This window comes from Alteromonas genovensis, from assembly GCF_010500895.1.
GTDB lineage: Bacteria > Pseudomonadota > Gammaproteobacteria > Enterobacterales > Alteromonadaceae > Alteromonas > Alteromonas genovensis.
On the sequence record NZ_JAAAWO010000001.1, the window covers coordinates 403,701 to 634,386 of the forward strand.

The 230,686-nt window shown below is 43.7% G+C and carries 195 protein-coding genes and 5 tRNA genes (2 of these 200 only partly in view); 126 read left to right on the top strand and 74 right to left on the bottom strand.

Annotated features, from left to right (window positions below; translation table 11 throughout):
* A protein-coding gene (locus GTQ48_RS01660; protein ID WP_163104797.1) for a hypothetical protein crosses the window boundary here: on the top strand, positions 1-222 show its 3' end. The gene continues 615 nt to the left of window position 1, outside the view; 222 of the gene's 837 nt are visible here — the last part of the coding sequence; the start codon falls outside the window, past its left edge; the stop codon is at positions 220-222.
* Here the strand turns inward: GTQ48_RS01660 and GTQ48_RS01665 are convergent.
* Positions 219-1,880, bottom strand: a complete 1,662-nt coding sequence (locus GTQ48_RS01665; RefSeq protein ID WP_163104799.1) for an acyl-CoA dehydrogenase family protein — start codon at positions 1,878-1,880, stop codon at positions 219-221. The genes GTQ48_RS01660 and GTQ48_RS01665 overlap by 4 nt on opposite strands.
* 184 nt (positions 1,881-2,064) lie before the next feature.
* Here GTQ48_RS01665 and GTQ48_RS01670 point away from each other — a divergent pair, with 184 nt between their 5' ends.
* From GTQ48_RS01670 to GTQ48_RS01680, 3 genes are all read left to right on the top strand, one after another.
* Positions 2,065-2,886, top strand: coding sequence for a PaaX family transcriptional regulator C-terminal domain-containing protein (locus tag GTQ48_RS01670; RefSeq protein ID WP_163104801.1), 822 nt, complete (start codon positions 2,065-2,067; stop codon positions 2,884-2,886).
* Between the two features lie 37 nt (positions 2,887-2,923).
* Complete coding sequence (locus tag GTQ48_RS01675; RefSeq protein WP_163104803.1) at positions 2,924-4,036, top strand: hypothetical protein; 1,113 nt, start codon at positions 2,924-2,926, stop codon at positions 4,034-4,036.
* A 363-nt stretch (positions 4,037-4,399) separates the two neighbouring features.
* Positions 4,400-4,867 carry a DUF3718 domain-containing protein gene (locus GTQ48_RS01680; RefSeq protein WP_163104805.1) on the top strand — a complete coding sequence of 156 codons (468 nt, stop codon included), beginning with the start codon at positions 4,400-4,402 and terminating at the stop codon, positions 4,865-4,867.
* 204 nt (positions 4,868-5,071) lie between these two features.
* Here GTQ48_RS01680 and GTQ48_RS01685 read toward each other — a convergent pair whose 3' ends face one another.
* Entirely contained in the window at positions 5,072-6,412 is a 1,341-nt protein-coding gene (locus GTQ48_RS01685) for a M24 family metallopeptidase (protein WP_163104807.1), read from the bottom strand.
* Positions 6,413-6,775: 363 nt separating this feature from the next.
* On the opposite strand from GTQ48_RS01685, the gene GTQ48_RS01690 reads away from it, so the two are divergent.
* The 3 genes from GTQ48_RS01690 to GTQ48_RS01700 all read left to right on the top strand — a co-directional run bounded on the left by GTQ48_RS01690 (position 6,776) and on the right by GTQ48_RS01700 (position 12,086).
* On the top strand, positions 6,776-7,573 hold the full coding sequence (locus tag GTQ48_RS01690; RefSeq protein WP_163104809.1) for a type 2 periplasmic-binding domain-containing protein: 798 nt from the start codon (positions 6,776-6,778) through the stop codon (positions 7,571-7,573).
* A 52-nt stretch (positions 7,574-7,625) separates the two neighbouring features.
* The gene (gene rlmF, locus GTQ48_RS01695; protein ID WP_163104811.1) at positions 7,626-8,627 is read left to right on the top strand and encodes a 23S rRNA (adenine(1618)-N(6))-methyltransferase RlmF; all 1,002 of its coding nucleotides are present in this window, start codon (positions 7,626-7,628) and stop codon (positions 8,625-8,627) included.
* 249 nt (positions 8,628-8,876) lie between these two features.
* Positions 8,877-12,086 (top strand): ligand-binding sensor domain-containing diguanylate cyclase, encoded by a 3,210-nt coding sequence (locus tag GTQ48_RS01700; protein WP_163104813.1) that lies wholly within the window; start codon positions 8,877-8,879, stop codon positions 12,084-12,086.
* Between the two features lie 24 nt (positions 12,087-12,110).
* Here the strand turns inward: GTQ48_RS01700 and GTQ48_RS01705 are convergent, their stop codons facing one another.
* The 3 genes from GTQ48_RS01705 to GTQ48_RS01715 form a co-directional block, all read right to left on the bottom strand.
* The gene (locus GTQ48_RS01705) at positions 12,111-12,767 is read right to left on the bottom strand and encodes a crotonase/enoyl-CoA hydratase family protein (protein WP_163104815.1); all 657 of its coding nucleotides are present in this window, start codon (positions 12,765-12,767) and stop codon (positions 12,111-12,113) included.
* Positions 12,768-12,842: 75 nt separating this feature from the next.
* Entirely contained in the window at positions 12,843-13,034 is a 192-nt protein-coding gene (locus tag GTQ48_RS01710) for a hypothetical protein (RefSeq protein WP_163104817.1), read from the bottom strand.
* A 30-nt stretch (positions 13,035-13,064) separates the two neighbouring features.
* Complete coding sequence (locus GTQ48_RS01715) at positions 13,065-13,457, bottom strand: hypothetical protein (protein ID WP_163104819.1); 393 nt, start codon at positions 13,455-13,457, stop codon at positions 13,065-13,067.
* A 366-nt stretch (positions 13,458-13,823) separates the two neighbouring features.
* Between GTQ48_RS01715 and GTQ48_RS01720 the strand changes: the two genes are divergently transcribed.
* The 9 genes from GTQ48_RS01720 (at position 13,824) to GTQ48_RS01760 (ending at position 23,369) form a co-directional block, all read left to right on the top strand.
* Complete coding sequence (locus GTQ48_RS01720) at positions 13,824-14,660, top strand: TrmH family RNA methyltransferase (protein ID WP_163104820.1); 837 nt, start codon at positions 13,824-13,826, stop codon at positions 14,658-14,660.
* Between the two features lie 375 nt (positions 14,661-15,035).
* Positions 15,036-16,037, top strand: coding sequence for a ribosome biogenesis GTPase YlqF (gene ylqF, locus GTQ48_RS01725; protein WP_032097196.1), 1,002 nt, complete (start codon positions 15,036-15,038; stop codon positions 16,035-16,037).
* 150 nt (positions 16,038-16,187) lie between these two features.
* Entirely contained in the window at positions 16,188-18,461 is a 2,274-nt protein-coding gene (locus GTQ48_RS01730; RefSeq protein ID WP_163104821.1) for a galactose oxidase early set domain-containing protein, read from the top strand.
* A gap of 9 nt (positions 18,462-18,470) precedes the next feature.
* Entirely contained in the window at positions 18,471-19,403 is a 933-nt protein-coding gene (locus tag GTQ48_RS01735) for a hypothetical protein (RefSeq protein WP_163104822.1), read from the top strand.
* A gap of 143 nt (positions 19,404-19,546) precedes the next feature.
* On the top strand, positions 19,547-20,086 hold the full coding sequence (locus GTQ48_RS01740; protein ID WP_163104823.1) for a DUF2780 domain-containing protein: 540 nt from the start codon (positions 19,547-19,549) through the stop codon (positions 20,084-20,086).
* Positions 20,087-20,295: 209 nt separating this feature from the next.
* Entirely contained in the window at positions 20,296-20,781 is a 486-nt protein-coding gene (locus tag GTQ48_RS01745) for a WbuC family cupin fold metalloprotein (protein WP_163104824.1), read from the top strand.
* 450 nt (positions 20,782-21,231) lie between these two features.
* Positions 21,232-21,453, top strand: a complete 222-nt coding sequence (locus GTQ48_RS01750) for a helix-turn-helix domain-containing protein (RefSeq protein ID WP_032097192.1) — start codon at positions 21,232-21,234, stop codon at positions 21,451-21,453.
* A 66-nt stretch (positions 21,454-21,519) separates the two neighbouring features.
* Entirely contained in the window at positions 21,520-22,149 is a 630-nt protein-coding gene (upp, locus tag GTQ48_RS01755) for a uracil phosphoribosyltransferase (RefSeq protein WP_032097191.1), read from the top strand.
* A gap of 188 nt (positions 22,150-22,337) precedes the next feature.
* On the top strand, positions 22,338-23,369 hold the full coding sequence (locus tag GTQ48_RS01760; RefSeq protein ID WP_032097190.1) for a LacI family DNA-binding transcriptional regulator: 1,032 nt from the start codon (positions 22,338-22,340) through the stop codon (positions 23,367-23,369).
* Between the two features lie 73 nt (positions 23,370-23,442).
* Here GTQ48_RS01760 and GTQ48_RS01765 read toward each other — a convergent pair whose 3' ends face one another.
* Both GTQ48_RS01765 and GTQ48_RS01770 read right to left on the bottom strand, forming a co-directional pair.
* Positions 23,443-24,024, bottom strand: a complete 582-nt coding sequence (locus GTQ48_RS01765) for a thymidine kinase (RefSeq protein ID WP_163104825.1) — start codon at positions 24,022-24,024, stop codon at positions 23,443-23,445.
* 5 nt (positions 24,025-24,029) lie between these two features.
* Positions 24,030-26,045, bottom strand: coding sequence for a putative bifunctional diguanylate cyclase/phosphodiesterase (locus GTQ48_RS01770; RefSeq protein ID WP_163104826.1), 2,016 nt, complete (start codon positions 26,043-26,045; stop codon positions 24,030-24,032).
* Between the two features lie 608 nt (positions 26,046-26,653).
* On the opposite strand from GTQ48_RS01770, the gene GTQ48_RS01775 reads away from it, so the two are divergent.
* The gene (locus GTQ48_RS01775) at positions 26,654-29,173 is read left to right on the top strand and encodes a TonB-dependent receptor domain-containing protein (RefSeq protein WP_163104828.1); all 2,520 of its coding nucleotides are present in this window, start codon (positions 26,654-26,656) and stop codon (positions 29,171-29,173) included.
* 437 nt (positions 29,174-29,610) lie between these two features.
* On the opposite strand, the gene GTQ48_RS01780 is transcribed toward GTQ48_RS01775, so the two are convergent.
* Together GTQ48_RS01780 and GTQ48_RS01785 are read right to left on the bottom strand one after the other, a co-directional pair.
* Complete coding sequence (locus GTQ48_RS01780; RefSeq protein WP_163104830.1) at positions 29,611-30,348, bottom strand: hypothetical protein; 738 nt, start codon at positions 30,346-30,348, stop codon at positions 29,611-29,613.
* 199 nt (positions 30,349-30,547) lie between these two features.
* On the bottom strand, positions 30,548-32,797 hold the full coding sequence (locus tag GTQ48_RS01785; RefSeq protein ID WP_163104832.1) for an acyl-CoA dehydrogenase: 2,250 nt from the start codon (positions 32,795-32,797) through the stop codon (positions 30,548-30,550).
* 260 nt (positions 32,798-33,057) lie between these two features.
* On the opposite strand from GTQ48_RS01785, the gene GTQ48_RS01790 reads away from it, so the two are divergent.
* From GTQ48_RS01790 to GTQ48_RS01820, 7 genes are all read left to right on the top strand, one after another.
* Positions 33,058-35,355, top strand: coding sequence for an efflux RND transporter permease subunit (locus tag GTQ48_RS01790; protein ID WP_163104834.1), 2,298 nt, complete (start codon positions 33,058-33,060; stop codon positions 35,353-35,355).
* Positions 35,352-36,146 carry an outer membrane lipoprotein-sorting protein gene (locus GTQ48_RS01795; RefSeq protein ID WP_163104836.1) on the top strand — a complete coding sequence of 265 codons (795 nt, stop codon included), beginning with the start codon at positions 35,352-35,354 and terminating at the stop codon, positions 36,144-36,146. The genes GTQ48_RS01790 and GTQ48_RS01795 overlap by 4 nt, the downstream gene beginning before the upstream one ends.
* Complete coding sequence (locus GTQ48_RS01800) at positions 36,143-37,327, top strand: hypothetical protein (protein WP_163104838.1); 1,185 nt, start codon at positions 36,143-36,145, stop codon at positions 37,325-37,327. Before GTQ48_RS01795 ends, GTQ48_RS01800 begins: the two co-directional genes overlap by 4 nt.
* A 7-nt stretch (positions 37,328-37,334) precedes the next feature.
* Positions 37,335-37,874, top strand: a complete 540-nt coding sequence (locus tag GTQ48_RS01805) for an outer membrane beta-barrel protein (protein ID WP_163104840.1) — start codon at positions 37,335-37,337, stop codon at positions 37,872-37,874.
* Positions 37,875-37,945: 71 nt separating this feature from the next.
* Positions 37,946-38,203 carry a DUF3081 domain-containing protein gene (locus tag GTQ48_RS01810; protein ID WP_032097183.1) on the top strand — a complete coding sequence of 86 codons (258 nt, stop codon included), beginning with the start codon at positions 37,946-37,948 and terminating at the stop codon, positions 38,201-38,203.
* Positions 38,204-38,390: 187 nt separating this feature from the next.
* Positions 38,391-39,317, top strand: a complete 927-nt coding sequence (gene lpxL, locus GTQ48_RS01815) for an LpxL/LpxP family Kdo(2)-lipid IV(A) lauroyl/palmitoleoyl acyltransferase (RefSeq protein ID WP_163104842.1) — start codon at positions 38,391-38,393, stop codon at positions 39,315-39,317.
* A 112-nt stretch (positions 39,318-39,429) separates the two neighbouring features.
* Positions 39,430-40,044 carry a TcpQ domain-containing protein gene (locus GTQ48_RS01820; RefSeq protein WP_163104844.1) on the top strand — a complete coding sequence of 205 codons (615 nt, stop codon included), beginning with the start codon at positions 39,430-39,432 and terminating at the stop codon, positions 40,042-40,044.
* 109 nt (positions 40,045-40,153) lie between these two features.
* Here the strand turns inward: GTQ48_RS01820 and GTQ48_RS01825 are convergent, their stop codons facing one another.
* Positions 40,154-41,338 (bottom strand): GGDEF domain-containing protein, encoded by a 1,185-nt coding sequence (locus GTQ48_RS01825; protein WP_163104846.1) that lies wholly within the window; start codon positions 41,336-41,338, stop codon positions 40,154-40,156.
* Between the two features lie 288 nt (positions 41,339-41,626).
* On the bottom strand, positions 41,627-44,731 hold the full coding sequence (glnE, locus tag GTQ48_RS01830; protein WP_163104848.1) for a bifunctional [glutamate--ammonia ligase]-adenylyl-L-tyrosine phosphorylase/[glutamate--ammonia-ligase] adenylyltransferase: 3,105 nt from the start codon (positions 44,729-44,731) through the stop codon (positions 41,627-41,629).
* 162 nt (positions 44,732-44,893) lie between these two features.
* On the opposite strand from glnE, the gene GTQ48_RS01835 reads away from it, so the two are divergent.
* Entirely contained in the window at positions 44,894-45,799 is a 906-nt protein-coding gene (locus tag GTQ48_RS01835; RefSeq protein ID WP_163104851.1) for a DUF350 domain-containing protein, read from the top strand.
* Here GTQ48_RS01835 and GTQ48_RS01840 read toward each other — a convergent pair.
* Complete coding sequence (locus GTQ48_RS01840; protein ID WP_420837581.1) at positions 45,788-46,222, bottom strand: GIY-YIG nuclease family protein; 435 nt, start codon at positions 46,220-46,222, stop codon at positions 45,788-45,790. The two genes, GTQ48_RS01835 and GTQ48_RS01840, sit on opposite strands and share 12 nt — an antisense overlap.
* On the opposite strand from GTQ48_RS01840, the gene hldE reads away from it, so the two are divergent.
* Both hldE and GTQ48_RS01850 read left to right on the top strand, forming a co-directional pair.
* Positions 46,221-47,651 carry a bifunctional D-glycero-beta-D-manno-heptose-7-phosphate kinase/D-glycero-beta-D-manno-heptose 1-phosphate adenylyltransferase HldE gene (gene hldE / locus GTQ48_RS01845; protein WP_163104853.1) on the top strand — a complete coding sequence of 477 codons (1,431 nt, stop codon included), beginning with the start codon at positions 46,221-46,223 and terminating at the stop codon, positions 47,649-47,651. The genes GTQ48_RS01840 and hldE overlap by 2 nt on opposite strands.
* 163 nt (positions 47,652-47,814) lie before the next feature.
* Positions 47,815-48,882: an XrtA/PEP-CTERM system-associated ATPase gene (locus GTQ48_RS01850; protein WP_163104855.1), complete on the top strand. Its 1,068-nt coding sequence runs from the start codon at positions 47,815-47,817 to the stop codon at positions 48,880-48,882.
* A 175-nt stretch (positions 48,883-49,057) separates the two neighbouring features.
* On the opposite strand, the gene GTQ48_RS01855 is transcribed toward GTQ48_RS01850, so the two are convergent.
* The 4 genes from GTQ48_RS01855 to GTQ48_RS01870 are packed head-to-tail and all read right to left on the bottom strand — an operon-like array spanning position 49,058 to position 53,909.
* Positions 49,058-50,755, bottom strand: a complete 1,698-nt coding sequence (locus GTQ48_RS01855; RefSeq protein ID WP_239059949.1) for a TIGR03016 family PEP-CTERM system-associated outer membrane protein — start codon at positions 50,753-50,755, stop codon at positions 49,058-49,060.
* Positions 50,709-51,659 carry an XrtA-associated tyrosine autokinase gene (locus GTQ48_RS01860; RefSeq protein WP_163104857.1) on the bottom strand — a complete coding sequence of 317 codons (951 nt, stop codon included), beginning with the start codon at positions 51,657-51,659 and terminating at the stop codon, positions 50,709-50,711. Before GTQ48_RS01860 ends, GTQ48_RS01855 begins: the two co-directional genes overlap by 47 nt.
* The gene (locus tag GTQ48_RS01865) at positions 51,659-53,227 is read right to left on the bottom strand and encodes an XrtA system polysaccharide chain length determinant (protein ID WP_163104859.1); all 1,569 of its coding nucleotides are present in this window, start codon (positions 53,225-53,227) and stop codon (positions 51,659-51,661) included. The genes GTQ48_RS01860 and GTQ48_RS01865 overlap by 1 nt, the downstream gene beginning before the upstream one ends.
* A 49-nt stretch (positions 53,228-53,276) precedes the next feature.
* Positions 53,277-53,909: an XrtA/PEP-CTERM system exopolysaccharide export protein gene (locus GTQ48_RS01870; RefSeq protein WP_163104861.1), complete on the bottom strand. Its 633-nt coding sequence runs from the start codon at positions 53,907-53,909 to the stop codon at positions 53,277-53,279.
* A gap of 150 nt (positions 53,910-54,059) precedes the next feature.
* Here GTQ48_RS01870 and GTQ48_RS01875 point away from each other — a divergent pair, with 150 nt between their 5' ends.
* The 12 genes from GTQ48_RS01875 (at position 54,060) to GTQ48_RS01930 (ending at position 69,256) form a co-directional block, all read left to right on the top strand.
* Entirely contained in the window at positions 54,060-55,472 is a 1,413-nt protein-coding gene (locus tag GTQ48_RS01875; RefSeq protein ID WP_163104863.1) for a TIGR03013 family XrtA/PEP-CTERM system glycosyltransferase, read from the top strand.
* 3 nt (positions 55,473-55,475) lie between these two features.
* Positions 55,476-56,315 (top strand): XrtA system polysaccharide deacetylase, encoded by an 840-nt coding sequence (locus GTQ48_RS01880; RefSeq protein ID WP_163104865.1) that lies wholly within the window; start codon positions 55,476-55,478, stop codon positions 56,313-56,315.
* A 61-nt stretch (positions 56,316-56,376) separates the two neighbouring features.
* A complete protein-coding gene (xrtA, locus tag GTQ48_RS01885) occupies positions 56,377-57,849 on the top strand; it encodes an exosortase A (protein WP_163104873.1) in 1,473 nt (490 codons plus the stop codon).
* Between the two features lie 40 nt (positions 57,850-57,889).
* Entirely contained in the window at positions 57,890-60,181 is a 2,292-nt protein-coding gene (locus GTQ48_RS01890; protein ID WP_163104875.1) for a hypothetical protein, read from the top strand.
* Between the two features lie 2 nt (positions 60,182-60,183).
* Positions 60,184-61,671 (top strand): oligosaccharide flippase family protein, encoded by a 1,488-nt coding sequence (locus GTQ48_RS01895; protein WP_163104877.1) that lies wholly within the window; start codon positions 60,184-60,186, stop codon positions 61,669-61,671.
* Positions 61,672-62,874, top strand: a complete 1,203-nt coding sequence (locus GTQ48_RS01900; protein ID WP_163104879.1) for an AGE family epimerase/isomerase — start codon at positions 61,672-61,674, stop codon at positions 62,872-62,874.
* 17 nt (positions 62,875-62,891) lie between these two features.
* Positions 62,892-63,839, top strand: coding sequence for a hypothetical protein (locus GTQ48_RS01905; protein ID WP_163104880.1), 948 nt, complete (start codon positions 62,892-62,894; stop codon positions 63,837-63,839).
* Positions 63,840-63,988: 149 nt separating this feature from the next.
* Positions 63,989-65,035, top strand: coding sequence for a glycosyltransferase family 2 protein (locus GTQ48_RS01910; protein ID WP_163104882.1), 1,047 nt, complete (start codon positions 63,989-63,991; stop codon positions 65,033-65,035).
* Positions 65,035-65,943, top strand: coding sequence for a glycosyltransferase (locus GTQ48_RS01915; RefSeq protein WP_163104884.1), 909 nt, complete (start codon positions 65,035-65,037; stop codon positions 65,941-65,943). Before GTQ48_RS01910 ends, GTQ48_RS01915 begins: the two co-directional genes overlap by 1 nt.
* Positions 65,943-67,394 (top strand): oligosaccharide flippase family protein, encoded by a 1,452-nt coding sequence (locus GTQ48_RS01920; protein WP_163104886.1) that lies wholly within the window; start codon positions 65,943-65,945, stop codon positions 67,392-67,394. Before GTQ48_RS01915 ends, GTQ48_RS01920 begins: the two co-directional genes overlap by 1 nt.
* Positions 67,363-68,283 (top strand): polysaccharide pyruvyl transferase family protein, encoded by a 921-nt coding sequence (locus GTQ48_RS01925; RefSeq protein WP_163104888.1) that lies wholly within the window; start codon positions 67,363-67,365, stop codon positions 68,281-68,283. Before GTQ48_RS01920 ends, GTQ48_RS01925 begins: the two co-directional genes overlap by 32 nt.
* 70 nt (positions 68,284-68,353) lie before the next feature.
* On the top strand, positions 68,354-69,256 hold the full coding sequence (locus GTQ48_RS01930) for a polysaccharide pyruvyl transferase family protein (RefSeq protein WP_163104890.1): 903 nt from the start codon (positions 68,354-68,356) through the stop codon (positions 69,254-69,256).
* Between the two features lie 171 nt (positions 69,257-69,427).
* On the opposite strand, the gene GTQ48_RS17860 is transcribed toward GTQ48_RS01930, so the two are convergent.
* From GTQ48_RS17860 to GTQ48_RS01985, 11 genes are read right to left on the bottom strand one after another with little or no spacing between them, the layout of a single operon-like run.
* Positions 69,428-71,374, bottom strand: a complete 1,947-nt coding sequence (locus tag GTQ48_RS17860) for an SGNH hydrolase domain-containing protein (RefSeq protein WP_163104892.1) — start codon at positions 71,372-71,374, stop codon at positions 69,428-69,430.
* 56 nt (positions 71,375-71,430) lie between these two features.
* Complete coding sequence (locus tag GTQ48_RS01940) at positions 71,431-72,231, bottom strand: sulfotransferase family protein (RefSeq protein WP_163104894.1); 801 nt, start codon at positions 72,229-72,231, stop codon at positions 71,431-71,433.
* The gene (locus GTQ48_RS01945; RefSeq protein WP_163104896.1) at positions 72,228-73,568 is read right to left on the bottom strand and encodes an O-antigen ligase family protein; all 1,341 of its coding nucleotides are present in this window, start codon (positions 73,566-73,568) and stop codon (positions 72,228-72,230) included. Before GTQ48_RS01945 ends, GTQ48_RS01940 begins: the two co-directional genes overlap by 4 nt.
* Positions 73,565-74,749: a glycosyltransferase gene (locus GTQ48_RS01950; RefSeq protein WP_163104898.1), complete on the bottom strand. Its 1,185-nt coding sequence runs from the start codon at positions 74,747-74,749 to the stop codon at positions 73,565-73,567. Before GTQ48_RS01950 ends, GTQ48_RS01945 begins: the two co-directional genes overlap by 4 nt.
* An 18-nt stretch (positions 74,750-74,767) precedes the next feature.
* The gene (locus GTQ48_RS01955; protein WP_163104900.1) at positions 74,768-75,871 is read right to left on the bottom strand and encodes a glycosyltransferase family 4 protein; all 1,104 of its coding nucleotides are present in this window, start codon (positions 75,869-75,871) and stop codon (positions 74,768-74,770) included.
* Complete coding sequence (gene asnB, locus GTQ48_RS01960) at positions 75,871-77,769, bottom strand: asparagine synthase (glutamine-hydrolyzing) (protein ID WP_163104902.1); 1,899 nt, start codon at positions 77,767-77,769, stop codon at positions 75,871-75,873. Before asnB ends, GTQ48_RS01955 begins: the two co-directional genes overlap by 1 nt.
* A gap of 11 nt (positions 77,770-77,780) precedes the next feature.
* Positions 77,781-78,866: a GNAT family N-acetyltransferase gene (locus GTQ48_RS01965; protein ID WP_203565044.1), complete on the bottom strand. Its 1,086-nt coding sequence runs from the start codon at positions 78,864-78,866 to the stop codon at positions 77,781-77,783.
* A complete protein-coding gene (locus tag GTQ48_RS01970; protein ID WP_163104904.1) occupies positions 78,856-79,884 on the bottom strand; it encodes a polysaccharide deacetylase family protein in 1,029 nt (342 codons plus the stop codon). Before GTQ48_RS01970 ends, GTQ48_RS01965 begins: the two co-directional genes overlap by 11 nt.
* Positions 79,877-80,989, bottom strand: coding sequence for a glycosyltransferase (locus GTQ48_RS01975; RefSeq protein WP_163104906.1), 1,113 nt, complete (start codon positions 80,987-80,989; stop codon positions 79,877-79,879). The genes GTQ48_RS01970 and GTQ48_RS01975 overlap by 8 nt, the downstream gene beginning before the upstream one ends.
* Before the next feature lie 2 nt (positions 80,990-80,991).
* On the bottom strand, positions 80,992-81,957 hold the full coding sequence (locus GTQ48_RS01980) for a glycosyltransferase family 2 protein (RefSeq protein ID WP_163104908.1): 966 nt from the start codon (positions 81,955-81,957) through the stop codon (positions 80,992-80,994).
* 10 nt (positions 81,958-81,967) lie between these two features.
* Positions 81,968-84,493, bottom strand: coding sequence for a hypothetical protein (locus GTQ48_RS01985; RefSeq protein ID WP_163104910.1), 2,526 nt, complete (start codon positions 84,491-84,493; stop codon positions 81,968-81,970).
* 275 nt (positions 84,494-84,768) lie between these two features.
* Here GTQ48_RS01985 and GTQ48_RS01990 point away from each other — a divergent pair, with 275 nt between their 5' ends.
* On the top strand, positions 84,769-85,974 hold the full coding sequence (locus GTQ48_RS01990; protein ID WP_163104912.1) for a glycosyltransferase: 1,206 nt from the start codon (positions 84,769-84,771) through the stop codon (positions 85,972-85,974).
* A complete protein-coding gene (locus GTQ48_RS01995) occupies positions 85,971-86,549 on the top strand; it encodes an acyltransferase (protein WP_163104914.1) in 579 nt (192 codons plus the stop codon). The genes GTQ48_RS01990 and GTQ48_RS01995 overlap by 4 nt, the downstream gene beginning before the upstream one ends.
* 64 nt (positions 86,550-86,613) lie before the next feature.
* Here GTQ48_RS01995 and GTQ48_RS02000 read toward each other — a convergent pair whose 3' ends face one another.
* On the bottom strand, positions 86,614-87,708 hold the full coding sequence (locus GTQ48_RS02000) for a GNAT family N-acetyltransferase (RefSeq protein ID WP_163104916.1): 1,095 nt from the start codon (positions 87,706-87,708) through the stop codon (positions 86,614-86,616).
* A 280-nt stretch (positions 87,709-87,988) separates the two neighbouring features.
* On the opposite strand from GTQ48_RS02000, the gene GTQ48_RS02005 reads away from it, so the two are divergent.
* Together GTQ48_RS02005 and GTQ48_RS02010 are read left to right on the top strand one after the other, a co-directional pair.
* A complete protein-coding gene (locus tag GTQ48_RS02005) occupies positions 87,989-89,221 on the top strand; it encodes a hypothetical protein (RefSeq protein ID WP_163104918.1) in 1,233 nt (410 codons plus the stop codon).
* Between the two features lie 64 nt (positions 89,222-89,285).
* Positions 89,286-91,772, top strand: coding sequence for a tetratricopeptide repeat protein (locus tag GTQ48_RS02010; protein WP_163104920.1), 2,487 nt, complete (start codon positions 89,286-89,288; stop codon positions 91,770-91,772).
* A gap of 158 nt (positions 91,773-91,930) precedes the next feature.
* Here the strand turns inward: GTQ48_RS02010 and GTQ48_RS02015 are convergent, their stop codons facing one another.
* From GTQ48_RS02015 to GTQ48_RS02025, 3 genes are all read right to left on the bottom strand, one after another.
* Positions 91,931-92,782 (bottom strand): ThiF family adenylyltransferase, encoded by an 852-nt coding sequence (locus GTQ48_RS02015; protein WP_163104922.1) that lies wholly within the window; start codon positions 92,780-92,782, stop codon positions 91,931-91,933.
* 3 nt (positions 92,783-92,785) lie between these two features.
* A complete protein-coding gene (locus GTQ48_RS02020; RefSeq protein ID WP_163104924.1) occupies positions 92,786-93,610 on the bottom strand; it encodes a PEP-CTERM/exosortase system-associated acyltransferase in 825 nt (274 codons plus the stop codon).
* Between the two features lie 72 nt (positions 93,611-93,682).
* Positions 93,683-94,312, bottom strand: a complete 630-nt coding sequence (locus tag GTQ48_RS02025; protein WP_163104926.1) for a YdcF family protein — start codon at positions 94,310-94,312, stop codon at positions 93,683-93,685.
* A gap of 191 nt (positions 94,313-94,503) precedes the next feature.
* On the opposite strand from GTQ48_RS02025, the gene GTQ48_RS02030 reads away from it, so the two are divergent.
* From GTQ48_RS02030 to GTQ48_RS02055, 6 genes are all read left to right on the top strand, one after another.
* The gene (locus GTQ48_RS02030; protein ID WP_203565045.1) at positions 94,504-95,283 is read left to right on the top strand and encodes a S1 family peptidase; all 780 of its coding nucleotides are present in this window, start codon (positions 94,504-94,506) and stop codon (positions 95,281-95,283) included.
* Positions 95,284-95,427: 144 nt separating this feature from the next.
* Complete coding sequence (locus GTQ48_RS02035) at positions 95,428-96,327, top strand: hypothetical protein (RefSeq protein ID WP_163104928.1); 900 nt, start codon at positions 95,428-95,430, stop codon at positions 96,325-96,327.
* Position 96,328: 1 nt separating this feature from the next.
* Positions 96,329-96,550, top strand: coding sequence for a hypothetical protein (locus tag GTQ48_RS02040; protein WP_163104930.1), 222 nt, complete (start codon positions 96,329-96,331; stop codon positions 96,548-96,550).
* On the top strand, positions 96,534-97,388 hold the full coding sequence (locus GTQ48_RS02045; protein WP_163104932.1) for an HprK-related kinase A: 855 nt from the start codon (positions 96,534-96,536) through the stop codon (positions 97,386-97,388). The genes GTQ48_RS02040 and GTQ48_RS02045 overlap by 17 nt, the downstream gene beginning before the upstream one ends.
* 1 nt (position 97,389) lies before the next feature.
* Entirely contained in the window at positions 97,390-98,499 is a 1,110-nt protein-coding gene (locus GTQ48_RS02050) for a nucleotidyltransferase family protein (protein ID WP_163104934.1), read from the top strand.
* Positions 98,496-99,512 (top strand): NAD-dependent epimerase, encoded by a 1,017-nt coding sequence (locus GTQ48_RS02055; RefSeq protein ID WP_163104936.1) that lies wholly within the window; start codon positions 98,496-98,498, stop codon positions 99,510-99,512. Before GTQ48_RS02050 ends, GTQ48_RS02055 begins: the two co-directional genes overlap by 4 nt.
* A 95-nt stretch (positions 99,513-99,607) precedes the next feature.
* On the opposite strand, the gene GTQ48_RS02060 is transcribed toward GTQ48_RS02055, so the two are convergent.
* The 4 genes from GTQ48_RS02060 to GTQ48_RS02075 form a co-directional block, all read right to left on the bottom strand.
* Complete coding sequence (locus GTQ48_RS02060) at positions 99,608-100,507, bottom strand: patatin-like phospholipase family protein (protein ID WP_163104938.1); 900 nt, start codon at positions 100,505-100,507, stop codon at positions 99,608-99,610.
* A 181-nt stretch (positions 100,508-100,688) separates the two neighbouring features.
* Positions 100,689-102,887: a malate synthase G gene (locus GTQ48_RS02065; protein WP_163104939.1), complete on the bottom strand. Its 2,199-nt coding sequence runs from the start codon at positions 102,885-102,887 to the stop codon at positions 100,689-100,691.
* 215 nt (positions 102,888-103,102) lie between these two features.
* Positions 103,103-104,047 carry a LysR family transcriptional regulator gene (locus GTQ48_RS02070; RefSeq protein WP_163104942.1) on the bottom strand — a complete coding sequence of 315 codons (945 nt, stop codon included), beginning with the start codon at positions 104,045-104,047 and terminating at the stop codon, positions 103,103-103,105.
* 260 nt (positions 104,048-104,307) lie between these two features.
* Entirely contained in the window at positions 104,308-105,903 is a 1,596-nt protein-coding gene (locus GTQ48_RS02075) for an isocitrate lyase (RefSeq protein ID WP_163104944.1), read from the bottom strand.
* Between the two features lie 709 nt (positions 105,904-106,612).
* On the opposite strand from GTQ48_RS02075, the gene GTQ48_RS02080 reads away from it, so the two are divergent.
* The 3 genes from GTQ48_RS02080 to glsB all read left to right on the top strand — a co-directional run bounded on the left by GTQ48_RS02080 (position 106,613) and on the right by glsB (position 110,448).
* A complete protein-coding gene (locus GTQ48_RS02080; RefSeq protein ID WP_163104945.1) occupies positions 106,613-107,572 on the top strand; it encodes a chemotaxis protein CheV in 960 nt (319 codons plus the stop codon).
* A gap of 500 nt (positions 107,573-108,072) precedes the next feature.
* On the top strand, positions 108,073-109,431 hold the full coding sequence (locus GTQ48_RS02085) for an alkaline phosphatase (RefSeq protein WP_163104947.1): 1,359 nt from the start codon (positions 108,073-108,075) through the stop codon (positions 109,429-109,431).
* 108 nt (positions 109,432-109,539) lie between these two features.
* Positions 109,540-110,448: a glutaminase B gene (gene glsB, locus GTQ48_RS02090; protein ID WP_163105075.1), complete on the top strand. Its 909-nt coding sequence runs from the start codon at positions 109,540-109,542 to the stop codon at positions 110,446-110,448.
* Between the two features lie 46 nt (positions 110,449-110,494).
* On the opposite strand, the gene GTQ48_RS02095 is transcribed toward glsB, so the two are convergent.
* The 4 genes from GTQ48_RS02095 to GTQ48_RS02110 are packed head-to-tail and all read right to left on the bottom strand — an operon-like array spanning position 110,495 to position 115,561.
* A complete protein-coding gene (locus GTQ48_RS02095) occupies positions 110,495-111,724 on the bottom strand; it encodes a lipocalin-like domain-containing protein (RefSeq protein WP_163104949.1) in 1,230 nt (409 codons plus the stop codon).
* Positions 111,721-114,651 carry an ABC transporter permease gene (locus GTQ48_RS02100; RefSeq protein ID WP_163104951.1) on the bottom strand — a complete coding sequence of 977 codons (2,931 nt, stop codon included), beginning with the start codon at positions 114,649-114,651 and terminating at the stop codon, positions 111,721-111,723. Before GTQ48_RS02100 ends, GTQ48_RS02095 begins: the two co-directional genes overlap by 4 nt.
* Positions 114,636-114,785 carry a hypothetical protein gene (locus GTQ48_RS02105; protein ID WP_163104953.1) on the bottom strand — a complete coding sequence of 50 codons (150 nt, stop codon included), beginning with the start codon at positions 114,783-114,785 and terminating at the stop codon, positions 114,636-114,638. The genes GTQ48_RS02100 and GTQ48_RS02105 overlap by 16 nt, the downstream gene beginning before the upstream one ends.
* Positions 114,782-115,561, bottom strand: a complete 780-nt coding sequence (locus tag GTQ48_RS02110; RefSeq protein WP_163104954.1) for an ABC transporter ATP-binding protein — start codon at positions 115,559-115,561, stop codon at positions 114,782-114,784. The genes GTQ48_RS02105 and GTQ48_RS02110 overlap by 4 nt, the downstream gene beginning before the upstream one ends.
* Positions 115,562-115,884: 323 nt before the next feature.
* Here GTQ48_RS02110 and GTQ48_RS02115 point away from each other — a divergent pair, with 323 nt between their 5' ends.
* Positions 115,885-116,124, top strand: a complete 240-nt coding sequence (locus GTQ48_RS02115) for a type II toxin -antitoxin system TacA 1-like antitoxin (protein ID WP_163104955.1) — start codon at positions 115,885-115,887, stop codon at positions 116,122-116,124.
* A 1-nt stretch (position 116,125) separates the two neighbouring features.
* Complete coding sequence (locus GTQ48_RS17915; RefSeq protein ID WP_163104956.1) at positions 116,126-116,446, top strand: type II toxin-antitoxin system RelE/ParE family toxin; 321 nt, start codon at positions 116,126-116,128, stop codon at positions 116,444-116,446.
* Between the two features lie 2 nt (positions 116,447-116,448).
* Here the strand turns inward: GTQ48_RS17915 and GTQ48_RS02125 are convergent, their stop codons facing one another.
* From GTQ48_RS02125 to GTQ48_RS02165, 9 genes are all read right to left on the bottom strand, one after another.
* Positions 116,449-117,150 (bottom strand): VC0807 family protein, encoded by a 702-nt coding sequence (locus tag GTQ48_RS02125; RefSeq protein WP_032097241.1) that lies wholly within the window; start codon positions 117,148-117,150, stop codon positions 116,449-116,451.
* 44 nt (positions 117,151-117,194) lie between these two features.
* Positions 117,195-117,737 carry a rhomboid family intramembrane serine protease gene (locus GTQ48_RS02130; protein ID WP_163104957.1) on the bottom strand — a complete coding sequence of 181 codons (543 nt, stop codon included), beginning with the start codon at positions 117,735-117,737 and terminating at the stop codon, positions 117,195-117,197.
* Positions 117,738-117,891: 154 nt separating this feature from the next.
* Positions 117,892-119,058 carry a glutathionylspermidine synthase family protein gene (locus GTQ48_RS02135; protein WP_163104958.1) on the bottom strand — a complete coding sequence of 389 codons (1,167 nt, stop codon included), beginning with the start codon at positions 119,056-119,058 and terminating at the stop codon, positions 117,892-117,894.
* A gap of 1 nt (position 119,059) precedes the next feature.
* Positions 119,060-119,713: a DUF1190 family protein gene (locus GTQ48_RS02140; protein WP_163105076.1), complete on the bottom strand. Its 654-nt coding sequence runs from the start codon at positions 119,711-119,713 to the stop codon at positions 119,060-119,062.
* Between the two features lie 132 nt (positions 119,714-119,845).
* Positions 119,846-120,265: a DUF350 domain-containing protein gene (locus GTQ48_RS02145; protein WP_163104959.1), complete on the bottom strand. Its 420-nt coding sequence runs from the start codon at positions 120,263-120,265 to the stop codon at positions 119,846-119,848.
* A gap of 11 nt (positions 120,266-120,276) precedes the next feature.
* Positions 120,277-120,921 carry a YjfK family protein gene (locus GTQ48_RS02150; RefSeq protein WP_163104960.1) on the bottom strand — a complete coding sequence of 215 codons (645 nt, stop codon included), beginning with the start codon at positions 120,919-120,921 and terminating at the stop codon, positions 120,277-120,279.
* A 34-nt stretch (positions 120,922-120,955) separates the two neighbouring features.
* Positions 120,956-122,011 (bottom strand): potassium channel family protein, encoded by a 1,056-nt coding sequence (locus GTQ48_RS02155; protein ID WP_203565046.1) that lies wholly within the window; start codon positions 122,009-122,011, stop codon positions 120,956-120,958.
* Positions 122,012-122,128: 117 nt separating this feature from the next.
* On the bottom strand, positions 122,129-122,809 hold the full coding sequence (locus tag GTQ48_RS02160) for a PspA/IM30 family protein (protein ID WP_032097125.1): 681 nt from the start codon (positions 122,807-122,809) through the stop codon (positions 122,129-122,131).
* 23 nt (positions 122,810-122,832) lie between these two features.
* Positions 122,833-123,222, bottom strand: coding sequence for a DUF2170 family protein (locus GTQ48_RS02165; protein ID WP_163104961.1), 390 nt, complete (start codon positions 123,220-123,222; stop codon positions 122,833-122,835).
* Between the two features lie 322 nt (positions 123,223-123,544).
* Here GTQ48_RS02165 and GTQ48_RS02170 point away from each other — a divergent pair, with 322 nt between their 5' ends.
* The 6 genes from GTQ48_RS02170 to secF all read left to right on the top strand — a co-directional run bounded on the left by GTQ48_RS02170 (position 123,545) and on the right by secF (position 130,115).
* Positions 123,545-123,748 carry a DUF6471 domain-containing protein gene (locus GTQ48_RS02170; RefSeq protein ID WP_235207730.1) on the top strand — a complete coding sequence of 68 codons (204 nt, stop codon included), beginning with the start codon at positions 123,545-123,547 and terminating at the stop codon, positions 123,746-123,748.
* A gap of 475 nt (positions 123,749-124,223) precedes the next feature.
* Complete coding sequence (gene queA / locus GTQ48_RS02175; RefSeq protein ID WP_163104962.1) at positions 124,224-125,270, top strand: tRNA preQ1(34) S-adenosylmethionine ribosyltransferase-isomerase QueA; 1,047 nt, start codon at positions 124,224-124,226, stop codon at positions 125,268-125,270.
* Between the two features lie 475 nt (positions 125,271-125,745).
* Positions 125,746-126,858, top strand: a complete 1,113-nt coding sequence (gene tgt / locus GTQ48_RS02180; protein ID WP_032097121.1) for a tRNA guanosine(34) transglycosylase Tgt — start codon at positions 125,746-125,748, stop codon at positions 126,856-126,858.
* A 69-nt stretch (positions 126,859-126,927) separates the two neighbouring features.
* The gene (gene yajC, locus GTQ48_RS02185; RefSeq protein WP_032097120.1) at positions 126,928-127,266 is read left to right on the top strand and encodes a preprotein translocase subunit YajC; all 339 of its coding nucleotides are present in this window, start codon (positions 126,928-126,930) and stop codon (positions 127,264-127,266) included.
* Between the two features lie 55 nt (positions 127,267-127,321).
* Positions 127,322-129,166 (top strand): protein translocase subunit SecD, encoded by a 1,845-nt coding sequence (gene secD / locus GTQ48_RS02190; protein ID WP_163104963.1) that lies wholly within the window; start codon positions 127,322-127,324, stop codon positions 129,164-129,166.
* Between the two features lie 10 nt (positions 129,167-129,176).
* Entirely contained in the window at positions 129,177-130,115 is a 939-nt protein-coding gene (secF, locus tag GTQ48_RS02195) for a protein translocase subunit SecF (protein ID WP_163104964.1), read from the top strand.
* 128 nt (positions 130,116-130,243) lie between these two features.
* On the opposite strand, the gene suhB is transcribed toward secF, so the two are convergent.
* Positions 130,244-131,020 carry an inositol-1-monophosphatase gene (gene suhB, locus GTQ48_RS02200; RefSeq protein ID WP_032097239.1) on the bottom strand — a complete coding sequence of 259 codons (777 nt, stop codon included), beginning with the start codon at positions 131,018-131,020 and terminating at the stop codon, positions 130,244-130,246.
* A 566-nt stretch (positions 131,021-131,586) separates the two neighbouring features.
* Between suhB and trmJ the strand changes: the two genes are divergently transcribed.
* The 20 genes from trmJ to der all read left to right on the top strand — a co-directional run bounded on the left by trmJ (position 131,587) and on the right by der (position 152,226).
* A complete protein-coding gene (trmJ, locus tag GTQ48_RS02205) occupies positions 131,587-132,384 on the top strand; it encodes a tRNA (cytosine(32)/uridine(32)-2'-O)-methyltransferase TrmJ (RefSeq protein ID WP_163104965.1) in 798 nt (265 codons plus the stop codon).
* A gap of 38 nt (positions 132,385-132,422) precedes the next feature.
* Positions 132,423-133,247 carry a serine O-acetyltransferase gene (gene cysE / locus GTQ48_RS02210; RefSeq protein WP_163104966.1) on the top strand — a complete coding sequence of 275 codons (825 nt, stop codon included), beginning with the start codon at positions 132,423-132,425 and terminating at the stop codon, positions 133,245-133,247.
* Between the two features lie 225 nt (positions 133,248-133,472).
* Positions 133,473-133,958, top strand: a complete 486-nt coding sequence (gene iscR, locus GTQ48_RS02215; protein ID WP_163104967.1) for a Fe-S cluster assembly transcriptional regulator IscR — start codon at positions 133,473-133,475, stop codon at positions 133,956-133,958.
* 17 nt (positions 133,959-133,975) lie between these two features.
* Positions 133,976-135,142, top strand: coding sequence for an IscS subfamily cysteine desulfurase (locus GTQ48_RS02220; RefSeq protein ID WP_163104968.1), 1,167 nt, complete (start codon positions 133,976-133,978; stop codon positions 135,140-135,142).
* 230 nt (positions 135,143-135,372) lie between these two features.
* Positions 135,373-136,809 carry a Fe-S cluster assembly protein SufB gene (gene sufB / locus GTQ48_RS02225; RefSeq protein WP_032097237.1) on the top strand — a complete coding sequence of 479 codons (1,437 nt, stop codon included), beginning with the start codon at positions 135,373-135,375 and terminating at the stop codon, positions 136,807-136,809.
* Between the two features lie 3 nt (positions 136,810-136,812).
* Positions 136,813-137,574: a Fe-S cluster assembly ATPase SufC gene (gene sufC / locus GTQ48_RS02230; protein ID WP_163104969.1), complete on the top strand. Its 762-nt coding sequence runs from the start codon at positions 136,813-136,815 to the stop codon at positions 137,572-137,574.
* Positions 137,571-138,827, top strand: coding sequence for a Fe-S cluster assembly protein SufD (gene sufD, locus GTQ48_RS02235; protein WP_163104970.1), 1,257 nt, complete (start codon positions 137,571-137,573; stop codon positions 138,825-138,827). Before sufC ends, sufD begins: the two co-directional genes overlap by 4 nt.
* Positions 138,824-140,041 carry an aminotransferase class V-fold PLP-dependent enzyme gene (locus GTQ48_RS02240; protein WP_163104971.1) on the top strand — a complete coding sequence of 406 codons (1,218 nt, stop codon included), beginning with the start codon at positions 138,824-138,826 and terminating at the stop codon, positions 140,039-140,041. The genes sufD and GTQ48_RS02240 overlap by 4 nt, the downstream gene beginning before the upstream one ends.
* 9 nt (positions 140,042-140,050) lie before the next feature.
* Positions 140,051-140,407: a HesB/IscA family protein gene (locus GTQ48_RS02245; RefSeq protein ID WP_032097111.1), complete on the top strand. Its 357-nt coding sequence runs from the start codon at positions 140,051-140,053 to the stop codon at positions 140,405-140,407.
* A 97-nt stretch (positions 140,408-140,504) separates the two neighbouring features.
* Positions 140,505-141,038, top strand: a complete 534-nt coding sequence (gene sufT, locus GTQ48_RS02250) for a putative Fe-S cluster assembly protein SufT (RefSeq protein ID WP_163104972.1) — start codon at positions 140,505-140,507, stop codon at positions 141,036-141,038.
* A gap of 19 nt (positions 141,039-141,057) precedes the next feature.
* Positions 141,058-141,468, top strand: a complete 411-nt coding sequence (locus GTQ48_RS02255; RefSeq protein ID WP_163104973.1) for a SufE family protein — start codon at positions 141,058-141,060, stop codon at positions 141,466-141,468.
* 252 nt (positions 141,469-141,720) lie between these two features.
* Positions 141,721-142,152: a nucleoside-diphosphate kinase gene (ndk, locus tag GTQ48_RS02260; protein ID WP_032097108.1), complete on the top strand. Its 432-nt coding sequence runs from the start codon at positions 141,721-141,723 to the stop codon at positions 142,150-142,152.
* 415 nt (positions 142,153-142,567) lie between these two features.
* Positions 142,568-143,686 (top strand): dual-specificity RNA methyltransferase RlmN, encoded by a 1,119-nt coding sequence (gene rlmN / locus GTQ48_RS02265; protein WP_032097107.1) that lies wholly within the window; start codon positions 142,568-142,570, stop codon positions 143,684-143,686.
* Between the two features lie 36 nt (positions 143,687-143,722).
* On the top strand, positions 143,723-144,988 hold the full coding sequence (gene pilW, locus GTQ48_RS02270) for a type IV pilus biogenesis/stability protein PilW (protein WP_163105079.1): 1,266 nt from the start codon (positions 143,723-143,725) through the stop codon (positions 144,986-144,988).
* Between the two features lie 6 nt (positions 144,989-144,994).
* Positions 144,995-146,014: a RodZ domain-containing protein gene (locus tag GTQ48_RS02275; protein ID WP_163104974.1), complete on the top strand. Its 1,020-nt coding sequence runs from the start codon at positions 144,995-144,997 to the stop codon at positions 146,012-146,014.
* Between the two features lie 8 nt (positions 146,015-146,022).
* Positions 146,023-147,141 (top strand): flavodoxin-dependent (E)-4-hydroxy-3-methylbut-2-enyl-diphosphate synthase, encoded by a 1,119-nt coding sequence (ispG, locus tag GTQ48_RS02280; protein ID WP_163104975.1) that lies wholly within the window; start codon positions 146,023-146,025, stop codon positions 147,139-147,141.
* 77 nt (positions 147,142-147,218) lie between these two features.
* On the top strand, positions 147,219-148,502 hold the full coding sequence (gene hisS, locus GTQ48_RS02285) for a histidine--tRNA ligase (protein ID WP_163104976.1): 1,284 nt from the start codon (positions 147,219-147,221) through the stop codon (positions 148,500-148,502).
* A gap of 12 nt (positions 148,503-148,514) precedes the next feature.
* The gene (locus tag GTQ48_RS02290; RefSeq protein ID WP_163104977.1) at positions 148,515-149,135 is read left to right on the top strand and encodes a YfgM family protein; all 621 of its coding nucleotides are present in this window, start codon (positions 148,515-148,517) and stop codon (positions 149,133-149,135) included.
* A gap of 42 nt (positions 149,136-149,177) precedes the next feature.
* Positions 149,178-150,434, top strand: coding sequence for an outer membrane protein assembly factor BamB (bamB, locus tag GTQ48_RS02295; protein ID WP_163104978.1), 1,257 nt, complete (start codon positions 149,178-149,180; stop codon positions 150,432-150,434).
* A 346-nt stretch (positions 150,435-150,780) separates the two neighbouring features.
* Positions 150,781-152,226, top strand: a complete 1,446-nt coding sequence (gene der / locus GTQ48_RS02300; protein ID WP_032097102.1) for a ribosome biogenesis GTPase Der — start codon at positions 150,781-150,783, stop codon at positions 152,224-152,226.
* Positions 152,227-152,380: 154 nt separating this feature from the next.
* Here der and GTQ48_RS02305 read toward each other — a convergent pair whose 3' ends face one another.
* Both GTQ48_RS02305 and xseA read right to left on the bottom strand, forming a co-directional pair.
* Entirely contained in the window at positions 152,381-153,430 is a 1,050-nt protein-coding gene (locus tag GTQ48_RS02305; protein ID WP_163104979.1) for a hypothetical protein, read from the bottom strand.
* An 11-nt stretch (positions 153,431-153,441) separates the two neighbouring features.
* The gene (xseA, locus tag GTQ48_RS02310; RefSeq protein WP_163104980.1) at positions 153,442-154,794 is read right to left on the bottom strand and encodes an exodeoxyribonuclease VII large subunit; all 1,353 of its coding nucleotides are present in this window, start codon (positions 154,792-154,794) and stop codon (positions 153,442-153,444) included.
* A gap of 100 nt (positions 154,795-154,894) precedes the next feature.
* Between xseA and guaB the strand changes: the two genes are divergently transcribed.
* From guaB to GTQ48_RS02330, 4 genes are all read left to right on the top strand, one after another.
* Positions 154,895-156,364 carry an IMP dehydrogenase gene (gene guaB, locus GTQ48_RS02315; RefSeq protein WP_032097100.1) on the top strand — a complete coding sequence of 490 codons (1,470 nt, stop codon included), beginning with the start codon at positions 154,895-154,897 and terminating at the stop codon, positions 156,362-156,364.
* 180 nt (positions 156,365-156,544) lie between these two features.
* A complete protein-coding gene (gene guaA / locus GTQ48_RS02320; RefSeq protein ID WP_163104981.1) occupies positions 156,545-158,122 on the top strand; it encodes a glutamine-hydrolyzing GMP synthase in 1,578 nt (525 codons plus the stop codon).
* A gap of 325 nt (positions 158,123-158,447) precedes the next feature.
* Entirely contained in the window at positions 158,448-160,070 is a 1,623-nt protein-coding gene (locus GTQ48_RS02325; protein ID WP_163104982.1) for a methyl-accepting chemotaxis protein, read from the top strand.
* A gap of 78 nt (positions 160,071-160,148) precedes the next feature.
* Positions 160,149-161,048 carry a histone deacetylase family protein gene (locus GTQ48_RS02330; protein WP_163104983.1) on the top strand — a complete coding sequence of 300 codons (900 nt, stop codon included), beginning with the start codon at positions 160,149-160,151 and terminating at the stop codon, positions 161,046-161,048.
* A gap of 74 nt (positions 161,049-161,122) precedes the next feature.
* On the opposite strand, the gene GTQ48_RS02335 is transcribed toward GTQ48_RS02330, so the two are convergent.
* The 6 genes from GTQ48_RS02335 to folD form a co-directional block, all read right to left on the bottom strand.
* Complete coding sequence (locus GTQ48_RS02335; RefSeq protein WP_203565047.1) at positions 161,123-162,118, bottom strand: phospholipase A; 996 nt, start codon at positions 162,116-162,118, stop codon at positions 161,123-161,125.
* Positions 162,119-162,181: 63 nt separating this feature from the next.
* Complete coding sequence (locus tag GTQ48_RS02340; RefSeq protein WP_163104984.1) at positions 162,182-163,030, bottom strand: MBL fold metallo-hydrolase; 849 nt, start codon at positions 163,028-163,030, stop codon at positions 162,182-162,184.
* Positions 163,031-163,072: 42 nt separating this feature from the next.
* Positions 163,073-164,797 (bottom strand): proline--tRNA ligase, encoded by a 1,725-nt coding sequence (locus GTQ48_RS02345; RefSeq protein ID WP_163104985.1) that lies wholly within the window; start codon positions 164,795-164,797, stop codon positions 163,073-163,075.
* 82 nt (positions 164,798-164,879) lie between these two features.
* Entirely contained in the window at positions 164,880-165,596 is a 717-nt protein-coding gene (tsaA, locus tag GTQ48_RS02350) for a tRNA (N6-threonylcarbamoyladenosine(37)-N6)-methyltransferase TrmO (RefSeq protein WP_163104986.1), read from the bottom strand.
* Entirely contained in the window at positions 165,593-166,243 is a 651-nt protein-coding gene (locus GTQ48_RS02355) for a DUF1415 domain-containing protein (protein WP_163104987.1), read from the bottom strand. The genes tsaA and GTQ48_RS02355 overlap by 4 nt, the downstream gene beginning before the upstream one ends.
* Positions 166,244-166,422: 179 nt before the next feature.
* Positions 166,423-167,277 carry a bifunctional methylenetetrahydrofolate dehydrogenase/methenyltetrahydrofolate cyclohydrolase FolD gene (folD, locus tag GTQ48_RS02360; RefSeq protein ID WP_163104988.1) on the bottom strand — a complete coding sequence of 285 codons (855 nt, stop codon included), beginning with the start codon at positions 167,275-167,277 and terminating at the stop codon, positions 166,423-166,425.
* Between the two features lie 461 nt (positions 167,278-167,738).
* Here folD and GTQ48_RS02365 point away from each other — a divergent pair.
* The 11 genes from GTQ48_RS02365 to GTQ48_RS02415 all read left to right on the top strand — a co-directional run bounded on the left by GTQ48_RS02365 (position 167,739) and on the right by GTQ48_RS02415 (position 177,540).
* A tRNA-Pro gene (locus GTQ48_RS02365) sits at positions 167,739-167,815 on the top strand.
* A 41-nt stretch (positions 167,816-167,856) separates the two neighbouring features.
* Positions 167,857-167,933: transfer RNA gene (locus GTQ48_RS02370), tRNA-Arg, on the top strand.
* Between the two features lie 87 nt (positions 167,934-168,020).
* Positions 168,021-168,096 (top strand) — tRNA-His (locus GTQ48_RS02375).
* Between the two features lie 7 nt (positions 168,097-168,103).
* Positions 168,104-168,188: transfer RNA gene (locus GTQ48_RS02380), tRNA-Leu, on the top strand.
* Positions 168,189-168,231: 43 nt separating this feature from the next.
* Positions 168,232-168,308, top strand: a tRNA-Pro gene (locus tag GTQ48_RS02385).
* Between the two features lie 339 nt (positions 168,309-168,647).
* Entirely contained in the window at positions 168,648-169,952 is a 1,305-nt protein-coding gene (tig, locus tag GTQ48_RS02390; protein WP_032096877.1) for a trigger factor, read from the top strand.
* Between the two features lie 98 nt (positions 169,953-170,050).
* On the top strand, positions 170,051-170,680 hold the full coding sequence (gene clpP, locus GTQ48_RS02395; RefSeq protein ID WP_032096878.1) for an ATP-dependent Clp endopeptidase proteolytic subunit ClpP: 630 nt from the start codon (positions 170,051-170,053) through the stop codon (positions 170,678-170,680).
* 74 nt (positions 170,681-170,754) lie between these two features.
* Positions 170,755-172,029 carry an ATP-dependent protease ATP-binding subunit ClpX gene (clpX, locus tag GTQ48_RS02400; protein ID WP_163104989.1) on the top strand — a complete coding sequence of 425 codons (1,275 nt, stop codon included), beginning with the start codon at positions 170,755-170,757 and terminating at the stop codon, positions 172,027-172,029.
* Between the two features lie 415 nt (positions 172,030-172,444).
* Positions 172,445-174,799 carry an endopeptidase La gene (gene lon, locus GTQ48_RS02405; protein ID WP_163104990.1) on the top strand — a complete coding sequence of 785 codons (2,355 nt, stop codon included), beginning with the start codon at positions 172,445-172,447 and terminating at the stop codon, positions 174,797-174,799.
* 304 nt (positions 174,800-175,103) lie between these two features.
* Positions 175,104-175,376, top strand: coding sequence for a nucleoid-associated protein HU-beta (gene hupB / locus GTQ48_RS02410; protein ID WP_012518978.1), 273 nt, complete (start codon positions 175,104-175,106; stop codon positions 175,374-175,376).
* A 271-nt stretch (positions 175,377-175,647) separates the two neighbouring features.
* A complete protein-coding gene (locus GTQ48_RS02415; protein WP_163104991.1) occupies positions 175,648-177,540 on the top strand; it encodes a SurA N-terminal domain-containing protein in 1,893 nt (630 codons plus the stop codon).
* Positions 177,541-177,748: 208 nt separating this feature from the next.
* On the opposite strand, the gene GTQ48_RS02420 is transcribed toward GTQ48_RS02415, so the two are convergent.
* From GTQ48_RS02420 to olsF, 4 genes are all read right to left on the bottom strand, one after another.
* The gene (locus tag GTQ48_RS02420) at positions 177,749-180,247 is read right to left on the bottom strand and encodes an excinuclease ABC subunit UvrA (protein WP_163104992.1); all 2,499 of its coding nucleotides are present in this window, start codon (positions 180,245-180,247) and stop codon (positions 177,749-177,751) included.
* A 117-nt stretch (positions 180,248-180,364) separates the two neighbouring features.
* Positions 180,365-182,527 carry a catalase/peroxidase HPI gene (gene katG / locus GTQ48_RS02425; RefSeq protein ID WP_420837583.1) on the bottom strand — a complete coding sequence of 721 codons (2,163 nt, stop codon included), beginning with the start codon at positions 182,525-182,527 and terminating at the stop codon, positions 180,365-180,367.
* Between the two features lie 551 nt (positions 182,528-183,078).
* Entirely contained in the window at positions 183,079-183,249 is a 171-nt protein-coding gene (locus GTQ48_RS17490; RefSeq protein WP_032096947.1) for a hypothetical protein, read from the bottom strand.
* Between the two features lie 117 nt (positions 183,250-183,366).
* The gene (gene olsF, locus GTQ48_RS02430; protein WP_163104994.1) at positions 183,367-185,085 is read right to left on the bottom strand and encodes a bifunctional ornithine lipid synthase OlsF; all 1,719 of its coding nucleotides are present in this window, start codon (positions 185,083-185,085) and stop codon (positions 183,367-183,369) included.
* A gap of 192 nt (positions 185,086-185,277) precedes the next feature.
* Between olsF and GTQ48_RS02435 the strand changes: the two genes are divergently transcribed.
* Genes GTQ48_RS02435 through GTQ48_RS02445 form a run of 3 tightly spaced genes read left to right on the top strand, consistent with a single transcriptional unit; the run spans position 185,278 to position 188,009 of the window.
* Positions 185,278-186,099 carry an SDR family oxidoreductase gene (locus GTQ48_RS02435; RefSeq protein WP_163104995.1) on the top strand — a complete coding sequence of 274 codons (822 nt, stop codon included), beginning with the start codon at positions 185,278-185,280 and terminating at the stop codon, positions 186,097-186,099.
* Positions 186,100-186,159: 60 nt separating this feature from the next.
* Complete coding sequence (locus tag GTQ48_RS02440; RefSeq protein ID WP_163104996.1) at positions 186,160-187,257, top strand: phosphotransferase family protein; 1,098 nt, start codon at positions 186,160-186,162, stop codon at positions 187,255-187,257.
* The gene (locus GTQ48_RS02445; protein WP_163104997.1) at positions 187,257-188,009 is read left to right on the top strand and encodes an SDR family oxidoreductase; all 753 of its coding nucleotides are present in this window, start codon (positions 187,257-187,259) and stop codon (positions 188,007-188,009) included. The genes GTQ48_RS02440 and GTQ48_RS02445 overlap by 1 nt, the downstream gene beginning before the upstream one ends.
* A 103-nt stretch (positions 188,010-188,112) precedes the next feature.
* On the opposite strand, the gene rpsT is transcribed toward GTQ48_RS02445, so the two are convergent.
* Positions 188,113-188,376: a 30S ribosomal protein S20 gene (gene rpsT / locus GTQ48_RS02450; RefSeq protein ID WP_032096948.1), complete on the bottom strand. Its 264-nt coding sequence runs from the start codon at positions 188,374-188,376 to the stop codon at positions 188,113-188,115.
* A gap of 336 nt (positions 188,377-188,712) precedes the next feature.
* Between rpsT and murJ the strand changes: the two genes are divergently transcribed.
* From murJ to GTQ48_RS02505, 11 genes are all read left to right on the top strand, one after another.
* Complete coding sequence (murJ, locus tag GTQ48_RS02455) at positions 188,713-190,272, top strand: murein biosynthesis integral membrane protein MurJ (protein ID WP_163104998.1); 1,560 nt, start codon at positions 188,713-188,715, stop codon at positions 190,270-190,272.
* Positions 190,273-190,438: 166 nt separating this feature from the next.
* Positions 190,439-191,359, top strand: a complete 921-nt coding sequence (gene ribF / locus GTQ48_RS02460) for a bifunctional riboflavin kinase/FAD synthetase (protein ID WP_163104999.1) — start codon at positions 190,439-190,441, stop codon at positions 191,357-191,359.
* A gap of 128 nt (positions 191,360-191,487) precedes the next feature.
* Positions 191,488-194,307 (top strand): isoleucine--tRNA ligase, encoded by a 2,820-nt coding sequence (ileS, locus tag GTQ48_RS02465; protein WP_163105000.1) that lies wholly within the window; start codon positions 191,488-191,490, stop codon positions 194,305-194,307.
* A complete protein-coding gene (gene lspA, locus GTQ48_RS02470; protein WP_032096891.1) occupies positions 194,300-194,851 on the top strand; it encodes a signal peptidase II in 552 nt (183 codons plus the stop codon). The genes ileS and lspA overlap by 8 nt, the downstream gene beginning before the upstream one ends.
* 11 nt (positions 194,852-194,862) lie before the next feature.
* Positions 194,863-195,330: an FKBP-type peptidyl-prolyl cis-trans isomerase gene (gene fkpB, locus GTQ48_RS02475; RefSeq protein ID WP_032096892.1), complete on the top strand. Its 468-nt coding sequence runs from the start codon at positions 194,863-194,865 to the stop codon at positions 195,328-195,330.
* Positions 195,331-195,332: 2 nt separating this feature from the next.
* Positions 195,333-196,277 carry a 4-hydroxy-3-methylbut-2-enyl diphosphate reductase gene (gene ispH / locus GTQ48_RS02480; RefSeq protein WP_163105001.1) on the top strand — a complete coding sequence of 315 codons (945 nt, stop codon included), beginning with the start codon at positions 195,333-195,335 and terminating at the stop codon, positions 196,275-196,277.
* A 725-nt stretch (positions 196,278-197,002) separates the two neighbouring features.
* On the top strand, positions 197,003-197,632 hold the full coding sequence (pilV, locus tag GTQ48_RS02485; protein WP_239059951.1) for a type IV pilus modification protein PilV: 630 nt from the start codon (positions 197,003-197,005) through the stop codon (positions 197,630-197,632).
* Positions 197,633-197,724: 92 nt separating this feature from the next.
* Positions 197,725-198,600, top strand: a complete 876-nt coding sequence (locus tag GTQ48_RS02490) for a PilW family protein (protein ID WP_163105003.1) — start codon at positions 197,725-197,727, stop codon at positions 198,598-198,600.
* The gene (locus tag GTQ48_RS02495) at positions 198,597-199,160 is read left to right on the top strand and encodes a pilus assembly PilX family protein (protein ID WP_163105004.1); all 564 of its coding nucleotides are present in this window, start codon (positions 198,597-198,599) and stop codon (positions 199,158-199,160) included. The genes GTQ48_RS02490 and GTQ48_RS02495 overlap by 4 nt, the downstream gene beginning before the upstream one ends.
* An 8-nt stretch (positions 199,161-199,168) precedes the next feature.
* A complete protein-coding gene (locus tag GTQ48_RS02500) occupies positions 199,169-203,242 on the top strand; it encodes a PilC/PilY family type IV pilus protein (protein WP_163105005.1) in 4,074 nt (1,357 codons plus the stop codon).
* A complete protein-coding gene (locus tag GTQ48_RS02505; protein WP_163105081.1) occupies positions 203,242-203,706 on the top strand; it encodes a type IV pilin protein in 465 nt (154 codons plus the stop codon). The genes GTQ48_RS02500 and GTQ48_RS02505 overlap by 1 nt, the downstream gene beginning before the upstream one ends.
* A gap of 114 nt (positions 203,707-203,820) precedes the next feature.
* Here GTQ48_RS02505 and GTQ48_RS02510 read toward each other — a convergent pair whose 3' ends face one another.
* The 4 genes from GTQ48_RS02510 to GTQ48_RS02525 are packed head-to-tail and all read right to left on the bottom strand — an operon-like array spanning position 203,821 to position 206,238.
* Entirely contained in the window at positions 203,821-204,114 is a 294-nt protein-coding gene (locus tag GTQ48_RS02510; RefSeq protein ID WP_163105006.1) for a hypothetical protein, read from the bottom strand.
* 39 nt (positions 204,115-204,153) lie between these two features.
* Entirely contained in the window at positions 204,154-205,122 is a 969-nt protein-coding gene (locus GTQ48_RS02515; RefSeq protein ID WP_163105007.1) for a hypothetical protein, read from the bottom strand.
* Positions 205,112-205,708: a prepilin-type N-terminal cleavage/methylation domain-containing protein gene (locus GTQ48_RS02520; protein ID WP_163105008.1), complete on the bottom strand. Its 597-nt coding sequence runs from the start codon at positions 205,706-205,708 to the stop codon at positions 205,112-205,114. The genes GTQ48_RS02515 and GTQ48_RS02520 overlap by 11 nt, the downstream gene beginning before the upstream one ends.
* Positions 205,702-206,238, bottom strand: coding sequence for a hypothetical protein (locus GTQ48_RS02525; RefSeq protein WP_163105009.1), 537 nt, complete (start codon positions 206,236-206,238; stop codon positions 205,702-205,704). The genes GTQ48_RS02520 and GTQ48_RS02525 overlap by 7 nt, the downstream gene beginning before the upstream one ends.
* Before the next feature lie 79 nt (positions 206,239-206,317).
* Between GTQ48_RS02525 and GTQ48_RS02530 the strand changes: the two genes are divergently transcribed.
* Positions 206,318-206,701 (top strand): type IV pilin protein, encoded by a 384-nt coding sequence (locus GTQ48_RS02530; protein WP_163105010.1) that lies wholly within the window; start codon positions 206,318-206,320, stop codon positions 206,699-206,701.
* Positions 206,702-206,742: 41 nt separating this feature from the next.
* Here GTQ48_RS02530 and GTQ48_RS02535 read toward each other — a convergent pair whose 3' ends face one another.
* On the bottom strand, positions 206,743-207,324 hold the full coding sequence (locus GTQ48_RS02535) for a GspH/FimT family pseudopilin (RefSeq protein WP_203565049.1): 582 nt from the start codon (positions 207,322-207,324) through the stop codon (positions 206,743-206,745).
* A 269-nt stretch (positions 207,325-207,593) separates the two neighbouring features.
* Between GTQ48_RS02535 and nadE the strand changes: the two genes are divergently transcribed.
* Both nadE and GTQ48_RS02545 read left to right on the top strand, forming a co-directional pair.
* Positions 207,594-208,430: an ammonia-dependent NAD(+) synthetase gene (gene nadE / locus GTQ48_RS02540; protein ID WP_163105083.1), complete on the top strand. Its 837-nt coding sequence runs from the start codon at positions 207,594-207,596 to the stop codon at positions 208,428-208,430.
* Between the two features lie 2 nt (positions 208,431-208,432).
* The gene (locus tag GTQ48_RS02545) at positions 208,433-208,771 is read left to right on the top strand and encodes a P-II family nitrogen regulator (RefSeq protein WP_032096901.1); all 339 of its coding nucleotides are present in this window, start codon (positions 208,433-208,435) and stop codon (positions 208,769-208,771) included.
* A 71-nt stretch (positions 208,772-208,842) separates the two neighbouring features.
* Here the strand turns inward: GTQ48_RS02545 and GTQ48_RS02550 are convergent, their stop codons facing one another.
* Both GTQ48_RS02550 and ygfZ read right to left on the bottom strand, forming a co-directional pair.
* A complete protein-coding gene (locus GTQ48_RS02550; protein WP_032096902.1) occupies positions 208,843-209,328 on the bottom strand; it encodes an FKBP-type peptidyl-prolyl cis-trans isomerase in 486 nt (161 codons plus the stop codon).
* A gap of 56 nt (positions 209,329-209,384) precedes the next feature.
* Positions 209,385-210,398, bottom strand: coding sequence for a CAF17-like 4Fe-4S cluster assembly/insertion protein YgfZ (gene ygfZ, locus GTQ48_RS02555; protein ID WP_203565051.1), 1,014 nt, complete (start codon positions 210,396-210,398; stop codon positions 209,385-209,387).
* A gap of 155 nt (positions 210,399-210,553) precedes the next feature.
* Here ygfZ and GTQ48_RS02560 point away from each other — a divergent pair, with 155 nt between their 5' ends.
* Positions 210,554-210,832, top strand: coding sequence for an FAD assembly factor SdhE (locus GTQ48_RS02560; RefSeq protein ID WP_200883152.1), 279 nt, complete (start codon positions 210,554-210,556; stop codon positions 210,830-210,832).
* A 581-nt stretch (positions 210,833-211,413) separates the two neighbouring features.
* On the top strand, positions 211,414-212,430 hold the full coding sequence (locus GTQ48_RS02565) for a MaoC family dehydratase (protein ID WP_163105011.1): 1,017 nt from the start codon (positions 211,414-211,416) through the stop codon (positions 212,428-212,430).
* A 165-nt stretch (positions 212,431-212,595) separates the two neighbouring features.
* Here the strand turns inward: GTQ48_RS02565 and nadB are convergent, their stop codons facing one another.
* Positions 212,596-214,281, bottom strand: coding sequence for an L-aspartate oxidase (nadB, locus tag GTQ48_RS02570; RefSeq protein WP_163105012.1), 1,686 nt, complete (start codon positions 214,279-214,281; stop codon positions 212,596-212,598).
* 197 nt (positions 214,282-214,478) lie between these two features.
* Here nadB and rpoE point away from each other — a divergent pair, with 197 nt between their 5' ends.
* The 10 genes from rpoE (at position 214,479) to GTQ48_RS02620 (ending at position 223,739) form a co-directional block, all read left to right on the top strand.
* Positions 214,479-215,057, top strand: a complete 579-nt coding sequence (gene rpoE, locus GTQ48_RS02575; protein WP_163105013.1) for an RNA polymerase sigma factor RpoE — start codon at positions 214,479-214,481, stop codon at positions 215,055-215,057.
* A 98-nt stretch (positions 215,058-215,155) separates the two neighbouring features.
* Positions 215,156-215,737 (top strand): sigma-E factor negative regulatory protein, encoded by a 582-nt coding sequence (locus tag GTQ48_RS02580; protein ID WP_163105014.1) that lies wholly within the window; start codon positions 215,156-215,158, stop codon positions 215,735-215,737.
* A gap of 101 nt (positions 215,738-215,838) precedes the next feature.
* The gene (locus tag GTQ48_RS02585; protein ID WP_163105015.1) at positions 215,839-216,939 is read left to right on the top strand and encodes a MucB/RseB C-terminal domain-containing protein; all 1,101 of its coding nucleotides are present in this window, start codon (positions 215,839-215,841) and stop codon (positions 216,937-216,939) included.
* A complete protein-coding gene (locus GTQ48_RS02590; protein ID WP_163105016.1) occupies positions 216,932-217,387 on the top strand; it encodes a SoxR reducing system RseC family protein in 456 nt (151 codons plus the stop codon). Before GTQ48_RS02585 ends, GTQ48_RS02590 begins: the two co-directional genes overlap by 8 nt.
* A 190-nt stretch (positions 217,388-217,577) precedes the next feature.
* Positions 217,578-219,374 carry a translation elongation factor 4 gene (gene lepA, locus GTQ48_RS02595; RefSeq protein WP_032096908.1) on the top strand — a complete coding sequence of 599 codons (1,797 nt, stop codon included), beginning with the start codon at positions 217,578-217,580 and terminating at the stop codon, positions 219,372-219,374.
* Positions 219,374-220,276: a signal peptidase I gene (lepB, locus tag GTQ48_RS02600; protein ID WP_163105017.1), complete on the top strand. Its 903-nt coding sequence runs from the start codon at positions 219,374-219,376 to the stop codon at positions 220,274-220,276. The genes lepA and lepB overlap by 1 nt, the downstream gene beginning before the upstream one ends.
* On the top strand, positions 220,276-220,956 hold the full coding sequence (gene rnc / locus GTQ48_RS02605; protein WP_163105018.1) for a ribonuclease III: 681 nt from the start codon (positions 220,276-220,278) through the stop codon (positions 220,954-220,956). Before lepB ends, rnc begins: the two co-directional genes overlap by 1 nt.
* Entirely contained in the window at positions 220,949-221,887 is a 939-nt protein-coding gene (gene era, locus GTQ48_RS02610; RefSeq protein ID WP_163105019.1) for a GTPase Era, read from the top strand. Before rnc ends, era begins: the two co-directional genes overlap by 8 nt.
* 197 nt (positions 221,888-222,084) lie before the next feature.
* Positions 222,085-222,723: a pyridoxamine 5'-phosphate oxidase gene (pdxH, locus tag GTQ48_RS02615; RefSeq protein ID WP_163105020.1), complete on the top strand. Its 639-nt coding sequence runs from the start codon at positions 222,085-222,087 to the stop codon at positions 222,721-222,723.
* A gap of 77 nt (positions 222,724-222,800) precedes the next feature.
* Positions 222,801-223,739 carry a TatD family hydrolase gene (locus GTQ48_RS02620; RefSeq protein ID WP_163105021.1) on the top strand — a complete coding sequence of 313 codons (939 nt, stop codon included), beginning with the start codon at positions 222,801-222,803 and terminating at the stop codon, positions 223,737-223,739.
* 27 nt (positions 223,740-223,766) lie between these two features.
* Here the strand turns inward: GTQ48_RS02620 and GTQ48_RS02625 are convergent, their stop codons facing one another.
* Positions 223,767-224,438 carry a hypothetical protein gene (locus GTQ48_RS02625; protein WP_163105022.1) on the bottom strand — a complete coding sequence of 224 codons (672 nt, stop codon included), beginning with the start codon at positions 224,436-224,438 and terminating at the stop codon, positions 223,767-223,769.
* Between the two features lie 174 nt (positions 224,439-224,612).
* Between GTQ48_RS02625 and serB the strand changes: the two genes are divergently transcribed.
* Positions 224,613-225,557 carry a phosphoserine phosphatase SerB gene (gene serB, locus GTQ48_RS02630; protein WP_163105085.1) on the top strand — a complete coding sequence of 315 codons (945 nt, stop codon included), beginning with the start codon at positions 224,613-224,615 and terminating at the stop codon, positions 225,555-225,557.
* A 34-nt stretch (positions 225,558-225,591) separates the two neighbouring features.
* Here serB and GTQ48_RS02635 read toward each other — a convergent pair whose 3' ends face one another.
* Complete coding sequence (locus GTQ48_RS02635; protein WP_163105023.1) at positions 225,592-228,177, bottom strand: PilZ domain-containing protein; 2,586 nt, start codon at positions 228,175-228,177, stop codon at positions 225,592-225,594.
* 184 nt (positions 228,178-228,361) lie between these two features.
* Between GTQ48_RS02635 and radA the strand changes: the two genes are divergently transcribed.
* Complete coding sequence (radA, locus tag GTQ48_RS02640) at positions 228,362-229,732, top strand: DNA repair protein RadA (protein WP_032096915.1); 1,371 nt, start codon at positions 228,362-228,364, stop codon at positions 229,730-229,732.
* 25 nt (positions 229,733-229,757) lie between these two features.
* On the opposite strand, the gene GTQ48_RS02645 is transcribed toward radA, so the two are convergent.
* Together GTQ48_RS02645 and ettA are read right to left on the bottom strand one after the other, a co-directional pair.
* Positions 229,758-230,165 carry a PilZ domain-containing protein gene (locus tag GTQ48_RS02645; RefSeq protein WP_163105024.1) on the bottom strand — a complete coding sequence of 136 codons (408 nt, stop codon included), beginning with the start codon at positions 230,163-230,165 and terminating at the stop codon, positions 229,758-229,760.
* A 283-nt stretch (positions 230,166-230,448) separates the two neighbouring features.
* Positions 230,449-230,686, bottom strand: the 3' end of a protein-coding gene (gene ettA / locus GTQ48_RS02650; protein WP_032096917.1) for an energy-dependent translational throttle protein EttA. It continues 1,430 nt past the right edge of the window; only the last 238 of its 1,668 coding nucleotides appear in the window; its start codon lies beyond the right edge, outside the window — the gene reads right to left on this strand; its stop codon occupies positions 230,449-230,451.

Genomic DNA, 230,686 nt, shown 5'->3' on the forward strand with positions numbered 1-230,686 from the left:
GAGTATCCAGCTATTCTGACATATCTCACGCTTACCGATGGGGAAAGTAAACTGCAATATTACTACACCACAGAGTTGGGGGAGACCCCCATACCGGGTGCGGTGGGTTGTACCAATAATGCGTGGGGAGAAAACGTTATAGAGCATGTGAACGAAGCGCTAAAATCCATTGTCGATACTCCTGACTATAGGGCATCCCAAGGGTTCTGGCTTTCACCTTAGCCTCTTTGTGATAAAGCCCCTGCAGTAATAACCTCCTCACATGGCGTAGAGGCCGGTAACGTACCAAATGCCAAACCATGATGGCCGGCCAGCCTGCTCTCGCAAAAGCTGTGTGCAATATTGCGTATTTCAGCATCTTCGTTATTTAGCAGTACACAAGCCTGAAGTGCCAACGCCGTTTTCTCTGTTAACAAGCGGCTGCGCATTTGCAACGCTTCGTTATCGCTAAAACTATTTAAAAGTTGCGCGACATACGAATCAAAATGCATATTTTTTCCTTTAGCACTTTGTAGTTCCGTAAATAACGCTTTCTGTGTTGCTGGCTCTTTTGCCATGGCTCGCAACACATCCAAACATTGCACATTGCCGCTGCCTTCCCAAATTGAGTTTAGTGGCGCTTGGCGGTACAACCGCGGCATTATGTTTTCTTCCACATAGCCAATACCACCGAGACATTCTTGCGCTTCATTCACAAACGTTGCGGTACGTTTACAAATCCAGTACTTGCCGATAGCCGTGCAAATACGAGCAAGTGCAGCCTCATGCGGGTTGATACCGCTTTCATCAACGGCCTTTGCTACACGCATAGTTAGCGCAGTAGCCGCCGCGCTCTCGATGGTGAGATCTGCCAACACATTTTGCATAAGAGGTTGGTTGATAAGCGTATTGCCAAAGGCGTCTCGGTGGCTAACGTGGTGTGTTGCTTGAACGAGAGCCTGTCTCATAAGAGCGGAAGAGCCAATCATGCAGTCGAGTCGGGTGAGCGATACCATATCGATGATCACAGATACGCCGCGACCTTCCTCACCAAGTAAAAAAGCCGTCGCCTCTTGAAACTCTACTTCTGATGATGCGTTGCTCCAATCCCCCAGCTTGTCTTTAAGGCGCTGGATGCGAACATGATTTAATTCTCCACTTTCAAGTATCCTAGGGAGAAGAAAGCAGCTTAGTCCGCCTTCTGCTTGAGCTAATACGAGGTGGGCATCACACATTGGCGCAGAGTAAAAGAATTTATGTCCGGTAATGGCGTAGCTGCCGTCAGGGTGTTGCACAGCTTTGGTAGTATTACGCCTTACATCGGAGCCTCCTTGTTTTTCCGTCATGCCCATACCCACAGTAATGCCGTTCTTTTCAAATGCGGGGAGTTCTCTTGGGTCGTACGTACCGTTTATCAGTTTATCGAGCCAATATTTGGGAATGTGCTTTGAGTACCTCATGGCGGGCACGGCTGCATGGGTCATTGTTAGCGGGCAGGTAGTACCTGCATCAGTCTGACTATGCATATAAAGCAGGGCAGCGCGAATGACATGAGCTCCACTTGCTGAGCTGTTTTGCCACGAATACGAATGAACTTGATGCTCCATGGCCGAGCTCATCAGAGCATGATAGCTTGGATGAAACTCTACTTTGTCGGTTCTGCGCCCATATCGGTCAAACGCATGCAAAATGGGCTTGTTTTTGTTGGCAAGTTCGCCATGTTCAAACTGCACATGACCGCTGTATTGACCGAACTGTTCAAGCAGTGTGGGAACATAAGCATAATGGTGCTGTTTCACCATACTTTGCAGTAGCGGGTCAGCTAGCCAAAGGTTATAAGCAGGGAGCGCATAAGGTTGATTTTCTACCTCATGGGTATGAAATTTGTTTGTTGCTGTCATGTCATTTGGCCTAGCTGGCGGTGCATTTCTGTTTGTTAAATTACATAAAATAATAAAATTAGTCAAAAGTTGTAATATTTGTGGTTGAGATACGCTGATAAGCTCGCGCTTTAAACAAGTGATATATTGCAACAAAGCAAGTATAAAAAAGCGTGTGCCAAGTGCAGGTGAAGGGAAAAGCAGTTTGAATAAAGCGGAAACAAAAAAGCCAGTAGCAAGAAAATTGCTGCTCAAGCTTTTAGGCTCTAGAGCAAAGGTAAAAATGACAGCGTCAAGTGCCGTGCGCGTAGGTCGTCTTTTTGCCATCTCTGAAAATAATATCAGAGTCACTATTAATCGTTTACACAGCGCTGGCGTGTTATCGCTTGTCGATAGGGGCTACTACCAGCTTGGGAAAGAGGGCGTGGACTTTGCGCGAGAGATCAATAGCTGGCGAAATGCGGAAACCTCACTGCTACCTAGCTGGAATGGTGATTGGGTAGTGGTGCACACGCATATGCTAGCTAAAAGTGATAAGAAACAGGCTAGACAGAATGACCGTGCACTAAAAATTCTTGGGTTGAAAAAGTTGCTCCCTGATATGTACATCAGACCTGCAAACATTCAAGGTGGTGCAGGTGTGGTTAGAGAAAAGCTGCAGGTACTAGGATTAAGTCAACAGGCAGTGGTGTTTTGCGCATTCGATTTAGATTCAAAGCTACATTTGCGAACACGAAAGTTGTGGAATACCGCAGAGTTAGAGCAGCGCTATCAGCAGGGCGTAACTGAACTAAAAGAATCGTTAAATCGTCTTCCAACGCTATCATTAGAAGACGCCACAAAAGAATCGTTTGAAATTGGGGACAATGCACTTCATCAGTTAGTGTTCGACCCACTGTTGCCCTCACCTTTGATAGATGAGTCGCTGCGAAGAGAGTTCGCAGAATTAGTTAAACACTACGACGATATTGGTGCGCAGATTTGGCATCAGTTTTTATCATTAGATAACAATTATTCGCCAGGCTAAAAGAGAAGAAGGGCCAGGGCGAAAATAAGGAATACGTATGTCCACATCTCGTCCGTTGTTTAAACATATTCGAAATCACACATCGTTATTTACTGAGCTATCTCAGTATCGCGATACCGCCTTAGATTCCCTCGGATTTGCGAATTTCGAGTTTCACAAAGTGCCAAAGTTCATCACCGAGGATGGGCAAAGGCTGACCATTGAGCCTGAGCGCAGCATTGTGTTGCCAAATGTGACAATGTTAAGCGGTGTTAAAGCAAAACTAGAAAAACACATACCGTCTTTCAACATGGTAGAGAACAGCGAAATTGGGTATCGTTATCCTACAGCCGCCCTTGCAAACTTAGATGCGCCTTTTATAAAGCGAATGCGTTCAGAGTATTTTCATAAGGTAGATGAGGATCGCAGCATTTGTCGTCCAGTGAATCTATCTTACGGTATTAAAAGTCGAGGAAAAGCTGACAATCGCCAAGAATACGAAGTGTGGATGCCCGACGAGGCACCTGAGCAAAACCCGTTGCCATTACTCATAGAGCGCTATGGAGAAGATTTGCCTAATGACGTTCGTCATTTTGTAGAGCAACCCTCAAAAGTACATGGTTGGATGGGAGTAAAGCGAGCTGCATTTGAGGCGCTTTATACCGATAAAAAACTCTGTGGCGACCTTGTTATTTGTATTGCCATGAGCGTAGATGCTTACAATATTGGCGCAAAACCTGACTTATCGTTTTCGCCTGAGGCAGATAGTTCAATAGCTGTGAGTAATGCTGAACTAGAGTGGGAAGTAGAGGGTTATTATGCGCCACGAGGATGGCAGTTTGATCACGATATGGTGTGGAGCGCCATTCAACACACTCTCGAAGCGGTTAATGCGCCGTTGGTAGACATGTACAGCAACACGTTAATACCGATTGCAGAAAGCAAGACTGAGCGGATTTTGTCAACGCTCACTTCTTTAGGAGTTACCCAGGAAGAGATTGACCATTTGAATCTACAACCTTGGGAGTTTTTGCAAACAGAAAGCACACACAGAATGAAGCATAAAGATCCTAATCACTCTGTGAATTTGTTAGGCAGGCTTAACCGTCTTTTCTATCAACCTGAAAACCCACTCCCATCATTGAACTGGATGCACGACCTTATTAGCTAAATTCAACATAACCTGCTGAAGGCGTCCCTTTTATTAAAGAGTCTATCCGTTAAAAAAGCGCGTTTGCTCTCAACAGATCAGGCGCGCCTAGAATCTTCGCTGTTTAAGCCTTAATTGCATAAGCCTCAGTTGCACAAACTTATTTTCTAAAAACACGCCCTAATAGGATCCCCTGGAATTGTAAACAAAACGATAAACGTGATGTTTTTGTGTAAATAACTTTCAGTATTAACGTAATTTGAATGTTTTTATACTAATTTATGTAACTAAATTACATAAAGTGCTTTATTTATCCATTTTTCTGGTCATAATGTAGTCATTGCTTTCGCAATATCTAATTAAGTTACAAAAATAGGAATACATATGAAACTGTCTACATTTGCTATCTCACTTCTTTTCTCTGTTGCTGCTACTCAGTCTTTTGCTAAAGACGTTCGCTTACAGCCTGTGGATGAAAACATCGAAACAAAAGCGTGTTTAACTGCCGCGAATGAAGGCTATCAGCCAGCGCTTCGCTTAGTGCGCGCGAGTGGTTTTGACTCTGACGAATTCAGTGCATCAGTTCGTTGTAATGGAGAGTCATTAAGAACGTTTGCTTTCATGTACAGAAATAATCAGGTATCTGAAAATGCTAAGAAAGTTGCTCTAGTGGCTAAAAATAACAATGCCGCATCGCAGGCTTGTTTAGAAGCACTCACCATCGGTAAAGACGAAGCGTTAACTAAATATGGTTTGAAAGGTGAGAGCGTGATTTGTAATCGCAAAGATATTGCTGATTTTGTTCGTACCTATAAATCGCAAAATGTAGAAGTTCGCACTGCTGACGAATAACCGTTAGGGCAGCGTTACGAATAAAAGCTATTAGCAATATCAGTTTCGGGGCCCTTTGCTTACAGAGCAAAAGGGCCCGTCACTTTGCTTACTTCTCCAAGCCTGAATGGCTAACTTCTCTCAGCCCGTATGGCTATTGTTTTACTGAATCGTTTTACTGAGTCATTTTATTAGCGCTCAGTCGCTAAAGTTGCGTTATAGCACTTACTTGGCTTCAGAAGAAATTAAATGAAACTCTGTTTGTCTCCCGTCTAAGTAAGACACCGAACTACCGTCAAAAAACGCATCTTCCTCTAGCATAATCCTGACTTCTTTACCCCAATCTTCAATCATCACCGCGGCATTTAGCTCAATCGAATATACGGTATTTTCATACATAGGATAGTCGCCTTTTATGGGGATTCCTTCTTGCGCATCCCACATACCAACGGTTGGTCCTGCTGCATGCCCGTGTAATCCAAGCGGGTGGGTATAAATAGTGGGCTTTATATTCTCTTCTATGGCTTGGGCTCGAGAGCGCTTTAAAATTTCATTACCTGAACGACCTTTCTGAAAATTAGTGGTTAAGATATCTTGCAACCTGTTGCCCTTTGTAAGTGCGTCTTTTAGGTACTTAGGCGCATCCGTTTCACCAGGTTTTAAAATGTAGGCATGCTGCTGTTGATCGGTATTTAAGCGCAAATAGGTAATGCCAAAATCAACGTGAATAAGGTCGCCAGGTTGAATAATATTTTGTTCTGGTCGCTTGCTGAAGGCCTTTATCTGATCAAAAGCTTCGCTGTCTGCCCGTTGAATTGACACGGTTGGATGAAACCAATTTTTAAGACCTAGCTCGTTTGTTCTGTCTCTCAACCACCACACAACATCATCAGTGGTGGTAACACCAGGTGTGATCACCACATTGGAAAATGCAGTGGCAATAAGTTTATGGCCGATTTGCGTCAGTATGGGATAGAACTCCATTTCCATGTCACTGCGTGTTTCTAGCCACCCAATCGATAGCTTTTCGCCAGATACCACACGGTCTTTGTAGGCTTTTGGTAACGCTGACATAAATAGGTTTTTTTCGGTAGAGGTCATGCCGTCGGCGAGGGCAAAAGCGTCTGACGTATTGATGGCTATCTTGCTAGGGTTTCGCTGCTTGATAATGTTGGCAAGTGCTTTGAATTGATTGGGTTGATCTTCTTTATCCCAGGCTTTTTCAAAACTTTTAGCAACCGCATAGCGTGCTACGGCTAATCGCTCTAAGGGTTGTCCCTCGCCTTGGTCATAGATGACTAACATAGTATGTCGTCTGGCCGACAGCCAAGTCGACGGGAGCATTGTTTTTAACACCGGATCTTCGTTGTATTCTCGAGACATAATTACCCACATGTCGATATTTTCTCGTCGCATGATGTGAGGTAAAACAGTGTCAAAACGTTGAGCGATGATGTTATCAATGACATCACTTCGCTCCTTCATGGACAATATGTCTTGAGACCACGCGAATGGGCACGAAAATAGCGCAGACAAGAACACAATACCTATTAATAACGCTCTCATAATTTTCCTTTTTTGTGGTACGATTTACGACATTAGCATAGTCTGTGTTACATCGGCATGCGGTATTTTTTGCGTCAAAGATGAAAGGGTTTGCGCCGATTTGGCTGCTAATACAACAAACATTTATTTGGCTTAACAGGTGCTAAACTTACACAGATAAACTCTAACGGTTTCTGGTTGTAATAAGAGTGCAGCTAGAAAAGCGCTATTAGTGATAACAGCCCCAGTATTGATACATAGTATTAAAACATAGTATTAAAACACACTATTGAAATACAATATGGACATACAGTACTAACCGTACAGTATTAACATAAAACGGCGTCAGCGAATTGAATTGCACGTTTTAGGCAGTGATTGCAGATGAAACAGATAGTTTTAGTTTTTCTCCTACTTATTCCGACCTATGCATTAGCAAAAGGGGCGGCAAACGCAGCATTGCTGTCTCAAAATGTATCTACACAAGCAAAACAAACGCCAACACAAACACAAACAGAACCGACAGTAGTAAAGTGGGGAACTGATGTCTGGCCTAATTATACCAATAGAGATGGAACAGGCTTTTATCACGAGCTTTTGTTTGCGATATACTCAGAGCCTCAGTATTCTTTACGTGTAGAATATTTCCCCTGGCAACGAACACTCAAAAATCTGGCAACGGGTGAAATAGACCTTACCGGTTCGCTTCCCAAATCAGCTTCCTTTTACCAGTCTAAGTGGCCCGTCATTAACGAAGATATCAATGTTGCTTTACTTAATGATGATGCACTCAACAGCGACTATCTATCCTCCAACGTAGGTGCTTACAGAGCGGGTTATGAGGACGATGTGTTTTATGCAGCATTGCCGAAAAGTGCGAAAGGCGTTCCGGTTGAAAGCGCAGAGCAAGCATTAGCGCTTCTAAAAAAGGGCAAGGTAGATTACTTCGTCGATTTGCGCAGTATTATCACCCCGCTGATGGATAAAGAACAAACAGACCAGGACTCGTTGGTGAAAGTAAGAACAATTGGGCGATACAAGCTGTATTGGTCTTTTGTTTATAATGAACAGGGGCAGCGGTTGAAGCGGCACTTTGATGACCAAATTGAAATATTACGGAACAATGGCGTTTTGCAATCGATGTATGAAAAGTACAATTTAGAACTGCCCGTCAAAGAATAATATCAACGCGCCTTAAACCTCAATTCAGCACTTTATTTAGAAGAGCAACACAATGCATCCTCGCAGTTACCACAACGATGGATACCCCATGGCAGCACTTTGCGCGTCATTTTCTCCATTAAAACCTCATATTATCCTCGCTAAAAGTGGCCAAAAAAGTATTGATTTTGCTCGTCCTGAGGCTGTTATTACATTAAACGCAGCGTTACTGGCGCACTATTACAATGTTAATCAGTGGCAGCTGCCAAAAGGCTACCTTTGTCCGCCTATTCCGGGTCGTGCAGACTATATCCATGGTATAGCCGACCTTCTCGTTGATTCTCAAAAGATGCCAGAGACATTGAAAAGAGATGCGAGCGACAATCAAACAAAGGTAAGTGCATTAAAAAGCGTGAATAACGTAAAAGCGCTGCTTGGCAATAAAGTGAGAGGGCTTGATATAGGTGTAGGCGCTAACGCTATCTATCCCATTATTGGATCGCAAGTTTATGATTGGTCGTTTGTAGGAAGCGATATTGATGAAGTCGCTTTTGATAATGCGTCGGCAATAGTGAGAAATAATAGCACGCTGCAGTCGCGTATTGAGATAAGAAGACAGCTGCAAACTGACAACATATTCGCGGGAATAATTGGTGACGATGACCATTTTACGTTTACCATGTGCAACCCTCCGTTTCATAAATCTGCACAAGATGCGCTTGCCGGTAGTGCCCGTAAAAATAAAAATTTAGCCGCGAACAGAGCAAAGCGCTCGGGCAAAAATACCCGTGCCGAGGCTGGAAAAAAATCACATGCTAAGACGAGTTTGAACTTTGCAGGCCAGGCTAACGAGCTGTGGTGTGAGGGAGGTGAATTAGCGTTTATTCAACGAATGATAAAGGAGAGCGTTGAGTTTAAGCAAAACGTCACCTGGTTTACGTGTTTAGTGTCTAAGTCTGAGCACATAAAGCCTATCGAAAAAAGCCTAGCGTATAACCGTGCCACACAGATAAGAGTAGTGAACATGGGGCAGGGCAATAAACAAAGTCGGTTTATTGCCTGGCGCTTTGCATAGCCGTAATTTAATGGCTGCTGGTTTGAAACATACTCGTTTGAAACATTGTCAATTGAAACTTAAGAGGCCAGTGCAAGTGGAAAATTAAATAGACCACTTACTGCGTTTACAATTGACAACCTGAGGCTGGTGAACAATTATCGTTTATTAGCACACGGTTTATTCAGCAAACAAGATGAGTGAGTAAATTGTGCATGACTCTTTTTTATTTATTTAGCGTTTTCGATAGTTAGCCTACAGTGGGGCCAGATGTTCTCTCGTTTAAATGGGCTTTTACGCTCAATACACCTTCATAGTATTACTTTTTTATTGCTGATAGTGATGCTGCTTTGCACAAAATCAATCAATGCGTTGGCATCAGAAGATTATCGCAGTGAGCGCTGGCAAGTTTCAAATGCACAAGCATTGGAAAAAGGACAGCTCATCGCCACCGATGGTCTCCCCCAAATATCAGTTCATGCGATTGCCCAAGATACCGATGGTTTTTTTTGGTTAGGCACTGAAAATGGATTGGCTCGGTTTGATGGCAGAAAGTTTGAAATTTTAAATACCATCAATGAGCCTTCGCTTCCTTCAAATTGGATTGAGTATCTCTTTGTAGATAATGCAGGAAAGGTATGGATAGCGACCGCCAGCGGCGTAGTGAGTTATTCTAAGGGCGCGTTTAAGGCAGTTGAATTTAAGCAGTCTCAGGACAGAATAACCTATATTGATCAGTCTGCAGACGGGCAATTATGGTTTTTCGGGACGTCACTGTGGTCACTAGAGAATAATCAGCTAGTTGCTTCGAGTGCTTTAGAGCAAAGTGAGCACTCAGAGCAAAACGAGCAGCACTTAAAACAACAGTCTCCAGAACAACAGTCTCCAATACAACAGTATCCAGAACAGCAAAAGCACCAAGAACAGCTGCTACAGCAGCAAGCAAAGCTCAGTGCCGCTAGCATAGACGGTAATAGCATATGGCTTTTAAACGCCGATAAAACACTCGTTTATTTTGATGCTGTGACAAACGCCACCTGTGAATACCCCCTGACACGTGAGCGAGAATACGCTCAGCTTCAGGCAGCAAATCAACGTGTTTATATTCTTGAAGACAAACGTCTTCGCTCGTTTATGCACTCAGCAGACAATTGCTCTCTCACCGAGACTCCCCAAGTTACCTCTTACGAAATACACAAACTAACGTTAAGTAACAGCGGTTATCCACTTCTTCTTACAATGGACGGCAAGGCATATAACGTTAGCCCAGTAAAAGGCACTCTTGAGGAGTCTTGGGATCACGTAGTGACGCCGTCTTTGGTGAAAGACGTGCTTACGCTGTTTCAAGGTGATGAACTCACATTGCTTGGTACGAAGGCTAACGGCCTTGTACTACTTTGGCCATCGGCTATTACTCGACAAGCGGCGGGTCAGTCATTCGCAAAGGCAAGGGCATGGTCATTCTTTGTTGACGATAGTGTGTACGCTGCTTCAAGTATGGGGGTATATAAGCGCATTGACGATGAGCAGTGGCAGTTGGTTATTCCCCCAAGCGCGTTAAACGGAAATGATGCATACAGTTTACAGATTGATAACGGGACAATGTGGGTAGGCACACGCAACGGCTTATACCGTGTCAATACTGAAACATCAGCGGTTATGCCGGTAAGCGGTTTTGAAGGTTATCAAATAAACACCCTATACAAAGACGGGAATTCCCTTTGGTTGGGGACAAATAACGGGCTATTTAAACAACAAGACGACAGCTTTATTGAGGTGATTTATTTTGCCTCTCAGTCTGTTCGCAGTATCCATCGTTCAAAGACGGGGTCGCTATGGGTAGGAACTGAATCAGGATTATATAGCGCCAATCTAGACAGCGGCAACAACACTAGTCAATGGCAACAAGTAAACATGGCTGGCGTGAGCAGTGCCTTTGTATCGAATATCACTGAGTCGCCTAATGGACACCTCTTTTTTGCTACTTATGGCGATGGCCTGTTCCAAAAAAATAAAAAAGGCAATTGGACACAATACACCATTAAAAATGGACTGCCATTTCAAAACCTGTTCAATATCAATATTGCGGCAAACCAACTGTGGGTTTCAGGCGCAAGCGGTATATTTTCTGTGGACTTATCGGGTCTTTATAAACAGCAAATACAACGGCATATCGTACTAAGAGACGACGGCACGTTTACGTCAAGAAAAGACATTCGATGTTGCAATGGCGCGGGAAATAACCGAGGCGTCGTTTTTAACAACAAACTCTATTATCCAACATTAGCAGGCGTGCTGTCGGTTGATACTATTAAACGCCAACCAATGCTCTCGCCAGTAGTTATCTCCGGCGTGTATCAAAATGGCGAACGCTTCACCTTTGCCTCTTCAACTATCGAAATTACCAACGAACGTAATTTAGAAGTGGCGTACACCATGCCAATATTTGCTGGAGAAGAGGTACCGCAATATCGATATAGGCTTACCAAGGGCGACAGCAGCTGGGTGTATGCAGGACAACGAGAGCTGGCTTATTTTACCAACTTACCGTCGGGTGAATTCGTTTTTGAGGTATCAGCAAAACTAGGCAGTGATGAGTGGCTACCGCCCACCACACTTTCGATAAACGTTGCGCCTTACTGGTGGGAAACCTGGTGGGCGCGAGGCGTCGCGGTAATTGTCATTCTCTTTGTTGGATGGCTGTTGTTTTCGGTGCGTACGCGAGCACTAATGAAAAGAAACGACATGCTAGAAAAAATGGTTGAAGAGCGCACCCTGGCTTACGAAAGAGTAAACAAAGAGCTAGAGCAAAAAAATGATGCGCTTAGGCAGGTGGCCAATACCGATCCGTTAACTGGGCTTAGCAATAGAAGAGCGATAAAAGAGTATCTTCCCAAGCTCTTTGACACTATTAATGCGCGACAAATTGGTTATAAAAACGCTGAAGGCAAGCATGCAGGTAAAGAAGCATCTGAAGACATTTGCGCGTTGTTTCTTATAGATTTAGATAATTTTAAGCGGATCAATGACGAATTTGGTCATGACAAAGGCGACAGCGTGCTGACGTACGTTGCCGATGCCATAGAAAGTGTGAGTCGACCGGAGGATTGTCTGTTGCGATGGGGCGGAGAAGAATTCTTGCTCATTGTTCCTACCATCAAAAAACAAAGTTTTAAGGCGCTTAACGACAGACTTCATGCTGCGCTTACCAACTTGCATTATAAGCTTGGCCTTCCTTCGCCGATAACCATGTCCATAGGTGCAGTTTGGCTTCCTTGGGAAAACTCGCAAACCGACTTCCATCAGTGGGAGCATTCCATGCTGTTGACCGATTTGGCGTTATATAGAGTAAAAGAAACGGGTCGCAATGGCACCGCTTTTGTTCACACAACAAAAGGACTGAGCGACTGGCTCAACTGGTCTAAGGAAGGCATCGAAAAAGCAGAAAAGCAGGCAGTGATAACGATAGAGCGTATTTAGCGTTACCACTGCTTATTGTTTAAGTTAGCCTTTCATGTTGGCAATGGTGTCTTTTCTAAGCTGTATTTTTGATTCGGCAAATGCAGCGCGAGGAAGCATTTTGAGCTTTTCAGCATAACCGAGGGCAGTGCGAAGCACTTGATCTTGGGGTACGGCCGCGTCTAAAAAGCCTGCCTTTACTGCGTCTTTACCTTCAAATATACGAGAGAATAGTAACGCTTCGGTTTGTGATGTGAGTGCTAACCTTGCTTTGGCGAGCTCCATACCAAATGCGGGCAGCACCATGCCAATGGCCGTTTCGTTTAGCCCATATTTTGTGCCGCCGTCTTTGCCTATACGCAAATCTGCCGCCATTAGCATAATAGCGCCTAATGCAATACTGTGGCCTTCAGCCGCAACGATCACCGGCAGTGGAAAACCGTACAAACGTACGATAAGGTCTGCTCCAGCTTGAACAAGCCTAAGCTGCTCGGCTTTATCATCGCCTTTCATCACAGAAAGGTCGAAACCGCCGCAGAACTTTCCCTCTCCGCCATGAAATACCACAGCGTTTGCGCTCTTTTCTGCTTCATCAAGTGCAGTATTAAATTTCTCTATTAAATCAAATCCCACCGCATTTACTTTGCCGTCATCAAAGGTGATTACTGCAATGTCGTTCTCAATGTTAAAATCGAAAGCCATAAGTGTTATGCCCTTTACAAATTACGTAAACTGGTATTACCAGAACCTGCATTGAGCATACGTTGCATCGAGTTGCTAATCAAATGCTTCATTTTCATAAATGTCTTGTACCAAAGATGTAATCACTTTCTTCTTGTACCGACGCTGTCTTCGTCGCGCCTTTGCACCATTGGCTCTCCACTGAGCACGCTTGTCGACTACTACGTCTTCCAAATCTTCTGCGCGATGAATTCTTGATGCATCTTTTGGTGATGTTCGTTGCGGCATAGTTTCCCCCCTCGTCACGTGAAAAAGAGCCTAAAAGTCGAACTTAGCTTGCTTGATTCTCCATGCCTTTGACTTATTATTTAAGGTGGTTAGGCACACTTGGTTATTCGCTATCTTTTCACAAAGCGCTTTTGCTGCTCGCGCTTGCTCCAAAGATAGATTTTTATAAGCCGGAGATGGAATAACGTCATACCACGGGGCTTGGCAAATCGTATCTAGCACCACCCTTTGAAAGCAGTGATCGTTATGTATGGGCCATGTATTGAGTTTGTTTGCCGCCTTGGCCATAGTTGGCAATAGGATTTTGGTGAATTCCAAATATGACGCTATTGCCATTGCGTGCTCAGAATTTTCATCTTTTGCGTTAATGGCAGCAGTTGTCGACGCAGATGTCGATGCATGGAAGTGTGTTTTAACAGTCATTGCGAGCGTTTACTTTTCACAGAATTATTTAACATTGAAGCTATTAGCATTGAAGTTATACGCAGTGTAGTTATGAGCGCTGCAGTTATGAGCGCTGCAGTGAAATGCACTGCAAGTTATAAGTGTTAGGGCCATTAATCTGAAGCATACAAAAAAGAGACATCTTGCAGGGTTACATTTGTGTAAGGCTTAACGGAAATGAAGAAGGTGAATACCAAAATCGGATTTAGATGCGAAGTGAGTGATAAATTTTAAGGTGCCCTCATTCTCACCTTGAGTTTTTACCCACATAACTTAAACTTGCGCCCTCAGGCGGCGCACCTATTTTAAACCGTGTGTCTATTATGAACTCTGGAGCATGAGTCAATGAAGCTAAGCGATGTAAAAAAGCTACACCAAAAAAAGTATCGAACCCAGTTCGGTTATTATTTGGTGGAAGGTGAACATCTGATCTTAGAGTTATTGAAGTCGGCGCCTAAAAACACGGTGACGGTATACGTTACTTCAAATTATGAAGCGTGGCTTGGCTCTGCTAGGGCAGATTATGCGCCATTACTTCGCGATGATGTTATCCAAGTTCAAATAGTCACCTCGGTGCAAATGCAGCAAATAAGCGATACAAAATCACCTCAGGGGATTATCGCTAGGGTGCCGCTTCCTTCGGTACTCAATTCAGAACTCAATTCAGTAACTGGTTCGCTATCTGAAGAAGCGCCGCGGCAGAATGCAAATGCAGACGAGCAGATGCAAAAGTCGGTAAGCAGCGCCAATTCAAAGCGCTGTATTTATCTTTATGAGGTACAAGACCCCGGCAACCTTGGTACAATATTGCGTACGCTAGCTTGGTTTGGTCAGTTTAAGCTGTTGCTAAGCCCTAATAGTGTGGACCCGTTTAACTCTAAAGTGGTTAGGTCGAGTATGGGGGCAATCTTTCACGCTGATATGGAGCTTAACGTTCCACTTGAAAGCTTAACATCACGATTCTCTCAGTTCGCTTATTTAGACATGCGCGGGCAAGAGGTAAAATCCGACAGCTTTGCTCACTTCGAATGTTACCTTTTTGGCAATGAAGCTCGTGGTGTACCTACTGAGGATGTAAAGCGTCTAAACGCGACTGCATTTACAATACCGGGCAGTGGTAAAATAGATTCCTTGAACCTTGCTAGTGCGGTGAATATTTGTGCTTACGAGCTATCATGTTAACTAAACGCCAAGCACAATCGCGATTTTTGATTAGGGCGTGTTGATCTTTGCTGTACATTTTTGCAGCGGTCTGTGAGCTATTTAAACAAGGCGAATGGTTGAAGGTCTAGCGGGCTAAATCGAAACCATTCAACGCAGAGTAAATAGCTCACAGGCGCTGCCCGAAGGGGGCTTTATGGAAGCATTTTACTCTTTGGCACAGCCCTTTGACTTAGCCCACTAGGCCTACAGGACTGTTTCGCGATTAAAATGCTTCCATTTAGCCCAAAACTTGTTCAGCAAAGTGCAACACGCCCTTAGCTGCTTGCAGCGTTTTGGTTGCATTCATTGTCACTTATATTTTTTCAGCCCCCAATAAACACATAGGAATAACGCATGGCTCTTCAGTGGTTTCCCGGTCATATGCACAAAGCGCTTAAAGAAATAAAAGAGTCGCTCAGCCAGGTAGACATACTTATCGAAGTGCTTGATGCACGAATTCCTTTTTCAAGTGAGAACCCTGAAATTGCCAAAATACGCGGCGATAAACCCTGTATTAAAATCTTGAATAAGTATGACTTAGCCGACCCAGAGATAACGGCCCGTTGGCAAGAAAGCTTAGAAAAAGAGCGCGGCGTTAAAACCATTACCACATCAAGCGATAACCCTGGTAACAGTAAGCAACTTATGCAGCTTATCCGCAGCATATGCTCTCATAAAGATGGTCAGGCTAAAGTGATTAAAGCGATGATCACTGGTATACCTAATGTTGGAAAGTCTACGCTTATTAACATTCTTGCCGATCGAATTATCGCAAAAACAGGTAACGAGCCTGCCGTCACAAAAAGTCAGCAGCGCATAAACCTAGGGAGCGGTATTATTTTGTTCGATACTCCAGGGGTGCTATGGCCGAAACTCGAAAACCCACATTCTATCTATCGTTTAGCCTCCTCAGGTGCAGTAAAAAATACGGCCATGGAATACGATGACGTTGGCTTTTTTGCCGCCGATTACTTAATAAAGGCTTACCCTGACGTTTTAAAAGAGCGGTATAAGCTTGATGAACTGCCAGATACCGAGATTGAGTTTCTAGAAGCAGCAGCCAAAAGTCGCGGTGCCATCATGGCCGGTGGGCGCGTAAATCTTCATAAAATTTGTGAAATACTGTTAAAAGAACTTCAGTCTGGCAAATTAGGTCGCATAACCCTTGAAACACCTGAAATGCTCGTGGCAGAACAAATAGAAATAGAAGAAGCGGCTAAGAAAAAAGCAGAGGCAAAGGCCAAGCGTAAGCAGAAATTCAAAACGGGCTCTTTAACACCCGACAAAAAAGACCGCAAAGAGAAACGCGAAGAGAAGCGTGAAGAGCAAAGTCGCCGCATGAAAAAGTCTAAATAGCCAAAGCCGTTTTTAATGCATTTTTAAAATTTTTTATTTTTTTGCATCCAACCTGAAACGCGAGTCGTTTGGTTTACATGTTGTTAACAATCTGGGCGAGTTTTGCCGTTGTTTGACAGCATGTAAACCTAAAATAACAGGATGCCAAAAATGAAAACACGTCCATCACTTGTACCCGCATTAACACTACTCTCTTTAAGTATTACCTCCCATTTTGCATTAGCAGATCGCAATAAAGGAAAGGTGCCCATTGTCACCCCCGAATGCGTCAGCGAACAAATATGTAAACAAAAAGGGGTATTTACTAATCCATTCGAAGAGCCGCTAGTAACTGGCGAGTTTGCCGATCAAAACAATACCAACATTAAAAACCCGCTTAATAACTATCCTGACAATGGAAAGTGCGAAGAGAATGATGAAGGGGTATTAAAATGTAAACCTGCAGCGGGAAGTCTGGCACTGCTCAATGATGGCCGTATTTTGTATTTCAATGCCCTTGAGGGTACAGAAAACGTTGAATACAATGCGCTTCTAGAAATTGGCTCAGCAATTGTAAACGATCAAACACGCGTGCTGACGATGAAAAACGGTAGCGCGAGTTGGATTGCCCCGTCGCCTGTTGATGCGGGGGCCAATCCTGATGGCAACGACTCAGAAACCCTTATCGGTGACATTTCGGGTTTTCTCGGCAATCCTATTGATATCGATTTAGGCACTGATGACGATAGAACTAACAACGATGGCGCGCTCTTTTGTGCAGATTTAGTAGGGTTGCCAAACGGCGAACTGATGGCGGTTGGCGGCACGGATTATTATCATGAGCCTGGGGTGAATACCGAGCTTTTAGGCCAGCCGATTAACTTTGGCTTGTCTGAGTTAGAAGGCCTTAAAAATAGCCGAATTTTTAATCCTGACGATAATAGCTGGCGTAAAACAGGTGATATGAATTTTGGGCGCTGGTACCCAAGCACGGTGTCACTGGCAAACGGTAACGTACTTGTAGCCAGTGGTGTTACCAAGCTTGTAAAGCCAGTGTATTTAACTCGCCCTGAAACATCGGGTAGAAACGTAACGGTAACTGAAACCTACGATACCTCATGTGGAGAGTGGACCGACAATGGGGCTTTAGCTGAGCGTTCATTGCCGCTATACCCACGCTTACATCTTTTGCCCAATGGACATGTTTTTTACAACGGTGGCGGGCAAGCATTTAATCCCTTCGGTCAAGGCTACGATCAAGCACTTTGGAATATTGTAGCGGCCTACGACCCTAAGTCGCAAACCTGGGCCGACTTAGGGTTTGCTGGTCTACCTTTGCATTTAAGCGAGGCGGGCGTGAGTGATTTAACCAGTCTACTTAACATTACCAATACCGAAGCAGATAAATCACTTAGCGGGCTGCTTAGCGGCTTAACTGAAGAGTTTATTGCCAATCCTTTTGACGCCTTAGCACCGATTATTGACGACCCCTACAAACTAGCAGACGTGCAGTCTGTATTGGGCGCAGGTTTCAGAGGCTCTACATTTTCTATGATGATGCCACTTAAGCCCGATGAAAATGGCAAGTACAGTAAGGCAGAGTTTTTAACAGCTGGTGGCGTATTAACCGGCGTTGCAGCCACTAGCCCTGGGCTTTATTTAGGTACAAACCTAGCGCGAATCGACTCAGTAACCATAGACGGAGAGACTATGCTGTATGACTCTCGCTCGACAGGGAGTTTGTCGCAAGGACGCTGGTATGGCACCGGTGTGTTACTGCCTACCGGTGAAGTATTAGTGGTATCGGGTGCAGACAGAGACGAGGTGGTACTTCCTGGTTCTGGCGTGCCAATTTTAGAGGCCGAAATATTCGACCCTGAAACTGAAACGTTTAGAAAGGTTGCAAAACAAAACCGCCCGCGTACTTATCATAACTCAGCAGCGTTATTGCCCGATGGAAGTGTGTTAATTGGTGGTCATGCACCCATTAATACAGCCTATGCTTATAGCGTTACCTTGCCAGGCTTCTCGCCTAATGACGGACGTGACCCTTCTTTTGAAATCTATAAGCCGCCCTACATGTTTGGCGATCGCCCCTCAATTGGCAAAGGAAGTAAGTCTGTGCATATAGGCGAGCGGTTCAGAATTGGACTTAAAAACAGTGACGCTGCCACCACCACCATGAACCAACGTATCGAGTCTGTTGTGCTAGTACGCCGCACGAATATTACACACCTCATAGACGGTGACCAACGAAGCGTGGAATTACCTATTGTGCGTCATAGAAGCGGCAGAATCGTAGTACAAATGCCAAAAGAGCAGGCCGTTGTGCCGCCTGGCGATTACATGCTGTTTGTTAACGCACGAGATGATGAAGGTAATTTGGTTCCGTCTGAATCAAAGACCATTAGCGTTACCGGTTCACTCTCTAACGTATGCCGATAAGGGGGAGTTATGAAACTACGTCTAATAAGTTTATTGCTCATTGTGTTTTCTCAGACTATCTCTGCGCACGGCAGTAGCCAGGTGGATGGAGAATGGCAACCAGTGCTAAATACAAGTAAAAACAGTCATGTGGTAACGCAAATACAAAGCTCACCACTGGGCAACGAAATTCTTATCGCTTACGCAGGCGAAGGAAGGTTGGAGGTTCTCGCAGAGGACAACACCCCGTTTATTCGCATCACTCAGCAGGGAGTGTTTGCAAATTGGGATCATCCTATGTGGTTTAAGGTTCAAACTGCGGGTCCACGACCTCTGCCTGAGTGGGTGAAAGATGGAAATATAGAGGCAAAATGGACTCAAGTGAGTAAAAATAACTATTATGGCTGGTACGATCAACGGCTTGTTAAAAGTGACGAACACGCCGATGAGTGGCAAATAGGCATTGCGGTAGATGGCGAGCGCCAAATGATTGATGGCTATTTCAAATCGCTGAACCCACCAGAAACGCGCACGCTAGTGACGCTAGATAACAGCGCTGCGCCTATTGCCAACCTCAGCGCAATGATCATACCTGGCGTCGATAGTGCAATTAGAGTGAGTTATACCGGAGACCATCATATGGTGGTTCTCGATAAGCAAGATGAGCCTATGCTTCGATTTAGCCCAAAAGGTGTTGAAGCTAATACCGCTAGTACTGGTTGGAAAGCGTTGGGAAGGAAGCCCTATGGTGCAGCGGTTAATGATATGGAATCTAAAAATACAGAGGCTTCTGATACCAAAAATAGCTGGGTGTTACTGTCGTCCCACTCGGCGTACACGTGGCCAGACAGCCGCATTCAGTCTGATGAAACGGGCGATAGCTGGGCCATTCCCGTTTTTTGTCATTCAGATAAAGTCGTAAAAAGTATCGAAGGTGGCTGGTTAGAAGTGGCACAGCGGTAGCATCAATAGATGCAATCAATTACCCAAAAAAGAAGCCATGAGGTTACGTATAGAAAGTTAAACGTAAATCATACGTAAAGCTAATAGTGTGTTTACGCGTTTTGTTTTACCCTATCGGCAATATTTATTATCAGGGAAAAATTATGAAACGTGTATACGCGCTTGCTTTAGCGTCAATGCTAGTTGTTGCACCACAGGCACAGGCAGAAGGTTGGCTAGATTCAATCAAAGACTTTTTAGGATTGGCCGCTGAAGGCGACGAAGTGACAGGCCCAACAATTGAAGGAATGATGGCCTCAGTTGAAGATGCAACGGGTATGACTTCTGAACAAGTGAAGGGAAGTTTAGCGGCGCTATTTAGCTATGCTGAAAAAAATATCTCAGCAGAGCAAATCAACACGCTTAAATCGAACCTGCCTAATTTAGACAGCCTGCTTGCGGCGGCACCTGATGTGAGTGAGATGAGCAGTAAAGGCTCTCTTGGTGGCTTGCTGGATAAGGCGGCTGGATACAGCGAATCTTTTTCTAATATGAACGAATTGAAAAAGCAATTCGACTCACTAGGTCTCGATACTCAGCAAATTGCGCAAATTGTTGAAAGCGTTAAGACTTACCTTGATACGGAAGAGGGGCAAGAGCTCAAGACCGTGCTAATGGATGGGTTATCATCGTTTAAGGCATAATAAGCTAGCGCTTGCGCAAAGGTAAGCACTATCTAGCGCGTGCACAGCTATGCGCGCTCTAGTAGGTTTTAAAAAGAACGAGCGTAATGCTCGTTTTTTTATTCTTGTAAGACAAGTCATATCAATGACAAACTGTAGCACTGAACAACGAATACAGTAGCTAAATCAATAGCTAAGGTCAGTTCACCTTTCAACGACGAGGGAATGCAATGAATAATGTGCAACTATTTGACCGCGCCGCTTTCGCTTTATTGAAAAATGAGGCTGCAAAAAGCCCGCGTAAACGGGCAAACTTAAATGTACATCAGTCTTACGACGATATAGTGCAGCGCTTATTCATTGCTATGCTTCCCGACTCTTATGTGAGGCCTCACCAGCATATTCAACGCCATAAGTGGGAATTTTTTATGGTAGTTGAAGGGGCCTTAGACCTATTATTTTTTGATGAGCACGGCGCTGTGACCAACCGTATTACCTTGGAAGCAGATGGGGAATGTTCAGGGTTAGAGATTCCGCCGCACACCTGGCATGCCACAGTATGTTTTGAGCCTGTGGTCTTTATGGAAGTAAAGCAAGGCCCTTATGATGTTACCGAAGACAAGGGGTTTGCACCTTGGTCACCCGAAGAGGGCAGTGCAGAGGTTCCTGCATTTTTAGCTAAGCTAAAAAGCGCGAATATTGGCACTGCATTTTAAGGGATAGTTAGAGCGCTGCAGTTGCCCAAATACGATGTTATCTACTTTCCTATTAGGAAAGCAGTTGTTATTGCCAGCAGTGATGGTATGTTTAACTATAAGTGTTAATTAAGCCGCTAACACGCTTGGGCGAATAGGAAAATAAGCTGGTGATTACACCCAGACTTATCGAGCCAGCACAAATACGTTGAGCGGTAATAAAGTACTCGCGTAGTGAGTATTCATAAGATATTTTTTTTAAAGCCAAGTCCAAACCCAAAGATATAAGAGAATTATCATGCAAAACGTTTCACTATCTTATTTTTATAATTTTATCTACTGACCGCACCTGACGCGTGTTGTTCAGGGGCAAGTATTCGCTTCTGGGCATAGGTAAGAACGTTTTGCAAAAGCCCAGAAGGTGTGAACCAACTGGGCTTTTTTAATGCCCTCAATTTTTCGGTAAAAAGAATGAAAGAACTTACATTAGGCGACATCAGAAAACAGCATCGTGTTAAACAAGAAGTGGTGGCCATGGCGCTATCAGTGACTGCATCGGGGGTAAGTAAACTTGAATCTAAGCGCATTCAAGATGTGTCTTTGCAACGAGCGGCTGCGTATTTAGCTGCCGTTGGCGGAAGTTTAACCATAGAGGTGACTTTACCCGATGGCGGAACACTGGATGTTGCGTAAACCGCGACAGAGCACGTGATAACATTTACTATAGTATGATGTTAATTATCTATTTAGGAACTCGTTATGGCTGTTCATGAAATTACGCACCCCCTTATTGCTCATAAATTGGGGCTAATGCGAAACGCTAATGTTAGCAGTAAAGATTTTCGCGAATTGGCGTCAGAAGTAGGTAACCTATTAACTTACGAGGCAACGCGAACGCTACCCACAGAACGCGCGACTATAGAAAGCTGGTCTGGCGACCAAGTTGAGGTAAAGCAGATCAAAGGCAAAAAAATTACTGTGGTACCAATTTTGCGCGCCGGCTTAGGTATGCTGGAAGGGGTGTTAGAGCTTATCCCTAATGCCAAAATAAGTGTGGTAGGACTGTATCGAGACGAAGAAACTCTTCAACCGGTTGCGTACTTCGATAAGGTGGTAAAAAATATTGATGAGCGGACGGCACTTATTGTCGACCCCATGCTGGCCACTGGCGGCACCTTAATTTCTACTATCGATTTGCTCAAAGAAAAAGGGTGTAAAAACATCATGGGGTTATTTCTCGTTGCGGCTCCAGAGGGAATCAAAAGCGTAGTAGATAAGCACCCCGATGTTGATATTTTTACCGCGGCTATCGATGAACGTCTTGATGAGAATGGTTACATATTGCCGGGCTTAGGCGACGCCGGAGATAAAATATTTGGTACCCGGTAGTGCTCATCGGACGTTTCAAACTTTTGTTAAGTTTGCGCAAAAAGTTTAAGTTTTGGTTATGAACTCGTTAATTTGGTAGGGTTAAACGTTTAAGTTAATGTTAGTATTGTGCGAAGCCCTGCTCGATAGGGTGATATAACATTGCCATAGCAGTTATCGATTAAGATTCGCACAGTGAGTGACTTACAATGAAAAAGACCAAGTTAACGCTTAAAGATGTCGCACAACAACTTGGCGTATCAACCGCTACTATTTCAAATGCCTTCAATCGTCCCGATCAATTATCAAAAGGGAAACGAGAAGAAATACTCGCGCAGTGCGAACGCATAGGCTATTCAGGGCCAAACAAGGCCGCACAAATTTTACGTAAGGGTACGTCAAACATTGTTGCACTTGTACTTGCAGACAGCATTGCCTATATGGTGAGTGACCCGGTAGCCAGTACGTTTATAAAAGGCGTATCCACAACGCTTCAGCAACAGGGCAAGCACTTGCTTCTCTACGCGGGTGATTCAAACAGTATTTTAGATGTAGTGGACTTTGTGGATGGATTTATCTGCTACGGCGCACCGCGAAATTATAAACTAGCGCAAGAAATTGCAGCTCAGTCTAAGCCAGCCATTACTGTAGATTTTGATATCGATGATGTGCCTTCTATAAATATCGATAACGAAAACGCGGCGTATGAAGTTGCCAAAGCTGCAATCGATGAAAATGACATTGTAGCCATACTTGGTTTGCGGTTAATTGACTCACCTACCACCTGCAGAATTTACGATAGCCCCTTGATTGATGTGAATAGCTCAATCTCACATCGCCGTTTAGATGGCTATGTGCGCGCTGCGAAAGAGCAGGGCATTGAGATAAACAATGAATGGATTTGGCACCTTCCGGAAAGTGACAGAAGCTACGCCCGACAGGCAGCGAAAGAAGTGCTTATGAGCTCGCCGCGACCGAATACGGTGCTATGTATGAGTGATATCATTGCATTAGAGTTGTTGCACAGCGCGCTAGCGATGGGCATTGATGTGCCAAACGAACTCAAAATCACAGGTTTTGATGGCATTGAGGAAGCGGATAGAGCTAGGCCGCATTTAACAACGGTTTGTCAGTCTAGCGTAGCTAAGGGTGAGGCCGCCGCTAATGCGTTACTCTCTGGTGAGTCACGCAAGCAAATACTGCCCTTTGATTTAAAACTGGGCGAAACCATTCGCAGTTAATCATTCGCAGCTAATTACGATATACCGTGAGCGAATTACAGCTATCTGTAATTCGCTCACGGTATCAGCATGCTCAGGCGTTCCACACCAATGCTTTGAAGTGCTTACGGCACATAGACTCGTAGGTGTCGTTTCCGCCTATTTGAACTTGGTCTCCACCTGTAACAGCGTTGCCCTGTTCATCCAGTCGTACCACAAAATTCGCTTTTCGACCGCAATGACAAACGGTTTTTAGCTCGAACAGCTTATCGGCCCACGCAAGAAGATAATGACTGCCCTCAAAGGTTTCACCCAAGAAATCTGTGCGCAACCCGTAAGCCAACACTGGCACATCAAGCTCATCAACCACTTCGACCAATTGGCGAACCTGCTCTTTAGTTAGAAATTGTGCTTCATCAATAAAAATACAGTCGAGGGGGCATTCTTGTTCGTCTTGCTTAATTGAGGCGAACAAATCATCGTCTTTGCTATAGAGTTTTGCATCAGCCTGCAAGCCAATTCGTGAAGTGACTTTTCCAATGCCGTAACGGTCATCAAGACCTGCAGTATAAATAATTGAGTGCATACCGCGCTCACGGTAGTTATATGCAGATTGGAGAAGAGAAGTGGATTTTCCTGCATTCATTGCAGAATAATAAAAATAAAGTTGTGCCATGGTGATTAATTTTTTTCGTTATACCAGTTTTTCAAATCTTCAAGCTTCATGGGTTTAGCGAAATAGAAACCTTGCAGATAGTCTGTGCCCAGCATTGCTAAATGTTTAAATTGCTGCTCTGTTTCAATGCCTTCAGCTATGGTCTCACAGCCAAATTCTTTCGCCATTAACAGCGTTGCTCGTATTATGGTATCACTCTCTTCGGATGTATTCTTTACAAAAGATCTGTCTATCTTAATAAAGTTAAAAGGCATGGTTTGCAGTCGAAATAGTGACGAGTACCCCGTACCAAAGTCATCAATAGATATCTTCACTCCACGCCTTACCAATCCTTGCAGTCGTTGTGTAACCAGCTCCTCATCGTTGGCAAAAACACTCTCTGTCACTTCTAAAGATAAACGCTGTGGCGCCACTTGTGTGGTTTGCAAAGCATTGTCTAAAATTTTAATAAATTCATCGTCTAACAACTGTGCAATAGAGACATTCACAGATAAACACATGGCGTCGGATGCTGACCAATGAGACAAGTCGATTAGCGCTCGATTAAGCACCCATGCTCCAATTTCCGGCATCATCCCTGAGCGCTCCGCAAGAGGAATAAAGACATCCGGCGTAATATTCTCTCCATCGCAGGACCAGCGCAACAGCGCTTCCACCGAAGACAGTGCGTTAGTATTAACATTGATAATTGGCTGATAGTGCACACATAACTCGTCGTTATCTATGGCGTTACGCAAACGTTCGCACAAGCGTTGCTCTCGCTTTACCTCGTCGTGCAACGCTTCATTAAATACACCTACAGACCCTCTTTGCCTGCGCTTTTGGTCGTACATGGTGAGGTCTGCATGCTGAATTAAATCCATGGCAGTGTGACCATGTTCGGGAAACATTGCGATACCAATGGTGGCATCTAGAGTAATTTGGTTTTTATTGGCCGTAACCGGAATGGCAATACCACTTCGCATTGCGTGGGCAACTGTTTTCGCGATATCCACAGTCACATAAGGCAAAAGCGCGACAAACTCATCACCACCCCATCTTGCAAGGAGGTTGGTTTCACAATATTTGCTGAGCCGTTGCGCTATTTCAGTCAGTACGATATCACCTATTTTATGACCTAAGCTATCATTTACTTGCTTAAAACCATCCAAATCTACAAACAAAACGGCAAAGGTGCCGTCCACTGCCTTTGTTTTCTCAAGCAGTGGGTTCATGTGTTTTAGCAAACCGTTTCTATTGAGGAGGCTTGTAAGTGGGTCGTGATTAGATAAACGAAAAAGATCTTCGGTACGCTTTTGTACCTTCATTTCTAAACTGCCGTTAACGTCATCGAGTCGCTGATTCGTGTTGCGCAAAAGCTGATTCACCCTATCAGTTTGTTGCCGTTCTCGCTTCATTTGCTCTACTAGCATCATGTTCTTAGCTTTGAGTTGAACCGTTTTTATAAAGAAATTGTTGTACCTAAACGCACTCGCAAAAAGGCCAGCCCAAAACACGATGCCGAAAACGCCAAGAACAAAAAATTCATCATTATTAAACAGTGCGCATACAGATATAGGGAGTATTAATACCGTTTCGTAAAAGACCACCAATATCTTGCTGGGCGCTAGAAATGTACTTCCTCCAGCAGCCATATTGGCAATGACCACCATGGTAACGGCGAGTTCAATCATTCCCATTGAGTCGTAGAGAAGGGTAGTATAAAGAGCCCAAATAGTGCCTGTTGCAATTAAACCTACAGAAAAGCGCAGTAGCGCTGGTGTTGGGTTAAATTCGGTGCCCCGAAGTCTTTTGCGCCAGTAGAAGGAATCTACCCATCGAGCAAAAAGTGTTATGGCCATTGCAAACAATAACGAAAGTTTTATTTGCGAAACTGATGAGTCGGTGGGCTGGAAAAAGAATATAAGCCCGGAAAACAAAAACGCTGTTATGACTAGGCCAACGGCAGAGTTTTCCATGAGCATGTTCACCGTATCCCTGTCTACGCTCTCTTTAGGTATATCATCATCGTAAAGATGCAAAGTAGGCGCCTCTTTTCATTGCTACCGTATAGCTACCTCATAGATAGCTAAACTATAAATGCTTACTGTAATAATTTTCATTGTTTTTGGCCAAGTGGAAATCAACACGTCCTAAATATAAACCATTCTCACGGGTTTTCCGCCTCCTCCCTACAATTACTTGTTTATAACAATTAGAAAGCCGAATTCAGATAACACGTTCATCACTTGTTAACACTTTCAACAAATTATTTTTAAAATTTTTTGTAGAAACTAAACCGAAGAGCTAATTTTTAGCCATTTAGACACGATGTACTATGCTTTCATCTGTTGTAAGAGTAAAGCGCGTGGCGCAAGCCCGTATTAAACAAGGCTTTTGCATTCTTTCTTAAACGTTTAAATTTTTCGTTTGTACTAAACGTTTGTCTGTTAGGTCACCATGAATTCTGTAAATTAATTGTATGTTAGACTAATTGATATGCTTATTTCTGAAAATTTTCTTCACAGAATCTTTACAAGATAAATATCTTGGTATACATTCTTAATCGATTAAGCAGCGGGTGCAATCGCTGTGTCATATTAAGTAAGCATTTTGGATATCAAGGCTCTAACACACCGCCGGAGATGACATGAAAAACACACACACACTAAACGCATTGACACTCGCTGTTTGCGCAGCACTTTCTGGAACTGCCTTCGCACAAGAAGCAGCACCGTCAGACGCTGAAAAGAAAGAAAAAGAGAAATATGAACAAATCGTTGTTACTGCCGCGCCTGGTGGCGCAACTATGCAGGAAGCGAGTGTTTCAGTAAGTTCATTTGATGAGAACGACATTATCAAGCTTGCGCCTCGTTCAACAGCTGAAGTGTTCCGTGCACTTCCTGGTATCCGTGCTGAATCTTCTGGCGGTGGCGGTAACGCAAACATCACTATCCGTGGTATTCCTTTAGCAACGGGTGGTTCAAAGTTTTTACAGCTTCACGAAGATGGTCTTCCAGTACTTGAGTACGGCGATATAAACTTCGGTAACGCTGATAACTTTATCCGTTACGATTGGTCTGTTGCTAACGTAGAAGCGATTCGTGGTGGTTCTGCATCAACATTCGCAAGTAACTCACCAGGTGGTGTTATCAACATGATCAGTAATACTGGTGAAGTTGGTGGCGGCGCTATTGGTACTTCATTTGGTGTTGATTACGATGAGTTTCGTTTAGATTTCCGCTACGGTGGCGAAATCAGCGACGACATGTATTACCATATTGCTGGTTTTGCCCGTGGCGGTGAAGGCCCGCGCGATACCGGTTATAACGGCGACCAAGGTGGTCAAATCAAGTTCAACATCACCAAGATGTTAGATAACGGTCACATCCGTTTCTACTACAAAAATCTTGATGATAAAGTGTCTACTTACTTACCTTCACCAGTACTTGTAAAGGGTGATGGCGAGTACGGCCCTGTACCAAACTACGACGCAAGCTCACAGGCGTTGAACTCTGCATTCAATACGAACATTTCTACATTCGACAGCTTCGGCAACCCAGAAAACCGTGACGTACGTGATGGTATCGAGTCTAAGGTGAGCTCTTTTGGTATTGAAGTTGACCTAGAAGTTGCTGATAACTTGTTCCTTCTTAACAAATTCCGTACATCAGATATCTCTGGTGGATTCATTGCCCCGTTTACAGACGGCTTCCCAGCTGGCCCTGGCGATGTATCTAACTTTGCTTCAGCATTGTGTGCAGGCGCCACTGACGGCGACGGAAATGCGCTTAACTGTGACACTACCACAGTCACACTGGCAAATGGCCCTGGTGCGGGTAACGCATACTCTGGTCAAGCATTTACTAACCTACAGTTTGATACGCGAATCAACGATCTTGGTAACATGATCAACGACTTTAGCCTTCGCAAAGAGTTTGATAATGGCGTAGACCTAACGGTGGGTTACTACTACTCAAACCAAGAAATTGCTACTAGCTGGTCTAGCTGGCAGACGTTTATCCAGACACTGGATGGCTCTAACTCTCAAATGCTAAATATCACTAACGGTGATGGCGTTGAGCTAGTGTCTGACGGTTTATTGTCTCCAAGCTTCCTGTCTTGGGAGTGGGACCTAAACTACCAAACTACTGCTCCTTACATGAACGTTGGTTTCGAACTGTCTGACAACATTCTGATTGATGCGTCAGTTCGTTATGACACGGTTGAAGCATCTGGTGAGCTAATCAACTCTTGCTGTGGTGGTAACACAGATTTTGATATCAACGGCAACGGTGTTATTGAGCAAATCGAAGATGCATCGGCAACTAACAGTGGCTTTATCCGCGGTGGTGTAATTAACCTTAACCGCGCAGGCGCAGCATCACAAATCGTTGATTACGATGCGAACAACACGTCTTACTCGGTGGGTGGTTCATACCTTCTTAGCGATAGCCAAACGTTCTTCGCTCGCTACTCTAAGGGCGGCCGCGCAATAGCAGACCGTTTGTTACAAATCGGCGGAACGCTTAACCAAGACGGAAGTCTTACTAGCACTACATCTGGTTTTGATACGACTAAACAGCTTGAAGTGGGTTATAAGTACGGTACTTCAGACCTAATGATTAACGCTACGTTATTCGATACGGTTACCGAAGATACACAAGCGGAAGTAACTAGCGGTCTTACCTTCATGCGTGAGTACGAAGCAACAGGTCTTGAATTTGAAGGTCGTTGGAATGCCACTGATAACTTCGTAATGGCTGGTAACTTAACGTGGACAGATGCGGAAATTAGCAGTGATGTTAACAATGCAGCAATCGTCGGTAATACGCCACGCCGTCAAGCAGACTGGATTTGGACAATTACACCTGAGTACGTAACTGACACTTGGTCTGTAGGTGCGTCACTACAAGGTTCAACTGAATACTACGTGCAAGACAACAACGACCTTAAGCAAGAAGGCTACACGCTAGTTAACTTGTTTGCCACTTACTGGGTGAATGACCAGTTCTCAGTAGCGCTTAACGTTAACAACGCAACGGATGAATTTGTAGTAACTGAAGTTGAAGCAACACCGTTTGGTGAGATTTCAACGGGAGATTTCGTCCGAGGAAGACCACTGAATGGTCGTACAACTGTACTATCTCTTAAGTATATGTTCGACTAAGAGAAGCCATAACATTAACTTGAGTCACTAGTGTTAATAACGTACTCAAATTAATAGCGAAAAAAATGCCTGCTTTATGCAGGCATTTTTGTTTTTGGGGCTCTATACCATTCCGCATAGATACTTACCCACTCAGCGAGACTTAAAATGTTCGTAATCGCGGCGTGTTACCGCAGGTATAGGGTTCTACATCAAGGTGACACAACAAAGAGTACGGACATTTTAAACTCGCCCTTCGGGAAGGCCTGGCAAGCTTCCTAGCTTCATTCTGGGAATTTGGAAGGAAACAGCCATTACTGCATTCCCACGCTTTGCTAGGAAACTTGCCAGTGCCATCTGGGTGGGCAATTATTTATGCGGACTGGTATTAATGATAGTAGAGCTATTCTGTCGCTTTCTCTCGCCTGATAAAAATTGCTCTATAAAAGCAGCTTAATTCACTTAGCACTTTCGGCGTTATCCACTTTGCTAATGGCAAGCTGGTGCTCGATAGCTTTCGATAAGGCTGGCTGAAGGTTGAGATGCTTTTTGTTAATCACATGAATTAAGCTATGTTTTACCAGCGGAATATAATTAAAGCCAAGCTCCTCAAATACGTGTAAATCTGAAAAGTCACTCGGTGCAATGGCATAGCTAAAGCGCTCTGACTTTATTAATTCTACCACGTGATAGAAGTCATCGAACTCATAGAAGTTTGCCGCAAGATCGCTTGGCTGCTTTTCAATGTTATAAAAAAAGCGAGTAGTTACTGCAATACCGGTATCAGGTTTATTAATTATGTCTTTGTTGCAGGGGACATCAGGTACGCACAGTAAAAACGATGCTCCAATTGACAGCTGAGGTGCAATAGCAATCACGTTGCTATTATCTTTAATCACTACGTCATAGCGAATAACATCCGCGTCTGTCATGCCCTCATTAAGTAGTTTTAAGCCTCTCATGCCGCCTACTTTTTCAAAGGTCACACTAATACCTATTTGTTTGTACGCCCTTTCTATAAGGGGCTTATAAAATTTATTAACCTGTGGGTGGTTTATATAGCCAACAACAAAATGGGCTTCATCGTGGTCGGCATATCCAGAGTTGGGAAAGAGTGCGATGGCAGGGCCTAAAAGAGCCAGGCACACTGATATGGCGCTTTTAGCGTAAGTCGTTTTAAAGGCACGTGCGGGCATTTAGTTTCTATGCTTATAAGCTTCATAATGTTAAGTAAGCGTAGAAAACAATCACATAATATTCCATTATTTTAGAAACAACTGTGCAATTGAGCATGTAAATAAAAAAGCCCTGACAAATTGTCAGGGCTTTGTTTGTTAGCGTTTGAATATCCGTTAAATTAACAACTTAAATCAACGCAATAATCAATGATGATGTTTATGCAGCGTTTTTGCCGCCATCAACTGCTTTCAATGTTTGCGACGCTGGCAGTAACTCTAGGTCGAACGTGTATTCATCAACACGTACCGCTAGCTTGCGCTTCTCATTGTAGTCATGCAGTTTTGCTGCTTCTTCAGCGTTAACAACGCCTTTTTCTTGAAGCTTATTAAGCGCATGCTCAAACGAGATAAACGGAACCACTGGCTCTTTGCGAAGCGCTTTTTGCACTTTGCTAAGCAAGTGAGCAACGGCGTGTTTCGCTTTAAACGCTTGCTCGTTAATGTCGTTACCATCACCTGGAATAACACGTACTAGGTGAGTCAACTGATCTTTCACGCTGTTGTCTTGCATAGAAGCAAGTGACAATTCACGTACTAGGTCGTCGCTAATACCCTTGACGCTGTTTGTGTAAGTGTTAGTTAACAAACGCATTAGGCCGCGAGTCGCTGTGTTCGGGAAATTGTTGATAAAGTTAACAATTGCCTGATCAGCCTGCTGTAAAGACCACTGCATCGCGTACTCAAAGTACGGAAGTGCCAGCTTTCTATCTTCGATACGTTGCTCGTAGAAGCGAATTGCCGCCATTGCACCGTATAAGTAGCTCATTACGTCGCCTAAGCGAGCAGACAATAGCTCTGCTTTCTTAAGGTCGCCGCCAAGTACAGCAAGTGACAAATCAGCAAGTGGCGCTAGTTTCGCAGCAATGCTGTTCACGCGCTTTTCATACTGACGTACTTCTGGCAACGCTGACTCAGATTCGCGTAAGAAAGGTAAGTAACCTTTACCTAAACTGCGGAACGCATTTTTAACGCTAAATCCGATAGTTTTGCGAAGTACTTTGTTAAATTCTGCATCAGCCGAACTTTCATTGCTGTGAATTAGGTCAACCATATCTTTAAGGTGTGGGTGACAACGCATTGCACCTTGGCCGAAAATCATAAGGTTACGTGTAAGGATGTTTGCACCCTCAACCGTAATGGCAATAGGTAGCGCTGAATAGCCGCCTGCCAACGTGTTTTGAGGACCACGTTGAATGGCTTTACCAGCCTGCACGTCCATTGCCGAGTTTAATACATCACGACCTAGTTCGGTCATGTGGTATTTGGCAATAGCAGTCACTACAGAAGGTTTAACACCCAGACCTAGGCCTTCAGTGGTAAGCACACGCATAGACTCTAGCAGGAATGTTTTACCCGCGATGTCTGCCATCTTCTCTTGAATACCTTCAAAACGACCGATAGGTAAACCAAACTGTTCACGAACAAAAGAATACTCAACGGTGCCTTTAAACGCTGATTGAGCTGATGCAACGCCCATCGCAGGTAGTGAAATACCGCGACCTGCACCTAAACAGCTCACCAACATCTGCCAACCGCGACCGATGTTCTTTTGACCACCAATAACGAAATCCATTGGGATAAACACATCTTGACCACGAGTCGTACCGTTATAAAAACGAACGCCCATAGGGTCGTGACGGTTTCCAAGTTCTACACCAGGGTGCGACTTTGGAAGTAGGGCACAGGTAATACCGTGCTCAAACTTATCGCCAAGTAGTTGGTCTGGATCGAATACTTTAAAAGCAAGACCAAGAACCGTTGCGATTGGTGCAAGTGTAATATAACGCTTGTCCCAACTTACGCGAAGACCAAGAACTTCTTCACCGTTGTATTCACCCTTTGTCACGATTGCCGCGTCTGGTATCGCACCTGCGTCCGAACCTGCCTCTGGGCTGGTAAGGGCGAAACATGGAATGTCGCGACCGTCAGACAATCTAGGTAACCAATAGTCTTGTTGTGCTGTAGTGCCGTAGTGCATCAGCAGCTCACCCGGACCTAACGAGTTAGGTACCATTACTGTTACCGCAATCGCGCCGCTTTTCGCAGCAATGGTGGCAACAATCGTAGAGTTGGCGTATGGACTAAACTCCAAACCGCCAAACTTCTTAGGGATAATCATTGAGAAGAAACGGTTTTTACCCAAGAAATCGATAATTTCTTGTGGGATATGCTTTTCGTTTCCAAGCTCGAAGTCATCAATCATGCCCAATAGCTCAGCTACTGGACCATCTAAAAATGTTTGCTCATCCGCACTCAGTTTTGCCTGAGGGATATCGCGAAGTGCCTGCATATCAGGTTTACCCTGATAAATTGAAGATTCAATCCACACGTCGCCCGCATCTAGGGCTTCTTGTTCTGTAATTGAAATTGGGGGTAGCACTTTCTTTAAGCTAGTTCTAATACTCATGTTTACTCATCCGCTCATCTGACCAGTTGTTGCTATAGATACTACAACAAATTTACAAAAGATCAAAAAAAATCGTCGATGAAGAAGTTAAAATCCTGTAATGTGCAAAGAAAACAAATAGTTAAGATTTTCGTGTTTTTTAGTGGTCGGGCGAAATATGTGAAAAAAATCGTGCTTAAGTACAAAAATCTGCTTGCGGGTTATGTTAATTCACGTTTAAGCGATACACTTATTGCAGAATTAGAACTCAGGATGTTGTGATGTCTCACAAGTCAAAAAAGCCCTTCTATTTAGCTTTTCCCAAGGCGTCTTTAGTTTTCACGTTATTGGTGATGGCTTTAGCGTTAATTGGAGCTCAAAATCTCTATTTTCGTGGCGATTATAAGGTGTTCTTTGAGGAAAGCGACCCACAGAGAGTGGCGTTTGAGGAGATGCAAAATGTTTTCAATAAAACTGAAAACGTTGCGTTTATGATTGTGCCAAAGAGTAATGATGTCTTTAATCAAGATACGCTTAACCTCGCTTACGATATAACCGAAGCTGCATGGCAACTCCCTCTATCGACAAGAGTCGAGTCGATATCAAATTACCAGCATACATACGACCTTGATGGAGACTTGATAGTCGAGGACCTACTGTTTGAGAAGCTGCAAAATAGTGAAGAGTTAGCTCAAATTGAAAAAGTGGTGGACTCAACCCCTGAGATCTTCGGTAGGCTGGTTTCAAAAAATAAAGAAGCACTGGTCGTAGACACGACAATACAGCTTCCTGAGGGGGATCAAACAAAGGCCGTTATCGAAATTGCAACAGCGGCTAAAGCAATTAAGGCAGAAATGCTCGAGCGGTATCCTGACCATGAAATTTATCTTACGGGAATGGTCATAATGAACGACGCATTTGCCGTCGCAGCGCAGAGTGACGCTGAAACATTGATCCCCGCTATGTTTCTACTTATTTTTGTCTCTATAGCTATTATCGTTCGCTCTGTTTGGTCGGCTGTTTTCACTATGGCAGTTGTTATTGCATCAATAGCCATTACCGTTGGCTTAACTGGCTGGGTTGGCATTTACTTAAGCACCGCCACGGTTAATGCACCCACAATGATTACGACGCTTGCTGTTGCTGACTGTATCCATATCATCGTTGGTGTTAAATATTTTTTGAGTAAGGGGTTTTCGGCACATAACGCTATCGAACAAAGCGTGAAGGTAAATAAAAAGCCTATTTTTATTACAAGCGTAACAACGGCAATTGGATTTCTAATGCTCAACTTCTCTGCCGTACCTGTTTTAGCGCATTTAGGAAATATGACTGCGTTGGGCGTGATGCTCGCCTGCGTATTTTCGTTAACCGTGCTTCCTTCAATGCTTGTTTTAAAACCACTAAGTAGCGGCAGCGCTATTAACAATACATTATTTGTTCGCTGGGGAGCGTTTGTTGTAAAGAATCACAAAGTACTCCTTGTCTTTTCATTAAGTACCATTGTTATTATCAGTGCATTTGCCATGAACAACAGGCTCAATGATGTAGCAGTCAAATATTTTGACGAACGAAGCACGTTTCGACAGGCAGTGGATGTGAATGAGAAAATATTTGGCGGCATGTCTAACATTGATTTCGTGCTATATACCGATACTCCGTATGGCATTACCAAGAACGACTTCCTAAGTGATGTGGCGTTGTTCTCTGAATGGTTGAGTAAACGTGAAGAAGTAAACCACGTTCTTACTTTCACAGATACGTTAAAACGTTTGAATAAGAATATGAATGGGGATGACGAAGCATTCCACGTTATTCCTGGCGACTCTGAATTGGCATCACAGTATTTACTACTTTATGAAATGTCCCTGCCTTTTGGCTTAGACCTAGGTAATCAATTAGATATTGATAAATCGGCCTTGAGAGTCATTGCGGTGATCGAAAATTTGGGCAGTAACGAAATTACTCAACTAGAAAAAGACGCAAAAGCCTTTTTCAATTCTTTGGAAAATAAGTACAGAATTGAGGCTGCAAGTCCACCATTGATGTTTGCTCATATAGGTGAGCGGAATATGAAGAACATGGTATGGGGGAGTGTCCTAGCGTTGGCGTTAATTTCTGGGCTCATATTATTTGCCCTCAGGTCGATAAAATTAGGAGCAGCTAGCCTGGTAACTAACTTGCTTCCTGCTGCCATTGGGTTTGGTGTTTGGGGCATGGTGTCGGGTGAAATTAATATGGCGCTGTCCGTAGTCATCAGTATGACTATGGGGATTATTGTTGATGATACCGTTCACTTTTCATCAAAGTATCAAACCGCTCGAAAAGAGAATAAAAGTGCCCACGAAAGTGTTATTTTTGCATTTAGCTCAGTGGGAATGGCATTGACGACGACTACCATTGTTCTAACCTTAGGGTTTGCGGTGTTGGCCTCGTCTAGTTTCATGCTAAATGCACACATGGGAATTTTAACGATTATTATCATTGTGGCCGCATTAATCGTGGACTTTATTTTCCTCCCCGCTTTATTAGCTTGGATTGGGGACGACAGACAGCCAAAAAGAGAGAGTTATACATGATTTCAATACGTAAAGCCGTTTCGCTGTTTACTATACTTTTAATTGGGGCAACACATGTTGTTGCGTCTGAAACCGATAACGCGACAGCACTGACTATTGCTAAAGAAAGGAAACAAAGGGATATTGGCTGGGGTACCACAGAAGCAAACGTGACTATGGTTTTACGCAATAGTCAGGGGCAGGAAGCGCAGCGTGAACTCAACGTTAAATCGTTGGAGGTTTCTGATGATGGTGATAAAGCACTCACTGTTTTTAATTCTCCACGTGACGTCAAAGGAACTGCATTTCTTAGCTTCTCTCATGCGCTAGAGCCTGACGAACAGTGGATTTACTTACCTGCATTGAAGAGAGTTAAACGAATATCTTCGAGAAATAAAAGTGGCCCATTTGTTGGCAGTGAGTTTGCTTTTGAAGATATGACATCTTATGAAGTAGAAAAATTTTCTTATGAACATCTTGGCGAAGAAGAGGTCAATGGCGAGGTCTGTTTTGTACTAAGACAAACGCCCAATTATGACTACTCAGGCTATACCTCACAAAAGGTGTGGATAGATAAATCCCACTATCGAGTCCAGAAAGTTGAGTTCTATGATAAAAAGAATGCCTTGTTAAAGGTACTGACACCTCAAGAATATAAACTATATAAAGACAAGTTTTGGCGGCCTATGCGAAGTGAGATGCGAAACGTACAAACGCGTAAATCGACATATTTAATAACCGAAGATATCAACTTTGACACCGAGCTGTCAGAAAGTGATTTTGATAAAAATAGGTTGAAAAGAGCGCGATGATCAGAGCTTTCACCTTATATGGAGTGCTAGCACTTGCCAATAATAGTTATGCAGAGATAGAGGTCACTGGCTCCGCTGGATTTGAGCAACGGTACTTCCTTCAAGATGCACTTTATGAGAATCAGGAGCGCACGTACAGTTCAGCATTTTTGATGCCTGAGGTTTACACGCAGTGGAACGACGGAGCCGATACGTTGGTGTTTAAGCCGTTCTATCGCATTGACGAGCATGATGATGAAAGAACCCATGGAGATATAAGAGAATTACAGTGGGCACACTATGCGGATTCTTGGGAAACAAGAGTGGGCATTGGAAAGGTGTTTTGGGGCCAAACTGAGTCTCTTCATCTCGTAGATATTATCAATCAAACTGATTCAGTAGAGAGCTTAGATGGTGAGGTCAAACTTGGCCAGCCTATGGTAAATTTTAACTATTTCTCCGATTACGGTATGTTTTCGATTTACGCATTACCATACTTCAGAGAGCGGACATTTCAGGGAGACAGTGGTCGCCTAAGGCCGCCCGTTGCGATAGGTGACGCATTGTATGAATCTGATGATGAACAACAAAATCTCGACATAGCAATACGGTGGCAATCGTCTATCGCTGATTGGGAGGTTGGCCTGTCCGCATTTTCAGGAACCACTAGAGAACCAGAACTTTTTACTACACCAAATCAAGATGGCGAACTTGTAATTTTTCCTTTTTATGCGCAAATAGATCAATTCGGGATTGATGTGTTAAAAGTATCTGGCGCGTGGCTTTTAAAGTTAGAGTCTATTTACCGAAGCGGGCAGTCAGAAGATTTTGCAGCGGTTGTCACGGGTTTTGAATATACTACACAAGGTATTTGGGGCTCGCGCTACGGTTTAGGTGTTTTAGCCGAATATCAATATGATGAACGAGACGATAATTTTTTCGCTATAGGACAAAACGACTTAATGACAGGTTTGAGAGTTATCGTAAATGATATCGCTGGAACTGAGGTATTGTTTGGTTTTGTGCAAGATTTAGATGAATCGTCAACATATTCCGGCTTTGTTGAGGCATCTAGCCGCTTAACCGCGAATTGGAGTTGGAAATTAAATGGTTATTTCTTCTCAGCTGACGACACGGAAGATCCGTTTTATTTCTTGCGAAGAGACGATCATGTTCAATTTTCACTAGAGTATTATTTTTGAGGTTTAGATGAAGCAGTATTTATGGATAGCAGGTGCACTAGTAGCGGGAGCATTAGTGTGCTTTAAAGCAGAAGCAGCACCTGAAAACTACGGGTTAGTATCTGTAGGGTATACGGACTTTGAATTCGACGGCGGCAGCGATCGTGAAGTCGCCTACAGTGTTGCATATGGTCATAAAATTCACAGACAGTGGTATGCAGAAGCCGGCTACTTGAACCTTTTTGATTATTCCGACGATGGTGCAGAGGCTGAGGGTGAAGCACTTTATTTAGCTGTGCTAGGTAAGGCAAGTAGCACCACGGGCGAATTGTTTTATAAGTTGGGCGTTGCCCGAGTGGACGTGGCAGCTACTATTCCATGTGGCACCGAAACAGCATCTGCGTCTTGTAGTTTTGATAATGGTATCGCTGCTGGTCTTATTGGGCTTGGCTTTGATTATTATGTTTCACAAAATTCGATGGTGCGCTTTGAATATACTTACATCGGCGGGGAAGATAGCTTTTCAACCAATATGCTCAGCTTAGGATTCCGCTACAACTTCAATTGATTGATTTTGCGACCAATCCAAAGATCCCGTGAAAGAGTACTAATTTTATTAAGTTAAGGAAGGTACTTACAATGAAAAACGAATTAGACAGCAAGTTTTTACTTCAAGTGTTCGACAAAATTCGCCAGCATGGCTCGAAAGAGGGCGACGAATACAAGTTGATGGGCATTACAGCGTTTACCGATCACGATGGGTATACGCTGTATATCGAAGACGTTAATGTGAAGCTGCGATTCGGTTTTCATAACCAATACCATTTTGATTACGACTCCAGTGATCACTATGATTCCTTCGAGAAAAAGCTTAAGCAGATAGATAAAACGTACTAAGTACGGTCTACTACGCTTTAAAGCGCGCTGTTTTGGCTACCTTTAGTTAAACTAGTTCAAGGTTAACTATTATCAGTATACCTACGCGCGCTCTCGTATGTTTTGTAAATCCCGTACCCCGTACCCCGTAGCCCACAATAATTCGTTCTGATACACTATATGTCTTCTTATATATTGGAAACAGACCTTGGCTGCGGCAATAAAAGCTCCTAAATTCACCCTCTCTTTTTTTGGTCCACGCTATTGGTTGATATGGCTTGCTGTAGGTTTGCTCTATATCATCACTTGGCTACCGCTGCCTGTCATAAGGGCGATTGGAGCGGGTGCCGGCAAGCTAATTGCGATTATCGTGCCTAAGCGTGCAAAAGTAGCCAGGCGGAACATCGAGCTTTGGAACCCCGCTTTATCGAGCGATGAAGTAGACCGCTTGTACCATGAAAATATTCGCCGTACGGGCATGGCGCTTTTCGAAACAGCCATGGGCTGGTGGTGGCCTACTTGGCGGGTGCAACGAGCATTCGAAATAGAAGGCGCCGAACATATAGAAGCGGCTAAAGCCCAAAGTAAGGGCGTATTTGGTATGGCTCTGCATAATATGAATGTAGAGTTTGCGTGTCGTGGTATCGGCTATTCATATCCTAGCGTGGCTTTTTACCGTAAACACAACAATCCTCTTATAGACTATCTTCAATATCATGGTCGCAATCAGTCGAACAAATACATGATTGATAAACGCAATGCGAAAGCGTTGCTAGCTGCAATGGACGACAAAGAGCTTTGCCTTTATTTACCGGACCAAGACTATGGGCCGAAGCAAAGTATTTTTGTCCCATTTGGTGGGGTTAAAGACACGGCTACAACAACTGCAACCTTGATGTTTATTCGTCGCTCTGAGAGCGTTCCCATGCTAATTACTTCGCAATATACAAAGCGTGGATATAAAATTAAAGTCTTCCCACCGTTACTCGGCCTTGGTGAAATGGAAGATCATGCAGCGTTAACGTTGCTCAATGAGCATATTGATAAAGCGATAAAAGAGCAGCCTGAAAGTTACCTATGGATGCACAAAAGATTTAAAACGAGGCCGTCTAAAACGTCTCCATCGCTCTATTAGTAAGAAAGAACGAAGGCAATAGCAGCAAAAAAGTTCAAGGTAAGAACATTACGTTGAGCCGGTACTACATAGCGGCTTTCACTTAAAGAACAACAGTTAGGTATAAAGTTTCATGGGGCAACAAAGCTACTCAAGTACATCTTTTTGGGCGAAACAAATCATACTGGCAGTAGTGCTAGTTGTCGCCGCTGGCGTACTCATCTATTTCCTTGAGGTTAAAGAGACGGCTCCTGTGCCCGAAAGTCAAAAGGAAGAAAAGTCAGTTTCAAAAGGCCTCAGTGAGTTTTACCGTGAGTTTAGAATGTCTGCAACCGATCCTTTGAAAGAGGAGCAGGGCGATTTTGTGCTAGATATTGCTGGGGTGGATCCAAACCTTGATAGCAAACTGGAAAAAATGGCGAGCAAAACCCGTCCAGTAGAGTCGAATTGGACTGGTGAGCATAAATTCCGTACGTTTCAAGAAGGGAATACGCTACGTGAGGCTATTTCTCAGTACGCTCAGGACGAGGGAATGCAGCTAATATGGAACTTAGAGCAAGACTTTGTGATAAAGCATCAGTTTCAGTTAGACAATACTGTATCGGGGTCGTTAGCGAGTATAGCGAGTGCAATAGACAGCAGTTTTGAGGGGGAAGTGAAAGCGTATCTGTGCGCAGAGCAGCGTTCTTTAGTAGTGACAGCACAAGAAACTAAGCTACTTAAAAATCAATGTGAGCGCGTGAATTAGGCTTTTTTGCCCACGGGCGAACAACACGTTGTGGCTTTTCAAAATATCGTCATACCAAGTACTGTTCAGAGTTTCTAATACACTTTGCTTGTCGTATTTGTATACTACATTACGTTAGTTGAGATTGTGGCTCTATGCTCATATGTGCCGCGCTGCTGATACGATTTCTCCCTTGGCGTTTTGCTTCATAAAGCGCTTGGTCTGCTCTTTCAAGCGTATCGTGCCAGCTTGAGTCGAGTGGTGTTGATAAAGCAATTCCCACGCTCACAGTAAGCGTTATTTGTGACGTATCAATATTTATTTTTGATTGAAGTATTCTCAATCGTATTCTTTCTGCAATTTCAGTTATCTCTTGTTCATCCGTATCGCTTATAAGTACTGCAAATTCTTCCCCACCTAATCTAAAGTTATTGTCGTAACCCCGAATGACTTCTTTCGCTAGCTGAGTAACTTTCTTTAGTGCTGCATCGCCAGCACAATGGCCGAACTTATCATTGATGCGCTTAAAGTGGTCTATGTCGATAATGACAAAACCTAGGTGTGTTTTTTCTCTTGCACTTCTCTCATATTCACGAGTAGCTATTGAGTCCAACGCTTTGCGATTAAGCCAACCTGTTAAGTAGTCGGTTACCGATGCCCTGCGAAGTTTGAGCTCTTTTTTCCACGTAATGATGAAGGTAAAGCAAATGGTTAATAAGAACAGGAAAGTAATGACTGCAAGGGTCCCTGAGGTTTGCATAAACTGATCGCCAATTAGTGTGAGGTTTTCAGAGCCAAATAACGTTATTCCGCCTCGAACCGCAAGTTGCATAATAAATAAAAACAAAACAGCCATTAAACCCCAATACACTCTTCCAATATCCGCAGGCCTATGTTTAAAAAGGGCGATGAGTGTTGATACGTTAAGCGCAATGATTATTGGGTAGAACGTGATAATTCGGGTAGTAACTGATTCCGTCATACCAGGAATGAAGTGAAGTAAAATGACGGCTATAATCGCGCCAAACACTAAACGCCAAACCGAGCGTTTATAAACACAACGATAAACACCGCTAAATATCGTCGCATGGCCGGCGATATAAAATGCATTGCCTAGTGCAAGGGAGAGTTGAATAGGCACTTGATAGAAGGTAATGAAGATAGCGACGATATTAGAAAGAAGAAAGAACGTGCCCGATGCCATCCAATCCAGAAGATAGCGCTCCTCTCGGTTTACAAAATACATCGCTGCCATAGTGAGTGTCATCACTAAGCTTACTAACAGCGTGCAGACAATCAGTGTCGTCGTATCCATTTTTCAATTCCATTTGAGTTATGGTGGTTTATCTAATACAAGCGTTTTGCTTGTGCACTCCATTTTTGAAAAGCGTATTCTGTAATTGCCTAGCATTTAAGAGCCGTCTGATTAGATTGCTGCGTAACAGCTATTCCAATATAGCGGCTGACGTATTTTTAGTCTTTATTTTAAACATTAATTTTTTATTTAATTTTATATTCAGCTATCAATTCAACTATACATGTAGCGTTCCACTTAATTTTGAGAGTACAGCGTTTAGAAAACAAAGAGCAGCGCAGCACCGAATTAATTATGTTTATTAAACAAAATGTCCCAATGTTTTCTAACATTCTCACGGATTTCGTCGAGCTCTTCAGTTTGATCCGCAAATTTTGAATCGGCCAGCGTTAAATGGTGATACTGCTCTCTTAGTTTTAAATACGCTTTTTGCAGTTCCCTGGCGGTGTTTGCTTCGATAATTTTATTTTCAACAGCATTTTCTAAAATGCGTAGGTTATCGGTAAACTGCGTCATTGATTCAATCTTATGAGAATTCGCGAGTACCCAGTATTGGGTCATAAATTCAATATCAGTAATACCGCCTACACACTGTTTTAAATCTACTTTTTGCTCGGTTTTAGACAATAAATGCTCACGCATTTTTATTCGCATTTTACACACATCTTCAGCAAGGCTCGATGGCTCTCGTTGTTTCGTCAACACGCGCTTGCGCACGGCATTGAATGCTTCAATGACACTGCTATCTCCGCATATGGCTCTGGCTCTTACCAACGCTTGGTGTTCCCAGGTCCATGCTTCCTCATTTTGGTATTTTTCAAAACCATTTACATGGCAGCACAGCAGGCCAGCATTGCCAGAGGGGCGCAAGCGTAAATCAGTCTCGTACAGCTGTCCGAATAGCGTTTTTGTGTTTAACAAATGCATAATACGCTGGGCTAGCTTTATATAGAACTGCTGAGCTTCTATCTGCTTTTTACCGTTTGTAGTTATTCCGCTTGGCGCATTGTGTAAAAATACTAAGTCTAAATCAGAGCCATAGCCTAATTCATAGCCTCCTAGCTTTCCGTAACCTACAACGCCGAACCCCTTGTCAGTGCCTTCTAAGTGGGATGGCGTACCGTAGCGTTCACTCATTTGCATCCACGCGGCGCTGACAATATTTTCCAATATCACTTCAGCTAATACAGTCAATTTGTCGCTTACATTGGCAATGGGAAGTGAGTCACTGATATCGCTAGCGGCAATTCGAAGCTGCTGACACAACTTAAACTGACGCCATGCATCCATAAGCAGCTCAACGTCATCTTGCTCAATGCGAAGCATAGACTGTCTGAGGTCTTGCTCGTATTCCCGTTTGCTGGTGGCAATATCTGTGTTTTGCTGGCCCAAATACAACGGGGTGAGAAGCTCGTCCAATAGCAGTGGAAAGCGTTTGATTTCTTGCGCAACCCAGCCACTTCTCTCACATAGTTTTACCAATTGCTTCAGCACATCAGGGTTTTCGAGCAACAAATCAAGGTAGGTTGTGCGACCCGTTATAGCCTCAATCACGCCTAGTAATCGAGATAAAACCTGAACAGAGTTCGTCGGGTGCTGAACAACCAGCACATAAAGAATTTCAGGCAGCAGTTTTGTGAGGGTATCTTCTCCACGCTGTCCAATTCGGTAATTGCGCTGAGTATCTTTAAACTCTATCAGCGTGTTGAAAATACCCATGGCCTCACGGTTTGAAAGATGATCGCTAAAAGCATCTATAAATTCATCGCTTTCTAACGTTAGTTGCCATGCGTCTTGGCATGCACCGAACAGCGCATCTTCATCAGAATGAGTTTCATGAGATTCTTCCACAAGCTCATTAAAATGCCCATGGATGGTTTTCATTGTGGCACTTAGCGCGTCTAAAAAGCGCTCGTATGTCTCAAAGCCCATAACCGCTATGAGAGCCTCTTGCTCCCAATCGGAATCTGGCAGTGTTTGGGTTTGCCTGTCGCGACACTGTTGCAACGTATGCTCTACTTTGCGAAGAAACAGATAGCTGTTTCTTAATTGTTGCGTGACATCTTGCTCAACAATGTCCATATCTGAAAGCGCGGTAAGCGTAGTAAGTAGTGACTTACTTTGAAGGCCTGGCTCTCTGCCACCATGGATGAGTTGAAAGCTTTGAGCGAAAAACTCTACTTCGCGAATGCCGCCGGCCCCCAGCTTAATATTATTGCTCAGCTTTCTACGCCTGATCTCTGTGGCTATTAACTTTTTCATGTTGCGCAAGGCATCAAGCGTTGTGAAGTCGAGATAACGGCGAAAGGTAAAGGGTTTGAGGATATCTTTAAGTGCCTGTGCATCGTCAGAATTATCATCATTGATAATGCGGGCTTTTACCATTGCAAATCTTTCCCAATGGCGGCCTTGGTCTTGATAATAATCTTCCATAGCAGCAAAGTGCATAACCAGCGGCCCCGAGTCGCCAAAGGGGCGCAATCGCATATCTACGCGGTACACCTGTCCATCGGTTGTTATTTTATTCAGTGATTGAATTAGCTTTTGCGCTAACTTGGTGAAAAATTGCTGGTTTTCAATACTTTTTCGACCCCCTTGAGTTTCGCCTTTTTCAGGGTAGGCAAAAATAAGGTCAATGTCGGAAGAAAAGTTAAGCTCTCTACCACCTAGTTTGCCCATACCTAAAATATACATGTGTGCGGGGCAGGGTGCTGTGCTTTGGTCTGAGTTTGTACTTTGGTTAGAGCCGTCTTTTGAAAAAAGCCCTGTGCTATGAGTTGATACGGGTGTGCCGTATCGCGCTGCTGCATCTGTATATAGCCAATTATAGGCGGCAACTATTAGTGTATCGGCAAGGGCGGAGACTTGAGCGAGAGAGGTTAAAATAGCTTGTTTATTTAGCACATCAGCATAGGTTATGCGGGCCATCTCAGTATTTCTGCACTCTCTTAACGCTGACAACAGCTCATCTTCAGTTTTGACGCCTTCTAAGCGTTTTGAAACCTCGGCGCAATAATGATGTAAAACGCTGCCTTTAGAAGCTCCATCAACTATATTCTTACGATTGTTTGAAGGATTATCAGAAGGAGGCAGAGTAAGCACTCTTTCTAACGTATGAGGATACTGAATAAGGTGCTCTGCTAAAAACGCTGAGCGAGAAAATGCAGTAAGAATATCCGCTTTGTTATGCGTCAACCTGTGCGTCAAATTATGCGCCAAATTATGCGTCAATACCTCTTGACTATGTTTTTCTATTCCTTCGTGATGGTCTTCGTTCGGGTACTTTGCTGTGCTGCTTTTTATGCTCCCGTCTTCGTAAACTGACACTAATTTTTGCCAATACTGTTCAGCTAGTTCAACGTTAGCCATGCTATTTTCCTTTTCTATTGGCATAATACTCGCATTAACCTCAAGTCTTATAAAAATAATCACTTTACGATGTGTAGAAGCAATGTATGCCAGCGAATGAAAACTAAACCAGATAAAAATGACGGTTTCGCTGGTCGATATACAGATTGTTTATTTAGTCGGTAAAGTGCAAGGAGCAAAGATAGCGTGGAAGCTTTAGTAAAACTAGTACCCCTTACCGAAGAATTATTGATTTACCTCGCCATGGACGTGGGCATTGCACTCGCGCTTTTAATGGTGATGAAGTGGTTAACGGGGGCGTTTAGGAAAACATCAGTAACCGATGAGCTTGGTGTAAAAGATAATTTCGCTTTTGGTATAAGCATTGCCGGAGGCATGTTGTCGCTGTGTATTGTGCTGAGTTCGGTTGTAGGGCGGCATGTGGGTATGGGCTATAAAGATGCTGCAGTTGCCATGCTAACCTTCGGTCTTGTAGGCATAATACTGGTAAAGTTTGGACGTTATGCTCACGACAAACTCGTGCTTAACAAAGTCGACACCCCTGAAATGATTGCAGAGCGCAGTGTAAGTGTTGCCCTAGTGGACGCGGCTAGCTTAGTTGCAAGCGCCATTGTGCTTCGCAACATTATGCTGTGGGTGAACGGTAGCGACATGAATGCGGTTATCGCCATTGTGACGGGTTTTGCGGTAGTGTTGACTATGCTGCTAGTGATGACCCGTATACTTGAATTTAGGTACGCCAAGGACAATCAGAATGACTCTTTTCAAGGTGCGCTGGAAGGTGGCCAAATAGCGTTGGCTATAGAGCATGCAGGAAACTTGTTAGGTACTGCAATGATAGTGTCTGCAGCGAAGAACTTACTTATTTACGAGCCTACGGGTTATGTCAGTAACGTGACCGGATGGTTATTGGTGAGCGTGGGCTTAACTATCGCTTTGCATTTGTTAGTGCTGGCAAATAAGAAGATAATTCTTTTTGGTATGAACTTCCGTCAAGAAGTAGATCAGCAGCATAACATCGGTGTGGCCGCATTAGGTTTCACGTTGAGTATTGGTAATGCCATGATTATCAATGCGGTTTTAGGTGGGTAGTGAGTCTACTAGTTCGGCCCTTATGCAATTAAATGTGAGTGTGCCGTCCTTATTCGTCAATTCGAGTTTCCCTGACTGAATAATGCTGTTTTTCTGCGTTCGTGTTAGCTTTTTAACCTTACACTCAAGCACGGCAGCTTCCGACTTATTTGATAGTTGAAAAATAGCACGAAAGGTAAGGGGGCTTTTGCCTTTCAGTGCTTTTGCTCCGCCCACTTTTTCTCCCCTATGTTGAGCTATACGCCTTTTGGGATCGGTAGTAATACCTGTGTAAAGCTGACCCAATCTGTTTTCTATCAAATACAAGTACCAGGCAGTGGCGGCCTTTGCTTCAGAGAGATTATCTCGCTTGTGGGTATTGCTCGACATGGCTGTTATACTGGTTCCAATAGAATTAAAGATCGGAAAGGGTTGTTTTGCCATGATATTACCAGATTTTACCAAAGCGAACGTGCTTATTGTCGGCGACCTCATGTTAGACCGGTATTGGAGTGGCGGTACCGGGCGCATATCTCCGGAAGCCCCCGTACCTGTTGTTAACGTAAATAGTGCAGAAGACCGCCCAGGCGGCGCCGCCAATGTAGCGGTAAATGTAGCTACGTTAGGCGCAAAAGTGACGTTACTGGGTATGTGCGGCAATGACGAAAACGCCAACATTTTAAGAGAACGTCTGCACACTCACGACATTAACTGTGAGTTCTTCCCCGTCGATGGTTTCGATACAATCACTAAGCTAAGAGTAATGAGCCGCAATCAGCAGTTACTGCGTTTAGATTTTGAAAAAAGTTTTGCTAATACCGACAAATCGGCGTTAGAGCAGGCCTTTGATGATGCGCTAGACATAGCCGATATTGTTATTTTAAGCGACTATGCAAAGGGATGTTTAAGCAACCCTGCTGTATTAATTGAAAAAGCGCTAGCGAAAGGTAAGCGGGTGGTTGTAGACCCCAAAGGAAGCGATTTCAAAAAATACGCAGGTGCATCGCTTATTACGCCTAATATGGATGAGCTTCAGGGCGTGGTTGGTGAAGTAGGTTCTGAACAAGAGCTGGTAGAAAAAGCAAGTAAGCTAAAGGAAGATCTAAATATAGGCGCGCTGCTAGTTACCCGTTCTGAAGATGGTATGACATTGTTTGAGGGTGACAATACAGAATTTCATTTGCCCGCTAAAGCCAAAGAAGTGTACGACGTCACTGGTGCTGGGGATACGGTAGTTTCTACCATTGCAGTGGGAATGGCGAGTAAGCTTCCCCTTCAAGCATCTTGTGTATTGGCTAACTTGGCCGCAAGCGTGGTGGTAGGTAAGCTAGGTACCTCTACCGTGTCGAACACAGAGCTAGCACTAGCCTTGGGTGAAGAGTCTGTTCATCTAGATGGCGGTGTAATGAATGAAGATCAGCTCGCTATTGCGATAAAAGCGGCAAAAGAGCGAGGTGAGCGCATAGTAATGACCAACGGTTGTTTTGACATCCTTCATGCCGGCCATGTGTCGTATTTGGAAGAGGCGTCTCAGTTAGGAGATAGGTTAATTGTTGCGGTGAATACTGACAGTTCGGTAACCAAGCTTAAAGGGCCTGGCCGACCGGTAAATAACGAAAGTCGAAGAATGGCTGTGCTAGCAGGATTAAGTGCAGTAGATTGGGTTGTGCCCTTTAGTGAAGATACGCCACAGCGTATTATTGCGCGATTGCTGCCCGATGTACTAGTTAAAGGTGGCGATTACAGCGTTGGGCAAATAGCGGGTGGTACGGACGTTATAAAAAACGGTGGAGAAGTGAAAGTACTCAGCTTCGCCGATGGCGTTTCGACAACAGGTATTATTGAACGAATAACAAAAAATAAGTTGGGCTAGGGCAAGTAAAAGGTGGTGTAATATACACCACCTTATGCTTCAGCCAGTTATATCTAGCTTTTGCAAATAGGCAAGATAAACAGCTAATACAAACAGCCAATATAAATAGAGATGCGCGTTATTTTCTGCGCTTTGATAACAGCAACATCATACGGTATTTTTCATGTACGAAAGTTATTACGGACTTAACTCGAAACCGTTTCAGCTAACGCCTGATCCTGCTTTTTTCTTCGCTAGTAAGTGGCACAAAAGAGCAATGTCATATCTACAGTATGGATTGTCTCAAGCCGAAGGGTTTATCGTGATAACCGGCGGCATAGGCACTGGGAAGACCACAGTTGCCAATAGCCTGCTCGAAGAGCTTGAAGATGATATCGCCGCTGCGCAAATTGTGACACCAAAGCTGTCGCCAGATGAACTTGTGAAAATGGTGGCGTCGAAGTTTGATATTGCTACTGAAGGCAGAAGCAAAGCAGACATCTTAAAAGCCTTAGAAATTTTCCTTTTTGAGTTAAACCGAGCAGGACGTCGAGCGCTCCTGTTAGTCGACGAGGCGCAAAATTTGCCATTAGAGTCTATTGAAGAGTTGCGTATGCTGAGCAATTTTCAATTTAATGGTAAGCCGCTTATTCAAAGTTTTTTGTTAGGGCAAGAAGAGCTGCAGCCTATATTGCGCGCCCCTAATATGGAGCAGTTTAGACAGCGTATTGTTGCATCGTGTCATTTGGCTCCTCTTACCTTGGAAGAGTGTAGAGCCTATATTGAGTACCGATTACATCATGCTGGATGGAACGGTGCACAGCTTTTCTCTGATGAGGCATTTGAGCGAATCCATCTATTCACTCGCGGTATTCCCCGTAAAGTGAATACCCTGATGGATAGAATCATGCTTTACGGTTTTTTAGAAGAACTAGATACCTTCAACGCTGAATCTATCGATGAAGTGATTGAAGAAGTAAAAGCCGAAATGTTCGAGCCTGATAAATCAGGCGCAGAGATTACAGAGCACATGGGCTTTGCCGACAGCCCTGAAAGCAAAACGATAATGACGCCTGAGGGCAACGTTATTCGCGATACAAAGTATTACCTTGATATGTTGGCTGAGCTGGTAGATGCTCTAGATGCTGCCATATCGCAAAAAGTTAAAATGACTCAATACGTAGATAAGTTGATGAAGAAGAAGTTTAAGACTTATGTAAGGCTGAAGAGTGATGACAGTAAAGTGGAGTGATGCACAATTAGTGTATTACAATACATTTTTTTAAAACTGCCATATATTAATTTAAAGCTGTTTAAACGATAAAGGTTTGTAGATTAAAGAAAAGGGCAATGTAACTTTGCCCTCTCCAAACAAAACAATGTTTTCGTGTGGCTTCTTACTGTCGTATTTGTAGAAATAAAACGAATCAATCGAAAGTATAGGTTATGCCAAGTGTTAAGCGTCTATCAGTGTAATTTGCGCCAAAGGCTCCGTTTCCCCCACCTCCGCCGTTAATTAGGTCACCGCTTCTATCGATGTAATTTAAATCTAAGGTTGCAGCTAATGCTCTACCGAATGCTCTTTCTAGCCCAAGTGAAGCATTCCAGTTTTCACTGTTTCCCCCCTCGATAGTTTCAGACCGCTGTGCGATATCGGCATAATTTACGCTTGCGTTAATATTTGTATAGCTACCAAGGCGATAGACTAACGTTGAGCCTAACGAGTAGGTACGCGTTAATCTGTCTTGATCCAAAGCGTCATCCTCTGAGTAACGCAGTGACATGCCGATAGTAACTCTTGAGAAATTATATCCTATTTGAAAATTGCTGCTTTTTCGAATAATGACGTTGTCGTTGAATTCGAGGTTTTGCGTTGTTAATTGAACAAATTGTTCATCTGCATTAGGTATGTAGCTCAAACTATTAGGCTGAAAACAACTAGCAATAGTCAAGGAATTAGCAGGACAAACGAACACACCTAGATTTTCTGGGTTTGCCAGCAGTCGAGAAACGTTTGTTACATCCTCAGAATATCCAAAAGCAGTGCGAAAATATTTTGAATTATAACTAATGTTTGCAGAAGCTGTTTCGCCAAAGAAACGTCTACCGTAAGTTGCTGAAATCTGTGTTCGGGTGCTCAAAGCCCACTGGGCGTCTAATCCTACAAAGGTTTCGTTGTCGTCATCTTCTAAGTCTGAATTTGTTGTGTTAGCTGTTAACGATATGAAACGGTTTGTGCTTTGGCGATAGGTAATACCCACACCATAAGAGTCAAATTCACGGACCAAGTTTGAGGTGTCATTTCGTGCTGAAACCTGATTACCCTCGTGAGTTCCAGTGACCCTCACTGCCCAATTTGGTAGAAAATGAATGTCGACAAACCCTGAGGCATTGCGAGAGATAAACGCACCCTGATTAGCTTGTGCTCTATCTGTGCTTTGAAAACTGCCGGTGAGATTCCATATTAAATACTTTGCCTCATCACCGTTCGTTAGGGTACCTGAAAGTTGATAGCTGTCATTATTAAGGGCAAACCCGTTGTTCAATGCGTTGCGCTCAGAGGCTACGTCAGAATATGAGGCTTGCCCTGTACCACGGATCCAGTCACCTTGGGATATTGTACTGGTTACGCCTATTCTATTTGAACGTGTTTTTGCTAAAGCGTCTGAGTTAGTTAAAAAATCCGAAACTAAAAAGTTACCTGCTTGTGCATTTTGGTAATTAAGTGCTCCTGAAACCTGAAAAACAAGAAGTTCATCAAAAGGGTTCCAGTTTGCAGAATAACTGTATTCACCATATGTATCCTCTCGGCTCGCATCATTTCGATCACGCTCTAAATGGGTTAGCTTGCCTTGCCATAATCCATTAAGTGTTCGCGACTGATAAGAGATATTTACATTTGGATTGACTGAAAGAGTAGTAAACGAAAAAGTACCGTTCTCTTCAGAATTTATGTCTTGAAAAACACTATTAGCAGAAGCATTTGCAGTGACGTTGATGCCGGCCAATGCTTCGAGGTTCGTAGCAAGAATAAAAACTGAAAATAGTATATTTACTGATGATGAAACTAGTCGACTATTACTTATCTCTTTCGGCATAATAATATCCATAATATCCGCTTCCATCAGTATCGTTATGTACCGATTTATTAACCACAAATCCTATCGCCATTTCCGGATTAAGTCGCTCGACAGACAACTTAATGTCTGACATTTTGGCTTTGCCCTCTTCGACAACCACTACGGCTTGCCCGGCAAAGTTTGCCAAAATAGCACTTTCATTTATTCCAATCAGTGGCGGAGTATCAAAAATAACAATTCGGTCTGGGTAGCGATTTGCAAATTCATCTACGGTATCGTGCATTTTTTGACTGGCAAGCAATTCAGTAGAAAGGTGGTGCGAACGACCGGCTGGGATTATTTTAAGCTTATCAATGTTAGTAGGATAAAGTACGTCAGCAATGTCTTCTACATCACCTTTTAAATACTCCATAAGCCCCTGTCTGTTCTCGAGGCCTAATGTTCTAAGTACGTTTGGCTTAAGTACATCGGCATCTACTAGTAGAACCGTCTTGTCTTGCTCAGAAGCGATGCTCATGGCTAAGTTGGTAGCGGTAAAGGTTTTACCTTCTGAAGGGCGGCTACTGGTTACCATAATAATGTTAGGGTTGTGCAATGTTTTTGATAAAGCTCCAAAAGAGTTCGCTAACAGCTTGCGCTTTATTTCACGGTATTCTTCGTTTATCTGCTTTCGTTCGCCATTTAGCGATATATGACCATTTTTATCCAAACGTTCAAAGTCAATTGTGAAGCCGTACTGCTCAGGCGTTTTCCTCTCTGTTGTTACGATTGTTTCAGTACTTGCTGCTTTCTCTTCAACAGTAATGTCTACGTTGCCAGTAAGTACACTTTGGGCTTCTGCAGGAAGTTCTTGCGCAACGTTAACTTCCTCAGCGTTCTTCTCTTTCTCAAGCTCAGCGGCTTTGGTCTGTTTTTGTTTTTGAAGTGCTTTTTCTATGGTGTTTTTCATTAAATAAGCCCTCCAAATAAATCAATGTTCATAATTTCTGCCGCCATTAAAATACTGTACATGGCTAAAATTGCACCGCTAGACATTAAGAAAACAATTAATCGCGTTCTGTTCTTTTTCTTTATTTGCTCAATATTTAAGTGAGTAACAGTTCCCCAAATCGGGAAATCTGACACTGTTAGCAATTGCTTAGGCCTTATCAGTATGGGGTTTAGCTGACTTACTAAGAACGCAACTGCAATACCGGCGCCAAAGCCAATTACAAGCACCGCTGTATAGAATATTAAGCGATTTGGGCCTGAGGGGCGCTTAGGTAGCAATGGTGGTTCAATAATTCGAAATTGAAGGTCTTCTGATGAAACATCAGCACGCCTTGAAAGATCTGCAGATTCTTTACGCGATAGTAACTCTTGATATTTCTGCTGAGTGACGCTGTAGTCTCGGTTTAGCGCTGTAGACTCAGCCTCTATTTGCGGTATTAAGTCTACCTTGCTCTCTAACTCTACAATCTTGCTTTGTAAATCAGTTTCTTTCACGCGAAGAGACGCTATTTGGCTTTGAAGGCGACTAGCTTCAAGTTTAATCTCTCTGTTTAGCTCGGTGAGTGGTTGGCTACCATTTTCATCAGACTGATTTAAAAAGGCATCTATCTCTTGAGCACGAGCTTTTTCTAAGCTTTCTAACAATGCTTTGGTTTCTACAACATCAGGGTGTAGATCGGTAAAACGCAAAGTAAGTCTGTCTAATTCTTCTTCTAAACCTCTAATTCGCTCGTCATAGCGAGTGCGTAGGGCAGGCTCTTCTTGGTTGGTAACCCCAAAGTTATCGGTGCGCTTTGCGCCGCTTATTTGCTCGTTAAGTGATGCTGCTTGCTGCTGAGTCTGCTTAATTTGTAATTGAGTCGCTTCAAGTTCGCCATTTAACCCTTGAAGTCTGGAGTAGTAGGTACCAGATAACGGTAAGATGTCATTATATTGGCGTTTAAAGTTGGCCAAGCGCTGCTCTGCTTCTGCTAGCCTTGATTCGTATTCTGCAATTTGTTCGTCTAAAAATCGCCCCGCCGTGTCCGTATCTCTTCTACTATTGCCTAAAGAGCCTTCAACAAACAAATCAAGAGTTTCTTGTACAACACGCTGTGCTATCAGCGGTTTTTCATTAGAGAACGATATATTGTAGATGTTACTCCTACCTGTAGATGATAGGTTAATATTCTTGGATAATGATGTGACTAAGTTTTCAAATTCAGTCTCTGTAGAAGTAGTAATATCTAAGTCACTTTCGCGAGCAATTTTTTCCACATTACTTCTACTCAGTAATGTTTTTGCCATCATTTGAATTTCTTGATCCGGGTTAGTTTGTATCGCCAAACCTCGAAGAAGAGGTTGCAATACCGAGCGAGTATCAACAAAAACCTGCGCTTTAGATTGGTATGTGTCGGGTAATGAGGCGACATAAAAAAAGCCGATAGGACATATCAGCCATGAAAATATAATTACGTAACGCTTTTTTATCCAAACTCCTTTCACATAATCGAGAATTTGGGTAAGCGTTTGTTGTAAATCCTGCATATTGTGTTTTGTTCCGTTAACTACTTATACATTGGCTTTTGATTAAAGTTTAAAACCAAGCTTCTGGTATTATAACGATATCGCCCGGTAACATATCTACGTTTTCAGAAATATCCCCATCTCTTATCAAATCGTCGATATTAATTTCGTAGGTGCGTTGGTTACCGTTAACCACACGTACTAATTTAGCATTGTTGCCGTTTGCAAACTCTGTTAAACCGCCCACGGCAATCATTAAATCTAGAAGTGTCATGTGCTCTGTGTAACTCACTGCACTGGGGTTCGTAGCTTCACCAATAACGCGGACTTGTTCACTCAATGGCCCAGTAAAGTTGTTTACACTTACCGTCACTCTGGGGTTATTAATATATTTGCTAAGTTGCTCTTCAATTTGTCGAGCTAGCATTGTTGGCGTTTTACCCGCTACATCAATATCTTCGACAAGAGAAGTGGTTACTTTACCATCTGGCCTAACAATAAACTGCCCAGATACCTCTGGGTTCCGCCAAACAAAAATGGTAAGCGAATCGCCTGGCCCAATTAAATATTGGTATGCATTGACGTCTGTGGTTAGTGATGCTCTTGTAGTAGCTTCAGGCAGAACCCCTGTATTGCTACAGCCATATAAGCCAAGTAAAACAAGAGAGATATAACATTTAGATAGCTTTTTAGAACGGAACATAAGAGATCTTCCTACACTCATTATGGTTATTTTGTGCTTTTCACGTTTACCCTACGGGAAACGTCACTATAATGCCAATAACAATTCTAGTCTATTGCAATAAATCCCTTTATGATAGACGAAGTGATGTAGTTTTTTTGGAGGCCAGGGGTGGCAAGTAATAAACGTAATCAAAGTAAACGTTCAAACATTTTAGTGTTATCTGAAGCGTTGCTTATTTCTTACATGGGGTATATTTCTCATTTTATTCTTACGCAAATGGAAATGTCATCGCCCGTCTCCATTGAGAAGCTTATAGTTAATGTTGGCATGTTAACTGTTGCTATACTGCTTTGCTCACTTTCAGTTGGATTGTACGAAGCTAAGTTGCGAGAAACTTTCCGCGGTATTATACGCAGAATATTCGTAAGTGTAGGGTTGAGTTACTTCTTGGTTGAAGTATTAAGCCGTGCATTTTTCGATAACCTTCTCATGGATTCCTATTTTCTGCCTGCAGCCGTCAGCGCCATTATAATTACGCTAGTTATATTTCGCTATTTTACTAACCGCTTGGGCCTTCTTGGGCTGGGAAAGGCAAGAATTTTAGTTTTAGGTGCAGGCGAGCGAGCGTCAATTATCGAAAAGCGAATGCGCAGAGACGTAGACAGAATTGGCTTCGAACTCGTCGGGTTTGTTCCAATTCCTGGAGATAACCGCGAAGAAGGTATACGAAAAGAAAAGCTAATACACCTCAAAATAGATGAAAGCTTTCAGCAGTTTATATCAGATAATGAAATTGAAGAGATAGTGATAGCCTGCGATCAGCGACGTGGCACTTTACCCGTTGAGGTGTTATTCGAGTGCAGGTTGCGTGGTATAGAGGTGACCGAGCTGCTTGATTTTATGGAGCGTGAGACTGGCCAAATAGTGGTTAATCTTATGTATCCAAGCTGGGTTATCTATTCAAACGGCTTTCAAACCCAAAACTACCTGCGAGATTCACTCGATTACACATTCAACGCTTTAATCGCTTTCGTAATATTTTTCTTTGTGTGGCCCATAATGTTGTTTACTGCATTGGTAATTTACTTGGACGATGGGCGCAGAACAGGCGTATCAGTATTTTATAAGCAAGAGCGCGTTGGTCTAAACGGTAAGCTTTTCAATATTATAAAATTTCGCAGTATGCGCCCAGACGCGGAAAAAGATGGTGCTAAATGGGCCAGCAAAAATGACACTCGGGTAACGCGCATCGGAAATTTTATCCGTAAATATCGCGTAGACGAGCTGCCCCAGCTTCTCAATGTGTTTAAGGGCGAAATGTCTTTTATTGGCCCCCGTCCAGAGCGCCCACAGTTTGTAGAGCAATTAGTGCGTGAAGTCCCTTATTACAATCAACGCCATAACGTGAAGCCTGGCTTGGCGGGTTGGGCGCAGCTCAATTATCCATACGGCGCAAGCGTTGAAGACTCTATGGAGAAACTCAAGTTTGACCTTTACTACGTTAAGCATCAAAGTTTACTTCTTGATATTCTGATCCTGATTAGAACCGTTGAAATTGTCTTGTTTGGAAAGGGTCGTTAAAAAATGAAATTAGATAATCGTTTAAATGCGATGACAGTGGATGTTGAAGACTATTTTCAGGTATCGGCCTTTGAAGGCGTGATAGATAAAAAAGACTGGAACAGTATTAGCTTAAGGGTTGGTGATAATACGCATCGTTTGCTCGACTTGTTTGCAGAAAACAACGTTAAAAGTACTTTCTTTACGTTGGGTTGGGTAGCAAAACGTTGTCCCGACGTAATAAAGCGTATAGTAAACGAAGGCCATGAATTGGCTAGCCATGGGTTAGAGCACCAACGTGCTACTACAATGACCAAAACACAACTCTTTGACGATATAAAGCAAAGTAAAGACATTCTTGAAGATATTGGTGAGGTAGCGCTTAAAGGTTACCGTGCCCCGAGCTTTTCAATTAACGACTCGAACACATGGGCTTACGATATTCTAAAAGAATTAGGGTTTGTATACTCATCGAGTACTTACCCCATCAAACACGATTTGTATGGCGTACCCGAATGGCCACGGTTTAAATACCAGCGAGAAAACGGCCTTATCGAAATTCCTATTCCCACGGTACGAAAAAAAGGCAATAACGTTGGTATTGGTGGCGGCGGTTATTTTAGGCTGTACCCTTATTGGCTATCTAAGCGCCGAATTAGTGAGTTTATGAAAACCGAAACTGCGCCGTATAGTTTTTATTTTCACCCTTGGGAAATAGACGCACAGCAGCCTAAGTTTGGCACTGCACCTTGGAAGTCTAAAGTACGCCATTATATCAACCTTTCAAAAATGGAAGGCAAGGTAGAGCAGCTACTAAAAGATTTTAACTGGACTACTATGCAAGCCGCTTACAATATCGAATAACGACCAAAATTGATTTATTCGACCTATAAGCCAACAAGAATAAGAAGAGGGCAATGAGACAATGGATGATGTAGCTGCTCAGACGCCGAACGAACCTGAACATAATAACAGCCTTTCGTTTGGCGCTAACAAGACATTTTATCTCTCTTTTTTATTAATATTTGGCTTATGGGTAGTGCTGACTTGGCAGGGTTTAACCACTGCTGTAAGCGTGTGGTACGGCAATGAAATTTTCAATCACGGCTTTTTCATTGTACCTGGCTCGCTATACCTTATATATCTAAAGCGCCAAGAATTACTTTCTACACCTATCCTAACCACGCCGCTTGCGTTCATCGTTATTCTACCGGCTATTCTTTTGTACGTGGTAGGTGTGGCTGGCGACGTTCAGCTTTTTATGCATGCAGCCACTTTCACCTTGTTGCCTGCACTTATTTGGCTAATGATAGGCACCGCGGCCGCTAAGGTCATTTTGTTTCCGCTATTTTTTATGCTTTTTAGTGTGCCTGTAGGCGAACAATTAATTCCCTATTTACAAGAAATAGCAGCCGATGGCTCGGTTGCGCTGCTAAGACTGTCGGGAATACCACTATTTCGCAGCGGTTTGTATATCGAAATACCGCAGGGGCGTTTTCTTGTGGCCGAAGCTTGTTCAGGGGTAAGCTTTTTTATTGCAAGTTTTGTTATTGGAAGTTTGTATGCCTATTTAAATTTGGTATCGGTAATGCGCCGAGCTATTTTTGTGGCAATATCGTTGCTATTCCCAATTATGGCTAATGTTATCCGAGTTTACGGCATCATACTTATTGCCTACTGGACAGACATGGAGCATGCTGCCGGCGCCGACCACTTAATTTATGGCTGGTTCTTTTTCGCGTTTGTCATTATTTGTTTGTTGGGCATTGGTGAGTTGATGAGGCAGCAATTAACGCATAAGCCTAATTTAGCATTGCTTGCTCCCGCCGCTGGCGTGAAACGTTCTGTTGTTTTTGCTGCGGTAATTGCATGTTTCGCCGCAATATTATGGGTGGCGAATATATCAAAGCTAGGCACTACCCAGTTATCAGTTCCTTCGCCTGTACTCAGTGATGTAAAAATGGATAAATGCAATAAAAGTGTTTGGAGCCCTTTAATTCAAAACCCAGATATAGAAGAAGGGGCTTTCATAGAAGGCACAAATTGTAGGGTAAAAGTTCATACAGCTTGGTTCAGTGAGCAAGACAACGAGTTAGTGAGTGATTTGCATAGAGTATTCGACCCCGAACGTTTTTCTTTGCGGGGCACGCGTACCCTGAACATAGACCAATACAATTTTGTTGTTTACGACGTGGTTTCTTTAAGTGGCAAAACGCTAAGTATAGTAAAGTGGTACGAGATAGAAGGCAAAGTGTTCACGAATGTTATACAGGCAAAGCTCCGTCAAACAGTGAACGTTCTAGCGGGCAAAAATACCGGCGGAAGATTGTGGGTAGCGATGTCTGAAGACGACGACCTTAAGGTGCTTGGTCAAACTTTTGAGCAATTACAGCATTAATACTTTATTAACCTTTTAATCGCACGGAGTCAGCGACCGAATGAATAATGCCATCTCATCCTCTCGTGGTTTGCTGCCACTATTTTTTGCAGCGCTTTTGGCTTTGTTCGCATGTGTGGGCTTATTTACTTTTCCTTCTTACCACATTCTTTTATTGCTTGCGGCTTCAGCTTATGTCGCAGCGTTGCGATACTTCAATTTCACGTGGCTTTACGTGCTTTTATTTGCCACTTTTGCAGTAAATTTAGCTCCGTGGACAGGGCGATATTTGGTAGACGAACTAGATATATTTGTTGCAATCACTGGGGCTTATTTTTTCATTAAATACCGAAATGAATACGAAGTATCGCGCCACTTGCTTCTTAGCGTATTGCTAGTTGTATTATGTTTATTAACATCATTTGACTCTTCGTGGTTTAACATATTCCAGCCGCTCGCTGTTAATTTCTATGTGTCGCCGTTAAACGGCTTCGTTATATTTAAGGGCTTTGTATGGGCATTAGTATTGGTGTGGGCGTTTAATCAACAAAAACGAAGTGATAGCACAAGAGCACTGAAGCATCTTTTGCAGGCTAGTATGTTTGCGGCGTTTGCGTCATTTACAATTGTGATGTGGGAAAAACAGGTACTTGGAACATTATTCTCAGGCGCAGATGTTTATACTAAGGTAAATACTTTTTTCAACCTAAGCTCCGCTTATAGAACGACAGGTATTATAAGTGGTATGCATACCGGTGGTGAGAGTATTGATGGCCTTTACCTTACGTTACTGCCCCTTGTGTTCGGCGCTTGTTTCTTCTTTAAACATAATGCAGTTCGGTTTATCGCGATTGCAGCGGTTGTTGCAGTTATGTATTGCGTATTAATGGGGTTCACCCGCGCAACGTACGCAGCAAGCTTTATTTCAATGGCTGTATGTAGCACATTGTACTTTTTTGAAAGATGGCGCAGCACCTCTGCACCTAATGTAGAAAACATAGGAAAGCCAGTATATTCCAATATGTCGTTTAGTTTAGTTGTTGGAAATCTATTGGCTTATTTGTTGTTAGTATATTCGGTTTACGCACTACACCAATACACAGGCTATTATGCCGAGCTGTCAGCAGGTTTGTTGTACACAATAACCATTGCGCTAAGCCAAGTACGCAGCATTAACTTAGTCATGAAACTTATTGGAATGATTATTGGTTATATTGGCTTTTTTTACATTAATGTTGATAGTTTCAATAATAGCCAGTGGGTTGATGTTAGTACGGTGTCTACATCGGCACTTTATATTGCGACTAGCCTGCCGCTTATTGCGTTCACGACGCTTTTTGTCATAAAACGCCGCGGCATATTTGAATTACCGCGCTTAGTTACCGAAACGATTACACTGGTGTTGTTTGGTGTGTTAATGGCAGCAGCCTTTTCCGGTGCCCGAATAAACATTCGAGCCGAAACCAGTGCTAGTGATTTTAATACGCGAATGGAGCATTGGCAGGGTATTGTCGAAAGCGGTAGATGGAGTGCCGCCGATATAGCGCTAGGGCATGGTTTAGGCACTATGCCAACCAACTATGCGCTCTCGGGTAAAGGCGAATTAGACAGAATTGGTACTTTTGAGATAAACCCGCAAACCGCTGTGTTAACGGTTATACCAGGTTCAGACCTGATGCTTACGCAAAGAACACCTATTGATTCAAATGGCGCGTATTTGTTTGAAATGACTTATTCAACAAATGAAGATGTTCAGGTAGCAGTAGCGCTGTGTAGGCGCAATATGATCATTTTTGAGTTTTGGGCCCACGGCTGCGGAAACATAATTAGGCGTACGCTACCTTCAACTGGCGCTGATGAGAGCAAGACCTATTTAATGGGGCTCACCGCTACCAAGGACACCTTTTTTGGCTTACCTGGCGCACTTACAATAAAAACAACAGCGGGTAATGTTCCGATAACAATTGAGTCTATTTCGCTAGTTAATGCAGATGGCGAACAACTTCTTAAGAATAATTCGTTCGATGATGGGGGCGACTTCTGGTTTTTTTATTATGACTTTGAGCATTTAGTTTGGCACATTAAAAATTTATATTTGAGTTTTGCGTACCAGTTTGGCGTTATAGGGGCATTATTGATAGGTGCTTTGATTGTGTCGGCTGCTATCGCGTTTAACTCGAAAAACCAGTTGCTTAGTTTACCCGCAGCCATATTTAGTGCATTTTTAGCCGGGCAGTTTGCTTTTGGCTTATTTGGAGACCCTTTAGATTCATCACGTACCAACATGTGGTTTTTCTTTTTACTCTTTGGTGCGTTACTTCCGTCTCATAAAAGTCCACCTCGACAGATTTAGCCATGCTGAATGCCAATAAGCTCATTAATAGTGCTTTTTTCTCCGTTGCAGCCAAGTTACTGGGTAAGACTCTTGGCCTTATAAGTACTGTGATTGTTGCGCGTATTTTAACGCCGGAAGACTTTGGCTTTATTGCTATAGTAAGTATGGCATTATATTTTTTTGATATTCTCTCGCACGCTGCTGGTGAACAATACATTATTCAAAAGGGAAGGGTAGCATTCTACGATTTACATACTGCTTGGACATTGAACTTAGTACTAAAAGTGTTGATAGCAATAGGACTTGTTATAAGTGCAGGTAGTGTTTCTTTATTCTTTGATAAACCTCAGCTAAGCAGTGCGATAATGTTTAGCGCGACTATTCTGCCACTTCAAGCGCTTAAGTCGCATAAAATAATGCTACTTAAACGGCAACTTCGCTTTAAACCTCTATTTTGGCTATCTTTTCTTGAGCGGGTTTTTGCGCTTCCTGTATTAATAACATTAGCTATTTTACTGGGCAATTACTGGGCATTCCTTATAACCGATGTGATGGTTGCTATGTTTGGTTTGCTGCTTTCGTTTTTCATGCTGAAGGGGATGCCACGCTTAACGTTAAGGTGTGTTGGAAAACAGTGGCGCTTTTCTCAATGGATGCTTGGTAAGCACCTATTAGGCTATGCACGTTCTCAAATAGACACATTGGTAGTTGCAAAAGTATTCAACGCTTCAATGCTGGGTAATTACCACATGGCGCGCGACCTTGCCATGATGCCCGCACATTATTTACTCAGCCCCGCTATTGAGCCATTACTCGCCGTGTTAAAAAATGATAGGGCAAACAAACGTGAATTGTTAAACAACGTTGCGTTTGCATTGTTAGTTGTTGTTTCTATTAGTCTTCCTATTGTAGCTGTTTTGATGCTGTATTCGAAACCTATTGTATATGTACTTTTGGGTGAGAAATGGCACCTGGCAGCGCAATTACTGCCAGTGTTGTCAATTTTATTTTTTTATTGGTGCATTGTTCAAGTACTCGATGCTGCTTTAATTGCCCTTGATAAAGTGCAGTTTTTATTTCTGTTTGATGTTGCGTCGTTAGCTGTAGTTGGCTTAACGCTATTGATGGCGATTTTTTACAGCGCAACGTTATTAGAGCTTGCCTGGTATCGTGCGCTATCTGGCCTGTTCACCGCTTGTGTTTTGTTGATATGGGTATTTATCAGGCATTGGAACTTGCTGAAAGCTCTTTTAAAGCTTGTTGCCATCGTTATAGCCCTTACAGGGCTTGCGCTTGGTACGGTTTGGCTGACTGGCTTTAACGAATTTTCTAGGGTTTCTGTATCAGTTAGTTATGTCTTACAAACTGGTGCATCTCTAGCTGTATTCTCTGCAATATATACAGCTCTGTTCTTACTATTCCTGACAAAATCGAAGCACTACCATATAGTCAGGCTAAAACAGCTAGTTTCTCAGTATTTACCAACCTCATTAACACGGAAGTTTTAGATGAAAATAACAGTGATTATTCCTTGGGTATTCTTATTTTTGCTATTCGGCCATAACGATGATGCACTAGCAGAAACTGAGGGCAGTATACTTAGCGCATCGTTGGCCAAGTCGCAAATGATGCAGATCATTACCCCACGACTAGACTGGGCAATGGCTAATAACAATTATGCTGTACAATTGTTTGACGCAGATTGGAAGGTGGTGCCTAACGACTCTATTGCCTTATATCAGCAAGCAAGACAAGTGTATATTTTCGCAAAAGGCTTTGAGGCCACAAACGATAATCGTTACCTCACTGCAATGATTAAAAGCGCTGACCTTATGATAGACCACATGTATGACGAGTCGACGTCAAACTGGTTTGCTAGTGTTAATAGGAGTAATACTTCACTGCGCAGCCAGTCGAAGGAGTATGAAACTGCATTTGCACTTTTTGCCATGGCACATGCGTATGACGCTTCAAAAGAAAAACGGTATTTAGACAAGGCCTTGGCAACGTGGATGTTAAGTGATTTAGCGACTGGCTTTTTGATTGCCAGAAGCAAAGAGAGTAGCAGTGCTGAAAATATTATTAATAGCGGAACATGGTCTACAAACGCATTAATGCATTTGTTTGAGGCACTTCTAGCATTACATGACGTTACCAAAAGTGGCACTGTTTGGCAGGATATTGAGACAATTGCGAGCTTTGTCTCCACTTCGTTAATACAAGAAGAAAGCTACATAGCAGAATATTACGAAAACGTAAACCAGCCACTCGCAATTAGTGACGGTGGTTACGTTGAGTTAGGCCATCAAATAGAGTGGGCGTACTTGCTTCATACTGCGGTGGATAAAGGGCTTGATACTAGATATAGGACCATAGCAAATTCACTAGTTGAATATGCATTAATGGTTGGCTGGAATGACTCGGAAGGCAGCCTTGGAGGAAGAGCTGACTATAGCAGAAATTTGGTTGAAAAGCAGCCTGTTTGGTGGGCGCAAGCAGAATTTATGAAGCTGAACCTTTACTTTATCAAGCGTAAATTTGATACGACTCAGAGTAAGTATCTTTTGTCTAGCAGTTACAGTTTCATAGTAAATAGATTTCTCGATTATAAAATCGGAGGGTGGTTCTTAAGTAGTCGAGAAGGTAAAAGAAGACCTGTGGGATACCATCCAGTGGGAATGTATAGTGAAGAGCTAATTGAGTATTATTAATATAGGTAATTAAGTTGATGAATTTAAATGATTTTAAAGAAAAGGTATCCAGGAAGGTTCAGGAGTCTCGTTTAAATAGTGTGCTGAAAGGGTATTTACATTTAGAACCTATCGAATCAGATGCCGGGGCAGAAGTTACGGTAATGACTCAGTTATACGCAAAAGCTATCTATATGGGTATTGCTGCTATGCACTCCCTAGTGGAAAAATTAGAGTGTTCTGTCAACCTTGAGGTTATTGACGATGGTAGTTTAACGAAACAGCACCATCAAATTTTACTCAATGTGTTTCCTGGCCTAACGATCACAAAAATAAGGAATATAGCTCGACATGGCTGTCCGTCGGGCGGATGTTGGGAGCGCTTACTGAGAATTCAAGAGCTCACAAATGACTATTACGTCATTCAAGTTGATACAGATATCTTGGTAATAAATGATATTCACGAAATTAACGATTGCATAACTAGCAATCGTGCTTTCATTTCATCATCGCCGGATTGGCCGCAGCCAGTTGGCATAGATGAAATAGTAGAATATGCGTCAAAATCTGGTAGTCACAATATTCAGTTTGAATCTGAAAGGCAACTCGCAAAAATTAAGTCGATAGAGTTAAACCGTTATGTAAGAGGATGCGCAGCATTTACCGGCTTTCCGAAAGGCGCCGAGCTTACAGGTAAGCTATCTAAGTTTTCCCAAGAAATGGAGTCGATATTAGGTAAGCGTTGGCTTGAATGGGGAACAGAGCAGTTTGCATGCAATACAATGATTGCGTTGTGTGAAGAGCTTATGGTTCTTCCTTGGCCTAAATATCAGAATTTTTGTTTTCCAGAATTTAAACCGTTAATAGAGGACTCGAGTTTTAGCGACGAGGTATCCGTAATCCATTTTATAGGAAGTAACCGGTTCAAATATAATGTATATTTGACCTACGCTAAGACCTTACTGAAGTCGCTTTCAAAAAAGTAACACTGGCTATCTAATCGGTAAAGGCTCGAGGCTTTTAATAAGTTGTTTATAGCAACCTAAAGAAGAAAATACTGAACTCAATTTTTGTTAATTGTTAGTCTAATTCCCGTAAATATAGTTACCGGAGCAAGTTTGCGTATTGGAGCACCATGAACTCGGAAAATTTAAGTCTACCGGTATCGGTAATCGTTCCACTTTACAACCGAGAGGCTTTTCTTCCTCAACTTCTTAGAACTTTGGAGTCTCAAACATTTAAAGATTTTGAGGTCATTCTTATTGATGATGGAAGCAACGATGGCACTCGTGCGTGGATAGAAAAATATTTTCGAGAATCTGCTCTGAATTATCACTATGTATATCAGGAAAATGGCGGGCCCTATAAAGCACGTAACAACGGTTTAAAACACGCAAAAGGTAAATATATAGTCCTTTTTGATAGCGACGATGAGTGGCCAGTTTATCATTTAAAGCAATTTTTTGATGCTATGGAGTCGAGCAAAGACGTTGACTGGATTTTTGCGAGCATAGAAATAATAGAGCACGAAAGTCGAAATGTATTGCAAGAGTCAAACTTCGTCGACAAACATGGTAATGAGCACCCTGTCATTTCACTTCAATCTGAAAGTAGGCTCGTGGCTGAGGGACAAATTAAGGTTATTACAGACCAGAGGCTTCCTGAAACGATGATAGAGCACACACTTCCCGGTAGCATGCAATGTTCAATAATCAGAAGGTCTGTGTTCGACATTCATTTGTTTGACGACAGTTTTAGAACTGCTTACGACCGTTTCTTTTGCATGAAGACTGCCATTCGAGGGTTTAAGTTTGCGTATCTAGACAATACTCATCTTATTTATCATGTTCATGACGATAATATATCTACTGTATCAGCTAATACCCCAGCTGAAAAATTAAAGAAAAGCGCGATAACAATGATTAGGGGATATAGATTAATTGAAAAAGAAGCAGTGAATTTAAAACAAAAAAAAGCAGCAAAGAAGCGTATTAGTGAAGTTCATGCGTGGGAGCTTTCCATGGCTGAGCAGTCTTTAGGTGATTACCAGGCAAGCATAAGTGCCATTTGTGTCGCGATAAACAATTATCCTCAAAATATTCTGTACTATAAAACGCTGCTTGCGACTTGCATCAAGTTAATCTCATCAAAAATAATCAATTTTATTAGGGAAGATAAGTGATGCTAGATGTTACGGTAGATGCAGTAATACCTCACTATGGTGAATTAACGCAGCTATTGAATATTTTGGACTGTTTCCAAATCGCTGATAAGCCGATTGGTTTTGGGAAGATTATAATTGTTGAAAACGGACAAGAAGCAAACGCCTCAAATGTTGGCAATTTATACCCTAGCTTAAACATCGTTTACATTCATACAGAAACCGCAGGTCTAACCAATGCGAGAAATATAGGTGTTCATTCTAGCGAGGCTAAGTTCATTTTACTTCTTGATAACGATCTAAGTTTCAATAAATCTTTTCTCAGCCAGTATTACGAGGCATTCTCTAAACGCGGGCAAATGTATTTTTATGGTGGCCAGATAGAGCCTGTATTCGAAAGCAGCCCTCAGGAGTGGTTGCTTGATTACTGCCCTACGTCAGTAAAGGGGTTGTTTTTTGATGAAGATTCGGAAACGAATAAGCCAGAGTTTTTAGGTGGCAATCACGCCATTTCTCGAAAAGCTATTGAATTCCTTATTAAGGAAAACGGTCAAGTATACGATGGAGAATCGGCTACTGCTGACTCAGGCGGTATTGGAGAGGAGACACGCCTTCAGAGCTATTTGCTTGCTAAAGGCTTCAAAGGGTGGAAAGTGTCAGAAGCTACGGTGCTGCACCCTGTTCCAACAGAATCTCTAACTTATGAGTGGGTATGTAATCGTAGATACCGTGCTGGTGTTACTGCTGGAAGTACAGAGTTGGCAACTCATAAGTCTGTTCCTGTGTGGCTTTCTAAAATATTTTACTTAAGCTCTATTAAAGAGCAGGCTTTTTTGTTGTTTTCAAAGCGGCTTGCCCTTAAATATGGCGTTTCTCGGGCGTGGGCCAAAGGTGCTATTGACGCTATTAAAAACAGGACTTTGAAGTAGTGGCGTCATTTCGGTCAGCATTAAAATTTTCTTACCTTGGTGGTTATGCAGTAATAGTATTCCAACTTTTGACATCAATGGTCGTTGCTCGATTATTAGAGCCTTCAGACTTTGGACTCTACTCTGTCGCAATGGTATTTGCAGTAATAGCCGAATTAATCAGAAATTTTGGGGTGAGTAATTACATAATAAAAGAGAAAGAGCTCACAACTCAAAAGCTCGAGTGTGCGCTTTTTCTTTTGATAGTAACGAGTTCGTTTGTTGCGGGGCTGCAATTTTTTATGGCAGTCCCAATTGGCAACTTTTATAACGAAGAGCGTTTGACTGCAGTATTGCAATTATTATCGCTTAACCTCGTGCTTATTCCGTTTGGTGCGATTACTAAGTCTCGTTTAAGGCGAGAATTACGTATGAAAGAACTATCCATTATAGATGTAACTAGCAATTTAGTGGGTTCTCTCGTTACGCTTAGCCTTGCTTATTTCGGCTGGGGGGTATTCTCACTGCCGCTAGGGCTAATAGCAGTATCACTTACTTCTGTTCTTATCACATTTTTTTTCCGATACGACGATAACCCCAAACGTTTGAGAGTGAGGGGAAGCAAAGATATCTTCTCTTTTTCATCAATAGTTGGACTTACTGGAATTGTAAACCATATTGGGAATAGCTCTCAGGACTGGTTGTTAGGGAAACTTGTTGGAATGGAGAGCGTCGGTTTGTATTCTAGAGGCTCTTCCACTGTAGCGTTGTTTGATCGATTGGTGTCGAACCCTGTGAATTTGTTGATAGCCCCAGTTTTTGCAACCAAAGCAAATTCGGGAGAGGCAATAGTTCCCACATATATAAAGTTGACTTGTATTCAAGCATCAATTGCTTGGCCTTGTTTGATAACGCTAGCATATTTTTCAGAACCAATAATAAACCTGTTATACGGTGCACAATGGTTGCTCGTTTCAGATTTACTGGTCTGGATTTGTTTAGCCAAAATTTTGATGACTATTACTCAATATGCAAATGAGATCCTCGTCGGAGTTGGCAAAGCCAGTGAAGTTTTTTACGCGAACTTGTTGATGATGATCGTGAAAATAGCAATTTTAATTGCGTGTATTGACTTAGACTTAGTTTACATAGTCATGGCAGTATCGCTGTCTGTTCAAACGATTAGATTGTTCACATATCTGTTCATACTAAATCGCTCATTAAAGCTAGATGTCACTTTGTTAGCAAAAAAGCTTGCAAGGGTGGCGTTTGTTTGTGGTTTATCCGTTAGCCCTCTACTTTTATACGATAGAAATGAGGTAACGTTGACATTGGCTTTTCTACCATTCATTTCTCTTCTGATTTGGTTTTTCTTCTCGAAGGTAATGAAATTAGATGTTTATCTTGAAATAGACAAAGTAATTGAAAGGATGTATTTACGTGAAAACTTTAGAAAATATTTTTCTAGATAACAAAGATAAAAAGCATATATTTGTTCAACCTGGGGGGAATTGGGGCGATCATCTAATATACTTTGGGCTTGAATGCTTGGCTAAGAAAATTAACCTCAATTATGAAACATATAAGATTAATGAGTTTTTCGATTACGCCCCTAAACCTAATGAGGTGGTTTATATTCATGGTGGTGGTGCGTTTAACTCTTGGTCAACAGATGCGGGGTTTAGAGCTCTGAGGCATGCGATAAACTCAGATGCGGTAGATGTGATCTATGGACCTTGTACATGTTCTCAGGATGTTGATTTTTTAGAAGAGAAATTTGGCGAAATCATCAACGAAAATCGCAAATTTACGTTGTTCGCGAGAGAGCTAATAACTTATTCAATATTTAACAACTTAAATTGTTTGAAGGGAAGCGCTGAAGTATTGTTAGACAATGATACAGCATTCCATGCGACTAAAGGTGCATTACAAGCGCTTGCTGGAGAAGAAAAATACAATTACTCTCTCTACGGTTACAGAAGTGATAAGGAAGATAGCGGTATAACGTTTTCGCCGACTCCGCAATTTTTACTCGTAGACCCGCCTGAAATAGCAAAGAGTTTCGCACACTGGGTAAGAATTCATCTACACGCAATAGAGATAGTAACCAATAGAACGCATTCTTCAATCGTTGGCTCTATTCTTGGGAAGCCGACTACGTTATTTGATAATAGTTACCATAAAAATAAAAGTATTTGGCAGTATAACCTTGAGGCTCGCGGGGTCAAATGGATAGACGCGTCTGAAGCAATTGAGATTGTTGAACCAAAGGGGGTCGCTAGGTTAATTCCGAAAAAGTTAAACAATAGTTGGAAACTTAATGCGCTCTTTAGAAGGTTGAGAGGTTTTCCTCAGTGCTAAAGTATAATATTTCGACTTATTCAAACAAAAATTTACGAACATATGCTCTAGATACTCTAGGAATGATTTGATGAAATACTGCTTATACGAATATTCTAACTCTGATAACTTGGGCGATGAAATACAAAGCATCGCAGCCAAGCGATTTCTTCCGACAATAGACTACTTCGTCGATAGAGATAATTGGGATTCAAGTAACGTTAAGGAGCCTGCGAGGCTTATTGCTAACGGTTGGTATACACATAACAACGATATGTGGCTACCTTCAAATGAGTTTATTTCTCCGTTGTTTATATCATTCCACATTACGCCCCAAGCGCGTCCGGTTTTTGAAAAAAAGGAGACGTTGGAGTTTCTTCAGCGCCATGGACCTATCGGTTGTCGTGATTTTGAAACTAAAGAGTTTTTGCAGAGTCGAGGTGTGGACGCATACTTTTCTGGCTGCTTAACGCTTACCTTACAAACTCACGATATACCGAACAAACATAATTCTACTGTATTCATGGATATCCCTGAGCGTCTAGTTTCAAAGATGCCGAGCAAACTGGTAGATAATCAATTAACTGTAAAGCAATACTACGATAAGACTCTACTATTGCTTCAAAAGGTCGACAATAAGTTGGGTACCACATTAGCCCGAAATATCGGTTTTAAACGAGCACAAAAGCTTTTGGATACCTACAAAGGTGCCAGTCTTGTCATAACACAAAGGCTGCATTGTGCTTTACCTTGTACTGCCATTGGGACTCCAGTAGTTTTCCTTGTGCCGCATTACAATGATGCTCGTTATAAAGGTCTTATTTCGCTGACTAATCATATGAGCTATGACGAATTTTTAGAAAATCCATCGAGCATATTAGAGCTGAATAACAGAGAGGCGGATAAAGCAAAACTACTAGGTGAAAAGCTTTCTACTATTTGTAATAAATTTATCGCTGATGGCATAAAACCAGAATGCTATGACCTATTGTAGTTTGTGATTGAGTTCTTAAGTTACATCTATTTAAATTATTTTGAATAAAGCATGTAATCGAAATGTATTTACTATTTGCTCTGGGTTGAGATTTATGTTTTTTACGCCATATTTATGCAAATTATGGCGTAGTTAAAGTTTTGGCTACGAAGGCCTTAAAATTTCGCATGATTACTCTTGTTGAGCGCCCGCTCTTTTTTGCATGCTGTATAAATCCTCTATCTTTAAGTCTCCCAATATCAATTTTGAACCTTCAATCGTCAGGTGCCCGTTGTCTCTATACAGCCCCGTTTCATTCTTTGAAGTGATACACCTCCCTTTTTCACAAAATAGCGTTGAGACATCAAAAACGGCACTAACGCTCTCCAGTTCTTTTAAGATGGTTGTTACACCGTTCTGGTGCTTTTGGTAAGTTTCAAAACTAATAGTACAGTCGCCTAGTAGTAATAGAGCAGGCCCATACTCTCTCTCTAAACACTCTCCAATGTTTCTGCCGTCTCTAGGGGGGGGGGATACGAACACAATAGATTTCCCAGCTTTATTTAGTTCATTTATCATAAATTTATATGAGTCAACGAGTACTGAGCTACCAGTTATAATTCTACCATCATTCGCTAGTATATCGTTCTGTAAGTAAAACTCGATTGAGGAACTTAGAACTACGTTTCTGATATTGTCGTTTTTTCTAATAAAATCGAAAGCTAATGTATTGAAATGAATACAATCTTTAGCCCATTGTTCACTATAATTCGAGTTGACAATAGCTATATTTAAAAATGGACCGCACATACTTTTCGTTATTTGGGCAATGTTGTTTTTTATGCTGAGCCCAGGCACCAAATGCATGGCGTAACTATCTCCCCAAATAACAGTGTCGAACGATTCACTATTAGTACACTTAATATTCATATTTAATCTGTCATCTATTGCATCTTGGCACTCTTGCGAAAACCCATAATTCAATTCCTTTTGGGCCATGACTCTATTATCAAAATTTTCGTTTATTGGTAGTAAGGTAATAATGATAGGAATAGTTAAAACAAGGACGGTAGCGAAAACGAAGTTCCGTAAGCTCGATAGCTGTAACGGAGCACCTTTGTGACGAAAAGGTGTTTCAACATATTTGTATTGAAATTGACCCAAAAAAATCGAAAAAATTATGATTAAGCAACTCACAAGGAGTGGTGTTTGCCCAACGTAAGCTAAATAGGAGAATGCAAATAAAGGCCAATGAATTAGATAAATAGAGTATGACCAGTCACCAACCTTAATTACCATTCTATTAATAAAGTTTTGCGAGAGCCATAGATCATCGCCTAATAGAATAACAGCCGTACAGCATGCAATGATTAGTGCTTCTATGCTTGGGTGGGATTGCGTTATTTGTAGATAACCTAAGGTCAGTATTATAGAAAGGCAAGCAATCTTAGTACGCGGAGTGACTGCAATTCGTTTATTTAAATACAACCATGCAGTGACTGAACCTGCTAGAAGCTCCCAAGCTCTTGTTGGCAACATATAAAATGACCACTCATATTTGCTGACATCGCTAAAACGCCAAAGAAAGGGTACGTTTTGGTCAGTAGCATTAGACCATGAAAAACACATGTAAATACTGGCCATAAAAACAGATATTAATGCTGCGACTCGAAGCCCTTTGGGAGTTAAAAATAATACTAGAGGCAACAAAAAATAGTATTGTTCTTCGAGAGATAAGGACCATATATGGAGAAGTGGTTTTCCTTCTGCTGCTGCATCAAAGTAACCAGTCTGCGAGGGAAGCACCATATTTGCACTAAATGTTACTGCACCTATCAATTGATAGGAAAAGTCTTGTAGCTGTGAAGCGGTAAGAAAAAGTATACTTAGTAGCGATGTTAATATAAGTGTTACATATAAAGCAGGAAGGAGTCGATTCACACGTCGTTGATAAAAGTTTAAGAAGCTAAATTTATTCTGCTCTATTTGCTCTAGAATTAATTTAGTGATTAAAAAACCTGATAGAACGAAAAAAATATCTACGCCGAGAAAGCCTTGCGGTAAAAAGTCTAATCCGCTGTGATAAAAAACTACGTAGAGAACGGCAATACCTCTCAAAAATTGAATATCGTTGCGCACATTATCCTTTTTTATCTAATTATATGAACTTAAAAGTACAATTCATACATTGAAGTTTATTTAGTTTTCCAATGAGAAAGCTCAATTTGCAGTAACTCTTCAAGTTTTTCAATATCTCCCAAGAACTTGCTTTTGTGAACATTGTTAACTTTCAACTCTTTTTTCCTACCTCCAGTATTATACTTTTCCTTAATTACACTTCCTAACCAACCGGACTTAATATATTCAACTAGTTTAGATAAACCCAATCTTTTAAGAAACTCTTGGGTACGGGGAAATATAATTCTATTCACACGGCTATTTAGAATAGAGGGGGTAAAGCTATCATCAACATCTAAAAAACCATAAACCCTCTTTAAGAATGATCGAGGTTCATTTTGAAGTTCGTCATAAAATGCTAGGTGTATATTGTTGCGAGGAAAAGACTTAAGGATGTGTTCGACAAATGTCGCTTGCATGCTTAGCGTACTAATTATTGGTACTTGCTCCATTGCTTCGTCAAAGGTCATTCCATTGCATTGATTTGTTAGGCTTAATTGATAGTGGGAATAACTTCTCGCTACCGGTTCTCGTAAAATTAATATAATTTTGGTATTCGGCAGGGCAGCAGATATTCGGTCAATAGCTGTTTTAATATGGTAATAATTTGGTGAAAGTTCACCTATTGCTTTATGTTCAGCACCAGCGTCTTCAAAAAATGACGCATAATATTCTATTCCTTTTTCAAAATGACTACTGAAGAAATTTAGCTCTTTTACCTCTGGCACATACACCTCAGGGTGTTCTTTTAGGCATTCATATAACCACGTTGTGCCAGCCCTTTGTACGCCTACACAAATGAAATTAGGAAGAGTCATAGGTTATTCCTTTTTCTTAAACTAGCTTCTTGCTTTGAAGGTTGGTGATCGCTCTTGGATAAATACATATTGAGACAGCAAGCGGAAAGTGCAACGAGCCAATATAATACTTCCGCACGCATTCTATTAATGAATGTCATGCAAACGATAAATGTTACAAAGCCACTAGACAAAGAAAGAACAAATGAACTAGCAATAAAGTCTTTTCGCTTCCACAATTCTTTTCTAACACGAGCGAAAGCTTTGAATGTGTACCATATCATAAGCGTAAAAAACAAAAGGCCAAGAAAACCAGCTTCGGAAAGTGTTTCAAACCACGTTGAATGAACAGCTCGTTGCCGAGACTTTCCAGTGTCGATATGAGTTGGAATATAGTATGTTCCATAATATTGAAAGGCCCCCGCGCCGGCTCCGAAGGGGTAATCTTTGGCCATTTCTATTGAGGCAAGCCAGAAAAAGACGCGAGTTGAACCTGTTTCTTGCTGTTCGTTCAATGTCGACTGTTCTTGAACTGTCATCATTCGGTTAATAAAGGTATCGTCTGCCAGCCTAAAGAAAGCCCCCACAAAAAGTAGCATGCCAAGAAAAATTGTACCTTTCTCCTTGGCTGTGAAAGCTTTATTTCTAAAGCTAATAAATAGAAAATAAGAAACGCCAGCGACAACGCCCAAAAATGCGCCTCTACTATTAATCAATATCAGCGAGTTAAGGGAAAAAATTAACCCAATAGAATATATCCCACGTTGGATTAACGATTTGTGAGCAATAAGCTTGGCTATAAATATCACAATAGTTGGGGCTAGTGCCGCTGCCACTAAGTTAGCATCGGGAGCATCCACCATTCCAACACCGGCCACTCGACCAGAGTTATCACGGCCCCATCCAAATATATAAAAAGCTAAAAGGAAAGCGCTGAGAAGGTATGTATCGACTATCCAAGAGATATGTTTTTTCTGAGTACATAATTTGACAATGAGAAATGTCACTGCTGCCACTGTAAGCAGAGCATCCATCGCTGAAATATGATATTGAAGATAAGGCGCATTAAAATAAGCGGCACAAAAACAAATAATGGTTAGCCACATAAATGCAATTTGAGGGTGTTTAAAGTATTTGTTTGGCCAGTATTTTCCAAACCCGATGAAAAATACGATTAACATTGTTAACACAAGATAAAATTGTGCGCCCAAGAACGGTAAGTAGCTTCCCCACCACTTATTTTGTGGGTTTAAGAAATAATCGAGCTGGTAAACCATAAAAATCAGCACGGGGCCGTGTCGTAAAGACATTGCCAGGCCCGTCAAAAATGGTAATAAGTATAGTAGTGCGGATATCACTCGGTAGGCTCCAAGCGTTCTATGTTCTGTATTACCTCAGGGCCTTTTATCTCCCAGTCGAACTGCTCTGCATGTTTACGGGCAAACAACCCCATTTTTTCGCGCTTCTCATTATCGTGCGCTAATAAAATCACGTGCTCAACAAGTTCATCTGGCGCACTACAATTTACGCTGAACCCTGTTTGGCCGTGTACTAATGTTTCTGGTGTGCCGCCAGACATACCTCCTATAACAGGTATGCCACAGGCTTGCGCCTCTATCATTACTATGCCAAAACCCTCAATGTTACGCCCAACATCTCTATTGGGTAGAACGAAAACGTCTGCCTGTTGATAGCACGCCACCATGTCTTCGTCGCTTACATTGGGCATAAACCTAATGTTATCGTGTAAATTTAGTTCGTGCGTTAATTGTTTAAGGTATTCAATGCGCGGGCCGCTACCAATAATGGCATACAATGCATTGGGAACACTTTTCACAATATCAGCCATGGCCTTAACCATCATATCGTGTCCTTTGCGTTCCTCTAGTCGAGAAACTGTCACCAATACAAACCTGTCTGTCCAACCAAGCTTTTCGCGAGTATTTTCACAGCGGGGGGCGGGTACGAATGCAGATGTATTCGCCCCAGGGTTAACAATACAGCATTTATCTTTTTGAACATCCCAATGTTCAAGCAGCAAACGGTGCGAATTTTTACTATTACAAATTAGAAGGTTTGCTCGCTTAAGCACCGGGCGTAGCATGGCTGTCATACTTCGGCTGGTTGCGCTATTCTCAATATCTTCACCATGTATATAGCAATAATAAGGAATACCTTTAAAAAGCTTGAACAGCATGGCAATAAAGCCTTCAGGAATGCATCGCCCGCAATGAATTGCCGTTACATCGTATTGCCTTATAATTTTCCTAAGTTTTAGGAAAAGCTTGGTATAAAAAATAAGGCCGCCAAGTGAAAATAGCGCCCAATCAGACCAAGACGTGTAGTTAAAAGAAATTCTATGAATTTTTAGTTCGGCTTTACTATCAAAAAGAGTGTCACCTTCTGCGTTACCGGCAACAACAACATACTTATTGGCATCTTGGCGAGAGTATACCTCCCATAACCAGCGACCGCTTCCGCCATGCATTGGTGGGAATACTTCAGAGAAAACCAACTCTACTTTTTGTTTATCTTTCACGTTAAATTCTCACTGAACCTACGGTACGAGGTAATTGTATTGAACTCGGAATGCTTCGTTCATTTTTTGTGCACTAAATTGCAATTCAAATTTCTCGATCGCATTTTTACCAAAATTTTCGCGCATTTCATGGTGCTGTGTTAATTGTGATATTGCTGCTGCAAATGCATTCTTGTTATCGTTTTCTGTTACTAGGCCGTTAGTATTGTGAGTGACAACTTCAGCGTTGCCGCCTGCATCGGTTACTACACAAGGTTTGCCTAAGCTCATTGCTTCAAGCAACGTCATCGACGTTCCTTCACTTAATGATGAAAGTAAAAAAGCATCCATTAGCGCTAAATAGTTTGCAGGTTTAGCAATATAGCCAGTAAAAATAACCTTATTGTTAATGCCTAAATTATTTACCTCTTGCTGCAATGCTTCACGCATTTCCCCGTCACCAACCAGCAGTAGATAAAGGTCGTTTCGGCCTTTGGCGGCATCTGCAAATGCATTAATCATCATAAGCTGATTTTTAATCGGGTCGAACCGTGCAATGGTACCCAGTATTATATCGGTTTCATTAAACCCTAGCTGCGTGCGCAACGCATCTACTTCGTTCTGCTTTACCACTAATGGTTTAATGCCGTTGTAAATTACGTCAATCTTACGGCTAGGAATGAATTCATAGGTAGCCAATGCATCGCTTGTCGCCTTTGAGATGGCGGTTACCTTCGACGTAAAAGAGAGCAATATTGGGTTAACGAGCTTTCTTTTCCAGCTTGTAGAGTCAGGGTAAAAGCGCCCATGTTCCGTAAAAATAACCTTGGTTTTTGTAAAGGCGGCTGCTAATACACCATAAACCCAAGGGGTGTACTGGTGGCAGTGCAAAATGTCTATGTTGTTTTCTTTAACATGTTGCCTTATTGCCTTAATAAGCGATGTATCGAACCCTGGGTTGCGTTCTTGTGTAGTGATGGAAATACCAGATTTCGCTAGCTCTTCACCCCATGGGCCTAAAGGGGCCTCTATGCAATAAATTGACATGTCAATATTGGCTTCGGTATTGCCCTCTATGAGGTTCTTGATCACCATTTCAGTGCCGCCAATACGCATGTCGTAGGTAACGTGCATTACTTTCATTATGATGAACGCTCTTGTATAACGGCATATCGGTCATACCACATTTGGTACATCAGCATGCTCCACAATACAATGCCGTGGTCTTTCGTATGGCTTTGATGTTCCTGCCAAATAGAATTAATGGCGGCTGTATTAAATACATCGCTTAAACCCTCATTGCATTGAAGCAGTTTTGATTCTGACAGTGCTTTTAACTCGCCCCTGAACCATTCATCTAAGGGGGTGCTGAACCCCATTTTTTTTCTATACAGCAAAGAGTCGGGAATAAACGGTTTAAACACTTCTTTCAGTAAGTACTTTTTTTCACCATCACGGTATTTTTGTGAAGAGGGAAGGGTAGCGGCAAATTCTGCCACTTGATAATCAAGAATAGGGGCCCGTACTTCTAGAGAGTTAGCCATACTCATTCTGTCTACTTTCACCAAAATATCGCCTGTCATATAGGTTTTAATATCGGTGTACAAAATTTTACTTAAATGGTCAGGTCCATCGGCCTTGTTATACATATCAAGAGTATATTGGCTAGGGTGGTAACCGTTTAGCGTTGCGGCTACGTCAGGTTTAACCAGCTTATTCCACATATCGTCGGTCATCATACTGTTTGTGATGAAAAAGCCCATGGCGGCATCGTGCGATAAACTGGTAAGTAGCGATTTCCCCTTTCGTCCAATTGCCCCTGGTAGTGTGCCAACTATTTTAGCAAGACTTGGGAATATCGATTTTCTAACGCTTTCAGGAAACTTATTTCTAAGTTTGTTTTCGATATCGTCTGTGGTGTACTTTTCGTACCCTGCGAACATTTCGTCGCCGCCATCGCCTGCTAATGCCACTGTAACCGCCTTTCTGGCCAGTTCAGACACGAAAAACGTGGGTACTAAGGAAGGGTCGGCAAAGGGCTCATCAAAAAAGCTTGCAATGTGTTCTAATTGCTCTGCAACATTTTGATGTACCGTAAATTCATGGTGCTCGGTATGGTATTTTTCAGCTATTTCCCGTGCGAAATCCGCTTCATTAAATGCTTTGTTGTCGAACCCAATGGTACACGTTTTAACTGGCGTGTCGCTCGCTTCGGCCATCATAGCTACCACACCAGAGCTGTCCACACCACCGCTTAAAAAGGCACCTAAAGGTACATCACTAATCATGCGCTGCTTCGTTACTTTTTCTAGCAGCGTTTTAAGCTTTTGTTTGTTCGTCTCTTCGCTGTCCCCTGTGACATGCTTGAAACTTAAGTCCCAATACTCTTTTATGGAAAACCCATTTTTATCCAAAACAAGGTAATGCGCAGGGGGGAGCTTGTGAATGTGTTTAAAAATGCTTTTAGGGTCAGGTACGTACTGGTAGGCAAAAAAGTCGTGCACTGCGTCTAAACGTATTTCTCTTGGAATATCTTGCAGTGCAAGTATGGCCTTAATTTCTGAACCGAACGCAAAGCGGCCCTTGTCAGAAAAATAATAAAGAGGTTTCTTGCCTAAGCGATCGCGAGCAATAAATAGCTCTTGTTTTGTTTTATCCCAAAGGGCAAAAGCAAACATACCATTTAATTTGTCGAGGCATTTAACACCTTCTCGCGCGTAAAGCGCTAAGATTATTTCAGTGTCGGTATGGCTTTTAAAGGTAACGCCTTGTTGCTCAAGATCTGCTCGTAGTTCTAAGAAGTTATAAATTTCACCGTTAAATACAATAACTAAATTATTGTCGGCAGAATACATTGGCTGGTTGCCCGCTTCCGATAAATCTAAAATACTGAGTCGACGATGACATAAACCAATGTGTTCATCTAAATATATACCGCTTGCGTCGGGGCCTCTGTGCACGATGGCTTTGTGCATTGCTTCTAGTGAAGCACTTCCGCCTTCCTGATAATTAAACAGGCTAAACCCTGCAATGCCGCACATACTTTACGATCCTATAATGAAATGTAAGGCCGAATTAACGACCCTGCTGAAACAGTTATACTAAGCGGTAGCTTTTGCCATATGCTTTCTGCCATTGAACGCAGTTTACTCTGTTGCGACGAATCAATTTCTTCTGTAATCGGTCTACCTGTTGAATTGTACTTTTGCCAGTTAAGCAGTTGCGGCTCAGCGCCCCATTGCTTTTTAAACTTGTAAGTACCCTCTTCAAAAGTAGAACGGCCAAAATCAAAGCACTCGACGCTGTTATCAGCACAATGAGCTAATAACGACCAATACAAAAGCATATTAGGTGCAAGTTTGTTGTATTCCCGAAGTGTTGAGGCCCACGGAATAGAGGCATTAGTGTTATTTTTGATAACTAACCCTGCACCAATTGCTTTGCCGTCGTGGTAAACCACACCAATAACGCTGTTGCTGCCGTATGCTTTAATTACCTGTTGAAACCACTTTTTAGCGTGTACAGGCGAGCCTAAATCTCGCATGTTCGTTGCATAAACGTTGTAAAATTCGTCAATGAATTTTTGTTCAGTTCCAAGAACTGCAGTTAGGCCATTCTTTTCAGCTTTGCGAATTTGACTACGAAGCTTAGATTTAAAACCTGCCAATAGTGCTTCACTACTTTCAGGTAAAGGCAAAAGCATACGCACTTTTTGGTGTTTAAGTGATTCAGGCTGTTGAGCTGTGTTATCAATATTGCGTACTTCTAATTTTTTAGTGTTCGTTTTACTTACGTATTCAACTAAGTACTGTCGCAGTTGTTCTTCAATTTCTGCGTTGTCACCAATAGCGTAGCCCACATCACAGTATGGAAGGGCGCAAAGCTGAGCGCCTAAAAAAGGCGCTCTCATAATTACTGAGGGCATTACGCCCACGATGCTCTGAGTCTCCTTATTTTTAGCTATGATGCCAAAGCTGTCATGGCCATAAGCACCTTTGACTGCTTGCAGCCAACCAAAACGATGGTAGGCAGATGCACGGGTATGCTGGCTTACGTAATCGTTCCACCTGTGTAAGTCGCTATACGCAGCGATTTGAATTTCTATCTGACTATCAAAATTTTGAACATCATTTTCCAAAATAATGCTCCTTTGGCGAGTTTGCGATTAATGGTACTTCGCTCTCTTTTAGTCGCTCAGCTGCTTCAGTGATAGTGCAAAACGAAATATTTGCTTTTGTTTCCAAGTCTTTTAAAAAGTCAATAATACGAAGACAAATTAAGTCATAAGCGTTATCTACATTAAGTAAACCAGTTACACCATCAATTAAGCTGGAGCTATGTAAATACATGTGTATTACCTTATGCTGCTTACTCAAGCAGGTATCACTTAGCTCAATCATACTATTAGTGTCGGATAACTCAGGACTAAGGTATATTTTTTTGAGAATTTTGGTATGCCAAAGCATGCCAATTATTCTTAACATTGAAAATGGAGGCCTAGATAAAACTGAATGGATATTATCTGCATTGCGGAAGTTTGATACGTTAAAGCCAGCAGTAACAGGAATTTCCATTATGTTTTGTTGATTTCCAGGTTGAAGGGCATTGTCAAAGCTAGGGTAGTATGGAGTATTAGGTGCGCCCTTGCAGTGAAAGAATGGGTTTTCGTAAAACGGGTACACGCTGCTATCTACAGTAATTCCGCGCGATGCAAGCAGTTCAAGCGTTTTACCTTTCATACCCCAACGACCGCTTCTAAAGGAGCGTGGCGTAACTCCTATTTTTTCATTGATAACACGGTTTAGTTCATCAAGTTTTTGTACAACTTGTTCTTCAGGCAAATTAATAACATGGGATTCCGCTTCTGTTGTTTTACCAAAGTAGGGCGGGTTACACCACGGATGTAAATGGGCACCAATTTCTGCTTTTTTGGTTTTTACAAACTCGCGAAGAATATGGCTGCCCTGAGCGTCGTTGGCCACAGCATAATCAACAAAATAGGTGGGCCTTATGCCTAGCGACTCACAAAAGGCTTGAAATGCAGGAAGCTTCTCAACATTTTTTACTGAACAATCATGCTGGGGAAACTCACTGTCCCACTGCCATTCTTCTTCAGTGTCTATGGTGAGTACAAACAATACGTTTGGTTTACCCATTTTGCTGCTCGTTTAGCATAGTAGAGAACAATTCGTAGTATTCATCAGCCATCCGCTGTGCTGAGAAATTTTCTTGCACAAATGTGCGCGCGTTCTGCGCTAGCTGCTGAGCGTAATGAGTATCGTCTAGTAACGTTTCCCAGTCTTTTTGAAGTTGCTGGGTATCATGAAGCGGTGTGAGTAATCCGCTTTCTTTGTGAGTAATAAGTTGGTCAATACCAGCAATGTTATAGGCCGAAACCGGAATTTCCATGGCGCAGGCCTCCATTAAACAACGCGGAATGCCTTCAAGTGTGGATGTCATTACAAACATATTAAAATCGCGAAGTTGTTCTAGCCTGTCATTTCTAAAGCCTAAAAATGATATTGCCCCTTCGCTGTCTAACGTGTTTGCATAAGATTCTAACTTAGGCCTGTCTTCACCATCCCCTAGAAACACTAACTCTATATCATTACGCTTTTTATACAGCGCATCAAAGCAATCTAGTATAGCGGTAATGTTTTTGCGGCTAATCATTTGGCCAACAAACCCTATTACCTTTTTACTGTTCTCCGGCTTTGATTGCTTGGTTACTCTTACAGCTTCAACTTCTGATAAATCTACGCCATTTTGAATATAAGCTAATTTATGTTCAGCAATGTTGAATTGCTTTACATCGGACATAAGCTGCCTAGAAAGTGGCACCACTTTGTCTGCAAAGCGCATTGCCTGGCATCCGGCCCAAATAAATAGGCGAAGTTTAAAGTCTGCCGCATTTTCAAAGCCGTGTGGCGTTACAACGCAGGGAATGCCCGCTTTTTTAGCCGCCATAACCCCTAAAATATCTGACTTATAACCGTGGGTATGAATAATATCGATGTTATTGTCTTTTATAAGTGCAGCGAGTTTTTTTACGGCACCTAAATCGAATCGGCCATGCATAGGAACGTGGTGGGTTTTACCGATAGGTTGAAATTGTTTAACGAGCTCTAAGTCTTCGGTGCCTGGCTCTAACGTTACTGCCAGCTCGCTAGTTACATGACTAGGCATGTGTTTAGACAGTGCCAATACCCAGCGCTCTGCGCCATAAAAACCCGTAGAACAAATAAACTGCAATATTTTCATTATTATTTATGCGAGCTGGTGGTTACCGAGCCGCGTGCTCCTAATAGTGTTCCTATGGCTCTTGCTGGAAAGTACACAAGGTAAAAGCGTAGGCAATTAAAAAACGATACTGTGTTGCCTACCAACTTTTTAAGCCTAAATGTATATGCCAAAAGAGGTGCTCCTGCGATTATGCTGAATATAATAGCGAAGTTGGTTTGTGAATACAGTAGGCAAAGCAATAAAATTATAATGCCTAAGCTAACGGCAAAAGGAACGATAAAGCTAGGTAGCTCACGAAGCGGTATCGGCCTGCCACTGGTTGACGCTATATTTGATTGTCCACGCCAAATTTCTTTTTTAAACATGGGGCCGAAGGCTTTGTCTTCCCCTAAGTGCACATAATGAGTCTCAGAGGTGTAGTAAAGGCCGCCATGTTCGTTAACTTGCCCAGTAAAATAATAATCTTCGCAGGTTAAAAGGTGTTCTGGAAAGCCATTTACTTTTGCAAAGGTGTCTTTGTGCAAAAACAGATTCCTGCCAGGCAAAAAGCTAACGGTGGTATCTAACTCAGCATTGCTAAGCGAGGTTCTTATTCGCTCTAGCGGCGGCGCATTTTCTGAGTTAATTTGCATTGCAGCGACTAAGGCAAGCGAAGGTGAATGCTTTAGTTTTTGAAGCATTACCAGCGCATAGTCACTTGCAAGGCTGACATCAGCATCGAGAAACGCAAAGTAAGTACCTTTCGCCTTTTCCGCGCCTAAGTTTCTAGAATGCGAAATACTTTTTGCATCATCGTTGTAAATAATATTTAAAGAAAAGAATTGTTCAAACTCTTTGAGCCTAGACGATACATTGGTGTTTTGGCTAACAAGAACCACTTCAAATTGATCTTCGGGCAGGGTTTGATGCTTTATACTTTCGAGGGTGTCGATAAGCATCTTCTCTCTGCCTTTGTGAGGGATTATAAAGCTAATTAACGCGGTCATTTTAGCTCTCTCACGGTTTGCCTAGCCATTGTTGAAGTTGCGCAAAGCGCTTTACTGCTTGGGTGCGCTCTTTGCCAAGGGAAAAATGACGAATTGAAGTAAACAGAAACGAACTAAGACTCTCTGAGTGTGTTTCTATCTTCATGCTGCTGTCTATAAACATGGGGCGCGGTATTGCCTCGAAGGATTCAAAGTTCATATTTTGCATCATCAAACACAGCAGACGTGTGGTCTCACTTTCTTTAGTGCTAGTAAGTCTATCGATAATCTTGGTTTGTAAATCATGCTTTTTGTTTTCTATTTCGCTCACTAAGTTGGGTAGGTAGGCTTCGGCAAAAGCGAGTAAACAAAGCTTTCGTAAATCTTGACCTGTCCATGTTTCATTCGGAAACTCTAAAATGTCAGGCTTTTCTAAATACACATATTCGTTGTTAACCATCCAGGTTACATAATGCGATAGTGCTTTAACTGCATAGGCATAGTCGTAATCATTTTGCCGATGCAGTTCTTTAAGCTGAATAAACCGGCAAACTGCCTGAAAGAAGACAGTATAAAACCATGTTGCTTCAACATTGTCTAAATTTCTCTCACTAATATCATCTAAAGGCGAAACCGTGTGCTGAATGATATGTGCGCATTTTTTTAAATCTTCTGTTTCACTTAACAAAGTATATCTATCCATTAGAGCCTGCAGATAATTACCCGTTCCTCTGTCTAATGGGTACTGACCTGTTTTTACGTTTTTAATGCCTTCTGTTCCTGAATTTTTGACCAGCAATAAAGCATTTAGCAGCGTGCCATCACCTTCATAGTATCTTTCTATCCAGTCACAAATTTCTAGCAAAGCGTTTTTGGAGGTGCTGCTTCCGGTCAATAAGTAGTGATGCAGCAAGCCGTTGGTATAGCAATGCTGTCCACCTGGGCCACCGCCGCCAGCGTGGTCTTCGTATACACCTGTCGGTTGGTTTTTTGAATACGTTCTATGCCCTGCAGTATGTGCAGGTACATAGTGATCGGTATGCCAAAAAAGCCCCCCAGAGTACTCAGGCTTATCAAGGGAAGTGTGATAAACATCAATATTGGCAACATGTTTTGCCAAGTTATCTGCTAACTCTTTCCAACGGTGATCGCCACTCACCGTCCATTGATATAGCATGCCGCAAAGCGGGTCGTACTGATTGTTGTAATGAGAGACAAAGTAAGTTGCGTCTGGAGCCAACGCCTTTTCGTGGTCGGCATATAGTTCGCCAAAATGCCGCCACCCAAATTCATCAATACTGTCACGCTTGTCAAAAAATGAGTTGTCGCCTTCTATTCCTTTTTCCACAAGTTGCTGAAGTTGTCGAGGGGCATTGAAGGGCGTAAAGGGAAGGCATGAGGTGTGCTGAATCCAGTCTTTGCAAAGTGTCACTTCGAAGGTGGTAATGGGGCCTACCGATAAAGTTATAGTTCGCGTTAACTGCTCTCCTGGTTGTAGTTCTTGTGGTTCACTATCTTTCGCACCTAGCAAGCTAACAAACGTACTATCTTTAGTCGCGGTCATTGCTGAGGGAAAGTGCTGCCAAAACTCTTTTGCTTCAAGCACATAATCAGAACTGTCTTCTAAATTAAATGTAGCGAAAGGTTGGCATTGATCAGCTTCGTATTCTAATTCGCCATTGCGAAAAACTTTAACGCCTTTATGGGCTAAGTTTACTTCGTCGCCAGCGTTCACATGCACAGGGCTTTGCCAATGTGGCTTTCCACTGGATGCCTGGTGAATGAACGCACTGTCAAAAGTGGGATTAAGCGTTTGATTATCGTTGACATATAAGGTGTTAGCTTGCTTGCTTATAGCGAGTGACAACTCATTAATACATATAGATGATGGGTCGCCTAAGTCCCATTGTCCATTTGGGTGCAAAGATGCCGCTGGGTTAGTTATGGTGATATCGCTTAACACGTCACCATTGGCTAAAAAAACCGTGCTTTGATATTCAATATCCAGGGCTTTGTTTTGTATCTCAAGCTGCCCTGTGTGTTTAATTCTCACTGCTACATTATGGCAATGGCTTCTTAACACCGTATAACTAAAATCACTTATATGTGAAAAGGGCAGGGCGTTGTGTTTGTTGCCGTAGTAGTGGGTTAACGACGCTGTTAGTTCATTATTGAAGTGTAAACAACCTGGATGATTGCGATTTATCGTAACCATCTTGCCGTTTGATAGCGTGATGTCTATTAGGCCCTTCGAGTCTCTTGGCTTAACGGGATTAATGTAAGTAGGCTGAGTGACTTTAGCCAGTTTTAGCGAGTAATTTCTGGTTTCATTTGACGGTATAGACGTTATACCCGTGATGTATAGCCACTTTATTGAGCCGTTGTGCCACAAATGCCGAACTTCCAGTGAAGCCCTTACATACTCACCATCTTCATCAATTAATTCGAGTGGTTCTGAAACCGAAAACTTACCTTCAGGGCAAGGCACTCCAACACAGAATGAGCCGCGTTGAGTGTGCGAACTCGCGTTACGTAAACTAAAAACAATATGCTGCATTGGGCTACTTGTACGTCTTCCGTGATAGGCAATTTTAAAACACCGCAATACTTTATATCACTTGTTATGTAATGCCAACGTGTTTACCTTTCTATGCAATTGAACAATAGAATGGCAACACGGCTAGAAAAAATGCAAACAGAGTTTGCCGTGTGAAGTGAGAGACATAGTCAATATATTGGAATCAAAACTTCTACTGTTGGTTATTTTGACGAGTTACAGCCTACAACGTACTATAGCTAAGGGAATTAAAAATTTTGCTAATGGACGTAAAAATGGCGAAGCTTCGCAAAATCACTGTCGTATCTCAGCGGGTGCCTTACCCGCCCAATAAGGGCGAAAAGCTTCGTACTTATCATCAGATTGAGTTTTTAACACAACTTGGCTATTGCGTTGATGTGCTTTGTTTAGGCGAAAACACACAAGATAGTGCCGACGCAAAGGAGCTTGGTAAGAAGTTAGATATTTCGGTGACAGTATTCCCTCTTCCTCATAAAATTAAGCGCTATAGTTGGGCATTGCTGCATCGACAAGCCATTAGCGTTGGCGCGTTTTATAGCAGTGCGCTTCAAAAGGAAGTGAATGCCTGTTTAATAAATGGCTGCGATGCACTATTACTCAGCGCTTCAAGTCTTGGATACTATGTGTTTAATGCTGCTAATTATGATGATAGAACGTGTGCGCTTTTTATGGATATGATGGATGTAGACTCTGATAAATGGCGACAGTATGCTGAGTCGAGTTCATTTCCTATGAGAGTGGTATATCGTCGAGAGAGCAAGCGAATAAAAAGGCTTGAAGCGAGAGCGAATAAAGAGTTTGAAGACACATTTCTTATTGCTAAAGAGGAAACCCGGTTATTTGAAAAAACAGTGAGTGCGTTCAAACCGGTTAAAGTGCTAGGAAACGGTTTAGATTTTTCTGCTTTTTTTCCCGCCCCAACGCCTGCGAACGACACAAATTTTCTCTTCACTGGCGTTATGGATTACAAACCAAACGTAGATGCCGTTATGTGGTTTGTAGAACACTGCTGGCCAATAATAAAGCAAAGTTTGCCTGGCGCCACCTTCACAGTAGGTGGCATGAACCCGACAAAAGAGATACAGCAATTATCAGAGCGAGACAAAGCGATTGAAGTTACTGGGTTTGTAGACGATATGCTGCCTTTCTTTCATAAAGCGACTGCCTTTGTTGCTCCGTTTCGACTTGCGAGGGGCGTTCAGAACAAAGTGCTACAGGCTGCTGCATGCAAATTACCCGTGATAACCACTAGCATGGGAGCCGAGGGAATTAGCTATGCGAGTGAGAATACTATGTATATTGCAAACGAAGAAAGCAGCTTTATAGACGCCTGTGTAGATTGCGTAAAAAAAACTGACACAGCGCAACAGCTAGCAGATAACGCATATAATGCGTTACACAGTACATATTCTTGGAATCAGCAGTTACAGCCGCTTAAACAGGCATTGGAAAAAATATGAAGCAACTTATTAAGCATATTGTTTTTTTGGTTCTAGCGCTTCTTATTAGCCCTGTCACAATTTCTTATAAACTACTGTCGTTGCTTTTAAATAAAGATGCTCTGATAACGAGTTACAGCCAGGCTCTGTCACTGTTACCCGGCAAGATGGGGAGTTATTTACGCAGCGGCTTCTATCGATTTGCTTTTAAAAAATGCTCACCTGATGCCGTTATTTCTTTTGGTACATTGTTTTCTCAGCAAGACACGAGCATTGATGAGGGAGTGTATATTGGGCCTCAATGCAATATCGGCAAATGCAGCATTGGTAAAAACACATTATTAGGTAGTGGTGTCCATATTATGAGTGGAAAAGGGCAGCACAACTTTTCAGACCCTTCAAAGCCAATAAAGGACCAAGGCGGTGCATTTACCAAAGTTGAAATAGGCGAAAATTGTTGGCTAGGTAATGGCGCGTTGGTAATGGCTAATGTTGGCGCGGGGAGCGTCGTGGCAGCTGGAGCTGTGGTGGCTGATGATGTCCCAGAGAGGGCTATTGTTGGGGGAAATCCGGCGAGGCTGCTTAAGCGAATTTAATATTTCAAAGAAGAACTGATGTCAAAAATAAAAGCGATTTTACCTGTAAATGATTCAAGTGAAGTCAATGCTGAACTATATTTCTGAGCCCAGCGTAAATGGAAGCTAGTAGGGCCTTGAAGGATCCTAAGGGGATAGTTACCGAAGATAGGTAATATTCACTATTTGAAAAACTCGCCTTGTATCTCGCGTCGCCTCCAAGAAAATCGTAATGGCTAAACCCAAGCTTTGCATAATATTGCATAAGAGAATTATGCATACTGTAACCTGGCTTGATGTGTTTGGTAGATAACTCGTGATTAATGCCTGAGCAATAGAAAAAAACTTTTTGTTGATGCAAGTAATTGATGCAAAACCCTAAAGCGGTCTCCCCTGCAAATACACCTACAATTGCCGCTAGCTCTTTATTTTCAATCAGTCGCTTCTGAAGTAAAGTAAAGGCGGGGTTGTTAAAACCACTTCCTTCAATAGACGAAGACCACTGCTTTTTATGAAATTTACTAAGCTCTTCTAAAAAATATAAAGATTCATTTTGGTTCTTTGGAGTAACCACAGCTAAGGGCCCGTAAAGCCGTTCTAGCTGATTGTTGCTGCGTTTAATTTGAGAGCGAGTATTCTTTGATAAATAGGATAGATTAAAAAAAGAATTGCCACTGCATAATTCAGAGGTATAGCCTTTGAAATTCATTTCGTCTATTGGATTAGGAGCTACTTGATTCCATCGTCGTATTGCATCGTGTTGAATCATTGAAACAATTAACAAGTCAAAGCCTTCGGATTTCAAGTAGTCAATCAGGCACGTTATAAAATTGTTTCGACTCCTGTCGGCACAAACTAGATCATTATATTCTATCCATGCTTGATCACTTTCGATATTACCCGCTTGGTTGAGTAAACCTACTTTTAACACTAAACCGAGTTTGACCCGCTTAGTATCGCCAATAAAGCAAACGCCACAAGGCTCATTGCCTTCGAAATAAATTACGAAAGTTGGCTTTTTTGTAGCAGAAAAGTACCAACTTGATACCCATTCGGGTGTGAGGAATGGGCTCGATAAATTCAAGTTTCTGCTTACCTTGGTCCACATGTTAATTACGAACTCTTCAGATGGAGTTGAATAAACTTTAACGTGACTATTGCAGGTAATTATATCTTTCATAATTTAAATAGGCCTCTTCTGAACAGATATGAATATATCAAATATTTTTGTTACTGCATTGTAAAGTTTAGGGTAGTTTGCGTATCTTATAATGGATTAAAGGTTTAAAGCGCATTGACTGGAGTAGTTCACATGCTCTGTCTGTTTTTTTTACAAAATAATCATGATGATGATTGGTTGATTTGTTAAGTTGCTGTTTTTTATTTATTTTTAAGTCTTGGTCTGAGCTTTGCATTACGGTTTATGACATAACTAAAAAGTTCTCTACCGGAGTTACATTATGAAGAAATTAATATTAGGAACACTCGTTGGGTTAGCAATGGCTAGCTCTGCTGCGGCAAGCGTTGTTACATTAGACTACAGCAAGGTTGCAGGGGCAAGCGGTACAATAAACTTCGACACAATTGATTTTCCACCATTTTTCCCAGTTTCTTATTACATAGACGAAACAGAAAACGGGTTTGTTGACGATGGCGAGTTTGTTTTCGACTTTGGAACTGACCTTGAAGTTGGAACATTACAGTTAGGTACATCGAATACTGCAATTGGCACCGGTTCAACAGCACCATACAGACTAGTAGCGGACTACTTGTTGATCGGTGAGGCAGTTGTTACAGATGGAGAGGCAGCAGCCCTACTTCAAGCGGGTGCTGATTTTGACGGTGTATCGCTGAATGCTTACATCGATTCTGTGCTTGCAGTTACTGGAAATTGCTCGGCACCAGGCGGTTTCGCTAGAGACTGTGCTGCAATTGCGCGCGTAAATGGCGAAAATTTGTTAGATGGCTTAAACGGCAATGACCCTACAGCCGCTACGGAAGAACTACTAGCAGCCAACTTAACTGAAGGTATTTTTAACTTATTTTTGGCAGACACTAGTGGTCAGCGTGTTGGGTTTGCGGGCTCTTTTGGTGTTACCAATACACAACTGAACTTCGGCGGGCAAATTAACCTTGAAATAGACGGTGCTTTGGTGCAAGCCGAGCAAGGTTTGCTATTCGATGAGTATGGTAATTCGTTTGCAGACATCCTTGCTGATGGTACCGCATTACCCCCAACGCTTACGTTCAAGACTACTATCCAAGATTCAAGCAGATTGCCAGGAACACTCCAGTCTCAGGAGGTTGGTACCAACAACCCTGCAGGTAATGCTAATGGTGAACAGCTTTACTACTACACAGATACGAATCTGACAGTGGCAGAAGTTACTGCAATGGCAAATACATGCCCAGGTTTTGGCGGTTCAAACCCAGGTGATATCTCCTTTGGTGGTTGTTCAAGCATCATAGGCGCTAACGGTCCTGCCGATAGCTTGTGGGATGACTTACGAGCTACTGTTCGTGCTGCTGGTGGGTGTGCAAGCGATAGTGCAAGTGCGTCTTGCAGCCTGAACTTGCTTGCAAGAACTACTCAATTAGACGGTAACGCTACTATCGAAGCTACTGCGCCAGGAACATTGATGATAAGTGCATTAGGGCTAATGATGTTGGGCTTCCGTAGAAAGTTCTTTTAATCAATTAGCTGAGTAAGATAATATGGGCCACTATTTAGTGGCCCTTTTTAGTTGAGTAAGAATAATGAACGCGATTAAAATTATAACAATAGCCCTTCTCCTATCTGCCTGTTCACCAAACGAAAACTCCCAAATACAAGATGCAAAAAAAGCGTTGCAAGAGGGAGACGATAAAAGAGCACAAGTAATAGCGAAGTCACTGCTTCAAAAAAATGCACAGGATACTGAAGCGAGGGGTGTTCTTGCAAAAGCACAATTTATGAAGGGCGCATTTCCAGATGCGCAGAGTAATTTTGATAAGGCCTATGAGCTTGGTGATAAGCGTTTTGTTAATGAACTCATTGCTAGTGCAGTTTTAAACGAAGCATATGACTATGCGCTTAAGTTGTTTTCTGATAACAGCGACTTGAATGCTATGGCGGATGCGTTTGCTCTCTACGCAGCCCTAACCCAAAACAATCCTGAGCTTGTCAGTGAGATTCAAAAAAAATTAGATACAGGTAGCTATGACTCTTTGTCTCAGTCTTTTCTATCAGCAAAAAACGGGCAAATTAGCCAAGCGCTACAATATGCCGAAAAGGCCGCTTTTGAAGATCCTAATAACGCTGACGCATACTGGTTTCAGGGAGTGTATCAGCATCGTCTTTTTAAACCTGATGAAGCTTTAGCAGCGTTTGAGTATTATCGCGAATTAAGACCTAATGATGCTCGTAGTATCTACTTTATTGCAAGAAGTGCCGTGGCCGCGGGTGATTGGAAACTAGCTAAAACATATGGTCAAAAACTAACTGAAATTGTCGAAAGTCATTCTTACGGTAACTACATTTTGGGTGTGACAGCTTTACAGGAAGGGAAGGTTGCACAGGCCTATCGCAATGCAACACGAGCTAACGTGGCACAAGAGGTTGAATTGCAAGCGAAGTTACTTCGAGGTGTGAGCGCTTACGAGATGGGAAATTTCGAAAGTGCTTTTAATGATTTATTAAGCGTAAGTATTAGAACATCAAGCAATAGCGCCGCTACTGCTTTTGCGTTATTGACAGCACTTAAATTAAATGACGGAAATTCATTGACTCGGGTCATTGATGAGGTTTTTGATGGGGGGGAGGAGATCGACATCGCCTCAACGGTAAGTGGTATTACTTATTCTCTGGCTAAACAAGGTGACGAACAGTATCTGGCTTCACTACTTTTCGATAGCCTTAAAAGGGTATACCCAGACAATTTTTATTCTGTCACAGTTCAGAATTTATTGAGTTCTAAGCTAAACAAAGAAGCTTCAATGTCGTTGGAAGAACTATTAGCTTTAGATGGAGATAACGAGAGAGTGCTAATTGCGCTGATGTATCAAAATTTAAGAGAAAATAATACAGAGGTTGCTAGAAGGTATGTTGATTCAATTAAAGATGAAAGTGTAAAAGGCCATATAAAAGTAAATATAGCTTTATTAGAACAGCGGTTCAAAGATGCTTACGAACTAACTATCGATTTAATTGAAAGTGGTAGAGGGTCTAACGCAACTTTAAACCTCGCCATAAACGCGGCAGAAAAGTTGGAAACTAAACCTGATCACTCCCACCTTGAAGCTGTAGCTCTGCAGAATAACTTAAACATTTTTCCACTCAAGGTTGTTAGCTATCTGAACGCCAAGAGTGAAGAAAATAAAAAGTGGCTACGTCGACAACTTTCCCAACAAGAAATCGGCTTGAAAGCGTTTTTCTCTGAGCGTTTCATCAGAGAGGAAGCTTATGGCGATGCATTAGATATAATTCCAGCCGCTTACACGCATTCTTTAGAAGACCCAGTCACTAAGCTTAAAATTACTTCTCTACTTGCTGTTGGGAGCACACCAAAACTTGTTGCCTTCTTTGAAGAGTGGAGTCTTAATGCAGATTCGACGGCCCCCATGGAGTCTGTAGTAAGACTTTTGCTAGGTGAGAAAAAATTCAGTCAAATCATCGATACCATTGAGCCTTTGTCTATCTCAGGAAAGGCTTCTCAAACAATGGAGAGAGGGCTTGTGAGGGCTTATATTTTTGAAAATGAGATAGATAAGGCTAAAGCTCTTTTGAACTCATTGATAGAGAAAAACCCTTTTGATGGCGAACTCTTTTATGAGTTATCTCGTTTAGAAGGTAAAGGTGGGAACATATCTAGGCAGCGAGCATTGCTTGAAAAAGCCTATACAATTGAACCATCTGAAAAAATTGTTATTAATTATGCGTATCATTTTTTACAGCATTCATTAACAGGCAAGGCTGTTAAATTATTAGAAGAACACGGGGTAGAAAACCCCAATCATGATAATGCAAAATTGTTATATGCAATGGTTAGTGTTGCAGATGAACCTCAAAAAGCACTAGAAGCATACCTGTCTGTACCTAAAACTATTCTATATAAAAGTCCCGACTCCTTAAATAATGTGGCTTATTTGCTAGCGCAAAAAGGGCAATTCGAAGAGGCAAAAAAATACTTAAACATTGCCCTTCAAGCAGACCCAGATAATAGTGCTTATTTAGATACCAAAGAACTAATAGACAAGAATAGATAGCCAAATTTTGAACCATCTACCCATTACCTAATAGATAGTAGACTTGGTGGTTTACTATCTATTCATTAGGGGCAAATGAAGAAAATTATACGTTTGATAGGGCGTTTAGAAACAAGTATCTCTAATAAGAAGGTTTGAGAGGAAGACTAACAGTTTCATTAGAGTAGTAGTTTACGTGCAATGCGATGTTTTATCTTCTGTAGAACTCCATTGTTTCCCCACCTTAGATGAGACACCCTTAATCTATTCGTATACGTATCAAAGTGCAGCGCCTTAGGCGCTGTGACAACTTCCCCTCTACCTAACAAAAGCTTGATTGTGTTGGTGCCTATAACACCACTACACAGCTTCACTGAAAATGGAGTAGATGGTCCTCTTTTTTCCTTAAAGTTTGCCCTTGTTTTGTCTACTAGATATTCTTTCTGAAGCATGAAGGGGCTTAAACCAAGTAGGAATCTGATAGCTTTGTCATTTTCATCCTTGGCCTTACTAAAAACAAAGTAGTCGTCAAATGTCATGCTATCTTTCGTAAAACACAAAAATGAGACCCCCATGCCTAAGGGAGCGGCTGTAATTGCAGGTATACATAAACTCCGGCAATGTTCGAATAAAATTTGTCTTACTTCTAAAACAAAAAAATCTAAACCATCTACATACACATCAACATTCGCTAAGAAACTTTCAAAGTTTTTCTCATTTATACCATCAGGAAACTTCTTAATACTGCAATTTGGGTTTATGTCTAACAGTGTTCTTTCTAAAACATTTAACTTGCTCTCGCCTATAGTGCTTGAAAAACAGCCGGCTTGGCGGTTCATATTGTGAATTTCGAACTCATCGAAGTCAGAAAGATTAAAGTGTTGTATACCCATTCTCGCCAATGTGACAGCGTGTTCAAAACCTACACCCCCACAGCCCGCAATTGCCACTCGCTTTTTACTTAGCACTATCTGCTCGTTTTCCGTAACCCAGCCGAGGTTTCTAGAAAAAGCTTTCTCGTAGTCGAACATGAATTATCCTTTTGGGTAAGTGCTAATTGTGTCTTGGATTTCGTTTAGTATTACCTTAAAGCTCGGTCTTAGGTTAGCGTAAAGCAGAGATGGGTTTATATAATACGGTGCCCTTTTTCCGTGGTAATTTACAACAGGACCTACTTGCTCAAATTTGATCCCCACAAAGCTCATGCTTCTAGCAAGGCGAGGTTCCATCATTACGTAAGTGTGCTTAATATCGTAGTGAATAACCATAGCAGCTGCAGAAAAGTATAATCCTATCGCGATAAATGGAAAACAACGAAGTTCCTCTTCGGAATAGGTATTCTCGTTGATAACACCTAGTGCTGCCCCAGAAAAACTATCCATTTGACGTTTACGAAACTCTTTTGGCACGGCTAGCCTTGAAATTTCACACACGTCTTTTCTATCGAAGTTGGATGGCGATAATGTTTTGTGGGTTATCGAGTCAAGGCAGTATTTTTCTATTGGCAAGAGTTGTCCAGATTCAGTTGGTCTAACCAATCTAACGGTGCCTGCAAGCTTTTGTGATGCTTTATGACGGATTAAACACGGAGTAGAAAATTTATCAAACTCGTCACTCTCAATTTGTAGGTCGTTTTCTTCCTCAAATGAAAGCTCTTTGCAGTAAACTTTGTGGCGAATATTGTAGCTAGCAATTTTCATATCTTCGGATAGTGCTACCGCTGGCTCAAGATAAGCTGAAAAGTGCTTCGAGATAAATTTTGCTTCTCGGATAGTTTCGTAGCCTGACAACAGTTTACCTAATCGACTCTTAGGTCCAACAAATGTTTTGACGCTACCGATGATTGATTTGTTTGTCACGTGAATATGATTCCATCCGCTTTTTATTTTACAGTGCTAATAAAGTCTAGCAGAGTATTCACCTTATCTACTCTAAACTGCAATTCTACTATCGTATACAAAATATTTAGCAATCGCCATGTATTCGTATATAGCCTTGCCAGTATTATTCAGTGCAGCATAGGAAGGTATTGTTATATAGGGTGTTAACTCCCCAGAACTGTGAAAGTCTACACTTAATACCTGATGTTGAATTTTAAAATCTGAGAGAAGGCTAGACAGTCTGTAACGATGAGTGGCACTAGAAACTGCCACAATTGTTTTACCAGCTAAAGTTGCGTTTAAAGCGATCACCTCAGACCTTGTGTTATATCCCTTAGGAATAGCTACAATGTCGATGCCATCTACTCCTAGAGACGTCATAAATGATTTTGCTTTGTCAGCAAAAAAGATACTCTCGTCATTTAAAAAATTACCGCCAGTGAAATGAATCGGTACTTGAAGCTCTAAATGTAATTGATAAGCTAACAGCATTCTCTGAAGTGAACACTCGTGCCAGCGAGTTATTTCAGGAACTTTTCCACCGCTATGATAATAGCAGGCTGGTACGAAAATAACCTCTGGTTTTGTTTTAATTTCATTTATTTCAAACTTCCAGAATTCTAAAGGATACAATAACAAATTCGCAACCCAAGGCTGAGAGAAGATAAGCAGTATACTCATAGACATTCTCAACAATTTCGCTGCTATTTCAGTTTTATACAATTTTAAAAAGTAGGCGCTAAAAAAAAGGAGGGTTAGGCTGATACAAAGGGGCGACATAAGGAATAGCACTATTTGCTTTAGTACTAACATTTTGATTTGTGCCTCTTTTTAAAGTAGTCTCATACAGTTACATATATAAAGAACTTATCATGAATATTCAACGATTACTTATTTGTATTTTATCTATTATTGTCCTGGTATATCCGGCCAAAGAAGCGTTTTCGAAACCAGATAGACATAATTTTCCGTTCATTGTGAAAGCTATTTCAGAAAGCACGCTCGCTATTGCCATAGAGGCGCCCATCAAATACTCGACTCCAAAAATACAAGGCACAGGTTTTGTAGTTGGAGATGGCAGCTACGCTATCACAAATTATCATGTTGTATCTGACGTGTTAGATCCCTCTATAGTGGAGCATTTCGTTGTACTAAGTGGTAGAGGAACCAAAGTTAGAAAGATAAAAGCGACTCTAGAAAAAATTGACCCTCAGCACGATCTTGCACTACTTAAATTAGATGAAAAATTGACAGCCGTTCATTTATCAACCGAGGCTCTTTTACCACCTGGGAGTGAGGTTGCATTTACTGGGTTCCCGATTGGTGCAATTCTTGGTTTATATCCAGCAACCCATAGAGGTTATATATCGGCAATTACTCCCGATGCCATACCGGCTCATAATTCAAACCAATTAACGTCGCGTATGTTGGCTAGAATAGAAAACCCAAGTCTAATTTATCAATTAGATGCTGTTGCTTATCCTGGTAATAGTGGGAGCCCGGTTTATGACCCGACTACTGGCGACATAATAGGGGTGATAAATAAGGTGCTAGTAAAAGATACAAAGGAAAGTGCACTTTCTGCACCGACAGGTATATCATATGCCATACCAGTGAGGCATGTACTAAACCTCATGTCGAAAGAACAGTAAAACTCTAAGTGTCAAATTAGTTTACAACGATATCGGAACAAGAGTGTAAGCTTATGAATTCAAGTATATTTATTTTGGGTGCACTTTTTGCATGATAGGGTTAAAGTTTCGTGTTAGTCACGGCAAGAATTTTGGAGTAAGAGTGTGAATAGTCAGGATAACAATAGTCGCCGCAAGTTTATTAAGGCTTCTGGAGCGATTGCAGGTGTAACAATCATCCCGTCAAAGTCGGTATGGGGGGCGTGTAATGCATCAGGTGTTTCAGGTGGTTCTCAAGCACTAGAAAACGTTTGCCGTGTTTCTGCTGAAGACGATCCATCGCAGAACGTAAGCCCAACTGGATTCAGCGCAGCGCAATTCAACACTGTGTTCACTTCCATGAATAAAAACCCTACGCCAATTCCAGATGCAAAAGCACGTGGGATTATTGGCGGCATGTTTACTAAAACTACATGGCTAGATGAAGACCATTCAGTGACTTCGCCTGTGCACTATGAATTTCCAATTTTCCGTTACGATGGCGCGTTCAAAATTACGAACATTGTGGGCTGGAATGGTAGTTTGATGTCCACAGAATTAAAGAGTGATCTCAAAAAGCTTGAAGGCGCAAAAAACGCTAATGTTTCAAAAGTGTCTGAATCTACATTGAAAGCACAGTTTGATGCGAGCAAGTTTTGGCACATGGGCGAGCTATTTGCTGTTCGCTCTAAGTTGGAAGATTTAGCTGACATCGATTTGGTTTACGTGTCGGGTGTCGGAGCTGACGGTAAAGCAAATACTTCATCTATTAACGTGCTCGATGAGCTCAAAAACGGTTCTGGTGTTGCGCTAAACGTAGCCGCGCTTTATCTTAATCTCAAAGCGGGTTTCTGTAACGGAATACCTGCTGGTTATAATGAAAGAACTTATTGCGAACATTTGCTTTCGGTAGTACTAGAAAATGTCACTGACGCTGGTTTTGCGAGTGACTTAACGGCTAAGATAGCTGGGTTGTTTAGTAACCCTCTAAGTATTAAGGCTTCAGCGCTTCTAAAAGTGAACTAAAATGCTGGATTCCGAAAGCTCGGAGGCGTTCACAGTATTTGAAGATGGTTCGGGAATAGCACTGCTGAAAAGCGATTACTCGTCGGTAGTGCTTATTACCTCAGCCATAGAAAAAGAATTTCCTACTTTACATCGCCTTTTGTCGTCTGATGAGCCATCTAGGTGTAAAATAAAAAGCGAACTTCTGGCTCAAGGATTTTTTAGCGTTGACTATAGCTATTGATAGCGGGCCCTATACATTTTCTATTAAAGGCCTTTCTGCTCCTGTTGTTTCTGAACTTAGTAATCTTTACTTAGAGAGATTAACGCCGGAGAAAGATGGATTTTATGATTTCTCCCTTTCCATTGAAAACACGTCGCCGTTGCGCCGTTTCTTTCGTCGCCAGCGCATTATAAGTGTTGAAGGCGTAAAGCCCTTTAACCCTATTTCAGATCAGCACCTCCTCCCTTCGATTGAGTGGGCTATGAACTGGGCTGTAGCGGCATATCAGCATACTAAGCTAAGCTTGCATTCATCCGTTGTTGTAAAGAATGGTAAGGCTATTTTATTCCCAGCCTCATCGGGGTCTGGTAAATCAACTCTTGCTACTTATTTAGGCTACTCTGGTTGGCAAATGTTTTCTGACGAAATGGCATTGATAGACCCAAACACATTGGAGGTGTCTCCTTTGTACAGGCCAGCGTCTTTGAAAAATAAATCAATTGATGTGATAAGTACATTATGTGAAAACGTCAATTTATCGAATATAACGCGTGGGACTCACAAGGGCGATATTGCACACGCCAGACTATATACTTGTCAGCAATTCGGACACTTTGTACCCTCAAAGCCTAAATTTGTGGTGTTTCCTCGCTACGTCCCTCATAAAGAAACAACAATTAGAATGATATCGAGTGTAGAGTCTTTTGCCATGCTGCTCCGAAATGCTTTTAATTATAATATTATGGGCAAACAGGGGTTTTCAGCACTCAGTGAAATATCATCATCGTGCCAGGCTATGCAGATTGAGTATAGTGACGCACACGATTTAGATGACTATTTGAGTGGGTTGGTTGAGTAGTATGCTAAGCCAAAAGCAATTTTTAAATGCATATTGTTACTTAAATGGTTTTGATGATTTTGATGCTAACAAATGGAACTCGTTTGTTCGCGTGCTGCGAGAAAACTCTCTTGTAGCGTCGTTTTATCATCGTTTAGAGCGAAGCAATCAACTCTACTGTATTCCTGAATATTGTGAAGATATGTTCTTGTCTGCTATTAACTTTGCCAATGCGCAGGTCATTCAAACAGAAGTGCAGGGTAAGAAGCTAATTCGTCTATTTAATGCGATAGATATCCCGTTTGTTTTCTTAAAAGGCGCTGCATACATTCTTGGTAGCAAGAGAAATAGTATGGGGCGGTTGATGACCGATATCGATATTTGTGTTGAAAAAGAGAATATTGATAAAGCGGAGGAGGCTCTGTTAGGTGCTGGTTGGTCATTTAAAAATATGGACGAGCATGATGATAAGTATTACCGTGAGTGGTCACATGAAATACCTCCTTTGAAACACGATAACGAAGGTGTTGTTCTTGACGTTCATCATACGTTGATCCCTCCGATAAAAGGACGGTTATTAGATATTCATGCGTTAATACATAGCAGTGAATCTGACAGTGATTTTTCTTCCACCATTCCCTCGAGAGCTTGGCTCGTTTTACACTCGGCTCTTCATCTTATTTTAAATGAAGATGTAAAAAATGGCTTGCGTGATTTAACCGATATTTTCGTGCTGCTTTATGGCGAAGGAAGCGCGAGTGAAAACGTCGCTGAAACAGAGGCACTGTTTATCAAAGAAGGTTTTGAACAAGAATGGATAGTTTTGTCATTATTGTTAGAGGACTTTTTTAATACCGAAATCGGTTCTGAGCACGCATCTGCTAATTTGTCGCTTTACATCCGTATGAGACACTTTATTCTTAGAAAAGCTATAGTGCCAAATTCCTCATTTATTCAAAGTGATGGGAGATGGCTATGGGACAGCGTCAATTATGTTTTAGGTTACTGCTCAAAAATGCCACTTCATATTCTTTTTAAGCAAGTAACTTATAAAACGTATCGCAATTTAATTAAGCTTGCTTTCGGAGAGTACTTCTTCAGAAAGCCCAAACCTAAAAGAAATGGACTATGAAAATTCTTGTCACCGGCGCTGCAGGCTTCATTGGCGCAGCGGTATCACAGTATCTAATTAATCGTGGTGACCATGTTGTCGGGATTGACAATATTAACGACTATTATGATGTTAACCTGAAGCACGCTCGTCTAGCACATATCAATACCTCAGATGCGGCGTCACATTTCACGTTCATCGAGATGGGAGTAGAAGAGCGGGATAAAATGACTGCGCTATTTGAAGAGCATAAATTCGACAGGGTTGTGCATTTAGCGGCGCAAGCCGGGGTTCGATACTCACTTGAAAACCCCAATGCGTATGTAGATTCAAACATTGTTGGCTTTGTGAATATTCTTGAAGGGTGCCGGCACAACAGTGTAGGTCATTTAGTGTATGCCTCATCTAGCTCAGTATACGGTGCCAATGAAACTATGCCGTTCTCAGAGCAGCATAATGTAGACCATCAAGTTAGCCTTTACGCAGCATCGAAGAAAGCCAATGAGCTCATGGCGCACACTTACAGTCACTTGTATAACTTGCCCACCACTGGTTTACGCTTTTTCACCGTATATGGGCCCTGGGGCCGACCTGACATGGCGCTGTTTAAATTTACGAAAAAGATTTTAGAGGGCGACACTATTCAAGTGTACAACTTCGGTAATCACCGTCGTGACTTCACTTATATTGACGATATTGTTGAAGGTGTTATTAAGTCTCTCGATAATGTGGCATCGCCAAATGAGCAGTGGGATGGCAAGCAACCCGATCCAAGTACCAGTAAAGCGCCTTATAAGGTATACAACATTGGTGCTCAGACGCCAGTACATCTGCTTCGGTTTATTGAAACCTTAGAAGAGGCATTAGGCGTAGAGGCTAAAAAAGAGCTGTTACCTATGCAGCCTGGCGATGTGCCAGATACCTACGCCGACGTGTCTTCCTTAGTGGCTGACACTGGTTACCAGCCAAAAACGAATATCGACAAAGGTGTGAAAGCGTTTGTTGATTGGTATCGAGATTTTTACAACATCTAAACTTGCAGTTGTTGTAGATGGCCGAGTGAATCGACTCTCGCGATAGTGCTGGGTGGATTCAGTCGCTTACCGTTTAATAGAACGTTTAGTAGTAGTTAACGCACCGTGCTCTTTTGCTCCGTTTCCTCTTGCCCGCTGCTTTTCCCATTTGTTTGAATATATCCCGCGTATTTTTTCGGCAAGAACTCACGTGTTGTGGAATATCCAAGGTCGAATAGGGTGTTTTTTATCTCTGGCGTTAGCGAAAAATCCACCGCTGAAATTTCACCCGTATTCACCACTACGGTGTTGTGCCAATAACGGGCGTTTACATATTCCCGAGACATTGCCGTCATAAATGTTCTAATAAGCATGCCCACATACTGGGGCAGCTGTAATACATTCTTTTTAATTATTCTGCGTTTTTGCATGGTGCTTTGTAGGCGAAAACATACTGATGGTGTGCCGTCACCCTGCCAATCTTCAAATAGTGCGTCTTCCGATAATATGGCGCCATCTACCAGCAAGTACTCTTTAAATGGTTTAAATGAGAATATGAGAGGAATAGACATGGAATACCGTACCGCTTCAGACACTTTCATGTCTGGCGTGGTGGCTCGATTAAATAGCACGGGTCCTCCACCATTTACATCGGTAGCCAATATATTCAAGGCCATTGGCATATCTGAAAACGTTGCGCCTTCTAGTTGCTCATCAATCCACTGCTGAAATACATCCCCTGAGGACAAACCGCCTTCTCGGAGTAATCTGAACAGGCTGAAAGCAGTAAACTGCTTAAAGTCGGTGTTAAGCGCTAGCTCTCGCATTTGCTCAACGGAGCAACCCTTGGCAAATAATGACGCAACAATAGAGCCGCCAGATACACCCACAAGGGTGGAGAATTCGATGTTCATGTCTTGCAGCGCTTTAATAATGCCAATATGTGCGCTAAGGCGAGTTCCTCCCCCTGAAAAGATAGGAACAATGCGCGTATTGGATACAGATTCTATTGGCATGCTTTTCTCATAGTTATTGCGTGCAACGTGAGATTTACTGAGTATTTAATGCATAACGTAAGCATAGTGTAGAGACGATAAATCACCACTTATATTTTGCATTTTTTTACGATTAGCCTTTGCTTTACAAAGAAAAAACGGGTGCTAAAAAGCACCCGTTCGTTATATTGCATAAGTAGTATTATGACTGCGCTAGTTTTGCTTTCATTTCACGGCGTTTAGCATGCAGTAAAGGCTCGGTATAACCTGATGGTTGCTCCTTACCTTTAAATATTAGGTCGCTAGCGGCCTGAAACCCAATGGAATTTTCCAAATCTGGCGTCATTGGAATGTATTCAGCATCGCTGGCATTTTGTTCGTCTACCAACACAGCCATGCGTGACAGCGATTCTTTGACTTGGTCAACGCTTACAATGCCGTGCTCTAACCAATTGGCAATGTGCTGCGAAGAAATACGCAGTGTGGCTCTATCTTCCATTAAGCCGACATCATTAATGTCAGGTACTTTCGAGCACCCTACACCTTGGTGCACCCAGCGAACAACGTAGCCTAAAATTCCCTGAACATTGTTATCTATCTCACGTTTAATACCGTCACGAGTTAGGCTTGAAGTGTCTGCTAAAAGCGGGATAGTGAGAATGTCGTTTAAACCGTCGAAGTTTTCGTCTAATTGCTTTTGTACGTTAAACACGTTCACATCGTGATAGTGAAGGGCGTGCAGTGTTGCTGCAGTAGGAGAGGGTACCCATGCGGTGTTCGCGCCGGCCTTTAAATGTCCAATCTTCGCGTCCATCATATTTTGCATTTCATCAGGGGTTGGCCACATGCCTTTTCCTATCTGGGCTTTGCCAGACAATCCACAGCGTAAACCAACCGCCACATTTGCGGTTTCGTAGGCTTTAATCCACGACATTGTTTTTAATGAGGCTTTCTCAGCAAATGGGCCGGCCAGCATAGACGTATGAATCTCATCGCCGGTACGATCTAAAAAGCCGGTATTGATAAATACTACGCGCGATTGTGCTTCAGCAATGCATGCTTGAAGGTTAACGCTGGTTCTGCGCTCTTCATCCATAATGCCCATTTTAAGTGTATTACGCGGTACATCGATGATGTCTTCAATACGTTCAAACAAAACATTGGAAAACGCCACTTCTTCAGGCCCGTGCATTTTAGGCTTAACGATATACACGCTACCCTCACGGCTATTTGTATACTCGCTGTTGCCGAGTAAGTCGTGCTTTGCGATAAGCGAAGTGATGAGTCCGTCCATAATCCCTTCAGGCACTTCTTCGCCATCAAATAGCATGGCGTTGTTTGTCATTAAATGACCTACGTTACGAACGAACATCAAACTTCTACCTGAAAGCACTAATTCGTTTTGCGAGTTCTTTTGCTCTGAAGCTACGTGCTTTGACGGGTGATAGGCACGGTCGCTATGCATAGCGCGCACGATGTTTTTGCCACCCTTTGTCATCTCAATGCGCAAGCTGCCCTTCATTAGCCCAAGCCAGTTGCTGTATACCAATGTTTTGTCCTCAGCATCTACTGCCGCAACTGAGTCTTCACAATCCATAATGGTGGTGATTGCTGCCTCAACGAGTACGTCTTTTACGTTGGCTGAGTCACTTTCACCAATGGGGTGGGTGGGGTCTATTTGAATTTCAAAGTGCAGGCCGTTGTGCGCAAACAATAGTGCAGAGGGTGCGCTTATATCACCTTGGTAGCCTTGCCACTGCTCGGTATTGGCAAGGGTAGTCACATCGCCATCGGTAAGTTGAACCGACAGCTTTCCCGTCTCTATTTTGTATTTTACAGCATTTGCATGACTGCCTTTTGCAAGGGGGATCATGCTGTCTAGGTAAGCTTTGGCTTTTTCTACCACTTTTGCGCCGCGAACTGGGTTATACGCTTTGCCAGGTTCTGCTCCGTTTTCTGTACCGATAACATCGGTGCCGTATAATGCGTCATAGAGGCTGCCCCAGCGAGCGTTGACCGCATTGAGCGCATAGCGAGCATTGTTAATAGGTACAACAAGCTGAGGCCCTGCCATGGTGGCAATTTCAGCATCCACATTTGTGGTGGCCGCTGCAACGTCAGAAGGCTGCTCTACGAGGTAACCGATTTTTTTTAAAAAAGCGGTATATTCGCTACCAGGAGCGGGGTTGCCTGCTTTGTGATAATCATCGATGGCGCGCTGTAGCTGTTCACGCTTTTCAAGTAGTGCGCGATTTTGGGGAATGAATTCTGCAAAGAGGGCTTCAGCGCCTTTCCAAAATGATTCTGGCTGAACTTTTGTGCCTGGGATGGCCTGATCGTTAATAAAGCTATCAAGTTGCGCTGCAACTTGTAGTCGACCGTGCGTAATATATCCTTGCATAACTACCTCTATACATTGTGTTACTAGGAAAGGTTTTACTTGGTAAGCATCTACTACGTGCTTACTGTACTTTTTATAAAGTACATTTCAGTAAAGTGCATTTTAGTAAAGTCTCTGCCTAGTGTAGTGCGTATAGAGATAGTTTTTTAATTTATGGTTTGTATTGCTGTCATAATCTTCGTGAATGTTGGTGCTTTCAGTATAATAATTTGCAACTAAACGGCATTCATTTCGCTCGCAACATCACTGATTAATCGGCGTAGCCAAATATGACCTGCGTCGTGATGAAGTAGTGCGCTCCAAGCCATTTTCAGCGCAATAGGAGGAATATCAAACGGAGGTTCCTTTATTACTACATCGGGATCGTGTTTGAAAAGCTTAGCTGCTTTACTTGGCAACGTTGCAATAAGCTTTTGTTTTTTCGCTATTTGAAGCGCCGCATGATAATGGCGTGTAAATACGCGAATGGCCCGTTGCTTCCCTATCTTTGTGAGCTCTGCGTCTACCCAGCCAAGCTTTTGAACTTCATTCGGGTCGATACCAACGCCCACGCCAAAGCCTGTCTTACTTACCCAAATATGCTGTGCGTTAATGTAACTTTCTAAGTCACATTTTTGCACTAAAGGATGGTCGGCGCTCATTACGCAGCTAAAGGTGTCATACCACACCACTTTTTGATGAAACGAAAGGGGGAGTTCGTCAAAGCGGTTTATCGCCATGTCTACCTTGCCTTGCTCTACATCGTGAAACGTCACATCACTCGGCGTGATTAAATCTAAGGTGATATTAGGCGCTAAGTCGGCTAACCGGCCAACAAGCTCGAGTAATAAGGTACTTTCTGCATAATCACTGGTCATAATGCGAAAGGTTCTCTCGCTCGTAAGCGGATCAAATTCAGACTCTGGCTGAATAGAGCTTTCTAATCGGCCGAGCACGTCGCGAATAATAGGCTGAAGTTCTAACGCGCGTTTAGTGGGCGTCATACCGTCGCTTGTTCGCACTAAAAGAGGGTCTTTAAATAAGTCGCGAAGTCGTTTTAAACCGTTACTCATGGCCGGCTGCGTAATACTCAATTGGTTTGCCGCTTTTGTTACGCTGCCCTCTCGCAGTAAGACATCTAAATAAACCAATAGATTAAGATCGACCTTCGCTATATTCATTGCTGTAATGCTCTTTTTGAAGATTATTAGAGAAGTGTATTGTAAAGCGTTTTGTGTCTGTTGTCAGATAAGCGTTTAGTCTTAATTAAAATTTGACTACTTACCTTAAGTTTATGAATTTAAATATTTAATTGGTAGGGCGAGTAAAGATATTCAGTTTTTTAGTAATGAAATTAGCAAGATATAACATAAATATTATGAATAACGATAAAAAAGGGCACCCTAAGGTGCCCAGTAAAGGAAAGGTTGGGAACTTTCCGTTAAACGTCGAACTGGTTCATTGTGTTGTCATCACCTGATGCTTTAAGCGCCGCATCACCAGAGAAGTACTCTTTATGCGTATCGCCTAAATCTGAACCTGCCATTGCTTGGTGTTTAACACACGCTAAACCTTGGCGAATTTCTTGGCGTTGAACACCGCGTACATAAGCCAGCATACCTTCTTCACCGAAGTAACCTTTAGCTAGGTTGTCAGTCGACAACGCGGTGGTGTGGTAAGTCGGAAGCGTGATTAGGTGATGGAAAATACCGGCTTCGCGAGCAGCGTCTGCTTGGAAGCTCTTAATTTTCTCATCAGCTACAGCAGCAAGTTCTGTATCGTCGTACTCTACTGCCATTAAGCCTGCACGGTTATAAGCAGAAACGTCTTTGCCTTCTTCACTCCACGCGTCAAATACTTGCTGGCGGAAGTTAAGCGTCCAGTTAAACGATGGTGAGTTGTTGTAAACCAGTTTTGCGTCAGGCACTTGTTCACGGATAGCGTTAACCATTTCCGCAATTTGACCTACGTGAGGTTTTTCAGTTTCAATCCACAGAAGATCTGCACCGTGTTGAAGTGATGTAACACAGTCAAGAACAACGCGGTCGAAACCTGAGCCGTCTTTAAATCTGAACAATCCGTTTGGTAAGCGCTCTGGCTTAACAAGCTTTCCGCCTTGCTTAAGGATTAAGTCGCCTTCATTCACATCGTCAGCACCGCCAACATCGCTAGTTTTAAGGAACGCGTTGTACTGAGCCGCAAGGTCGCCTTCAGACTGAGATACCGGTATTTTTTGCGTAAGGCCAGCACCCAATGAATCGGTACGAGCAACAATAACACCGTCGTCTACGCCTAGTTCAAGAAACGCGTAACGTACCGCGTTAATTTTCGCTAAGAAGTCTTCATGAGGAACGGTAACTTTACCGTCTTGGTGACCACATTGTTTAGCGTCTGATACTTGGTTTTCAATTTGAATACAGCAAGCACCAGCTTCAATCATTTGCTTGGCAAGCAAATAAGTCGCTTCTTCGTTACCAAAGCCCGCATCGATATCTGCAATAATTGGAACGATATGAGTTTCATAGTTTTCAATTTCTGCTTGAATTGCTGCAACATCGCCACCGTTTGCTTTTGCATCATCAAGTTTATGGAAAAGGTCGCCTAATTCACGAGCATCGGCCTGACGAAGAAATGTGTATAGTTCTTCGATAAGTGATGAAACCGATGTTTTCTCATGCATTGATTGGTCTGGAAGAGGACCGAACTCTGAGCGAAGCGCTGCAACCATCCAGCCCGACAAGTACAAGTAGCTTTTGCTTGTAGTGCCCTGATGCTTTTTAACAGACAACATTTTTTGTTGACCAACGAAGCCGTGCCAGCAGCCCAACGACTGAGTGTACTGTGAAGAATCGGCATCGTAGTCTGCCATGTCTTGACGCATGATGGCCGCTGTATAGCGAGCGATATCCAAACCGGTCTTGAAACGGTTCTGAAGCTTCATGCGAGCGGCGAATTCTGGATTAATACCTTCCCATGCGCCTTTTTGTGATGCTTTTAAAGTTGCGAAGTTATCGATATCTTGTTGGTATTGCGACATGAGCGTCTCTCCCGTCTATGATTATATTTTTACGTTAACGCGTTTTTTATGAAGCTTGCCTTTCGTTCGTCACTATTCAGCTGTAGGGCGTTTCCGTGAGTTCCATTTCATCCTAGTGTGGTTGTCGGAATAATAGAAATATATATTTTGCATTGCCGTCATTTATCTTGTGAATGCTTTGGCGAAGAAATCATCTGCCTATATAAGAATTGTCAGGACCAATGTCGACTGAATTGATATCGGTTCTGGGTTTGATATTGGCTTTAGCTTTAAGACAGGCATTATAGAGGCTTTAAGAACACGCCCTAGTTATCCGAATCCAATAAAATAGGATGATACTGCCATTTACGGCTATATTTAAAAGGTCGTGGATAAGACTTCATTTAGAAAAGCTGACAACTCTGCCAAAACTCGACTGGCAAATCCACTTATATGGCGGGTGGTGTACTAAATATTCGTTATTTGGGGTAAGTAGCGTTGATTGGTTCTTACTTTGGTTATCACATCGGATATTGCATTGGGGAGGAATTGGGTTTTGCATTAGATGGTGCATTAGATGGTGCATTGAAGAGTGCGTTAGGGCTTAGACTTTAGTGCAAATCTATTCATACCAGCCGTGAAGGCTGATACTCTAGCCTGTCACGCTGTAACATTGATAACGAGTGCGTTGGTTTCATTGCCCTCTGAATACTAAATAAAAGTGAGTAGTATGAGTAAAAGTGTATTGTCGTCTGTCGACCAAAGAACCAAGTTGGTTGGTGAAAATAGGTTGGAACTACTGATGTTTCAGCTAGGTACACGTCATATTTTTGCTATGAACGTATTTAAGATTAAAGAAGTTATCAACATGCCAAAGCTTAATGCGATGCCGGGCTCCCACGAAAACCTACGAGGCGTGATGAATTATAGAGGTATTGCGATCCCTGTGATTGATCTTCGCCAATCGATTAAAATGCGCGGTGTTGCCACGGACGAAACTGCCAGAAACGTCATCATTACTGAGTATAATCGCAGTGTGCAGGGGTTTATCATTGGTCAAGTCAGAAGCATCGTTAACACCTCGTGGGATACCATTCAGCCGCCTCCTAGCGGGATGGGCAAGTCGAACTATTTAACCGCCATAACGCAAGTGAATGTTGAAGGTAAAACCGAGCTGGTAGAAATCATCGATGTTGAAAAAGTGCTTGCTGAAATCATTGATTACGATATTACGATTTCAGAAGAAATACTCGACACCGACATTGTGAACCATTTTCTTAATAAAAAAGTGCTCATTGTGGATGACTCCAGCACGGCAAGAAAACAAATAAGCGATACCCTCAAACAGCTGGGTATTACTATTATAGAACGTAAAAACGGTGCACAAGCACTGGCGCTGTTAAAACAATGGGCTGATGAGGGTAAAAACCCCTGCGATGAAATTTTGCTTATGTTCACCGACGCCGAAATGCCAGAAATGGATGGCTACCGCTTAACTGCCGAGGTTCGAAGCGACCCAAGAATGAGCAAATTGTTTATTGCACTTAATACATCGTTAAGCGGCAGTTTTAATGATGCAATGGTGGAAAAAGTAGGTTGTGACCGCTTCATCTCTAAATTTCAGCCCGATATGTTGGTAGATGTTGCCCAGCAACGTATGCGCGAGTATCTATCGGAGCAAAAGCAGTAAAGGTCCCCCAGAAAGATAAGCATGGCTCTGCGCTCTAACATTCGGTCCTAAAGAAGACCCAGTAACACGAGCTAATAAAAACTCAATCTTATAAGCTATCAATACAAGCTAGCGCTTAAGTTTTATACCAGCATCTGCCTTTGTGCTTGTTTTATCCTCACTTCATCGCCCCTACGACCTTTTAGTTTTGTTGTTGGGGTGAGTCTGCTTTACAATTGCATAAAGAAAAGCAATGCCTTTTTCGAACACGCTCTTGTAAACATATATTCCTCTAAATAAATATCGTTTAGAAGAGAGTGTCTTTAATTTAATAAACAACGACTTATACATGAAAGCACTTTAGTTAAAGCCTAACTCGTCGTTGTATTATATTGATTAAAGTGCAACAAGCGCCAAGACGCCCAAGCGTGAACAACGATTTCTAAATATATTACTTAGCAGTATGCGCCGTTTCGTTTTGCTAAACACATTGCGCATGTTATTACCCAGGGAAGTTCAACATGGTTAAACACGTATTACGTGCCTCATTAGTAAGCAGTTTGTCTGTCGCGTTCATGGCAGGCTGCACAGTGACTAAAAGTGTCAATAACGCTCAACAAGTCGCACCAACAAACACGCCGAAAAATATCATAATGGTTGTTGCAGATGGAATGGGACCCGCCTATACCACTGCCTATCGCAATTATGTCGATAATGCTGCTACGCCTGAAATTGAGAGCGTGGTTTTCGATGACATTCTTCTAGGCAACGCATCGACGTATCCTGCTAAAGTATCTGGTTACGTGACCGATTCTGCCGCCGCGGCTACCGCACTTGCAGCTGGCGTGAAATCATATAATGGCGCTATTGGCGTTGACGTTGATAAAAAGCCTGTCAATTCTGTTATGCACTATGCAAAAACAAAGGGCATGAGAACAGGGCTGGCCGTTACTTCTCAGATTGTTCACGCCACGCCTGCCTCTTACATCGCACACAATGAAAGCCGCAAAAACTATAACGAAATAGCAGACGATTTTTTTGATATTCGCGTAAATGGTGAGCCTGTTGCTGACGTAATGCTTGGCGGCGGAACCGTTTATTTTAAGCGAGAAGACAGAAGTCTGCTATCGCAGTTTGTGAATGAAGGCTATGAATACGTAGACTCCTACGAAGGCTTGTCATCCATTCCAGCGGGAAGCGATGTTATTGGTTTATTCGCTCCTGTAGCCCTTCCTGCGGTGCTAGACGATAACCGCAAAGATCGCCTTGCGTATCTTACTAAACATGCAATCAAGCATCTTGAAAATGATAAGGGTTATTTCTTGTTGGTTGAAGCTAGTCAAATAGATTGGGCTGGTCATGCTAATGATGTGGGCTCTGCCATGGCAGAAATGCACGATTTAGCTCAAACCATGGAGTATCTGCGTGAGTATGTAGACACGCACCCAGACACATTGGTAGTGCTTACCGCTGACCATAGCACGGGTGGCTTGGCAATTGGTGCTGGTGGCGATTACCGCTGGAGCCCTGAGTATCTTCATAATATGTCCGCTTCTGCACGCACTATAGCCGCGACTATGGTTGATGAAGACATGCCGGGCGAATACGCTGCAAAACAATTAGGCCTGTCGCTTACCAGTGAAGAGCTCGCTATGTTAGATAGTGTCTCGAATCAAGATGAAGAAACCCGATACGCTGCAGTGAAAACCTTTTTAGATATTAAAACAAACACAGGTTGGACTACCACAGGTCATACCGGTGTTGATGTTGAAGTGTTTGCATTTGGTGCAGGTGCCACGTCGTTTAGCGGACAAATAGACAATACGGATATTGCCAAAACTATATTTACCTTGTTAGACAGTAGCGCTTTAAACAAGTAATTTATTGAGGTAAATACTCAGCGTGGGTTTGAGGCTTTATTAGGTATTAGCACGTTGAGTGCACCATAAATATAACTGGGTGGAGAAATTGATTTGATAAACGATGACATGCGAGCGCTACTTCAAGATATTTATGACGAGGTAGAGCCCATGCTGGGTATGGGTAAGGTGGCTGATTATATTCCTGCCCTTGCAACCGTTAATCCACGTCAATTCGGCATTGCGATTTGCGATATTCAGGGCGAGATTACGTCGATTGGCGATGCCGGTGTGCCTTTTTCTATTCAAAGTATATCGAAAGTGTTCAATTTGGTACTCGCTATTAATCACTATGGCGAGACCATGTGGGATCGGGTAGGTTGCGAGCCATCCGGATTGCCATTTAACTCGTTAGTGCAGCTTGAATACGAAAATGGGATGCCAAGAAACCCTTTCATCAATGCTGGTGCATTAGTAGTCAGCGACATGGTGCAGTCCCGTTTTGCCTCGCCCCATATCGCTATGCGGGACTTTGTTCGTCGTCTATCGTGTAACGGCGAAATTATGGTGAACAAGGTGGTGGCTGAGTCAGAATTTCAGCATCGCTCAAGAAATGCGGCAATGGCCTACTTAATGAAGGCTTACGGAAATTTTGAGAATGAAGTTGAAGATGTATTGCACAACTATTTTCATAATTGCGCTTTAGAGATGAGCTGTGAAGACTTGGCGCGCTCTATTAGTTTTCTTGCCAATCGGGGCATGTCAGCGTGTGACAATGAGCAAGTGCTAACCCCTTATCAAACTAAGCAGGTTAATGCATTGCTTGCCACTAGCGGTATGTACGATGAAGCAGGCAGCTTTGCTTTCAAAGTAGGCTTGCCAGGTAAGAGTGGGGTAGGTGGCGGAATTGTTGCTGTCGTTCCTGGGCACTTTACCATTTGCGTATTTTCGCCCGCTCTTAACAGTGTCGGAAACTCTCAACTTGGCGTGGCCGCATTAACCTCGTTAAGTGAGCGAATTAACTGGTCTATCTACTAGGGAGTGTTGATCTTTGCGCTTTAAGCACCTTCATAGCCTTGGTAGATCAATACCCCGTTAATTCCATAAAGCCAGCACCCTTATGGGTGCCGGTGACGTTTACTCTTCCCTCATAATACTCAAATACGCTGCTATTCCATTGGCCAGATTTAAATGGCGATACAGTAATATCCACATCTTTACTAGGAATGGTTATTTGCCACGTGGTGGGCACATCGCGTTCGGTATTTAACGTAGTAATTTGTTCATTGTCTAAAGGCATAATGCTGATTTCATTCAATGCTAGTGTTTCTTTATCTCCTGATGCCGTGATATAAGAGGCTGTCGTATATATTTCACTACCTCTATTTTTTGTACCTTTTGTACCTGCACCAGTGGCATGCATACGAAACGCCATCAGCTTACTACCGTCGTCTAAATGCAGTGAAAACCAGTCCCAACCCATGGCATTGCTGTTAGCTAGGTGGCTTGTCCATTCATGATCGTACCAGCCCAAACCTTTCACGTTGAACGTTGTGTTGTTGATATCAAGAGTGCCGCTTGCGTCTATAAATGGCTGGCTGTAATAGTAGGAGCGAAGGCGTGCGTCTTCAGTTTTTTTACTGTAACCCTTATCACCCTGTTTAACGAATGGGCCTTTAGCAGTGAGTGATAGAGCAATATCTACGTTATTATTGATAGAGAATTGTAATGTTGCGGGAAAAGGAGAGTCGCTTTTTGATTGCCACGACCAGTCATCAATAACGGCGTTAAAAGGGGCTGGCTTAACAAAGGCGTTTCCTACACCTCCAGCAGCTAAGCGCTCTTCAAAAAAATGCTCATCTTTTGCGTGTAGTGACGCATGTCCCATCCACTGCTGTGGCGTAGACCATGAGCTTGCTATCTGAGTTTCTTTTGCGGTAGCAAATCGAAACAAGGTAAATTGTAAGCCGTATTCGTTATTCTCATCATCTCCTAATACAAAGGTTAGGTACCACCACTCAAGCTGATAATCAGGGTGGCTGCCATGATCCTTAGGTAATACTAAAGGAGTTGTTTTATTCACAGATTGAAACGAGCCGGTTGAAGAGTCGCTGCTACTGCCATTTTCAGCGCTATCTTCCGAATTACTTTTTGATAGATCCCCAAAGAAACGAGAAGGCGCTGGCGCATCTGAGCAAGCACTGCAGGTTAATACACAAACGGCCATTGCTACTGAAAGGGAAAATTTGAGAGGCTCAATTCTTTTTAAGAGCGTAGGAAAAATCTCCGAGAGCAGGTTAAGCGTAGGTTTCATAGCGGTGCATCCTGTCGTAAATCTACTTTGGGCTTTAGCCTGCCTAGTGGAAGAGCAATTACCAAGCATATGATTGCTAGCGACACCGTTACACTGCTTATGATAAGGCCAACGTCGACGGCTAGCGGATAGACCCAGCTAAAGGCAAGTCGATTAACTTTGAATATAAATACATACGCTAGGTAAACGCCAAACGGTACGGCAAGTAAGGCGGTGAGTAAGCATAGAAAAATATATTGTCCTAGTAAGCTGAGCTTTACTGCTGTTTTACTTACCCCGAGGGCCCTCAGCACTGTTAGCGATGATGCATTGCTTAGCGACAATATACTTAGCGATACCGCAAAGGCTATTCCCGCCACAAGCAGCGTTGTGATATTTAAGCCATCAGTAAGGACAAACGTTCTATCAAAGGTATCCATCGAAAGCGTGAGTAATTCTTCTCTACTGTAGAGGTTACCCTGAGTGGCGAGTGTTGTTTCCTTCTGCTCAAAGGTTTGAGGCGTTTCAGGTGTACCTGCTTGGAAAGTAGATTGACCATAAGAGATAGCAAGCACGCCAGAAAATGCGGCGTCTCCAATGGTATCTTTATTAAAGTTTGATAGTGGCAACAGCAACTGCGCTTTCATATTGCCGTAATCTGGGTAGATGCCTAATACGGTAAAAGAGGGTGGTTTGTTAAAGAAGCGATTGTTAATTTGGTTTGAGTTCTCATCGATATTGACAGCCTTTATCTCTTCAAGAAAAAGCGTGTCGCCCAGTGAAACATCATGAGAAAACGCAAGTTGCTGATTAATGTAAATGCCTTCACCGCTTTCAAACTTGGTCCATGCATTAGGAACACTTGAGTCTACAACAAGGGCATTACGGCCATTATCATGGGTAGGGTAACTGCTAATTGAAATAGTGGTAGCATCCGCGCTTTTAGAGCTATTGCTACTAAAATCATTGCCACTAGAGCTATTGTTATTAGAAGCACTGCCACTAGGGTTCGCATTAGACTGGGCAACAAGTTTGCCTTGTAGTCTTAGCAATGGCGTTGAGGCAACGCCTTCGGGTATAACAAGTTCAGAGAGTGCTTTATCGACGTACAAATACGCAGGGGCGTACAATCGCTGTGTTAGCCAACTTTCCGTAGCCGCACGAAAGCTATCGGTCATAACGTTCATGCCAATGTTAGCGGTAAGCGCAATGAAAAAAGCACAGACGGCAAGACGGGTACGAGAAGAAAGCTGCGCAGTACTTGCTACTATAAAGTGTAAAACGGGTTTACTTGGGGGCGTAACCTTCATCACACCGTTGGCCAGTATTGGCAACCATACAATCACCAAAGAGCAGCTTACCAGCAGTAATATTGCAACAAACAGCAGTGCGTGCAGCGTAGATGATATTAACGCTTGGGTAATGGCTAATAGGGCAATACCGGCTATCGTCCAAACAAGAACAGAGCGTTTTCGCATAGGCTGAGCGGCTTTAACTGTTCTTGTGCTTAATGCAGTAGAGAGTTGTTTTGCTGGAATGAGTGCAAATATGCCCAGCGATAAAAAGGTAACAATTACCGAGAGCGCGAGTGTGCTGATTAGGTTGACGTCAGGGGTAATAAACACCGCATCGAAAAGAGAAGAAAAGGTGCCGCTAATAATGGGTGAAAGCATTGACGCGGCATAAAAACCTGCAGCGCAACCAACGGGAACGCTCAATACGCAATAAATTAAAAGCTCTGTAAGTAGTGCTGTGGTTAAATGGCGGCTGCGTATGCCCAGTTGCCTCATTCTAATGATGTTGGGTAACCGAGTTCTGTACATCAAGTTCAGCGCGTTTAACACAATAAAGAGCGCCACAACAGCCATCAGCGCGCCCATAGCCCACAAATTCAGCTTAAAGCTATCTGGCAACGAGCCGGTGTCTTGCTGCGTGCTGACATCTTCAAATTGAACGGTCTGTGAAAGCCTTTGTTGTATATCTAGCTTCTCGTTTTGTGAGAGAGTCTGTAAGGACAAAAAGCCCGAAAGGGGCCATGTGGCCTCAGTGATATTTCGGCGATAAAAGTCTGACAGTGACACAACAATTGCGTCTTGCGACACTGCGGTGCTGACCCTTAATTGTACAATAACGGTTGATGAGGATGATGAAGTGATGCCAGAAGAGGGCGGCAACGCACCTGCTGTTTCACCTAAGATGTCAGCTGAAGAGGCTCCTGATGAAGACGCTCTTGGTGAAGAAGCTTCGCCGTCTTGTGTGTCACCACTGGCTAGTTGGCTATTTTTTTGGCTGCGTTTTTGGCTACCTTTTTGACTGCGTTTTTGAGCACCACTAAAAAACAACACATCACAGCCGAGTTTTGATTTTGTAGCTGGGTGTATGGCGCCCACAACATGATTTGACTGAGCAGAGCCGCCATTTGTTGACATTAACCCAGTCATATTATTTGAAATTGAGCCAGCTTTATCCCCAGCAGCTGGATAGCTAAAAAGGGCTTGGTTATCTATTCCCAAAAGAGACAGCTCTGAAGCTTCTTGCGACGTTTCTACTTGGTTAACGCTATTGTCATCTTCAGCGCATAAAAACCTGTATTGTCTTTCGCTAAACGCTACCAGTTGGGTAAACCCTGCCATTCTCAAATTGGCATAGTCAGCTTTGCTGAGTGAGTCGTCTTCACCCACTTCACCCACTCGAGGCTCACTTACAGCCTCATCCAAAGCTGTGTCGGCAACAGCAGTCTTGTCGACAAAAACAATAGTACCGCCATTGAAAATAGAAGATTGGCTACTGGCTAGCTCACCTTGCGAAGCGCCTTCGTTAATGAGCAGCACGGTAATGAGGCCTGCATTTGCTAAAATGATGGCGAACATGATGAGCAGCGGCTCCCACGGTCTTACCCGCGACATGGCTAAAAGGGCTTTAAGGGTGAGGCTTAAGGTTCTATGCAAAGTGATACTTCATCATTTAAATAATGGGCCGGTTTGACACATGCATTAACTACTGCATTAGCGACTGCGCTCGCTTTTACTCTTACTATGGCTCTCACTATGGCGCCTATTTTTGCACCAATCAGTGCGTTCACTGCAATTCCCTAATCGGCGCTTTTTCTTCGTTCAATTTGCCTTTATGTAGCCACAATGGGAGCTTCGCTTTTTGAGCCACATCAGGGCTGTGTGTCACAACCAGTAATGTTGTGTTCATCGCGCTGCATACGTCATAGAGAATATCGGAAACAGCTTGGCTGGTGGCTTCATCTAAATTTCCGGTAGGTTCGTCAGCGAGTATTAAAGAGGGCTTGTGTACCAGAGCCCTTGCTATTGCACAGCGCTGTTGCTCACCGCCAGATAATTGAGATATTGGCTTTTTCGCAAGAGGCAAAATATTGAGCTGTTCCATAAGTTCAGTTTGATACTGCGGGTTGTAGTTACCTTTTAATCGCGCGGTAAACGCAATGTTGTCCCATGCATTAAAACAATCAAATAGGTTGTAGCTTTGAAATACGATCCCTAAATGATTCTTTCGAAAATCATCCACATTGCTTTTATTTCTCGCAACATTGTTTAAAACAGTCTCTGTTCCAACTTTACCTTTTTCGGCCGCAGCTAGGTTTCGGGCATTAGAGGAAGCGTCCTGAGATGGGGATTCACTGCCTTCATACAAACAATAATCGTTGACTGAAATGGTACCTGAGGTAGGCGTATCAAAGCCTGCAATAAGCGATAAAAGCGTTGATTTGCCACACCCTGAAGCCCCTTGAATACTCACGGAATCGCCGTTATTTACCGAAAGGTCTAAATCACAAAGAATAGGTGCGGTAACGCCTTCAAACGACTTTGTTAACTTTTCAATTTTCAACATAGGTGACAGGAAGACCTTTTCGAGTAATAGAAGTAAAGAACAATTCATTCAGGGTCGCAGTTTGGCAACTCTGGAGGATTTTAAAGCGGCAATCCTGACGACAATTTTAAGCTAGCCGTCTATTTCAAGCTAACAATTAATTTGTTCTATTATTGCGTCTTACTGATAGGTTTACGTTGCCTCAGCACTTTTGGAGCAGCAAAAAATAGCAAGAATAAGAATAATGGTAAATGGGGGCAAAAGAGGTAAATTTAAAAAACAACAAATTGACATAATGTTGTATCTGAACTATCGTTTTCAGCATCGCCCCTATGGAGTTGTCTATGAGACTTTCAATTGATATTACTGCAGAACAGCACCAGTTTCTTAAAGCAGCAGCTGCTATTCAGGGTAAGAGCATAAAAACCTATGTGTTAGAATGTGCATTGCCTTCACAGGAGGAATCTGAGGCATTTAAAAAGTTGGAAAGCCTTTTGAATAAAAGGATCAATAGCGCATTAAGTGGTGCCATTTCAAACAAAACACTCGATGAAATATTCGATGAAGAGTTAGCAGATCAGTAACTTGACTTCATATCTTCTATCAAAAGACGCTGAAAATGATATTCGTGAAGTAGTTCGCTACACCCTAAAAAACTGGGGTGAAAAACAAGTAAAACTATATCGCTCTGCATTGAGAAACCAATTCGACAAAATTGGTACAAATGAAGTTGTCTGTAAATATTATTCTAAAACACTCCCCAGCGTAAAATTTACGATTGTAAAAGAGCACTTCATTTTCTACATTTCACCTCCAAACGAAAAGCCAATAATAATTGCCGTACTACATAAATCAAGAGATATGGTGCGGCACCTATCGAGCAGGTCTAAAGGTACGCTTTATTAAAATTACTGATTAATAAAGTTATCGAGCTCTTCACCAGTAATTTTCTTTATTTGAGCAAACAGATACCACAACGCAGCAATCAGCAATACCATGCTAGGAATGACGATCACGGGGTAGCTTAGCGCTGTCATTCTGCCAAGCTCTTCGGTGTAGGCCGTTGTGCCAGGCTCGCTGACGAGTATCATTTTTGCCAGTATGTAATTAAGCGCAGAAGACAAAAAGAAAGAGCTTGCAACAATATATGAGCTTACCGCCACTTTTTTATTGAACTCAACCTGCTTGCCTTTGGCGTCAAGTACCTGATTTAGATGAGGCCAATTGATGATTTGGTCGTTTAATATCAACATCTTGACTAAAGGTTTTTCGGTATATTGAGTGACTAAAACTGCAATGCCGATAAGGCCAGGGATTGCGGCTTCTTTTATCGCAATATACTCGGCGGGAAGTTTTAATAGGCTAAATCCCCCGGTAAGCAATACACTGATGATCCCAAGAATGGAGAAACCATTCACTTTTCCCGACTGCTTTAAATCATAAAGCCCGTAGCCGATGGGAAAGCTTAGCGCCGCCACTATGCTCCACGCTGGACCTAAATAATCCTCAGAGCTTGCATAGCTCATAAGCACTACGGGAATAATGATATTAAAAGCGAGGTTGCCAAAAAAGCCCTGATTTTTTTGCTGAGGTTGTTGTACTGCTGACATATCAATCTGTAACTTCAAATTCTGTAGTGTGATTATACGGAAAGTTATTTCCGTGCCCAGTGCCAAGCGGCAAATAACCCACCTAGAAAGCCAAATAGATGATATTCAAACGAAATAAACTTCGATGTGGGGAGCACGCCGACTAACATTCCGCCGTATAGCGCAGCAACCACCAAGGAAATGAGCAAATATCGAATCTTATTACTTCGAAACCCAGCCAATACCAAGAAGCCAAAGTATCCATATACCATGCCGCTAGCCCCAATATGTGTAGCGCTTCGGCCAAACAGCCATACGCCGAGGCCGCCAATAAGCAGCGCACACACGGTAGCAATAATGAAAGTGCGTTTGCCCCATTGCATTGTTAGCCACATGAATAGCATTAGCGGCAATAGGTTTGCCATTAAGTGTGTAGGAGTGCCATGAAGAAAAGGGGCAGTAAAAATAAATGGCAAGTGATTTAAAGAGCGTGGCACAACGCCAAAGGCATTGAGTGAATTACCCGTTAAAAGGTTTGCCACTTCAATTAAAATTAACAGTGCGCCTATGGTGAATATGATGCGCAGCTGCATCGATAGCGACTTCATAACATGTCCTTTACGATAATGCTAAATAAGTATTGTGAGTAGTACGGTGTTAATATCGCGGTGCTAGAATGTAGTACATGTAATATAGGTTTTAGAGCGCACATGGTCACCAAACCTTTCGTTTACAGATTCTTGCGTTCATAAAGTCTTTCGCTTATAAAATTATGTGAGGTACATAGCGCGAGAGGTCTTGTGTAATGGCAGACGTATCCTCCCTGACTGAAATTCCCGCAGGCATGTCATCTACCAGCCAGCTGCCAATTAGTGTGTAATTATCACCAAAGGTGGGTAAAGGTTCAAAGGCCTGCACAATAAAGCCTTCTTCTCCATAGGGACCGCTGCTCAGCTCATCCTCTTTGCCATCTTGAAGAATCGAAACGTTCGCCCCCTCCCGTGAATACAATGGCTTTTTAATCCATTTGCCCGACGCAACCGCTTTATCAGCTTCATCGCTGAAATACGATGGTAGCAGGTTAGGGTGGCCTTCAAACATCTTCCACAGCATAGGAAGCAATGCTTTATTTGATAAAACAGATTTCCAAGCAGGCTCTAGCCAATTTACTTCTGCACCTGCTAGTGCGTCGCCGAATTCTTCCCGAAGCATGAACTCCCACGGATAAAGCTTAAAACAATCTGTGATGGGACTGTCGTTTAAATCGGTAAACACACCCGTATCTGCAATGCCGACGTCTTCAATAAACACAAAGTCGGCGAGCAGCCCAGCTTCTGCCGCGCAATCTTGAAGGTATTGCACGGTACCTCTGTCTTCATCGGTATCTTTGCAACAGGCCATGTGAAGTTGCTGAATGTTATAATGCTTCGCTATTTCACGGAATCGATGAACCAGCTTTTCTTGCAGGCTGTTAAATTGATCTGAATGCCTAGCCAGTTTCCCATTATCCACGTTCTGCTCTAGCCACAGCCACTGCCAAAAACCCGATTCGTATAAGCTGGTGGGCGTGTCGGCGTTGTTTTCTAGTAACTTTGCAGGGCCTGCACCGCTATAAACTAGGTCTAGACGAGAATATAAACTGGGGTCGGCATTAAACCAACTTGATTGCACTAAATCCCAGTGTTGTTCGGGTATGGCAAATCGGCGAAGTAATGATTCGCTGTTCACCACTTTCTCCACTACCGCTAAACACATTTGATGCAGTTCTGCGGTGGGCGCTTCAATATCGTTTTCAATTTGCGCTAGCGAAAACTGATAATAGGCACTTTCATCCCAATACGGCTGCCCGTACATGGTATGAAAATGAAAGCCGAACTCTGAGGCTAGCTGCTGCCAGTTTGGGCGCGGCTGGCAGGGCATTCTAAACATTCTAGCCGCCCCATCCGCCTTTGCGACTACTGCTACCCCATGAAGATTTAGCGCGCACGCTACTGCCGAAGCCGCCTCGCTTCATTGTGCGGTTAACCGTAGGTTTTGGTTTTAACTGATCTTTACTTACTCGGTAATTGCGCTTTCGAATATCGCCATCGAACACATGTCCGTCGGCCGTTATCCACCGTGAGCGAAAGGGCGAGTTGTATGAAGATGAGGTATACAGAGGTTGTGAATAATAGCGGTTTGGCGAAAGTAGTGAGCTCACCATGTAGCCCGCCATAAACGGCATAAAAAAGCTGCCGCCGTTAGTGTTGACGTTACGGCACTGATTAGGGCCAAATTCGTATTCACAGTCGTATTCTGAATTAAATCGAGGGCTTGTGCGCAGGGCTTCATCAGCCGCGGTTTTATAGGCTGCCTCGCACTTTTCTAATGCATCAGGATAATCCTGCTTGCAGTCATCAATTGATGTATAAATCTTGGCTTCTTCTCGCTCGGCGCCGCAGGCAGAGAGCATTACACTGGCAACGCCAAGTGCCAAAGGTTTAACGCTAAACGTTTTGCGCATTCGGCTTAAATTGATGTGCTTACTGCGTTTGGTTTTTACTTCAGGCTCAGCGTTCGTCTCAGATGAGACTTGAGTACTCATACAACTGCCATCGCTGGTGGAAGTATTTTTACAGCTGGTTTCATTGCTGCTTTCGCAGTTACTTTCAAAAGACGTAGAGCCAAGCGGGCCCTGTTTATTTGTGTTGTCTGTTGAGTCTGTCATAGCGGCTCCCTAATAGGTCATACACGCTGCGTTGAGCAGGCCTACGGCAATTGACATACTGGCAAGCATCACACCTGCAGAAATTTCATTGTTGTTAATGCGCTCAGCAATTTTTGGCATAAAGCTAAATCGTAAAATAGCAAAAGCCAGAGACTGAGCAATAACGGCAACAATGGCCCAAATGGCGAAGTCGACTACGGCAACCGAGTTTGAAGCGGCACTTCCAAGCGCAATAGCAAAACCGATAATAGCTCCGCCAAAACCAATGGCTGCGGCAACGTTTTTGTCTTCTTTAACCAGTTTCCACTCGTCATGTGGTGTGACTAACGCATACACCAATTTGAAAATAAATAAGAACAGGATTGAAAGGCCAAAGTACAAAGCAAAGTTGTCTAGTCCGGCAAGAGATTGCATGATTGTATCCGTCATATTTTTTGTTCCTATCCGTTAATAGTTATATCTGCTGGTTGAATATCAACGCCCGTTGAAATTACTAAGCATCGGTCTAAATTATTACCTACTTGCTTCTCTTCTCCAACGACTAACAAGGTTTCCACCCGTTCATTATCTATTGGACGTTCGTAAAGCATCATAAATTGATCTGTTTTACTTATATCATCATCTTCCTCATAGGTGGTTTCGGTGACTGCCACGGGGGGAGACTCGTCGCCAATGGCGCCCCATACTCGTGTAAAGGTGGTGCCGTCTAGGTCATAAGTTGGCTGGCTAATAATTGATGATAAACACGTGTTCCACTGCGCATCACTGCCAATAGTTTGTGTGTCGTAAAAATGCCAGAGCTTGACGTCGGTTACGTGGTTTTCACTCATTCCGCCATCGAGAATAACCTGCAAAAATCCATCGTCATCGGTGTAAAATCTGAGTATGGTGCCGCCAGTGTCAAGCGGTGCTTCGCCTACAGCTTGTATAAGGTGCGAGCGAGCCGCCTTTTCTATAGTTAGCGATGGCTCTAGCAACGACATTTTAAGGTTGTCGAGTTCAAACGAACCGCCTAAATACAGCCCCATTACTTCAGGTGTTTTTGGTGCTGCAGGTTTCGCTTTTTTAAACAATTTACCAAACATACGGGGGCTCCTTTTTGACAGCCTAGTGTGCGGGCTAATCTGCGTCCAGCGTTAGCCAGTCAATCGAATTGATTCGACTTAGCGCAATATAAAAAAGGGTGTCACCAGGATTCAGTGTGCCTTCTAATGGAGGATTCACCACCATGTCTTTCACTTGCCCGCGGGGCGCATAACCAATAAATATGGCGTCGTGCTTGCGTTTCAAGTTCATAAATAACTTTGCAATTGAGATTGCAGGGCTCGACGCTGGAATTTTTACCGAAAACTGGGCTTGGCCCTCATCAATACTCAACAGGTCGTGATGAAGCATGCTCGAGCCAGGATCGAAGGCTGATTTTGCCAGCATTTCAACCGCAACGCTGGGGGTACATTCAACCTTAGGGCAATGGTCTTGCAGCAGGTCGACTAAGCTTTCGTCTTCAAAATATGCCACTTGATGTGCATCGGGGTTACGCTTCGTGCAATACAGCGCAGTGGTCATGGTGACGTCGTCGTAAGGATTATCTAGCAAAATAGTAGACGCCGAGGAAACACAGGCTCTGTCCATGTCTTCATCTTTATTGAACGAGTCTACTTTGACAAATTCGATAACGCCGGGCATGGGGTTACTAATATCGGCTTTAACGCACAGCACAATATCAGGTTTAGGGCTCATTGCATTTCGCTCCTGTAACAGGAGGTTAAGTAGCAGCATGGTTCGCTGTTCATTCCAGCCGATAACCAGTATGTGGTTGTTAACATCTAAGCTTGTCATACCCAATAACCCTTTTCTCCATTGTTCAGACACCCACGCGGCCAATCGGCCAATAACCATGGCAAAAATACTTAAGCCAAGCGGAATGACGTATATCGCCACTATTAGTTTTCCCGCCGAAGTTACCGGCGACAAGTCGCCGTAGCCCACTGTCGAGGCCGTTACTGCTAACCAGTAAAAGAAGTCGACATTGTTAATGAGTTCATTTTCATTTGCAGCATAAAGCAGCCAATAGCTACTTACTGCGTAAAACGCCGTTACGCCTAAAATGGTATACCAGCGAGATTCAGCGAAATACTGCAGCATGACTTTGCGCAGTTTTATCCATGGGGACATAAAAGAAGTAACCCGTGTTTTCCGTGCGTTAACTGTGCCTTGAAGCGTTTAACTTGTCTAGCCGTGCTAAAACTAAAAAAAGGGGGAGCGTAAACGCTCCCCCTTTTTGCTATCTTTTTACTTGCCTAAAATTCTAGCAAGTTCATCGTCGGCAGACGTTTTTCCGCCCTTGATGCCTGCATCAGCCAGTCGTTTTTCAAGATCGCTACTCGATTCTTCACCCGCTAGCTCTTCGGCGGCTTGAAGCTCAGCATTACGCATTTTTTGCTTATCTTGAATACGGGACAGTGATTCTGTGGCCGTTTTCATTTTGCTGTTTGCGCCCATGTGTCGTGAAGACACCGCAACTTGTGCTTTTTGCACGCTCTCTGTGGCTTTCACCATATCAACCTGCTGCTCTAGGCGGCGAAGGTTAGCTTTAGCTTGCTGAATGTTTTGCGCTAACTGCTTTTCCGATTGCTTGAACTGGTCAAGGTATGACTGCTCTTGCGCTCGTTCTTCATTTAGCTCAGACACCTTTTGCGCACAGTCGAGGGCAAGTTGGCGGTCATTATCTACTGCTTTTCTAGCATGTGCTTCATATTCTGCGATGGATGAATCAAAGCTTTCTACTTTTTGCTGCGAAAGCTTACATTTTGCAAGAATCTGAGTACGTGCGTGGTCAGATTTGCGTAACTCTTCTTTCGCTTCTCTAATTTCCTGCTCCAGAATTCGGATGGCCTGACTGTCGGCCACTGACTGCGCTGCTTCGGTAGCGCCACCCTTTACTGCGGTAATTAACTTTTTCCACACTGACATTTGCTTCTCCTTCGAAGTAAATTTTAGTTAAGGTGCATTTCGTAAGCATCTAAGAAAGATGCAACGTTCTGAAACAAGGTTTCAACTTCAATAACAATACTCTCGCCTTTCGACTGCGCACTTAGCGCGCCAAATGCGGTGTAGTACTCATCGCCACCAATGATTGATATTCCAACGGTTGTGAGTGGAAACACCATGTGAGAAGACAGAATTTCATGGTCTAACGCGTGCTTGTCTTTCACTTCTGAAGCAGCAAACAAGAGACTTTCTACTAAAATTTGCTCACCACTGATTGCTAGCCAGGCATCGATGCCATCTTGATTAGCAATGAGTAAGCAATTTTCCTCTCGTGTTACCACAAAGTCATCAACCTCTTTTAGTAAGGCTTCGATGCTTTCCAGTTCCCAACTCATAGTGTTCTCCTTAAATTATTGAAGCGATAATGTCGTAAATGAAAAAGGTGCCGTTACCTTCGGCATTGCTACTGTAACCAGTATTTTCCATCTTCGCCAACATCTTGACTTGAAGTGTATATCCATTGTGCCATAATCGTCAATAACAAATATGCTTCTTAAGTGTAAAAAAGTGTGTTTTTGTAAAATATACGTCACAAAAGAGTGTTTTTAGTGGTAGTTTTAATGGCGTTTTTAATGGCTGGGGAGGCCGGTTTTGAACAAAGAATTGAGTGCTAAAAATGCATGGAGACAAACCGTAGCGCGGGTGATTAAGTCAGAAATGTCTGTGCGAGGCGTGAAATATCAAGACTTAAGCCAGCGGCTTGCTGCTATTGATATCGAACAGAGTGCTGATAATTTAAGAAATAAGGTGAATAAAGGTATTATGGGGGCTGATTTAATGCTGCAAGTACTTTATGTACTAAAAGCTCGGCCTCTAGACGCCGCTGTGCTAGAGGAGATCTTAACTGACCTTCAACCATGATCTTGGTATGATAATAGGAACAGCAGGAAAATAGCACGAACAAATAAACGAGCAGTAAATTGAGAATCAAAGGCTAACGTGACGGCCAATACGCCGACCAAGATAAAAGCAGCAGGCAAAAAAATACCCAGCAAGTAGCCGGGTATCAAAGATAAAGAATTGTCAGGGAGAACATCATCACTATCTGGGTTGTATCTTAACCGTTTAAGCTGCCTTGTACTAATTTTAATCAGCTGTAAGTGGTATGAAATTTCATAACGGATTATGTGGCACCATACCCATGCGAGGACCTACGCGAAGACGTTTATAGTTTTTAGCTTTTTTTAACGTGTTTCTCGTTATTTAATTACCCTTATTTTATGGCCTGTTATTGTGCTTACTGTGGTTATTGTCACAACTGCTTGTAATCACTGCTTGAAATGACTGCACTGTGCAACTTTTAATTAACTAAGTAAGAAGAGTATCTCACCACGTTATGAAACTTTCTGATTTTAGCTTCGAGCTCCCTGAAAAACTTATCGCGAAATATCCTACTGAGCAGCGTGCTGCTAGCCGCCTTTTGCGTTTAGATGGAAAAACGGGAACCGTTACCCACTCAATGTTTGCCGATATGCTATCTCTTGTTGAACCTGGCGATCTGCTTGTATTTAATGACACACGGGTTATCCCAGCCAGATTGCTCGGGAAGAAAGAAACGGGTGGACAAGTAGAAGTGCTTATCGAACGCATTATTGCAGACAACACCGCTCTTGCTCATGTGAGAGCGAGCAAAGCGCCTAAACCAGGCACAAAACTTGTTTTAGAAGACTGCGTTAATGTGACCGTTACGGGCCGTGATGATGCTTTATTTATTTTGCAATTCGACCATGATGAAACCGTTTTGCAGCTATTAGAAGCGCACGGGCACATGCCATTGCCGCCCTACATAGACAGACCTGATGAAAATTCAGACAAAGAACGTTATCAAACGGTATATAACGACAAGCCAGGTGCGGTAGCAGCGCCAACCGCTGGTTTACACTTTGACGAACACATTCTTGGTGCGCTGAAAGAGAAGGGCGTTGACTTGGCCTTTGTCACTTTGCATGTGGGGGCGGGAACGTTTCAACCAGTGCGAGTAGATAATATTACCGAGCACAAGATGCATGCCGAATATGCTGAGGTACCGCAAAACGTAGTGGATGCCGTACTGCAGACAAAGGCAGCCGGTAAGCGAGTTATTGCCGTAGGTACCACCTCGGTGCGTTCGTTAGAGTCGGCTGCGAAATTCAGTACCATGCGAAGCGACGGTGATGTCATTGGCACGTTTTACGATGACACCGAGATCTTTATTTATCCGGGGTTCGAGTTCAAAGTAGTGGATGCGATGTTTACCAATTTCCACTTACCAGAATCTACCTTAATGATGCTTATAAGTGCGTTTGCTTCTAAAGAGTATGTGATGGATGCATACCAAGAGGCCATTGATAAGGAATATCGATTCTTCAGCTATGGCGATTCCATGTTTATCGAAAGAAGCTAGTTCAGAGTTTTTGTAGTGGCCTTTTAGAATAGCTCTTGGAATAAGCTCTTGTAATGGCTACTCGGATAGGTTCTCTGGAAAGCGCTTTTAAATAGCGCTTTCCTTAGCTCGTTAAATAGCTTCCTTAATAGCTATCAAAAAAACTCCCTAGATAGCCCCCTAAATAGCTCCCAAAATAATACCCTCAATTTCTACTTCAAACGGTTATTCTCAAACATCTATCCTCAAATGCCGTTCATCGTTAGTTACTTTCTCTTAAAGCCCTCTTTTACAGCCAGATATTCGTTCACTTCAATAGAAACATAGATACAGGGAATGATCTCGCGTAAATTACTGGTATAATCCCGCCCCATGATTTCAAACCCAGTTTTATACCCAGCGCACGTTTTTTATCAGGCGCACGTTATAGACCGATTATATCAAAAGCACTTTTATACTTAACGCGAAGAGTGCGCAAAGATGGGAAAGTTCTTACATGCAATTTGAGTTATTAAAAACAGAGGGTCGCGCTAGGCGCGGGCGTCTTGTATTTGAGCGCGGTGTTGTCGAAACGCCAGCGTTTATGCCGGTAGGTACCTACGGCACGGTAAAAGGAATGACACCGGAAGAACTGAAAGAAAGTGGGGCACATATCTGTTTGGGTAATACCTTTCATTTAATGCTTCGCCCGGGCACGGGTGTGATTCGCCAGCATGGTGACCTGCACGACTTTATGAACTGGGATAAGCCTATTCTTACCGATTCAGGCGGTTTTCAAGTATTCAGCTTAGGTGACCTGCGTAAGATCACCGAAGAGGGCGTAACGTTCCGCTCGCCAATAAATGGTGAAAAGATCTTACTCACACCTGAAAAGTCGATGGAAGTTCAGCGAGACCTAGGCTCTGATATTGTGATGATTTTTGACGAATGTACGCCTTACCCAGCCACTGAGCAGGAAGCGCGGGTGTCTATGGAAATGTCCCTTCGCTGGGCCGAGCGAAGCAAAGAGGCTCATGGTGACAACCCTGCTGCACTGTTCGGTATTATTCAAGGCGGCATGTATGAGGGTCTTCGTGATGTATCTCTTGCAGGCCTTGAAGCGATTGGTTTTGACGGTTATGCCATTGGCGGGTTATCAGTTGGCGAGCCTAAAGAAGACATGATCCGCATTATCGATCACACAGCGCCAAAGATTCCCGAAGATAAGCCTCGCTACTTGATGGGCGTGGGTAAACCGGAAGACTTAGTTGAGGCTGTTCGTCGCGGCATCGACATGTTCGACTGTGTTATGCCAACCCGTAATGCGCGCAATGGTCATTTGTTTGTAGGCGAGGGGGTTATTAAGATCCGAAACGCTAAACATCGCAACGATACATCACCATTAGATGAAAATTGTGACTGTTACACTTGTAAAAATTATTCTCGCTCTTATTTACATCACTTAGATAAGTGTAATGAGATACTTGGCGCACGATTGAATACTATTCATAACTTGCGTCACTACCAACGTGTCATGCAAGGTATGCGCGATGCTATTGAAGCCGGCACAATGGATGAGTTTGTACATAATTTCTATGAACAAAGAGGGTTGCCGGTACCGGCACTCTAACAACGAAATAATAACGCAAATATTCGAATAACGAATATATTTGAATAACAAAAATACTTGGGGAATTTTATGAGTCTATTTATCTCAAACGCGTACGCACAATCAGCTGGTGGTGCTTCACAAGGTGGCGGCATGGAAATGATAATCATGCTGGCAGTGTTTGGTCTTATCTTTTATTTCTTGCTTTATCGCCCACAAGCGAAGCGTGTTAAAGAGCATAAGAACCTAGTATCGTCACTTGGCAAAGGTGATGAAGTGCTAACCCAAGGTGGTTTAGTAGGAAAAATCACAAAAGTGTCTGACGATAAAGATTTTATTGAAATGGCACTTAACGAAGCAAGCAACATAGTTGTGCAGAAGTCTTCAGTTACTGCTGTGTTGCCAAAAGGCACAATGAAGTCGCTGTAAGTAAAAAACGCCGGAGCCGAGACGCTTCTCGGCATCGGCACGAAAGGATTATCCAGTGCTAAACAAAAATTCAATATGGAAAGTATTAAGTGCACTCTTTGTGGTTGCAATGTGTGCACTTTATGCCCTTCCCAATATTTACGGTGAAGATCACGCCGTACAAATTTCAGCAGGTCGTGATGCGGTTGTCACGCAATCAATGGTTAAGCAAGTTGAGTCTGCACTAGCTGAAAAATCAATTACGCCTAAGCGCATTGAATTCGAGAATGAACAAATACTTGTTCGCGTTTCAGATTCTGATACCCAGCTTGTCGCCCGTGAAACCTTAGAGAAGCTGCTTGGCGACGACTACTTTGTAGCGATGAACCTAGCGCCTGATACCCCTGAATGGCTAGAGAGCTTAGGTGGAACGCCAATGAAGCTTGGTCTAGACCTTCGCGGCGGTGTCCACTTCCTGATGGAAGTTGATATGTCTGAAGTGATCACAAAATCGTTAGAAGACGCGGAAAGCGGATTCAGAACATCCCTTCGCGGTGAAGACATTCGCTATCGCGGCGTTAAGCAAGTTGGGAATCATATCGATATTACCTTTCGCGACGAAGACGCGCTTGATAAAGCGAAATTTTTCCTGCGTAACCAAAGCCGTGACTTAACGTTTAACGACGTTGATGACCTTACGTTACGAGCGACGTTTGCCGAGAGTAAGCTACAAGAAATTCGCGACAATGCGGTTAAGCAAAACATTACCATAATCCGTAATCGTGTTAACCAACTTGGTGTGGCCGAGCCTCTTGTGCAAAAACAAGGCGCTGACCGTATTGTGGTCCAGCTTCCAGGTATTCAGGATACTGCACGAGCAAAAGAAATTTTGAATGCGACGGCTACGCTTGAATTCCGCATGCTTGATCAGAAAAATGACGTTCGAGACGCATTAAACGGGCGTGTTCCGCCTGGTTCTCAAATTATTGAAGACCAGCAAGGTGTGCCACAATTACTTGAGAAGCGCATTATGCTTACGGGTAGCCATATCATTGATGCCAACAGCGGCGTTGACGAATACGGCTTGCCTAACGTCAACATTTCTCTTGATTCTGAAGGCGGCAACAAGATGTCACGCTCTACTCGTGGCAATATCGGCAAGCCGATGGCAACCGTCTTTATTGAGTACAAGGCAACCGGTGAGCGCAACAAAGAAGACAAACTCATTTTTGAAAAAGAAGAGCAAGTTATCTCGGTGGCTACCATTCGTGCACAGCTTGGCAGTAAGTTTCAAATTACCGGGCTAGACTCGCCAAAAGAAGCCCGCGACCTTGCACTTTTACTTCGCGCAGGAGCACTAATTGCGCCTATTCAAATTGTTGAAGAGCGCACAGTAGGGCCAAGCTTAGGTAAAGAGAATATTGAACTGGGTACGCAAGCCATTGTGTACGGCTTACTCGCGGTACTTGCTTTTATGCTGGTGTACTACAAGGCATTCGGCATTGTGGCAAATATTGCGTTGGTGACTAACTTGGTGATGATTGTGGGTATTATGTCTATGATCCCTGGCGCTACGCTTACCCTACCGGGTATGGCGGGTATTGTACTTACCGTTGGTATGGCGGTAGATGCGAACGTGCTTATTTTTGAGCGTATTCGAGAAGAGTTGCGTGACGGTCGAAGCCCGCAGCAAGCGATACATCACGGTTACGACAGCGCATTCTCAACGATTTTAGATGCGAATATCACGACATTTATTGCGGGCCTTATTTTGTTCGCAGTAGGTACAGGTCCAATTAAAGGGTTCTCTATTACGCTTATGATTGGTATTGCCACTTCTATGTTTACCGCTATTTTGGTTACGCGCGTTATCGTAAATGCTGTGTATGGTGGGAAGCGTCTAGAGAAATTGGCGATTTAAGGAGCGTAACATGCAATTATTAAAACTATCCGATACCGTCAATTTCATGCGCCTTCGCGTTCCCGCGATGGTGCTGTCTACTTTACTTATTTTGGGCTCATTCGTTTCTTTAGGCGTTAATAGCCTGAACTGGGGACTGGATTTCACCGGCGGTACGCTGATTGAAGTTGGCTATGAAGACAGTGCTAATTTAGAGTCTATTCGCGCTCAGTTAAATAACGCTGATTTTGAAGATGCCATAGTACAAAACTTTGGTAGCAGCCAAGAAGTACTTATTCGTATTGCGCCTCGCGATGGTGTAAAAGCGGTCACTATTGGTAACCAAGTTGTTGATGCGTTACGTGCCGACGGTACTAACGTTGATATGCGACGTATTGAGTTTGTAGGGCCAAATGTTGGTGAAGAGTTAACAGAGCAGGGCGGTCTTGCCATGCTAGTAGCACTTATCTGTATTTTGGTTTACGTGGCAATGCGTTTTGAATGGCGTTTCGCCCTAGGCTCGGTATCCGCCTTGGCCCACGATGTTATTTTAACGTTAGGTTTGTTTTCAGTACTTCAAATTGAATTTGATTTGACGGTACTGGCTGCGGTACTGGCGGTTATCGGTTACTCACTCAACGATACTATTGTTGTGTCTGACCGTATTCGCGAGAACTTCCGCAAAATCCGTAAAGGTGAGCCAATTGACATCATCAATACCTCACTGACCCAAACCTTGAACCGAACCATAATTACTTCATTAACCACCGTACTAGTACTTGTTGCCTTGTTCTACAAAGGTGGAGCACTAATACATGGTTTTGCCACAGCTCTTCTATTTGGTGTGGTAGTGGGTACTTACTCATCGGTTTACATTGCAAGTTCTGTTGCGTTAGCGCTGGGTATCAGCAAAGAAGACCTCATGCCACCACAAGTGGAGAAAGAGGGCGCTGACCAAGAGCCGCTTTAGCTTTTCTGTGACTACCCTATAGGAAGTTAGGTACACGCTGAATAAAAAGCAAAAACAAAAAAAGGTCGCTGTTTTCACAGCGACCTTTTTATTTATAAGCCATTTAAAAATGGCCTACTTAAGTTTTCTTACTTAAGGTGCTTAACGAGGCCTTGAACAACTTTGCCGCTTCCAGCAACGATTTCGCCTTTGTGCAAAGGATCGTTACCGCCTTTAAAGTCTGTCACCAAACCGCCCGCTTCACGAACAATTAGCTCGCCCGCTGCAATATCCCAAGACTTAACACCGCGCTCGTAATAACCGTCGTGACGGCCAGCAGCAACGTATGCTAGGTCAAGTGCAGCACTTCCTGCGCGACGTAAGTCACCCACTTCGTGGAAAATTTTATTAAGGCTAAGGGCGTATTCGCCAAACTGTGATTTGTTTTTAAACGGCAGGCCAGTAGCAATAATGGTTTCGCTTAAATCACGAGGCTTTGATGCACGAATACGGTAACCATTAAGCTGAGCGCCTTGTCCGCGACTGGCTGTGAATAATTCACTACGGATTGGGTCAAATACAACGCCTTGCTCTAAACGGCCTTTATGAAGAAGTGCGATAGAAACAGCAAAATGAGGTATGCCTTTCACAAAATTGGCGGTGCCATCTAGCGGGTCGATAATCCACTGATAATCAGTGTCCGAACCTAATATCTCTCCTGACTCTTCGCCTAAAAAGCAATGATCTGGGTATGACTGCTGAATTTTATAGATAACCGCTTGCTCTGCGTCTTTGTCAACTTGAGTAACGAAGTCGTTTAACCCCTTTGACTCTGTTGCAATCTCATTATGTTTTTCAAAACCACGAACAATAACTGTTCCAGCCGCACGCGCAGCACGCACTGCAATATTCAGCATAGGATGCATAGATAAACCACCAATTGTAAAAGACCAATGAATTACGCAAGTTGTATAATGTTCAAGTTGTAAACAGCATTTAAACTGTACAAAAAATAGCTTGCCTAATTCGAAAACGGGCGGAGTCTAACAGAATCGATGAACGATGCAAATGAATTTGCTAAGCAAGCCTGTCTTAACCATCTTATTTAGGTGCTACCCAAGTGCTGCCAGACGGTGCAAACTACACCTAGTAACTACTAATCCGAATGTCGCGAATTATTGAGTCATAAGCAAGTGAGTCAAAAGTAAGCTAATAGCCATCTATACCGCTGCTGTGCTACACTTTACGCTAATTAAAGACGTCCCTGCCATTCTTTTACAGCAGGCTATTTGTTGCTGCTTAGGTTGCTAGAACTGGGGTTAATCACCTAGTTATTGAGAGCTTTGCTTATAAGAGCGCAGTATGCAAGAGCACAGTATGTATGAGCAAAGTGTGCAAGAGCATATGAACGTCGCCTTTTAAGGCACCGCTTTTAAGCGCTAGCCGTAATAAGACAAAACAACTAACTATTCAGTAAATAGGTATCGCAAGCATGCTTGAAAATATTCGCATTATTTTGGTTAACACCTCTCACACAGGAAATATAGGCTCTACTGCACGCGCCATGAAAACAATGGGGTTAAGTAGCTTATATTTAGTTGACCCAGTGAATGAACCTGATGGTCAAGCAAGCGCATTAGCAGCGGGTGCAGGCGACGTGCTAGCCAATGCGAAAATTGTCAACACCCTTGAAGAGGCGGTAAAAGACTGTGGACTTGTTGTTGGCACCTCTGCGCGCTCGCGCACGCACTCTTGGCCAATGCTAGGACCACGAGACTGTGGTGAAAAGTTGGTACAAGAAGTCAGTAAATACCCCGTCGCGTTGGTGTTTGGTCGTGAGAACAGCGGGCTTTCCAATGAAGAACTGCAGCAGTGTCATTTTCATATGTGTATTCCGGCAAACCCAGAATACAGTTCACTAAACCTAGCAGCGGCGGTGCAAACACTATGTTATGAAATTCGTATGGCGTACTTGAATAGAGAAACTTACCCTGAAGTTGAAGAGGTATATCCTCTTAACGAAGACTTAGAGCGCTTTTACGTGCACCTTGAGTCTACACTGGAAAAAACCTCTTTTATCCGTAAGAGCCACCCCGGGGTGGTTATGACTAAGTTACGCAGATTGTTCAATCGCTCTCGTCCTGAATCGCAGGAGCTTAATATTCTACGCGGTATTTTAGCGTCAATTGATAAGTCGGTTAAAGCAAGTGATGAAGATGCTAGCCAAGCGTCCTCATTAGAAACGACAGATGAAGCAGCAGCTCAAACGACAAGTCAGGGTCGTAATTAATCAGAAAAATAATTAATCAGAACAGTAATGAGTAAAGCATGTTTAGCCGAATAAAAGACGACATTCAAGGCGTATTTCATCGCGACCCGGCAGCGCGCAATACGTTTGAAGTATTAACCAATTATCCTGGCCTACATGCCGTGTGGTTGCACAGAATTAGTCACAAATTATGGAAAGCTCAGTGGAAGTGGCTGGCTCGCACATTGTCTACATTTAATCGATGGTTAACGGGTATTGAAATACATCCAGGTGCTACGTTAGGGCGACGAGTATTTATCGACCACGGTATGGGGGTGGTTATTGGTGAGACCGCTGAAATTGGTGACGATGTTACGCTTTACCATGGTGTGACATTAGGCGGAACCAGTTGGAAAGCCGGAAAGCGCCACCCAACTCTTAAAAACGGCGCAGTAGTAGGCGCTGGTGCAAAGGTACTTGGGCCTATCACCATTGGCGAAAATGGCAAAGTGGGCTCAAATTCTGTTGTAGTGAAAGATATTCCCGACGGCGCTACGGCGGTGGGTATTCCAGGTAGAATTATTATTACCAAGCAAAAAGATGCCAGTGCATCCCTAAATCCCCAGAGAGATAAAATTGCACAGAAATACGGTTTCGACGCTTATGCCGTAGCACCAGATAATCCAGACCCCGTAGCCAATGCCATGGGAATTATGCTTGAGCATATGCATCAAATGGACACAAAAGTAGAAGAGATGTGTAAGGTTATCCAGTCTCTTGGAGGTGATGTGTGTACAGAAAACCTTCATAATATTAGCGCGGAAGATTTTGCTGATACTGGCTTTGAGTTAAACGAAGCTCAACAAGATAGCAGTACCCATAAGTCATTCGATCCAGCTATTTGATACGCCTTTCTATTTATTGAAAATGAAGTGCGGCAGTGCGCTTTCTAACTTATCTTTCTTACATTATCGTTCTTAGATAAAAGGGGCTGCACTCTTCGAATAGCGTAATTATCTAAATGGTTAAATGACGCTGAATAATACCTGACTAAATTACTGGGTCTTATACTTGACCATTTTAGTCGGGTATGTGAAAATTCCGCCATACGAATAAGGCGGGAGACAATAATGAAACTTACCTCAAAAGGTCGCTATGCGGTAACCGCTATGCTTGATGTAGCATTGCATTCCAAACGCGGTCCTGTTCCCCTTGCCGATATATCTGAAAGACAAGAAATATCGCTTTCTTACTTAGAGCAGCTATTCTCTCGATTGCGCAAAGAGAAGCTGGTAGATAGCGTACGTGGTCCCGGCGGTGGTTATTTGCTTGGCCGCAGCGCCAATGAGATTGCAATTGGTCAAGTGATATCAGCGGTTGATGAATCAATCGACGCTACACGTTGCCAGGGGCAGGCCGACTGTCAGGGCGGCGATCGCTGTCTAACGCATAGTCTATGGCAAGATTTAAGCGATCGTATCTCAAGCTTTTTACACTCTATTACGCTTGGCGAATTAATGGAAAAGCATGATGTGCGCGAAGTAGCAGGGCGACAAGATAATAATAGCGCTCTTCGCAATATAGCCAACGATATTGAAGTAAGCATTAGGCTTTAACAAAGGCATTGATGACTATGACGCTATCTACTCCTATTTATTTAGATTACGCCGCCACAACTCCCGTAGACCCGCGAGTTGCCCAAGTTATGGCGAAATGCCTAACCCTTGACGGTAATTTTGGCAACCCAGCGTCAAGAAGCTATCGCTTTGGTTGGATGGCAGAGGAAGCCGTTGATATCGCCCGTAATCAGGTTAGCGATGCGCTAAACTGCGACCCAAGGGAAATTGTATTTACCTCCGGTGCTACCGAGTCGAATAACTTGGCGATAAAAGGCGTCGCCGAAGGTTATGCATCGAAAGGCAAGCACATCATTACCGTTAATACGGAGCACAAAGCAGTGCTTGATACCTGTGAGTATTTGCAAGCACAGGGCTTTGACGTTACTTATCTTCAGGTAGGCGCCGATGGTTTAGTTAACTTATCGGACTTAGAGACCGCAATGAGAGACGACACTATCTTAGTCTCTGTCATGCATGTAAACAACGAACTGGGTGTAACGCAAGACATCGAATCTATTGGAAAGCTTTGTCGTCAACATAATGTGTTATTTCATGTGGATGGAGCACAAAGTGTGGGCAAAGTTGCCATAGACCTCAATGAGCTTCCGATAGACCTTTTGTCAATGTCGGCACACAAGTTTTACGGGCCTAAGGGAATGGGGGCACTTTACGTTCGCCGCCGTCCTAAGATTAATTTAGAAGCACAAATTCATGGCGGTGGTCATGAACGTGGTATGCGTTCGGGCACGCTGGCAACTCATCAAATTGTGGGTATGGGCGAAGCACTCGAATTAGCGAGTCGAGACATGGAAGCTGAGAACGAGCGTATTAAGGCGCTTCGTATCGCTTTGTGGAATGGGCTAAGCAAGATTGAGGGCTTATACCTAAACGGCCATGAAGAAAAGCGCATTGCAGGTATTTTAAATGTTAGTTTTGCCAATGTTGATGGCGAAAGTTTGATGATGGGGCTAAATGATATTGCTGTGTCATCTGGCTCAGCATGCACATCGGCAAGTTTAGAGCCTTCGTATGTGCTCAAAGCATTGGGGCGAAGTGATGAACTGGCCCATGCAGGAATTCGATTTAGTGTGGGACGATTTACGACCCAAGACGACATCGATTACGTAGTAAATAAAGTAACAGATGTAACAAACCGATTGCGGCAAGTGGCGTTAGCTTAAGATTTTTTAAAGCAAGTAGCGCAAAATACGTCGCTGAATATTTGAGTGGATTACTCAGGTATTATATAATACCGCACCAATTTTTAAGGCTGCCACCATTGTAAAATGCTACCTGCACGAGGTTTGTGCGGTGAATTAAGGGAAATTACCAAGACCGTGGGGTAATTTTCCAAGCCAAGGTGAATGGAAGGCTTAGGCAGCAAATGCAGGCAAACAAGCGAGACCCAAACATGAGTGAACAGATCGAACAGGCGTTAGAAAGAAAGTACGATGCTGGTTTTTATTCAGAGATCGAATCGGACACGTTTGAAAGCGGCCTAGATGAGTCGATTATTCGTCGCATTTCCGCAATGAAAAACGAGCCTGAGTGGATGCTCGAATGGCGTCTAAAGGCTTATCATGCGTGGCTTGAAATGGAAGAGCCTGATTGGGCCCATGTGGAATACCCCAAAATTGATTTCCAGGCAATTTCGTATTACTCGGCACCAAAGAGTATGGAAGACAAGCCTCAGTCGCTAGATGAAGTCGACCCAGAGCTACTGCGTACTTACGAAAAGTTAGGTATTCCGCTGCACGAACAAGAAATGTTAGCAGGCGTTGCGGTAGATGCAGTATTTGACTCTGTATCAGTGGTCACAACGTTCCGCTCTAAGCTTGAAGAAGCTGGCGTCATTTTCTGCCCAATTTCTGAGGCGATTCAAAAGTATCCAGACCTTGTTAAAAAGTACATTGGGTCAGTAGTACCGCGTACGGATAATTATTTCTCTGCGCTAAACTGCGCCGTGTTTACCGACGGTTCATTTGTTTATATTCCAAAAGGCACTCGTTGCCCAATGGAGCTTTCCACCTATTTCCGTATTAACGAAATGAACACCGGTCAGTTTGAGCGTACGTTAATCATTGCCGATGAAGGCAGCCACGTGAGCTACTTGGAAGGTTGTACAGCGCCGCAGCGCGATGAGAATCAACTGCACGCCGCGGTGGTCGAGCTAGTTGCAATGGACGACGCCACAATCAAATACTCCACGGTTCAAAACTGGTATCCAGGTGATGAGAACGGTAAAGGTGGTATTTACAACTTTGTGACCAAGCGCGGTATTGCACACACCAACGCTAAAATCTCATGGACTCAGGTTGAAACTGGGTCAGCAGTAACGTGGAAGTACCCAAGCTGCATCCTTAAAGGCGACAACAGCGTAGGCGAATTCTACTCTGTAGCGCTTACTCGCGGTCGTCAGCAGGCTGACACAGGTACCAAGATGATTCACATGGGTAAAAATACGCGCTCAACCATTATCTCAAAAGGAATATCTGCAGGTAAAAGTAACAACGCTTATCGCGGTCTTGTGCAAATGGGACCTCGTGCAGACGGCGCGCGTAACTTTACTGAGTGTGACTCGCTGCTTATTGGTGATAAGTGTGGTGCACATACGTTCCCGTATATCGAAAGTCGCAACCCGTCGGCAATAGTTGAGCACGAAGCGACAACATCGAAGGTAAGTGACGAACAATTATTTTTGTGTCGCCAACGTGGTTTAGACACAGAGAAGGCCGTTTCTATGATTGTTAACGGTTTTTGTAAAGAAGTATTCAAAGAGCTGCCAATGGAATTTGCCGTAGAAGCCGGTAAGCTGCTCGAAATTAGTCTTGAAGGTTCAGTGGGGTAATCAATGCTTAGTATAAAGAATTTACATGCCAGCGTAGAAGAGAAAAACATCATTAAGGGTCTTAACCTAGAAGTTAAGCCGGGTGAAGTACACGCTATCATGGGCCCCAATGGTGCCGGTAAAAGTACGTTAGGTTATGTCTTGTCAGGCCGTGATGGCTATGAAGTGAGCAAAGGCGACGTAACGCTTAATGGAAAAGATTTGCTAGACCTTGAAGTTGAAGAGCGTGCCCGTGAAGGCTTGTTCTTAGCGTTTCAATACCCAGTAGAAATTCCTGGCGTTAGCAACATGGAATTCATGAAAGAGTCTGTAAATGCCATGCGTGAAGAACGTGGTGAAGAAGCTTTGACAGCTGCTGAGTTTTTAAAAAAGGCGAAAGAAGCCTGCAAACAAGTGCAGCTGCCATTAGATTTTCTTAAGCGTGGTGTTAACGAAGGCTTCTCAGGTGGTGAGAAAAAGCGTAACGAAATCATGCAAATGATTTTGTTAGAGCCGTCACTGTGCATTCTTGATGAATCAGATTCAGGCCTTGACGTTGATGCTCTTCAAGTTGTTGCCAACGGCGTTAATAGCCAGCGTGACGGTAAGCGTAGCTTTATCGTAGTAACGCACTATCAGCGCTTACTTGATTACATCAAACCAGATTTCGTACACATTCTTGCCGACGGCAAAATTGTGAAAAGCGGTGACGCATCACTCGCTCACGAGGTAGAAAAAGAAGGTTACGCATTCCTAGGGAAGGCGTACGAGGAGGCAGAGGCATGAGTCAATGGCTACAACAGGTCATTGATGGGGCGCAATTCGACGATTATTTAGCGCCCGTGCGTCAGCAGGCCTTAACTCAATTAAAAGCCGATGGTTGGCCAGCTCGAAGAAACGAAAGCTGGCGTTTTACGCCGCTTACTTCTGTAGAGAAGCGCGAAGTAAAAACGACAACACAGGCAGACGTTCTACCGGTACCCGCTATCGATAACTTAAATGCTATCGATTTAGTGTTTGTTGACGGCGTATTGATCACGCAAGTGAATACGCTAGATGTACCAAAAGGCATGAGAATCACGTCGCTTAAGCACGACGATGAGGCAACTCAACAAGCAATATCGAGTATTTACGGGCAAATTAAGCCTACGCGACACATGTTTGGGTTAGTCAATGATGCATTGTGTGAGCATGGTATTTTTATCAGTGTTGAAGAAAATGCCAAAATTGATACACCAGTGCGTATTGTTAACATGGCCACGCAAAACGTTGATGCACATACCCGTGTTGTTGTAAAAGTAGCAAAGGGTGCCAGCGCCACTGTCATTGAGCAAGGCGTGGGTGACACCGATAGTTTAACCACCGCTTTTGCTGAATACGATATTGCCGATGATGCCCATTTAGAGCACTACCGCTTTGCCATGTTTACGGCAGCGGCCAAGCAGCTTGGTGGAAGTCACTTCAAATTACACAATCGCTCTACACTTAATTCTACTATGGTAGGTTATGGAAGCGATTTATCTCGCCTAGATGTGGATATTCATCATGCTGGTGAGTTTGCCGATGCCAAAATGAATGCCATTTATTTGTTGGCGGAAGGTGAGTTGTTCGACCTTCATTCAACCATTGAGCATGCAATGCCAAACGGTACCACAGAAGAAAATGCCCGTGGAATCGTGGGTGATAAGGCTCGCGCTGTATTTAATGGCCGAATTCATATTCACCGCGATGCACAAAAAACCTTGGCAGAGCTTAACAACCGCAATCTATTGCTTTCTCGCCGCGGTGTCATCAATACAAAACCTGAGTTAGAGATTTATGCTGATGACGTTAAGTGTGCTCACGGTGCAACCGTAGCTGAAATTGACGAAGAAGCACTTTATTACCTGCTTACTCGCGGTGTACCGCGCAGCAAAGCCTTGGTTATGCTTAATTTTGGGTTTATTCAGGAGTTAGTTAACGACGTACCAAATAGCGCAATCCGCGAATGGTTACAGCCGTTACTCAGCGAACGTTTTTCCCAGATGGAGGTGAAATGAGCTTAGATGTTGCTGCACTTCGTGCCCAGTTTCCTATTCTTTCTAAAACGGTAGATGGGAAGCCGCTGGTATATCTAGATAACGCTGCGACCACGCAAAAGCCGCAGGCGGTGATTGACGCCATTGTCGATTTTTATACCGGCACTAATGCTAACGTACATCGTGGTGCGCATCATTTGTCAGATGAGGCAACCCGTCGCTACGAAAATGCGCGAGCAAGCGTAGCGAGCTTTATCAATGCGAATGCCCGTGAAGAGGTTATCTGGACCGCAGGAACAACCGAGGCTATCAACATAGTGGCAAACGGTCTTGCTCAGCTTTTAGCCGAGGGCGACGAAGTCATGGCGACGGAGTTTGAGCATCACGCGAACTTAGTCACATGGCAGCAGGCTTGTCGTAAAGCAGGTGCTACGCTTAATATTGTGCCTATATTTGATAACGGTGAGCTAGACATTGATGCGTTTGAAAAGCTACTTTCGAGTAAAACAAAGCTAGTTGCGTTTCCACATGTGTCTAATGCATTAGGCACAGTGAACCCGATTAAAGCGCTGACAGAAAAAGCGAAGCAAGTAGGTGCTTGGGTGCTTGTTGATGGCGCGCAGGGCATTGCTCATGGCGGTGTTGACGTGCAAGACATCGGCTGTGATTTTTATGTTTTTTCTGGTCACAAACTTTTCGGTCCAACCGGTATTGGTTGTTTGTGGGGTAAAAAAGAGATTTTAGAGTCTTGGCCAGTTTGGCAAGTAGGCGGTGAGATGATTAAAGACGTCTCTTACCACGAGGCTACGTGGGGAGCACTGCCTAATAGACTTGAAGCAGGCACGCCAAATATTGCCGGTGCCATCGGGATGGGCGCTGCGGTTGAGTGGTTTAAACAGCTCGATATAGCGGCGTTACATGAACACGAGCATGCTCTTTTGTCTTATGCGACAGAGCAAGCAGAAGCACTCGACGGTATGAAAATAGTCGGCACCGCACCGAATAAGGTTGGTGTGTTAAGCTTTTTACTCGACGGTGCACACCCTGCAGATATTGGCTTTATTCTCGATAGGCAAGGTGTTGCAATTCGCACTGGCGACAATTGTGCGCAGCCATTAATGAAGCGCTTTGGTATTCCTGGAACTGCCCGCGCTTCATTTTCAATTTATAACACGCTTGAAGAAGTGGACAGCCTTTTTGCTGCACTTAAAAAAGCTAAAATGATGTTGGCCTAAGGGGGCATTATGAGTGTTGAAACGTTTGTACCGAGTACACAACTCATCTCGCTAACAGACAGTGCCGTTAAGCATTTCGAAAGTAAGCTTAAAGAAAAGCCTGGTCAGTTAATTCGTCTATCAACACGAGTGAGCGGTTGTACTGGATATGCCTATGTGCTGGATTTTGCAGATAGCGCAAAAGACGATGATGAAATTATTGAGATCTCACCTATGCTAAACGTGGCTATTGCTGCTGATGCAACGGGACTGTTAAAAAACACTGAAATTGATTACGTGCAAGAAGGTGTTAACGGGGTGATTAAATACAATAACCCAAATGTAGTTGATGAGTGTGGTTGTGGTGAGAGCTTTAACGTCGGTTAATCTGGCAAGTACATAGTTTCACAAGTACATAGTTTCACAAGTACAGAGTTTCACAAGAATACGATCACACGTAAATACAATAGAGCACTAGCAGTTTATGAAGCAAAAAATGGTGGTAACTGAGCGCGAATGTAAAGCGCGTTTGGTACCGGCGGGGAATCCTGTTGTTATCCCTGAAGGCGAATTCGTCAGCATTACCCAAGAGTTAGGTGGCAATTATACCATCACTTGGAAAGGCAATATGTACCGTATCGACGGTACCGATGCTGGGGCCATTGGCCGTAAAGAAATGGTGCTTAGTTTTGACGAGCCTAGCGATGGAAATATAAGCAAGCAGCAAGTGTGGGACGCGCTAGAAACCATTTTTGACCCAGAAATCCCAATTAACCTTGTTTCTCTCGGGCTTATTTACACCGTCAATATTCAACAAGAGAGTGGGGTTGTGGATATTGATATGACATTAACCGCACCTGGTTGTGGCATGGGGCCGGTATTGGTTGGCGACGTAGAGTATCGCGTTGCTATGGTTCCTCATGTAAATAAAGTAAATGTTGAGCTCGTGTTCGATCCACCTTGGTCTCGTGAAATGATGAGTGAAGAAGCACAGCTAGAAGCTGGCCTTTTCTTTTAAATTAAAAACAGGACAAACGATGAAGTTGCCTAGCAGTGAAGAAATTATTGATGACTTAGCGTTTTTCGATGATTGGGAACAGCGCTATCAATATATTATCGACTTAGGTAAGTCTATTCCTGGCTTACCAGAAAGTGAGAAAACACCGGAACATTTGGTAAAAGGTTGTCAAAGTAGTGTGTGGTTGGTTGAATCTTTCGAGAACGGTAAAATTACGTTTGATGTAGACAGCGATGCGGTGATTGTTCAAGGCCTTCTGGCGCTAGTGCTTGCTGCCTATAACAATAAATCGCCGAAAGACATCACACAGTTTGATGTGGACGGATACTTTGAAGCTTTAGATTTAGAGCGTCATATTACCCCCACCCGTGGTAACGGACTTCGAGCCATCGTAGGCAAAATACAAGATTTGGCTCGCGCGAACGTGTAGGCGGACTTTTTTAAAGGCGAAATTAACCTTTCAGTATTTTGCTTAATTGGACTGTGTTCTCGCAATTAATACTTTAAGTACAATGGTTTGGTAGCAAATTAGCAATGCGTTCATGTGCTCATGAGGCAGTGTAAAACGCTAAAGCTCAAGGTGACTGAGTCGCTTTACAAATAGTCACTAGTCATTGCGGTCATTATTGCCTATAATTCGCCGCCAAAATTGAAAACACACTTATTTGTTTGGAGAAAAAACATGGCTCTTGAGCGCACTTTTTCGATTATCAAGCCTGATGCGGTAGCAAAAAACGTAGTCGGCGCAATTTACAACCGTTTTGAATCTGCTGGTCTTCGCATCGTTGCTTCTAAGATGTTACACATGAGCAAAGAGCAAGCGGAAGGTTTCTACGCAGAACACAAAGAACGTCCTTTCTTTGGTGCTTTGGTAGATTTCATGACATCTGGTCCAGTTATGGTCCAGGTTCTTGAAGGCGAAAACGCTGTTCTAGCTAACCGTGAAATCATGGGTGCAACTAACCCAGCTGATGCTGCTGCTGGAACGCTTCGTTCTGACTATGCTGCGTCAATCGACGAAAATGCGGTTCACGGTTCTGATGCACCTGAATCTGCTGCTCGTGAAATTGCATACTTCTTCTCAGAAGAAGAGATTTGCCCACGTACTCGCTAAGTACGTAGTCAAAGCGAAGCAGAGTTTTTCAAACTCTGAAACGAGGCTCCGGCCTCGTTTTTTTATATCTGAAGTAAGTGAAGGCATTGCATCACTTTTTATGCGAAGGCATACGTGGTAGAATTTGCACAAATTTTAAGCGCAAATGTTTAATGCAAATCCTTACTACAAAGGTTAGTTAAAGGTTTAGCAAAACGTGTACGAGCGGCTCAACCGCAACCTAGCGAAAGTTAGGAAGTAATACAGTAAAAAGCGTCAGCATCGGTGTTTTATGTGCAGCACTAAAGACAGTCACACTTCTTCGTTAAAGTATGACTGTCTTTAGTCGCTTCTGAAGTACAACTCACAGTACTAGCACTCTTAATTAAGCAGTTCGAGGTAGTAATCCTCGCAAGGTAAAAGGGTCATTTTATTCATGGCAAAAACAAACTTATTAAATCTAAATCGCGAAGGCTTGCGCAATTTCTTCAAGGAAAAAGGAGAGAAACCATTTCGTGCTGATCAAGTAATGAAGTGGATTTATCAGCAGGGCGAAAGCGATTTTGAGAAAATGAGTAACCTCAATAAAAACCTTCGTGCCATGCTTATTGAAAATTGTGAGATAAAAGCGCCCGAAATTGCTTATTTCCAAGAGGCCAGTGACGGCACTATCAAGTTTGCACTCACACTTGAGGGCGGCCAAGAAGTAGAATCTGTTTGGATCCCTGAGGAAGAGCGAGCCACGCTATGTGTATCTTCACAAGTAGGTTGTGCCCTTGAATGCACCTTCTGCAGCACAGCTCAGCAAGGGTTTAACCGTAATCTTAGTGTGAGCGAGATTATTGGTCAGGTGTGGCGCGTAGCTACGTTTTTAGGTCTTTCAAAAGATACTAGCCAACGTCCCATTACCAATGTGGTCATGATGGGAATGGGCGAGCCCTTGCTTAACCTTAAAAATGTGGTTCCAGCCATGGACATCATGCTAGACGATTTTGGCTTTGGTTTGTCAAAACGTCGCGTTACATTGAGCACGTCAGGTGTAGTGCCAGCGCTGGATATGCTGGGCGACCAGATTGACGTAGCGTTAGCCATTTCACTGCACGCGCCGAATGATGAGTTGCGCAATGAGATTGTACCTGTAAATAAGAAATACAATATTGAAGCGTTTCTTGCTGGCGTACGTCGTTACTTGGCAAAGTCTAAAGCAAACCAGGGCAGAGTGACGGTTGAGTATGTTATGCTCTCTCACATTAACGACAGTACCGAGCAGGCACACGAGCTAGCTAAAGTACTGAAAGATACGCCAAGTAAAATTAACCTTATTCCATTTAATCCCTATCCGGGGTCACCGTATACCTGTTCTAGTAATTCTAGAATAGATAGGTTTGCTAAAGTGCTAATGGAATATGGCTTTACGACAGTTGTTCGCAAAACCCGTGGCGATGATATTGATGCTGCATGTGGTCAATTAGTAGGCGATGTTGTCGACAGAACAAAAAGAATGTTAAAAAAACAGGTGAAGGGCGAAGCAATTTCAGTAAAAATGGCCCAATAATCATTAAGATATTAGGGTAAGACTATGCCAACTGGATTGCAAAAAGGATTAAGAAGCAGCATGCGCGCCGCGTTAGTGGGAGCATCGTTATTCATTGTGGGCTGTGTAAGTAGTAGCCAAACAGGCATTAACAGTGCTGATTTCGATCCTGAGGAAGCGGCTCGAACGCGCATGTCATTAGGTCTTACCTACCTTCAAAACAACAATTACACTCAAGCAAAGCGCAACCTCGATAAAGCGATAGAGTTTGATCCGCGCTCGGCCGATGTACAATATGCAATGGCCTATTACTACCAACTGGTAGGGGAAAATCAGCGTGCTGAGGAATACTATATTACCGCACTAGACATTGAACCTGACAATGGCGATATCGCCAACAGCTTTGGCGCCTTCAAATGCCAAAACGGCCAGTACGACGAAGCTAAAACATATTTTCTACGCGCCATCGATAATCGCTCGTATTCAAATGCTGCACAAACCTACGAAAATTTGGCCCTTTGCGCTCAATCACAAAATAATATTCAAGACGCCATAGCGTATTTTGAGAACGCGCTAAAGCATCAACCCGCACGCGCGAAAACACTTTTCCTGCTTACCGAACTTTACGTCGCTACTGAGCAGTGGCAAAAGGCAAAATCTGCCCTTCGTCGTTATGAGCGGGTTGCCAAGGTATCACCAGATTCACTGTGGTTAGCATTTGAAATTGCCAAGGGGGAGAAAGATGACGCCGCCGCAAAGGGCTATGGAGATATGTTATTGTCGTTATTCCCTAATAGCACGTTAGCGAAGCGCTATTTGGCAGAGCGCTCAAACCTAAATGCTAAGGTAATTAAAACCGTCAAAACGGTGGTGAAAGACTCAGGAAATGGAAACAGTGTAAGTGCAAACCAGAGTGGCTCGATACTAAGACCAACCACAGAGCAAACGGTGTTAGTTGTGAATAGCGACGAGCAGTCTACTCAATCAGCGCCAACCCATGAATCTGATTCAGAGTCGAGCTCTGACAAAAGATCGAAAACAATCGCCAAATCAGCCGCTTCAGAGCTTGGCGCTGACAAGGTGAAAGCGGGCGCTCCCTCGGCGCAAGATGCAGATAATGAAAATGTCGCCGCAAAGCCTGATTTATCCGACCAAACGAGTAAATTCCATGTAGTAAAAGAGGCGGAAAACTTATATCGTATTTCGTTGCTATACAATATTAAGATGTCTACGCTGCAAAAGTGGAATAACCTAGACAATACTGGCGCTATTATTGCTGGTCAGAAGCTTTGGTTAGTACCACCGAGTATGCAGGAGGAATAAAGGTTAATGGTGTCAGAAGAAAACGCGAGTCAAGAAGTCACATCGCAACAAGAAAAAAGTACGCCAAGTCCTGGGGCCTTATTAAAAGAGCGCAGAGAAGCGTTAGGTCTTTCACAACAAGAAATTGCTAGTAAGCTTTTCTTAAAAGCATTTCAAATCAATGATTTAGAAAATGATGTTATTGATGAGAAGTCATCAGTTACGTTTACAAAAGGATACGTTCGAAATTACGCTAAGCAATTAGGGTTGCCTTCAGACGAGGTTATTGAAGCCTTTGAGCACTATCATAATCAATCTGAAGTACCGTCATCCGATAAGCTTCAAAGCTTTTCAAAACGTGTCGCAAAACAGACACATGATGACCGCTGGATGATGGTGACTTATATTATTCTGCTAATTATTATTGGTGGCGTAGTGTTGTGGTGGTATCAGCAGCCTGGAGACGACACAGCGACAGATTCATCATTAATCGAGTCGGTGAAAGAGGAAGCTATAGCGAAGGCACGTTCACCGAAGACTGAATCTTCAATCTCTGATGATGAAATCTCTACAGGCAATGTATCAATGTCTGGCGAGAATTCAACGCGCACTGCTCAAGACACTAGCAGTGCTTCTTCGTCAGCGTTATCAAATTCTCCCTCTAACCTTACAAGTCGCGACGGTCTAGACAGCGGTGCAATTTCAGCGCCGCCATCAGAAATTAACGATAGCAATAATCTTACCGCGCTTGTCAGCAGTATGACAGAAGACGAAGACGTCGATTTAAATGTAAACGAGGCCGCTGCGCCTATATCAATGACCTTTACGTTCAGTGAAGATTGTTGGGTGAATATTGCGGATGCCACTGGAGAGGTTATCGCCACTGGCGTAAAGCAACAGGGACGGGTTATGGACATTCAAGGTGTTCCTCCTGTTGCAGTTACCCTAGGCGCACCTGATAATGTGCGCATATCAGTTAATGGCGAGCTAGCAGATATCACATCGTTTCAAAATGGAAAAATAGCTCGCTTCACGCTTCCTTTATAGGTATTTAGATGTTTGCAGAAAGCCCTATTAAACGCAGAAAGTCCACACGTATTAATGTGGGAAATGTTCCTATAGGTGATGGCGCTCCCATTGCTGTTCAATCGATGACGAATACGCTCACTACAGATGTTGCTGCAACTGTTGCGCAGATCAATAGAATTGTAGCTGTAGGCGGCGACATCGTGCGTGTCTCCGTGCCAACCATGGACGCAGCTGAAGCGTTTAAAGAAATTAAGCGCCAAGTAAGCGTGCCCTTGGTGGCAGATATTCATTTTGATTATCGCATTGCTTTAAAAGTTGCCGAGTATGGCGTGGATTGTCTGCGTATTAATCCAGGTAATATTGGAAACATGGAGCGCGTGCGCTCTGTAGTAGATTGCGCTAAAGACAACAATATCCCTATCCGAATTGGGGTTAATGGCGGATCGTTAGAAAAAGATTTACAAGAGAAATACGGTGAGCCTACGCCAGAAGCGTTAGTAGAATCTGCCATGCGTCACGTTGACATTCTTGACAAACTCAATTTTGATCAATTTAAGATTAGCGTGAAAGCATCGGACGTATTTTTGGCCGTTGGTGCCTACCGACTGCTCGCGCAGAAAATTGATCAACCTTTGCATTTAGGTATCACAGAAGCTGGCGGACAGCGTGCAGGCGCGGTTAAAAGCGCGGTAGGACTTGGCATGCTACTCGCCGAAGGCATTGGCGACACCATACGCGTCTCTCTTGCTGCCGACCCTGTAGAAGAGATAAAAGTAGGCTTCGATATTCTTAAGTCTTTACGTATTCGCTCTCGCGGTATCAACTTTATTGCGTGTCCTAGCTGCTCTCGCCAAGAGTTTGATGTGATAGGCACAGTGAATGAGCTAGAGGAGCGTCTTGAAGATATTTTAACGCCTATGGACGTCTCTATTATCGGCTGTGTTGTCAATGGTCCCGGAGAAGCTGAAGTGTCAGATTTAGGGCTAACCGGTGCTCGCAACATGAGTGGTTTGTACGAAGATGGCAAGCGCGTAAAAGAGCGTTTAGCTAACGACGACCTCGTTGATAAGCTAGAAGCCAAAATTCGCGCGAAAGCGATGCGTATGAGCGAAGAAAACAAAATTCAGGTATCGGTAAAAGACTAAGCCTGCAACGTTGTTGTTTGTTCCCAAAGCCCCTATAATGCGGGGCTTTTCACTATTTAGCAGTATGAGAATTTCAAGTGGCTAAGACTATTCAGGCAATACGAGGCATGAATGACTGCCTACCGGAGATTTCCGGTACATGGCAAAAAGTAGAATCTGTACTTCGACAGGTTGTGGCGAATTACGGTTACCAAGAGATACGCACGCCCATTGTCGAGAGTACCGACCTCTTTAAACGCTCTATCGGTGAAGTCACTGATATTGTTGAAAAAGAGATGTACACGTTCGAAGACAGAAATGGCGATAGCTTAACGCTGCGTCCAGAAGGCACTGCTAGCTGCGTAAGAGCCGGAAATGAACATGGGCTGTTATATAACCAACAGCAACGTTTGTGGTACATGGGCCCAATGTTTCGCCATGAACGTCCACAAAAAGGTCGTTACCGTCAGTTTCATCAGTTTGGTGTAGAAACATACGGAATAGATGGGCCAGATATTGACCTAGAAGTTATTTTACTCAGCGCTCGTTTTTGGAAAGCGTTTGGTATTGAAAAGCACGTTACGCTGCAAATCAATACGCTAGGCTCTAATGAAGCTCGTGCTGCTTACCGTGACACGCTCGTTGAATTCCTAAAGGCTAGCGCGGATCAGCTGGACGAAGACTCACTTCGTCGGTTGGAAACTAATCCACTTCGCGTTCTCGATAGCAAGAATCCAGACGTTCAAGCTGTCATCGCCGATGCCCCTTCTCTTATCGACCACTTAGACGAAGAATCGAAAGCGCACTTTGAAACTCTTTGCGCACGATTAACCGAAGTTGGCATTGCCTATGAAGTGAATCCGCGATTAGTTCGAGGCTTAGATTATTACAATCGAACGGTGTTTGAGTGGGTAACAGACAGCTTAGGCGCACAAGGTACAATATGCGCCGGCGGCCGCTACGATGGTTTGGTAGAGCAACTTGGTGGTAAAGCGACACCGGCGGTTGGTTTTGCAATGGGTATCGAACGTTTAGTGTTGTTGTTAACCACGCTGACCGATGAAGGCCAAGACGACAGTTTCGCTGATGTCTATGTGACTGCTATGGGCGATGATGCCCAGTCTTATGCTATTGAAGTGGCGGAGCACTTGAGAAATCAATTGCCTGATACGCGTATCATGATGCATTGTGGCGGCGGAAATTTTAAAAAACAATTAAAGCGCGCGGATAAAACCGGTGCTCGTCTAGCGCTACTTTTAGGTTCGGACGAAATGCAATCACGCAAAGTAGGCGTTAAGCCCCTTCGCGATGGTCAAGAGCAAGTTACAGTGAGTTTTGAAAGCCTATCAGATACGGTTTTAAAACTGCTGAGCGAAAAATAAGAAGAGGACATCATGGAACAGTTCGCAACAGAAGAACAACAAGTTGAAGCGATTAAGCGTTTTTGGAAAGAGCATGGTACTGCCATCATTGTGGGGGCTGCCTTAGGCCTAGGCGGTCTTTTCGGATGGCGTCAATATTCAGATATGCAAATTGAAAGCAAAGAAGCCGCTTCCGTTGCTTATCAATCGGCGGTAGAAACCTTCGCTGAAGAGGGAAGTAGTGCCAGTTTAAAATCGTTTATTGAAGAAAATAAAGATACAGGTTACGCCAGTATCGCAAACTTACTCGCTGCTAAAAAAGCAGCTGATTCAGGTGATTTAGACACTGCGGCCTCTCATTTAAATGAGGTGATCACATTTGCTGAAAATGAGCAAATGAAAGAATTAGCGTCTCTTCGCTTAGCTCGTGTGCAAATTGAAATGAACCAGCTCGATGCTGCGTTGTCTACGCTTGGCAATGTATCAAACGACGCATTCTCTGCAGAAGTATCCGAACTTGAAGGCGATGTATATCAGCAACAAGATAAGTTCGATGATGCGCGTTTAGCATACTCTAGTGCATTAGAAAAAAATGCCAACAACCCACTGCTGCAAATGAAGCTTGATAATCTCGCTGTTGCGGCAGCTCAGTAAGCTTGGGTCGAAAGGCTGATAAAAATTAAAGAGGTACGCAATTTGTTTCACAACACCTGTGGCCGTAAGGGTCGATTTGCTCGCACCATTTCAATGGCGTTGGCGGTTTCAATTACTTTGTCTGGCTGTTCAACCGTTTCTGACTGGTTCGCTGATGAAGAAGAGCTTGAAATTCGTCGTTTAAAGCCCATCGAAGCTAAGTTTTCTCCAATGGTAGAGTGGGAGCGAGATATCGGTGATGGTGTAAATCATTACTTTTCACGCCTTAAGCCGGTTTACGCGTACGATAAACTTTATGCTGCAGACCGCCACGGCAACGTTGTTGCTATGGAGCCTGAAACAGGCAACGTAGTATGGGAAAAGAACTTTGCTACATTTCGCACAGAGGGCATGTTGAGCTCCGTTAGCAACTTGTGGAGCAGTGGTGAAAGTGCCCGTATTGGTGGTATTTTTGTTGCTGACAGACATGTTTTTGTTGGCACTGAAAACGGTTATGTTGCTGCGCTAGACGCCGAAAGTGGCGAGCTAGTGTGGGATGCTACCGTGCCAGGTGAGGTATTAGCAGCTCCTGCAGCCGATGATGGTATTTTAGTGGTTAACACCGGCGCTGGCAGCTTATTTGGTTTTAATACACGAACCGGTGAGCAGTTGTGGCGTCATGAAGGGGATACACCTCCGTTAACATTACGCGGCATTTCAGGGCCGATAGCGTCAAATGGCGGTGTGATTGTGGGTGCCCCAACGGGTAAGCTTCAGGTTAACCTTATTGATACTGGCGTATTAGCATGGGAAACCGTTATTTCTACGCCATCAGGTGCCACCGAACTAGAGCGTATTGTTGATATCGACACTACTCCTGTGCTGTATGGCGGAACTATTTATACCGTCTCGTACAATGGTACGTTGGCGGCAGTTGAACTGCGTTCAGGCCGTGTAATCTGGAAACGCGAGTATTCTTCATATCGCAACCTGAATATTGATGGTAATCAGATTTTTGTTGTTGATAACGCGTCTAACGTTTACGCCTTAGACAGACGAAACGGTGTGGAGCTTTGGTCGCAAGGCACGCTTAAGCAGCGCTCATTAACGGCAGCAACGCCTGTGGGCGAATATGTGGTAGTGGGTGATAAATGGGGCTTTCTGCACTGGATTGAAAAGGAAAGTGGTGAAGTTGTTGCGCGTCTAGACGTGGGCGGCGATGATGAAGATGACTCTATTTACGTAGAGCCCATCGTTGTTGAAGGCGCGATAGTTGCTATTACTCGCAACGGTGTAGTGGCTTCGGTCAAAGTCCCATAAATAAGGTCCCGTAAATAAAGTTCCGTAAAGAAGGCTCCGTAAATATAGCCCTAAAAATAAAACACTTTAGATAGAAGGGCCTTTTCAATAGAGGCCCTTAAGCAAAGTACCTAAAAAGCGCCGTCACAACGGCGCTTTTTTGTTACCAGTCTTATTATTAGCTCTTCATGACTCATAGGTGATGAATCCGAATTGGTATTAACCCCCTTAAAGGGTATAATGCGCCCATTCAAAACCGCAAGTTGTCAACGAGCTATTGGTGCTATTATTTAAAGCATTGATTACTTCGTTATTAAACGCTTGCGGTTTATGCTTTTTAGCTTTCATGACCTTTAGGATCTGATAAATGTTACCCGTTGTTGCTCTGGTTGGCCGTCCCAATGTCGGAAAATCGACCTTATTTAATCGTCTTACAAACACTCGCGATGCACTCGTTGCTGATTTCCCTGGCCTCACGCGAGATCGAAAATATGGCCAAGCCAAATTCGAAAGACGTCAATTCATCGTAGTGGATACGGGGGGAATTACGGGTGATGAAGAAGGTATCGACGCTGAAATGGCCCAGCAGTCTCTTCTAGCCATTGAAGAAGCTGATGTTGTGATGTTTCTGGTTGATGCAAGAGCTGGGTTACTGCCAGCAGACCAAGGCATAGCCGACCATCTTCGTCGCATTAACAAAAAAGTCTTTATCGTTGCTAATAAAGTAGACGGTATTGACGGCGACAGTGAGAGTGCTGAGTTTTACAAGCTTGGGTTAGGTGAGGTTAAGCAAATTGCTGCCGCTCATGGTCGAGGTGTGAGTCAATTGCTACAAGACGGTTTAGCGCCTCTTGAAGCTGATTTTCCTGATATGGAAATTGTGGATGACATCGAGCCTGAAGGCGAAGAGGATGCAGAAGCACAGCGTCAACGACTTCAAGACTTACCTATCAAGCTTGCCATTGTGGGTAAACCGAACGTTGGAAAGTCTACGCTAACCAATCGCATTTTAGGCGAAGAGCGGGTGGTGGTTTTTGATCAGCCGGGTACGACCCGCGACAGCATTTATATTCCTATGGAACGAGATGAACGGGAATATGTTCTCATCGATACTGCCGGCGTGAGAAAGCGTAAGAAGATCAACGAGGCGGTTGAAAAGTTTTCCATTGTTAAAACCCTTCAAGCCATTGAAGAAGCGAACGTAGTTTTACTGGTTATTGATGCTCGTGAGGGGATTACCGACCAGGATTTGAGCTTGCTCGGTTTCGTTTTAAACTCTGGTCGTTCGTTAGTGCTAGCGGTCAATAAGTGGGATGGGTTAAGTAGTGATGTGAAAGACGATATTAAGCGTGAAATGGATAGACGCTTAGGCTTTGTCGATTTTGCACGCATTCACTTTATTTCAGCTCTTCACGGTTCGGGTGTGGGTAATTTATTTGGATCGGTCCAGGAAGCGTACTCAAGCGCAACTAAACGCATTAACACATCGATACTCACTAAGATTATGGAAATGGCTCAAGATGACCATCAGCCACCGCTTGTTCGCGGCAGAAGAGTAAAAATGAAGTATGCCCATGCGGGTGGTTACAATCCGCCTGTTATTGTTATACACGGCAACCAGGTAGATGATTTACCTAACTCATACAAGCGCTTCTTAATGAACTACTTTAGAAAAGCACTTGAGATCATGGGAACGCCCATCAAGATTGAGTTTAGAGAAGGGGCCAACCCGTTTGAAGGGAAGAAGAATAACTTAACGCTAGCGCAGCAGCGTAAACGCCGTCGCATGATGTCTTTCTATAAAGACAAATAGTACGAGCAAAATAGTAATAAACCGACGATTACTCTTGGGTAGCTCGTCGGTTTTTTGTTTTAAAGCCCAGTTTTACCGTTTTATTTCTGTCGCGTGATTAATAACAATTTCTTTACAGCATCATTTCAGCAAAGCAGCATTTTAGGATAGCTATTTATAACAGCTTTCGAACCCGCTTCATTAACAACGATTCTTTTGGTACATCAACACGCTGTATTAGCTCATCCACGAGTGGATCTGAGAAATCGGTGGGAAAGGTGGTGGCTATTTTTATGATTTTGTCATGCTTTCTAAATACGTAGGTAGATGCATAGAGTGTGGGGGCTTTCTCAGACTCAGCCGTAATGCCAAGTCGCCACCCATCGGCTATTCCTTTTACTTTATATGGTGCTGCTGGGCTAGAAAGAGTAAGAGTAAGTTGCTGTGCTTTTGCTACCGCACTCGCTTTCGCAAGGTCGACATCGAGTTGCTCGTTTAACAGCGTGCGATCATCTTCAGTTACCTTATGTGTAAACGGGTAAACAATAACATCAACGAGGGCATCTTCATAAGCAGGATGAGTATATCGGGTAATGGCGCCGCTAAATGGGTCTGCAAAAAGTTGGGTGTCTAGCTTAGTAAACTGCCCAAATGAATTAGGCACTGCTAAGTCATGCTGGTAATTACTTGCCTGTAGAGCGCGATAAAGGAATTCTGCTGTAAAAATTCCTTCGTTGACTGCATTGTCTTCCCACTGCCTAATTAGCGTTTCGGCATGTTGAAGGTTTCCACTTTCAGCCTGTTTCTGTGCACTTGTCTTAACAATATGGGAGTTTATTTCCATTCCCCGCCACTGCAGCGTTATTTCAGCAAATTGAGTGGATACTTTCCCCACATTGGCTATCAACAGTTCATAGTCATTATTCTCTGCATAAGGCTGCAGTGAAGTAAAATATGACGTTGCTTTTAGGGCAGACACAAATTCGTCGGGAGTAATACTATCTTCTTCGCAGCGACTCTCTGGCTCATTGCACAAGGCCACGAGCTCAGACGACGGATAGGTAGAAAACACAGAGACTGGTGCCGAGACGCTATGTACGACAGGTTTGGTCACAACGGCGTGTGCTATAGGTAAAAAAGTACCAATAGAAAGGAGTGCTCCAATTGAAACCATAGCAAGAGACAAAGAGGCTATTCGAAAAGCGAAGCTGCGAAAGGTCGGCATAATTGGCTGAGTTATTCCTTTAACGTTTTTGTTACTGTACTGGTTATTTCACCGTCAGTCACTCGGGTTGTTATCGTATCGCCATTATTCACCGCTTCTATACTCGTTACGGCAGCGTTCTCAGCGAGAGTAATACTGTAACCTCTTGCCAGTGTAGACAGTGGACTTACCGATTGAAGTAATGATGCATTTGAGGCCAGCTGTTGCTTTTTGGTGCCAAGCAGTGCGGCCATGCTATTGAGCAATCTCGTTTTCACATAGGCCAAATTACTGTTTGATTGCGCAAGACGTTGTGCTGGGTTTTGACTATTCAGCCGGCTAGTTAGCGATTGCAGTCGTTTATCAGCGCCTGCTATATCTCGCTGCATTTTGTGAAGTAATTGCAGCTGTAACCGGTCTAGTGATTGCCATTGATGCTGTATTTTACTCTGCGGGTGTAAGTTTTGTAATCGCTGACGCAAAATGGTCAGTTGTTGTTTGTTGCTAACGAGCTTCTGCGCAATCGCACGGTGTAAACGCTGGCGTTTTTGCACCAGCTTTTGCACAATTTCGTTCGAATTCTGGCTAAGAAGCTCAGCGGCAGCAGAAGGAGTAGGGGCACGCAAATCGGCTACAAAATCAGAAATAGTAAAATCGACTTCGTGGCCAACAGCACTCACAACGGGTAAATGACTGGCCGACACTTCTCGCGCTAATGCCTCATTATTAAAGCACCACAAGTCTTCTAGCGAACCACCGCCACGGGTTAGAAGCAGTACGTCAACCTCATTTCTTTCATTGGCTTTTTTAAGAGCCTGAATAAGCTGAGCCGGCGCAGTTTCTCCCTGTACCATCGAAGGGTACACAATAACCTGTGTTTGCGGGCTTCGACGTTTTAAAACGCTAAGTACGTCGTGAAGGGCGGCGCCATTTGATGAGGTGATCACGCCAATGCGCGTAATATAGGTGGGCAGGTTTCGTTTTGTTGATGCGTCGAACAGACCTTCATTGTTGAGTTTCAGCTTTAACGCTTCAAATGCCTGTTTTAAAGCGCCTTCACCGTCACTTTCCATATGTTCAACAACTAGCTGATAGTCGCCTCTAGCCTCATAAAGACCCACCGACGCTCTCACTAATATTTTATCGCCTTCTTTCGGGCGCTGACGCACCGAGCGGTTGGAGCCCTTGAACATGGCTGCACGTACCTGCGCTTTGTTGTCTTTTAACGTGAAGTACCAATGTCCTGATGCTGCACAGACAAAATTGGAAATTTCAGCAGACAGCCAAATCAGACCAATTTCGCCTTCAAGCACGGTTCTAGCCAATCGATTTAGCTTTGTTACTGTTAAAATTTGTCGAGATGTAGATGGCGAATTTGTAAACATAAAAAAAATCACATGGTTTAATACAAATAGAGTTTACCTTAAAACCAAAAAACACTACAATCACGCCGCAATTAACCCTCAACTGAATAGGTGTTGTTGCATGCTACGTATCATCCAAGAAGCCCTTACTTTTGACGATGTGTTGCTAGTTCCTGGCCACTCAACCGTCCTCCCTCACACAGCAAGTCTACAAACGCGTCTTACGCGCAATGTGACAATGAATATTCCCATGGTGTCAGCCGCCATGGATACGGTTTCTGAAGCCCCCTTAGCCATTGCATTGGCACAAGAAGGTGGGATCGGGTTTATTCATAAAAACATGAAGCCTGAAGAGCAAGCAAAACACGTTCTTGAAGTTAAAAAGTATGAGAGCGGTGTAGTATCCGACCCTGTTACAGTAACTAAAGACGCGACTATTGGCGACGTTATTGCTTTATCGAAAAGCAAAGGTTACTCAGGTTTCCCTGTTACCGATGAAGAAAATAACCTCATTGGTATTGTGACAGGCCGCGACCTTCGATTTGAAAAGCGATTAGAGCTGCCTATTAGTAACGTCATGACAGGTAAAGACGACCTTGTCACGGTAAAAGAAGGCGCTAGTTCTGACGTGGTTCTTGATTTGATGCATGAGCATCGCATCGAAAAAATTCTTGTTGTGGACGACGCATTTAAACTTACCGGCCTTATTACGGTAAAAGATTTTCAAAAAGCAGAAAACAAACCGAATGCCTGTAAAGACTCACTAGGTAGATTGCGTGTTGGTGCGGCTGTTAGTGTTGGCCCAGGTACTGACGAACGCATTAAACTATTAGTAGATGCGGGTGTTGACGTGCTGTTAATTGATACTTCACATGGTCACTCCCAAGGCGTTATCGACCGCGTGAAGAAAGTACGCCAAGATTACCCTGACGTACAAATTATCGCGGGTAACGTAGCCACTCGTGAAGGTGCAAAAGCACTAGCGGATGCAGGCGTAGACGCAGTGAAAGTAGGTATAGGCCCGGGTTCAATCTGTACAACTCGTATTGTAACCGGTTGTGGTATGCCGCAGATTACTGCCGTTGCCGATGCGGTAGAAGCCCTTGAAGGGACTGGTATTCCAGTGATCGCTGATGGCGGTATTCGTTTCTCAGGTGATATCGCCAAAGCATTAGCAGCTGGTGCAAGCTGCGTGATGGTAGGCAGCATGCTTGCAGGTACCGAAGAAGCACCGGGTGAAGTTGAGCTTTTCCAAGGTCGTTATTACAAATCTTACCGCGGTATGGGGTCGTTAGGCGCCATGAACCAAAGCCATGGTTCATCAGACCGTTATTTCCAAGAATCCAATAATGCTGAAAAATTAGTACCAGAAGGTATTGAGGGTCGCGTTGCCTACAAAGGACCGATTGCCAATATTATTCATCAGCAAATGGGCGGCCTTCGCTCAGCAATGGGCTTGACGGGGTGCGCTACTATCGAAGAGCTTAATACCAAAGCACAGTTTGTTCGCGTAACGTCAGCGGGTATGGGTGAAAGCCACGTGCACGATGTAAGTATTACGAAAGAAGCGCCAAACTACCGTTTAGGTTAAGGCGAGTTATTGTTCAGCGTGGGCATAGTGTCTAACACCACCACGCTGTAAACCCATCCAGGGGAGCTTGGCCTCGGCATCCATGCCTCGGACAGGTTGTTTACAAACACTTTGCCCACGCTATATGACGCCATATGACGCAATGTGGCTTAGTGATTGAAAAGAGAAAAAAGGCTTTTTATGAGTTCAGACATACACGCTCAACGAATACTTATTTTGGATTTTGGTTCGCAATATACACAGCTAATAGCACGCCGAGTACGTGAAATAGGCGTTTATTGCGAGCTATGGGCTTGGGATGTAACCGAAGAGCAGATTCGCGCATTTAATCCTCAAGGGATCATATTGTCAGGCGGTCCAGAGTCGGTAACCGAAGAAGGGTCACCGCGAGCACCTGATTATGTGTTTGAGGCCGGCGTTCCTGTTTTCGGAATTTGTTACGGTATGCAGACTATGGCCCATCAGCTTGGCGGCGGCGTGCTTGGTTCAGACAAGCGTGAGTTTGGTTATGCTCAAGTAGAGGTCATTAAGCCAAGTCCATTACTTGATAAGATTGAAGATGCTATCGGTGATAACGGAGCCGCTCGTCTTGATGTATGGATGAGTCACGGCGACAAAGTGTCTGCTATTCCCGCAGGTTTTGAGACCATCGCCCAGACTGCGTCTTGCCCTCACGCGGCTATGTATAACGAAGAAAAACAGTTCTATGGTGTACAGTTTCACCCAGAAGTGACCCACACTCGCCAGGGCATGCGTTTATTAACGCATTTCGTTATGGACGTGTGTAAGTGTGAAAAGCTATGGACTGCGGGTGCGATAATTGAAGATGCTATTGAGCGTATTAAACAAAAAGTCGGCGATGATGAGGTAATACTCGGTCTTTCTGGTGGCGTAGACTCCTCGGTTACGGCCATGCTTTTACATCGCGCTATTGGCAAAAACCTTACCTGCGTATTTGTTGATAACGGGTTGTTGCGATTAAACGAAGCCGACCAAGTTATGGAGATGTTTGGCGATCACTTTGGTTTAAATATCATTCGTATCGATGCTGAAGAAAGATTTTTAGCGCGCCTTGAAGGTATTGAAGATCCAGAGCTTAAACGCAAAGCCATTGGCAACGAATTTGTTCGCGTTTTTGATGAAGAAGCCGGCAAGCTTGCTAATGCAAAATGGTTAGCTCAGGGCACTATCTACCCTGATGTAATCGAATCTGCAGGTTCGGCTACGGGTAAAGCCCACGTTATAAAGTCTCACCACAACGTAGGCGGTCTGCCAGATGATATGGCGCTCGGGCTTGTTGAGCCATTGCGTGAATTATTTAAAGATGAAGTGCGCAAAATTGGTCTTGAGCTTGGCCTGCCTTACGACATGCTATACCGTCACCCGTTCCCTGGGCCAGGTTTGGGAGTTCGTGTACTTGGTGAAATTAAGAAAGAGTACTGCGATCTGCTGCGTCGCGCCGATGCTATCTTTATTGAAGAGCTATACGCCGCAGACTTATACCAAAAAGTGAGTCAAGCATTTACCGTATTCTTACCGGTACGCTCTGTGGGCGTTATGGGCGATGCGCGTAAATACGACTGGGTAGTCAGCCTTCGCGCTGTTGAAACAATCGACTTTATGACGGCGCATTGGGCACACCTGCCGTACGATTTCCTTGGTAAAGTGTCTAACCGTATAATCAACGAAGTAGATGGTATCTCGCGCGTGGTATACGACATCTCAGGTAAACCGCCTGCTACCATTGAGTGGGAATAGTGGAAACACGCCTTAATACATTAGCTTAATAGGCCGCCTTAGCAAAATGAATCAAAAAAGAGCCCAAGTGGCTCTTTTTTTCATTTCTACTGCACCTTTCTTTTTAATCATCTTTAACTATATTGACGCAAGCGAAAGTCTAAAGGCCGTGCTGGTTTTAGCTTTAGGCTTTTAGGTACTTATTTTTATCAAAAGCGCTTTTTACTTTGAATGATAGGTATAAAGTGCAAGATATAAGTATGCTCTGCTATACCTTTGACGTAACGCAACTGTCATAAAAATATCATCTAATAGTGCAGTTATTATCTAAGTTAAAGGTCATATCGTGTTCAAGTACACCAGCATAAGCCGTTTGGTCATTGCCCCCGTTCTCGCTAGTTTCTTTCTCCTTGTTTTACTCAACGGTGCATCAATTTTAAAGTCATTCACACTGCTGAATGCCTTTGATGAACTTGAAAATACGCTGGTTCAGTCTGAGCGCGACGTTAACGATGTACTGAGTGCTTTTAAGACTCAGGTCCAAGAGTGGAAAAATGTGCTTCTTCGAGGCCATAACAAAGCCGATAGAGAAAAGTATTGGGAGCGGTTTAAGCAGCGTGAAAGTGACATTCAAGCAAAGTTTAGTGCCATGCTGCAAAATGATGTAATCAGTAATGAAGCAAAAGCAGAAATTCGCCAGTTTCAAAAAGCTCATAACATAATGGCAACCAAATATCGCGAAGGGTACGACGCTTTTGTCAATTCTGGCTTCAACGCTAAAGTCGGTGATAGCTATGTACGAGGCATTGATAGAGAGCCCGCGAAGCTATTAGGCAGTATTGCTGATGATATAGCATCACAGTCGGCTACAGCTATAGTAGAGCTTAAGCAAAGCGCGCGTAACATGCTGTGGCTTATTCTTCTTGCCGCCGTCGTGTTATCAGTATTGTCTTTGAGCTATGTTATCGCAAGGCTTCGTTCACAGGTAATAAGACCCACTAAAGACATTGCGTCGTGCATCGCTAACCTTGCCGAGAGTGAATACGATTATTCCCTAACATATTCGAGCCGCCACGAGCTTGGTATATTGGCAAATTCTGCAAGGGCCTTGCAACATAAGCTCAACGTATCGGTAGGGCAATTAAAAGATGCCGAGAAGGAAATGAGTGGCGCATTTACTTCGCTTGGGAAAGTGAGTGACCTCATTATGCAAGGCGCCAATGAGCAAAGAGACACATCTCGTTCATTGGACACTAGCACGGATAAGTTAAAGGGCATTGTGCAAAATCTGGTAGCTATCACTGATCAGGTAGCCGTAGCAACCAACAATTCAGAACAAAATGTAGCAAGTTGCTACACCACATTCGAAAAAGCCAACGTTGGGTTTAGGCAACTTGCGCAAACCGTTACAGCATCAAGTGACATTGTGACTGAGCTTCAATCTCGCAGTACTAATATTTTAAAAGTAGTGAATGTGATTAATGAAATAGCAGACCAAACTAATTTATTAGCACTTAATGCGGCCATTGAAGCTGCGCGGGCTGGAGAGCACGGCAGAGGTTTTGCTGTGGTTGCTGATGAAGTAAGAGCGTTAGCGGCTAAAACGCAACAATCCACCAGAGAGATTAACGATATTCTAAGCAGCTTCGAGTCAGAGGCAATGAGTGCGGTAACCGCCATGAATGCTGGCAAACAGCTATCCGATACCAACGCCGCTGAGGCGGAGTCGGCCCTCGAACGACTAAATACCGTTGTGAGAGACATTCAGGAGACGGCAAGTGTTGTGGTAGCGCTTAATGAAGCGGCTGATGAGCAGGAGGCTGTGCTAGGGCAAGTTGAATCTATCATTGGTAGAGTAGTGACTTCTGCTGAGCGCTATCATGAACTCGCCCAGCGTGATGATATGTCTCGCTCTATGAAAAATATGTCATACAACGTTGAAAAGGTGGTGAACAGTTTGACCCGCTAAGTCTGCTTTGACAGTATTCACTGAGGAAGCATTGGCTTCCTCTGCCACTAATGCTGTTTATAAGGTTGTTGCGACTTCATGATACCCCTAGTATTCCATCCCATCTATAGCCAACTCTCATTGCCAGACCGGCATCGGTTTCCAATCGAGAAGTATGTGGGAATTAGAGATGAGTTAATTGCTCGGGGAGTGAGCCCATCACGTTTTAGCACCCCAACGCCAGTGACTAACGAAGAGTTAATACGCTTCTATTCACCTGAATATGTGGAGCAACTCACCACAGGTACCCTTGATAAAAAGGCGATGCGAAGAATAGGCTTTCCTTGGTCTGAGCAACTGATAGAGCGCACGCGCACCGCAGTGGCCGGAACAATCCAAACTGCTAATCTCGCCATAGAGACCGGTAAAGCCTTAAATTTGACCGGTGGCTATCATCACGCTTTTGCCGATTTCGGATCGGGTTTTTGCCTGTTTAACGATTTGTATTTGGCAGCCAAGGCTATGCAATCCCACGAGGGCATCGATAATGTTCTTATTATTGATTTAGATGTGCACCAAGGTGACGGCACAGCTAAGCTGGCCGAAAACGATGACGACATCTTTACACTCTCTCTTCATGGTGAAAAAAACTTTCCCCATAGAAAGCAAATATCCAACATTGATATTGGCCTCCCTAAAGCGGCCGAGGACGATGAATATCTCACCACGTTGGAGCAGGCTATTACACTCGCTTTTCGCCAATTTCAGCCCGATGCCATCATTTACGATGCTGGCGTAGACGTGCATGTTAATGATGATTTGGGGCTATTAAATATTTCTACGAAGGGGGTGTATCACAGAGATAAAACAATTTTCGACTTGGCAGAGAGGGAGGGGCTCCCAATTGCTGCTGTAATTGGAGGGGGATATCAACGGGATATTGCGGCGCTTGTTGACGTACATATGCAACTGTATCGCGCCGCAGGTGTTGTTAAATAGCGGTTTTCAGCTTTACTGCAAATAACGTAAAACCTTATTTGCAGATGATAACAGGCCTTAGATGATAGCAGGCCTTAAAGGAACGTTACTTGAAAGCCTATGCCAATACGCTCTTGTGAGCGATTATAGTCTATCAGGGAGTCGCCGTAGCCGTTGAAATACTGCACTAACAGCTCATAGCGATCTGATATAGGGTAGGTCATATCCAGTTGAAAGCTGCCTCTATTCTCATCAAAGTCTAAGTTATTTCGAACAAGAGCGAGCATCTTAAACGCGCCAATCTTTCTGCCATAGCCAAACTCGAATCGGCCGTAAAAGTCTTCGATATCAGGGTTGTCATCACCACTGGCATCCAAAGGATCGTCTTTTTCATCTTCTGGCACGCGATACCATGTTTTTAGATAATAAATATCGTCATTGTCGCTAAAAGTGATAGAGGCAAATATACGGTTCCAACTGCGAGAGCGAAGGCCGCTTTGGCCATTAGACATATGATTAAAACCTAATTGAAAGGTATTAAACTTATACCCTAGTACTGAGTAGTCGCCGGTCTTCTGCCAAAAGACTTCTGGTTCATAGTTGGTTTCACGAAATGGTTTAGACACCTCACTATTGTAAAGTTGCCAAAACGAGGTAAGAGTAAAACCAAAATACAGTCCATCAAAACCTGTGTCCTCTAGGTATAAAGGTAGCTTCATGCTTACCTGAAATTTAGCCTCTTTGCTGTCTACATTTTCTTCTGTTAAATCCTGATTACCCGCAGAGTTTGGGTTTTTAACATACGTAAAAGGAAGCAGATAGTTTTGACGATGCTGAGTAATAGCAAACACATTATCGAGGGCTTCTTTATCACCTGCTATTCTGTTATCCAGCGCACTTTCTGTTGTGGTATCTCGTTTGATGATATCAATAACTTCAATGCCTTCTTCAATAGCTGAAGATAAATCAGATTTGTCTTCCTTTTTAGCAGCATCAGATGTTGTTTGCTCATCACTTGAGTCTGACTCCTGCGCATGCGCAAGGGTATTTGCACCTAGTAAAATGTACGTCGATGTAATTAAAAAAAACAAAGGTTTTAGATTCACCTTTTACTCTCCGGGTTATGATCTTAAGGTTCTAAGTTGAGGTTTAAATTAAGGCTTGTTGAAGTTCAGTGTTTGACCTTCAGCCGAAGCAAATATGGTTAGCGGGGATTCAGCCGCAACAACAAAGTCATTACAGTGCGCAACCACAAAATCTATATCATCGTCTGTTCTTTCGGGGTCATGACTGTATAGCGCGAGTCGCTTAACGTTACTTGCCATAGCAAGTTTCACCGCTTCTTCTGCCACAGAGTGTCCCCATCCGTTCTTTGCGGGCATATCTGACCCCATGTACTGAGCGTCATGGATTAATAGATCTGCGTTACTGGCAAAGGTAGCGAACGTTTGAAAATCAGTTTCTTTTTTGTAAGGAGGATAAAGCTCGTTGTCAGTAATGTACGCTATTTTGCATCCATCGGCTTCGATGCAGTAGGCGCTCCCTTTACCTGGGTGATTCATTGGTACACGCTTTATATGAGCGCTGCCAACAGTGAAGCTTTCTTGCTCCGCTGGTAGCTGCACAATATCTATATTAGCGTGCAAAGCAGTTCGCGGTACGGGAAATAAGGAGCCTTCCATTTGCCGAAGTATCTGATCTGGCTCATCGAGATTAGTCTGGCCTGGAAAAATATTTATTTCTCTGCCTTTTTGATAAATCGGCGTGAAAAAGGGAAAGCCCTGAATATGGTCCCAGTGGTTGTGGCTAAGTAAAATATTAATTGGCGACGTCTTTTGAATAAGTTGAGCGCTTAGTAAGCGAATGCCTGTGCCTGAATCGAGGACGATATCGGTGCCATCCTCAAGTTCAATATGCACACACGCAGTATTACCGCCATAGCGCACGAAGTCCGCACCGGGAGTCGGAATTGAACCTCTAACGCCATAAAATGTTAACCGCATATACTAAGCCCCATCATCTACTTATTTGGGCAACGCCAGAAGTTAGAGCGCGGCTATAAAGTCTTTAGCGGCACTGATATCTAATAACTGTTTATCGCCAGTTCTTCTATTCTTGTATTCAACTTGTTGATTATCCAAGTTTCTTTCGCCAATAACAATACTGTGAGGTATACCAATTAATTCCATGTCATTAAACATGACACCTGGACGCTCTTTTCTGTCGTCGAAAAGTACGTCTATACCAAGTGCTAGAAGCGCTTCATAAAGGGCTTCAGCCGTTTCCTTTATGCGATGGGATTTGTGCATGTTCATCGGGATAATCGCCACCTTGAACGGTGCGATGGCGTCAGGCCATTTAATACCAAACTTGTCATGGTTTTGTTCTATAGCAGCGGCAACAATACGAGATACGCCAATACCATAGCATCCCATGGTAAGTGTTTGGTGCTTACCCGTTTCGCTTAATACACCGCAGTTCATGGCTTCAGAGTACTTTCTTCCAAGTTGAAAAATATGACCCACTTCAATGCCGCGTTTAATGTCAAGTGTTCCTTCACCGTCAGGAGATACATCTCCGGCGACGACATTACGAATATCAACCGCATTAATCTCTTCAGACCAATTTGAATTAATGGCTAATGTGTTTTGCTCTCCAGCACCGCAAGTAAAGTCGGCTAGCGCTGCTGCACTTGAATCAACAAAGGTAGGAATAGGTAAGGTGGTTGCATCGGCAAATAAAGGAGAAACACCTAGTACCTGTGCCGCTTTTTCAGCAGAGGCTTGAACTAGCGGTGTAGCAACTCTACCAATTTTTTCTGCTTTGACATCGTTGAGTGTGTGGTCTGCACGAAGTACAAGCGCAACCCATTTTTCATCACTGTTTGGCGCAGCGTCAGCGTTGCCCTCATCGGTTTCAGCGCCTTTAACTACAAACACGTTTACCGCGTTGCTCGCTGCAATATCAATACTGCCAAGAGCCTCTTCTAAAGTGTGACCACTCACAGGCTTAGTCTCACGCACAGCACCAGAGGCCACTGCTTTTTCAGGGGCAGTAGCAAAAGCCATCTCTACATTTGCTGCGTAGTTGCTCTGATTAGAGAAAGCAATGGCGTCTTCACCAGAGTCTGCCAATACATGAAACTCATGAGAATGATTACCACCAATTGAGCCAGAATCGGCAATGACTGCACGGAAATCTAGGCCCAAACGGGTGAAGATATTGCTGTAGGCATCGTACATTTTTTGATAGGTAGTTTCTAAGCACGAGTCTTCTAAGTGAAAACTATAGGCGTCTTTCATCGTAAACTCGCGGCTTCGCATAATGCCGAAGCGAGGGCGAACTTCATCACGAAATTTGGTTTGTATTTGATACAGGTTCAGCGGCAGCTGCTTATAACTGCTCACCTCATTGCGTACAAGAGCAGTAATAACCTCTTCGTGAGTGGGTCCTAATACGAAATCACGCTGATGGCGGTCTTTCACACGCAGTAGTTCTGGGCCGTACTCTTCCCAGCGACCAGATTCTTCCCAAAGATCGGCAGGTTGAACAACAGGCATTAATATTTCAATCGCGCCGGCTTTGTTCATTTCTTCACGAACGATATTGGCCACTTTATTGAGAACGCGAAGGCCTGAAGGCAGCCAATTATATAACCCCGACGCTAACTTTCTGATCATACCAGCGCGTAACATTAGCTGGTGGCTGATAACCTCTGCATCTGCAGGTGTTTCTTTTTGCGTGGCGAGCAAATATTGACTAGTGCGCATGTAAAACAGTATTCCTGTAAAATAAAATTTAATCTTATGTATTCTAATTAAGTACGAGCCATTACGCTACATACTGAGTGTTTTATATTGTATTTATCTCTGTGACGACAACAATGCCGTTTTTCACCATAAATCCTATGTCCCGATCGTAAAGGGTTACCCTATAGATTTTGTCATCACTTTCTGTGTTTTGCTTATAGGCGGGGCGGGGGTCTTGGGCTAAAATTTCACGCACTAGGAGTTGAAAATCGCTGTGTTGCTCACAGGCTTTTAGAAGCTGTGGTGAAATTTCTTCTGAAAACGCTACCGTTCGCTGAGGTATAGGACGCATTTGCTCAAGGCTATCGGTGGCGTTTTGAATACTGTCGGCGTAATGCAGGTAAGGTTTAATATCGATGATGGGAGTACCGTCTACTAAATCTATGCCTTCAACCACTAATCTTGGTTTGCCGTCGATAGTATGAATACCATTATTCTTTACTACCGACATACCGATGGAATTGGGTCTATGGGTAGTTCGCGTTGCGAGCACTCCCATTGTGGCATTGCCGCCTAAACGAGGGGCTTTAACAGTACTTTTCCATCCTCGTTCCATTGTTTCGTGAAATACAAATAGAAGCCATAGATGGCTGTAACCTTCGATACCTTTCAACATATTGATATCGTCAAAACCGGTGGCAAAGGAAATAATTCCCTTTGCTGCGCTTAGGTTAGCCTGCCGAGGTACCGCAAATTTTTGCTTGAATGGTGTTGCTATGGTGGCAATTGCGTTAATGCGAAATTCATCGTTTATCGTCATTTCGTTGAATCTTTGTTGTTTTTTGCTTGTTTGATAGACGACAACGTTTTTTCAAAATAGGGGCAGCCAAGCTCGTTGGCTTTTGCGATATTATGGGTATATATCTTTTGTGCATCTTCTTCGTTTTTCATATAACGAGTAATGTCGCTTTCTCGGATTATATGTAAGAGCGGATAAGGTGAGCGGTTAGTGTAATTTTCAGAGTCATCAATGCTGTTGCCCTCAAAAACATACTGTGGGTGAAAACTGGCTAGCTGATAGCGCTCTAAAAAGCCCCAGTCGTGGAGCATGGCCTCTGCGATGGACAGCACATCTAAGTATTCATTAAAGTCTGAGAACGACGTGTTTGAAAGAATTATGAGGGTTGTTGCAATATCGTCAGTATTATCTAAGCGTTTCAATTCCTCAAAAAGTGCTTCTAATACATCACCGGTATTGCCTGCTATTACACTGCAATGTATTTGATTAGGCGTTCTTACGAAAGATGCGAAGGGGCAAAAGTTATGGTGAATAACAACGTCATCAACCCACTGCATAGTGGCCTCTGTGTAGTGTGCGTGGCTGTCGCTAGATTGCTCGTTACCAGAGCTCTCATCATTAGAGTGCTGTGTCGCTTGTCTAGCGCCTGAAGATTCAACTGGTTTCATCAAATAACACTGTTCGCTAATATGTGCCTCAAGTGTAAAGAAGCAATCAAGTTTGTAAGAGTGTGCTGTAAGAAAACGCCCAGCTATGAGCTAGGCCATTCTATAAAGCGCTAAGTCGAGACATTTCTTAAAAGCATCGCATAGGTTGTATGCGATGCGAAACTAGCGCAATTATGTTACTAAGAATGATACTTTACGTACGCCTCTAGCGTGTTTTCAATAAGGCTTGCTACCGTCATCGGGCCCACGCCGCCAGGCACTGGCGTTATCCATCCAGCACGCTCTTTTGCCTGCTCAAATTCGATATCACCAATTAATGAACCGTCGCTTACACGATTGATACCCACATCAATAACAATGGCACCGGGTTTTATCCAGCTACCAGGAATGAAATTGGGCTTACCCACGGCAACGACCAGCAAGTCAGCGCGCTGAACATGATTCTTTAAGTCTTGCGTAAACTTATGACAAGTGGTTACTGTACATCCCGCCAGCAACAGCTCAAGACTCATTGGGCGACCAACAATGTTTGATGCGCCAACAATGACCGCGTCTAAACCTTTTACCGGGCGCTTCGTTGATTCAATCATTGTCATTATGCCCTTAGGGGTGCAAGGACGAAGGGCCGGTATCCGTTGCGCTAAGCGGCCTATATTATAGGGATGAAATCCATCTACATCTTTGTGCGGGTGAATGCGCTCTAAGACACGCTCAGCGTTCAGTCCTGCTGGCAACGGTAATTGAACAAGAATACCGTCTATTTCTCTATCTTCGTTAAGCTCATCTACCAATGAAAGAAGTGCTTCTTCTGTGGTGTCTGAGGGAAGGTCAAAAGAACGAGATATAAATCCTACTTCTTCACACGCCTTTCGTTTATTCGATACATAGACTTGAGAGGCAGCGTCACTGCCAACTAATACCACGGCCAAGCCGGGTTGGCGCTTTTTCGCTTTTATTAATGAGTCGACGTAAGAAGCAACATGCTGGCGAACTTGCTTGGCAATTAGTTTGCCATCAATTAGGTGAGCAGTCATAAACACAAATTCATAAAGTAATTAATGAGTGTTGCTTATTGTTTCACAAAACCAATATATGAAACCAGTTTATTATTTCGGTAAATCTGAGCTTTTGACTAAAGACTGAGAGTGTGACTTCTTAAAAGTAGTACTTAGGACATTTTTCTAAAATGTCTAATTAAGAAAAGCAGATATCAAGTGCGCTTATTAATTTACTTTCTATTCTTTTTTTCATTTGCGCTTTTTATTTATGCTTTCCAGTTATCTGCGTATTTAAGTTTTTGCGGCTTACCAACGGCCAACACCTCAATTTTACGTTCAAAAAGCATACGGTTTGTATAAAAAAACACAATAATGCACGCTTTATGAGCGGTTGATTTTTTTATTTCAAAAAGTGTTTGACGAGGTGGGGGCAAGTCAGTAATATTCGCACCCCGTAACGGCACAGAGGCAAAACGCTTCGAAAGCAGTTACGCTGTCGGTGAGTGGCGCAGCTTGGTAGCGCACTTGTTTTGGGTACAAGGGGTCGCAGGTTCAAATCCTGTCTCACCGACCACTTCTTTGCAACGACGTTTGCAAAGGAAAAAGATTCGTCGAGCGCCCGTAGCTCAGCTGGATAGAGCAACGGCCTTCTAAGCCGTGGGTCGCAGGTTCGAATCCTGCCGGGCGCGCCATGCGGGTCAGGTAGGTCCTGACCACATCGATAGAATCTTTACGTTTACATGTTTATCAATTCACATGTAAACTATAACACCTCAGTGGTGGGCGTAGCTCAGTTGGTAGAGCCCCGGATTGTGATTCCGGTTGTCGTGGGTTCAAGTCCCATCGTCCACCCCACTTTTTCGCGGGAGTGGTGGAATTGGTAGACACGCTGGATTTAGGTTCCAGTGCTTCACGGCGTGAGAGTTCAAGTCTCTCCTTCCGCACCATAAGTTCAAGCTTCTTTCAAAAGCTTTTCAGCACTTCTATTGTCGGTGAGTGGCGCAGCTTGGTAGCGCACTTGTTTTGGGTACAAGGGGTCGCAGGTTCAAATCCTGTCTCACCGACCACTGCTTTATTTCCCTTTTTCTATCATTTCTAGTAGCTTTCTGCGTGAATTTTCAATAATTCTGCCTTTCTGCGCGTTTATTGCGCAAAACGATGTTAAAAGCGTGTTTTTGCCTCTCGACTCTCAAAGTGTGCGGCTGTATACTACCGCGTCTTTTTTTAACCAATACGTTTATTTCAAGCTGCGTGTTTACACACTTAAATTCATATTTGAATTATGTAGCTTTGAATTCATAAACGATTTTTAACGACCTCTTCCCCGAGTGATGTGCTTACTAAGCATGACGGGAGAGGGGATTGAAAACAAAGCGCCTGAAAAGGCGTATAGTTGAGGTAATATAATGCAAGTTTCAGTCGAGACGACCCAGGGTTTAGAACGCCGTCTTACTATCACCGTTCCAGCTGACACGGTTGATTCAGCAGTTAAGTCACGTTTACAACAGTTGGCGAAAACACAGCGCATCAACGGTTTCCGTCCTGGCAAAGTTCCAGTAAGCGTAATCAAAAAACGTTTCGGCCAAGCAGTTCGCCAAGAAGTTTCTGGTGAAGTCATGCAGCAAAACTTCTACCAAGCAGTTATTCAAGAAAAAATTCAGCCTGCTGGTATGCCGAAGTTTGATTTAACAACAGACGAAGACGGTAAAGATTTAGAATTTACAGCGTCTTTTGAAGTTTACCCTGAAGTTGAAGTGAAGGGTGTAAGCGACATCGAGATTGAAAAGCCGGCAGTAGAGATTACTGACGAAGACTTAGACAACATGATGGAAACGCTTCAGAAGCAGCACGCGACTTGGAAAGAAGTTAAGCGTAAAGCGAAGAAAGATGACAAAGTAGTCATGGATTTCGTAGGCACTATCGACGGTGAAGAGTTTGAAGGCGGAAAAGCGGAAGACTTCTCATTAGAGCTTGGTCAAGGACGTATGATCCCTGGCTTTGAAAAACCACTTGTTGGCGCGAAAGCGGGTGACGAAGTGACTATTGAAGTGACTTTCCCGGAAGACTACCACGCAGAAAACCTGAAAGGTAAAGATGCAGTATTCCAGGCTACAATTAAGAAAGTTGAAGGTCAGGCACTGCCTAAAGTAGACGAAGAATTCGCAACACTATTCGGTGTTGAAGAAGGCGGCGTTGATGCGCTTAAAGCAGAAGTTCGTAAGAACATGCAGCGCGAGTTAGACCAAACGCTTAAAGCACAAGTAAAAGAAGATGTTATCTCTAAGCTAGTAGATGCAAACGAGATTGACATTCCACAGGCGCTTATCGATCAGGAAATCGATGCACTTCGCGAGCAAGCGAAGCAGCGTTTCAGCCAACAGGGCGGTGGTCAAAATCTTCCAGACCTGCCTGCTGAGTTGTTTACAGACAATGCGAAACGTCGTGTTTCAATTGGCCTACTTCTAGGTGAAGTGATTAAGCAAAACGAGCTTAAAGCTGACGAAGAACGCGTAAAAGAGATGATCGAAACAGCGGCATCAGCGTACGAAGATCCAAGTGAAGTTGTAGAGTACTACAACAACAACCAAGAGCTAATGCAGCAAATGCAGAACGTTGCGCTAGAAGAGCAAGCTATCGAGTGGGTTCTTGAGCAAGCTAAAGTTACTGAAGTAACCAAGGCTTTTGACGAGGTAATGAACAAACAGGCGTAATTTTTTACTGTCTGATTGACATTACTTGTCAGCAACTGCTTAAATGCTCGGAGCCTTCCGAGCATTTTTGTTTTTAACGCTAGATAATAAAGGTAGTTATGACTAACACTCCGTTTGACCCTATGAATGCACTTGTTCCAATGGTTGTAGAGCAAACCTCTAAAGGTGAGCGCTCTTACGACATTTATTCTCGCCTATTAAAAGAAAATGTTATTTTCTTAGTGGGGCAAGTTGAAGATCACATGGCCAACCTTATTGTTGCGCAGATGTTGTTCTTAGAAGCGGAAAATCCAGAGAAAGACATTTTCCTTTATATCAATTCTCCTGGCGGTTCAGTTTCAGCAGGTATGGCAATTTACGATACCATGAAGTTTATCAAGCCTGATGTAAGCACAGTATGTATGGGCCAAGCGGCTAGCATGGGAGCGTTTTTGCTTTCAGCGGGTGCCAAAGGCAAGCGCTACTGTCTACCTAATTCTCGAGTGATGATTCATCAACCTCTCGGCGGATTCCAAGGCCAAGCATCAGATTTTGAGATACACGCGAAAGAAATTCTTTATATCAAAGAAAAATTAAATCGCCTAATGGCCGAACATACCGGTCAAGACTACGAAAAAGTAGCAAAAGACACAGATCGTGATAACTTCTTAAATGCATCTGATGCAAAAGAATATGGATTAGTTGACCAAGTGTTGGCAAACCGTTCTGACGTTGCTGCAACGAAGTAGTATAGTTATAGTAAATCTGAGCCAAAATATCGTGTGATTTAGTGTGTGGCTCAGGCAAGGCAGAGGCAAAAGTAATGAGTGATAAGCAAAGCGGTGACGGTGATAACAAGCTACTGTACTGCTCGTTTTGTGGCAAAAGCCAGCACGAAGTGAGAAAGTTAATAGCAGGCCCGTCGGTATTCATTTGCGACGAGTGTGTTGAGTTATGTAACGATATCATTCGCGAAGAAATCAAGGAAATTGCGCCTAAGCAAAAGCAGGATGCTTTACCTAAACCAGCCGAGATCCACGAGCATCTTAACGATTATGTGATAGGGCAGGACCACGCTAAAAAAGTACTTTCTGTAGCGGTTTATAACCACTACAAGCGCTTGCGCAATGGTGATGTTCACGATGGCGTAGAGCTTGGTAAAAGTAATATTCTTCTTATCGGTCCAACGGGAAGCGGTAAAACACTTCTTGCTGAAACACTAGCGCGATTGTTAGACGTTCCATTTACCATGGCCGATGCTACCACGCTAACCGAAGCGGGTTATGTGGGTGAAGACGTTGAAAATATAATTCAGAAGCTTTTACAAAAATGCGACTACGATGTAGAAAAAGCCCAACGCGGTATTGTCTACATTGATGAAATAGACAAGATCTCTCGTAAGTCAGACAACCCGTCAATTACACGAGATGTGTCTGGCGAAGGTGTACAGCAAGCGCTGTTGAAGCTTATTGAGGGCACAGTAGCTTCTGTTCCCCCACAAGGCGGAAGAAAGCACCCTCAACAAGAGTTCTTGCAGGTAGATACGTCCAAAATCTTGTTCATCTGTGGTGGTGCGTTTGCCGGTCTTGATAAAGTGATTGAGCAACGTGCACAAAAAGACACCGGTATAGGTTTTGGTGCGACGGTCAAATCAAAAGAAAATGGTCAGCAAATAAGTGAGCTGTTTAAGCAAGTTGAGCCAGAAGACTTGGTGAAGTACGGATTAATTCCAGAATTTATCGGTCGTTTACCTGTAGTAACAAGCTTAGAGGAGCTAAACGAAGAAGCACTTATTCAAATTCTTCGCGAGCCGAAGAACGCGATAACTAAGCAATACGGTGCACTTTTCTCGATGGAAGACGTTGAACTTGAGTTCCGTGAAGACGCGTTAAACGCTATTGCGAAGAAGGCGATGGAGCGTAAAACCGGTGCCCGTGGGCTTCGTTCTATTGTTGAGGCTGTGTTGCTCGAGACAATGTACGATCTTCCGTCTACCGACGATGTGAGTAAAGTGGTGATAGATGAAACTGTAATACGCGGCGAGTCTAAACCTATTTTGATTTACGACAGTAATGAGAAAAAAGCAGCATCAGAATAGCGATAAATTTGTTGATAAAAGGCCCTTCGGGGCCTTTTTTGTTTCTAGCACATTATTTTGCATTGATATTTAAGCCTTAGCCTATTTGAGCCTTCGCCGCCGCGTCCAATTTTCGGCGCTATGCCCGCTAAGCTGTCTGTTATTTGAGCTAACAGCACGATAAAGTCCATCCTTTGATATAGATCTGCCCTCTGCCTATTGCCTTAAGCGCAAAAATCGATAATGGTATTTGTGTGAGCTAATGATAAACGCGACGCAATGTAATCGATAATATCTAATTCACGTATCTAATTTGCTTTGTGTAGAAGCAAAAGGTGAGGGATGGTAAGGAATTAACGCACTTTAATAAGTTTTGATTGAAGTTTGCTCTTACATCCCCATATAAAACGACATCGGAAATAAATTGAGAACAAGTATGACAGTTGAGCGTGAAAATCGCATTGAAATTCCTGTGCTTGCCCTGCGGGACGTGGTCGTATACCCGCATATGGTCATACCCCTTTTTGTAGGGCGTGAAAAATCTATCCGCTGCCTAGAAGCAGCAATGGAAAATGACAAACAAATTTTCTTAGTAGCACAAAAAGATGCCGGCGTTGATGAGCCTGAATCTGATGATATCTACACAGTAGGTACTATAGCGACTATTTTACAGCTTTTAAAATTACCGGACGGAACGGTGAAAGTTCTAGTTGAAGGTAGTGTTCGCGGCCAGATCGAAAGCTATAAACAAGCCGATCCTTATTTCGTTGCTGCCGTTGACCAAATTGATGATGAAGACATCGAAGAGAGTGAGCAGGAAGTTCTCATTCGCTCTGCAGTCTCTCAGTTTGAAGGTTATGTAAAGCTGAATAAAAAGATACCGCCGGAAGTACTCACTTCACTAAACGGTATCGAAGACGCAGCACGTTTAGCTGATACTATGGCAGCTCACATGCCGCTTAAGCTGACGGAAAAGCAAAAAGTATTAGAGATGCAAAGCGTTAACGAGCGTCTTGAATACTTGATGGCGCTTATGGAAGGCGAAATCGATCTGTTGCAGGTAGAGAAGAAAATTCGTACCCGCGTTAAGAAACAGATGGAGAAAAGCCAGCGCGAATATTATTTGAATGAGCAAATGAAAGCCATTCAAAAAGAGCTTGGCGAGCTAGACGATGCACCTGACGAATTTGAAGCGCTGGCGAAAAAGATTGCTGACGCCAAAATGCCTAAAGAAGCAGAAGACAAAGCCAAATCAGAACTTCAGAAACTGAAGATGATGTCGCCGATGTCTGCAGAGGCTACCGTGCTTCGCAGCTACATTGAATGGTTAACGAACGTTCCGTGGAACAAACGTTCTCCTGTGAAAAGAGATTTGGCAAAAGCTGAAGAAGTGCTCAATGAAGATCATTACGGTCTTGAGAAGGTCAAAGAACGTATTCTTGAGTATCTAGCCGTTCAGCAACGCGTTAAAAAGCTGAAAGGTCCCATTTTGTGCTTAGTAGGTCCTCCTGGTGTAGGTAAAACATCACTGGGTCAGTCTGTAGCTAAAGCAACTGGCAGAAAGTATGTGCGTATGGCACTAGGCGGTGTGAGAGATGAGGCAGAAATTCGAGGCCATCGTCGAACTTACATCGGCTCACTGCCCGGTAAATTAGTTCAAAAAATGGCGAAAGTTGGGGTGAAGAACCCGCTATTTTTGCTTGATGAAATCGACAAGATTTCATCTGACATGCGCGGCGACCCGGCATCAGCTTTGTTAGAAGTGCTTGACCCAGAGCAGAACAACAGCTTCAGTGACCATTATCTAGAAGTGGATTACGACCTCTCTGATGTGATGTTTGTGGCTACATCGAACAGCATGAATATTCCGGGTCCATTACTGGATCGTATGGAAGTTATCCGTCTGTCTGGTTACACCGAAGATGAAAAGTTGAACATTGCGAAAAACCATTTAATTGGTAAGCAGATGGAGCGCAATGGCCTTAAAGCCAAAGAGCTTGAAATTACTGACTCTGCGGTTATCGGCATGATTCGCTATTACACACGAGAAGCGGGTGTACGTAGCTTAGAGCGTGAGATTTCCAAGGTGTGCCGCAAAGCGGTGAAAGACGTTCTTCTTAAAAAGAACAAAGATAAAGTGTCTGTCACTCAGGATAATCTAAAAGATTATCTTGGCGTTCAACGCTTTGACTACGGTAAGGCCGATAAAGACAACCAGATTGGTCAAGTGACTGGTTTGGCGTGGACTCAAGTTGGTGGCGATTTACTTACCATTGAGACTACATCGGTGCCAGGTAAGGGGAAAATGACCTCTACAGGCTCTCTTGGCGACGTAATGCAAGAGTCAATCAAGGCCGCCATGACGGTGGTAAGAAGCCGTGCAGAAAAGCTTCGTATTAACGAAGATTTTTACGAAAAACGCGACATTCACGTGCACGTGCCGGAAGGTGCTACACCGAAAGATGGCCCAAGTGCCGGTATCGCCATGTGTACTGCGTTGGTGTCGTCACTCACTGGCAATCCAGTGAAGTGTGAGGTTGCCATGACGGGTGAAATAACGCTACGTGGTGAAGTACTTGCCATCGGTGGTCTAAAAGAGAAGCTGCTAGCTGCTCACCGAGGCGGTATTAAAACGGTGATTATCCCTAAAGACAATGAACGTGATTTGGAAGAAATTCCTGATAACGTGAAAAAAGATTTGGCTATTCACCCAGTAAAATGGATTGATGACGTCCTCGACATTGCACTTCAGGAGCCAGTGGAAAGTTTTAAGGTAGAAAAGAAATCGTAAATAGTAATGGCTACAATGCTTAATTTTAAAGGGTTGTAGCCATTTTCTTGTACTTTTTGATTAAAAAATGTACGTAATATTAAAGAATTGCCGTTTTTTTTAAAATTAGGGCTTTCAAGACCGAAAAGTTGTGTTACCTTAAAATGGTTATCGCTTAAAGCCTTGCCACAAAAGGGATTGCAGCGGTTATTTTAAAAGTTAATTAATTGTGACAGATGCTTGATGTTAACGATCAAGCTTGTTATAACGTCCAAACCAATTTTTTGGACAAACAGTATAATAACAATTGAAGGGGATCAAAATAGTGAACAAGTCTCAACTTATCGACCAAATTGCTGCTGGTGCAGATATTTCTAAAGCAGCTGCTGGGCGCGCACTTGACGCATTCACTGACTCAGTAACTGCGGCGCTTAAAGACGGCGACCAAGTAGCACTAGTGGGCTTTGGCACTTTCTCAGTTCGCGAACGTTCAGCTCGCAGTGGCCGTAATCCACAAACTGGTGAGACTATTCAGATTTCAGCTGCGAAAGTTCCATCTTTCAAAGCCGGTAAAGCTCTGAAAGACGCTTGTAACTAAGTCAAAAAATATAGAAAAAGGCGATGGCTAGTCCATCGCCTTTTTTATTTGTACACAACATAATTGATAACCCCGCCGCGAATAACGTTTACCTTGCACTAAGCCTGATAAGAAAGTCTTAGAAACACGCAGATTAGTTTGTTTTAGGTCGTTTATCTTCATCGGCATTAGGTTATAATCATCGCTTATTTTACCAGTGACAGCTATTACATCGCTTTGCGAAAAGGTATTGTCAGGTATCAGTAGTAAGCAACGGAGTTGAAGAATAATCATGCTAGAAAGAATCAGAGAAGGTTCTCAAGGCCCATGGGCGATGGCAATCATTGCGCTAATCGTTTTGAGTTTCGTATTTGCTGGTGTAGGAAGTTACCTCACATCGCCAGGCACGTCTGCAGTGGCTACGGTAAATGGCGAAGAAATCTCGGCCCAAGAACTAGACCGTGCGTATCAAAATCAGCGCGCGCAAATGGAATCACAGTTTGGCGAAAGCGTAGCTCAGCTATTTTCCAGTGAAGAGTACCTTGCAAACTTTAGACGCAGTGCGTTGGACCGCTTAATTTCAGAAAAGCTAATTCAGCAACAAGCATCAGAAATTGGCTTGCGTGTAAGCGATGAACAAATTCGCGAAACCATAGTGCAAATGCCAGAATTTCAATTTGGCGGTCAATTTGATAACGAACGTTTTCAAACCATCCTTCGTCAAAACGGTTTCTCACCTGCAGATTTTCGTAATTACCTTCGCATTCAGATGACACAAAATCAGTTGGCTGCTGCACTGACTACCTCAGCCTTTGCACTAGATAGTGAAGTGGAAGAGGCAAACATGCTTCAACGCCAAACTCGCGACGCAAAATACCTAATGGTAAGCGCTGCTAGCTTTGCAGATTCGGTAGAAGTGTCTGAAGCCGACATTGAAACGTTTTATAACAACAACATTGCATCGTTTGATACCGAAGAAAAAGTTAAGCTTGCTTATGTGAAGTTAAGTGTAGAAGACCTTAAAGGTAGAGTGTCTGTAGACGATGATGCGGTTCGTACTTATTACGAAGCGAATTTACCGAGCTACGGTAAAGAAGAAGAACGCCGCGTTTCTCATATTTTGATCGAATCAGGTGATGATGTTGATGCTGCAAGAGCGGAAATAGAGGCACTAAAAGCCCAGCTTGATAATGGTGCTGACTTTGCCACACTGGCATCAGAAAATTCAGACGATACTTTTTCTGCTGAAAATGGTGGTGACTTAGACTTTATTACGCCAGAAATGATGGACGCTGAATTTGATGAAGCGGCATTTGCATTAGATAGCGTAGGCGACGTGTCTGATATTGTTGAAACGGATTTTGGTTTCCACATCATCAAGCTGACTGATATCAATGAAGCGCAAACTAAATCATTTGAAGAAGTAGCCAGTGATATCCGCGAGTCGTTACTCTATGACCAGGCAATGGAAAAGTATTTTGAGCTTCAAAATACATTGGCAGAGATAGCGTTTGAAGTACCTGACACACTAGAAGATGCAGCAAACGCGGTTAATCTTCCAGTTCAAGAAACAGCGTTATTCAGTCGCAATACGGCACCAGAAGAGTTGAACCTGCCCGCGCTATTAGACGACGCCTTTTCTTCAGAACTTATCGAAGAGCGTCTTAACAGCGACATCATTGAGTTAGATGATGAAAACATTGTTGCGATTCGAGTTATTGAGCATGAGCCACAGCGCACGCAGTCACTTGATGAAGTACGCGACAGTATTACCGCTTCAGTAAAATCAACGAAGGCAAGAGAAGCTGCACAGGCTTGGGCTTCAGATGTTGCTGTGAAAGTAAGAGCAGGTGAAGATGTATCAGCGCTTTTATCTGAAAAGTCTGCGACGTGGGAAACGGCAAAGGCTGTTCCTAGAAACGGTGGCACGTTGGCTGCTGCGGTTGTTGAGACCTTGTTTGCTCTAGCGCCTGAAGGTGAGGGAAGTGTTGACGTGGCAACCACCATGAATGGTGACGTTGCGGTAGTTCAGCTAGAAGGGGTTAATGCAGCACCGGTACTTGAAGCTGAGTTAGGCAATAGTCTTAAAGAGCGTCTCGGCCAGATGAAAGGACAGCGTTTGTACGAGCAGTACATTGAAGCGCTTCGTTCTCAAGCAGACGTTACCATTGCAGAAAGCGTATAACGCGTACTAAAAAATAAGTTTAATACCAAAAGGGGCACCAATTAGTGCCCCTTTTTTATGTTTGTGACCCGTCCTAAATAGTGTCCCGCCCTGAAATACGTTGACATAAAGACAACTTCTTTATGACGACATCAATCTCGTTTAGGTCGAGTGTATTTAAATACTGCTATCACGTTTAAATAAAAAGTGATCGCTATATTACACCCCTCTATTTCAAAAATGGTGCGGTTTTGCTCAAAGCGCTTTTAGCCACTTCGCGAGGCGTTCCTTGCGCCACCACCGTACCGCCTTCATCGCCCGCTCCTGGGCCGATGTCAATCACGTAGTCACTCGCTGATGCCACCTGCATATTGTGTTCTACCATTATCACGCTACTGCCTTCATCGACTAATGCATTTAAGTGTTTCATTAACAAGCTGATATCCGCAGGGTGAAGGCCCGTGGTAGGCTCATCAAGCACATAAAGTGTATGCTTTTTTTCAGCGCGTTTTAGTTCAGTTGCAAGTTTTATCCTTTGCGCTTCTCCGCCTGATAATTCCGTCGCAGGCTGGCCAAGGCGCAAATAGCCAAGCCCCACTTTTTGAAGTGCATCAAGAGCGCGATAGACTGGCGGCTCGTCAGCAAATATAAAATGCGCTTCAGACACAGTAAGCGACAATACATCTGATATCGATAAATCATTCCAAGTTATAGCAAGGGTGTCTTCATTGTACCGTTTGGTGTCGCACACTGGGCAAGGCGAATAGACGCTGGGCATAAACAGAAGTTCTACCGATACAAAGCCAACGCCCTCACAATTTTCACAACGCCCCTTTGTGGTATTAAATGAAAAGCGTCCTGCGTCATAGCGACGTTTCTTCGCAAGCTCTGTCGCTGCAAATAGTTTTCTAACGTGGTCAAAAAGCCCCGTATAGGTTGCTAGGTTGGAACGCGGCGTTCTACCTATTGGCGCCTGATTAACAACAACTAACCGTTTAACTCGGTCTATGCCACTCGCTATCGTTCCTTCAACAGGCGTTTCCTCACTACCTCTTAACAGTGAAGACTCACTCAGGTCTTTACCTGCTGGCGTACTTTGCGATCTGTCAGAACCAATAGCTTGCTTTACCAGCTCTACCAATGCATGGCTAACTAGGCTCGACTTTCCAGAGCCCGACACGCCGGTTACCGTGGTGATAGTGCCAAGAGGAAAGTCACAGTGAAAGTCGTTCAGGTTGTTTTTATTAATATTTGCTAGCGAAAGCCATCCCGTGGGTTCTCTATTGAAGTGAGTCAGCGCAAGAGAGTCGTCAAACAAAAAGCGAGACGTTATAGAGTCGGATGCGTCTTTGAGCTTTTCAGCAGGCCCGCTAAATATGAGCTCTCCGCCACTCACACCCGCATGTGGGCCAATATCTACTACCCAATCTGCATGCTGTATAACGCGCAAGTTATGTTCTACGACGAAAACCGTATTTCCGGCATCTACCAATTCACTAAAAGCACTGAGTAGTGCATTCACATCATGAGGGTGTAATCCGGAAGAGGGCTCATCCATGATGTAAACCACACCAAATAATTTAGATTTAATTTGAGTCGCCAACCTCAAGCGCTGTAATTCACCACCAGAGACGGTGGTGGTGCTGCGCTCTAACGAGAGGTAGCCAAGGCCAAGAGATATTATAGGTACAATACGGGCAATAATATCGCTGGCTAAATTACGGACCACCATAGCGCGTTCGTTACTTTGACTATCTACAGTGTTCAATAAGGTAGTTAAATGAGTCACTACATCGCTAAGCGATAGACGAGAAAACTCGATGATATCCAGGTTGCAGATTGTTACGGAAAGGGACGACGCTTTAAGTTTTTTGCCCGCACATCTAGGACATATAGACACATCTAAGTATTCTGCAATACGCTGTTTTATCTTTTCTTTCTGAGTAGATTTAAACGTATCAAGCACATAGCGTCTTGCACCGACAAATTTTCCTTTGTAGCTGGCAGGCTCACCCTCAGCGAATGCGTTACGTGTCTGCGCTAAGTTGTAGTGGCGATATACTGGCACTTGAAGTGTTTCATCGGTGAATAAAATCCACTCTTGGGTTTTTACGGGCAAATCGCTCCATGGAACGTCTACGTCAATATCAAGTGATAGCAATACTCTGACTAAGTTTTTGCCTTGCCATGCCCCAGGCCACGCTGCAATAGCGCCTTCTCTAATTGTCAGATTAGGGTCGGGCACGAGCTTTTCTCGCGTGACATCAAATACACTACCTATCCCATGACATGTTTCACAGGCACCTTCTACCGTGTTCGGTGAAAAGGCATCAGCATAAATAATGCTTTGCCCTTGTGGATAAACACCTGCCCGTGAATACAGCATGCGCAGGGTATTAGAAATAGTGGTAATACTGCCTACCGATGAGCGTATTGACGGGGCGCCTCGTTGTTGATGCAGTCCTACTGCTGGGGGTAAACCTTCAATACTGTCCACGTCGGGAGTTTCAACTTGGTCTATCAATCGGCGTGCGTAGGGTGATACTGAATCTAAATAGCGGTGCTGGGCTTCGGCGAAAAGAGTGCCGAAAGCGAGAGAGGACTTACCCGAGCCGGAAATTCCAGTAAATGCCACAATTTTGTTTCTTGGAATATCTACATTGATGCTTTTTAAGTTGTGAACGCGAGAGCCCCGCACCCGAACATTGTTATTATCAAACGTTGTCATAACCTTATGATATTTCATCCTTGTTTAAAAAAGCGAATCCTAGCGGGTGAAAAAAAAGCCCAGCGACTTGTGGCTAGGCTTTTTATTAGCATGATAGCGTTAGCGAATAAGCAGCGCTTACTTGCGATACCATTCGTTTTGCAGTTCAAAACGGTCTAGCATCATGACTTTGTGCCATGCTTTTACGAAAGCATGAACAAATTTTTCATGACCAGTAGACGCCCCGTAAACATCGCACACTGCTCTTAGCTGTAAGTTCGATCCAAACACAAGATCGCACCGCGTGGCAGACCACTTTTTCTCACCCGTGGCCACATCGCTTCCTTCGAACAATTCATTGTCGTCGGTCACTGGCTTCCACTTAGTATTGATATCTAGCAAGTTGATAAAAAAGTCATTGGTTAATACCCCTGGTTTTTTCGTAAACACACCGTGTTTAGAACCGTCGTAATTGGTGTCTAGAACCCGGAGGCCGCCAACTAACGCGGTGAGTTCAGGAGCCGATAAATCAAGGAGGTGGGCTCTGTCGATTAACATGCGCTCAGTATCTGTACCATACTTACCTTTTACATAGTTTCTAAAGCCATCGGCATGAGGCTCAAGAAACGAAATGTTGTGCTCGTCGGTTTGCTCTTGCGTAGCGTCCATTCGGCCGGGTTCAAAAGGTACGGTAACGTCAACACCTGCTTCTTTTGCTGCTTTTTCTATTGCGGCACTACCTGCTAATACCACAAGGTCTGCAATAGAAACTCGTTTGCTTGTTTGTGCATCGTTAAAGGTTTTCTGTATCTCTTTAAGTGACTCAAGTACGCCTTTAAGTTGACGTGGGTTATTGACTTCCCAGTTGATCATTGGCTCAAGTTGAATTCGTGCACCATTCGCGCCGCCGCGCAGGTCCGTTTTTCTGAACGTTGAGGCAGAGGCCCATGCAGTGCTCACCAGTGCAGAGATACTGTGCTCAGTTGCAAGAATACTGGCTTTAAGCGCAATAATGTCCACTTCACCGATGAGTTCATGGTCGCACTTTGGAATAGGATCTTGCCAAATAAGGCTTTCGTCTGGCACATCTGGGCCAAGTAATCGGTTTTTAGGCCCCATATCTCTATGAATTAATTTATACCATGCCTTAGCAAATGCGTCGTCGAGGAGTTCTGGCTGCTCAACAAACTTCTCGCATATTTTTAGGTAAGCAGGGTCTTTGATAAGGGCAATGTCGGTAGTCATCATCATAGGAGGATGACGAAGTCCTTCCACATGCGCGTCAGGAATAAGGTCAGCAGCTTCCCCATTTTTAGGACGCCATGCTTTACCTCCAGCCGGGCTCTCTGTCTGTTCCCACTCAAATTTAAACAAGTTTTTTAAGTATTCGTGGTCCCAGCGGGTAGGGTTTGATGTCCATGCTCCCTCGATACCATTTGTGGTGGTGTACTGGGCATTGCCCGAGCCATTGCTGTTTAACCAGCCTAGGCCTTGGTTTTCAATAGGTGCTCCGCTTGGTTCTGGGCCTAAATGCGATTTATCCGAGCCGCCGTGACTTTTACCAAACGCGTGACCGCCTGCAATAAGCGCAACGGTCTCTTCGTCATTCATGCCCATTCTTCCAAAGGTAATGCGAATTTCTTGTGCTGACGAAATAGGATCCATATTGCCAAAGGGGCCTTCTGGATGAACATAAATAAGCGACTGACGAGACGCAGCAAGCGGATTCTCTAGGTCATAGTCTTCGGTACCAGGCTCACCTGTCCAACGCTTGTCTTGAGTGGCCATTTCAGTTTCTGGGCCCCAATAGGTGGCGTCATCAGCCTCCCAGCAGTCAATGCGTCCGCCACCAAAGCCAAAGGTTTTGAAGCCCATCTGCTCTAACGCAAGATTGCCCGTTAGCATAATCAAATCTGCCCACGAGATGTTGTCACCGTACTTCAGCTTAATAGGCTGTAATAGGCGTATCGACTTATCGATGTTGCCGTTGTCTTCCCAAGAGTAAAGAGGAGCAAAGCGCTGTAGCCCCTGCGCCGACCCTCCACGTCCGTCGAATACGCGGTATGAACCCGCAGAGTGCCACGCCATTCTAATCATCTGAGGGCCATAGTTGCCGTAATCCGCTGGCCAGAAATCTTGCGATGTGGTCAGAAGTGCCAAAATATCTTTTTTTACCGCGTCTAAATCAAGAGATGCGAACGCAGCGGGATAATCAAAATCCTCACCTAGCGGGTTTGCTGATGGAGATTGGCTGTGCAGAAGTTCAATAGGTAGCTGACCGGGCCACCAATTCGCATTCATAGGAGGAGTGCCTATTGCACCGCCAATACGTTTACTCTCGATGGCCTCGTAACCACCGGCGATGGGGCATTTCATTTTATCAGACATTCAATAGTTCCTTTTATATTGCGCCCCATAGGAAAGCCTTAACGGGTGATTATGTTTCACAGTCATCACAGCAAGCTAAAGCTTCTTTATCAGCCGTTCCAAGCCCTATTTCAGTGAACCGCTTCGCTGAACTGCTTGAATGACCGAGATGAAGAGCAATGTGTTGATTAAACATTTTTATATAGATGACTACGCCATGCTGGTGGCAAAGTTCACAACAACGAAATTATCAGCGTTGATGTGAAGTAAACCGCCACTATCGGCGGTGCGAAATAGATAAAAAATAAATAAAGTGAGGGGGAATTTAGAAACTAAAAGCCGGAAGCCAAAAGCCAAGAAATGTCGCGGCGCACTAGTTATTAGCTTGTAAGCAGCCCTAAGAGCGCCGTTCGCCGTTGTCTGACATGCGGTGCTGAGCCCAATGAGGTAAGGCTTAAATGGCGAAAAGGTGTTTAAAAGGCGCGTTAATGGGTTAAGAATATCATCACGGTATAAAATAATGCGATAACGCCACTTAGCACAAGAATATAGAGAAAGCCTTGCTTACCTTGCTCTAGTGAATATTTGTTTGCCTGCAGGTAGCCGAACCACAGCAGAGAAAGAATAAGTGGAATAAGTACAATTATTTTTATCATATAAGGCCCTAAGCTACGCACTTCACAGTGACAAAACATTACATCAGGCCTTGTTATATCAATGTATGGTATTAAATGCCAACGACCTAACGGATATTTCATTCTATTAAACTGTATTCAAGCCGTTGCCTTTAGCTCATCGTGGCATAGATATCGTTTGCGTTTTTTTTCAGTAATTGCCATTGCATCAACCACCACAAGACCATCTATACAGTCGTTAAAATCTGGGTCAACGTTAAACCCTAAAAAGGCGACACCATCGGCTTTCGCTATTTCTGAATACTGCTTATACAGCGTGGGTACATTTACGCCCATATTAGCGAGTAGGTGCTTAAGTATAGTGAATTCGGCTTTGTAATCGTCACCTGTAAACACATGCAAAGGCTCTCTTGCGGGGCAAAAAGGTTGTTTACACGTAACACTGCCGAACTTAGCCGGAAAGTATGTTGAGTAGAACTGCACTAAAAGATCTTTAGCAGTATCAGGATAGGCATTGCTTAATGACACTGCCCCGAACAAATAGCGGTACTTTGGATAGCGACTAAGAAAAACGCCAATGCCGAACCACAGATAGTCGAGGCTGCGCTTTCCCCAATATCGAGGTTGTATAAAACTTCGACCTAACTCCAGGCCTTGCTCAAATAGGGCTTCATTATTTTCGCCGTAATCAAACAGCGTAGCGGAGTACAATCCCGTTGGGTGGCCTTCTTCGCTAAGCGCTTGGGCGTCACCGAAACGATAGGCACCCACAATCTCTAAGTCGCGATCATCCCACAGCACTAGGTGATAGTAGTGAGAGTCGTACTGGTCTATGTCTCGTCGCTTATTAGTGCCTTCTCCAACAGCTCTAAATGCTATTTCTCGAAGACGTCCTATCTCACGCATAATGGGAGAGCAATGAGTATGCTGATAAAGATAAATCGACTTTCCATCGGCCGTTTGCCCCAAATGTTCACAGGCGCGAACAGCCCGTGAGAGCTCTTTTCTGTCCTCTGGCATTGCAATAGCAGCTTGGGTTTCGAATACGCCCTTTTTGTTATTGCCTATGCGATAAAGATGTCGTTTAAACAACTTCACTTTTTCTTTTAGTGCTAGGGTTGGCTGTTGATAAGACTCAAACGCAATGAGTTCCCCAACACGGATGGGTAAATGTTTGCGCCGCTGCTTAAACATTTCTTTCACGAGTAGCGCAGTAGCCAACGGCTTGTAAATCATAGACACGCCATAAAAAAGAGGGCTATTTTTAGCATCGATATACACGGGAAGAATAGGGGCTTTAGCGTGACGGGCAATGCGCAAAAAACCTGAATGCCAGCGCGTGTCACGTACCCCTTGAGGTCTGAGTCTGGAGACTTCTCCAGCGGGAAAGATTAATACGGCACCTTCCTGTGATAAATGATGGTGAATGGCGGACAAATGCTGCTTTGGGGTTCCGCCCTCCATATTGTTTACAGGTAGTAACATGCTGTGCAGTGGTTCAATGGCCATAAGCATTTCATTTGCGACTACTTTTAAATCGTGTCGAACTTCACTTACGAGTTTAATTAATGCAAGCGCATCAAGAGAGCCAATGGGATGGTTTGCAATTATCACCACACGACCTTCGCTCGGGATTCGCTCTTTCTCAATGTCTCTCGCAGAATAGCTGACGTTAAAATACGCCAGTACTTGCTCAACAAAATCAATATCATTGTAATGCGGGTACGTGTCGCCAAACGCCTGAATGTCTTTTTCGTGTAAAAGGTGGCTTAGTGCGAAAGACAGCGATTTGAATAAAAGAGGATTATTCGCGACCTGAGGGTAATGTTTGTTTAAAACGTCGTTTACAGTAAACATAGCTTCTCTCGTTTTTTTGCAAACACTAGCAGCCTAATGTGACGTTTTTGACATACTTTTTTGTCACTTATTTTACAATGGTCGTATTAGGTGTTCGCGGCTGATTAGACCGGAACTTTTGAATCCACCGGTAAAAAAGGTAAACTCAGAGCTTAATATTCAATAAAAATAACAATAAAGAGCAGAACTATTATGCGTATCGTCATCACCGGTGGAGCCACCGGACTGGGCAAAGCACTTGCCACTAAGTGGGCTGAAAAGCATAAAGGGGTAAAAATTTGTATTGCCGACATCAATCAGGCTCGCGGCAATGAGACCGTTGAGGCACTTACCTCAATAGGAGCCGACGCCTTTTACGTTACCTGCGATATCACATCTGAAACGAATGTGAATGAACTTGCCAGCACAATAAGCGCCAAGTGGCAGGGTATAGACTACGTATTTAATAACGCAGGCGTAGCCACCGGCGGCAGCTTACTTGATGAAACGCCAGAGCAATGGCAATGGGTATTCGATATTAATATGTTAGGCATGGTGCGAGTGAGTAGGGCGCTGTTGCCCCTGATGCAAACGCAGGGGCACGGTTACTTCGTTAATATTGCCTCGCAGGCCGGAATAACGCCAGTCCCTTATATGGGCAGTTACAACGCCATGAAAGCGGCGGTGGTGGCCTTCTCTGAAACAATGAAGTTGGAACTTGCGCCAGATAACATTGGGGTGAGTGTGGTTTGCCCCAGTTTTTTCAAGACTCATCTTGATGAGTCGATGCGAAGTGCCAACCCTGCATCACATAAAATGCTTAATAAACTTTTCGCCAAAGCCGACATGAGCAAAGAGGATGTAGCGCAAAGTATTTACCAGCAAGTAAACGCTAAGCAGTTTCTTATTTTGACCCACAAAGAAGGTAAGCGCGCCTTTTTGTTGAAAAAGCTGTTGTCATCAAAACGTTATTTAAAAATGATGCTGTCGCAAACAAAGACCATGAAGCAAGTGATGGACAAGCGAGACAGCTAACGTCCTTTATGCAAAAGCTCGAAAACGGCAAAGCATTAACCTGTGTAAAGCGGAGAAAGAATGAACCAAGGCGTAGTAGATAAAGCACAACAAGTGCGAAGTGGTGAAGAGCTAAGCGCAGAGACGGTAAATCGTTGGCTCAAAGATAATCTCGATGACACCATAAAAGCCCGTTGTAATGGCTGTGAAACCAAGCCTGCAATAACTCAGTATGCAGGTGGAGCGTCTAACTGGACTTACTGCTTAGATTACCCCAATACATCGATGATTTTGCGAAGAGGCCCGGCGGGCACAAAAGCAAAAGGTGCTCACGATATGGAGCGAGAGTATAAACTTCAGCGAGCGCTGAAACCGGTGTATCGTTATGTGCCAACCATGTACGCCTATTGTGAAGATGAATCGGTTATTGGTGCCGATTTTTACCTGATGGAAAAGTTTACTGGCATTATACCTCGCAAAAATCTACCTCGAGATTTGAACACAACAAAAGCACAAACGGCTCAGCTGTGCACCAATGTGCTCGATAGCTTAATAGAGCTTCATAAGGTAGACCATGAGAAAGCCGGTTTATCTCATTTAGGTAAAGGAAAGGGCTATATTGAGCGACAAATTAGCGGCTGGAGTGAGCGCTACAGCAAAGCGAAAACGTGGAATGTACCCTCAGGTAAAAAGGTAATGCACTGGCTTGAAAGGCACATGCCTGACAAGGAGCGTATATGTATTACCCACAATGACTTCCGCTTCGACAATGTTGTACTTAACCCAAATAACTACACTGACATTATTGGGGTGCTTGATTGGGAATTAGCAACCCTGGGAGATCCACTTATGGATTTGGGAAATTCGCTAGCCTATTGGGTTGATGCCGATGATGACTTTTTAGCCCAATCTACTCGTCGTCAGCCCACACACTTAGAAGGGATGTTTACCCGCAAGCAAGTTGTCGCCTACTACTGCGAGAAGATGGATATTGACGTAGAAGACTTCACGTTTTACGAGGTGTATGGGCTTTTCCGTTTAGCGGGGATCGCTCAGCAAATTTATTATCGTTACCATCACGGACAAACTAATAACCCAGCGTTTAAGCGTTTTTGGGTATTTATTCATTACTTACTGTGGCGCTGCAATAAGGCCATAAAAGCATCAGGAAAAAAATAATGACTATAAGAGAAAATATTCTGATCACCGGGGCAAGCTCTGGGCTTGGTAAAGGGATGGCCATTGAGTTTGCCAAACAAGGTCGAAACTTAGCGTTGTGCGCTAGGCGCTATGAAAACCTTGAAACGCTAAAAGCAGAATTACTCGAACTTAACCCAGATATCAATGTGTTTATTCGTTCTTTAGACGTTAATGATCACGACGCTGTCTTTGAGGTTTTTGATGCGTTTAAACAAGATTTAGGACGCCTTGACAGAGTTATTGTTAATGCCGGTATGGGGAAGGGAGCATCTGTAGGAACGGGCTATTTTCACGCAAATAAACAAACTGCTACCACCAACTTTGTGTCAGCGTTAGCACAATGCGAGGCGGCGATGGCGATATTCAGAGCGCAGAACAGTGGACACCTAGTGACGATCTCTTCAATCAGCGCGGTGAGAGGCTTTAGGCGTGCCATGACCGTGTATGCAGCCACCAAAGCCGGCCTTACATCACTGTCTGAAGGAATACGCATGGATGTGATGAACACGCCGATTAAAGTCACCTGTATTCATCCAGGCTTTATTCGCAGTGAAATCAATGAAAAAGTAGAGAAAGTCCCCTTTATGGTTGATACCGATGTGGGTTGCCGGGCAATGGTTAAGGCGATAGAAAAAGAAGAGGCAAATGCTTTCGTGCCTAGCTGGCCTTGGGCGTTATTGCACTGGGTAATGCGCATTGCACCAGCAAGTACAATAAGAAAAATGAGTTAGTGGGATAGGGAGCGAGTGCATATAGATGTAAAAAGCAGGTAGACAAAAAATGCAGACATAAAAAAAGCGCCCAAGGGCGCTTTTTAATTGCTAATCGTATAGATTAACCTAGTGCTTTAATTTGCGCAGCTAGGCGACTCTTGTGACGAGCAGCTTTATTTTTGTGAATCAAGCCTTTAGTAGCCATTCTGTCAAGTACTGGAGTAGCAGCAGATAATGCAGCTTGTGCACCTTCTTTATCGCCATTAGCGATAGCAGCAACTACTTTTTTGATGCTTGTACGAGTCATTGAACGACGGCTAGCGTTGTGCTGACGACGCTTTTCGGCTTGGATTGCACGTTTCTTAGCAGACTTAATGTTAGCCAAGGTGTAACTCCCAAATAAATTCATGTCAAAAACGAGGGTGCGGATTGTGCCTACCAATCGCTAAATTGTCAAACGATTTAACGATGTAAATCGATGGCTATTTTGAAAGCACAATCTATTAAACACAGTCTCTGCTAAATACAGTAAATGTGCTCAACACGTTGCGCATTCATCGCGAAAGCTATGCCTAAACATTGCATCCCATAACGGGCGCGGATTATAGCAATAAAATACCTAGAAATGCACAACTATTTTGAATAAATCATTTCACCTGCTAGCGCCTTTGGTTATCATGATCCGCTCACTCCCCTTCGTTTACTCTATCGGAAAGCACACGTGTCACGGAAGTTAATCAAATCAGGCTTAATAGTCAGTGTAATGACCCTAGTTTCACGGGTTTTAGGTCTTGTACGAGACGTTGTCGTTGCTAAGCTAATGGGTGATGGGGCAGCCGCCGATGTATTTTTCTTTGCCAATAAAATTCCCAATTTTCTACGACGACTTTTTGCTGAAGGCGCATTTGCTCAAGCGTTCATCCCCGTGCTTACAGAAGTTCACAATAATGATGATAAGAAAGAACTACGAGAATTTGTCGCAAAAGTAAGCGGTACCCTTGGTGGAATTGTTTTTATTGTCTCTATTGTGGGCATTGTTGCATCGCCGGTACTTGCTGCATTATTTGGCACCGGCTGGTTTGTTGCTTGGCTACAGGGTGATGAGGCGGGGGATAAATTTGAACTTGCTTCAACCATGCTCAAAATTACTTTCCCATACCTCGCCTTCATTTCATTAACGGGGCTTTCTGGCGCCATTTTAAATACATTAAATAAGTTTGCAGTTGCTGCGTTTACCCCCGTGCTGCTCAATGTATGTATTATCGCCTGCGCCATATACCTATCGCCCAGTATGTCACAACCCGCTTTTGCTCTTGCGTGGGGCGTATTTATTGGTGGCATAGTACAGTTTCTTTTTCAGCTGCCGTTTTTATTTAGAGCAGGCCTATTGGTAAAACCCAAATGGGGCTGGCACGACGAGAACGTGGTTAAAGTACGCACTCTGATGATCCCCGCATTATTCGGCGTGTCGGTTGGGCAAATTAATTTATTGTTCGATACCTTTATCGCCAGCTTTTTAGTGACCGGTTCCATCAGCTGGTTATATTATTCCGACAGATTACTCGAGTTCCCACTGGGTTTATTCGGAATCGCTATTGCCACTGTCATTCTGCCCACGCTATCTCGAAATCACGTCACCAATAACCCAAAAGCATTCGCCGCGAATATTGATTGGGCGTTTAGAATGGTGTGTTTGTTAGGCATACCCGCGGCGGTAGGCCTGGGTACGATGGCACGTCCTATACTGACCGTGATTTTTCAGCGGGGCGCATTTACCGCAGAAACCGCTATTATGGCCTCTTATTCTCTCACCGCTTACTCTTTTGGCTTAATAAGCTTTATGTTGGTGAAGGTGCTGGCCCCGGGATTTTACTCCCGCCAAGATACAAAAACGCCCGTTAGGTTTGGTATATGGTGCATGATTGCCAATATGGTGTTTAATCTCATTTTTGCCATTCCATTTGGGTATGTCGGATTAGCTATTGCAACGAGTATGTCAGCCACGCTGAATGCAGCGCTTCTGTACATTACATTGCGGAAGCAAGGTGTGTTCGAGTTAAGTAGAACTTCGCTACTGTTTATTGCCCGTGTTGTGATAGCAAGCACCGTTATGGGAGCGTTAATTTATTATCGCGACCGTGGACTCGCTTTCTTCGACCTAGCCCTCTCTGAGCAAATGATAGACGTGGGGCTAACCATTTTGTTATCCGTAGGTGGCTTCCTTACTACCATGGTGCTTTTGGGAATGAGACCTCGGCATTTTCGAAGTGGTGGCGAATAGATAGCTGGTATAAGGGCAAGAATCGTGAAAATTGAGCCCGTCGGTATGGGAATTTGCATGATTGCTGGAACGCTTGTCTGATTGGGACGGCGCTTGGTAATTCGGGCGGGGTCAGCTATAATCGCGAGCTTTGAATTTCTAGCAGTTAAAAAGGTAGTGGTTAACAGTGGAATTTATCCGCGGGCTAAATAATGTAAAACCTCACCATAAGGGGTGTATTCTCACCATTGGCAAGTTTGATGGCGTACATAGAGGTCATCAGGCAGTACTCGCTAATGTGATGGAGAAAGCGAGCTCGCTGTCGTTGCCCGCCACTGTGATGGTTTTTGAACCGCAGCCAGAGGAAGTTTTCACGCCAGAAAAGGCACCCGCGCGTATCAGCCCACTTCGGGAAAAGTACGAATTGCTAAGCCAGCAGGGCGTAGACAGGCTGCTTGCCGTGCGCTTTAACGCTCAATTTGCAAAACAAAGCGCAGATACCTTTGTCCACGATTTGTTAGTTGATAAGTTGGGCGTTAAATTTCTTGTTGTAGGTGATGATTTTCGCTTCGGTTTTGGCCGCAAAGGTGACTTCACCATGCTAGAGGCTGCCGGGCGCCGTTACGGCTTTGATGTGGTTAGTACCCAAAGCTTTACTATGCATGCCCACCGCATAAGCTCTACTGCCGTGAGAGATGCACTGGCGCAAAGCGACTTTGGCCTAGCAACAGAAATGCTAGGTCGTCCGTTTGCTATTCACGGGCGAGTTGTTCACGGCGAAAAGAAAGGCCGGACCATAGGTTTCCCTACGGCTAATGTCATGCTTAAGCGTTTTAAAACACCTATTCACGGCGTGTTTGCGGTGCGGGTAGACATAGACGGTGAACACTACAATGGGGTTGCAAATGTGGGTACCAGACCCACATTGAATGGGGTTAGAAACCAGTTAGAAGTACATATTTTCGATTTGTCGGCAGACTTATACGGTAAGCCTATCACCGTGCTGCCTATGGCAAAAATACGAGATGAAATTAAGTTTGCTTCTTTTGAAGCATTAAAAGATCAAATACAGGCAGACGCCGCCCAGGCACGCCTGTTGTTAGCATAGTTAATCGTGATAAAGTCGCAGCGCGCATTTAAATGCAACTAAATATAAATGCAGCGGCATCATATAACCCCTTCGCAGTGTCATAACGACATTGGATGAAACTTAAGGTAACCGGATAAAACAATTTTATGAGTGATTACAAAGCCACATTGAACCTTCCAGAAACTGCGTTTCCTATGCGTGGTAACCTTGCTCAGCGCGAGCCAAAGATGCTTAAAGACTGGCAGGAAAAAGGGGTATATACCAAGATCCGCGAAGCTAAAAAAGGTAAAAAGCCTTTTATTCTTCACGACGGCCCTCCTTATGCGAACGGCAACATTCATATTGGACACGCGGTTAACAAAATTCTCAAAGACATTATTGTTAAGTCAAAAAACCTGTCTGACTTTGACTCTCCTTACGTTCCGGGGTGGGATTGTCATGGTTTACCTATTGAGCTTATGGTTGAGAAAAAAGTAGGAAAGCCAGGTAAAAAGGTCACCGCTGCTGAGTTTCGTCAAAAATGTCGCGACTATGCGCAAAAACAAATAGACGGTCAAATGGCTGATTTTAAGCGTTTGGGCGTATTCGGTGAATGGAATAATCCTTATAAAACAATGGATTTTTCTTCTGAAGCCGACATTATCCGAGCGTTAAGTAAAATTGTAGATTCAGGGCACCTTGAAAAAGGGTTTAAACCTGTTCATTGGTGTACAGACTGTGGCTCGGCCTTGGCTGAAGCAGAAGTTGAATACCAAGATAAAGTATCGCCAGCTATCGACGTGAAATTTCCGGTTGCAGATTCAGCAGCCATTGCGTCGGCATTTGGCGTAGAAGAAAGCGAACTGCTTGCTCACAATACTGGGGTCGTTATTTGGACCACCACACCGTGGACATTGCCTGCAAACCGCGCGATAAGCTTACACCCAGAATTTACTTATACCATTGTTGAAGTTCAACCTTCAAACGATTGGTATGTGGTCGCTCAAGACTTGCTTGAAAGCTGCATGACTCGCTACGGTGTGGACGAATTCCGCGAAGTAGCAACATGTACCGGTGTTGCGCTAGATAAGCTGAAGGTTAATCATCCGTTTTTAGATATTAAAATACCACTTATTCTTGGCGACCACGTGACCACTGAGTCAGGTACGGGTTGTGTACATACCGCGCCTGCTCATGGTGTTGACGATTTCAACGTAGGCAAGCAATACGATATTGAGGTGTATAACCCAGTAGGTAATAACGGTGTTTATCTTGAAAATACGCCGTTATTTGCAGGTCAGTTCGTGTTTAAAGCGAACCAATCCATTATCGACACTGTTCAAGAAAAGGGAAACCTTGTTTTGAACGTGAAATACGAGCACAGCTATCCACATTGCTGGCGTCATAAAACGCCAATTATTTTCCGAGCAACGCCGCAGTGGTTTATCAGCATGGATAATAAAGGGTTGCGCAGCGAGTCGTTAGAGCAAATTAAGCAAACCAAATGGATCCCTGAGTGGGGCCAAAACCGCATTGAAAAAATGGTGGAAGGGCGTCCTGACTGGTGTATCTCTCGACAGCGCACGTGGGGTGTTCCTATTCCACTTTACGTTCACAAACTCACTGGTGAAGTACATCCTCAGTCTTCCTCTCTCATGGAAAAGGTTGCATTAGAAGTAGAGAAAAAAGGTATTCAAGCCTGGTGGGACATCGACGATGCACAGCTTTTAGGCAGCGATGCGGATAGCTACGATAAAGTGACTGACACATTAGACGTATGGTTCGACTCTGGTGTTACCCATTACTTTGTAGTTGACCGTCGAGAAGACCTTCCTGCAAGTGCTGACCTTTATCTAGAAGGTTCAGATCAGCATCGCGGTTGGTTCATGTCGTCTCTCATATCGTCAACTGCAATGCACGGTCACGCGCCGTACAAAGAAGTACTCACTCACGGATTTACCGTTGATGCCCACGGTAAGAAGATGTCTAAGTCTGTGGGTAATGTGGTTGCACCCCAAGAAGTGACTAATAAGCTAGGCGCGGATATTCTGCGTTTATGGGTAGCGTCTACAGACTATCGCGGTGAGATTGCAGTTTCCGATGAAATTTTAAAACGCGCAGCAGATTCTTATCGTCGAGTTAGAAACACGGCTCGTTTCCTACTAGCAAACCTCAACGGATTTAATGTTGAAGATGCGGTAGCAGAAGAGGAAATGGTGGCGTTAGACCGCTGGATTGTTGCCCGTGCTAAAGCATTGCAAGACGAACTTTTCGAAGCGTATGAAAAGTATGACCTGCTTGTGGTAACACAAAAAATCATCCATTTCTGCTCGATTGAGCTTGGCTCGTTCTACCTTGATGTTATTAAAGACCGTCAATATACCGCTAAATCAGACGGTATAGCACGACGCTCTTGCCAAACTGCCATGTACCATATCATTGAAGCGTTAGTTCGCTGGATTGGTCCCATCACCAGTTTTACAGCCCAAGAAATTTGGGAAGCACTGCCTGGCGAACGTAGTGAATTCGTATTCACTGAAACATGGTACGAAGGCTTTAACGGCTTCACACAAAGCGACACCTTTAATGATGAGCTTTGGCATAGCGTTATTAGCGTGAAAGACGCCGCTAACCAAGCAATGGAAAAAGCCCGAAAAGAAGGTCAGCTAGGAGGCTCGTTGGAGGCAAGCATCAGTCTTTATGCCACAGAGTCTTTATACAATGCGCTTTCAAGCTTCGACAATGAGCTTCGTTTCGTTCTGATCACCTCAGGTGTGTCACTGACCCTTGTTGACAGTAAGCCTGCTGACGCGCAAGAAACCGATGTTGATGGTTTGTGGTTGAGCGTCAGTAAAGCGAAAGGCGAAAAATGCGTGCGCTGTTGGCATCACTTAGAAGATGTTGGTACTCATGCTGGCCACGAAGAGCTGTGTGGACGTTGTGTAACCAACATTGATGGCGAAGGGGAAATTCGTCAATATGCCTAATTCCAACGTGTCAGGTAATAGGCTCTTTAGTCAAACTGGTCTGCGTTTTTTATGGATAAGTGTGGTGGCATTTGTTCTTGACCAATGGAGCAAGTACGCGGTGTTAGATTCGATGAACTTGTATCAATCGATAGAAGTTCTTCCGTTTTTTAACCTGACTTATGTACATAACTACGGCGCAGCATTTAGCTTTTTGAGCAATGCCGGTGGATGGCAGCGTTGGTTCTTTACCGCTATCGCCATCGGTATCAGTGCGGTAATCTTGTGGTGGCTTAAACAGTCGCCACGGTCACAAAAGCTTTTACCAGTGGCTTTTGCGTTTATTCTTGGTGGTGCACTTGGTAACGTCTACGACCGTTTAGTGCATGGTTATGTCATCGATTTTCTTGATTTCTACGTAAACAATTGGCACTGGCCTGCGTTCAATATTGCCGATAGTGCAATTTTTATTGGAGCAGGTTTATTGATTGTAGATATGTTTAAGAACGGTGATAAACATACAGACAAACCACAGGCTGATAGCAGCAAAACTTCACAGCAGTAATCGGAATAGATATGACAGACTCATTAGTAATAGGTAATGACAGCGAAGTTATCCTTCACTTCGACTTGAAGTTAGAAGATGGCTCTGCGGCGGACAGTACCCGGGTTAATAATAAGCCGGCGAAAATGGTAATGGGTGATGGAAGCCTTACTCCTAATTTTGAAGCCTGTCTTTTAGGTTTGAAAAAAGGCGATAAGAAAGCGTTCACACTAGAAGCGAACGATGCATTTGGCGAGCCTAACCCAAACAATATGCACTACATGGACAGAAGCCGCTTCGGCTCAGATCTGAGCATCGAGGAAGGCATGATCTTGGCCTTCGCTCAGCCAGATGGCTCGGAAATTCCAGGTATAATCAGAAGTGTCGCGGGAGATTCTGTAACGGTTGACTTTAACCATCCGCTTGCAGGACAAACCGTTGTATTCGATGTCGAGATTGTTGATGTTAAATCTGGAGCTAGCGCTCAAGGCGAGAAATAACTATGCAAATTCATTTAGCTAATCCACGAGGCTTTTGTGCCGGCGTTGACCGCGCAATCACGATAGTAGAGCGCGCTTTAGAGATGTTTGAACCGCCTATCTATGTACGCCATGAAGTTGTGCACAACAAGTTTGTTGTTGATGGGCTTCGCGAGCGCGGCGCACTGTTTGTGGATGAGCTTCATGAAGTGCCAGACGACAGCATTGTTATCTTTTCGGCTCATGGCGTGTCACAGGCCGTGCGCAAAAATGCGACTTCTAGAGGCCTGAAAGTGTTTGACGCTACCTGTCCATTAGTGACTAAGGTGCATATGGAAGTCACCCGTGCGAGCAAATCTGGAACTGAATGCATTTTAATTGGGCATGCAGGACACCCGGAAGTTGAAGGCACTATGGGGCAATATAGCAATGAAGATGGCGGCATCTACCTTGTCGAGTCCCAAAGCGATGTTGAAAAACTGACGGTCAAAGACCCGTCAAGGCTCTATTACTGCAGTCAAACTACGCTGTCGGTAGATGATACCGCTGACGTTATCGACGCGCTACGCGCGAAGTTCCCGGCGATTAACGGCCCTCGTAAAGACGATATTTGCTACGCCACGCAAAATCGACAAGATGCGGTACGCGATTTGGCAACAGATTGTGATGTGTTGTTGGTAGTTGGGGCGCAAAATAGCTCTAACTCCAATCGTTTGCGTGAGCTTGCCGAGAAGATTGGCGCGAAAGCGTATCTCATCGCCGATGCTAACTGTATTCAAGAGTCTTGGTTAGAAAACGTTAACCATGTTGGCGTCACCGCCGGCGCCTCGGCCCCTGAGGTACTTGTGCAAGGGGTTGTAGATCGGCTTAAAGCATGGGGAGCCGTTTCTGCTTCCGAGCGCTCGGGTAGAGAAGAGAATGTTGAATTTGCGGTGCCTAAAGAGCTGCGGGTGAAGCAAGTTGTGTAAGTAGCTGGGTGTAAGTGGGTGGGTGTAAGCGTAATAAAGTTGCACTCGCTTAACAAGGGTAGCAAAGACTAAAGCTACCAAATCGCTATCGCAACATCTCAGTGAAGCTAAAAAAACCGCAGTTTTTACTGCGGTTTTTTTATGCTAAAGGCTACTGGCGCAAATCAGAAAAAGAATGGATTATACCAGTACGCATAGATAGTTACCCACTCAGCGAGACTTAAAATGTTTGAAATCGCGGCGTGTTACCGCAGATGCAGTGGTCCTACATCAAGGTGACATAACAAAGAGTACGGACATTTTAAACTCGCCCTTCGGGAAGGTCTGGCAAGTTTCCTAGCATCATTCTGGGAATTTGAAAGGGAATAGCCATTCCTGCATTCCCACGCTTTGCTAGGAAACTTGCCAGCGCCTTCTGAGTGAGCAATTATCTATGCGGACTGGTATTTTCATACCGATAGCATTGCGTCCGCCAAATACTGTTGTCGATGAATAACGCGGTGATAATCAGCGTAGGCCAAGGGATTTCGAGAAAGAGGGTAAATACATTTGGCTTAGCTTTGGTATTAGGAGTGAAAAAACTAAAAGGCATGATGTTATTAAATTATACGTTTTAATCATCAAAGATACTTTTTTTAGCACGCTTACCGTCTAAACTGCTGTACTGGCATTAATGTAAATGACTAATAGTTGGTTAGGCAATTATGGCAACGCAGAAGGAAACAATGAAGCACGTTAAGGACAACCCCATCATCTCGCAACGAGGCGTAGGATTAATTGAAATCCTTATTACGCTATTTATTCTCGCTGTGGGGTTGTTGGGTGTTGCTGCGCTTCAATTTACCGGGTCATTTGCCAACAAAGATGCAATTAGCAGAACACAGGCGGAATTAGTCGCCGCACAAGTGGCTGAGCGTTTGCGCGCAGCAGCACGGCCTGCGACTGTTGGTGACGGTATGGTAGTCAATAATGCGTATTTCTCCAGCAATTCATACAACTTCTCCACATTAAGCTGCACCGGCTCTAGTCAGCCTTATCAGTGTTTTTGTCTAACTCGCCCAGCCGGTGTTCCCAACTGCGAAAGTAATAACTGCACAGAACTGCAGATGGCAGAGTACGATGGGTGGGCGTTATCCTGCTCGGCGGTGCAAACTAACCCACAAACCGAGATTACAGTGAATTGCGATGACAATAATAGTGCAGATATTTATTCCTGCAGCACTGGGTCGCGCATTGAAGTGATGTTGACATGGCCTGTTGCGTCTTCGAGCACGCGACAATACACCAAGAATAGCCGATGTAATCCGAATACCGGCGATAGTAACGCCTGTGTTGTTAAGGATATTACGTTATGAGGCGTTCGAATGTGTGCTTAGCTGTTTTGTTTAAGGGCCGCTCTTTTAAAAAGCGTGCTTCCAAAAGCAGTGTTTCTTTCAATACTGATTATATGAACAATAATTACATAAGCAGCGCATCTAAAGCTAACCAAGGCGGTTTTTCATTGGTAGAGTTAATGATAACCCTCACCCTTGGACTTATTATCTCAGGTGCCATCATTCAGGTATTGGTAAGCAGCAGTGTAACAAATAAACTCAATCAGGCGGTGTCTCAGGTACAGGAATCGGGTCGTTTTATCATGAGTCGACTATCGAGAGAGTTTTATGAAGTGGGTCGTTACGACCTTATCACTGCCAATGTGGATGCGTCGGTGGATATCGTAGCCGAGTCAGCCTACATTCAGAATAATCCTGTTGCTATCCCCGGAGATTTCATCAACAGCGCTACGCTAGGCAGTATTCAAACCACTAGTGGTGGAAATGACAAACTAGTGGTGAACCTTTTGGCTGCTAACGATTGTACCGGCAACAAACATGGCTACCCAGTGGACGTAGAGTTTCACGTGGTGAATCATTACTTTGTTGTTGGCAGTGAGCTTAAATGCACTGGTTTTGATGGAAGGGTTCTTCGGGGCCTTAAAGCACAAACCGTGTCTCCGGTAACGGTTACATTATTAGATAATATCGAAAGTTTTCAAATTCAATTTGGCGTGTCAGATACGGTAACGACATCACAGGGGCAGGCGGTTACTTACGTTACACCGGACCAGATTGGAAATTTACGTACATTGAATCAACAGGTAGTCTCACTTCGGTGGGCGCTCATGTTAAAAAGCTATCAAAATGAAGTGCGCCAAACGAACGCACAAAAATTTGCCTTACTTAACGAAGCTGCAAAGACCATGGATACAGCACATTACTATCAGGTCTTTTCTAAGACCCTTGCGCTTCGCAATATGAAAAACTTTGTTAGGAGTTCACGATGAAACAGCGTGGTTTAGTCATGGTGTTTGCATTACTTGTGCTGCTTTCTATCACCGTATTAGGTGTAAGCGCAGTCACTAGCAGCTTATCGCAATCGAAAATGGCCATGTCGATGCAGCAAAGCGGTCTTGCATTTGATGCGGCGGAATCAGCAATAGCTGGGGTGTTCTTTGAGTCAGAAGATGAAGTGTTACTTGCTGACGATACGTTAACCGATCCGCTATCAGAGGCAAGGCAGGGTACGATTTTCGACCCTAATGCAGATGAAATGAGCTGCTTTGATGAAGGAGACTGGACGGACAGGCATATGACAGCCGGTGGACTAACGACGGGAAGTCGTCACGTTACGTCAGGAAGTTATCAGTCGTCTATGTCGACTAAAAGTTGGTCTCGAACTGCTTTTATACGAGAGCAGGCTTGTCGAGGCTCGAGCAACGTTATTGGTGGCAGCAATGTTAACTGTCATGTTTTTATTATTAGAGGATGTGGGAAGGTTTCTGGTAAGCCTTCAGTGGTAGCAAATTCACTAGCCGCGTCGGTCTTTGGCCCAGCATCTCAATAGGTAGTAATATGAAAAAGTTAATAAGCTCCTTCACATCAACGGTTTTATTTGGCTGCATTGCGTTCTCCGCCATTGGTGACGATTTAGATATTTACCTTGGAAATGCAGATAGCGCAGTAACCTACAACCCTAACGTTATTTTTATTATGGACTCATCGGGGAGTATGGGGGCTTATGATGGCACGAGTCAGTCTCGAATGCTGCGAGTACAAAACGCATTAAAAGAAGCCCTCGGTTCGGCGACGAATATCAATGCCGGCCTTATGCGCTTTTCTGATTACGGTGGTCCAATTCTTTACCCTGTGAGAGATATAGACGATGCGGTTCGCCCTGAAATTGTGGTATCTACCGGTTCGAGCAACAACGATGCCCACGAGATAGACGGCTCGGTAACTACATCTTCAAATGAAGTTATTCTCAGTAAAGGTACAGATACCGTTACCTCTGGGATGCGTTTCGAAACACTGCAAATTCCACAAGGCGCCACGATTGTGAGCGCAAATATTCGTTTTACGTCAGAAGGGTTTAATATCGCTGACACCTCATTAGTGATTTCTGCAGAGGCACAGGCCGACAGTACAGCGTTCAGCACATCTTCAAACAACCTTTCCTCAAGACCTAAAACGGCCACAAACGTAGAGTGGGTGGCAGGTAACAGCTTCCCCACAACCGGAGAGGTTATTACCACGCCGGATATCAGCGGTGTTATACAAGAAGTCGTCAACCTTAACGATTGGTGCGGTGGTAAAGACCTTAATGTACTCATTGAAGGCACTAGCATAACAGGGCTGAGCGATCGCCGAGTAAGAGCTATAGATGAGGGGCTGAGCGGTGCACCGCAGCTAGTCGTATCTTATGATGACACAACGGCAACGGGATGTACGCAAGGTGAAAGTGTTTATCAGGTTGCGAGTCAGCGTGATAACTCAGAAGAAGACACTAATGGCTATCCAAATACCGGCACAGAATTGACTTTTTATAGCGCTTATAACGATGATATCGCAGTGCGTTTTCGTAATTTAAACCTACCGCAAGGTGCGGAGATTACCGAAGCCTACTTAGAGTTTACCTCTAACGCCAACAGAACCTATTCTAATGCCAGTATGCGCATTAGGGGAGTGGCACAAAATGACGTTAATGATTTTCATCCAGAAAGGCGTTACCGGTTACGAGATTTACCGAAAACCTCTGGCATAGTCTGGTCTATGCCGAGTTTCTATTACCAAAACGTTTATCGTACACCAGATATAAGCAGTGTTGTCAAAGAAATAGTGGACCGCTCAGGGTGGCAAGCCGGTAATGATATGGCGTTCGTACTCGATAATTTTAACTCTTATCGAAGTGCATATACTTACAACGGTTCGGCTTCCCGTGCGCCAAAGTTAATTATTAAATTTAATGGGGCGGCTACACCGGGTGCATCGGCAACGGTACGTCAACACCTAATGAGTAAGGTAGACGAACTCAGCGCAAATGGGTTCACTCCGATTGTAGATACTCTTTATGAAGCCGCTAGTTATTACGGTGGTAATGCAGTTTATTATGGCCTTGAGCGGGGTAAAAATGACGTCAATAACTCAGTAAGACGCAGTACTCGAGTCAGTCATCGTTCTTCTTATATCGGCGGTGACCCCATTCGTCCATCCGGTTGCTCTGAAGGAAACCTTTCCGATAGCGACTGTATTAATGAGCGAATTCCGGTAGGCGCAAACTATATTTCGCCAGTCTCAGACCTTCAATGTCAAACCAATAATCATATTGTGTTGTTGTCAGACGGTGAGGCGAATAACAATCATAGCGTGGATGAAATTCAAGCGTTGCTAGGTGAAAACTGTACCGGTAACGGCGGTGAGAAATGTGGGCTTAATTTAGTCAAAAATATCAGTAAAGCGGAAACCTCAGCCATTGGACCTCGGGTAATAACCCACACCATAGGTTTTGCTGCTAACAGTACCGCCAATAACTTCTTAAACCAGCTTGCTATTCAAAGCGGTGGGGGATTCTACCAAGCGGATAACAGCGAAGATTTGTTAGCCGCTTTCAACACCATATTGCGTTCTGTTAAAGACGTAAATGCCACCTTTGTATCGCCAGGTGTGGCGGTAAATCAGTTAAACCGTTTAACCCATCGAGATGAGCTTTATTTCGCTTTATTTAAGCCAAGCGAAGGCGCTATTTGGCCTGGGAACTTAAAGCGCTATCGTTTGAGTGGGGATGATGTTTTGGATAAAAACGATTCAAGTGCGGTAGACAGTGTTACCGGCTTCTTCTCTGAAAGTTCGCATAGTTATTGGTCTGTGTTTGCAGACGGTAATGACGTTAGAAATGGTGGCGCTGCGAGTAAACTCACCTCTGAACGCAATCTGTATGTGTTTGACGGGGTGGGTTCAATTGTTAGCAGCACTAACGAGCTACACGAAGACAATGGTTCAATTACTGAGTCGGATTTGGCTATTGAGGATGAAACTGATGCCGGGGCGCTGCGGGACGTTTTATTGAAATGGGCGCGCGGTGTTGATGTTAAGGATGAAGACGGTGATGGCAGTACACGTGACTTTGTCTCTCGAATGGGCGACCCAATTCATTCACAACCCATCATAGTGAACTACGGCACCAATGATTCAGCCATATTTGTGGCAACCAATCACGGTATGCTGCACTCTATAGATACAGAAACCGGCGATGAAAACTTTGCCATTATGCCAAAAGAATTATTGCCTAACATTGAGCACTTTTATAAAGATGCGTCGTCGTTTGATCATAAATATGGGCTAGATGGCGATATGGTGCTGCGAACCGTTGGTAACAAAATGTACCTTTACGTTGGCATGCGAAGAGGTGGGCGCAACTATTATGTTTTTGATGTGACGCAAAAGACATCGCCAAAATTAGTGTACAAACTTGAAGGTGGCACTGGTAGCTTAAGCAAGCTCGGTGAAACCTGGTCTAGACCCACCATTACCAAAGTTAAGATAGGTGGCGTGGTAAAAGACGTCATGATTGTTGGCGGTGGCTATGACAATGCTCAAGATAATAGAATTGTAAGATCCGGTGACACCGTGGGTAATGCGGTCTTTATGTTTGATGCAGATACCGGTGCGCTTTTATGGCATGCCAGTAACGCTGATGCCAATTTAAACCTAACGAATATGCAATACAGTATTCCAGGTCGAGTTTCTGTGATTGACAGGGATAACGATGGTTTGGCCGACCACATGTACGTGGCCGATACGGGCGGGCAGCTATTTAGACTTGATATCTATAATGGTGAAACAGGGGCCGACTTTATCAAGGGCGCTCGATTAGCCGACTTTGGCGGTGATACTGCAGAGTCGAATCGTCGTTTCTATTACGGCCCTGATGTGTCCGAAGTCGCTTTAGGTGATGAGTTGTATTACGGCGTGGCACTAGGCAGCGGCTGGCGTGCATCACCGTTAGATACGGCGGTGGAAGATAACTTTTATATGCTTAAAGATGACGGCGTATTCAACCGCAATACAGACGGTGACTATAAGTTTATGTCAACGGTGTTTGAAAGCGATATGTATAACGCAACCAGCCATGCATTGACCAGTTCGGTTGAGTCTGAGCGAGAGATTGCAGCCCAGGACTTTGCCAACAAAGCAGGGTGGTACCTCAACCTTTCTACAGGGGGAGAGAAGGTATTGTCATCACCGCTGATCATTGACTATAAAGTATTTTTTACCACTTATGTGCCATCTTCAAGTAGCACGAGTGCCTGTGCACCGCCTACTGGCAACAGCCGAGCTTACTTAGTTAATTTGTTTAATGGTAATGCTCTTACAGACCTTAATATCAACGGTATTCTTGATGACGGTGACCGAGCTGCGGATCTTAAGCAAACGGGGATTGCGCCAGAAACCAAAATTCTGATTGAGAGCATTACCAGTCCGGTTGTGTGTTTAGGTACAGAGTGTGTTTCTGCTGTTATTGAAGTAGATGAAGACGGAAACGACGAAGCATGTACTTCTGCCTTTGAATGTTTGGGGCAGAATATTTACGGGCGATTTGAGCGTATTCAGCGCGGAAGTTGGCATTCAGAGACAGAGCGAGAGCAATAATTGTGAGTAAGGTAAAACAACAGGGCTTTTCACTGATTGAACTAATGATTGTAGTGACTATTATTGGCATTATTGCAGGTATTGCATATCCCTCTTATCAGGGGGTTATAGCCGATGGTTACAGAGGAACAGGGCAAGCGGATTTACTCGCCTTTGCTGCTGCCATGGAGCGCCATCAAAGCGGTTCGTTCAGTTATGAAGGAGCTGGCACTAGTGGGAGCAACACGGGGGCGCCTGCTGTATTTGCCACCTATTCACCATCATCTGAAAATGCGGCAAGCAAGCGCTATAACTTAACGATTGTTGCCGCAAATGCCACTAGCTATGAGCTAAAGGCCACGCCTGTGAGTGGCTCTGGGCAAGCAGACGATGGTGCCTTATTTTATTTCAGCGATGGTCGAAAAGGCTGGGACAGAAACAATAATGGCTCACTCGACACTGGCGAGTATTGCTGGTCTTGCTAAAGTATTTAATAAGAGCGCTCAGGATAGAGCGCTTGAGGGATTGCCCTTGAGGAATAGCCCTTAAGAAAGAGCGCTTAAAAAGAGCCCTGCAGACCGAAAAACTAAGAAGAGAAGCTAAGGGACCAGTTTTAAATGGCCCAATTCTTGAACATCGGCCCAGGCTTGCTCATAACTATCAATCATCATTTGCTTTCTTGCGCTGTTTATAGTGGTATTGCGAGAAAGCTTTTTGTCATAAATGGCAACCCATAGCGATTCAGTGTGAGTAAACGCCCCTACCATACCCACAGTGACTGATAAAAATAGGGCAGTCGCTATAAGTACTTCAACCAATGCGCCTCCGTGTTGTGCGCACCCTCTATTTAAATGATGTCGGTTTTTACGACTCATTGTGCTCAAGGTTTTCATCTTTTCTCTATTCCTCTAAAAATGTTGTCTATGGCTGTATTAGAACTGTGCATGCCAGCTACCGGGAACCGCAATAATCTTAGCCAGCTTGGGTGCCTGTTGGAGGGTGCGCAAAACATGAGGCGAGTACGTGAGGGCACCATCATTTTGCACAGTAATAGTATGCGAAGAGGTGAGAGCTCCATTTATGCTTGCACCGTGCTTCACTGTTGCAGAGTAAACTATTCCATCGTCTGATAATAAAATGATCACGCCATAAAAAGACGTTCCGCCTAGCACAGTTAAATGGCCGTTTTTAATGATAAGCAGCATCGGATTTACACTGCTGCTATGCTCTACGTCGTTCTTGTTAAGTTCACAGTCTCCGTTTATCCAATGCATGGTTGCCTCGTCTAAATCGGTACATGAACTTGCAACAACACTTAATGGAAAATATGTTGGCACTAAGGCAGAAGCGCTTCTGTTAAAAAGCCACTGGGTGAGGTGTGTATCGGGTGTGGTGGCCTGTAATGTAGTGGGTATTTTGATAAGCGATGGGTAACGTAAAAAACGTTGTTTAACTTTGGTATTAGATTTAGCGTGATGCAGCGTTATATCGAAGGCTTTCACGGTTTGAGCTTCACTCCCATGATAAACACTAGACACAATAGTGTGCGCTATTGATGTATTACCTAGTGCAACTGTGTTGTGAGGTTGAGTACGAAGCTGAGAGCTAATATTGCGCATCTCTTTTTTTGTGTCTAAGTAGCGTTCCTGGGTCACTCCTAAAGCGTCCTGAACTGCTTGAAAGTCGCTAACAGCAACGGTTACGCTAGTTAAGGTGAATGCCGCAATACTCAGCAATACAAGCACAGACGAAATAATAAAAAGACCTTGCTGTTTTCGTCGGTAAGCACTCACCATCTTCATTGTATCTGCGATGCTTTTTAACGAAAAGCGCGTCAACGAAGAGCGAGTCAACAAAGGTCGAGTTAATAGTATGCTATTCAACAAAGCGCTATTGAACATTGGCTACCTCTACAATAAATGTTGTTGAGGCTTCTACGCCAGAAAATACTCGGCTAGAGGCTTTAATGTATATTTCATAGGTAACGCCCCATCCACTTACGTGTAATCGGGTAATTGAAAATTCACTCACGCTAACATCTTTGGTGTCGGTTAGGTCTTGCCAATGAGTTTGCGAACAGCTTCGTTTCCCAACGCGATATTCAATGGCCTTATCTCGTAACCTAAAACCAAAAAACTCATTTGGTGTAAGCGTAATAGTGCCGTCACTATTTTTATCGTAAGAGAAGGTAAAACAGCTATTTGGCGCTTCGGAGCTAAAACGAGAAACATTAATAGACGGCAGGCTTGCATGAGAGACAGCAAGCTGTGTCGCTATTGGCTGTTCTATATAACCCGCTTGTTCTAAGTGAGCTGTAATCACATGCTGCAGTGACTGAAATTCGGCTTCGATGGCAACGGTATGTTGAACTTTTAACAGCGCACTGTAAAAGAATGCAGTATGACGGGACGCCAAAACCAATAAAGTGCTTGCTATGCCAGTGGCCACAAGCAGCTCTACAAGACTAAACCCTTTGCTTTTCAACATGTGGCAACACCGCTTAGGCTGGATGTGGAGCAGTGTTTAATTCGTCCCAAGGCGCTTATCACCACCTTGCCTGAATGAGACGGGCTTTTTACCGTGATTGTCGTATTATTCCCGAAGTTTACCGCGCCGAATTTGCTAAAGGTAACAATGCGATTCTTATTGTTCGCGGTTGTCAGAGTCATTCCTGATTGCGTTGCTAAGAATGCGTACTCTTTTCCATCAATGCTACAAGCATTAGGGGCTGTGCAATCACAGGATACTAGTCGGCTAGTTCCCGCACACTGACCACCTGTAACGTCTACCACAAATGACACATTTGATTGTGAGGCTACGGCGACTACTTTAGCTGCCTCAGCAAGGCTACTGACGTGACGAAGAGCCTGTTTAAACTTGTTCGCCTCGTGCCACTGTGCGAAGGAAGGCGCAGCTAAAAGCATTGTAATAATGAGGATGGAGAGTGTGACCATTAGCTCCAGTAACGTTAAACCATTTATGTGCTGTTTGTACTTAACGGCGTTGTTATAAACCATGCTTGGGGTCGGTTATGCCAAATAGGGTGAATTGATATGGTTAATCTATAGAGAAATTAAGGCGCAGGTAATCTGTACTATGGAAGGTAATTGTTTTAAGAGGAGAGGGCTTACCCTTGTTGAGCTGTTAATTGTATTGTGTATTGTGGGTATTTTAACCACATTAACAATGCAGTCTTATCAATCAGGAAAAAGGGTAACGTCTCGCTATTTGGCGAAAAGCCACATGATAAAACTTCAGGCTATTCAGTCGCGCTATTGGCTTAGTAGTGGTGCCTTTGTTCCGCTATCAAAGTTACCCGACATAGACACTGGTGGTGTAAAAATTAAGGAAGTAGCGAGCAGTAATAGTCATTACGAGTTTAAGGCAGTGCTCACGTATTTTGATAGCAAAGCCCCTTGCCGGACGCTTATTGTCACCAACACGGCCTTATTGCCAAGGCAGTGTTGGTTGGCTCATTAAGCTCACTGCTTATGAACAGCTTAGCTTATGAACAGTTAAACTTATGAACAGCTCAAATCTGCGCCCGCTAAGTCTTCTTTCGTGCCATCCCCATCACTGTCTACAGCCACTGAAATTCGGCCATACAGCGAGAGAAGCAGTGCTGAAGCATACTCGCTGCTATTGTCTTTTGGGCAAAGCGTAATAGTGGCTGCTTGACTTATACCGCCTTGCTCATTGAAGCTGATAGTGCCCGATATGCCATAAATTGTATTTGCGCTATTGAGTGGATCGCTGGTGGTGATAAGCGTTTCAGAAGTATCACGGGAGCCGTTACCATTGTCATCAACGAAAATCATGGTGGCGTTTTTCCAGCTGCTTACACAGCTTGTGTAATTTTTGGTTGGACACATAACAACGCTTGATTGCTCATCTACTGCTGTAAATCGAGCACGCTGAGCCACTGCGCTTAAGCTGTTAAGATCTGAAGTGATCCTGCTTTTTATCAGAATGCTTTGTATAGCAGGGGCAACCGTTGTTAGCATAATAGCAACAATCGCTATGGCAATGAGCAGCTCTAATAGGGTGAGCCCTGCTTGGTTTACTGTAACCTGCCTATTATTTTTCATTCGACTTTTTATCATAATTACTCAAAGTTCTTGGTCAAAATCTGACACTTTTTTAATCCCGCATGCAGAATTTGATAAACAAAAACGCCAATATTTAGCGTACACTAAAGTTGTTGGGCATAGCGTATGTTTTACTTCTATTGCGCATAGTTCGCTATACGTCTTTATGATAAGCCTACTACAAGTACTACGATTACCGTGGCATTTACTCTTGCCACTAACATCTATACAGATAATATCGTAAACTCACCGACTAAGACGCTTAAAAACACGTGGATATTATGATGCAAAAACAAGCAGTTATTGAAGAGATGCAAGTGCTTCCTGAAATCGATGTTGAATTTGAGGTGGCGCGAAGAGTGTCATTTATTAAAAAACAGTTGCTCACCTCAGGGTTAAACTCTTTAGTGCTAGGTATTAGCGGCGGGATAGATTCATGTACTTTGGGCAAATTAGCACAGCTTGCCGTCAATGAATTGAACAAAGAAAATCATGAAAACTACCAGTTTATAGCTGTCAGACTTCCTTATGACACCCAAGCTGATGAAGATGATGCACAGCAATCTATCGATTTTATTCAACCCTCACATTCTGTGACCGTCAATGTGCAACCAGGCGTCGATGCCATACATGCGTCTACAACAAACGCACTGAAAGAAACGGGGTTGCTTCCTGACAGCACTGCCAAACAAGACTTTGTGAAAGGCAACGTGAAGGCGAGAGCGCGCATGGTCACGCAATATGAGATTGCCGGCATGGTGGATGGACTTGTGCTAGGTACCGATCACTCGGCTGAAAATATTACAGGGTTCTATACTAAATACGGTGACGGTGCTTGCGACCTAGCCCCACTTTTTGGTTTAAGTAAACGCCAAGTTAGAGCACTGGCATCCCATTTAGGTGCGCCTCATAACGTGATCACCAAAGCCCCCACAGCCGACTTGGAAAGCCTGTCTCCACAGAAAGCAGATGAGCAAGCGCTGGGAATGACGTACGATCAAATCGATGATTTTCTGGAAGGTAAGCCAGTTTCCGCTGAAGTGGAAGAGAAATTGCTTTATATTTATGAACGTACACAGCATAAGCGTGTACCCATTCCAACAATCTATGATGAGTTGTAGTCATGAAAAAAATTGAAGCTATCATTAAGCCATTTAAAATGGACGATGTAAGGGAAGCATTAGCTGAAGTCGGTATTGCAGGGATGACCGTTACTGAGGTAAAAGGTTTCGGTAGGCAGAAAGGGCATACTGAACTTTACCGCGGCGCTGAATACCAAGTCGATTTCCTCCCTAAAATTAAGGTTGAGTTAGTGCTCGACGACGAGCGCGTGGAACAAGCATTAGATGCTATTCAGTCGGCGGCCAAAACAGGTAAAATTGGCGACGGAAAAATATTTGTTTATAACGTGGAAAGTGCGGTTCGAATTCGAACCGGTGAGCAGAACGAAGACGCTATCTAACTTATACGGTGCTGATAGAGCGCAAAAAAGGGAGCGTGCTGCTCCCTTTCTTTTACACTATAGCGTGTGGCTTAGTGGTCGTGTCCGCAACCTTCAGGTCCGTGCACATGTCCATGTTCGCGCTCTTGCTCAGTCGCTTCTCGAATATCTACTACATTAACGTCAAACGTTAATGGAATACCCGCCAAAGGATGGTTACCATCAACAACCACTTCTTCATCATTGGTCTCTATAATAATGACAGACTGTTCGCCTTGTGGTGTAGTGGCACGAAAAGACATGCCTACTTCAACTTCTGTACCTTCAAACATTGAACGAGGAACCGTTTGAACTAACTCGTCTACACGCTCTCCGTATGCTTTTTCAGGCTCGATAGACACGTTGAAGCTATCGTCTTTGTCTTTTCCAATTAATGCGTCTTCTAGTCCCTCAATAAGGAAGCGTTGACCAAGCAACACGACTAGCGGTTCTTTTCCTTCAGAAGAATCCAATGTGGTTCCATCTTCGGTTGAAACAGTATAGTGAAGTGTTACAACGCTATCAGAGGTAATAGTCATATAAAATCCTAAGTTTTCCCATGTGGGTAATGAATGTAAATCGTTTGCCGTAACAATCAGCGACGTTTCTTTACGATGTTGCTGGCTTGTTGCTCAATACTGTACGGCAGAGCATAAGGGTAACAGGTTACAGCCTCATTATCAGCCAACCTGTGTAAATCTTGTGGGGTGGTATCGTTAGACAGTACCGCCATAAAGTGAGTTTCATTATCTAAACGGGCAACGCTTGTTACCAAGCCTGCTCTTCGCCAATTATCGCCAAGCTGCTTTTCAATAGTGTCTCCTGCAGAAACCTCAACATTTCCATCAATACAAAAACTGAATGCAGCACGTTTGTTTTTCCCTAAAAAACGGGTTCTCGCCACCACTTCTTGGCCCATGTAGCAGCCCTTATCAAAATCAATGGCATTAAGGGCGTGCACATTTAGCATTTGGGGTACATATTCACCCACTGTACTTCCGTTGACTGCTGCGTGAGCACTAGCAATTTTTATGGCGTCAAACACCGATTGTGAATAACAGGGAAGTCCGTTCTTGGCTATGTTTGCTGTAACGTCGTCGCTAGCTTGTTGGTGCAGAACTACGACGTAACCCTGTTGCGCCGTATCGGTTTTAAAGCAAAGCCCATGCTCGCTTTGATAGCTGATAAGAGAACCGTCGCTATCGGCTTCGTTTAAAGACACGTCAGGAAAATGTTTGCTTAAAAGGGCTACCGCTTCTGTGCCTGAAACAAAAAAAGCATTGAACTCGCTGCTGCCATCGACGATGTCTACTTTTGAAAATACGCCGTACTTATTAAGCTCAGCCAGGGTACGGGCACCAGCGTCTTCATTGGTCAGTAACAGTATTTTTGAGCCAAATCGCGCTAGATAGCCCGTTGACCATGTTTTACCTTTGTTATCGCAATGGGCGTAGTGCCGTACCGTCTTGTCATCTAGTTTATTGATATTGACCGTTAGCTGGCCCTGCAGATAGCTATCCGCTTGCTCACCCTCTAGGGATATAATCATGGTATTGCCAAGTGTTACAGCATAGTGTTGCGGCAGTGCATCTAGCGTTTTTAATGACATGATGGCGCTCTTTTTAAAATCGTATAGTCTCAAGGTATGGCAAAAAGCTGATTTATCAAGGGGGAGGTGGCAGGCAGTCGTAAATTCTTTACGTTAAGTTTGCTTATCAGACCAAAAGAGCAGTGATCCTACGGTGACACGCGTGGTACTATTTAATGATAACAATTGAGGTTAAAGAATATATGTTTGAACCCAAACGATTAGCGAGATTAAAGTGGGCATGCCGCCGCGGCATGCTTGAACTAGATGTGTTATTACTGCCTTTTGTAGAGCAAGCGTTCGACGAATTAAGTTACGAAGAAAAAGTTACCTTCGAGCGTTTACTAACAAGCGACGATCCTGATTTGTTCGCGTGGATAATGGGTCATCAAAAATGCGACGACCCCGAGTTAGCCGCGATGATTTCAACCGTCGTCAATCGTGTCAAAGTATAGAATACACATAACGTATTCACCTTACAGAGTGACGTTCAACCGCGTCACTCTTTCCGTTTTACTGTTAGTTGTATTGCAATGTTTGCCATCAAGTCTTATGACGTGGATTGATAAGACAAGCCTTACCGCTCTCACGCTCCCCCCACTTTTTATATGGATTTACTGTTCACTTTTTTGTATATCAAAGCTCAGTCAATCAAAGCCAAGTCAATTAGCGCTCAGTCAATCAGTGCTTAGACAGTCAACACAGAGAAATTCTCTAAACCAATTGGATTTGATGTTGTCGGACGAGGGTGTCGTGCATATTGTAGACGGCGTCTCTTGTGACAAGTTTATGAATCTGATAAGAAAAAGACTTACCAGCTCTCAGACTAATGATATATTTCAGCTTCACGGTTCGTCTCAGCTTTTCCCTTGGGGGATTTGTCTTGAGATGACTCGAGTAAAACAAAAATGGTCCAATAAAGATCACGCTCACTTTTGCTGGGTATTGAAAAACGAATGTTCTGAACGTGATTATCGCAGATTATGTAGAGCGGTAATTTATGTCAGAAAAGGATATGGACTTAGGGACAAAATGAATGTTTCGTGAATATACAAAATCGCTGTTTAAGCGTGTTGATAAGCGACAGTTAATGCAGTTCAAACCTCCACGGTTACCACAACGCATTTACACCAAAACCCTCAATATAGACAACAAACACTACGGTAAATTTTGTCAGGAAGTGGCTTGGCCTGCGAGTGAACACGTTCATCCTTTATATCTGCAAATGCTTTCTCTTCCTTTGCAGATGCGCTGTTTATTAGACAAACAAAGCCCATTTCCTTTACTTGGATTAATTCACTGCGCCAACAAGGTTGAGGTTTTTGAGCATTGCGATCTCTCTGAGCCTGTTGAATGTCGGGTTAGGTTTAGTGATGTTAGACCTCATGCAAGAGGGTGGGAAGTGGATGTTTTACTTGACGCATTGCAAAGCTCAAAGTGCGTTTATAAAGCTGTAAGTAGTTACCTAGTTAAGGTGAAAGCGGTGCATGTTGCTCCAAGAGCAGCGCAGACAGGACACGTTTCAACCGACGAGAGCGATGAGGCCATACAGCGAGAGTTAGTATCAACGCTCAATGCAAGTGCAGACACAGGAAGGCGCTACGCCGCTATTTCGGGAGACTATAACCCTATTCATCTATCGGCTGTTTCTGCGAAGGTATTTGGCTTTAAAACTGCCATTGCCCACGGAATGTGGACACTGGCCTGTGTAATCTCTCAATTTGTTGACAATACTGCCGACAAAACCACTGTTGATGGCATTGTCGAAGCCAATGGCGAAAGCACAGATAACGCAGAAAAAGAGCAGGGCTCAGGCGGTGATAAAGCGTTATGTAACGGCTATATCAAAGAAGTGTCGTGTAGGTTTAAACAGCCCGTTTATTTACCCAATGAATTGACCGTGTTCAGTAAAAGCCTAACTAGCTCTTTAAGCGCAACATCAGAATCGCATGCTAACCCGTGTGCTAACCATAGTCCTAAACATAGTGCCGAGCTAGAAGTGACCAGTGCGAAAGACTCAACTACGCACTTACACGCTTTTTTGCATTATTAAAAAAGGTGGGCGTTTCCGTTTACTTTAACGCCCACCTTTAGTGTTTAACATTACCACTGCGCACCTTATCTTGAGTAGAGTGCATCTATTACAAAGCATCGAGTACAGGGTATTAATCACAAGGCAAAGCTAGCGTGTTACATGTTAGCGTTTAACGTCTAGAGCTCAACGCATATCGCTGAAGCTTCCTTCAGTAATGAGTGCCCCAACGCTTTCCCCGGACAGCTGGTTATTAGGTACCAACACGGTGGGCTTAGTGTCACTTAGCTGTTCAGGATGGTCCAGATTGAAATGAAGGCCTCTACTTTCTTTTCTTTCCATGGCGCATCGCACAATGAGTTCTGCCACTGTGACCAAGTTTCTCAACTCAAGCAAGTTGTTGCTCACTCGGAAGTGGGAATAATATTCGGTAATTTCCTGCTCTAACAACTTAATGCGTCGCATAGCACGTTCTAACCGTTTATCGGTTCGAACAATACCAACATAATCCCACATAAACAGTCTCAGCTCGTGCCAGTTGTGTTGAATAATAACTTCTTCGTCTGAGTTTGATACTTGGCTTTCATCCCAAGGGGCAATAGTTTCGTCATTATCTTTAGTGGGGAGACAGCTGATAATATGCTCTGCTGCTGAACTGGCAAACACCACGCATTCCAGTAAAGAGTTTGACGCCATTCTATTAGCACCGTGCAAACCGGTATAGGCAACTTCGCCAATAGCGTAAACGTTGTTTAAATCGGTCTTTGCATTAAAGTCGGTGATCACACCACCACAGCTATAATGCGCTGCCGGTACCACCGGAATTGGCTCACGGGTGATATCGATACCCAAGGAGCGACATTTGCGATAGATGTTAGGGAAGTGTTTAACAATAAAATCGGCAGGTTTATGACTGATGTCTAAGTACATGCAATCTGCGCCCAAGCGTTTCATTTCATAATCTATCGCTCTTGCAACCACATCACGGGGCGCAAGATCGCCACGCTCATCAAACTTCTGCATAAAGCGAGTGCCATCAGCGTGACAAAGGTTAGCGCCTTCACCGCGTAATGCTTCTGTGATGAGAAAGTTTCGCGCCTGAGGATGAAATAGACAAGTAGGGTGGAACTGGTTAAATTCCATGTTTGCCACTCTACATCCGGCGCGCCAGGCCATTGCAATGCCGTCACCGCTCGATACATCTGGGTTTGATGTGTATTGATAAACTTTACTGCCGCCGCCGGTGGCTAAGGCAATAAACGGCGCGCGGATAACTTCAACGTGCTCTTGCTGACGGTTCCATACATACGCACCCACGCACTGATTTTTCTCGGTCTTCGATGGGATGAGGTCAATGGCATTATAGCGCTCGAAAAAATGGATGTTGGGGTGGGTGGATACCGCATCGTTGAGCGTAATTTGCAGCGCTTCACCGGTGGCATCCGCGGCATGCAATATTCTGCGATGACTATGACCGCCCTCTCGGGTCAGGTGAAATTTCTCTTCGCCAGATTCGCTTTTTTCTCTGTCAAACGGCACTCCGTAACTAATTAGCCATTCCAAAGCCGCTTTTGCCCGTTCGGTGGTAAAGCGAACTGCTGGCTCCTCACAAAGGCCGCCACCGGCCATTAGCGTGTCGCTGACGTGTGCATCGATTGAATCTTGTTCATCGAATACGGCAGCAATACCACCTTGGGCGTAACGTGTTGAGCCTTCATTTCGATCGCTTTTACTCAAAACAATAACTTGGCAATGGTCAGCGAGCCTCAACGCTAGGCTTAGCCCAGCTGCGCCGCTTCCGATAATTAACACATCACATCGATGTTCTATGGCATTTGGTGTGGAAGTTAGTGAAGACGATCCAGATTTCATGTATTTTTACATCAATATATACGAGCAAAGGTTCAGCAAGTCTAAAGGATGAGTGACAAAACACAATAATTCTTAGGGCGTGAACATGGTATTATTTAAAATAATTAATGCTTTAACAGAACTTTTTTAAATAGAACACGTCTATAAGCAGGCTTAATAGAGCTATTGTGGATATGAAGTAGGGAGTAATGGCTCGAATGAGCGAGCAAGTAACCGACCAGCAACTGGTGGAAAGAGTACAACGTGGTGATAAAAATGCATTTAACTTGTTGGTAACCCGTTACCAGCACAAAGTTATGCACCTAGTGTCTCGATACGTTAAAAATTCAGGTGATGTTGCTGACGTAACTCAAGAAGCCTTTATAAAAGCATATAGAGCGCTCCCCAATTTTCGCGGAGACAGTGCCTTTTACACCTGGCTTTATCGCATTGCGGTAAATAGCGCTAAAAACTATCTCGTTTCTCAAGGCCGAAAGCCCCCCGCAAGCGATGTGGATGCTGAAGAAGCCGACTACTATGAAGGTAGTGACGCGCTAAAAGAGCAATCGACTCCCGAAAGGAGCTTGCTCTCAGATGAGCTAGAGGAGACGTTATTTAAAGTGGTGGAAAAACTGCCTGATGATCTCCGTATGGCGATAACACTGCGTGAAATTGAAGGGTTAAGCTACGAAGAAATTGCCAGTGTAATGTCTTGTCCTGTAGGTACCGTGCGATCGCGTATATTCAGGGCGAGAGAAGCCATTGATAAAGTCATTCAGCCGCTGTTGGAAAATTAATTTAAATAAACTTCAAAAAAGATGAACTTTCTCTTTTTTGGGATGACTAACAGCTGTGTTAGGGTAGTTAACGATCAAAACGATCTGGATATGAATATATGACGCAACAGCAAGAAAAATTGTCCGCATTCATGGATGGTGAAGCAGAAGACGATAAAATCATCGACGCTATCAAGCATGATGCAGAGCTTCAGGCTAAATGGCAGCGATACCATGTCATCCGTGGTACTATGCGCAAAGAAGCAAGCGTAGCGCCAGAAATGGATATTACGGCTAACATTGCTGCGGCCTTGGCAGACGAACCTGCGATTGTGGCACCAAAAGAGTCTCGCTGGCGCTCAATCCCAATCATTGGAAATGTGGTTCCATTTGCAACTCAATCTGGTCAGTTTGCCGTTGCAGCGTCGGTAGCTTTAGCCGTTATTCTAGGTGTTCAGCACCTGAACCAGCCAGCGCCTTCAGAGCCATTCATGACGGCACCCACTGCGGGTCCACAAGGTGGTTTAGCGCCGGTAAGTCTTGAGCAAACTCGGACGTTGCCACGCAACGACATGAATGAAGTGCTTGAGAAGAAGCGTAAAATTAACGCGCTTATCGCCGACCATGAGCAACAAATAAAATTGAAACAGGTGCAGGCCGAAGAGGAAGAAAAAGCCTCTGACGATACTAATCGCCCATAGGCGATTGCGGCAACGCCCCCATTTCAACTAGTATTTATTATTAGTAACTTCGCATACCAGCACTTGCACGTGCTGGTATGTCTGTTTTAAAGGCAAGGAAAATGCGCTGTAACCCATTTGTTCTCCTCATCACAGGGGCTTTATCAATTTTCACGCCTCTCTGTGTTCATGCGCAATCAAGCGATTCGTCTCTTCCAACTAGCCTTGAGTCAAATAGCCAAGCAAAAAACGCAACAGAAAGAGAGGCAAAAACAGATACAGTAAAACAAACAGAGCCGGCAGTAGAGAGAGAAACTAACGCACTGCAAACACCAGTACAGTGGTTACAACGTCTTCAATCACTCATCTCTTCTGCCAACTATCAGCTATCATTTGTTCAGACCACCGTTGGTAAAGAAACGGTGCCATACCTATGGCGTCACGGCGTACTGGATGATGGCACTGAAGTAGAGCAGTTGAATTTGCAAAATGGACCAGGCCGCGAGCTTATCCGCGTTGATGGTATCGTGAGTGTGTTTGAGCCTGATACGCAGCCCTACAGCATTCGCTCTCGTTTTATCAATGGGCCCATTCCTAATATTCTTCTTCATAACCCACAGAAGCTGTTAGAAAGTTACGAATTTGTATTAGTCGGCCGGGCTAGAGTCGCTGGACGTTCTGCACAGCAAATTAGAATTGTGAGTAGGGACAACACTCGGTTTGGTTACCAGCTTTGGCTTGATGAAGAGTCGGGCATGCTATTAAAGCTTAATATGCTGGATTTACAGGGCGCCTTACTGGAACAAATACAAATTAGCGCATTTTCTGTGATGGCATCGCCGTCTCCCTATTTTGCCCGAATTAATCCGTCGTCTTTGCCGGAGCCAATTATGATGGCAAGCAGTCAATCTCGCGCTCATGGATGGGAAGTTAACTACCTTCCTGTGGGCATGAAAGAGGTGAAACGAGATACACGACGACTAGCACTGACCGGTCAGGTGGTAGAGTATAAAATGTACAGTGATGGCTTGGTAGATGTGTCAGTGTATGTTCAACCTATTGAGGATGCACTGGGAGGCGATATCGCTTTGCGCAATGAGGTGAGTACGTTTCTTACGTTAAAAGCAGGTAAAGCACAGGTAACGGTGTTAGGTGAAATTCCACTTCAAACGGCAAAGGCGATTGCCACCTCAATTAGCGCGGTGAATAACAGCAATGATTGAGGAGTCTGCGACGGTGGTGGCGGTTGACGGTGATAGCGTCACGGTAGAGTCAGCAATAAAATCGACCTGTAGCAGTTGTCAGGCACAAAGTGACTGCGGTACGGGCGCCATTTCGCGCGCGCTCGCGCCGAAAATGCAGCGCTTAACATTGTCTACACCAATGACGGTTTCTGTTGGTCAAAGTGTCACTATTGGTGTGCCTGAGGCCGGCGTGCTAAGTGCCTCGGCATGGCTTTATCTTCTTCCTCTATTTATGTTTATCGGCTGCTTCTCGCTGGCCTCTTACTTTCTGCCTACGATTGGTCTAACTCATGAATTATGGGGAATACTCCCAAGCACTATTGCAACGGTGTTAGTGTATCGATACACGGCTAAGAAATTACAGCGGATAGAGTCTGCAAAGTATCGACCTGTCCTGCTTAAAGCAGAACCTCTAGAACGTGTGTAAAAAGCCTATTTAAGGCTGAATTTTACTGTCTCGTCTCATGGCTTGTGCTGTTTAGCAAAATATACTCGCTGCTAATTCGCTTTTCCGCCCATAAATGGGTAAAATCCGCACGCGTCGCGTTTACGTCTTAACGTATAGCGCGCAGTATTTTTTCGTTTAATGAATTTTTCTGCAGGTAAATTCCAGCATTATGCAACAATCGCACATTCGTAACTTCAGTATTATCGCCCATATCGACCACGGTAAATCGACATTGTCGGACCGTCTTATTCAACATTGTGGCGGGCTTTCAACTCGCGAAATGGCTGAGCAAGTTCTAGATTCCATGGATTTAGAAAAAGAGCGTGGAATTACAATAAAAGCGCAGAGCGTAACGCTAGAGTACAGCGCCCAAAACGGTGAAACGTATCAGCTTAATTTCATCGATACACCAGGGCACGTTGACTTTACCTATGAAGTATCTCGCTCACTGGCTGCCTGTGAAGGTGCGCTACTGGTTGTTGATGCGGGGCAGGGCGTAGAAGCACAGACCCTAGCAAACTGCTACACCGCCATTGAGATGGATATGGAAGTGGTGCCTATCCTCAACAAAATAGACTTACCTCAAGCGGATCCAGACCGTGTGGCAGAAGAGATTGAAGACATTGTCGGTATTGATGCACTAGAAGCGGTACGCTGTTCAGCGAAAACCGGCATTGGTATTGAAGACGTACTCGAAGTTATCGTCAATAAAATCCCACCTCCCGGTGGAGACAGAGAAGCGCCACTAAAAGCACTTATCATCGATTCATGGTTTGATAATTACCAAGGCGTTGTCTCATTGGTACGTATTGTTGAGGGGCAACTCAACAAGAAAGACAAAATTCAAATTATGTCTAACGGCCAAAGCCATCAAGTGGATAAGATTGGTGTGTTTACACCTAAAGCTCTCGATACCGGTATTCTTCGTGCTGGTGAAGTGGGTTTCATTATTGCCGGCATTAAAGATATTCAGGGCGCGCCAGTGGGCGATACTATTACACTTGCAAAAGCACCTGCCACCGACATGCTGCCTGGATTTAAAAAGATTAAGCCGCAAGTTTACGCGGGTATCTTCCCCATTAGTTCAGACGATTATGAAGACTTCCGCGATGCGCTGGCAAAGCTAAGCCTAAACGACGCGTCTTTATTTTACGAGCCAGAGAGCTCTGCAGCGTTAGGCTTTGGTTTTAGAATCGGCTTTCTCGGCATGCTTCACATGGAAATTATCCAAGAGCGTCTTGAGCGAGAGTATGACCTTGGCCTGATTACCACAGCGCCAACGGTAATTTACCAAGTTGAGACCACCAAAGGCGAAATACTCACCGTTGATAGTCCAGCGAAATTACCACCAGTTAATGACATTGCAGAAATTCGCGAGCCCCTTGTTGAGGCCAATATTTTGGTGCCTCAAGAATACCTTGGTAACGTTATTACTTTGTGTGTTGAAAAGCGCGGTATGCAAACCAACATGACTTATCACGGTAAGCAGGTTGCTGTGACTTACGAACTGCCCATGGCAGAGGTAGTGCTTGATTTCTTCGACCGCTTGAAGTCGACAAGTCGAGGTTTCGCGTCACTCGATTACAACTTTAAACGCTTCCAAACTTCAGACATGGTGAGAGTGGATATTCTGATTAACGCTGAACGCGTTGATGCGCTAGCAGTAATCACCCACAGAGATAACTCGCAAGGTCGCGGTAGAGAACTCGTTGAGAAGTTGCGCGAGCTTATCCCGCGTCAAATGTTTGATATTGCTATTCAAGCGGCGATTGGTAACCATATTGTCGCTCGTAGTACGGTTAAACAGCTGCGCAAGAACGTTATTGCAAAATGTTATGGCGGCGACGTTAGCCGTAAGAAAAAGCTACTGCAAAAGCAGAAAGAAGGTAAAAAGCGCATGAAGCAGATTGGTAACGTTGAACTGCCGCAAGATGCCTTCCTTGCCGTGTTGAAGGTAGGTAAATAATGGCAAATTACTTCTCCCTGATCTTGGTTGCATTAACGCTGATCACAGGACTTATATGGTTAGTTGACAGTGTAGTGTTTGCACCAAAGCGCAAGGCGCGTTTACAGGCATCAGCAGTTGCCGAAAATGCCAGTTACGGTGAAGATCCGCAATTACCCTATCTTGTGGATACATCGCAGCAAATATTTCCGGTTATTGCCTTCGTATTAGTGTTGCGCTCATTTTTATATGAGCCATTTCAAATACCGTCTGGCTCAATGATGCCAACGCTCCTCGTTGGCGACTTTATATTGGTTGAAAAGTTTGCGTATGGTGTAAAAGACCCTGTATTTCGCAGTAAGCTGATTGAGACCGGAGCACCAGAGCGAGGCGATGTAGTTGTGTTTAAGTATCCAGAGGATACCGGCATCGATTACATTAAGCGCGTAATAGGCATGCCAGGCGATACTGTGGTTTATCAAAATAAGCAGGTGTACATAAAGCCTAAATGTGTCGAGAGTGAAAACTGTCCTGCACTTGAAGCCGTGCCTTTATCTTTCCAAGAGCGTGGTGAATTTGTTCAGGATATGGCGCAGCTAATGCGTTATACCGAATCGCTTGGCGACATAGAGCACGATATTTTACGCCATCCGCTGCGCGATATTTCTCCAGTAAATTTTTATACGCAACCGGGAACGCGCCGCAACGAATGGATTGTGCCTGAAAACAATTATTTTGTGTTAGGTGATAACCGCGATAACAGTCGTGATAGCCGTTTTTGGGGTTTCGTACCCGATGATAACTTAGTCGGCAAAGCGGTAGCAATTTGGATTTCGTTTGAATTTGAACGTAAGCCACAAGACATGTTACCAACATGGATCCCAACAGGCGTTCGATTTGAGCGTACAGGTGGCATTCGTTAATGCAGGGAATAGATAAATATTGTCGTCTTTACAAGGCGATAGACTATACATTCAACAATATTGCTTTGCTCGATCAAGCTTTTACGCACAGAAGTGCGGCAAAACAGCACAATGAACGCCTAGAATTCTTAGGCGATGCCATACTGGGAATGATTATTGGCGAGACGCTATACAAGCGCTTTCCAGACGTGCCTGAAGGCAAGTTAACCCGTATGCGCTCAACGCTGGTGAAAGGCGATACGTTAGCCGAGCTAGCTCGTGAGGCAAGTATGGGTGAATTACTTCACTTAGGTCCCGGCGAGCTCAAAAGTGGCGGCCATCGTCGCAGCTCTATTTTAGCTGATGCGGTAGAAGCGTTGCTTGGTGCAATTTATCTCGACTCCGGTATGGACGAGGTGCGCCACGTTATAGACAGGCTGTGGGAAACGCGCATAAATAAGTTAGACCCCCACGCGCACCCTAAAGACAATAAAACACGTCTACAGGAGTTTTTACAGGGACGAAAATTGCCTCTGCCTACCTATGAGGTACTGTCGATTTCTGGGAAAGATCACGCGCAGGTTTTTCAAGTTAGCTGCACGGTTGAAAATTTACCTGAGCCTGTTAAAGCGTCAGGAAACAGCCGTCGCAAAGCTGAACAAGAAGCAGCTCGTCTAACGCTGGAGAAGCTCGATGACTAACAATGACAATGAAATACATTATTCACAACCGCAGACACGCTGTGGTTTAGTGGCTATCGTTGGCCGCCCAAATGTGGGTAAATCTACTTTGCTCAACCGTTTGTTAGGGCAAAAAGTCAGCATTACCTCTAGAAAGCCGCAAACAACGCGACATCGCATACTAGGCATTGATACCGACGGCGAATATCAGGCCATATATGTTGATACGCCAGGGCTCCATCAAGATGAAAAGCGTGCCATTAACCGGTATATGAACCGGGCGGCCTCTAGCTCGTTAGCAGAAGTTGGCTTGATTCTTTTTGTGATTGAGGGCGATCGCTGGAACGCAGACGACGAAATGGTGCTGACAAAGGTAAAGCAATCAAAACTACCTTGTTACCTTATCGTCAATAAAATGGATAAAGTAGAGAACAGAGAAGGTTTTGTTACCCACCTTAGACAGCTTGGCGAGAAGCATACCTTCGAACATATCATCCCAATTAGCGCTAAGCAGGGCAAAATGGTGGATGATATTCGCGAGTTAGTTGCTAAGTCTCTTCCGCCGAGCGACTTCTTTTTCCCTGAAGATTATATTACTGATCGCTCTAGCCGTTTTATGGCCGCAGAGATTATTCGCGAAAAGCTTATGCGCTTTACTGGTGACGAGCTTCCATACTCGACGACGGTAGAAATTGAGCAGTTTAAAATGGCCGAAAATGGCGTGTACCGAATAAGTGGACTTATTTTGGTAGAACGCGAAACGCAAAAGCGCATGATTATCGGCAAAGGCGGTAAGCACCTTAAAACAATAGGCGAGCATGCCCGTAAAGACATGGAAAACCTGTTCGACAACAAAGTGTTCCTAGAGCTTTGGGTAAAGGTAAAACAGGGTTGGGCTGACGATGAGCGAGCGCTACGCTCGCTTGGATACGGCGATGACAGCAACTTTTAATACTCATTTACATGTCGTTGCAATTGGTGTGATCCCTTCCTGAGCGTTATTCGTTTTTAACGTCTTATTAGTATTTGTTTATGCGCAATGGTCTACCATGAAAGCATGGCGCTTAATCAAGGGCTGCTCGTAATAAAGAGTCGCCCTTAGGAAAAAGTCGCTTTTAATGATGTAGAAACATTGCGCAGGAGAAATTGATGGCTATTTCAGATATGCGCAGACAGTACTCAAAGGGAACCTTGAGCGAGTCAGACGTTACCGACACACCTTTTCAACTATTCGATAAGTGGCTGCAAGATGCCATTGATGAGAATATTCCAGATCCCACCGCCATGACAGTGGCAACAGTGGATGAAAGCGGTCAGCCCTCGCAGCGTATAGTGCTCTTAAAAGATGTAAATAAAGACGGCTTTGTTTTCTTTACAAACTTAGGAAGTAGAAAAGCCAAAGAGCTTGCGTTAAACCCAAAAGTCTCTTGTCATTTTCCTTGGTTTTTTATGGAGCGGCAGGTGCGTGTTTGTGGCACGGTAGAAAAGCTATCGACTAGTGAAAATGCGTCTTATTTTTTCTCCCGTCCCAAAGACAGTCAGCTAGCTGCTTATGCGTCAAAGCAAAGTAAGCCAATTAGCAGTAAAGCACTCTTGCTTACGCAATTTAAACAGTTAAAAGACAAGTTTGCGAACAAAGAACTTCCTGTGCCTGATTTTTGGGGTGGCTTTAGAATTGTTCCTCATCAAGTCGAGTTCTGGCAAGGCGGTGAAGATAGGCTTCACGACCGTATAGAATACAACATCGATAAAGCTGGTAGCTGGAGCACTCAGCGACTGATGCCTTAGCATTTGTCCACTTATCAACAGCGCGTTAAAAGCATATTTGCTGTTATTCGAAGAAGTGAGTAAAGGGGAGGGGGTACATGATAGACAGTCACTGTCATCTTAACTTGGCCCCCTTGGGGAGTAACCTTACTGAAGTGCTGCGCAAGGCTAAGCAAAATGGCGTTAAGCGAATAATGGTGCCAGGCATCACGCCAGCGTCTTGGAAAGTGCTTAGTAGTTTTAACAGCCAGCCCTACTGCGATATTCTTCCCATTGATACCGCCATTGGTTTGCACCCTTACTTCCTGCCTAAAGAGCGCGATGAAATTCCTCCTTTACTCAAGCAGTTTGAAGAAGCCGTTGCTGGTGCGGTGGTAAATACTAAGGAAAGTCTGTCTGTGGCTGAGGGGGCTTTACCAAACTCTCAAGGCTTTCTTGCTGTAGCTCAAGGCTGTGATCCTGAAGCTCAAGGCTGTTTATCCAACGCTCAGGGCTGTCTATCCTCCGCTAAAGGCTGTTTCTGTGCCATTGGAGAAACAGGGTTAGACGGTCATATTCCTGTTGATATGAATGTTCAAAAACAGGTGTTACATGCTCATTTAGATATAGCGGATTCTTTTGGACTTCCCGTTATTTTACACCACCGAAAGTCTCATCACTTGCTGTTTGAAGCCTTGAAGGCATCATCGTTTGAGGGGCGGGGAGTTATCCACGCATTTTCAGGCAGTACAGATGTTGCCAAGCGCTATATAGACAGAGGATTTTGTTTAGGCATTGGCGGCACAATTACTTACGAACGAGCTAAGAAAACGAAAGATACGGTGACGTATCTACTTCGGAATCATCCAGAGAGTATTTTACTTGAAACCGATGCGCCCGATATGCCAATGTCAGGCAGGCAAGGTCAGCCCAATATGCCTCATTACCTAACAGATGTGGTTGCAGCCCTCTCAGGCCTGTCTGAGATAGAGCCTAATGAGATTAAGACGATCACATCTGCAAACTATGCACGCCTTTTTAAGCCATCTCTTTTTTAAACTATTTGATGCAAATAGTGATGAATATTAATCATTACCCAACTGGGCGAATTTGCTTATTACCCAAGGTCTAAACTTGTAGAAGCCTCGGGTTAAATAAATTCCTATCACCAAGGCTAAAAATAAAACAATAACTCCAATGAGCAGCAGCTGTGCACGCAGGGCCAGTGGGTCTTCTAATATCACTTTTGTATTCATGTGAACATGAACGTAACCAATTACGTTGTCGCTATTATTTACAATAGGCTCAACAAACGTAAGAGGCCGCACGTCCTGAGACTGGCTAAGAGCAACGACACTTTCGGTTTTTGGCAAAGGCGCAATGTACTGTCCTTTTTCATCAAAGATAGCAATGCCAAGAATATGTGGCTCTTGGGTTAACACAGTGGCTGTACTTTTAAGTGCCACCGCTCTTGTAGCATCGTTCACAGAATTAGCGTCGGACTTCGCATTACCAGTAGTATCTATAATGGGGGAAACAAGCTTTGCATATTGGCGTGCAGCGCTACTGCCGGCATACTCTGTTTGGGCAAGTAGCCACTCTTCTTGATAACGTTGAAGCATAAGTAGCAGGGCAATAAGCAAGCCAACTACCAAGCTTGCCAGTACTGTATGCACCAGTCGTTTAACGACGGTATAAAGCGAGTGAGAATGACTTGCTGACGAGGTCAATAAGTTGGTTTCAGCCTTTGCCAACATGAAATTCCGTTAACGGGTAAATATGAGTGTAACAGTAGGATAAATCTTACTAATTTGAAAGCGGATATTTTATTACTCTGCTCAATTCGGTAGCATGTAGCCACCTCCACTTTTAAGGATTTACCAGTGCTCGACACGTTTAAACAGTTGTTAGGTGATAACGCAGCAGACGATATGCATTGCGCTTCAACGCTAGCGGGTGTCATTGCCATGCAGCAAAGTGATGCGTCTTTTCACGCCTCAATGACTATTATAGGACAAGCACTTACACCCTACATTGTCGGCAATATTTTAACTGACACCCAGTCGCACTTTGATACAGTAAGTCTAACTTTCCATCATTTGCATCAACAATTTGGTGATGATGTGGTGGTAGTAAAAGGAAATGTGCTCGACGAAGACACGTCAATCTTAAAGTCCCTACTTGGTGCCTTATCTGAAACGTTTAACGTTGATATCGGGGTACAGCAGTCTCAGCCTTCTCTTTCTGAAGGTGGCTTGTTAGTCATGGATATGGACAGCACCGTAATTGGTATTGAGTGTATTGATGAAATTGCCAAGCTGGCAGATGTTGGTCAGGAGGTTGCCGAAGTCACAGAAAAGGCGATGCGTGGAGAAATAGCGTTTAACGAAAGTTTACATCACCGTGTTGCATGTCTTAAGGGTGTGCCCGTTGAGCACCTGCGTCAGATTAGAGACAGCCTGCCTATTATGCCTGGTATTCAAGGGTTACTTAGTGAATTGAAAAAGCACAATTGGAAGCTAGCTATCGCATCGGGTGGTTTTACTTATTTTGCTGATCACCTAAAACGTAGGTTAGAGCTTGATTACGCCACGTCCAATACCTTAGTTATTGAAAATGGTCTATTGACTGGGAAAGTAGAAGGCGAAGTGGTTAACGCTGATGTAAAAGCCGAGACAGTTAAACAACTGGCGTTAAAATGGAATATTTCAGATACCCAAACTGTGGCCATGGGCGATGGAGCTAACGACCTTGTGATGATGGCGACATCGGCGCTTGGTGTAGCGTGTCACGGTAAGCCTGTGGTGAACGAGAAGGCTGATGTTGCCATACGTGTAGGCAGCCTTCACAGCTTGCTTTACTTTTTAGATAAATAAATAGCAAATAGTAAAGAGGGAGCGACTCCCTCTTTTAGGCGTTTTGTGGGTTTTGAGCTTCTGGTTTCTGGGGGGATGAGCTGTTTTCACTGCCAGCTAAAGCGCGTTTCGGATTGTGGATTTGAGTCGTCCCATCCAGCGTTCGGTTCTGTGCAATTTCAGCTGGGGTAAAACCATATCGTACTAACACTTCATCGGTTACGTCCACAAGGTGGGCACAAGCTGCGATACTCCACATCTTTTTCTCAAGTTCTCTTGCCCTGTGCATTGCATACATAGTGACGTAATTTATTTCTGTCTGCAGCATTGATAGGTCGGGTTTGCCTGTGGTGGTAAGCATCACGTGTATGGCAATAAATTGTCCTCGATTCATTGCCTCTTTAATGAAATTTTGTCGCTGTGTGTTGCTTTCAAATTTGTGAGAGTAGCGAGGAATAATAGCCATGCGTGAGTCTTTTTGACTATTGTCAAAAGAGACAAACAGTTCTTGTCGTAACGGCATATTTTCTAGTTTTACGGTTTTTACGCCGCTTTGCACAAAGGGAGAATCTTGCTTTCGATCTCGAAATAGAAATTCCAGATTTACTTTGCCTCGCTCTGCGTACTGCGTAGTAAGAAGCGTTACTCGCTCATCTTGTTTCCCAATGATGCCCGCTTGCGGCGTATACCTAACGCCTTCTTTGCTCATAAGAAAAGAAAGAGAGGTCGCATTTCTAGCATTAATACAGCGAAGAGCTTGCCCCATACCCGGGATCTCTTCTTCGTCAGACTCCGCATGCAGGTTTGCTTTGTTTTTCTTTATAAGCTCTTCAAAAAAGCTTCGTGCCGTTTTACCTTCATCACCCGGTGCTGCTTTCAAATGCAGAATGTTCTTATCTACATTGTGATAAATGATTTCGTACTGTAACTGCATGACGTCAAACGAAGTGGTAATGGCTTGAAGGCGAGGGAATGCGACTTCAACCCGCCCCTCTAAACTACCGGCGTACTCTTTTGTTAACTCTACTCGAAGGCCTAAACCATGAACTGAGATATCTTCGCTGACACCCTTATGAACGGTGTCATCACCATTGAAACGCGCCTCTATATGAGTACGTAATCGATAGCGACTCTCAATTCTTAACTCTTCGTTTTTGAATCGCACAACTTGAATGTCAGCGGGAGGACGGTTTCGGGGGTGACCAAAGTTACGCAAGTGCGAAAGATTGTCTCGATTAAACGTAAAATCGTTGTAAGTTTCTTGTCCTGTTATCGATGTAACATCGGTAATATGGGCAAGGTAGCGCAAATTTTTAAGCTTCGACATAAGCCTGGCAGAAATCGGGGTATTGAGCTTCTTTACTTTACTCCCAACAGAATCTGGAATGGAAAGGGGGATATGCGCCTGTTCCGGTACCATAGTGGTAAGCGCTATCTTATACACTCTCCAGCTCGCTTTTTTAGAGCCGAACCCCAAGAACACTTGTTTAAGTAGGTCTTTTTGCATTAACTCTTCAAAAGAGGCCGAATAAAAATACACTTTACTGTTTTGTAGATGGGTAAAGCTGTATACAAAGCATTCTCTTACTTCTTCAGACTTCTGCAATAGGCGTTTGAGTCGCTCTTGAGTCAGCAGAAAGTTTAATCGGCAGTTGTCTTCTTCATCCTGCCAGTATTGTAACGTTTCTCGGTTTACCTCGTTCATCATGGCAAAACGAGGCACCAAGGTTTGATTCACAACGTCGATATAAATCGGTAATGTTGGGCTACGCGGTGAGAAATACTGTTCAGAGGTTTTACTGGTTATCGCTTCGATAGTGTTATTCATATTCACTTTATAGCGACGCTTGTTGCCGTGAATAAAACTTTCTAAAAATTGATCAAAGCTTTTGTTGGGGTGTTCTGAATCACGTTGCAGTGCGAGGTAGTTAACGTCGTTTTTCGTGGAGATTTTTACGAGCTTGTAAGCAATACCGTTTTTCTTATCCATAGTGAACTCACTTTCGAGTCCTCTGAAGTAGATAAAAAGTAGTTCACCTTTCTCGAAAATGGTGTCTTTCGATAATTTGACCTGCAGACCCTCAAGAGAAATGTCCACACTGAGGCCGCGCATTGATTCGTTATATTTATTAAATATCTCTACCGCCACCGCAAAATTCATTCGTTCCGTATTGCGCTGTCGGTAGTCTAATAAGTTAACGGTGGGTACTTTAAATTGCTCTAATACTGCCGAGCGTTTCTTTAACTCTGGCCGTGCTTTTTCTACCCGCTCTTGTGCAATCTCTCGTTCCTGCATTAAGCGAAAGTTATTTTCTGTGCTTTGCACTGCCTCATAAACACCATACGTATAGCGGCCAAATATTCGCAGCTGCTCTTCAAACTTGTCGACGGCAATATCGTCCATGTAGTGATTTCTACCTTCATGGGGATATTTTTTACATTTACCGTCCACGTGTCCACGCAGGTCAATTGTGCGCATACAAGGTTTTGCAAGACGCTTTACTTCCATTTTTATAAGAAAGCGCTTTTCCTTTGGGATATCAGAAGCAACTTGCAGTAAAACTTGGTTGAACTCAGGCTCGTTCACCACCGGCTTTAACTGTTCAATTATGTCAGCGTACTGGGCTAAGTCTTGACTCATCTATGCGCAACTTTGTTGTTTACATTTTTCATTTTAGTTTTTATCGACCGTGGTAGAAAAGACCTTAACCTTTGAATTTCGCGGGTAAGTCCATTTTTCATCTTTAAATGCAAGAAGCCTTGTACTTATTCCAAAGCCGTTTAATGATAGAATACTCTTTTTAAGTTGTGGATAAAACTGGAAAATGGCAAAACGTAAAACTGCTTATGTGTGTTCAGACTGCGGTGCGGAGTTTCCTCGTTGGCAGGGACAATGCACAGAGTGTAAAGAATGGAATACCATCAGCGAGTTTGTAGTGGCTAGCGCCAAAGAAAATACGCGTCAAGTAAACGCTGGGTATGCGGGTCAAACAGCGGCAAAGATTGAAAAATTAAACGCCATTGACCTAGAAGCGCTGCCTCGTTTTTCTTCAGGTTTTAAAGAGCTGGATCGCGTTCTTGGCGGCGGTATTGTTCCAGGAGCAGCCATGCTAATTGGTGGCTCACCCGGAGCAGGAAAAAGTACGCTTTTACTTCAGGTAATGTGTCAAATGGCGAAGACTGAGAAGGCACTGTATGTGACCGGTGAGGAATCGCTACAGCAAGTTGCCATGCGCGCTAAGCGTTTGTCCCTACCCGATGACAACTTAATGATGCTAGCCGAGACCAACGTCGAAACAATTTGTGAACTAGCACTGACTGAAAAACCAAAAATAATGGTTATCGATTCGATCCAAGTTATGCACGTTGCAGACGTTCAATCAGCGCCGGGTAGCGTGTCTCAAGTTCGAGAGGGAGCTGCCTATTTAACCCGCTTTGCCAAACAAAATCATATTGCCATGTTTATCGTTGGTCACGTGACAAAAGATGGCAACCTTGCAGGGCCTAAAGTGCTCGAGCACTGCATTGATAGCTCCATGATGTTGGAAGGGGAAAGCGATGGGCGTTATCGCACCTTGCGCAGCCATAAAAACCGCTTTGGTGCGGTCAATGAGCTGGGCGTTTTTGCGATGACTGAAAAAGGCTTGAAAGAGGTAAAAAACCCGTCTGCCATATTTTTAAGTCGTGACGAGAATGAAACTCCAGGCTCTAGCGTTATGGTTATCTGGGAAGGCACCCGTCCATTACTTGTAGAAATTCAAGCGCTGGTAGACTATTCACAAATGTCTAATCCAAGGCGGATTGCGGTGGGCCTTGATCAAAACAGGCTGTCGATGCTACTTGCCGTACTTCATCGCCACGGCAACGTTCAAATGAACGATCAAGATGTGTTTGTGAATGTAGTGGGTGGGGTAAGAGTAACAGAGACCGGTGCCGACTTGGCTTTGCTATTAGCAATGATTTCAAGCTTTAGAAATCGTTCGCTGCCTAACGATCTTATTGTTTTTGGCGAAGTGGGTCTAGCGGGTGAAATTAGGCCTGTTCCCAACGGCACCGAACGCATCATTGAAGCTGCAAAGCATGGATTTAAACGTGCCATAGTGCCAAAAGCTAATATGCCGAAGCAAGCTATGCAGGGTATGAAGGTAATACCGGTAGCCCGTTTGTCTGAAGCACTAGATGCGTTGGAACAGTAAGATAAGGTCTATTTAAAAGTAGGTGTTAATTAGCGTGTTCATAAACAGCATTGACCAACGCATTGAGATCTTTTTCATCAATGCTGTCATCTGGGCTATTTAAACTAATTAAGCGGCGCAGGGCACTGACGCAATTTATATCCATTTGTGATACCTTACATCCCAATGACACCTTCGACTTGCGGCTATCTGAATGTCGATACAGCTGCTCTATATACAGAGTGATGAGAGGGCTATCCTCGTTGGCCCTAAAGTTAGCCACGTATGGGTCGTGACTATCGAAAGGCAATTTAACCAGTTCAGTTTCACTCGCGAGGAGCTTGATCCCTTGTAGGGATACGTCATGAACAATGACATCTATTTCGCTATCGTTGTGGGCAAGCTTTCCCGGAACATTTAATGCAACCCTTTGAAATTGGCGCTTATCTGTCATGCTCTCTTTTCTCTTTAAGTCCTATTAACCCCAGTATTAGCGAATAACGGCGGGTTATCAACGTAAAGAAATAATAATTTGCGAGATGACGTTCATTTTGGCAGGTAGTAGGTGTGTCGTAACATAAAAAGGCCCTCTGTTTGAAGAGGGCCTTATCGTTGCTTATTACTGCTAATTGTTACTTAATACTGTTTACTAATGCTAATGAGTTAATAGCTGCGGTGTAAGCGTGCTAGTATCGCACCATTACGTTTCTCAGCGTTGTTCACAACGATGTTATTAACTACTTAGACATGCGTTTGTACTTCAAGCGGTGAGGTTCCACAATATCTTTACCAAACTCTTGCTTAAGCCACGTTTCGTAATCGGCATAGTTACCCTCAAAGAAGTTAATATTGCCTTCGTCACGGTAATCCATAATGTGAGTCGCGACTCTGTCTAGGAACCATCTATCGTGCGAAATGACCATCGCGCAACCAGGGAACTCCAACAAGGCATTTTCAAGTGCACGTAACGTCTCT

Bases quoted from the DNA above. Each gene is read 5' to 3' on its own strand.
- GTQ48_RS02560 (WP_200883152.1), top strand. From the start codon at position 210,554: ATGATAACAATTGAGGTTAAAGAATATATGTTTGAACCCAAACGATTA.
- tsaA (WP_163104986.1), bottom strand. From the start codon at position 165,596: ATGACGATAAACGATGAATTTCGCATTAACGCAATTGCCACCATAGCA.
- GTQ48_RS02590 (WP_163105016.1), top strand. From the start codon at position 216,932: ATGATTGAGGAGTCTGCGACGGTGGTGGCGGTTGACGGTGATAGCGTC.
- xrtA (WP_163104873.1), top strand. From the start codon at position 56,377: ATGGATGATGTAGCTGCTCAGACGCCGAACGAACCTGAACATAATAAC.
- GTQ48_RS02015 (WP_163104922.1), bottom strand. From the start codon at position 92,782: ATGTTCGACTACGAGAAAGCTTTTTCTAGAAACCTCGGCTGGGTTACG.
- GTQ48_RS02055 (WP_163104936.1), top strand. From the start codon at position 98,496: ATGAAAATTCTTGTCACCGGCGCTGCAGGCTTCATTGGCGCAGCGGTA.
- GTQ48_RS02445 (WP_163104997.1), top strand. From the start codon at position 187,257: ATGACTATAAGAGAAAATATTCTGATCACCGGGGCAAGCTCTGGGCTT.
- GTQ48_RS02275 (WP_163104974.1), top strand. From the start codon at position 144,995: ATGGTGTCAGAAGAAAACGCGAGTCAAGAAGTCACATCGCAACAAGAA.
- GTQ48_RS02245 (WP_032097111.1), top strand. From the start codon at position 140,051: ATGAGTGTTGAAACGTTTGTACCGAGTACACAACTCATCTCGCTAACA.
- GTQ48_RS01910 (WP_163104882.1), top strand. From the start codon at position 63,989: ATGAACTCGGAAAATTTAAGTCTACCGGTATCGGTAATCGTTCCACTT.
- GTQ48_RS01955 (WP_163104900.1), bottom strand. From the start codon at position 75,871: ATGAAAGTAATGCACGTTACCTACGACATGCGTATTGGCGGCACTGAA.
- GTQ48_RS01775 (WP_163104828.1), top strand. From the start codon at position 26,654: ATGAAAAACACACACACACTAAACGCATTGACACTCGCTGTTTGCGCA.
- GTQ48_RS02025 (WP_163104926.1), bottom strand. From the start codon at position 94,312: ATGAGTATACTGCTTATCTTCTCTCAGCCTTGGGTTGCGAATTTGTTA.
- sufB (WP_032097237.1), top strand. From the start codon at position 135,373: ATGAGTGAACAGATCGAACAGGCGTTAGAAAGAAAGTACGATGCTGGT.
- GTQ48_RS02155 (WP_203565046.1), bottom strand. From the start codon at position 122,011: ATGTCCCCATGGATAAAACTGCGCAAAGTCATGCTGCAGTATTTCGCT.
- cysE (WP_163104966.1), top strand. From the start codon at position 132,423: ATGTTTAGCCGAATAAAAGACGACATTCAAGGCGTATTTCATCGCGAC.
- guaB (WP_032097100.1), top strand. From the start codon at position 154,895: ATGCTACGTATCATCCAAGAAGCCCTTACTTTTGACGATGTGTTGCTA.
- lepA (WP_032096908.1), top strand. From the start codon at position 217,578: ATGCAACAATCGCACATTCGTAACTTCAGTATTATCGCCCATATCGAC.
- GTQ48_RS02050 (WP_163104934.1), top strand. From the start codon at position 97,390: ATGCTAAGCCAAAAGCAATTTTTAAATGCATATTGTTACTTAAATGGT.
- GTQ48_RS01700 (WP_163104813.1), top strand. From the start codon at position 8,877: ATGTTCTCTCGTTTAAATGGGCTTTTACGCTCAATACACCTTCATAGT.
- hldE (WP_163104853.1), top strand. From the start codon at position 46,221: ATGATATTACCAGATTTTACCAAAGCGAACGTGCTTATTGTCGGCGAC.
- GTQ48_RS02495 (WP_163105004.1), top strand. From the start codon at position 198,597: ATGAAACAGCGTGGTTTAGTCATGGTGTTTGCATTACTTGTGCTGCTT.
- GTQ48_RS02065 (WP_163104939.1), bottom strand. From the start codon at position 102,887: ATGCAAGGATATATTACGCACGGTCGACTACAAGTTGCAGCGCAACTT.
- GTQ48_RS01735 (WP_163104822.1), top strand. From the start codon at position 18,471: ATGAAACTACGTCTAATAAGTTTATTGCTCATTGTGTTTTCTCAGACT.
- GTQ48_RS02040 (WP_163104930.1), top strand. From the start codon at position 96,329: ATGCTGGATTCCGAAAGCTCGGAGGCGTTCACAGTATTTGAAGATGGT.
- GTQ48_RS01745 (WP_163104824.1), top strand. From the start codon at position 20,296: ATGAATAATGTGCAACTATTTGACCGCGCCGCTTTCGCTTTATTGAAA.
- GTQ48_RS01940 (WP_163104894.1), bottom strand. From the start codon at position 72,231: ATGACTCTTCCTAATTTCATTTGTGTAGGCGTACAAAGGGCTGGCACA.
- GTQ48_RS02545 (WP_032096901.1), top strand. From the start codon at position 208,433: ATGAAAAAAATTGAAGCTATCATTAAGCCATTTAAAATGGACGATGTA.
- GTQ48_RS02240 (WP_163104971.1), top strand. From the start codon at position 138,824: ATGAGCTTAGATGTTGCTGCACTTCGTGCCCAGTTTCCTATTCTTTCT.
- GTQ48_RS02170 (WP_235207730.1), top strand. From the start codon at position 123,545: ATGTCTGTGCGAGGCGTGAAATATCAAGACTTAAGCCAGCGGCTTGCT.
- pilV (WP_239059951.1), top strand. From the start codon at position 197,003: ATGAAGCACGTTAAGGACAACCCCATCATCTCGCAACGAGGCGTAGGA.
- ispG (WP_163104975.1), top strand. From the start codon at position 146,023: ATGTTTGCAGAAAGCCCTATTAAACGCAGAAAGTCCACACGTATTAAT.
- GTQ48_RS01880 (WP_163104865.1), top strand. From the start codon at position 55,476: ATGAAATTAGATAATCGTTTAAATGCGATGACAGTGGATGTTGAAGAC.
- rnc (WP_163105018.1), top strand. From the start codon at position 220,276: ATGCAGGGAATAGATAAATATTGTCGTCTTTACAAGGCGATAGACTAT.
- GTQ48_RS02535 (WP_203565049.1), bottom strand. From the start codon at position 207,324: ATGATAAAAAGTCGAATGAAAAATAATAGGCAGGTTACAGTAAACCAA.
- GTQ48_RS02305 (WP_163104979.1), bottom strand. From the start codon at position 153,430: ATGCCGACCTTTCGCAGCTTCGCTTTTCGAATAGCCTCTTTGTCTCTT.
- GTQ48_RS02160 (WP_032097125.1), bottom strand. From the start codon at position 122,809: ATGTCAGTGTGGAAAAAGTTAATTACCGCAGTAAAGGGTGGCGCTACC.
- GTQ48_RS01800 (WP_163104838.1), top strand. From the start codon at position 36,143: ATGATCAGAGCTTTCACCTTATATGGAGTGCTAGCACTTGCCAATAAT.
- GTQ48_RS02490 (WP_163105003.1), top strand. From the start codon at position 197,725: ATGAACAATAATTACATAAGCAGCGCATCTAAAGCTAACCAAGGCGGT.
- rpoE (WP_163105013.1), top strand. From the start codon at position 214,479: ATGAGCGAGCAAGTAACCGACCAGCAACTGGTGGAAAGAGTACAACGT.
- serB (WP_163105085.1), top strand. From the start codon at position 224,613: ATGCATTGCGCTTCAACGCTAGCGGGTGTCATTGCCATGCAGCAAAGT.
- glsB (WP_163105075.1), top strand. From the start codon at position 109,540: ATGCGAGCGCTACTTCAAGATATTTATGACGAGGTAGAGCCCATGCTG.
- GTQ48_RS01985 (WP_163104910.1), bottom strand. From the start codon at position 84,493: ATGCAGCATATTGTTTTTAGTTTACGTAACGCGAGTTCGCACACTCAA.
- GTQ48_RS02435 (WP_163104995.1), top strand. From the start codon at position 185,278: ATGCGTATCGTCATCACCGGTGGAGCCACCGGACTGGGCAAAGCACTT.
- lepB (WP_163105017.1), top strand. From the start codon at position 219,374: ATGGCAAATTACTTCTCCCTGATCTTGGTTGCATTAACGCTGATCACA.
- sufT (WP_163104972.1), top strand. From the start codon at position 140,505: ATGAAGCAAAAAATGGTGGTAACTGAGCGCGAATGTAAAGCGCGTTTG.
- clpX (WP_163104989.1), top strand. From the start codon at position 170,755: ATGAGTGATAAGCAAAGCGGTGACGGTGATAACAAGCTACTGTACTGC.
- yajC (WP_032097120.1), top strand. From the start codon at position 126,928: ATGAGTCTATTTATCTCAAACGCGTACGCACAATCAGCTGGTGGTGCT.
- GTQ48_RS02255 (WP_163104973.1), top strand. From the start codon at position 141,058: ATGAAGTTGCCTAGCAGTGAAGAAATTATTGATGACTTAGCGTTTTTC.
- GTQ48_RS02585 (WP_163105015.1), top strand. From the start codon at position 215,839: ATGCGCTGTAACCCATTTGTTCTCCTCATCACAGGGGCTTTATCAATT.
- sufD (WP_163104970.1), top strand. From the start codon at position 137,571: ATGAGTCAATGGCTACAACAGGTCATTGATGGGGCGCAATTCGACGAT.
- GTQ48_RS01805 (WP_163104840.1), top strand. From the start codon at position 37,335: ATGAAGCAGTATTTATGGATAGCAGGTGCACTAGTAGCGGGAGCATTA.
- GTQ48_RS01995 (WP_163104914.1), top strand. From the start codon at position 85,971: ATGAAGCAACTTATTAAGCATATTGTTTTTTTGGTTCTAGCGCTTCTT.
- GTQ48_RS02125 (WP_032097241.1), bottom strand. From the start codon at position 117,150: ATGTCAGCAGTACAACAACCTCAGCAAAAAAATCAGGGCTTTTTTGGC.
- GTQ48_RS02550 (WP_032096902.1), bottom strand. From the start codon at position 209,328: ATGACTATTACCTCTGATAGCGTTGTAACACTTCACTATACTGTTTCA.
- suhB (WP_032097239.1), bottom strand. From the start codon at position 131,020: ATGCATCCTATGCTGAATATTGCAGTGCGTGCTGCGCGTGCGGCTGGA.
- GTQ48_RS02220 (WP_163104968.1), top strand. From the start codon at position 133,976: ATGACGCTATCTACTCCTATTTATTTAGATTACGCCGCCACAACTCCC.
- GTQ48_RS01915 (WP_163104884.1), top strand. From the start codon at position 65,035: ATGCTAGATGTTACGGTAGATGCAGTAATACCTCACTATGGTGAATTA.
- GTQ48_RS02645 (WP_163105024.1), bottom strand. From the start codon at position 230,165: ATGACAGATAAGCGCCAATTTCAAAGGGTTGCATTAAATGTTCCGGGA.
- GTQ48_RS01690 (WP_163104809.1), top strand. From the start codon at position 6,776: ATGAAACAGATAGTTTTAGTTTTTCTCCTACTTATTCCGACCTATGCA.
- GTQ48_RS01930 (WP_163104890.1), top strand. From the start codon at position 68,354: ATGAAATACTGCTTATACGAATATTCTAACTCTGATAACTTGGGCGAT.
- iscR (WP_163104967.1), top strand. From the start codon at position 133,473: ATGAAACTTACCTCAAAAGGTCGCTATGCGGTAACCGCTATGCTTGAT.
- GTQ48_RS02110 (WP_163104954.1), bottom strand. From the start codon at position 115,561: ATGTTGAAAATTGAAAAGTTAACAAAGTCGTTTGAAGGCGTTACCGCA.
- GTQ48_RS02165 (WP_163104961.1), bottom strand. From the start codon at position 123,222: ATGAGTTGGGAACTGGAAAGCATCGAAGCCTTACTAAAAGAGGTTGAT.
- GTQ48_RS01665 (WP_163104799.1), bottom strand. From the start codon at position 1,880: ATGACAGCAACAAACAAATTTCATACCCATGAGGTAGAAAATCAACCT.
- GTQ48_RS02005 (WP_163104918.1), top strand. From the start codon at position 87,989: ATGAAGAAATTAATATTAGGAACACTCGTTGGGTTAGCAATGGCTAGC.
- ndk (WP_032097108.1), top strand. From the start codon at position 141,721: ATGGCTCTTGAGCGCACTTTTTCGATTATCAAGCCTGATGCGGTAGCA.
- nadE (WP_163105083.1), top strand. From the start codon at position 207,594: ATGCAAAAACAAGCAGTTATTGAAGAGATGCAAGTGCTTCCTGAAATC.
- GTQ48_RS01895 (WP_163104877.1), top strand. From the start codon at position 60,184: ATGCTGAATGCCAATAAGCTCATTAATAGTGCTTTTTTCTCCGTTGCA.
- folD (WP_163104988.1), bottom strand. From the start codon at position 167,277: ATGACTGCTCACCTAATTGATGGCAAACTAATTGCCAAGCAAGTTCGC.
- GTQ48_RS01740 (WP_163104823.1), top strand. From the start codon at position 19,547: ATGAAACGTGTATACGCGCTTGCTTTAGCGTCAATGCTAGTTGTTGCA.
- GTQ48_RS01850 (WP_163104855.1), top strand. From the start codon at position 47,815: ATGTACGAAAGTTATTACGGACTTAACTCGAAACCGTTTCAGCTAACG.
- era (WP_163105019.1), top strand. From the start codon at position 220,949: ATGACTAACAATGACAATGAAATACATTATTCACAACCGCAGACACGC.
- GTQ48_RS01840 (WP_420837581.1), bottom strand. From the start codon at position 46,222: ATGGCAAAACAACCCTTTCCGATCTTTAATTCTATTGGAACCAGTATA.
- GTQ48_RS02030 (WP_203565045.1), top strand. From the start codon at position 94,504: ATGAATATTCAACGATTACTTATTTGTATTTTATCTATTATTGTCCTG.
- GTQ48_RS01720 (WP_163104820.1), top strand. From the start codon at position 13,824: ATGAAGCTAAGCGATGTAAAAAAGCTACACCAAAAAAAGTATCGAACC.
- GTQ48_RS01705 (WP_163104815.1), bottom strand. From the start codon at position 12,767: ATGGCTTTCGATTTTAACATTGAGAACGACATTGCAGTAATCACCTTT.
- GTQ48_RS02095 (WP_163104949.1), bottom strand. From the start codon at position 111,724: ATGAAACCTACGCTTAACCTGCTCTCGGAGATTTTTCCTACGCTCTTA.
- GTQ48_RS02145 (WP_163104959.1), bottom strand. From the start codon at position 120,265: ATGACGGATACAATCATGCAATCTCTTGCCGGACTAGACAACTTTGCT.
- ylqF (WP_032097196.1), top strand. From the start codon at position 15,036: ATGGCTCTTCAGTGGTTTCCCGGTCATATGCACAAAGCGCTTAAAGAA.
- lspA (WP_032096891.1), top strand. From the start codon at position 194,300: ATGCCTAATTCCAACGTGTCAGGTAATAGGCTCTTTAGTCAAACTGGT.
- GTQ48_RS02525 (WP_163105009.1), bottom strand. From the start codon at position 206,238: ATGGTTTATAACAACGCCGTTAAGTACAAACAGCACATAAATGGTTTA.
- katG (WP_420837583.1), bottom strand. From the start codon at position 182,527: ATGAATGCGAATTGGTGGCCCGGTCAGCTACCTATTGAACTTCTGCAC.
- GTQ48_RS02345 (WP_163104985.1), bottom strand. From the start codon at position 164,797: ATGCGCACTAGTCAATATTTGCTCGCCACGCAAAAAGAAACACCTGCA.
- GTQ48_RS01685 (WP_163104807.1), bottom strand. From the start codon at position 6,412: ATGAGAGCGTTATTAATAGGTATTGTGTTCTTGTCTGCGCTATTTTCG.
- rlmF (WP_163104811.1), top strand. From the start codon at position 7,626: ATGCATCCTCGCAGTTACCACAACGATGGATACCCCATGGCAGCACTT.
- GTQ48_RS01860 (WP_163104857.1), bottom strand. From the start codon at position 51,659: ATGAAAAACACCATAGAAAAAGCACTTCAAAAACAAAAACAGACCAAA.
- GTQ48_RS01975 (WP_163104906.1), bottom strand. From the start codon at position 80,989: ATGAAAATATTGCAGTTTATTTGTTCTACGGGTTTTTATGGCGCAGAG.
- nadB (WP_163105012.1), bottom strand. From the start codon at position 214,281: ATGAAATCTGGATCGTCTTCACTAACTTCCACACCAAATGCCATAGAA.
- GTQ48_RS02530 (WP_163105010.1), top strand. From the start codon at position 206,318: ATGGAAGGTAATTGTTTTAAGAGGAGAGGGCTTACCCTTGTTGAGCTG.
- GTQ48_RS02620 (WP_163105021.1), top strand. From the start codon at position 222,801: ATGATAGACAGTCACTGTCATCTTAACTTGGCCCCCTTGGGGAGTAAC.
- GTQ48_RS02080 (WP_163104945.1), top strand. From the start codon at position 106,613: ATGAGTAAAAGTGTATTGTCGTCTGTCGACCAAAGAACCAAGTTGGTT.
- fkpB (WP_032096892.1), top strand. From the start codon at position 194,863: ATGACAGACTCATTAGTAATAGGTAATGACAGCGAAGTTATCCTTCAC.
- GTQ48_RS01765 (WP_163104825.1), bottom strand. From the start codon at position 24,024: ATGGCACAACTTTATTTTTATTATTCTGCAATGAATGCAGGAAAATCC.
- GTQ48_RS02130 (WP_163104957.1), bottom strand. From the start codon at position 117,737: ATGAAGTCGCTATCGATGCAGCTGCGCATCATATTCACCATAGGCGCA.
- trmJ (WP_163104965.1), top strand. From the start codon at position 131,587: ATGCTTGAAAATATTCGCATTATTTTGGTTAACACCTCTCACACAGGA.
- GTQ48_RS01890 (WP_163104875.1), top strand. From the start codon at position 57,890: ATGAATAATGCCATCTCATCCTCTCGTGGTTTGCTGCCACTATTTTTT.
- GTQ48_RS02355 (WP_163104987.1), bottom strand. From the start codon at position 166,243: ATGAAACCAGTTGAATCTTCAGGCGCTAGACAAGCGACACAGCACTCT.
- GTQ48_RS02150 (WP_163104960.1), bottom strand. From the start codon at position 120,921: ATGTTTGGTAAATTGTTTAAAAAAGCGAAACCTGCAGCACCAAAAACA.
- ygfZ (WP_203565051.1), bottom strand. From the start codon at position 210,398: ATGTCATTAAAAACGCTAGATGCACTGCCGCAACACTATGCTGTAACA.
- GTQ48_RS02070 (WP_163104942.1), bottom strand. From the start codon at position 104,047: ATGAATATAGCGAAGGTCGATCTTAATCTATTGGTTTATTTAGATGTC.
- GTQ48_RS02415 (WP_163104991.1), top strand. From the start codon at position 175,648: ATGCTAGAAAGAATCAGAGAAGGTTCTCAAGGCCCATGGGCGATGGCA.
- secF (WP_163104964.1), top strand. From the start codon at position 129,177: ATGCAATTATTAAAACTATCCGATACCGTCAATTTCATGCGCCTTCGC.
- GTQ48_RS01990 (WP_163104912.1), top strand. From the start codon at position 84,769: ATGGCGAAGCTTCGCAAAATCACTGTCGTATCTCAGCGGGTGCCTTAC.
- GTQ48_RS01980 (WP_163104908.1), bottom strand. From the start codon at position 81,957: ATGACCGCGTTAATTAGCTTTATAATCCCTCACAAAGGCAGAGAGAAG.
- tgt (WP_032097121.1), top strand. From the start codon at position 125,746: ATGCAATTTGAGTTATTAAAAACAGAGGGTCGCGCTAGGCGCGGGCGT.
- GTQ48_RS01760 (WP_032097190.1), top strand. From the start codon at position 22,338: ATGAAAAAGACCAAGTTAACGCTTAAAGATGTCGCACAACAACTTGGC.
- olsF (WP_163104994.1), bottom strand. From the start codon at position 185,085: ATGTTTACTGTAAACGACGTTTTAAACAAACATTACCCTCAGGTCGCG.
- GTQ48_RS01825 (WP_163104846.1), bottom strand. From the start codon at position 41,338: ATGGATACGACGACACTGATTGTCTGCACGCTGTTAGTAAGCTTAGTG.
- GTQ48_RS02420 (WP_163104992.1), bottom strand. From the start codon at position 180,247: ATGACAACGTTTGATAATAACAATGTTCGGGTGCGGGGCTCTCGCGTT.
- GTQ48_RS02140 (WP_163105076.1), bottom strand. From the start codon at position 119,713: ATGAGTACTCAAGTCTCATCTGAGACGAACGCTGAGCCTGAAGTAAAA.
- GTQ48_RS01730 (WP_163104821.1), top strand. From the start codon at position 16,188: ATGAAAACACGTCCATCACTTGTACCCGCATTAACACTACTCTCTTTA.
- queA (WP_163104962.1), top strand. From the start codon at position 124,224: ATGAAACTTTCTGATTTTAGCTTCGAGCTCCCTGAAAAACTTATCGCG.
- guaA (WP_163104981.1), top strand. From the start codon at position 156,545: ATGAGTTCAGACATACACGCTCAACGAATACTTATTTTGGATTTTGGT.
- GTQ48_RS02500 (WP_163105005.1), top strand. From the start codon at position 199,169: ATGAAAAAGTTAATAAGCTCCTTCACATCAACGGTTTTATTTGGCTGC.
- lon (WP_163104990.1), top strand. From the start codon at position 172,445: ATGACAGTTGAGCGTGAAAATCGCATTGAAATTCCTGTGCTTGCCCTG.
- upp (WP_032097191.1), top strand. From the start codon at position 21,520: ATGGCTGTTCATGAAATTACGCACCCCCTTATTGCTCATAAATTGGGG.
- GTQ48_RS01905 (WP_163104880.1), top strand. From the start codon at position 62,892: ATGAATTTAAATGATTTTAAAGAAAAGGTATCCAGGAAGGTTCAGGAG.
- GTQ48_RS02000 (WP_163104916.1), bottom strand. From the start codon at position 87,708: ATGAAAGATATAATTACCTGCAATAGTCACGTTAAAGTTTATTCAACT.
- clpP (WP_032096878.1), top strand. From the start codon at position 170,051: ATGACTAACACTCCGTTTGACCCTATGAATGCACTTGTTCCAATGGTT.
- GTQ48_RS02290 (WP_163104977.1), top strand. From the start codon at position 148,515: ATGGAACAGTTCGCAACAGAAGAACAACAAGTTGAAGCGATTAAGCGT.
- xseA (WP_163104980.1), bottom strand. From the start codon at position 154,794: ATGTTTACAAATTCGCCATCTACATCTCGACAAATTTTAACAGTAACA.
- GTQ48_RS01750 (WP_032097192.1), top strand. From the start codon at position 21,232: ATGAAAGAACTTACATTAGGCGACATCAGAAAACAGCATCGTGTTAAA.
- der (WP_032097102.1), top strand. From the start codon at position 150,781: ATGTTACCCGTTGTTGCTCTGGTTGGCCGTCCCAATGTCGGAAAATCG.
- GTQ48_RS01680 (WP_163104805.1), top strand. From the start codon at position 4,400: ATGAAACTGTCTACATTTGCTATCTCACTTCTTTTCTCTGTTGCTGCT.
- GTQ48_RS01870 (WP_163104861.1), bottom strand. From the start codon at position 53,909: ATGTTCCGTTCTAAAAAGCTATCTAAATGTTATATCTCTCTTGTTTTA.
- GTQ48_RS01710 (WP_163104817.1), bottom strand. From the start codon at position 13,034: ATGCCGCAACGAACATCACCAAAAGATGCATCAAGAATTCATCGCGCA.
- GTQ48_RS02340 (WP_163104984.1), bottom strand. From the start codon at position 163,030: ATGCGGTTAACATTTTATGGCGTTAGAGGTTCAATTCCGACTCCCGGT.
- GTQ48_RS01900 (WP_163104879.1), top strand. From the start codon at position 61,672: ATGAAAATAACAGTGATTATTCCTTGGGTATTCTTATTTTTGCTATTC.
- GTQ48_RS02635 (WP_163105023.1), bottom strand. From the start codon at position 228,177: ATGAGTCAAGACTTAGCCCAGTACGCTGACATAATTGAACAGTTAAAG.
- GTQ48_RS17490 (WP_032096947.1), bottom strand. From the start codon at position 183,249: ATGATAAAAATAATTGTACTTATTCCACTTATTCTTTCTCTGCTGTGG.
- GTQ48_RS01855 (WP_239059949.1), bottom strand. From the start codon at position 50,755: ATGGAAGCGGATATTATGGATATTATTATGCCGAAAGAGATAAGTAAT.
- GTQ48_RS02135 (WP_163104958.1), bottom strand. From the start codon at position 119,058: ATGTTTAGAATGCCCTGCCAGCCGCGCCCAAACTGGCAGCAGCTAGCC.
- GTQ48_RS01675 (WP_163104803.1), top strand. From the start codon at position 2,924: ATGTCCACATCTCGTCCGTTGTTTAAACATATTCGAAATCACACATCG.
- ispH (WP_163105001.1), top strand. From the start codon at position 195,333: ATGCAAATTCATTTAGCTAATCCACGAGGCTTTTGTGCCGGCGTTGAC.
- GTQ48_RS02580 (WP_163105014.1), top strand. From the start codon at position 215,156: ATGACGCAACAGCAAGAAAAATTGTCCGCATTCATGGATGGTGAAGCA.
- GTQ48_RS01785 (WP_163104832.1), bottom strand. From the start codon at position 32,797: ATGAGTATTAGAACTAGCTTAAAGAAAGTGCTACCCCCAATTTCAATT.
- GTQ48_RS02565 (WP_163105011.1), top strand. From the start codon at position 211,414: ATGTTTCGTGAATATACAAAATCGCTGTTTAAGCGTGTTGATAAGCGA.
- rlmN (WP_032097107.1), top strand. From the start codon at position 142,568: ATGGCAAAAACAAACTTATTAAATCTAAATCGCGAAGGCTTGCGCAAT.
- GTQ48_RS01820 (WP_163104844.1), top strand. From the start codon at position 39,430: ATGGGGCAACAAAGCTACTCAAGTACATCTTTTTGGGCGAAACAAATC.
- GTQ48_RS01970 (WP_163104904.1), bottom strand. From the start codon at position 79,884: ATGGGTAAACCAAACGTATTGTTTGTACTCACCATAGACACTGAAGAA.
- GTQ48_RS02010 (WP_163104920.1), top strand. From the start codon at position 89,286: ATGAACGCGATTAAAATTATAACAATAGCCCTTCTCCTATCTGCCTGT.
- radA (WP_032096915.1), top strand. From the start codon at position 228,362: ATGGCAAAACGTAAAACTGCTTATGTGTGTTCAGACTGCGGTGCGGAG.
- sufC (WP_163104969.1), top strand. From the start codon at position 136,813: ATGCTTAGTATAAAGAATTTACATGCCAGCGTAGAAGAGAAAAACATC.
- GTQ48_RS02510 (WP_163105006.1), bottom strand. From the start codon at position 204,114: ATGAAAACCTTGAGCACAATGAGTCGTAAAAACCGACATCATTTAAAT.
- tig (WP_032096877.1), top strand. From the start codon at position 168,648: ATGCAAGTTTCAGTCGAGACGACCCAGGGTTTAGAACGCCGTCTTACT.
- GTQ48_RS01795 (WP_163104836.1), top strand. From the start codon at position 35,352: ATGATTTCAATACGTAAAGCCGTTTCGCTGTTTACTATACTTTTAATT.
- GTQ48_RS02330 (WP_163104983.1), top strand. From the start codon at position 160,149: ATGATACCCCTAGTATTCCATCCCATCTATAGCCAACTCTCATTGCCA.
- GTQ48_RS02060 (WP_163104938.1), bottom strand. From the start codon at position 100,507: ATGCCAATAGAATCTGTATCCAATACGCGCATTGTTCCTATCTTTTCA.
- GTQ48_RS02115 (WP_163104955.1), top strand. From the start codon at position 115,885: ATGAGACTTTCAATTGATATTACTGCAGAACAGCACCAGTTTCTTAAA.
- GTQ48_RS01790 (WP_163104834.1), top strand. From the start codon at position 33,058: ATGTCTCACAAGTCAAAAAAGCCCTTCTATTTAGCTTTTCCCAAGGCG.
- asnB (WP_163104902.1), bottom strand. From the start codon at position 77,769: ATGTGCGGCATTGCAGGGTTTAGCCTGTTTAATTATCAGGAAGGCGGA.
- GTQ48_RS02520 (WP_163105008.1), bottom strand. From the start codon at position 205,708: ATGTTGAAAAGCAAAGGGTTTAGTCTTGTAGAGCTGCTTGTGGCCACT.
- GTQ48_RS01810 (WP_032097183.1), top strand. From the start codon at position 37,946: ATGAAAAACGAATTAGACAGCAAGTTTTTACTTCAAGTGTTCGACAAA.
- GTQ48_RS01865 (WP_163104859.1), bottom strand. From the start codon at position 53,227: ATGCAGGATTTACAACAAACGCTTACCCAAATTCTCGATTATGTGAAA.
- GTQ48_RS02075 (WP_163104944.1), bottom strand. From the start codon at position 105,903: ATGTCGCAATACCAACAAGATATCGATAACTTCGCAACTTTAAAAGCA.
- GTQ48_RS02440 (WP_163104996.1), top strand. From the start codon at position 186,160: ATGAACCAAGGCGTAGTAGATAAAGCACAACAAGTGCGAAGTGGTGAA.
- GTQ48_RS02515 (WP_163105007.1), bottom strand. From the start codon at position 205,122: ATGTTCAATAGCGCTTTGTTGAATAGCATACTATTAACTCGACCTTTG.
- pdxH (WP_163105020.1), top strand. From the start codon at position 222,085: ATGGCTATTTCAGATATGCGCAGACAGTACTCAAAGGGAACCTTGAGC.
- ileS (WP_163105000.1), top strand. From the start codon at position 191,488: ATGAGTGATTACAAAGCCACATTGAACCTTCCAGAAACTGCGTTTCCT.
- GTQ48_RS01780 (WP_163104830.1), bottom strand. From the start codon at position 30,348: ATGCCCGCACGTGCCTTTAAAACGACTTACGCTAAAAGCGCCATATCA.
- GTQ48_RS01715 (WP_163104819.1), bottom strand. From the start codon at position 13,457: ATGACTGTTAAAACACACTTCCATGCATCGACATCTGCGTCGACAACT.
- glnE (WP_163104848.1), bottom strand. From the start codon at position 44,731: ATGCCAATAGAAAAGGAAAATAGCATGGCTAACGTTGAACTAGCTGAA.
- GTQ48_RS02085 (WP_163104947.1), top strand. From the start codon at position 108,073: ATGGTTAAACACGTATTACGTGCCTCATTAGTAAGCAGTTTGTCTGTC.
- GTQ48_RS02625 (WP_163105022.1), bottom strand. From the start codon at position 224,438: ATGTTGGCAAAGGCTGAAACCAACTTATTGACCTCGTCAGCAAGTCAT.